This window comes from Actinomyces radicidentis (assembly GCF_001553565.1).
Taxonomy (GTDB): domain Bacteria; phylum Actinomycetota; class Actinomycetes; order Actinomycetales; family Actinomycetaceae; genus Actinomyces; species Actinomyces radicidentis.
Window position 1 is genome coordinate 1721787 of the sequence record NZ_CP014228.1, and the last position, 230686, is coordinate 1952472.

Here is a 230686-nt window from a genome sequence, read left to right on the forward strand (position 1 = left end):
GACAGTCCTCCCCGTGAGGGGATGACGGAGGAACATCATGAAGGTCAAGCCGAGCGTCAAGAAGATCTGTGACAACTGCAAGGTGATTCGTCGCCACGGCCGTGTCATGGTCATCTGCGAGAACCCGCGGCACAAGCAGCGCCAGGGCTGAGGCCCGCCGCTGCCGGTCGCTGAGGACGAGGTCCCAGCGGCCACCCACAAGCACCCACCCCAGCGGACCCGCCGAGCGCGGGCCGCAACCCCCGGTTCCTGGAGGCCGGGGCCGCCGAACAAGGGTGGCGGGGGAGGTGGGCGACGACCTCCGGGAGCACACAGGAGAACCACACCGTGGCACGCATTTCCGGTGTCGACCTGCCTCGCGAGAAGCGAGTCGAGGTCGCACTCACGTACATCTTCGGGATCGGCCGCACGCGCGCGGACGAGACCCTCGCGGCGACCGGGGTCAACCCCGACACCCGCGTCAAGGACCTGACCGAGGACGACCTCGTCAAGCTCCGCAACCACATCGAGGCCAGCTACCAGGTCGAGGGCGACCTCCGCCGCGAGGTCCAGGCGGACATCCGCCGCAAGATCGAGATCGGCTGCTACCAGGGCCTGCGCCACCGCCGCCACCTCCCGGTGCACGGGCAGCGCACCAAGACCAACGCGCGCACGCGCAAGGGTCCCAAGCGCACCGTGGCCGGTAAGAAGAAGGCCAAGTAAGCAGTAGTCCACGACGCCGGGCCCCAGGGCCCGCCGTGGATCGACGACCTCATCGCAGAAGAAGGAAACATGCCTGCCAAGTCCCGTTCCGCCGTGCGCAAGCCGCGCCGCAAGGACCGTAAGAACGTCACTCACGGTCACGCCTACATCAAGTCCACCTTCAACAACACCATCGTGTCCCTCACGGACCCGACCGGCGCCGTCATCGCCTGGGCCTCCTCCGGCCAGGTCGGCTTCAAGGGCTCCCGCAAGTCCACGCCGTACGCCGCCCAGCTCGCCGCCGAGGCCGCCGCGCGTCGCGCGCAGGAGCACGGCATGAAGAAGATCGACGTCTTCGTCAAGGGTCCGGGCTCCGGCCGCGAGACCGCGATCCGCTCCCTCCAGGCCGCCGGCCTCGAGGTCGGCTCCATCACGGACGTCACCCCCCAGGCCCACAACGGCTGCCGCCCCCCGAAGCGTCGCCGCGTCTGAGACCACGAGGCCGACGCCGCCCCCGCCACCGCGAGGCGCCGGCGTCGGCCGCATCGCGCCCGCCCCACCGGGGCCCGCGCGGGCGGAGGCCGAGGCTCTCCCGGCCAGCCGCCCACCCATGAGGAACGACGTCATATAGCGGGCGTCGCGACGAAAGGAAACCTTCAGTGCTCATCGCACAGCGACCCACTCTCTCCGAGGAGGTCATCGAGGAGGACCGCCGCTCGCGGTTCGTCATCGAGCCCCTCGAGCCCGGCTTCGGCTACACGCTCGGCAACTCCCTGCGCCGCACGCTGCTGTCGTCCATCCCGGGCGCGGCCGTGACCAGCGTCCGCATCGACGGCGTGCCCCACGAGTTCCGCACCATCGCCGGGGTCAAGGAGGATGTCGCCCAGATCATCCTCAACATCAAGGAGATCGTCCTCTCCTCGGAGAACGACGAGCCGGTCGTCATGTACCTGCGCAAGTCGGGCCCGGGCGTCGTCACCGCCGGCGACATCACCCCGCCCGCCGGCGTCCAGATCCACAACGAGGACCTTGTCATCGCCACTCTCAACGAGAAGGGCAAGCTCGAGATCGAGCTGACGGTCGAGCGCGGCCGCGGCTACGTCTCCGCCAACCAGAACAAGGACCCGAACGCGGAGATCTCCCGGATCCCCGTGGACTCGATCTACTCGCCGGTCAAGAAGGTCTCCTACGCCGTCGAGGCGACCCGTGTCGAGCAGCGCACGGACTTCGACCGCCTCGTCGTCGACGTCGAGACGAAGGCCTCCATCACCCCGCGCGACGCGCTGGCCTCCGCCGGCAAGACGCTCGTCGAGCTCTTCGGGCTCGCCCGCGAGCTCAACGTCGAGGCCGAGGGCATCGAGGTCGGTCCGTCCCCGATGGACCAGGCCCTCCAGCAGGACCTCGCCCTCATGATCGACGAGCTCGACCTGCAGGCACGCTCCTCGAACGCCCTCAAGCGCGAGGGCATCCACACCGTCGGTGAGCTCGTCGCGCGCAGCGAGGCGGACCTCCTCGACATCCGCAACTTCGGTGCCAAGTCCATCTCCGAGATCAAGGAGAAGCTGGCCGAGCTGGGTCTGTCCCTCAAGGGCTCCCCGGTCGACTACGTCTCGGAGGACGACTACACCAACCCCACGTTCAGCGACGAGCAGCAGGCCTGAGCCCGCTCGCCTTTCTACTAGGAGACAACAATGCCTCGCCCCACCAAGGGTCCCCGCCTGGGCGGCTCCGCCCAGCACGAGCGCCACATGCTGGCCAACCTGGCCACGCAGCTCTTCATCCACGAGTCCATCACGACCACGGAGGCCCGCGCCCGTCGCCTGCGCCCCTACGTCGAGAAGCTCATCACCAAGGGCAAGCGCGGCGACCTCCACGCCCGTCGCACCGTCCTCAAGAAGGTCACGGACAAGCAGGCCGTGTACCGCCTCTTCGAGGAGCTCGCCCCGCAGCTCGAGGGTCGCGACGGCGGTTACACCCGCATCGTGAAGACCGCGCCGCGCAAGGGCGACAACGCCCCCATGGCCGTCATCTCCCTCGTCCTCGAGCCGGTCGCCAAGAAGGAGGTCGTCAAGGACTCCGTCCAGACCGCCAAGAAGGCCGCCGACGCCGCCGTGGCGGAGGCTCCAGCCGAGGATACCGCCGAGGCCGCCGGCTTCGAGCCCGCCGGTGGCGCCGACGCCCAGAAGGCCGAGGCCTGACCCGGCCGCCGGTCCCAGCACCGCACGGAGCGCCCGCCCTCCCCTCGGGGAGGGCGGGCGCTCCGCCGTCCCCGGAGGACGTGGGCCCCGCTGCTCCGTGCGCAGCGACGGTCTCGGCGGGGCTCCGCGGTCCTCACTGGTCCCCGGTCGTCGTGAGGCCGGCCTCGCGCCCCGTTGCGGGCGCACGGCCCGGGTGCGGGCGGGGTGCGGAACGGCGGCGGGAAACCGCGGGACCGCGCGGACGCGCGCCCTTCTAGCCTCGAGGTGTTCTCATTCCCCGTGTCCCATGGAGACTCCCGTGAAGCTTCTCAAGAACACCCTCACCTCGGCCGCGGCCCTCGCGCTCGTCATCGCCCCCGTCGCGGTCGTCGCCTCGGCCCCCGCCCCGGCAGCCGCGGCGGACGCGGTCTCCCTGTCGAACGTCCAGGTCACGAACGAGACCGCGACCGCCTGGTCCACCGTCACCGTCTCCGCGGACTGGAGCGCCACCTCCCCGACGGCGGGCCAGACCTTCACCCTCAGCCTCGGGGAGGGTCTGCGCTGGCCTGCCGGCGTCGCCTTCCCCCTCACTGAGAAGAGCAACGGAGAGACCGTCGGCTCCTGCGTCGCGGCGGAGGGCTCCTCCGGTCTCGTGTGCACCCTCAACGCGAACGCGGAGAAGTGGGACACCCTCGAGGGCGGCGTCACCGCCTACGGCCAGATCACGAACGCCCTCGTCGGCAGGACCAGCTCGACGCTCACCGCATCCGGCAGGACCTATACCGTCGTCCCCGGTGACGGCGACGGTGACGGCGTCTGCGACGTCAACTGCGACGGCGTGACCCCGAACGTCCCCGACGGCACGACCAAGAAGTACGGCTGGTTGGAGAAGAAGCTCGCCGACGGCACGAGCGAGTTCGAGTGGGCCATCAACGTCACCGGCTCCACCTCCTACACCGTGTCGGACCCCGGCACCACGGTCGCCGGCGTCAGCTGCACCGACGGCTCCTGGGACGACGCGTACTCGCCGAGCCCCGCCGCCGTCATCGGGGACGGCACGGCCTCCTTCACCGCCCCGAGCACGACGACCGCCTGCCGGGTCACCGTCACCTCGACGACGACCGCCGACACCGCCACGAACACCGCGACCGTCAACGGCGCCACGCTCACCGCTGACGCCAGGGCCACCGCCCAGGGCGAGGGCTGGGCCTCGGGCGCCAACGCCCCGGTCTCCACGCCGACGCCGAGCGATACGCCCACCGGCACGCCGTCCCCGACGCCGTCCAGCGCCCCGTCCGCTACGACGAGCGCGACTCCCTCCGGCAACCCGAGCGCCTCCGTGACGCCGTCCGCCTCGGTCACCCCGTCGGTCTGCGCCTCCCCGGCCGCCTCCGCGAGCGAGAGCCTCGCGGCCTCAGCCACCGCGACCGCGAGCACGACCGGCTGCGCCACCGCCCCCGCCGTCCACGGCTCCACCACGACGACCCCGGGCACCACGTCCACCACGTCCACCACGGGCCGCTCGCTGGCCCGGACCGGTGCTGACGCGGGCCTCGGCCTCGCCGCCGTCGCCGCCCTCGGCGCCGGAGTCTCCGCCCTGGCCGTCTCCCGCCGCCGCGCCTGAGACCGCACCGGGCGCCAGAGCCCGGGCCTGAGACCTCGGAGGGGCCCGCCACCGGATCGACCGGTGACGGGCCCCTCGTCGTGCGCGTGCGCTCAGTCCCGCGTCATCGCCCAGCAGCGCGCCCCGCCGGTCATCCCGGCCTCGTTGGGGACGACGACGACGTCGTCGCCCATGCGCGCCAGCTGGGCCGGCGTGATCCGGCGCGAGTTGCCCCCGCCCAGGTAGAGCCGGTCCCACATGTACATGGGGCGCAGCGCCTCGACGACGCGGCGCACGCGGCGCGACCAGTGGGCGTCCCCGAGCCGCAGCCGCTCGTGCTCCCCGATGTAGTCGTCGTAGGTGAGCCCCCAGCGCACCGGTCCCTGCGAGACCTCGACGTGCGGGGCGAGGACCCCGTTGTCGAAGACCGCGTTCCCGAGCCCGGTCCCGAGCGTCACGATCATCTCGTGACCGTGCCCGGTGACGACCCCGGCGCCCGCCACCTCGGCGTCGTTGAGGACGAGCGCGGGCACGCCCAGGCGGTCCGAGACGGCGCGCCCCATGTCGAAGTGCGCCCACTCGTCGACGAGCTCGGGGAGCACCCGGGAGCGCGGGCCGTCCTTCGTGATGTAGTGCGGCGTCGCGACGACCACCCCGTGGCGGATCATGCCCGGCATGCCCACGGTCACCCTGTCGGCCGCGGGGAGCTGCTCGGCGAGCCCCGCGATCGTGTCGACGAGCTTCGTCGGCGGCAGCGGGTACGGCGTGGGGGTGCGGACGGCGCGGGAGGTGATCGTGCCCTCCCCGTCGAGGACGGAGGCCTTGATGCCGCCGCCGCCGCAGTCGACGGAGAGCGTGGAGGTCGTGGTCACCCGCACGACGCTACCGCTTCGTGGCCGGGCTCCGGGACGGCGCGGCGTCCGAGGCGTGGTCGAATGGGGCCATGATCGAGCAGACCGGACCGGACGCCCCCACCGCCGGCGCGCCCGACGTCTCCGGCGACGCCGCGGAGCGCGGCCAGGGGGCCGACGGGGAGCACCTGCGGGTACGCCTCGACCTCGCCTACGACGGCACCGCCTTCGCAGGCTGGGCCGCCCAGCCGGGCCTGCGGACCGTCGAGGGCGTCCTGGCCGACGCCCTCGCCACCGTCCTGCGCGAACCCGTCCGCCTCACCGTCGCCGGACGCACCGACTCCGGCGTCCACGCCGCCGCCCAGGTCGCCCATGTCGATGTGAGCCGCTCCGCCTGGGAGCGGCTCCCCGGCCGCTCCGACCGTGCGCCGCAGGCCGCCCTCCTCACGCGCCTCGCAGGCGTCCTCGCACGGGAGGCCGCCGCCTCCAGCGGGAGCCACGGCCTCGGCACCGTGCCCAGGGGCGCCTCCGACCTCGTCGTCGCCGGCGCCCGAACCGCGCCGCCGGGCTTCGACGCGCGCTTCTCCGCCCTCGAGCGCCGCTACGTCTACCGCATCGCCGACGGCGCGGGGGAGGGGCGGGCCGCGGCGCCGCGCGACCCCGCCCGCCGCGGCCAGGTCCTGTGGGTCCCCGACGTCCTCGACGTCGACGCCATGGCGGCCTCCGCCGCCCCGCTCCTCGGCGAGCACGACTTCCTCTCCTACTGCAAGCCGCGGGAGGGCGCCACCACCATCCGCACCCTCAAGCGCCTCGACTGGCGGCGGGAGCTCGACGGCCCCGACGCCGGGCTCGTCACCCTCACCGTCGTCGCCGACGCCTTCTGCCACTCCATGGTCCGCTCGCTCGTCGGCGCCGGCCTCGCCGTCGGGCAGGGGCGCAGGCCGGCCTCGTGGCCGGGCGATCTCCTCGCGGCCCGCAGCCGTGACGGCGCCGCGCCCGTCGCCCCGCCCCACGGGCTCACGCTCGAGGCGGTCTCCTACCCGCCCGACGCGGAGCTGGAGGTCCAGGCCGAGCGCGCCCGCGTCGTGCGGAGCCTGCCCGGCGGGGACTGCGGCTGCTGACCCGATGCCGGCCGGCTGCGGCGGGCAGGGCGGTCGGGACCGGGCGCCGGCGCGGGCGCCCGGACGAGGCGGACGCGTGGCGGGACTCACCCCGTCGGCGGCGCCTCATCCTTTGACCCTCTCGCTCGGGCGCCGGTATGGTGGGCAATCGTCGTGCAGCACGAGGTTGCGCGTCCGCGGTGCCGTCCCACTCGCCCCGGATCGCCAGTGCTCCGACCACTCACCTGACCATGGTGGTCACGCCGAACAGCGACGCTTCAACGCTTGATCGGCGCGTCCACTCGCCAAGAGAAACGAAGGCAACGCCCGTGCGCACGTACACACCGAAGCCCGGCGACGTCGAGAAGAACTGGTACGTCATCGACGCCACCGACGTCGTCCTCGGCCGCCTCGCGGCCCAGGCCGCGACCCTGCTCCGTGGGAAGCACAAGCCCCAGTTCGCCCCGAACGCGGACGCCGGCGACTACGTCGTCATCATCAACGCCGACAAGGTCGCCCTCACCAACGGCAAGGCCGACAAGAAGTTCGCCTACCGTCACTCGAACCACCCGGGCGGCCTCACCGCGACGTCCTACCGCGAGCTCCTGGCCACCCGCCCCGAGCTCGCTGTCGAGAAGGCCGTCAAGGGCATGCTGCCGCACACCAAGCTCGGCCGCGCCCAGCTGAAGAAGCTCAAGGTCTACGCCGGTGGAAACCACCCGCACGCGTCGCAGAACCCGCAGGCTTTCGAGATCACCCAGGTCGCCCAGTAAGCGCCCCGGCGCTCGGCACCCCGCGACAAGCAAAGGACATATCGTGGCTGAGACCACTGTCGACATCGACGCGCTGGACGAGGAGAACGCCCCCTCCAGCTACACCACTGAGACCGACGGCGCCTCCGTCGAGGGCCGCGGCCAGTCCGTGACCGCCCCCGGCGCCGGCCTGGGCCGCCGCAAGGAGGCCGTCGCCCGCGTCCGCCTCGTCCCCGGCACCGGCCAGTGGACGCTCAACGGCCGCACGCTCGAGGACTACTTCCCGAACAAGCTGCACCAGCAGCTCGTGCGCGCCCCCTTCACCATCCTCGACCTCGAGGGCCGCTTCGACGTCATCGCCCGCATCGACGGCGGCGGCATCTCCGGCCAGGCCGGCGCCCTGCGCCTCGGCATCGCCCGCGCCCTCAACGAGATCGATCGTGAGGCCAACCGCCCGACCCTCAAGAAGGCCGGCTTCCTCACCCGCGACGCCCGCATCGTCGAGCGCAAGAAGGCCGGTCTCCACAAGGCCCGCCGCGCCCCGCAGTACTCCAAGCGCTGATCGCGCGCCGGGGAGCCCCGGCCCGCCCCAGCAGCGCACGACGCCCCGCCACCCCGTCCTCGCGACGGCGTCGGCGGGGCGCCGTCGTACCCGCCTCCCGGGCGCGGGGCCCGTCGGGCTCGGCGGACGCGGTCCGGGCGGCGCGCGTCGGAGACGTTGTGAGCGAGCCGGTGCCGCCGCCCTCGGCGCCCCGGCGCCACGCGCACAGCCCCTGCCTCGCCGTCTCGCAGGCTCCGCCCGCCGCGCGTGGGATGATGGCCCCAGCCCACCCACAGGAGGAACGGAACCCATGGCACGACTCTTCGGCACCGACGGCGTGCGCGGACTGGCCAACGACCTGCTCACCCCCGCCCTCGCGGTCCAGCTCGGCGAGGCCGCCGCCAAGGTCCTCACCCGCGATACCCCCGCCTCGAAGCGCTCCCGCACCGGGCGCCCGCGCGCCATCGTCGGCCGCGACACCCGCGCCTCCGGCGAGTTCCTCGACCACGCCATCAGCGCCGGCCTGGCCTCCTCCGGCGTCGACGTCACCCGCGTCGGGATCCTCCCGACCCCCGCCATCGCGCACCTCACCGCCACGCAGGACATCGACCTCGGCGTCGTCATCTCCGCCTCCCACAACCCCTTCCAGGACAACGGCATCAAGTTCTTCGCCCGCGGCGGCTACAAGCTCGAGGACGCCGTCGAGGACGAGATCGCCTCACTCCTCGGCAAGGTCACCGACCTGCCCACCGGCGACGGCGTCGGCCGCGTCATCAAGGGCGAGACGGTCGCGGACCAGAACTACATCGGCCACCTCGTCGACTCCGTCGCCACCGACCTCGCGGGGCTGCGGATCGTCGTCGACGCCTCCAACGGCGCCGCCAGCAACGTCGGCCCCGCCGCGCTGCGCGCCGCCGGCGCCGAGGTCATCGTCATCAACGCCTCCCCGGACGGCCTCAACATCAACGACGCCTGCGGCTCCACCCACCCCGAGCAGCTCCAGCAGTACGTCCAGTTCGTCGGCGCCGACATGGGCGTGGCCTACGACGGCGACGCCGACCGCTGCCTCGCCGTCGACGCCGAGGGCACCCTCGTCGACGGCGACCAGATCATGGGCCTGCTCGCGGTCGGCATGAAGGAGGACGGGACCCTCGGCTCCGACACCCTCGTCGTCACCGTCATGAGCAACCTCGGCCTCATCCTCGCCATGAAGGAGCACGGCATCCGCACCGTGCAGACCGGCGTCGGAGACCGCTACGTCCTGGAGAAGATGCTCCAGGGCGGCTACACCCTCGGCGGTGAGCAGTCCGGCCACGTCATCGACTCGCTCCACGCCACCACCGGGGACGGCGTCCTCACGTCGCTGCGCGTCGCCGCCCGCATGAAGCGCACCGGCAAGAGCCTCAAGGAGCTCGCCTCCATCGTCCAGCGCCTGCCGCAGACCCTCATCAACGTCAAGGGCGTCGACAAGGGCGCCGCAGGCACCAACAAGGCCGTCCAGGACGCCGTGGCCGCCGCCGAGCAGCGCCTCGGCGAGACCGGCCGCGTCCTCCTGCGCCCCTCGGGCACCGAGCCGCTCGTGCGCGTCATGGTCGAGGCCGCCACCCAGGAGGAGGCCGACGCCGTCGCCGGCGAGCTCGCCCAGGTCGTTCAGGCCAACCTCGCCCTCTGACGCCGAGATCGGGACGTCCTGACTCTGAGATCGGGCGGTTCTCCCCAGCCGGGGAGAACCGCCCGATCTCGTGGTTCAGATGTCCCGATCTCGAGGTCAGGACGTCCCGATCTCGCGGGGAGGCGGTGAGGCGCCCGACCGGGCCACCTGCCCAGCGCGGCGCTCAGGCCTTGCGCAGGAGCACCTTGGAGACGTGGTGGTGCTCGTCCTTGTGGAGCACGAGGGTCGCCCGCCCACGCGTCGGCGCGATGTTCTCCCTCAGGTTCGTGAGGTTGACGGACTCCCAGACCTCGTTCGCGGCGGTCACCGCGACGTCGTCGGGGATCGACGCGTAGCGCTGGAAGTAGGACTCCGGGTCCTCGAAGGCCGTGTGCTTGAGCGTGAGGAAGCGGTCGAGGTACCAGCGCCGGATGTGCTCGGGGTCGGCGTCGACGTAGATCGAGAAGTCGATGAAGTCGCTCACCGCCAGCGCCGAGGAGCTCACGCGCGCCCCGGGCACCCCGGAGACCGACGGCGCCGAGACCGCGGCGGGCTCCGCCTCGAGGGCCTGGCGGCCGCGCGGCGCCGGCTGGAGGACGTTGAGCCCCTCGAGGACGAGGACGTCGGGGCGCTCCACCGTGATCGACTCGCCGGGGACGACGTCGTAGACCTTGTGGGAGTAGACCGGCGCCTCGACCCGCGGCGCGCCGGACTTCACGGAGGAGACGAAGTCGAGGAGGGCGCGGCGGTCGTAGGACTCCGGGAAGCCCTTCCGGGCGGTGAGCCCGCGCTCCTCGAGGACCGCGTTGGGCAGGAGGAAGCCGTCGGTCGTCACGAGGTCGACCCGCGGCGTCTCCGGGAAGCGGGAGAGCAGGTGGGCGATGAGGCGCGCCGTCGTCGACTTCCCGACGGCGACGGACCCGGCCACGGCGATGATGAAGGGGGTCGGCGGGACGTCGACGCCGAGGAAGCGGGAGGTGCGCCGCCCGCGCTCGCGGGTCGCGGTGATGTAGTCCTCGAGGAGGGCGGTCAGCGGCCGGTAGACGACGTCCACCTCGGGCAGGTCGATGGGGTCGCCGAGGCCCCGGAGCTTCTCGACGTCGGCCTGGGTCAGCGGCAGGGGCGCGGTCCGTGCGAGCGAGCGCCACTGGTCGCGGGTGAGCTCGACGTAGGGGGTGGGCGCGGGGGAGCCTTCGGGGCGGTCCGCGTTGGGGGAGACACTGGGGCGGTCCGGGGTGGGGGAGACGGCGGAGCGGTCCGGGGCGGGGCGCACGGAAGTCACCACACCAGTCTGACGCATCGCGAGCCACGAGGAGGGCATCCGCGCAGCTCCGCGCAGCCGGGCGGGAAACGTCACCCTCGTGCGCGCAACGCGCGTCGAAAGATCATTGAGCGTGCGCTGTTCTCATGCTTCGATCATTCCCATGTGTGGAATCGTCGGCCACGTCGGCCCCCTGTCACCCTCCGACCGCTCGCTCACCGTCCTCATGGACGGCCTGGGCCGCCTCGAGTACCGCGGCTACGACTCGGCGGGCGTGGCCCTCGTCGGCCCCGAGGGACTCGACGTCGTCAAGCGCGCCGGCAAGCTCGACAACCTGCGCGCGGCCCTCGTCGAGAACCCGCCCGCCCCCGCAGTCTCCGGCATCGGCCACACGCGCTGGGCCACCCACGGCGGCCCGACCACCGTCAACGCCCACCCGCACCGCGCCGGGAACCTCGCCGTCGTCCACAACGGCATCATCGAGAACTTCCGGCCCCTGCGCGCCGAGGTCGAGGAGGCCGGGCGCGTCCTCCTGTCCGACACGGACACCGAGGTCGCCGCCCACGTCCTCGACCTCGACCTGGCCTCCCGCCTCGAGGCCGCCGAGAACGAGGGCACCGCCCTCACCCAGGACCTCGTCGCCGACCTCCTTGTCGAGTCCATGCGCGCCGTCGCCCAGCGCCTCGAGGGCGCCTTCTCCCTCCTCGCCGTCACCCCGCTCGCCCCCGGCGTCATCGTCGCCGCGCGCCGCTCCAGCCCGCTCGTCATCGGCCTGGGCGAGGGCGAGAACTTCCTCGGCTCCGACGTCGCCGCCTTCGTCGCCTTCACCAAGCGCGCCGCCGAGGTCGACGACGACCAGGTCCTGCGCATCAGCGCCGACGAGGTCACCGTCTGGGACGCCGACGGCGACGTCATCGAGCCCCGCACCTGGGAGGTCTCCTGGGACGCCTCCGCCGCCGTCAAGGGCGGCTACGAGACCTTCATGGACAAGGAGATCCACGAGCAGCCCACAGCCGTCGCCGACACCCTGCGCGGCCGCGTCGACGAGAAGGGCGAGCTCGTCCTCGACGAGATGCGCATCGACCCCGCCGTCCTGCGCAGCGTCGACAAGATCATCGTCGTCGCCTGCGGCACCGCCTCCTACGCCGGACACGTCGCCAAGTACGCCATCGAGCACTGGTGCCGCGTCCCCGTCGAGATCGAGCTCGCCCACGAGTTCCGCTACCGCGACCCCATCGTCTCGGAGAAGACCCTCACCGTCGCCATCTCCCAGTCCGGCGAGACCATGGACACGATCCAGGCGGTCCGCCACGCCCGCGAGCAGGGCTCCAAGGTCCTCGCCATCGTCAACACCTACGGCTCCACGATCGCCCGCGAGGCGGACGCCGTCCTGTACACGCACGCCGGTCCCGAGGTCGCCGTCGCCTCGACGAAGGCCTTCCTCGCCCAGATCACCGCCTGCTACCTGCTCGGCCTCTACCTGGCCCAGCTGCGCGGCAACAAGTGGCCCGACGAGGTCGCCGACTACCTCGAGAACCTCGAGAGGATGCCGGAGAAGATCCAGCGCCTCCTCGACACCGAGGAGGAGTCCGTCAAGGCCCTCGGCGCCGAGCTCGCGGACAAGGACTCCTTCCTGTTCCTCGGCCGGCACGTCGGATACCCGGTGGCCCTCGAGGGCGCGCTCAAGCTCAAGGAGCTCGCCTACGTCCACGCGGAGGGCTTCGCGGCCGGAGAGCTCAAGCACGGCCCGATCGCGCTCGTCGAGGACGGTCTGCCGGTGTTCGTCATCGTCCCCACGCCGCGTCGCCCCGTCCTGCACGACAAGGTCATCTCCAACATCCAGGAGATCCGCGCCCGCGGCGCCCGCACCATCGTCATCGCCGAGGAGGGCGACGCCGCCGTCGAGCCCTTCGCCGACGACGTCGTCCGCGTCCCGCGCACGCCCACCCTCATGTGGCCGCTCCTCACGGTGGTCCCGCTGCAGCTCTTCGCCGCCTCCCTCGCCAAGGCGAAGGGCCTCGACGTCGACCAGCCGCGCAACCTGGCCAAGTCCGTCACCGTCGAGTGAGGCCGGGCGGCCGCCGGCTCGGGGGACCCGAGTCGGCGGCCCCGCACCTACGGCGCAGGGGCCCCGCACCGCCGGCGCGGTGCGGGGCTCCTGCGCGCTCGCGGCGAGGAACGGGACGGTGAGGCGGGAATCAGCCCTCGGCGACGACGAAGGCCTGCGCGAGCCGGGCGTCGTGGGCGAGCGCGAGGTGCCACCGGCGCGCGCCCAGCCGGGCGGCGGTGGCGGCCGCGACGCCGCTGAGGCGCAGCACCGGCGCCGCGCCCCGGCCCCCGCGCACCTCGATCTCCTGGAACGACCAGCCCCGCGGCGTCCGCTCGCCGCCAGCCGCCAGCGCGCTCCCGAGCGCCTTGAGCGCCGACTCCTTGGCGGCGAGGCGCGCCGCCACCGACTCGGTGCGCCCGGCGCAGACCGCGAGCTCCTCGGCGGTGAGGAGCCGCGAGGCGAGGGCAGGCGCCCGGCGCAGCCGCGCCTCCAGGCGCGCCACGTCCACGAGGTCGGTCCCGACGGCGATGATCACGGTACCAGTCTGCCCGACGGCGTAGCCGGGCCCACCGCGCTCGCGGAGCGCGCCCCGCCTGCCCGCAGCGCGCAGCTGCGCCGTCGGCGCGATGATGGGGCCGTGACCACCAGGACCGAACCGCGCACACTCGAGCCCCGCCGCGCCCACCGGGCCCGCGCCATCGCCGACGCCGAGGCGCCCCTGACCCGCGGCACGGACCGCTACATGGAGGCCGCCGCCCACGCCCTCGCCCTCGCCGCCGCCGAGGAGCTCCGCCTCGCCCGCGGCACCGTCCGGGGAGCCCGAGTCCTCCTCCTCGTCGGGGGCGGCCACAACGGCGGCGACGCCCTCCTCGCCGGGGCCCGACTGACCGCGCGCGGCTGCCGCGTCACCGCCCTCATGGCCACGGAGCACCCGCACGAGACCGCCCTCGAGCGGGCCCGGACCGCCCGCGTGGAGACCACTGCGGTGGGGGAGGAGGACGCCTCGGAGCGCGCCGCCGCGGCGCTCGCGACCGGCACCGACCTCGTCCTCGACGGCCTCACCGGCATCGGCGCCGCCGGCCCCCTCCGCCCCACGGCGGCCGCGCTGGTGGAACCGCTCATCGCCGCCGGGGAGCGGGGCGAGCGCCCCTTCCGGGTCCTCGCCGTCGACCTCCCCTCGGGCACCGGCGCCGACGACGGCGCCCTTCCCGGGCCCGTCCTCGCCGCCGACCGCACCGTCACCTTCACCTGTCCGCGCGGCGCCCACCTCCTCCCGCCCGCCGCGCGGCGCTGCGGCCTCCTCGACGTCGTCGACCTCGGTCTGCCCGCGCCCGCCGGGGAACCGCTCGTCGAGCGCCCCGCCGACGCGGATCTCGGCGCCCGCCTGCGCGTCCCCGGCGACGCCGACCATAAGTACACGCGCGGCGTCGTCGGCCTCCTCGCCGGGTCCGAGAGCTACCCGGGCGCCGCCGTCCTCGCCACGACCGCCGCCATCCGCGCCGGCGCCGGCATGGCCCGCGTCCTCGCGCCGCGCCGGGTCGTCGACCTCGTCCTGGCCTCACGGCCCGAGGCCGTCCCCGCCGCCGGACGCAGCCAGTGCCTCGTCGTCGGTCCCGGCACCGCCCCCACCGAGGACCCCGACGCCCCCGAGGCCGCCCGCACCGCAGAGCTCCGCGACGCGGTCGCGGGCGTTCTCGACGACCCCGCCCCCGCCGTCGTCGACGCCGGTGCCCTCCCGCTCCTGCCCGGTCTGCTCGGCGACGGGCGGCGCTGCGCAGCCGTCCACGTCCTCACCCCGCACGCCGGAGAGGCGGCCTCCCTCCTCACCGCGCTCGGCGAGGAGACCAACCGCGCCGGGGTCGACGCCGCACCGGGCGCCGCCGCGCGCGCACTCGCCTCACTCACCGGGGCGACCGTCGTGCTCAAGGGCACCCCCACCCTCGTCGCCAGGCCCGGCCGCGGGCCCGCCGACGCCGACGGGACCGCCGGCGCGCCACGCGACGAGCCAGGGGACGGGCCCCGGACCGCCGACGCGGACGGCGCCGCCCCCGACGCGCCCCTCCTGTCCCTGGACGCCGGACCCGGGTGGCTCGCCACCGCAGGCAGCGGCGACGTCCTCGCCGGCACCCTCGGAGCCCTCCTCGCCGCCGCCCGCGCCGACGAGGAGAACGGGCTCCGCCCCCTCGACCCCGCTGCGGTCGCGGCCCTGGCGGTCCGCCTCCACGCCGAGGCCGGGCGCCTGGCCTCCGAGCGCACGGGCGCCGCACCCGCCGGCGGACCGGTCGCGGCCCTCGACGTCGCCGAGGCGCTCCCGGCCGCCTGGCGGCTCCTCCACGACCGGGCCTGCTACGGCGCCGACTGAGCGGCCCGCCCGGGCGGACGCGGCCGTCGACCCGCGTGCTGCGAAGCGTCACAGGAGGGTCGCGGCCCGCCCGGGCGGGCGCGGCCGTCGCCGCCGCCCCGTGCGCGCCGGTGCCACAATGGCCCGCGTGAGCGAGCACAGCACCGCGGACAGGACCGAGCCGAGCGAAGGAACCGCACCCGAGGTCCAGGTCGTCGGGGGAGGAACCGCAGGACCGCTCGCCGGGGCCCCCACCGCCGCGACCTCCCGCGCCGTCATCGACCTCGACGCCCTCGCCCGCAACGCCCGCGTCCTCGCCGACGTCGCCGGCACCCCCTGGCTCGCCGTCGTCAAGGCCGACGCCTACGGCCACGGCATCGAGGCCGTCGCCACCACCTGCCTCGCCGCCGGCGCCACCTGGCTGGGCACCGCCCAGGTCGCCGAGGCCCTCCACCTGCGCGCCCTCCTCGACGCCCGCGGCACCTCCCGCCCCGAGCCCGGCCTCGACGCCGTGCCCACGCCCGACGCCCCACGTCTCCTCGCCTGGCTCGTCCCCTTCCTCACCCCCGAGCAGGCCGCCGCCCCCGGCTCCGCGCTCCGCCAGGCGCTCGCCGCGGGCATCGACCTCTCCGCCTCCACCCCCGCCCAGGTCGAGGCCCTCGCCGCCGCCGCCCGGGCGGAGGGCCGCCCCGCCCGCGTCCACCTCAAGGCCGACACCGGCATGTCCCGCGCCGGCGCCGTCGCCGAGGACGTGCCGGCCCTGGCCGCCGCCGCCCGCCGAGCCGAGGAGGAGGGCTTCCTCGACGTCGTCGGACTGTGGTCCCACCTCTCGCGCGCCGACGAGCCCGACTCCGGCTCCACCGAGGAGCACCTGGCCCGCTTCCGCGCCGCCGAGGCGTCCGTGCGCGCCGCCGGCCTCACCCCGCGCGTCCGCCACCTCGCCGCCACGGGCGGACTCCTGTGGCACCCCGACGCCCGCCTCGACCTCGTCCGCGCCGGCATCGGCCTGTACGGCCTGTCCCCGGACCCGAGCGTCGCGACCTCGTCCGAGCTCGGCCTCAGCCCCGTCATGCGCCTCGAGGCGCCCCTCGTCCAGGTCAAGCGGATCCCCGCCGGGCAGGCCGTCTCCTACGGCGGCACCTGGACCGCGCCCACCGACCGCTGGCTCGGGCTCGTGCCGCTCGGCTACTCCGACGGCCTGCCCCGCGCCGCCGCCTCCGCCGGCCCCGTCAGCGTCGGCGGCCTGCGCACCACCGTCGTCGGCAAGGTCTGCATGGACCAGGTCGTCATCGACCTCGGGCCCGCCGCCGACACCGAGGGAGAGCCCGTGCCCGCCCCGGCCGCCCCCGGCGACGTCGCCGTCCTGTGGGGCGACCCGGGCGCTCCCGGCGCCGACCCCGCCACACCCACCGCGGACGACTGGGCCGCCGTCTGCGGCACCATCAACTACGAGATCGTCACCCGTCTCGGTGCCCGCGTCCCGCGCGTCACCGCCGGCGACGGGCTCCCCGCGAGCCACTGAGCCGCCGACGAGCGGAACGGTGCCCGCGGCTTCGTCGCCGGGCCCCGCGCGGCTACAGTCACCACCGTCAGCACCACCCAGGAGCAGCAGTGAGCCAGAACCAGGACACCACCAACCGCGTCGTCATCGAGACGACCGACGCCGACGGCACCCGCGCCCTCGGCGAGCGCCTCGCCGCCCTCCTGCGCGCCGGCGACCTCGTCATGCTCTCGGGCGGCCTCGGCGCCGGCAAGACGACCCTCGCCCAGGGCGTCGGCGCCGCCATGGACGTGCGCGGCCGCGTCTCCAGCCCCACCTTCATCATCGCCCGCGTCCACCCCGCGCTCGGCGACGGCCCCGACCTCATCCACGTCGACGCCTACCGCCTCAACACCCTCGAGGAGATCGACGCCCTCGACCTCGACTCGTCCCTCGACGAGTCCGTCACCCTCGTCGAGTGGGGCGATGACAAGGTCGAGGGGCTCTCCCAGGACCGCCTCGAGATCGACGTCACCCGCCCCCACGGCGGCCTCGTCGACGACGGCGGGACCGCCGAGCCCGGCGTCACCGACCTCGACGGCGTCGACGACGGCCGACGCACCGTCACCGTCACCGCCCTCGGCCCGCGCTGGGCCGAGATCGACCTCAGCGTCCTCGACTCCTGAGAGTCAGACCATGACGGGCGGGGACCGGAGAAGGACGGCGCGCGCCGCCCGCGCCGTGCTGCGCCCGATCGCCGCCCTCGCCCTCGCCCTCCCGGCCCTGCTGGCGCCGACCGCCCCCGCGCTCGGGGCCACCGCGAGCCCGTCATCCGGCCCCTCATCCGGCGTCCCGACGACCTCCACCGCCGCCCCGAGCGCCGCGTCGACGACCGCGGACGACGCCGCGGCCGACAGCACCGCCGACGAGCAGCGCGCCGCCGTCTCCTCCTGGGCGTCCAACGGCGGCCTCGCCCTGGTCCGCCAGGCCGTCGGCGCCGACGCGGACGTCGCCCTCTCCGAGCCCGTCGCCGTGCGGGCCTGGAACGAGGCCGCTGCGGCCGACGCCGCCGACCCCACCGCGCGCACCGACGACTGGACCGTGGCCGTCACCGTCGACGACGCCGCGACGGCCGTCCTCCTCGTCTCCGCCGCGGGCTCCGACCCCACCGGTCAGCTCGTCCAGGACGCCGACGTCGCCGGAGCCGTCGACGAGCTCGTCGGAGCGCGTGGCACGGAGCTCGTCCGCGACAGCGACGGCGCCTGGTACCTCCTCGCCGACTCGACCGTGACGGCAGTCGGGACGGCCGCACGGGCCGAGCTCGCCGGACCGGTCGAGGTGGGCGCCTACCTCGACGTCCTGCGCGAGCGACGCGGCGGTGACGCCGGTGCCACGACCGCGGCCGGCACGAGCAGCGGCTCGGACTGGAGCGTGTGGGCCACAGTCGTGGGCGTTGTCCTCATCGGGATCGCCATCACCGTCATCACGGTGCGCCACGAGCGCCGTGTCATGGCGCCGCTGCGCGAGGGAGTCACCGCCGGCGCCGCCGCCCAGGGGACCACGGCCCGACGAGCGGGCGCGACGGCCCTTCCCACGGTGGCCCGGGAGGCCGCCGACGCGCCCGCGATCGGCGCCGACCCGGGAGCCGACACTGGAGCCGGCACGGGGCCCGTGCAGGGCCAGCCCCGTCACGACGAGCCCGAGGCGTCGAGCACCACGGCCCCGGAGGACGGCGCCGGGGCGCCGAGGGCCTAGTCTGGGCCCGTGCGCATCCTCTCCATCGACTCCTCACTCGGAAGCCAGCTCCTCGTCTGCGACGCGCAGTCCTCCATCGAGGGCCGCACCGCCCTCGAGGTCCTCGCCTCCGCCGAGCAGCCCGACTCCCGTCACCACGCCGAGTCACTCGGCCCGATGCTCGCCGGCGCCCTCACCGAGCCCGCCGTCGCGGAGTCCCCCCTCGACCTCGTCGTCGGCGCCACCGGCCCCGCCCCCTTCACGGGCCTGCGCGCCGGCCTCGTCACCGCCCGCACCGTCGGCCGCGCCCGCGGGATCGACGTGCTCGGCGTCCCCAGCCTCGACGCCGTCGCCCGCCTCGCCCTCGACGCCGTCGCCGAGCGCGACGGCGAGGACACCGCCGCCTCCGCGACCGTCCTCGTCGTCACCGACGCCCGCCGCAAGGAGGTCTACGCCGCCCGCTACCGCGCCAGGGGCGCCGACGACGTCGAGCGCCTCGGCGAGCTCGCGGTCCTCGCCCCGGCCGACGCCGCCGGGCTGGGCGAGGCCGACCTCGTCGCCGGCTCCGGCGCGGTCCTCTACCCCGAGATCGCCCGGGGACGCGAGGCCCTCGCCCCCGTCTCCGGCGACGCCCGCGCCCAGGTCCGCATCGCCCTCGCGCGGCGCGCCGCGGGCGACGAGCTCTCCACCGAGCCCCTCTACCTGCGACACGCTGACGCCCAGATGCCCACGAGCCGCAAGCGCGCCCTGTGACCGCACCCTCCTCCGCCCTCGGGGCGGGCGGACCGGTCCTCCGGCCCGCCCGCCCCGACGACGTCCCGGAGCTCGCGCGCCTCGAGAGCGAGCTCTTCGGCGGCGAGGCCTGGAGCGAGCCGCTCCTGGTGGACGAGCTCGCCGCCGCCTCGGGGTCCGGCGCGGACCGCGTCTACGTCGTCGTCGAGGAGCCGGGGGAGGACGGGGAGCCGCTCGTCCTCGGCTACGCCGGCGCGTGGTTCGGGGACGGCCGTGGCAGCGCCGACCTCCTCACCATCGCCACCGTCCCGGCCGCCCGGCGCCGCGGGATCGCCACCGCCATGCTCGAGCACCTCGTGGGGCTCGTGGCCGACCGGGGCTGCCAGGACGTCCTCCTCGAGGTGAGGGCCTCGAACGAGGGTGCCCAGCGGCTCTACGCCGCCCACGGCTTCGAGGGCATCGGAACCCGGCGCCGCTACTACCTCGCCCCCGTCGAGGACGCCCTCGTCATGCGCCGGGTCCTGCGCGCGCCGGCAGGCCCCGGGCCCGTGGGCGCCGAGGCCCTCTGAGCCCGGAGCGGGCCGACGCCCGCGCTGCCCGGGGGCGCTCCCGCGACGACGCGGTCCGCGCGACCGGGCCCCCGGCATTTGTCTGACGCCTTTGTCACGAAATGACGACGGGTCCGACCATCCGACGCGGCCCGAGCATCCGTCCAGCGGCCCGGGCGTGGCCGTGCACGCACCACCCTTGGCCCGGGATCACGCGGATCCCCGGCGGAGGTCGGAGAACGGTTCCGTCGTCTAGGACCATCGGCGCAGCGTCCCTGCCTAACCTGCGGACGTGGCCTCTTCTACTGTTTCCGCCCCCCGAAAGCGGACCCCCTACCGCACCACCGTGTTCATGAAGCGCTTGATGGCGTGGTCGGGCATCGTGTTCATGCTCTTCCTCGTCTTCCACGCCTACGGGAACACCCACTACTTCGAGGGCGAGATCGCCTACGACGAGTACGCGCACTTCCTGCGCCGGCTCCTCATGCCGATCCTCCCGTACGGCGGCTTCCTGTGGATCATGCGCTGCGTGCTCATCGCGCTGATCCTCCTGCACGCCGGCAGCGCCTTCCACCTGTGGGCCCGCAACAAGAAGGCCCGCGGCACGGACAAGTACGCGGTCAAGAAGCCCGGAGCGGAGTACTTCGCCTCCCGCTACGCCATGCGCACCATGCGCTGGGGCGGCGTCATCCTCCTGCTCTTCATCATCTGGCACATCCTCCAGTTCACCACCCTGACCATCCAGGCCGGTGGCGCCTACGAGCACGGCCGCGCGTACATGAACATGTACTACGGCTTCAACCAGTGGTGGGTCTACCTCATCTACCTCGTGGCGCTGGCCGCCCTGTGCCTGCACATCTGGCACGGCGTCTGGTCCGCCCTCCAGACCCTCGGCGCCACCCGCCGCAACACGGTCCCCGCGATCCGCGTCATCGCGTTCATCGTCGCCTTCGGCGTCTTCATCGCCTTCATGATCGTCCCGACGGCCATCCTCCTCGGCTGGGTCGACGCCCCGATGAGCGCCGCCGCCTACCACCAGGCCGCGCAGGCCGCCGGCATCCTCACGCACTGAGAGAGACGCACCAAATGACTGACACCACCGACCTGTACACCGTCGGCGAGAAGATCGCCGACACCAAGGCCCCCCACGACGTGCCGATCGACCGCCGCTGGGAGCAGCGCAAGTTCGAGGCCAAGCTCGTCAACCCCTCCAACCGCCGCAAGCTCGAGGTCATCGTCGTCGGCACCGGCCTCGCCGGCGCCTCGGCCGCCGCCTCGCTCGGCGAGCAGGGCTACAACGTGAAGTCCTTCTTCTACCAGGACTCCGCCCGCCGCGCGCACTCCATCGCGGCCCAGGGCGGCATCAACGCGGCGAAAAACTACCGCAACGACGGCGACTCGACCTACCGCCTCTTCTACGACACGGTCAAGGGCGGCGACTACCGCTCCCGCGAGGACAACGTCTACCGCCTCGCCGAGATCAGCGCGAACATCATCGACCAGTGCGTCGCCCAGGGCGTCCCCTTCGCCCGCGAGTACGGCGGCCTGCTCGACAACCGCTCCTTCGGCGGCGTCCAGGTCTCCCGCACCTTCTACGCCCGCGGCCAGACCGGCCAGCAGCTCCTCATCGGCGCGTACCAGGCCCTCGAGCGCCAGGTCCACGCGGGCACCGTCACGGAGTTCCGCCGCCACGAGATGCTCGAGCTCATCGTCATCAACGGCAAGGCCAAGGGCATCATCGCCCGCAACATGGTCACCGGCGAGATCGAGGAGCACCTCGCCGACGCCGTCGTGCTGTGCACCGGCGGCTACGGCAACGTCTTCTTCCTGTCCACCAACGCCATGGGCTGCAACGGCACCGCGGTGTGGCGCGCCCACCGCAAGGGCGCCTACTTCGCCAACCCGTGCTACACGCAGATCCACCCGACCTGCATCCCGCAGTCCGGCGACTTCCAGTCCAAGCTCACCCTCATGAGCGAGTCGCTGCGCAACGACGGCCGCATCTGGGTGCCCAAGAAGGCCGAGGACTGCGCCAAGGACCCGCGCGAGATCCCCGAGGAGGACCGCGACTACTACCTCGAGCGCATCTACCCCGCCTTCGGCAACCTCGTCCCCCGCGACATCGCCTCCCGCCAGGCGAAGAACATGTGCGACGAGGGGCGCGGCGTCGGCCCCGCCATCCGCGAGACCTCGCCGGAGGGGACCGAGCGTGAGATGCGCCGCGGCGTCTACCTCGACTTCTCCGAGGCCATCGGCCGTCTCGGCAAGGACCAGGTCTCCGCCAAGTACGGCAACCTCTTCGAGATGTACCAGCGCATCACGGGCGACGACCCCTACGAGGTCCCCATGCGCATCTACCCCGCCGTCCACTACACGATGGGCGGCCTGTGGGTCGACTACGACCTCGAGTCCAACCTCCCCGGCCTGTACGTCGCCGGCGAGGCCAACTTCTCCGACCACGGGGCCAACCGCCTCGGCGCCTCCGCCCTCATGCAGGGCCTCGCCGACGGCTACTTCGTCCTGCCCAACACGCTCAACGACTACCTCGCCGACGCCCTGCGCGAGGGCAAGCCGGACCCGAAGGCCCCCGAGGTCGCCGAGGCCCGCAAGAGCGTCGAGGACCGGATCAACCGCCTCATGGCACTCCAGGGCACCCGCTCCGTGGACGACTTCCACATGGCCCTCGGGCGCATCATGTGGGAGTACTGCGGCATGGAGCGCCGCGACGAGGGCCTCCGCGAGGCCATCAAGCAGATCCGCGCGCTCAAGGCGGAGTTCTGGCGCGACGGCAAGGTGACCGGTGAGGCCATGGAGCTCAACCAGTCCCTGGAGAAGGCGGGCCGCCTGCTCGACTTCTTCGAGCTCGCCGAGCTCATGTGCATCGACGCGCTGCACCGCCGCGAGTCCTGCGGCGGGCACTTCCGCGCCGAGTCGCAGACCCCCGAGGGCGAGGCCCTGCGCCACGACGACGAGTTCCTCTACGTGGCCGCGTGGGAGTGGGGCGGCGAGAACCAGCCGCCGATCCTCCACAAGGAGGACCTCATCTACAAGGACATCGAGCTCAAGCAGCGGAGTTACAAGTGAACATCAAGCTCAAGATCTGGCGCCAGAAGAACCGCGACGCCGAGGGCCGCTTCGAGGAGTACTCGATGTCCGGCGTCGAGGAGCACATGAGCTTCCTCGAGGTCCTCGACCTGCTCAACGAGCAGCTCTTCGGCGAGGGCAAGGAGCCCGTCGCCTTCGACTCCGACTGCCGCGAGGGCATCTGCGGCCAGTGCGGCGTCGTCATCAACGGTCAGGCCCACGGTCCGATCCGCTCAACGACCTGCCAGCTGCACATGCGCCACCTGGCCGAGGACCCGTCCTTCAAGGACGGCTCCACCATCACCATCGAGCCCTTCCGCTCGACCGGCTTCCCGGTCCTCAAGGACCTCATCGTCGACCGCTCCGCCCTGGACCGCATCGTCCAGGCCGGCGGCTACATCTCGGTCAACACGGGCGCGGCCCCCGAGGCGCACGCCGTGCCCGTCCAGAAGGAGAAGGCCGACGCCGCCTTCGAGGCCGCCGCCTGCATCGGCTGCGGCGCCTGCGTCGCCGCCTGCCCCAACGCCTCCGCCATGCTCTTCACCGCCGCGAAGATCTCCCACCTCGGCCTGCTCCCGCAGGGCCAGCCGGAGCGCCTCCCGCGCGTGGTGAGCATGCTCGGCCAGCACGACGCCGAGGGCTTCGGCGGCTGCACCAACATCGGTGAGTGCGCCGCGGTGTGCCCCAAGTCCGTCCCGCTCGAGGTCATCACGCGCCTCAACCGCGACCTCGGCCACGCCGTCTGGAAGGGCACGAAGGCGCACGCCTGAAGCCCCGAGACACCAGCGCCCGGAGGGGCGGTCGTCCGCGAGGACGGCCGCCCCTCCGTCGTGCTCGCCGTCCGGGAGCGCGCCCGCCGACGTCGGGCGTCGTCCCCGTCACCCCGGGGCCGGGAGCGCCGAGGGAGGGGCTAGGCTTGCGGACCGTGAGCGAACCACTGATCCTCGGCATCGAGTCCACCTGCGACGAGACCGGCGTGGCGCTGGTGCGGGGCCGCGAGCTCCTCGGCGACGTCGTCGCGACCTCCATGGACGAGTACGCCCGCTTCGGGGGCATCATCCCGGAGATCGCCTCCCGCGCCCACCTCCAGTCCTTCGTGCCCACGCTCGACGCCGCCCTGGCCAAGGCCGACGTGGACCTCTCCGAGGTGGACGCCGTCGCCGTCTGCGCGGGCCCTGGCCTCATCGGCTCCCTCACTGTCGGCATCTCCGCCGCCAAGGCGCTCGCCGCCTCCATCGGCAAGCCGGTCTACGGCGTCAACCACGTCATCGGCCACCTCGCCGTCGACGAGCTCGTCGACGGCCCGCTGCCCGAGCAGTTCATCGGTCTCATCGTCTCCGGCGGCCACTCCAACATCCTGTCCATCAAGGACATCGCCACCGACGTCGTCGAGCTCGGCGGTACCCTCGACGACGCCGCCGGCGAGGCCTTCGACAAGGTCGGCCGTCTCCTGGACCTGCCCTACCCCGGCGGCCCGCACGTCGACCGACTCTCCCAGGAGGGCGACCGCAAGGCCATCCGCTTCCCGCGCGGCCTGTCCGCCGCGAAGGACAAGGACCGCCACCGTTACGACTTCTCCTTCTCCGGCCTCAAGACCGCCGTCGCCCGCTACGTCGAGTCCCTTGAGGACGCCGGCAGCGAGGTCCCCAAGGCCGACGTCTGCGCCGCCTTCTCCGAGGCCGTCAACGACCCCCTCACCGCCAAGGCCGTCCAGGCCTGCCTCGACCAGGGCGTCGGCACCCTCGTCGTCGGCGGCGGCTACTCCGCCAACTCGCGCCTGCGCTTCCTCGCCGCCGAGCGCTGCGAGGCCGCCGGCATCGAGCTGCGCCTCCCGCCGCTCAGGTACTGCACGGACAACGGCGCCCAGATCGCCGCGCTCGGCTCCGCCGCCGTCCGCGCCGGCGTCGCCCCGAGCCCCATGGGCTTCGCGCCCGACTCCGGCATGCCGCTCGACGTCACCGTCGTGCACTGACGTCGGCCCCGGCCGAGGGCCGAGCCGTCGATCGGCGTCCCCCCCCCCCCCGGTCCGCCGGCCGCGCGACCACCGCACGCAGGAGGGCGGCCCGCACCACCAGGTGCGGGCCGCCTCCTCACGTCGGCGAGCCGGTCAGGCGCCGAGCGAGAGGACCTCGCTCGGCGTGAGCGGGCGACCGGCCCGGACCTCGGCGAGGAGCAGCCGCACGGCCGCCTCGTGGGCACCGCCCGCCGCCCCGACCGCGGCGAGCTGCCGCTGGTAGGAGGCGCCCGCGTCGAGCGTCGCCGCCACCCCGGCCAGCTCGGCCTCGCAGCCCAGGTCCGCGGCCACCGGCTCGAGCTCGGTGAGCATCCGGCGCACCGTGTCCGTCACGAGCTCCTCGTTCCCGGCGGAGTCGGTGATGAGGATGGCGCCCATGCCGTAGCGGGCCGAGCGCCACTTGTTCTCGTCGACGTACCAGTCCGGCATGGAGTCGAGCTCCTCGCCGCGGTCCAGGCGGCGGGAGAAGTCCTCGACCATGCACTGCGTGAGGGCGGCGATCCCGGCGAGCTCGGTGAGGTTGGTGGCCGCGTCGCAGGCGCGCACCTCGACCGTGCCGAGGCGGGGCGACGGCCGCACGTCCCAGCGGACCTCCGTGAAGTCCTCGATGACGCCGGTGTGGATCATGTCGCCGGCGTAGGCCTCGAGCTCCTCCCACGTGCCGAGCTGGTGCGGGGCCCCCGCCGTCGGCAGCTGCTGGAACATCATGGCGCGGTTGTCCGCGTAGCCCGTGTCCTCGCCCGCCCAGAAGGGGGAGGAGGCGGACAGGCACTGCAGGTGGGCCGTGCGCGTGAGGAGGGCCTTGAGGATCGGCAGGGCCTTGTCGCGGTCCTCGATGCCGACGTGGACGTGCGTGCCGAAGATGAGCATCTGGTGGCCCCACAGGCGCGTGCGGTCGACGAGCCGCTCGTAGCGCTCCGAGTCCGTCACCTTCTGGACGAGGGGGTCGGCGAAGGGGTGGGTGCCGGCGCTCGCCAGCTCGACGCGGAGCGGCTGGGTCACGGGCAGGAGCCGGTCGTAGGCGTGCGCGATGTCCTCGACGCACTCCGCTACCGTCCGCCGCGCCCCGGAGACAAGCTCGACGGTGTTGAGCATCATCTCGCCGTGGATGTTCTCGTCGGGGCCGACCTCGCGCAGGATCTCCGCGGCGCACTGGCGCAGGTCGAGGCTGTCGCGGTCGACGAGCTGGAGCTCCCACTCGACGCCGAGGGTCGAGCGCGGCGAGCGTGCGAAGGGGAGGGGCTCGCGGTGGATGAGTCGTGCCGGTGCCATGAGGCTCCTCAAGGGGCGCGTGAGCGCGGGCCCGAGCGGGACCGCGGGCCCATCGTAGGGGCCGGGAGGCGTCGACGCTGGTCAGGGCCGGTGCGGCGCGCCCCGCGGGTGCCGTGCTCCGCGGGCCCCTGGCGGCTCCTCCGCGGCGGTCAGGCCGACGGGGCGTCCTCGACGACGAGCACGGCGCCCCGGGCGAGGCCGCCGCCCCGGGCTCCCACGCGGGTGAGCAGCCAGGTCTCGGAGGCGGTCCCCGAGGGGCGGACCTGCTTGCGCAGCAGGTCGGGGGACTGGTCGACGCCGCGCTTGTGGATCTCGAGCCGTCCGATCCCGCGCTCCCGCACGCGACCGCGGAGCGCCTTGGTGCGCAGGGGGAGGACGTCGATGAGCCGCCACGAGCGCACGAAGGGGACGAGCTCCGCGGGCGCGGGCGCGTCCCCGGTGAGGTAGGCGATGCGCTCGCCGACGGGTCTGGCTCCGAGGCGCCTTGCGACCGCCCCGACGAGCCCGGCGCGGATGACGGCGCCGTCGGGCTCGTGGACCCAGCTGCCGAGGGCTTCTGCGTCCGCCACGGGCTCGAGCTGCTCGGGCGGAGTGCTGGGGTTCGTGCAGGACGGGTCGCGCAGGACGTGGGCGCGGGCCTCTCCGTCGGCCCCGGCGCGCAGGCACAGGGCGGAGCGGCCCGGCCCCTCCGGGGCGAGGGGGCCGCACCAGACTCCCGCCTCGACGACCTCGCCGTCAACGCTCACCCACTGCGCGTGGGAGTCCGCCGGCAGGAGCGCGTGGTCGATGCCGGGAGCGACCTTGACGCCGAGCGCCTCGACGCGCTCCCGGAGCGCCAGGACGCGGCTGAGAGCGGGGGACCACTGCTCGGGGTCCGTGATGCGGCGCCCGCCGGCGCGACGCGCGGGGTCGGCGAAGACGGCGTCGACGCCCTCGGCGTCGAGGTCGATCGCCATGGCGTCGGCGCAGCGCACCTCGGCCTCGGGGAACGGCATGAGGTTGACGGTGGCGAGGGCGGCCGTGGCCTCGTCCCGCTCGACGGCGAGGACCCGCAGGCCGAGACCCGCCAGCGCCATCGCGTCGCCGCCGATCCCGCAGCCGAGATCGGCCGCGAGCTTCGGGCCGGCGGCGGCGAAGCGGGCGGCGTGGTGCGCGGAGACGACGAGGCGCGTCGCCTGCTCGAGCCCGTCGGGGGTCAGGAGCATCCGCTCCGCGAAGGGCCCGAACTTCGCCGCGGCGCGCCCGCGCAGGCGCTGCTGGGTGAGCGCTGCCGCGACGAGCGCCGGGTCGTGGCCCTCCGCGCGCAGCCTCTCCCCGAGGGTCAGGGCCTCCGACTCCTCGTAGGGCGGCAGGGAGGAGAGCAGCGCCCACCCCTCGGGCGTGAGGAGCGGCGCGAGCCCTGCCGCCTCGGGCGAGCCCTGGGCGGGGCGCGGGTCGTGCCAGCGACTGCGCGACGGGGTGCCTGAGGGTGCGAAGTGGCTCACGGGACGGATCATGGCACGCCCGGTTAGAGTGCGCTGGCCGCGTCGTCCTGGCGGGGTCCGGCTCGTACGACCCGTTCTCGAGCGGTTCTGCAGCAGCGAGGAGGTCCTGTGCACCGCATCCCGTCCGCCGCCGTAGCCGCCCGCGGCCTCCTGCTCGGGGGCGCCGCGCTCGCGGGCGCCGGCTCGCTCGGCGCGGGCGTCCTCCTCGCCTCGTCCAACGCCTGGATCTCCCTGGCGAGCAGGGGACGGGTCCGCGACTGGGACGAGCTCGTGGCGGGGGCCCCCGACGGGGACGGGCCGGCGCCTCGGCCCTCGGGCGGGAACGACGAGGGGGAGCCCGCCGTCGCCGTCGTCCTCGGCGCCGCCGTCTGGCCCGGGGGCGTTCCCTCACCCTGGCTGGCCTACCGGCTCGACGCCGCCGCCGGGCTGTACCTCGCCGGCTTCGTCGACGCCGTCGTCGTGAGCGGGGACGGGAGGCGCGCGTGGCGCGATGAGCCGGCCGTCATGCGCGACCACCTCGTGCGCGTCGGCGTGCCCGCACCCGCGATCGTCCTCGACCGCGCCGGCCTGGACACCTACGACACCTGCGTCCGGGCTCTCCGCGTCCTCGGGGTGCGCCGGGCCGTGCTCGTGAGCCAGGACTTTCACGTGCCCCGAGCCGTGGCCATTGCGCGGGCCGTCGGCCTGTCCGCCGCCGGCGCCTCCGACCCGCTCGCCCGGCGGCGCAGCCCCCACCGCTGGAGGGACTCGTGGCTGCGCGAGCGACCCGCCGCCGTCAAGGCCGCCTGGGACGTCCTCAGCGGACGAGCCCCCTCGGACCAGCCCGCCGAGGGCGACGTCGCGGCCGCCGTCGCCTGGACCCGGGAGGATCCTGAGCGCGCCCGGGCGGCGCTGCGCCGAGCCCCGCACGCCCTGGGCGAACCGCGTCCGCCCGTTTGGCACTCGCGTTGACTGAGTGCTAATTCCGCGCGTAGATTCGGCTCCAGACGCGGGAACGTGCCCGGCACGCTCTCGCGGCTCGCACCAGCGACGGAACAGGCCGACCCCCGCGACGGCGGCCCTCCCGGACGGGCGCGACCAACCGACATTCCACACGCTCAACAAGCGAGAAGGGGAGGACGCCATGTCGATCTCCATCAAGCCGCTCGAGGACCGGATCGTCATCCAGACGGTCGAGGCCGAGCAGACCACCGCCTCCGGCCTGGTCATCCCGGACACCGCCAAGGAGAAGCCGCAGGAGGGCAAGGTCGTGGCCGTGGGCCCGGGCCGTGTCGACGACTCCGGCAAGCGCATCCCGGTCGACGTCGCCGAGGGCGACGTCGTCATCTACTCCAAGTACGGCGGCACCGAGGTCAAGTACGCCGGCGAGGACTACCTCATCCTCTCGGCCCGCGACGTGCTCGCGGTCGTCACCAAGTGACTCTTGCCGCGTGACCCGAGGGTCGCGCGGAGACGACGGAGGGGCGGGAAGCATCTGCTTCCCGCCCCTCCGTCCGTCGTGCTGGCCGGGGGAACCGCCGCTGGGCCGCTGTCGCGGCCAGCTCGCCGCGGCCCCGGAGCCTCCGGCCTCAGGCGACCGGCTCGTGGCGCTCGCGCTGCTCGATCAGCTCGCGCCGCTCCTCCTCGGTGAGACCGCCCCAGACGCCGTAGGGCTCGTGGGTCGCGAGGGCGTGGTTCCGGCAGTCGACGATGACGGGGCAGGTGCGGCAGACGGCCTTGGCCTCCTCGTCGCGGCGGCGGTTGGAGCCGCGCTCGCCCTCGGGGTGGAAGAAGGTCGCGGAGTCCATGCCGATGCAGGCGCCGTCGTACTGCCACTCCCACAGGGCGACGATGGGGCCGGGCTGACGCGAGCTCTCCGTCATGGGTGGTGCCTTCCTCAGGTGGAAGCCGAGCGACGACGTCGGCGGCACGGCTCAGGTGGCTGTGTCTGGCGCAACACTAAAAGACGCCCTGGGTGCCGACAAGGATTCCTGTGCGGGTTTCACCCGTCGCGCGGGGCATTGTGACGGAGGCTACCGGGGGTCCGCTATCGGTGCGGGTGAATTGATAGTGATGCGGACCTGATATTGAACGATTCGATGTCAAACGGGTGAATGTGCAGGTCAGGGGCGGTTCGGGTGTGCGGCAGCCCTCGCTGTCCGGCGGGCACGTGAGGAAGATCGGTGTGCGCGCCGGGCGGTGCGGGTCCTACCATGCGAAGGGTGAGCGACTCGATCACCAACTCTGACCTCTTCGCACCCACCGGCCTGACCTACGACGACGTCCTCCTCCTCCCGAGGCTGACCGACGTCATCCCCTCCGAGGTCGACACGACCTCCCGTCTCACCAAGAGGATCTCGCTGGCCACGCCGCTGCTCAGCGCCGCCATGGACACCGTCACCGAGTCCGACATGGCGATCGCCATGGCCCGCCAGGGCGGCATCGGCATCCTCCACCGCAACCTCTCGATCGAGGACCAGGCGCAGCAGGTCCGCCGCGTCAAGCGCAGCGAGTCCGGCATGGTCTCCGACCCGGTCACCATCGGCCCCGACGCCACGATCGCCCAGCTCGACGAGCTCTGCGGCCACTACAAGGTCTCCGGCCTGCCCGTCGTCGACGACGCCGGCAACCTCCTCGGCATCATCACGAACCGCGACCTGCGCTTCGTGCCCTCCGAGAAGTGGTCGACCCTCACGGTGCGCGAGTGCATGACGCCGCGCGAGCGCCTCATCACCGGTCCCACCGGGATCTCGCGCGAGGACGCCAAGGCGCTCCTGGCCGAGCACCGCATCGAGAAGCTCCCCCTCATCGACGACGCCGGCCACCTCACCGGCCTCATCACCGTCAAGGACTTCGTCAAGACCGAGAAGTACCCCCACGCCACCAAGGACGCCGAGGGCCGCCTCGTCGTCGGCGCCGCCGTCGGGTACTGGGGCGACACCTGGGACCGCGCCGGAGCCCTGGCCGAGGCCGGCGTCGACGTCATCGTCGTCGACACCGCCAACGGCGGCGCCAAGCTGGCCCTCGAGATGATCAGCCGACTCAAGACGGACTCCGCGTTCTCCGGCATCGAGATCGTCGGCGGCAACGTCGCCACCCGCGAGGGCGCCCAGGCCCTCATCGACGCGGGCGTCGACGGCGTCAAGGTCGGCGTCGGCCCGGGCTCCATCTGCACCACCCGCGTCGTCGCCGGCGTCGGCGTCCCGCAGGTCACCGCCGTCTACGAGGCCGCCAGGGCCTGCCGTCCCGCGGGCGTCCCGCTCATCGCCGACGGCGGCCTGCAGTACTCCGGCGACATCGCCAAGGCCATGGTCGCCGGAGCCGACACCGTCATGCTCGGCTCGCTCCTGGCCGGCTGCACCGAGTCCCCGGGCGACCTCGTCTTCGTCAACGGCAAGCAGTGGAAGCGCTACCGCGGCATGGGCTCGCTCGGCGCCATGAGCTCGCGCGGCCGCAAGTCCTACTCCAAGGACCGCTACTTCCAGGCCGACGTCACCGGCGACGACAAGATCGTCCCCGAGGGTATCGAGGGCCAGGTGCCCTTCTCCGGCTCGCTGGCCGACGTCGTCTACCAGCTCGTCGGCGGCCTGCACCAGTCGATGTTCTACGTCGGTGCCCGTACCATCCCCGAGCTCCAGGCCAACGGCCAGTTCGTCCGGATCACGAGCGCGGGGCTCAAGGAGTCCCACCCGCACGACATCAAGATGACCGTCGAGGCCCCGAACTACACCGGCCGCGACAACTGAAAGCGCCGGGCCGGCACGTCCGGCCCCGCGACGACGGCGCCCCCGCGAGCACCCGCTCGCGGGGGCGCCGTGCGCTCACAGGCCCTCGGGCAGCGGCCAGGCCGTCTCGACGTCGGCAGGGCGGCCCTTGCGGCGCAGGAAGTCGTTGAAGGAGACCGCCCAGTCCCGGTGCGCCGCGGCCTGGAAGGCGACGAGCTCGTCGGCGTCGAGCCGCGCGACCTCCGGGTGCGCCCGCAGGATCGCCTCGAGGACGTCGAGGGTCGCCGCGACGTCGACCTCCGCGGTGTGCAGCGCCTCGTCGACGACGACGCCGTAGACGGCGCACATGTCGCCCAGGCGGCGCTTGCCCTTGCGGTAGCGGTCCACCTTCCGGTCCAGGACGAGGGGGTCCAGGACCGGGCCGAGCTCCCGGCCGAGGCGCTCGCGCAGCGTCGGCAGGCCGTGGCGGGCGAGCTCGGACTCCATGAGGGTGAGGTCGTAGGAGCCGTTGAAGGCGACGACGGGCGTCCCCGCCGCCATCGCGGCCGCGAGCCGCGAGGCGACCTCCTCGAGGACCTCCTCGACCGGTCGCCCCTCGGCGCGCGCGCGCTCGGTCGAGATGCCGTGCACGGCCGCAGCCACCGCCGGGATCTCGACCCCCGGGTCGGCGAGCCAGGTGAGGACCTCCTGGTCCCGGCCGTCGTCGGCGCGCCGCGGCCCGCGGGCCACGAGGGCGGCGGTGACGAGGCGGTCCGAGCGCGGGTCGACGCCCGTCGTCTCCGTGTCGAAGCCGAGGAGGGGGCCGTCCGCCCAGCCGGCGGCTCTCGCCGTACCGGACGTCGTGGGGGAGGGGTGCTGCTGCTCGCTCATGGGGCGAGTGTGCCACCGCCCCACGACACGTCCGGCGGGGCGCTGACGGCCGGATACGATCGCGCCATGAGCGCAGAGATCGAGATCGGCCGCTCCAAGCGGGCGCGTCAGGCCTACTCCTTCGACGACATCGCCCTCGTCCCGGCCCGACGCACCCGGGACACGCGCGACGTCCGCGTCGGCTGGCAGCTCGACGCCTACCACCTCGACCTGCCCATCCTCGCCGCCCCCATGGACTCCGTCGTCAGCCCCGAGACCGCCATCATGGTGGGGCGCCTCGGCGGCGTCGGCGTCCTCGACCTCGAGGGCCTGTGGACCCGCTACGAGGACCCCTCCGAGGCCCTCGCCCGCATCCGCCAGGCCGCCCCCGAGGACGCAACCCGCGTCCTCCAGGAGGTGTACCGCCCGCCGGTGCAGCCCGAGCTCATCCGCGCCCGCCTCGCCCAGATCAAGGAGGCCGGCGTCATCGTCGCCGGCCGCCTCAGCCCCGCGCAGACGCAGCGGCACTGGCGCACCGTCGTCGACGCCGGCGCCGACCTCTTCGTCATCCGCGGCTCGGCCGTCTCCGCCGAGCACGTGTCCGGCTCCGCCGAGCCACTCAACCTCAAGCGCTTCATCTACGAGCTCGACGTCCCCGTCCTCGTCGGCGGTGTCACCACGTACACGGCCGCCCTCCACCTCATGCGCACCGGCGCCGCGGCCGTCCTCGTCGGCCAGGGCGGCGGGGCCTCCTCCTCGGTCCGCCAGGTGCTCGGCCTGCACATGCCCATGGCCACCGCCGTCGCCGACGTCGCCGCCGCGCGCCGCGACTTCATGGACGAGTCCGGCGGCCGCTACGTCCACGTCATCGCCGACGGCTCCGTCGGCAACTCCGGCGACGTCGTCAAGGCCATCGCCTGCGGCGCCGACGCCGTCATGCTGGGCGCCGCCCTCGCCCGCGCCGAGGAGGCCCCCGGCGGCGGCTACCACTGGGGCTCGGAGTCCCGCCACGAGCGCCTGCCCCGGGGCTACAGGAGCCACGTCGGCACCGTCGGCACCATGGAGCAGATCCTCAACGGCCCCTCCGACCGCGTCGACGGCACCCTCAACATCATGGGCGCCCTGCGCCGCACCCTGGCCACCACGGGCTACGCGGACGTCAAGGAGCTCCAGCGGGTCGACGTCGTCGTCGCCCCCTACGACCCCAGCTGACCGCCGTTCCGGCGGACCGACGCCGGGCCTCGCGGGGCGCCCCTGCCGACAGGGCGCCCCGCGGTATATTCCCTGACGAAACGAAGCGGTTTCCCCGCGCCGTCCGCGCCGGCGTCCGCCGGTCTCCTTCAACGACGAACGGAGTCCCCATGTCAGCAGCCACCACCGTGGCCTCGCGCACCCGCACCCGGAAGCGCCCCAAGGACGACCGGGCGCTGGGCATCGCCTTCATCATCCCCGCCGGGATCGGCCTCATCGCCTTCTACATCTGGCCGCTCATCCGCGGCATCTGGCTGTCCTTCACCGAGTACAACCTCCTCACGCCCGAGACCTTCACCGGCGGCGCGAACTACACGCGCATGGTGCACGACTCGATCTTCTGGAACGCCGTCAAGGTCACCCTCGAGTACGTCGTCATCAACATCGGCGTCCAGACGATCATGGCGCTCGTCATCGCCGTCCTCATGCAGCGGCTGACGCAGTCGACCTTCGTGCGGGCCATCGTGCTCACGCCCTACCTCGTGTCCAACGTCGTCGTCGCCATGCTCTGGCTCTGGATCCTCGACAACACCCTGGGCATCTCCAACCAGATCATCGAGGCCATCACCGGCAGCTCGGTCAACTTCTTCTCGACCTCGCTCGCCATCCCGACCATCGCCCTCATCAACGTGTGGCGGCACATGGGCTACACGGCCCTGCTCATCTTCGCCGGCCTCCAGTCGATCCCGGGCACGGTCTACGAGGCCGGCAAGGTCGACGGCGCCCGTGAGTGGACGATGTTCTGGCGGATCACCGTGCCGCTCCTGCGGCCGATCCTCGCGCTCGTCCTCATCATGACGATGATCGGATCGTTCCAGGTCTTCGACACCGTCTCGGTCACCACCGCCGGCGGGCCCGTCAACGCCTCGCGCGTCCTGCAGTACTACATCTACGACATGGCCTTCGGGCGCTTCCAGTTCGGCTACGCCTCCGCCATGGCCGTCGGCCTGCTCATCGTCCTCGCCGCCATCACGATCCTCCAGTACCGGCTCACCCGCGCCGGCGAGACGGACCTGGACTGAGAGAGGGGAGAGACCATGAGCACCGCAAGCGCCACCGACCTCACCATGACCTCCGACGCCGTCAGCCCCGACGGCGCCCCCGCCGCGACCCGCACCGCCGGCCAACGCCTCTCCGCCGGCCGCGTCATCGCCTGGATCTTCATGATCCTCGTCATGCTCATCACGATCCTGCCGTTCTACTGGGTCCTGCGCACCGCGCTGTCCTCGAACGCCGGGATCGCCGCCCACCCCACCTCGATCCTCCCCGTGGACACGAACCTGCGCGGCTTCGAGCGGGTCTTCGGCATGCAGTCCACCGCGGACGCCATCAAGGACGGCGGCTCCGGGGCCGCCCTCAACTTCTGGGTCTACCTGCGCAACTCGATCGTCGTGGCGACCCATGTGACCGTCTTCCAGGTCCTCTTCTCCGCGATGGCCGCCTACTCCTTCGCGCGGCTGCGCTGGCGCGGCCGCGACGCGGTCTTCATGATCTTCCTCGCCGCCCTCATGGTGCCGTCGATCTTCACGCTGCTGCCGAACTTCGTCCTCATCAAGCAGCTCCACATGGTCGACACCCTCCTGGGCGTCGCCCTCCCGACGATGTTCATGACGCCCTTCGCGGTGTTCTTCCTCAAGCAGTTCTTCATGAACATCCCGCGCGAGCTCGAGGAGGCCGCCCTCCTCGACGGCGCCAGCAAGATCCGCGTCTTCTGGAGGCTCATCCTCCCGATGGCCCAGGCACCGCTCGCGACGCTCGCCATCCTCACCTACATCACGGCCTGGAACGACTACTTCTGGCCCCTGCTGGTCTCCTACTCGGACTCCTCGCGGGTGCTCACGGTCGCCGTCGCCGTCTTCAAGTCGCAGGCGCCGACCTCGGGCACCGACTGGTCCGGCCTCATGGCCGCCACCCTCGTCGCCGCCCTGCCCATGCTCCTGCTCTTCATGGCGGCCGCGAAGCGCGTCGTCAACTCCATCGGCTTCACCGGGATCAAGTGAGGAAGGCCCATGCTCAGCGACACCATGCTCACCCGCCGCGGCGCCCTCACCGCGCTCGCCGCCTCGGCCGCCGCCCTCACCCTGTCCGCCTGCGGCTCCGCCTCGAAGGGCACCTCGGGCAAGGTCATCACCTACTGGCTGTGGGACTCCCTCCAGCAGCCCGCGTACCAGGAGTGCGCGGACCGCTTCAGAGAGAAGACCGGCATCACCGTCAAGATCAGCCAGATCGGCTGGGACGACTACTGGACCAAGCTCACCGCCGGCTTCATCGCCGGCACCGCCCCGGACTGCTTCACGGACCACATCCAGAAGTTCGCCCAGTTCACCGACCTCGACGTCCTCCTGCCACTGGACGAGCAGGAGGCCTGGTCCGGCGTCGACGAGTCCGCCTTCCAGGACGGACTCATCGACCTGTGGAAGGGCGAGGACGGCCACCAGTACGGCTGCCCCAAGGACTGGGACACCGAGGCCATCTTCTACAACAAGGAGATGGTCAAGGAGGCCGGCCTCACCGACGAGGACATCACCTCGATGGAGTGGAACCCCGACGACGGCGGCACCTTCGAGAAGGTCCTCGCCCGCCTCACCGTCGACCGCAACGGCAACCGCGGCGACGAGGAGGGCTTCGACCCGAACCACGTCAAGGTGTACGGCCTGGGCATCCAGGACTCCGGCTCCGCCGACGGCCAGACCCAGTGGAGCCCCTTCACGGCCTCCGCGGGGGACTGGTACTACACGGACAAGAAGACCTGGGGCACCCACTACCGCTACGACGACAAGGCCTTCCAGCAGACCCTCGACTGGTACTTCGGGCTCGTCGACAAGGGCTTCCTCAACCCCAACGGCGCCTTCTCCGACGCCACGAGCACGGACATCCAGCTCGGCTCCAAGTCGATCGCCATGGCCGTCCACGGCGCCTGGATGTTCAACACCTTCGCCAACCTCGACCTCGACGTCGGCATCGCGCCGACGCCGGTCGGGCCGAACGGGACGAGCCAGTCCCTGTTCAACGGGCTCGGCGACTCGGTGGTCAAGGCCTCCCCGAACGCCAAGGAGGCCGCCCAGTGGGTGTCCTTCCTCGGCACTCAGGAGGCCCAGGACATCGTCGCCTCCTACGGCATCGTCTTCCCCGCGATCACGGCGTCGACGGAGAAGGCCAAGACGGTCTTCGAGAAGACCGGGCTCCCCACGGAGCCCTTCACCAAGCACGTCGAGGACGGCACGACCTTCTTCTTCCCGCTCACGTACTTCGGTGCGGACGTCAAGGCCATCATGACGCCGGCGATCGAGGACGTCTGGGCCAACCGGGTCCCGGCGTCGACGCTCACCGAGTACAACGACCAGGTCAACCTGCTGTTCGACACCTCGACGCACGACTGACTGCTCCCCGGGGCGCCGCGCGCGGGGGACGGTCGGCCGATACGGCCCTCCGTCTCCCCATCGCGGTGCCCCCGGGACGCGATGTCGGGTAGTGTGAGTGGCGTCTACCAGCCACCGGCTGGGAACCCGCCGCACCGGCTCACCGAGCCGCCCGACCCGCGAGCGGTCCCCTCCTCCAGCAACTCAAGGAGCCTCACATGGCACAGGTCAACGCCACCATCGCCTCCAAGGTCGGTCTTCACGCCCGTCCCGCCGCCACCTTCGTCAAGGCCGTCGCCGAGAAGGGCGTTCCGGTCACCATCGCCAAGGAGGGCGGCGCCCCCGTCGACGCCTCCTCCATCCTCGGCGTCATGACGCTCGGCGCCGGCTTCGGCGACGTCGTCACCCTGTCCTCGGACGCCGACGGCGCCGAGGGCGCCCTCGACGAGCTCAAGGCCCTCCTCGAGACCGACCTCGACGCCTGAGACGCCTGACCGGTCCTGACGGACCGGCACTCAGCAACCCGACGGGGCGCGCAGCGCTGGACATCCGGCGCAGCGCGCCCCGTCGTCGTGCGCGCGGTGGGAGGCGGGAGGCGGCGGTGGGAGCGGCCGACGCCGGGCTGGTGCTCCCGCGGCGTCCCGGTGGCCGAGAGACGGCGGCTCGGCACGCTGCCCGTGGGAGGATCCGGGTGTGGACACCGCCCTCCTCGTCAAGGCGCTCGGCGCGCTCTTCGCGATCATGAACCCCTTCGTCAACCTGCCGATCTTCCTCAGCCTCACGGCCGGTCAGGACGCGGCGAGGCAGCGCCGCACCGCCTGGCGGACGGTGCTCATGGCGACGGTCACCTGCGCCGTCGTCGCCGTCGCCGGCAGCGCGCTGCTCTCGTTCTTCGGGATCAGCGTCGCCGACTTCCGCGTCGCGGGCGGGCTCGTCCTGCTCATGATCGGGCTCGGGATGCTCAACGGCACCGGCTCGACGGCCCACGAGGGCACCGACTCGGAGAAGGCGCACGCCCAGGCGCACGCCGAGCGCAGCGACGTCGCCTTCTACCCCATGACCTTCCCGATCCTCGTCGGACCCGGCACGATGACGACCATCATCGTCCTCGTCGCCGAGGGCGGGGACTCCGGCGCGGGCGGGCTCCTCGCCGTCGGGATCGCGCTCGCCCTCGTCCTTGCGTGCCTCGGGATCGTCCTGCCCTTCGCCGGCGCCATCGGTCACCACATGTCCATGACGCTGCGCACCATCATGACGCGCCTCATGGGCATGGTCCTCGCCGCGATCGCCGTCGGCATGCTCGGAGCGGGCCTGACCACGCTGCTGCCGGGACTGGCGCACTGACCCAGTCGGTCCAGGTCGGGCCCCGAGCCGGAGCCCCTGCTACAGTGCGGGCCACGGCGAGCTGACGCCGAGCGGGGGACGGCCCGGTCCCGTCCCGCCACCCGCGAAGGGGAGCGCATCCTCCGGCACCACCGTCCCTCACCGCCCCGCGTCGCCGGGGCCCCGGCTCGAGCCGGCCGACCCAGGGGCGGGTGCGACCGGGAGCAGCCGCCCGAAGGGAACGCCATGACCGCCGACGCCGACTTCAAGAAGCTCGTCCGCGCGCGTATGACCGAGACCGGCGAGCGCTACACGCAGGCCCGCGCCGCCCTCCTCGCCGAGCACGAGGCCGCGCTGCGCGCCGAGGAGACCTTCCGGGCCCGCACCCTGCGCTCCTTCCTGCGCGACGGGCGCCTCGTCTCCGTACCCGTCAAGCGGCGGGCGCGCGTCGTCGTCCTCCTTGAGCTCCTCGACCTCTTCGAGCCCGGACGCGAGTACCCCGAGACCGAGGTCAACGCCCTCCTGCGCCCCGTCCACGACGACGTCGCCTACCTGCGCCGCGAGATGGTCGACTACGGCTTCCTCGCCCGCGACCACGGCGTCTACCGGGTCGCGGAGGAGCCAAAGGAGATGACCGGCAACATGGCCGCCGAGGTCCCGACCGACCTCGCCGAGCGCCTCGCCCGCAGGCACTCCGAGTCCTGACGGAAGCGGTCCGACCGCCGTCAGCGGGCGGCCGCCAGTCCCAGGAGGACGACGCCGATGACGGCGGCCACGACCCCGGCCGCCGTCGCCCGGCCCTCCCGGCGGGAGCGCTGCTCACCGAGTAGGAGCACGCCCCCGGTGGCCGAGATGACGAAGCCGAGCTGGGACAGGCTGAATCCGGTGGCGACGCCGACGGTCGTCGTCGAGTGCAGCAGGATCGCGTTGCCCACGGCCCAGATCCCGCCCGCGACGGCCGAGGGCCAGAAGCGCGGCCCTACGACGGGCTCGTGCGAGGGGATGACCCTCACACAAGCGAGGGAGCCGAGGAGGAGACCGATGCCCATCGGGCCGAGGGCATCGGCGCTGGAGACGTCGGCGAGGCGCAGCATCCCGGCGTACGAGCCGTAGACGAGGGCGGACAGGACCGTCGCGATGAGGCCCGCGCGCCGGGCGGCGGAGGACGGCCCCGGTCCGTCGTGCTCCTGCCATGAGCAGCCCAGCGCCCCCGCCATGATGAGCGCCAGCGCCAGGAGACCGAGGGGGAGCGCCCCGGGTGCGCGCCACTCGCCGAGCAGCGCGACGCCGATGGCCGCGTTGAGGGCGAGCTGGAGGGCGGTGGTGAGCGGCATCGTGCGGCTCACGCCCCAGGAGTGGAAGCCCCGCAGGACGAGGACCTGGCCCGTGGACCACATGAGGCCGGACAGGATCCCGAGGAGCGTCGCCTTGAGCGACCAGTCCCCGCCGAGGAACGGGGTGACGGCGAGGCTGACGATCCCGGCCCCGGCCATGACGGCGACGTTCTGGCGGCGCGCGTCGGCGGGGAAGGCGCCGATGGTGAGCGCCATGACGCCGAAGAGCAGGGAGGGGAGGAAGGCGATCGCGAGGGTCACGCCGGGAGCCTAGGCCCCCGCGGCGTCAGGACGCGGCCGGGGTGGTGAGGTGCCGCTCGCGGAGTGCGTCCATCTGGTCCTCGAGGGTCGCGCCGGCCGCGTGGACGTGCGGTGCGTGGGGCGCCGTCGTCGGGTCGATCCGTGCGCCCAGCTCGCCGAGGGCGACGAGGAGCGGGACCGCGCTGATGCCGAGCTCCGTGAGCGAGTAGCGCCCCTGCTTGCCGCGCGGGGCCTCCGCCTTGGTGAGGAGCCCGGCGATGGTGAGGTCGGTGAGCCGGCGTGACAGGAGCGGGGCGGAGATGCCCTCCTCGCTGCCGGTGAGGAGCTGGCGGAAGGTGCGGCGGTCGTGCATGGCGACGTCGTGCAGGATGAGAAGGCTCCACCGGTCCCCGAGCACCTCGACGGCGCGGTTGACCGGGCAGGAGGACCGGGGGCTCTCGATCATGATCCGCCTCTCAGGGAACGACGAGTGGTTGCGAAGTGCAACCGGATGGGCATGCCCTCGCACCATCCGGTTGCACAACGCAACTACCTGATCCAGGCAGAGCCTTCAGCAAGGAGCCCGCCGTGAAGGCCGTCGTCCTCGAGAAGTACCAGGCGCCCCCGTCGACCTCGTCCTCAACACCCAGGGAGATGACATCACCCTGCGCTCCGTGGAGGTCCTGCGCCGCGGCATCACCTACTGCTTCCTCTTCATCGCGCCCGACGGCGAGGGACTCCGCGAGGTCTCCGCGCTCGTGGCCTCGGGCGCGATCCACCCCGTCATCGACCGCGTCCTGCCCTTTGAGCAGGCCGTCGAGGCCCTCGACCAGCTCCTCGCCGGCGGCACGAAGGGCAAGGTGCTCGTCTCCACGGCCCCTGCCGCGGTCACCGACCGGAACTGAGTGGCCGGGGCGTCGGAACCGCCCGGTAGGGTGCCGCCCATGACGATCATCGCTGCGGCGGACGGCTCCGCCCTCGGCAACCCCGGCCCCGCCGGCTGGGCCTGGTACGTGGACGAGTCCTGCTGGGCCGCCGGCGGCTGGCCCGAGTCCACGAACAACCGTGGCGAGCTCACCGCCCTCCTCGAGCTCCTGCGAGCCACCGCGCACACCGGCGAGGACCTCCTGATCCAGGCCGACTCCCAGTACGTCATCAACTCGGTCACCAAGTGGATGAAGGGCTGGAAGCGCCGCGGCTGGCGCAAGGCCGACGGCAAGCCCGTCCTCAACGACGACCTCATGAAGGCGATCGACGAGGCACTCGTCGGCCGCACGGTGCGCTTCGAGTGGGTCAAGGGCCACGCCGGTCACCCCGCCAACGAGCGCGCCGACGACCTCGCGCGCGCCGCTGCCACCGCCTTCCAGCGGCGCACCGCCGTTCCGGCCGGGCCCGGCTGGACGCGCGGCGGGGCCGCACCGGAGCAGCGGACCGTTGCGGAGTCGGCTGCGGCCCCCGGTCCGGAGGGCGACGTCGTCCCCGGCTCGACGGCGGCCCGCCGCGCCGCCCTGCGCGCCCAGCAGGAGGCCGAGCACTCCGAGCAGCAGGCCCCCGGCACGCTCTTCTGACCTTCGCCGAGATCGGGACATCCTGACCTCGAGATCGGTCCGTTCTCCACAGACGCCCCGCGTGCGCGCTTCAGCAGCAGTGACCTGGGTGCACTGCTCAGCCGCGAGGACACGATGTCCCGATCTCAGAGTCAGGATGTCCCGATCTCGCGGGAGAACGGACGGCGGCGCCGCCACCCGGGAGGGTGACGGCGCCGCCGTGCTGTCCGTTGCCGCGCGGAGCGCAGCGCCCGATCAGATGAGGGTGAGCGCCTGGCGGGCGATCTCCAGCTCCTCGTTGGTCGGGTAGACCGTGACGGTCACGGTCGAGTCGGGCGTCGAGATGACGCGCGGCGCGGAGACGCGGCCGGCGTTCTTCTCGGCGTCGTAACGCACGCCGAGGTAGCCGAGGCGGTCGAGGAGGTGCTGACGCACGAGGTCGTCGTTCTCTCCGATGCCCGCGGTGAAGGTGAGGGCGTCGAGGCCGCCCATGACGGCGGTGTAGGCGCCGACGTACTTGAGGAGGCGGTGGGTGTAGATGTCGACGGCCTCGATGGTGTCCTGGTCGCCGGCGTCGTAGAGCTTCCACACCTCGCGCATGTCGGACTGGCCGGTGAGGCCCTTCATGCCCGACTCGCGGTTGAAGAGGTGGTCGATCTCGTCGATGGACATGCCGCCCACGCGGGCGAGGTGGAACACCGCGGCCGGGTCGATGTCGCCGGTGCGGCCGCCCATGACGAGGCCCTCGAGCGGGGTGAGGCCCATGGAGGTCTCGACGGCCTTGCCGTTGACGACGGCGGAGACGGAGGCCCCGTTGCCCAGGTGCAGGACGATCTGCTTGAGGTCGTCGCGGCCGAGGAGCTCGGAGACCTGCTTGGAGACGAACTGGTGGCTCGTTCCGTGGGCGCCGTAGCGGCGGATCGAGTACTTGTCCGCGACCTCGCGGTTGAGGCCGTAGCGGGCGGCCTCCTCCGGGAGCTCCTGGAAGAAGGCGGTGTCGAAGACGGCGACGTGCGGGACGTCGGGGAGCAGGTCGCGGGCGACCTCGATGCCCTTGAGGTGGGCCGGGTTGTGGAGCGGGCCGAGGGGCACGAGCTCCTCGATCTTGGCGACGACCTCGTCGTCGATGAGGGCGGGGCCGTTGAAGTACTTGCCGCCCTGGACGACGCGGTGGCCGACGGCGACGACGTTGGCCTCCTTGAGGGAGGGGCCCTTCTCCTCGAAGAGGCGCAGGACCTCGGCCATGCCGAAGCCGTGGTCCGGGACGGGCTCCTCGATGGCGGTCTTCTCACCGGCGTGCTTGTGGGTGATGGAGCCGGTGACGTCGCCGATGCGCTCGACGATGCCGTTGGCCAGGTTCTCACCGGAGTCCGGGTCCACCAGGGCGTACTTGATGGAGGACGAGCCCGCGTTGATGATGAGGACGGTGCGCGTGGTCATGAATGGCCTTTCGTGAGGGTCTTGCTCCGTGCGGGGGATCAGGCCTGCGCCTGGACCGCGGTGATGGCGACGGTGTTGATGATGTCCTCGACCAGGGCCCCGCGGGACAGGTCGTTGACGGGCTTGTTGAGTCCCTGGAGGACCGGGCCGATGGCGACCGCGCCGGAGGAGCGCTGCACTGCCTTGTAGCCGATGTTGCCGGCGGACAGGTCCGGGAAGATGAAGACGTTGGCCTTGCCGGCGACGGCGGAGCCCGGGGCCTTCTTCGCGGCGACGGTCGGGTCGATCGCGGCGTCGTACTGGATCGGGCCCTCGACGGCGAGCTCGGGGGCCTTGGCCTTGACGAGCTCGGTGGCCTCGCGGACCTTGTCGACGTCCGCGCCCTTGCCGGAGGTACCGGTGGAGAAGGACAGCATCGCGACGCGGGGCTCGACGCCGAACTGCTTGGCGGTCTCCGCGGAGGAGATGGCGATGTCGGCGAGCTCCTCGGCGGTCGGCTCGGGGTTGACGGCGCAGTCGCCGTAGACGAGGACGCGGTCCTCCAGCAGCATGAGGAAGACCGAGGACACGATGGAGGTGCCCGGCTTCGTCTTGATGATCTGGAAGGACGGGACGATCGTGTGGGCGGTCGTGTGGGCCGCGCCCGAGACCATGCCGTCGGCGTCGCCCATGTGGACCATCATCGTGCCGAAGTAGGACACGTCCTGGACCTTCTCGCGGGCCTGCTCGAGGGTGACGCCCTTCTTCGCGCGCAGGCGGGCGAACTCGGCGGCGTACTTCTCGAGGAGCTCGGGGTCGTCGGTGGCGACGACGCGAGCGCCGGCGATGTCGAGGCCCAGCTCGGCGGCGCGGGCGCGCACCGTGGCCTCGTCGCCCAGGAGGACGAGCTCGGCGATGCCGCGGCGCAGGATGGCGTCGGCCGCGTGGAGGATCCGGTCGTCGTCGGGCTCGGGCAGGACGATGGTGCGGACGTTGCCGCGGGCGCGCTCGACGAGCTCGGCCTGGAACATGATCGGGGTGACGACCTCGCTCGGCTCGACCTCGATGGCCTCGAGGAGGGAGTCCAGGTCGGTCTCCTGCTCGAAGGTGGTGACGGCGATGTCGAGCTTGCGCTGCGAGCCGCGGGCCAGGCCGCCCTCGATGGAGGCGCTCGTGGAGGCCGCGGAGAAGGTTCCCAGCGGGGAGGTCATGACCGGCAGAGGCTGCTCGAGACCCTTGACGAGGTCGAGGGCGTAGGGGGCCGGCTCGAAGCCGCCGTTGAGGACGAGGCCCGCGAGGTTCGGGAAGCCGGCGGAGGCGTTGGCGGCCGCGATGGAGATGAGGGCGGCGGAGCGGTCGGCGGGGACGATGACGAGCTGACCGTCCTTGAGGCGCTCGAGGACGTGGGAGACGTCCATGGCCGCGACGAGGAGGGACTCGGCCTCGCGGTCGAGGAGGGCCTCGTCGCCGGCGATGAAGGAGCCGCCCAGGGCGGCCATGTGCTCGCGGACGGTGGCGGCGCCGAGCAGCGGGACCTCGGGCAGCGTGGAGACGGCGACGCCCTCGATGCCGGCGAGGTTGGCGGCGACGGTCTCGCGGTCCTCGGGCTCGCACTTGTTGGCGATGACGGCGACGGTGCGGGCGTGGTGGTCGGCGAGGTCGGCGATGGAGGCCTCGACGGAGGCGCGGACGCCGTCGGCGCCCTCCTGGCCGTTGACGACGAGGAGGACCGGGGCGCCGATGTTGGCGGCGACCTGTCCGTTGAGGGCGAGCTCGGGCGTGCCGGCGGCGCCGTCGTGGTCGGAGCCGTCGATGACGACGACGTCGTGCTCGCGGGCGATCGCGCGGTAGGCGTCGACGATGGTGGACAGGGAGTCCTCGGGGGCCTCGTAGTACTCGTCCCAGGTGACGCCGACGCAGGAGGCGGCCTCGGCCGAGGAGCCCGAGCGGGCGAGGAGGAGGCTCAGGAAGGCGTCGTCGCCACGGGACTCGACGAAGGGGCGGAAGACGCCCACCTTCGCGACGACCTTGGTCAGCGAGGCGACCAGCCCGAGGGCCACGGTCGACTTGCCGGATCCGGCACTGGGGGAGGCGATGTAGATGCTTCGCGCCACGGTTTCTTCGTCCTTCTGGGTCTCGACGTCGAGGTGGGGACCCCTTCGCCGGAGTCACCCAGAAGAATTGTGCCCCCAAGGCCCCACCCCGTGCGACCGTCCAGCGGGCCGGAAGGGGTGGCGCCGCCCACGTCCCGCTCAGGACGACGGCGCCGCCGTCGTCGAGCGGACGACGAGCTCGGGGCGCAGGACCCGCTCCGAACGGGCCCCCGCCGGGCCGGGGGCGTCGAGCAAGTCGAGGGCCGACGCGACGAGCGCCTCCGCGTCCTGGCGGACCGTGGTGAGACCGAGCGCTGCGACCGCGGGGGAGGGGCCCGAACCGGCGTCGTCGAAGCCCGTCACCGAGACGTCCTCGGGGACGCGCACGCCCCCGGCGCGCAGCGCCTGGATCGATCCGAGCGCGAGGGCGTCGTTGGCGGCGACGAGCGCCGTCGGCCTCGGGCGGGACCCGCCCGCGTCGGACAGGCGCAGCATCTCCCGGCCGACCAGTACCCCGGCGGACTCGTCGTAGGCGGCGGCCGGGACCTCGTGGGTCTCGACGCCGAGAGCCCGCGCCTCCTCCAGGGCGGCGTCCGCGCGCACGTCCCCGCTGCGGCGCCCGGCCACCCGGGTGACGAGGAGGCTGCTGTGCCCCAGGTCGACGAGGTGACGGACCACCTCGCGCACACCGGCGTCGTCGTCGGTGTGGACCGAGCCGACGGCGCCGTCGAGGCTCACGGGCGGGTAGGCGCCCACGAAGACGGCCGGGCCGGCCGCGAGCAGCGCCGCCGCGGACTCGTCCACCGGCGCCGAGGAGATGACGAGGGCGCCGCGCACCCGCTGGGCCCGCAGCGTCCCGAGCGCCCGCGACAGCGGCACGGAGGTCGAGGCCATCGTGAGGACGAGGTCCTCGCCCCGGGCCGCGACGGCCTCGTGGGCGGCGTCGAGGACGCGGGCGGTGAAGGCGTCGTGACCGTCGAAGACGACCCCGACGAGCCTTCCCCCGCCCGAGCGCAGACGCGCCGCGTTGGAGTCGGGGGAGTAGCCGAGCTCGGCCGCTGCGGCGAGCACCTTCGCGCGGTTCGCCGGGGAGGCGCCGGGCTTGCCGGACAGGACGAGTGAGACGAGTGCCCGCGAGACGCCGGCGCGGCGGGCGACGTCGACCATCCGCACGGGACGGCCCTCGCGCGGGGGCGGTGGGAGGCGTCGGACGGCGGGCACGCGAGCAGCCTACGGCGCCCCGCTATCCTGGCCCCGTGACGACCACCCCTGACAGCGCCGACCGGACGGTCGTGGACGAGCTCACCCCCGTGGGTCCCGTCCTCGTCGTCGACTTCGGCGCCCAGTACGCCCAGCTCATCGCCCGCCGGGTGCGCGAGGCCTCCGTCTACTCGGAGATCGTGCCCTCCACGATGTCGGCCGCGGGCATGCTCGCCAAGCAGCCCGCCGCCATCATCCTCTCCGGCGGCCCCTCCTCCGTCTACGCCGACGGCGCCCCGAGCCTCGACCCCGCCGTCTTCGACGCTGGCGTCCCCGTCCTCGGCATCTGCTACGGCTTCCAGACCATGGCCCAGGCCCTCGGCGGGAAGGTCGGCCGCACCGGCACTCGCGAGTACGGCCACACCGACGCCACCGTTCAGGACGGCTCCTGCCTCTTCGCCGGCACCCCGCTCGAGCAGACCGTGTGGATGAGCCACGGCGACGCCGTCCAGGCCGCCCCGACCGGCTTCACGGTCACCGCGTCCACCGCGGAGACCCCCGTCGCCGCCTTCGAGGACCGATCGCGCCGCCTCTTCGGCCTCCAGTGGCACCCCGAGGTCATGCACTCCGAGTTCGGGCAGAAGGCGCTGGAGAACTTCCTCCACGACGGCGCCGGCATCCCGGCCACCTGGACCTCCGGCAACATCATCGAGGAGCAGGTCGCCGCGATCCGCGAGCAGGTCGGCGACGCCCACGTCATCTGCGGCCTGTCCGGCGGCGTCGACTCCTCCGTCGCTGCGGCCCTCGTCCACCGCGCCGTCGGCGACCAGCTCACCTGCATCTTCGTCGACCACGGCCTCCTGCGCGCCGGCGAGCGCGAGCAGGTCGAGAAGGACTACGCCGAGGGGATGGGCATCCGCGTCATCACCGTCGACGAGTCCGAGCGCTTCCTCACCGCGCTCGCGGGCGTCACCGAGCCCGAGGCCAAGCGCAAGATCATCGGCCGCGAGTTCATCCGCTCCTTCGAGGCCGCCCAGCGCCGGGTCATCGAGATGGTCGGAGCCGAGGGCGGGGAGATCAAGTTCCTCGTCCAGGGCACCCTCTACCCCGACGTCGTCGAGTCCGGCGGCGGCGAGGGCGCGGCCAACATCAAGAGCCACCACAACGTCGGCGGCCTGCCCGAGGACCTCGACTTCGCCCTCATCGAGCCGCTGCGCACCCTGTTCAAGGACGAGGTCCGCGCCATCGGCCGCGAGCTCGGCGTCCCGGAGAAGATCGTCGCCCGCCAGCCCTTCCCGGGCCCGGGCCTCGGCATCCGCGTCATCGGCGAGGTCACCCGCGAGAACCTCGAGATCCTGCGCGCCGCGGACCTCATCGCCCGCGAGGAGCTCACCGCCGCCGGCCTCGACGAGGAGATCTGGCAGTGCCCGGTGGTGCTCCTGGCCGACGTGCGCAGCGTGGGCGTCCAGGGCGACGGACGCACCTACGGCCACCCGATCGTGCTGCGCCCCGTCTCCAGCGAGGACGCGATGACGGCCGACTGGACGCGCCTGCCCTACGACGTCCTGGCCCGCATCTCCACGCGGATCACGAACTCCGTCCCTGAGGTCAACCGCGTCGTGCTCGACTGCACGAGCAAGCCGCCGGGCACCATCGAGTGGGAGTGAGCGCGAGCCGCTCACGACGACGGCGGGCCGTTCCCTTGTCAGGGACGACCCGCCGTCCTCATTGGGAGCGGCCGACCGCCCCGGGAGCCACCGCCGTCGCCACCGGGGTGCGAGGATCGCCGCATGGACCTGGAGCGCTACAAGCCCACCCGCCACGGCGGGATCATCGACTACGCGCGCACGCACCTCGACACCTTCACCGAGCGGCCGCTGGGCGCCGTCGACAGCCTCATCCTGTCCTGGGCGGGCTACCTGCGCCTGCCGGAGGAGCTCGCCGCCGCGCGCGGCCCCGAGGGCGTGAGGATCGCCGAGCTCCACCGCGCCGAGTACTTCGAGGACTACGTGCGGGGTGTGCTCCAGCCCGAGCAGGGCCTCGCCCTCCTCACCGCCATGACCGCGAGCCCGCGCTTCCGCGACGTCCGGCTCACCCGGTACACGAGCCGTACCGACGCCGACGTCGAGATGCAGTTCTCCGCGATGACCTTCCTGCTGCCCTACGGCGCCGCCTACGTCGCCTTCCGGGGCACGGACTCCTCCCTGGTCGGCTGGAAGGAGGACTTCAACACCTCCTTCGAGTGCCCCGTCCCCTCCCAGGTGGAGGCCGCCGACTACCTCGCCGCCGTCGCGGGGGACCTCGACGGCGGGATCATCACCGGGGGCCACTCCAAGGGCGGCAACCTCGCCGTCTACGCCGCCGCCACCGTCGCCCCCGAGGTTCGCGAGCGCGTCGTGCGGGCCTACTCCCACGACGGTCCCGGCTTCCTGCCGGAGGTCCTCGCGACGAGCGCCTTCGTCGAGGTCGCCCCCAAGGTCTGCAAGACGGTCCCGCAGTCCTCCGTCATCGGCATGCTCCTCGAGCAGCAGGAGGGCTACCGCGTGGTGCGCTCGCGCCGCCCGATGCTGTGGCAGCACGACCCCTTCACCTGGGAGGTCGACGGCGAGGACCTTGTCTACCTCGACCACCTCGCCCCCGACGCCCTCACCATCGACCGGACGGTCTCCACGTGGCTCGCCGGTCGCAGCACCGAGGAGCGCGAGCGCTTCATCGACGCCCTCTACGCCGTCATCGGCTCCACCGAGGCGCTCACCGTCGACGAGCTGCGCGCCGACTGGGTCCACGGGGTGCGCAGCGCCGCCCGCGCCTACTCCGACCTCGACCCCGAGACGCGCGCCCTCATCCGCGAGACGCTCCACGCCCTGCGCACCTCGACGGGGCCGCTCCTCCCGGAGCGCCTCCAGCGGGACCTGCGTCGTGGCTCGCGCACCACCGAGGCCTTGGAGGGCGCTCCAGGCGCGCACCGGGACTGACGGGGTCCGCGAGTCCTGACCCGCCCCGTCAGTGCCTGGCGCCGTTGTCGGCGCCGGGGCACGCTTGATCCATGGAGTACACGACTCTCGGACAGACCGGTATCCGGATCCCCCGCCTGTGCATCGGCGGCATGAGCTTCGGGAGGGTCTTCCCGGACTTCCACCAGTGGGTCATCGACCAGGAGGGCACCCAGGCCGTCATCGCCCGCCCCTCGAGCTCGGCGTCAACTTCATCGACACCGCCAACACCTACGCCCACGGCACCTCCGAGGAGTTCATCGGCGAGTCCCTGCGGAACCTCGGGGTCGAGCGCGAGGACGTCGTCCTCGCCTCCAAGGTCTTCTTCAACGAGGGGCACCTGTCCGAGGAGGCCATCAACCGGGAGATCGAGGGCACGCTGAAGCGCCTCGGCACCGACTACCTCAACCTCTACATCATCCACCGCTTCGACTACGGCACCCCGATCGAGGAGACGATGGAGGCCCTCGACGGCCTCGTCAAGGCGGGGAAGGTCCGCGCGCTCGGCGCCTCCGTCATGTACGGCTACCAGCTCCACGACATGCAGGTCGTCGCCGACGCCAACGGCTGGACCCGCTTCGCCAGCATGCAGAACCACTACAACCTGCTCTACCGCGAGGACGAGCGCGAGCTCATCCCCATCGCCGAGCAGTACGGCATGAGCCTCACCCTGTACAGCCCGCTCGCCTCCGGCCACCTCACCCGCCCCACCTGGGACTCGGACTCCACGCGCTCGACCACGGACGGCACGATGCGCGCCAAGTACGACGCCGGCCGAGAGCTCGACATGCCCGTCATCGAGCGCGTCGCGCAGGTCGCCGAGCGCCACGGCGCCCCCATGGCCGACGTCGCCCTCGCCTGGCACTGGGCCAAGGGCGTGGCCGCCCCGATCGTCGGCTGCTCCCGCCCGAGCCGCGTCGACGACGCCGTGCGCGCCCTCGACCTCGAGCTGAGCGCCGAGGACATCGAGCTCCTCGAGGAGGCCTACAAGCCGCACGAGCTCGTCGGCCCGCTCGCCCGCCCCGGTGAGAAGCCGCTCGCCGGCTCCGTCGCCCAACGCAAGTGAGACGCTGAGACCCTCTGGGCGCGCCACCGCAGCGCGCCGCCGTCCCCCTCGGGGCCAGCGGCGCGTCGTCGCGAGCGGGGGCGGGCCACCGAGCCGACGGCGTCGTGCCCTCACAGCCCCCAGGGCGTGAAGGCGAGGGCGGGGGCGATGAGGATCGCCGGGAGCAGGTTCGCGACGCGCACCGTTCCCGGCCGCAGCAGGTTGAGGCCGACGCAGAAGATGAGGATCGAGCCGACCAGCGAGAGGTTCCCTGTGCCGCCGGCGTCATGAGCGGCTTGATGAGCGTCGCCGTCGCCGTGAAGAAGCCCTGGAAGAGGCCGACCGGGATGGCCGCGAAGGCGCAGCCGCGCCCCATCGAGGCGCTCATCGCCAGGACGATGACGAGGTCGAGGACCGCCTTGACGAGCAGCACCGAGTGGTCGCCGGTGAGGCCGTCCGCGATCGCGCCGACGACGTTCATGGCGCCGACGCACACGGTGACCGAGGCGGTGACGAAGGCGTCGGTGAAGCCCGCGTCACCGCTGTTGCCCGTGCGGCGCTGCAGCCAGCCCCCGAAGCGGGTGATGAGGCCGTGCAGGCCAGCGAGCTCGCCGACCAGGGCGCCGAGGACGAGGCTGATGACGACGAGCAGGGTGCGGCCCGAGGTGAGCGAACCGGCCGCGCCGTCGGTGCTCCCGGCCACCGACAGCATCCCCGCCAGGGCGCCGGCCATCCCGATGAAGAGCACGGAGACCCCGCAGGCGACGGTGAGGGTCTCCTGCAGCCGGCGCGGGAAGCGGGCGCCGAGCAGGGAGCCGGCGGTCCCGCCCACGACGATGGCGACGACGTTGATGACTGTTCCCAGACCCGGCACGCGTGGGAGGATAGCCGGACCGGGCGGCGCCCGCGCCCGCCCGGCCGCGATCCGGAACCGACGCCCAGGGGGAGCCGTGAGCGAGCAGGACGAGCAGCAGGCGATGAGCAACCTCGGCAAGGAGACGACCATCGAGCGCCTCGCCGCCGAGGTCGTCGACCACGAGGTCGTCGAGCACCCGGCCGTGTGGACCATCGAGGACGTCGAGGCCCTCGACCCGCCCCACCCGGGCGCCGACGCCAAGAACCTCCTCGTCCGAGACGACAAGAAGCGCGGCTACCACCTCCTCACCGTCCAGGGCGACAAGCGCGTCGACCTCGGGCCTTCCGCAAGGCACACGGCCTGTGCCGCCTCTCCCTGGCCTCGCCCGCGGACCTCGAGCGACTCCTCGGCCTCTACCCGGGCGCCGTCACCCCGCTCGGCCTCCTCAACGACGCCGCGCACCGCGTTCGTCTCTACCTCGACGAGCACCTCGTGAAGGGCCCCGAGGACGGCCTCCTCGGCGTCCACCCCAACGACAACACCGCCACCGTCTACCTGCGCGCCGCCGACCTCGTCGACCTCCTGCGCGCCGACGGCGCCGCGGTCGAGGTCGTCCCGTTCTGAACCCGCCCAACGGCGGGCCGGGGCGCGGTGGCACGATCCGGGGCATGAGTACGAGCCGCCCCGCCGCCCCGACGCCCGAGCGCAGGATCCGCCACGCGACCGAGGCGGACGTCGACGCGCTCGCGGCCCTCGAGTCCGCCTGCTTCCCGCCCGCCGAGGCCGCCTCCCGCGACTCGATCGCCGCGCGCGTCGCCGCCTTCCCCGACTGCTTCTGGATCCTCGAGGAGGACGGGCAGCTGCTCGCCCTCGTGGGCGGCATGCCCGCCTCCGCCCGTGACCTGACGGGCGAGATGTTCGAGGACGTCGGGCTGGCAGACCCTGACGGCGACTGGCTCATGCTCCTCGGCGTCCTCACCGACCCCGCCCACCAGCACGAGGGGCTGGCGAGCGCCACCCTGCGACGCGCCCTGGCCGACTGGCGCTCCCGCGGCCGCGCCGGCGCCGTGCTCACGTGCAAGGAGCACCTCCTGGGCTGGTACGCCTCCTTCGGCTTCGTCTCCGAGGGCGTCTCCGCCTCCGACCACGGCGGCGCCATCTGGTACCAGATGCGCCTCACCTTCTGAGGCGGTCCCGTGCCCAGCGCCCGGGCGAGGCCCGGGGAGCGCCTGGGCCGTCGAACCCCACGGCACCGCCTGTGACGCGGGACACTGGAGGCGTGAGCGCCGTTCACGTCGTCACCGGCGCCGCCGGGCACCTCGGCACCGCCGTCGTCCGAGCCCTCCTCGACGACGGCCGGACGGTTCGCGCCCTCGCCCTGCCCGGCCAGGAGCTCCTCGCCGCCTCCCTCATCGACGACGCCGCACGCGCCCGCCTCAGCCGCCGCGACGCCGACGTCACCGACCGCGCCTCCCTCGACGCCGCGCTCGCGGACCTCGTCGGCGAGGACCTCGTCGTCATCCACACCGCCGGGCTCATCTCCATCGGGCACCTGCCCGTCGCCCGCCTCCGGCAGGTCAACGTCCGCGGCGCGGCCGCCGTCCTCGCTGCCGGTGCCCGGCGCCTCGTCCACGTCTCCTCGGTCCACGCCGTCCCCGAGCCCTCCGACCCCACCGAGGTCATCCGCGAGGTCGACGACCCCGACGCCTACGACCCTCGCGCGGTCCGCGGCGGCTACGACGTCGTCGACGTGCGCGACGTCGCCGACGCCGTCGTGGCCGCCGCCGACGGGGGAGAGGCCGGCCGCACCTACCTCCTGTCAGGGCGCTGGGCGGAGGTCCGCGAGATCTTCGCCGAGGTGCGCGCCCTGCGCGGCGGGCGGGCGCCGCTCGTTCTGCCGACCGGGCTCGCGCGGGGCGTCCTGCCCGCGGTTCGCGCCCTGTCCGGCCTCACGGGGAGCCGCCCGCTCTTCACGGGCTACGCCCTCGACACCCTCAGCGCCCCCGCGCTCTTCTCCCAGGAGCGCGCCGCCGCCGAGCTCGGCTTCAGCCCGCGGCCCCTCGCCGACTCCGTCCACGACACCGTCGACGGGCTCGAGCGGCGCTGAGCCCCGCCGCGCCCGGCGCGCGCGGAACCGCCGTCGTCGGCCCCTCGTGGGCCACCGACGGGTTTCGGGGCGCGTTCCGTCGTCCCGATCACGGACGCCTCGGCGCGTGCGACCTTCTACCTCCTGTTACACGAGGACCGGGGCGCCGAGGCCGCCGAGGTCCTCGACTGGGTCCGGGCGCAGCGGGCCTGACGGGGGAACGGCGGTCGTCAGATCTTGGGGCCGACCATCGAGAAATATTGACCGGGCGGACGGGTTGGGGCACCCTGGTCCTGCGACACCCGCCGGTCCGACCGGCGACCGGCCACAGCAAAGGAGCTCTCTCCGTGTCCCCTGACAGCGCGGTCCCCCAGTTCGAGACCGACCACCTCGCCACCGTCCGCGAGCTCGCCCCCGAGTCCGTCGTCCTCCTGCGCACCGACGGCTCCTTCCCGCTCGAGACCGCCGGCCCCGTCGCCCTCTACGGCGCTGGCGCCCGCCGCACCATCAAGGGCGGTGCCGGCTCCGGCGACGTCAACTCCCGCCACGTCGTCAACATCGAGGAGGGGCTCCAGCGCGCCGGCTTCGAGATCACGACCGCCTCCTGGCTCGACGCCTACGACGAGATCGCCGAGAAGAACCACGCCGCCTTCGTCGCCGACCTCAAGGCCCGCGCCAAGGCCGCCGGCGTCCCCGCGATCTTCTTCGGCATGGGCGCCGTCGAGCCCGCCCCCGCCATCGACCTCCCCCTGGACGGCACTGGCGACGCCGCGATCTACATCATCGCCCGCGACTCCGGCGAGGGCAACGACCGCCGCCCCGAGGCCGGCGACGTCAGGCTCACCGAGTCCGAGGTCCGCGACGTCCTCGCCCTCAACGAGGCCTTCGACACGTTCCTCCTCGTCCTCAACGTCGGCGGCGTCGTCGACCTCAGCCCCGTCAAGGACGTCAAGAACATCCTCCTGCTCTCCCAGCTCGGCGCCACCACCGGCGACACCCTCGCCGACCTCCTCCTCGGCAAGGCGTACCCCTCCGGCCGCCTGTCCACCACCTGGGCCGCCTGGGAGGACTACTCCACCGAGGGCGACTTCGGCGACCCCGACGACACCCACTACAAGGAGGGCGTCTACGTCGGCTACCGCTACTTCGACTCCGTCGGCACCGCCCCGCTCTTCCCCTTCGGCTACGGCCTGGGCTGGACGACCTTCGAGCAGGGCGCCCCGACGGCGACCATCGACGGCTCCGTCGTCACCGTGACCTCCGCCGTCACCAACACCGGCGCCCGCCCCGGCAAGGACGTCGTCCAGGTCTACGTCTCCTCCCCGGCCGGCGACCTCGACCAGCCCTACCAGGCCCTCGCCGGCTTCACCAAGACCGAGGAGCTCGCCGCGGGCGCCTCCCAGGACGTCACCGTCACCTTCGACCTCTCCGACCTCGCCTCCTTCGACACCGCGAAGCACTCCACCGTCCTCGAGAAGGGCGACTACGTCGTCCGCGCCGGCGCCTCCAGCCGCGACACGGCCGTCGCCGCCGTCGTCGAGCTCGGCGCGACCGCCGTCGTCCGCGAGCTCCACGACGCCCTCGGCGAGCCCGGCTTCGAGGACTTCAAGCCGGCCTCCCCGGCTCCCGTCGAGGTCCTCTCCGACGCCCCGCGCCTGGCAGTCGCCGCTGCCGACCTGCGCCGTGAGGACGCCGGCGAGCCCGTCGACCTCTCCGAGGAGCTCGCCTTCGTCAGGGGCCTCACCGACGACCAGCTCTCCTACCTCGTGCTGGGCCAGTACGCCGACAAGGCCGACGCCCAGTCGATCATCGGCCAGGCCTCCGAGGCCCTCGTCGGCGCCGCCGGCCAGTCCACGACCCGCGTCGAGGGCGTCCCCTCCCTCGTCATGCCCGACGGCCCCGCGGGCCTGCGCCTCGCGGCCGAGGTCGGCGTCGACGAGAACGGGCCCTTCCCGCTCGGCGCCGCCCTCGGCGGCCTCTTCGCCGAGCTCATGGACCCCGAGTCCATGGCCGCCTTCGGCCTCGACTCCGAGGCCGAGGAGCGCGTTCCCGAGTCGACCTACGAGCAGTACACGACCGCCATCCCGATCGGCACCGCCGTCGCCCAGACCTGGAACCCTGCCGTCGCCGTCGCACTCGGCGACCTCGTCGGCGACGAGATGGACCGCTTCGGCGCCCACCTGTGGCTCGCCCCGGCCCTCGACCTGCACCGCTTCATCCTGTGCGGGCGCAACTTCGAGTACTTCTCCGAGGACCCGCTGCTCTCCGGCCGCATGGCCGGCGGCATCACGACCGGCGTCCAGGCCCACCCGGGCCGCGGCGTCACCGTCAAGCACTTCGCGTTCAACGAGCAGGAGACGAACCGGCTCAACTCCAACAGCCACGTCTCCCAGCGCGCCGCCCGCGACCTGTACCTGCGCGCCTTCGAGTACGTCGTCCGCGAGACCCAGCCCCACGCCCTCATGACGTCCTACAACCTCGTCAACGGCGTCCACACCTCCGAGTCGAAGGACCTCCTCGAGACGATCCTCCGCGACGAGTGGGGCTACCAGGGGCTCGTCATGACCGACTGGGTCGTCTACTCGATGACCCGCACGGACCTCAAGCACCCGCGCGCCAGCGCGGTCGCCACGGTCGCCGCGGGCAACGAGCTCTTCATGCCCGGCTGCGAGGAGGACCGGCAGACGATCCTCGCTGGCCTCGCGGGGGACACCGGCCTTGCCGAGCTGAGCCGTGAACGCCTCGAGGTGCAGGCGGCCCGCGTCGTCCGCATGGCCCACAAGCTCGTCGACGTCGCGGACGCCCCCGCGCCGCGCGCCTGAGTACCTGAGCGGCCGGCCCGCTCATGACCGCCGAGCCCGACGGGCACCGCCAGTGACTGGCGGAGCCCGTCGGGCTCGCAGCATGCTCGGGGTCATCCAGCAGCCCGTCCGGCGGCCCGATGCGAGGCCGCCCCGTCGAAGGAGCACCCTCATGGCCCTCACCCGCGAAGCGACCGAGACGTACAAGCGCCTCTTCGGCTCCGACCCGGCTCCGAGCCCGACCGACGCCGAGGCCCTCGAGATCCTCCAGAACGAGATCTTCGGCGAGGTCTTCCCGACCCCCGGTCTCGACGACGCCGAGCGCGAGCAGCTCACCGTCGCCGTCCTCGCCGCGATGCAGACGCTGCCGCAGCTCACGGCCCACCTGAATGCCGCGCTCAACGTCGGCCTCACCCCGCTCGAGCTGCGCGAGACGATCTACCAGCTCGCTCCGTACATCGGATGGCCCAAGACCCTCAACGCTACCGCGACCCTCGCCGAGGTGCTCAAGGCCCACGGCGTCGAGCTGCCGCTCGAGGAGGTCGGCACGGTCGCCTACGAGGACCGTGAGGCCGCCGGCGCCGCCGTCCAGGAGCCCCTCTACGGCGCCGAGGTCAAGGAGGTCTTCGCGGCGCTGCCCGAGCCCTACGGCGAGTTCCTCCCGCACCTGCTCACCGCCAACGCCTTCGGCGACTTCGAGACCCGCGGCGTCCTCGACGTCGCCGACCGCGAGCTCATCAGCCTCGTCGCCATCGCCGCCCTCGGCGCCGCCACGCAGCTCAAGCCGCACGTCGCGGGCGCCATCAAGGCCGGCAACAGCAAGCAGAAGGTCGCGGCCGCCCTCGTCCGGGTGCTGCCCTACATCGGCGGCCCCTACGCCCTGTCCGGGCTCGTCCTCCTCGCCCAGTACGACGAGAACGAGTCCTCCGAGGCCTACCGCTGAGCCGCTGCGACCTGGCGGCCGCACGGCCGCGCGGGCCGGTAGGTCCGTCCCGTCCGCCCGCACCCCACGCCGGAGACCACCGTGCTCACCCGCCTCGCCTCCCTCATCGTCGACCACCGCGGGGCCGTCATCGGCCTCATGGCCGTCCTCACCGTCCTCGCCGCCGTCCTCGTTCCCCACGTCACCGTCAACACGGACATGACGTCCTACCTGCCGTCGGACTCCCAGATGAGGGAGGGCACCGGCGTCATGGAGGACGAGCTCGGAGTCGATGACCCGGTCTCGACCATCCGGATCATGGTCGACGGGCTCGACGGCGACTCCGAGCGCTCCACGGTCCACGACGGGCTCGCCGACCTGCCCGGCGTCGCCTCCGTCTCGGAGGCCTCCGCCTCAGAGGAGGACGCGGCGCCGTCGGTGTCCGGCGGGCACACGCTCTACGTCATCAGCGTCGACGGCGACTACGACTCCGAGGCCTACGCGCAGGCGGAGGAGGCGGTCGCCTCGCTCGCCGACGGCGACGCAGCCGCCGACCGGGCTCCGGCCCTCGAGGGGTACGTCGTGCAGTGGGTGAGCGACAACACCTCGACCTCCTCCGAGCTGCCCGTGTGGATCGTGGCGATCGCGCTGGCGCTCCTCGTCCCCGTCCTCCTGGTCATGAGCGCCTCGTAGATCGAGCCGGTGCGCCACCTCGTCGCCATCGGCATGGCCGTGGCCCTCAACATGGGACTCGTCGCCCTGCGCCCGAGCGTCTCCGAGACGACGTACTCGATCGCCGCGATCCTCCAGCTCGTCCTGTCGATGGACTACTCCATCATCCTGGCGAACCGGTACCGCCAGGAACGCGACGCCCAGCGCGACGCCGGCAAGGACGGCCGGTCCGCGCCCGTGACCGCGATGAGGAGGGCCCTGCGGGACTCCTTCGGAGCAGTGGTCTCCGCGTCGCTCACCACGGTCGTGGGCCTGCTCATGCTCGTGTTCATGAGCTGCCGCATCGGGGCCGACCTCGGTACCGTCCTCGGGCAGGGCGTCGTCGTCTCCCTCGTCACGGTCCTCACCGTCCTCCCCGGCCTCCTCCTGGCCTGCGACCGCCTCATCACCCGCACCGCCAAGCCCCACCTCAGCCCGAGCCTCGGCGGCCTCGCCCGCGCCGAGTACCGCTTCCGGTGGGTCTTCGCGGCGGGCTTCGTCGTCCTCCTCGCCGGATCCTTCGTCCTGCGGGGCGGCACGACGACGAGCTACACCCTGGAGCGCGAGGACCCCGTGGCGGAGGTCTTCGCCAAGGACAACCAGGTCGTCCTCGTCTACGACAACGACGACGAGGCCGCCGCCACCGCTCTCGGCGAGGCGCTCGCCGCCGACTACCCGGGCTCCGACGGCGTGCGCTCGGTGACCTCCCACGGCACGACCATCGGTCAGCAGCTGACCAAGGAAGCCGCCGCGCTCGAGCAGCAGGGGACGGCCGACGACGCCGGCGCCGCGGACGTAGCCGGTGACGACTCGCAGTCCGTCCTGCCCGACGGGGCGATCGACGTCCTGTGGTACGTCGGCAACGGCGGCGAGGCTGGCACGATGACGCTGTCCGAGCTCGGTGACGTCACCGACTCCCTCGAGCTGCTGTACCTCCAGCACGCCGCCGCCACGCGGACCGACCCGTCCTGGACCATGAGCACCGAGGAGCTCCTCGACGCCGCCCGCGAGCAGGTCGAGGAGGCGAAGGAGGAGCTCGTCGGCGCCGAGCACTCGCGCATGATCGTCACCACCGGCCTGCGCGAGGAGGCCGAGGCGACGCTCTCCTTCATCGACGACCTCCAGGCGCGTGCCGACGCCGAGCTGTCCGAGCAGCACTGGCTCGTCGGCCAGTCGGTCATGGTCGACGAGATGCGCGACGGCTTCCCCGCCGAGAACCTGCGCATCACGCTGCTCACCGCCGGCGCCATCTTCCTCATCATGGCGCTCACCTTCCGCAGCGCCGCCGTGCCCGCCCTGCTCGTGCTCCTCGTCCAGTGCGGCGTCTTCGTCACGGTCTCCGTCTCGGGGATCATCGGCGCGGACATGTACTACCTGGCGATGCTCGTCGTCCAGTGCATCCTCATGGGCGCCACCATCGACTACGCGATCGTGCTCACCACCTACTACCGCCAGCACCGGCGCACCGAGCCGGTCGCCCGCGCCCTGGCCGGCGCCTACGAGGGCTCCATCCACACGATCCTCACGAGCGGCCTCATCATGATCCTCGTGACCGGCGTGCTCGGCTACCTCTTCGAGAACCCAACCGTCGGCCAGATCTGCCAGACGATCGCGATCGGCGCGACCGCCGCCGTCCTCCTCATCCTCCTGGCCCTCCCGGCGCTGCTCGCCGTCACGGACCGCTGGATCGTGCCCGCACGGGACCGCTACGAGGAGCCCGCCGCCGCAGAGCCCGGGGAGGCCTGAGGTGGACGTCCCGGTGGGCGCGCGTCATCGAGTGGTGCGGCCACGCCCCGTCCTACTTCGCGCCTCTGGACGAGGAGGTCGTTGACGTCGAGCTGGTCCTGCCCCTGCCGAATCCCCGACCGCGCAGATCGTGACGGACGGAGACGATGCCCGTGGACGAGGTCAGACCTCGAAGAGGCCGAAGGACGCGCGCGGCGCGGTGAGCGCCTCGCCGTAGGCGGAGGCCTGCGCCTCGAGGGCGACGTCGATGCGGAAGCCCGGGTGGAGGGCGTACTCATCGCGCACCTTGACGCCGGCCTCGCGTGCGGCGCTGGCCAGGCGCGCGTTGACGCGCGAGCCTCCGGCGAGGTCGGGGTGGAAGGCGAGGACGACGGTCCTCATGGGTGCTCCTGGGAGACGGCTGCGCGGACGCCCCGACGGTAGCGGGGCGCGCGGGTGAGGAGCCAGGTCCTCCCGGTGCCCGGGACCCGGGGCGGTGTCCTCGGCGCGCGGTACCGGGCAGACTGGCCCCATGAGCACCACCAGGACCTCCCAGCCGGACGCCGCGCCCGCTCCGGAGCGGACCGTGTACGTGACCGCGTACGAGGGACCGCTCGGACCGATGACGCTCGCGGCCGCCGTCGGCGAGGGACTGTCCGAGGGCGGTGCGCTCACAGGCGTCTGGTTCGACGGCCAGCAGCACGACCGCGCCGGGCTGCCGGAGGACGCCGTCGTCGTCCGGCCCGGGGACGCGGCCGCCCCGCCGGTCCTCGCCGAGGCGGCCGCCTGGCTCGGCGCCGCCCTGGCCGGCGCCGACCCCGGCGAGCGGCCCGCGCTGGCGCCGGTCGGTACCGGCTTCCAGGAGCAGGTCTGGGACGAGCTGCGCTCCATCCCGCGCGGCTGGACCCGCACCTACGGGCAGATCGCCAAGGCCGTCTCCGAGCGCGCCGGCCACTACGTCTCCCCGCGCGCCGTCGGGGGAGCGGTGGGCCGCAACCCGCTGAGCGTCGTCGTGCCCTGCCACCGCGTCGTCGCGGCGGACGGCGCGCTCACCGGCTACGCGGGCGGGACGGAGCGCAAGACGTGGCTCCTGCTCGCCGAGGGTGCGGACCTGCCCGGCCTCGACCTGCCGCAGGAGTCCCTGCCCGGGCTGTGATCCCCGGCGCCGGGCCTCGTCCTCAACGGCTGAGGGCCGGGGCGCTCCCGCCCGCGGCCAGCACGCGCGTCGCGGTACCGCCGGTGCCGGACCGCTGCGGGCGCGAGCCCGCGATCCGCCGTCCGGCCACGAGCCAGAGCGCGACGCCGGCCAGCAGGGCGGGTGCGTCCCTTAGCGTGGTGGCAATTCCCGCGGGGTCCACGGCGTCGACGGTCTTGTCGTCGGGTGGGCATCGTGGGACCCAGATTCTCGACCAGGATTCACTAGGAGTGCTCCCACGATGCCCGCCACCAAGTCTGCCGTGTCCACGCTGATCCAGGAAGTGCTGGCCGATCCCGACCTGGCTCACGATGACGTCTTCCGCCGTCTGCTGGGCGCGGGACTGCAGGACCTCATTGACGCCGAGGCTGAGGCGGTCATCGGCGCCTCGCGCTACGAGCGCACCCCCGAGCGAGTCACCCGCCGCAACGGGAAGCGCTCCAAGACGGTTGCGACCACCGCCGGACAGGTGGACCTGGCCATCCCCAAGCTCCGCCAGGGCTCCTTCTTCCCCAGTCTGCTCAACCCCCGCAAGAGGATCGACAAGGCCCTGTACGCCGTGGTCGCCACCGCCTGGGTCGAGGGGGTCTCCACCCGCAAGGTCGACGACCTGGTCAAGGCCCTGGGATGCGAGTCGGGGATCTCCAAGTCGTCGGTGTCGCGGATCTGCACCGACATCGACGAGGCTGTCGGCGCGTTCCTGAACCGACCCCTGGACCACACGTGGTTCCCGTACCTGTTCGTGGACGCCACCTACCTGGACGTGAGAGTCGGGCATCGGGTCGTCTCCCAGGCCGTCGTGGTCGCCACCGGCGTCTCAGCCGCGGGGCGCCGCGAGATCCTGGGCATGGCGGTGGGTGACAGCGAGTCCACCGACTTCTGGACCAGCTTCCTGCGGTCCTTGCGCGAGCGCGGCCTGAAGGCCCCCTCGCCCTCCGACCCCACCGGGGTGGTCATGGTCACCAGCGACGCCCACGCCGGCATCCGCGCCGCCGTCAAGGCGATCCTGCCCGGAGCGGCCTGGCAGCGCTGCCGCGTCCACTTCGCCCGCAACATCACCTCCCACCTGGGGTCGGTGCGCTCCAAGCCCGTCAATGCCCTGATCTCCACCGTGTTCGCCCAGACCACCCCCGAGGCCGTGCGCGCCACCTACCACCAGGTCATCGACTCCCTGCGCGCCTCCTTCCCCGACGTCGCCGACATGCTCACCGACGCCGAGGCCGACCTGACCGCCTTCTCGGTCCTGCCCAGGGAGCACTGGGTCAAGGTGTGGTCCAACAACCCCATCGAGCGCCTCAACCGCGAGATCAAGCGCCGCGCCGACGTCGTCCAGGTCTTCCCCAACCCAGACTGCGTCACCCGCCTTATCGGCGCCGTCCTGCTCGACCAGCACGAGGAATGGCAGTACGGCGAACGCCGCTACCTGTCCGAGACCTCCATGCAACGACTCACCCACACCCTCACCAACGACACCCAACCCCTGCCCCTGACGGCCTGAAAGAACACCACAACAAGGGACTTGACCAGCAGGGCCCACCACACGTAGCCCGCGCCGACGAGCTTCATCCACAGCGGCCAGCTCAGCTCGGCGTGGTTCTGGAACGGGAAGGACCACTGGATCCCCGTTCCCAGGACCACGGCACCGAGCAGCGTCACCCCGCCCAGCCACCACGAGCGCCAGCGCCACGACGCGACGGCGAGCACGAGGAGCGCCGGGGCGCACCATACCCAGTGGTGCGTCCAGGACACCGGCGAGACGAGCAGTCCCATCACCATGGTGACGACGAGCTGGAGCTCCAGGGCGAGGTCGTCGTCCTGGAGGCGCAGGCGGTCCAGGCGACGCAGGAGGAACCAGGCGCCCACGAGCACCGCGGCGGCGCACACGGCCCACAGCGGCACCCACGCCGACTCGGGAGCGAGGCGCGCGATCGTCCCCTTGAGGCTCTGGTTCCCCGCGAACTCCGCGAAGCCGGTGCGCGAGGTGTCGAGCATGGCCGAGGTGAAGAAGCGCCACGACTCCGAGGGGCTCGCGAGCCACACGAGCGCCGTCACCCAGACGGCCGTCCCCGCCATCGTCGCGGCCGCCCGGTACTCGCGCCGGGCGAGGAGCACGAGCCCCGAGATCGCCGGCGTCAGCTTGAAGCACGCGGCCAGCGCCGACAGCGCCCCGCGCCAGCGCGAGGGCTCGCGCACGAGGAGGAGGTCGACGGCGACGAGCGCCATGAGGACCGCGTTGACCTGCCCCTCGTAGAGGGTCTCGCGGAAGGGCTCGAGGAAGAGGCAGGCGAGCAGGGCCAGCCACGGCGCCAGGCCCCGCGCCCGTCGCCTCTCCGCGCCGAGCCCCCGCAGCAGCGCCCACAGCGTGATCGTCGTGCAGATGGGCGTGAGCGCCGTGAGCGCGAGCTGCGTCCCAGTCTCACCGAGGCTGGTGAGCGGGCGCAGCACCCAGGCCGCGAAGGGCGGGTAGGTGAAGGGGTACTCCTTGAGGAAGGGCAGGGCGTACCAGTCGTAGAGGCTCCCGCCGTCAGCCCAGGAGCGCACCGCGCCGAAGTACACCGAGGCGTCGAAGGCGGAGACCAGGTGCCCGTCCGAGACCGACCAGATCCAGCACGGGTAGACGAGGCTGAGCCAGCCGAGGACCGCGGTGACCGGGTGGGCGAGCAGACGGCCGGCGCGCGCCAGGACCGGGGCGAGCGCGCTGAGGGTCCGGGCGAGCGGACGTGCGTCGCGGCGGCCCGCGTCCCGCGATCGGGTGGCGCCCTCGTCCGGCGGGGTGGTCCGCGCCGTCGGCGCCGCCTCCCGCTCCTCGAGGACGACGGGGGCTGCGGCGGTAGGAGGCACGTACGGCATCGTGGCACCCGGGCTTGTGAACCCGCTGGGAACGACCGTCCTCCGGCCCGTGATCTCGGACGCACCGCTAGCACCTAGCCTGGGGCTCCGACCCGGCCCAGGAGGTTCCGTGACTGACAGCCTCACCCGTGAGCTCGCCCTCGCCGTCCCCGACGACGGCGCCGGCACCCGCCTCACCGCCCTCGTCCACGTCCCGCGCGACGTCGCCGCCGGACGGCGCCGCGCCCCGCTCGTCGTGTGCTGCCACGGCATGGGGGAGTCCGCCCTGCGCGTCGCCCCGCTGGCCCGCCGGCTCGCCGGTTCGGGCGCCGTCGTCGTGAGCCCCTCCCTCCGCGGCGGCGGGGCGGATGACGCCGGCCCGACGACGTCGATGAGCGTCCTCACCGAGGTCGCCGACGTCGGCGCCGTCCTCGACGCCGCGTGCGCCTGGCCCTTCGTCGACGCCTCGCGCACGGCCCTCTTCGGCAGGAGCCTCGGCGGGCTCGTCGCCGCGCTCGCGGCCTCCCGCCGCCGCACCGAGGTCGCCGCCCTGGCGATGTGGTACCCGGCGCTCGGCTCGCCCCGCGTCCAGCGCACGCGGTTCCGGAGCCGCCGGGCCGTGCCGGACTCCTACGCCATCGAGGTCGACGGCCGCGCGGTCGGGCTCGGGGCCCGCTACGCGCTCGATGTCTGGGACCTCGACGTCGACGCCGAGCTGCGCCGCCTGCGCATGCCGGCCCTCCTCGTGCACGGGGACGCGGACGCGGCCGTCCCCTTCGCGGTCTCGCGAGGGGCGCTGCGGGCGCTCCCGGACGCCCGGCTCGAGGTGCTGCCCGGCGCCGGGCACGGCTTCGACGGCGAGCACTGGGAGCGCGCCGTCGGGCTGACGACGGACTTCCTGGCCTGGGCGGGCGTCCTCGGGGAGTGAGGGGCCCCGCCGCCGGACTCACGTGCGCCGGGGTGCGCGGGCGCGGTCGAGCCGGGGCGGACAGTGCCTCCGGCCGCGGTCGACGTCCTCGGCGGCCGCGGGCGGAGGGGCTGCGGGGCGTCCCTCAGCCGACGAGCATCCGCTGGGCGATGCGCGCCCGGTGCAGGTCGAGCGCGGTCCGCAGCGTCTCGGTGCGGTCGCCGTACATGATCCTGACGAGCTCGGGCGCGGCGGCATCGGTCGTCTCGGGGAAGTAGCCGTGGGCGCGGACGTCGCCGTCGACGTTGACGGTGAGGGTGGTGAGGTGCTCGAGGACGGCCTCCTCGGCCTCCTCCCACCACACGCGGTCGAGGTAGGCGGAGGCGTCCCGGCGTTCGTCGAGGTTCCACAGGCGGCGGATGCGCGAGTCGTGGGCGTCGTCGGCCGGACGCGGGGTGGGGTCGAGGTAGTGCTCGACGCTCGGGACGAGGAGGAGGTCCTCGTCGAATCGCTGGCTGAGGGCCTGGGCGAGATCGGCGCGGACGCGGACGGGGAGCTCCTCGGCGATCCACGACCGCGAGGAGGGGGACTGGATGGACATGTTTCATTCTCCTGGCTTCGAATGAGTGACTCCATGCTGTCCCATGTGGAAGCGGTTATCGGATTCAGTGGCGTATCCATACGGTCACGGTTTCGTCTCGCGGTGACCGCGCAGGTCAGCGGGTGAATGAGGCATGTCAAACGTTGTCGCACCGCAATGCCGCGGATGGCTCCCGTGCGGATGAGGGTGCCCTTGGCTTCGATTGCATCGAATCGATAGTGTGGGCTCGTGACCTCCCAGAACGCCTCGCAGGGCGCCGCCCTCCTCGACCTCACCCCCGGACTCACCCTCACCTCCGGCCTCTCCGAGCGCGTCGACAAGCTGGTCCGCGCCCTCGGGACCGCCGACGCCGTCCTCGTGGGCGCCGGCTCCGGCCTCTCCGTCGCCGACGGCGACGCCCACACGGGCGATGTCTTCGAGGAGCGCTTCGCTGACCTCATCGCCCGCCACGGCTACCACGGCGCGTACCCCGGCGGCTTCCACCCCTACGAGACCGAGGAGGAGCGTTGGGCCTTCTGGGCGCGCAACATCGCCCTCCAGCGCTACGAGACCGGACCGGGGCGGGTCTACGCCGACCTCCTCGCCGTGCTGCGCTCCGTGCCCGCCGGGCGCGACGCCTTCGTCCTCACGACCAACGTCGACCATCGCTTCCAGAGGGCCGGCTTCGACGAGGAGCGTCTCTTCTGCACCCAGGGCGACTACGGGCTCCTCCAGTGCTCCGTGCCCTGCGCCCAGGTCACCTACGACGCCCTGCCCTACGTCGAGGCCATGCTCGCCGGACAGGAGCGCACGGGCGACACGGTCCGCGTTCCCACCGAGACCCTGCCGACCTGCCCGCGCTGCGGCGCCCTCCTCACCACCAACCTGCGCGCCGACGACCGCTTCGTCCAGGACGAGGGCTGGTACGCCGCCGCCGAGCGCTACCGCGACTGGGCGGCGGCGCACATGACCGGCCGTGTCCTCCACCTCGAGCTCGGCGTCGGCATGAACACCCCTCTCATCATCAAGTACCCCTTCTGGCGGTGCACCTACGACAACCCCGCGGCGACCTTCGCGTCCATCGACCCTCAGGCCGTCACCGCCCGCGAGATCGTCGACCGCTCGATCCTCATCCGCTCCGGTGCCGCGCCCGTCATCGCCGCGCTGCGCGAGCGCCTCGGCGGCTGAGTCGGGACCCGGGGGCAGGACGACGTCGCCGTCGGCCCTCCGGAGCGTCGTCGACGACGGTCCCGCTCAGTCCCGCTCGGGCACGAACCAGGCGCCCGCGGCCGCCGCGACCGAGAGCGCCGAGGCGAGCGTCCAGATGAGGCCGTAGCCGCGCCCGAGGCCGTCATCCCGTCGTGCTGCATCTGCGAGACGAGGTGCGTCTCGATGATGGCCATGTGGAAGCCGCAGGTGAAGAAGGCCGTGAAGACGATGAGGTAGCCGCGGTCGTGGAAGGCGCGGCGCAGCAGGTCCCGCAGCTCCGGGCGCTCGGGGAGCAGGTCCTGGTCCGCCGGCGCCGCCGCCTCGAGGAGCTCCTCGGGAGCGGGGCCGGCGTCGGGACGCTCGGGGGCGACGACGGTGCTGCGCCCCTCGGCGTCGTCGTGCCCGCCTGAGCCGGCCGAGCCGTCAGGGCCGTCGGGCCCCACGGCCGGACCCCGCAGGCCCACGGCGCACATCCACACGATGACCGGGATCGCCGCGAGGGCCGGGACCGCCAGCACGGTGAGGGCGCCGGTGAGCCCGAGGGCCGCCAGCAGGGAGGCGATCGCGGGGGACACGGCGGTCCCCACACGATCCCCGCGCTCGCCGTCACCACGCCCGAGGCGGAGGTCGACTGCGCCCGCGTTATCCGGTGCGAGACGACGCCCATGACGACGCCGAAGGCCAGCACGCCCGTCCCGCCCGGCAGTAGCACGCCCATGATCGCCATGACCGCGACCAGCCCCGAGACGTGCGGCAGGGCGGCGAGACCTCCGGAGACCATGAGCGCCCCGGCGACGAGTGCGGTGCGGTCCGAGGTGCGCAGGGCCAGCGCCCCGGCGAGCGGCCCGGCGACGCCGGAGGCGAGCTGCGCGACCGCCATGACGAGGCTGACCCGGTCGTAGGACAGGCCCGTGGCCGCCACGAGCGGCTGGACGAGCATCCCGAAGTTGGAGCGCGTGCCGGCACCGAGCCCGTAGACGAGGCAAGCCGCCGTCGTCAGCCCGACGAGCGAGCCGCGCGAGAGCGGCGACGGGCGCGAGACGGGGGCGGGCGCGGCGGGGGAGGCCACCCGGGCAATGTGCGCGGGGCGGCACCGCGCCCGCAGAGTCGTCCGGGTCCCGGAAGCGGGCTGCGTGCGCGCGGCTAGGCTCGATCCACCCCGCCCACCCCGCCCACCCCGCCGTCCCGGAAGAGGCTCCCCGTGCTCGAGCTGCGCGACATCGTCAAGGCCTACCGGACCTCGACCCTCACCCAGACCGCCCTCGACGGCGTCACCGTCTCCTTCCGTGACAACGAGTTCGTCGCGGTCCTCGGCCAGTCCGGCTCCGGCAAGACGACGATGCTCAACGTCATCGGCGGCCTCGACCACTTCGACGACGGCGACCTCGTCATCGACGGCGTCTCCACCAAGGACTTCAAGGACCGCGACTGGGACGCCTACCGCAACAACCGCATCGGCTTCGTCTTCCAGTCCTACAACCTCATCCCGCACCAGAGCGTGCTCGCCAACGTCGAGCTCGCCCTCACCCTCTCCGGGGTCTCCCGCGCCGAGCGCCGCGAGCGGGCGCTCGCGGCCCTGGACCAGGTCGGGCTCGCCGACCACGTCGGCAAGCGCCCCAGCCAGCTCTCCGGCGGCCAGATGCAGCGCGTCGCCATCGCCCGCGCCCTCATCAACGACCCCGAGATCCTCCTCGCCGACGAGCCGACCGGCGCCCTCGACTCCGCCACGAGCGTCCAGGTCATGGACCTCCTGAGGGACGTCGCCCGCGACCGGCTCGTCGTCATGGTCACCCACAACCCCGAGCTCGCCCACGAGTACGCCACCCGCATCGTCGAGCTCGCCGACGGCTCCATCGTCTCCGACACCGACCCGCTCGCCCCGGGCGCGCCCCTGGAGCGCCGCGCCCGGGCCGCCCGTCGCACCCGCATGGGGGCGCTGACGGCCCTCGCCCTGTCCTTCAACAACCTCATGACGAAGAAGGGCCGCACGATCATGACCTCCTTCGCGGGGTCGATCGGCATCATCGGGATCGCGCTCATCCTCGCGCTCGCCAACGGCGTCAACGGCTACATCGCCCGCACCGAGGAGGAGACCCTCGCCAGCTACCCGCTCCAGATCGAGCGCCTCGGCATGGACTACACGGCGATCCTGTCCCAGGCGGCCGACGACTCCACCGCCTCCGACCTGCCCAGCGGCGCCATCGGCGAGCGCCGCACCCTCAAGGACATGTTCGGCTCGGCGACGACGAACGACCTCGCCCACCTCAAGACCTACCTCGACCACGACGGCGGTGGGATCGACGCGCTCACCAACGCCGTCGAGTACCGCTACGACGTCACCCCGCAGCTCTACCTGCCGCGCGGCTCGGGCACGACGGGCCCGGGCGGAGCCCCCACCCAGGTCAACCCCGACTCCGCCTTCTCCTCCTTCGGGGCGCTCGCCCAGCAGAGCCAGATGAGCGTCTTCCAGCAGCTCGCCTCGGACACCTCCCTCTACGAGGACCAGTACCGGCTGCGCTCCGGGCGCTGGCCGAGCGGCGCGGACGAGCTCGTCGTCGTCCTCTCCCCGGACGGCCGCATCACCGACGCCGCCGAGTACGCCCTGGGCCTGCGCGACCACGCCGAGCTCGAGGCCATGATGCAGACCTACGCCTCCGGGCAGGCGGCCGGGTCACCGGTCGCGAGCGCCGTCTTGGGTGCCGGCGCGAGCGCGACGGCGTCCGCCTCCGCGTCGGCGACACCGTCGGCCACTCCGACCGCCACAGGGTCGGTGAGCCCCGCAGAGCGCACCCTGCACGACAACGACCTCATCGGCCGCACACTCAAGCTCGTCCCCGCCTACGAGCGCTACCAGCACGACGACGACCGCGGCGTCTGGGTCGACAAGTCCGACGACGCCGCCTGCATGGGCTCCCTCGTCGACCACGGCGAGGACGTCCGCGTCGTCGGCGTCGTCCAGGCCAAGGACAAGCAGGGATCCCTCGCCCCCGGCGTCTACTACACCCCCGCCCTCACGAAGCACCTCATGCAGGAGGCCGACGGCGCCGACATCGTCGAGGCCCAGCTCGCCCACCCCGGCACGGACGTCTTCTCCGGACAGTCCTTCACCGACCTCGCCGCCGGCAAGGGCGCCGACAGCATCGACCTGTCCAGCCTCTTCACCATCGACTCCACCAGGCTCAAGAGCGCCTTCAGCATCGACTCGTCCAAGATCGACGCCTCCGCCCTCGACCTGTCCGGCGTCGACCTCAGCGGGATCACCAGCCAGCCTCTCGACCTCTCCAGCCTCGACCTGTCCGCCCTCCAGGACGCGAACCCGCAGATCGACCTGTCCGGCATCGACCTGTCCTCCACGAGCCTCGCCGACCTCGCCACGAAGTACCCCGAGCTCGCCAAGATCGATTACCCGACCCTCATCAGCGAGGCCCTGGCCGACGGCGTCATCAAGGACGGCGCCAGCGGCAAGGTCTCTCAGATGATGACCCGGGTCATCGCCGGCTTCGCCGACTACCAGGCCCAGCACGCCGCCGGCGCGAACGCCTCCGACACCTCCGACGACCCCGACCTCGCCACCCTCACCGCCGACTACCTCGCGCAGCCCTCGGTCCAGAAGACCATCTTCGACACCCTCCGCTCCGACGACGTCATCGACTCCGCCCGCCTCACCGAGAACCTCACCAAGGCCCTCGGGGACGACCCCGCCGTCTCCGACGTCTCCGCCGACGTGCGCGACCAGCTCGTCACCGCCATCGGCGAGCAGGTCGCCGGCCAGGTCGGCCAGCAGATCACGAGCGCCCTGTCCGCCGCCGTCCAGGCGGCGATGAACCAGGCGATGACCCAGATGATGACGGCCGTCCAGCAGCAGATCGCCACGCAGGTGCAGGCCGCCATGAGCCGCATGACGCAGCAGATCCCCGCCGCCATGACGATCGACGAGTCGGCCTTCAAGGAGGCCTTCAAGCTCGACATGACGCCCACCGCGCTCGCCGAGCTCATGAGCACGCTCGTCACCACGGACGTGCCCACCTACGACACGAACCTCTCCGACCTGGGCTGGGCCGACCCCGCGAACCCCTCCGGGATCGACATCTACCCCAAGGACTTCAAGGCCAAGGACGAGGTCAAGACCCTCCTGGCCGACTACAACGCGGACCAGGCCGCCGCCGGTCACAAGGACCGCGCCATCACCTACACCGACGTCGTCGGCACCCTCATGAGCTCGGTGACCCGCATCGTCAACATCATCAGCTGGATGCTCATCGCCTTCGTCGCGATCTCGCTCGTCGTCTCCAGCATCATGATCGCGATCATCACCTACATCTCCGTGCTCGAGCGGAAGAAGGAGATCGGCATCCTGCGCGCCATCGGCGCCTCCAAGTCCGACGTCCGCCACGTCTTCAACGCGGAGACCGTCATCGAGGGGCTTCTTGCCGGTTTCCTCGGCGTCGGCATCACGCTCCTCCTGTGCCTGCCGGTCAACGTGATCGTCAACGACCGCTTCGGGGTCCATCCCATCGCGCAGCTGCCGTGGACGGCCGGCGTCGTCCTCGTCCTCATCTCCGTGGGGCTCACCGTCCTGGCGGGCATCATCCCGTCCGGAAAGGCGGCGCGCGAGGACCCGGTCGAGGCCCTGCGCAGCGAGTGAGGCGGCGGGCGGCGCCGGTGCCCACAGGCGCTCGCCACGGCGCACCCGGTCATCGGACGTCTCCGCAGGTCGGAAGGCCTGCCCGGCCGGTGCGGGTGGCGGCTAGGGTCGGTTCCGACGACCCCGACGCGTCGGCCGAGCACTCCGGCGTCGGCCCTCAGGAGGAAGCATGGCGGACTTCAAGGCGGCAACGACCAAGAAGGTGGCGATCCTCGTCGCCCCCGGCCTGGAGGAGATCGAGGCGCTCGCGCCCCTCGACGTCCTGTGGCGCGCCGGCGTGCCCACGGACCTCGTCTCAATCACCCGCAGCCGCCAGGTGACCTCGTCCCACAACGTCGTCGTCACCTGCAACCGGACCCTCGACGAGGCGCGCCTCGAGGACTACGACATGCTCGTCCTGCCCGGCGGCATCCCAGGCATGCCGAACCTCAAGGCCGACGCCCGCGTCATCGACGCCGTCACCTCGCGGATCCAGGCGGACCGCCCCGTCGCCGCCATCTGCGCCTCGCCCTCGATCCTCGCCGACGCCGGCCTCATCACCGGCCGCCGCGCCACCGTGAACCCCGGCTTCGTCGACGTCCTCAAGGTCAACGACGTCGAGGTGAGCGAGGACGCCGTCGTCGTCGACGGCAACCTCATCACGAGCCGCGGCATGGCGACCGCCACCGACTTCGGCCTCGAGATCGTGCGCCACTACCTCGGCGACGATGCCGTCGAGGACGTCAAGAAGAAGATCGTCCACCAGGGCTGAGCGCCCGGAGCGGCCAGAGCACGCGACGGCGCCGCGGTCCCCGTGAGGGGGATCGCGGCGCCGTCGTCGTTCCCGACGCTCTCGTTGTCGACCGTCAGTGCACTGCTCGACCGGCTGATCTCCAGGAATCAGACGGTCGACGGGTGCGTTGCCGGTCGACCACCGGGGGAGGGGCGGCTCAGAGGTCGATCGTGTCCGGGTCCGGGTAGTCGCCCTCGATCTCGATGGCGTCGAGCGTCGCCATCTGCGCGGCGTCCAGCTCGAAGTCGAAGAGCTCGGCGTTGGAGGCGATGCGCTCCGGCGTCACGGACTTCGGGAGCACGACGATGTCCTTCTGGACGAGCCAGCGCAGCGCGACCTGGGCCGGGGTCCTCCCGAGGGACTCGGCAACCTGGCCGAGGACCTCGTTGTCGAGGACCTTTCCGGAGCCGAGCGGGCTCCAGGCCTCGACGACGAGGCCGTTGGCGGTCGCGTAGTCCGCAGCGGCCCTCTGGGCGAAGCCGAGGTGGTACTCGATCTGGTTGACCATGGGCGGGACGTCGCCGTCCTCGATGAGCGCCTGGAGGTGGTGCTCGAGGAAGTTGGAGACGCCGATGGCGCGGGCCTTGCCCTCGCGGTAGACCTCCTCGAGGGCGGACCACAGGGTCGAGTTGATCTCGCGCCAGTTGTCGTAGTGCTTGGCGTTGGCCGGCCAGTGGATGAGGTAGAGGTCGACGTAGTCGAGGTCGAGCTGGGCGAGCGAGGTCTCGAAGGCGGCGACGGCGGCCTCCTTGAGGCCGGGGAGGTCCTCGGTGGAGGTCTCGGCGTCCTCGAGGACGGCGTCGAGGAAGTCCTTCTTCCAGAGCTTCGTGGTGACGAAGAGGTCCTTGCGCGTCAGGCCGTTCTCCTCGAGGGCCTCGGCGATGCCCTTGCCGACGGCCTCCTCGTTGCCGTAGGCGGCGGCGGTGTCGATGTGGCGGTAGCCGTCGCGGATGGCGGCCTTGACGCCCTCGGTCGCCTGGGAGGCGTCCGTGATCTGCCAGGTGCCGTAGCCGACCCCGGGGATCTCGTTGCCGTTGGAGAGTCGGACGTTGTCAGCGATGGAGGTGATCATGAATAAGAATCCTTCCGTTCGCGTTCATTATAGGTGAGGCTCCTCCGCCTCGCTCGTCGAGCGTGTTCGCGCTCGGCGCGACCCGAATGGCGGCTGACCTGTCCACGAGGGCGCCTCAGAATGCCCTCGAGCCCGGTCCGGTGCGGCGTGATCCGCAAAATCTCAACAATCTCAGGGGTGGCTCTCCTCCAGAACGAGTTTCTGAGGCGCCCTCGTGGACAGCGGGCCGCGGCCGTGCTCCCTCACAGCGCTGCGACGACCGCCTTCTCCACGTCCTCCATGGGCACCGTCGGCTCGAACCGGGCCAGGACCTGACCGTCGCGGCCGACGAGGAACTTCGTGAAGTTCCACTTGATGTCCGGCTTGCTCGCGTAGGAGCGGTCGGCCGCCAGCATCATCGTTTTCATCGCGAGCGCCTTCGCGCCCTTGCCGAAGCCCTCGAAGCCCTTGGACTCCTTGAGCCAGGTGTAGAGCGGGGCCTCACCCGCGCCGTTGACCTCGATCTTCGAGAACTGCGGGAAGTCCGTGCCGTAGGTGAGGGTGCAGAACTCGTGGATCTCCTCGTCGGAGCCCGGGGCCTGGCCGCGGAACTGGTTGCAGGGGAAGTCGAGGACCTCGAGGCCGGCGTCCCGGTGCTCGGTGTAGATGCGCTCGAGGTCCTCGTACTGCGGGGTGAAGCCGCAGCCGGTGGCCGTGTTGACGACGAGGAGGACCTTGCCGGCGTACTGAGCGAGGTCGACGTCGGCGCCGTCCTGCCCGGTCACCGTGAAGCTGGAGATCGATGTCATGGGCGCCAGGGTACCGGGCGCAGACGACCGCAACGGCCTCCTGGGTGGGTACAGGGACGCATCGTGCGGGGGTGAGTCCGGAGCAGCCCGAGTTCCTCGGGCACGAGCCGGTGCCTCCCGGGCCCGCAAGCGGGCTCGCACGGCACCGGTGGTGCGGTATGCGGCCGGGCTCCGGCCGCCCCGGCCGCCCCGGCCGGCCCGTCGTCCGGCGGGCTCGGGAGCGCCCCGCCTGCTCAGTCGGTGGGCCGCTCCCGGTGCCCGCGCGGCACGAGGGCGACGACGAGGAGGGCGACCCCCAGTCCCGCCAGGACGACGATCCCCGCGGTGACGGGGTCGATCCGTGCGCCTGCGACGACGGCGATGAGCAGTGCCGCGACGACGAGCAGCACGAGGCCCCAGACGATCGCCGACGGGTTCGGGCCGTGGGGCGCCTCGGGGTCGAGCGGGGCGATGGGGCCGTGCCAGACGGCGTCGGCGGCGCTCTCGGCGCTGCGGGTGCGCTCCGCGTCCGCGCCGTCGGGTGAGGCCGCGGAGGCGCCCGGCGCCGACCAGGTGGAGGCCGGGGACGGGCCCGAGTCCTCGCTCACGGTGGGGAAGGGGCGGGTCATGGTGTCGGTGAGGCCGATCGCCTCGACCTCCTCCGGGGTGAGCGCCGTCGTCGGGACGTCGGCCGAGGAGGGCGAGGCGGGCGTCCGTGGGAGCTGCGTCGTGGGGGTGTCGTCGGTGGTCATGGGATCTCCTAGCTCAGGGTGGCGGGATGGCCGCGCGTGCCGCGGCGCGGTGCGCTCAGCGGGTGGTGGCGGTCGGCGTCGGCGTCTCGGAGGCCGCGGGCGCGCTCGCGGACGGCGAGGACGGCGCGCTGCTCGGCTCGGGCGAGGCTGCGGCGCTCGGTGCCGCGGTGGCCGTCGTGCCGCCGCCTGCGGTGATCGCCGCGTCGACGCAGGCGTCGACCTTGTGGCGCTGGTCCGAGGTGAGGACGTCGAGGTTGGTCGTGTCGACGTAGGTGCCGTCCTCCGTCGTGGAGTCGGTGACGACGTCCTCGATGCACGTCTCCAGGGCGTCGGCGGAGACGGCACGGTGCGTCATTCCCTCGACGGGGAGCGCGTCGCCGTCGTGTCTCCGCCCTCGGGAGTCCGTCCAGGAGTCGATCACCCAGTAGTCGGGGTACTCGACGCCGTTCCACAGGGTGTGGTCCGCCAGCTCGTCCACGCGGATCGTGCCGAGGCCGAGCGAGGTGCGGACGGTGAGGACCGGGGTGCGGCCCGTGCTCGCGGAGGGGGAGACGAGAGTGGTGCTGGATCGCAGGGGGTTGCTCCCCCAGACGACCGCGCCCGGGTCCTCCTGACCGTCGACGTCGTAGGAGGTGTACAGCCCGTAGTTGATCCCCGTGGTCTGGCTGGCGCCCGTGACCCGCCACTCCTCGGCGAGGTCGGCGGTGACGGTGCCCATGCCGTCGCCGGTCTCGACGCGCACCGCCTGGCCCTGGGTGGTGAGGACGCGGATCTCGCCGGTGCCGACGGCGACGTCGATCGTGGCGTCGTCATGGATCTCCCCGAGATCGCGCAGGTCGATCGTGACTCCACCGGCCGAGTACGAGCCGGCGTCGATGGTCCGCGAGCCGGTCGTCTGCCGGGCCTCGTCCAGCTCGGACGTGGTGGGGCGCACGATGACCGCGTCAGCCGCCACAGGTGCGTTGACGGTGTCCCCCGGCATGACGGTGCCGAGTACGAGCGCGGGCACGGCGAGGAACAGGATGACGGGCCAGGCGAGCCAGCTCATCCAGCCGCCCCGGCGGCCCCGCAGGCCCGAGGCGAGGACGCCCGCGCCGAGACCGGTGACGAGGACGCCGACGGCGGCCAGGCCGGCCGCGATCGCGTGCAGGCGACCGGCGGCCAGGAGAACGCCGACCGCGGCCAGGGCCAGGAGGGACAGCCCGAGGACGAGGAGGCTCGTGCGGCGACCCGGTCCGGGGCGCTTCGGCTCGCGCGGTCGGCGCGCCGCGGGCGCCGGGGGCTGCTGGGCGCCCCAGGCCCGAGGTGCCGCGCCCGGCGGGACGGCGCCCTGGTAGGCGGGAACGGTCGGTGCTGGAACCTGCTGGGGGGCGCCGGCCGGGCGGCTCGCCCCCGACCGGGGGGCCGGTGCGCCGGCGCCCTCCGGGACGCCGATGGGGCGGGTGCCGGGCGCCTGCTGAGGCGTCGGCTGCGCAGCCGACTGCCACGGGGCCGCGCCGGGCGCCGCCTGCCCCGTGTTCGGCTGGGGCCCCGGCTGACCCGGGTAGTGCTGCGGGGCCGGCCGGCCCGGCTGAGCCGGGTAGGTCGGCTGAGCCCGCCAGGGCTGCGGCTGAGTCTGAGCCCAGGGGGCCGCCTGAGCCGGCCGACCTCCCCGCCCCGGCTGCCGCTCGCGGTGCCTGCGCGCCGCCCGGACGCCCCAGTAGATGCAGCCCACGACGAGGACCGTCCACAGGATCGCCGCGACGGCGCCCCCGAGCGAGCTGTCCCACGCGTTGACCCACCAGTGCGGGATGAGCCCGGTGTCCGTCGAGGACAGACCGCCGATCGTCACGAGGACGGCACCCGACAGGCCGGCCGTGAGGTCGCCGGTGAGGGCCTGCTGGGCGTGGATCCGGCCGTCCTCCTCCTCGGGCAGGAGGGCCCAGCCGAGGCCGTACAGGAGGAGACCCAGCCCGGTGAACACGCACAGGACGATCCAGACGCAGCGCACGAGGACCGGGTCGACGCCGAGACGCCGGGCGACGCCGCCGGCGACGCCTCCGACCCACCGGTCGCGCGTCCGGACGAGCCCGGTGCGGCGCAGGGAGTCGAAGAAGCCGGCGGCCGGCGGGCGCGGCGGCTGACCGGGAGGGCCGTAGGGGGAGGGCTGGGGGTTGCTCATGGCAACCATGGTCGTGCGGGCAGGCCCCACGGGGCATCGGGGGACACCCTGAGGGGCCCCTGGTTCTCGTCCCCGGCGCCCCTGGTTCCTCCCTCCGGGCGGTCTCCCGCGCCCGGCGCCGTGCCACGATGATACCATGACGACGACGGCACCGGTCCCCGCAGGACGGCCCGGTGCGCCCGGACCCGTGCCCGGCGCACCGAGCGCGTACCCGGGTGCGCCCGCGCCCCGAGCGGGTGACGCGCCCGGTTACGGCGCGGCTCCCGGTCCGTCGCCTCAGCCGCCGCAGGCGGCGCCCCGCCCGGTCCCCGGCCCGGCGCCCGCCCCGCTCCTCCAGCGCCCGCCCCTGCGCCGCCCGCCCCGCCATCCGGCGCCCGTCCCGCCCGCCTGGGTCCTGCGCCCCGGCCGCGACGGCGCCCCCGTCCTGCGCCTCCAGCCCCCCGGTCGCGCCCTCGCCGGCGTCTGCGCCGGGCTGGCCATCCACCTCGACCAGCCCGTCCTCCGCGTCCGCCTCCTCATGGCCGCCCTCACCCTCGTCGGCGGTGCCGGCCCCCTCCTCTACGTCCTCCTCGCCGTGGCCGTCCCCGCCGGGGACCCCTGGGCCGAGGCGGCCGGGCTCGTCCCTCCCGCCCGTGCCCGGCTCGCGGCCCGCCCGCGCAGCGCGCGCCCCGGGGTCGGTCGCCTGTCCACCCTCACCGGCGGCGCCGCCCTCCTCGCCGCCGCCGCCCTCCTCCTCGCGTGGCGCGCCGGCGCCCTCACCGGCCTCTCGGGCGGCTCCTGGCTCCTCCCGCTCCTCGTGCTCACCTGCGGCGCCGCCCTCGCCTGGTCCCAGGTCGACGACGTCACCGGCCCCGACCGCGACACCGCAGCCCTCCTGCGCCTCGTCGGCGGCGTCGTCCTCGCCGCCGTCGGCATCCTCCTGTGGGTCGGCGCCGACACCCCGCCCGGCGTCCTCCTCACCGGCGCCGCGACCGGGGGAGCCCTCGTCCTCGGCATCGGCCTCGTCCTCGCGCCCCTGTGGCTGCGCACCAACCGGGCGCTCGCGGACACGCGCGCCGCCGAGGCCCGCGAGGCCGAGCGCGCCGACATCGCCGCCCACCTCCACGACTCCGTCCTCCAGACCCTCACCCTCATCCGCAAGCGCGCCGACGAGCCCGAGACCGTCGCCCGCCTCGCCCGCTCCCAGGAGCGCGAGCTGCGCGCCTGGCTCTACACCGACCGCCCCGAGGCCGGAACCTCCGTCGCCGACGCCCTGCGCGACCTCGTCGGCGAGGTCGAGGACCGCCACGCCGCCCAGGTCGAGCTCGTCGTCGTGGGGGACCGAGCGCCGGACCGCGACACCGAGGTCGTCATCGCGGCCGCCCGCGAGGCCCTGTCCAACGCGGTGCGCCACGGCGCACCACCCGTGTCCGTCTACGCCGAGATCGGGCCTGAGCGCCTCGAGGTCTTCGTCCGCGACCGCGGTCCCGGCTTCGACCCCGCCGAGGTCGCCCCCGACCGCCACGGCGTGAGCGAGTCCATCATCGGCCGCATGACCCGCCACGGCGGGCTCGGCGCGGTCCGCCGCCTCGAGCGCGGCACCGAGGTCCGGCTCGTCCTGCCCGCCCCCGGCGCGCCCGCCCGACCCGGCGCCCCCGACAGCCCCCCGTTCCCGACCACTCCCGGAGAGACCGCGTGACCGCCCCCGACCCCACCGCCAGCCCCGCCGGCCCGATCCGGCCCGACGACCCGGGCGAGCGCCTGCGCGTCCTCGTCGTCGACGACCACGCCCTCGTCCGCGCCGGCGTGCGCGCCGAGATCGAGGCCACCGCCCCCGACCTCGAGGTCGTCGCCGAGGCCGACGACGTCGACGGCGCCGTCGACGCCGTCCACGCCCTGGCCCCCGACGTCGTCCTCCTCGACGTCCACCTCCCCGGCGGCAACGGCGGGGGAGGGGCCGAGGTCGTCCGCTCCTGCCACGACGTGCCCGCCACCCGCTTCCTCGCCCTGTCCGTCTCCGACGCGTCCGAGGACGTCGTCGCCGTCATCCGCGCCGGCGCCCGCGGCTACGTCACCAAGGCGATCTCCGCCGAGGACCTCGCCGACGCCGTCCGCCGCGTCGCCGCCGGCGACGCCGCCTTCTCCCCGCGCCTGGCCGGATTCGTCCTCGACGCCTTCGGCGCCGGGGCCGGAGAGGTCGCCGTCGCCGACTCCGAGCTCGACCGTCTCTCCGCCCGGGAGCGCGAGGTCATGCGCCTCATCGCACGCGGCTGCACCTACAAGGAGTGCGCCGCCGAGCTCTACATCTCCGTCAAGACCGTCGAGACCCACGTCTCCGCCGTCCTGCGCAAGCTCCAGCTCTCCAACCGCAACGAGCTCACCCGCTGGGCCGCCGCCCGCCGCATCGTCTGAGGGACCCGCCGCGTCGGGGCCGTCCGCCGCGCGCCACCCGCTGACGCCGTGCGAGGCTGCGCCCGTGGGAACCCTCGGAACCGTCCTCGTCGGCCTCGCCGTCCTCATCGGCCTCGGCGGCGCGCTCACCCAGCTCTACCCGGGCCCGCTCATCGTGCTCGCGGCCGTCGCCGTCTGGGGCGTCGTCACCGGAGGCGCCTGGGGCTGGGGCGTCCTCGCCGTGAGCGCCCTCGCGATCGCCGGCACCGCCGTCGGCAAGTACCTCCTCATGGGACGCGGCACCTGAGCGGTGCGGGCGTCCCCGGCACCTCCATGCTCGTCGGAGGAGTCGTCGGCGTCATCGGCTTCTTCGTCGTCCCCGTCGTCGGCCTGCCACTGGGCTTCACCCTGGGCGTCTACCTCTGGGAGGCGGCCCGCCAGGGCTCCGAGCGCGCGGGCCGTGCAGCCGCGTGGGCCGCCGTCAAGGCGCAGGGCCTCGCGATCCTCCTCGAGCTCGCCGGCTGCCTCGTCGCCGCTGCCGCCTGGGGCGCCGGCCTCATCTGGGGCTGAGACCGAGGCCTGGCGAGCGCCCCGGCCCTGTCCGGACCGCGGTCCCGCCCCGGGCCGCTCAGCCGCGACCGGCGCGATCCGTGGGAGGATGACGGCCGTGACCGAGCAGTCCAGCACCCCGTCCAGCGCCTCCGTGAGCCAGGAGGTCCTCGACCGCGCCGCCGCGCACGTCACCGCGGGCGGCCTCCTCGTCCTGCCGACGGACACCGTCTACGGCATCGGGACCATCGCCTCGGACGCCGACGCCGTCGCCCGCCTCCTCGCGGCCAAGGGCCGCGGCCGCCAGATGCCGCCGCCCGTCCTCGTCGCCGACCCCGAGCAGCTCGACGGGATCGTCGCCGAGGTCCCGGACACCGCTCGCGCCCTCATGGACGCCTACTGGCCCGGCGCCCTCACGATCATCCTCGACGCCGCCCCCGACCTCGGCTGGGACCTCGGCGAGACCGGCGGCACCATCGCCGTCCGCATGCCCGACGACCCCACCGCCCTGGCCCTCCTGCGCGCCACCGGCCCCATGGCCGTCACCAGCGCCAACCACACGGGCGAGCCGCCCGCCACCGACGCCGCCGGCGGCACCGCCGCCTTCCCCGGCCGCGTCACCGCGGCCACGGAGGCCCCCGACGACGCCCGCGGGGACGTCGACATCCTCCTCCTCGACGGCGGCCCCACCCCCGGCCCCGTCCCGAGCTCCATCGTGTCCCTCGCGGGGGAGAAGGCCCTCGCGCCCGTCCTCATCCGCGACGGCGTCCTCACCCGCGCCCAGCTCGCCGAGGTCCTCGACCCGGTCCTCACCGCCGCGGGCGCCCCCGTGATCGGCGGCGGCGAGTGAGGGTCTACCTCCTCATCCTCCTCGTGGCCGCCGCGGTCACCTTCGTCGCCGTGCCCATCGTCCGGCACGTCGCGCTCGTCTCCAACGCCCTCACCCCCGTCCGCGCCCGCGACGTCCACACCACCCCGACGCCGCGCCTCGGGGGAGTGGCCATGTTCGCCGGCTTCGCCACGGCCGTGGTCGTCGCCTCGCGCGTGCCCTACCTGTCCGGCGTCATCGACTCCTCCGCCTGGGCGGTCGTCCTGGGCGCAGGGCTCGTGTGCCTCCTCGGCGTCGTCGACGACCTGTGGGACCTCGACTGGATGACGAAGCTCGCCGGACAGGTCCTCGCCGCCGGCGTCATGGCCTGGCAGGGCGTCCAGCTCATCACCTTCCCCGTCGGCGGGCTCACCATCGGCTCCTCGCGGCTCTCGCTCGTCTCGACGGTCCTCGTCATCGTGGTCGTCATGAACGCCGTCAACTTCGTCGACGGCCTCGACGGGCTGGCCGCCGGCATCATCGGGATCGGCGCGACCGCCTTCCTCGCCTACGTCTACGTCCTCACCCGCCAGACCTCGCCGGACTCCTACACCTCGCTCGCCGCGACCGTCGTCGCCGCCCTCATCGGGATCTGCGCCGGCTTCCTCCCGCACAACTTCCACCCGGCCACGATCTTCATGGGCGACTCCGGCTCCATGCAGCTCGGACTCATCTCGGCCGCGGGCACGATCATCGTCACGGGCCAGGTCGACCCCGGCTCCTTCTCCTCCTCGACGGCCATCCCCGTCTTCCTCCCGGTGCTCCTGCCGCTGGCGGTCCTCGTCCTGCCCCTGACCGACATGGTCATGGCCGTCGTCCGCCGCACCCGCGCCGGGCACAGTCCCTTCCACCCGGACCGCATGCACATGCACCACCGTCTCCTCGCGGCCGGTCACTCCCACGAGCGCGCCGTCCTCGTCATGTACATGTGGACGGCCGTCGCCGCCTACTCCCTGGCCGCCATGGCCTTCTTCCCGACCGGCTGGGTCCTCCTGGCCGCCGCGGTCGGGGTGGCGCTCGCCGTCGCCGTCACCGTCAACGCCATGCCCGGCCTGCGACGCCGCCGCGCCGCCCGGGCCTCCGCCCCGTCCCACGAGGAGCCGCAGCCATGAGCGCACCCACCGAGCCGACCGGGCGCACCTCGTCCGACGACGCCTCCGGCCCCGGGCCCGGCGGCGCGCGCTCCGCGCTGGTCACCTACACGGCCCTCTACCGGCGCGCGGCGTGGCTCGTCGCCCTCACTGGACTCGTCGTCGCCGTGCTCGGCGTCGCGGCCGGGGCGCTGCTGGCCGGAGGACCGGGCCTGCGAGGCGGTCTCATCGGAGGCGGCACCGTGCTCCTCCTGAGCGCCGTGAGCGTCGGGATCCTCCTCGTGCCCTGGGACCGCAGGCCGCTCCTGGCGGGCCTCGCCCCCATGGCCTCGTTCCTCGGCAAGCTCGTCGTGGTCGGCGCCGTCGTCCTCGCCTTCGCCCACCGCACCGGCTTCTCCCACCTGACGACCTTCCTCGTCATCGTCGTCGGGGTGCTCGCCTCGATGGTCGTCGAGTCGGCCGCCCTCGCCTCGCGTCGCGCACCCGTCGTCGAGCCCGGCACCCGCCTGGACGGCTGAGGACGCCCGAGCGGGGCCGTGCTCCGACGGTCGAGGTGGCGCCCGACGCGGTGCCCGTCCGGCCCCGGCGGCCAGGTGGCGTGACGATCGGAACCGTCCCGCCGGGACCATGGGCCCCCTCGTTCCTGCGCCGTCAGGGACCTCGGGCGGGTAGGACATCCCAGGAGTGGCGTGCGCCACGCGGAGTCACCCGCGCTCGCCTCCGTCCCGCTCGCGATGTGCGTTAGGGTTCCGACGTGCCCGCAAGGGTGACCGCCGGCGGCTCGTCCCCGGCGACGGCCATTCCCCAAGGCTGCGGATGAACCCCTAGGAGGACCGTTCGGTGTCGATGCTCGTGAGCTCCGCCCTTCCCGCCGTCACGGCCACGGCCTTCAACCCTCCCTCGATCGACGAGTTCTTCCCGGACGCCTTCTGGCTCGTCGGCACCCCGCTGGCCATCAACCGGGTCATCTTCGTCCGGCTCATCATCACGGCCGTCCTGGCCCTCATGCTCGTGCTCTCCGCCCGCGCCCCCAAGCTCGTGCCCGGCCGCTGGCAGTCCTGCATGGAGATGCTCTTCGGCTTCGTCCGCACCAACATCGCGGAGGAGATGCTCGGCGGCAAGGCGCGCAAGTACGTCCCGCTCATCACCATCATCTTCCTGGGCGTCTTCTTCATGAACGCCACGGGCGTCATCCCGGGCCTCCAGATCGCCGCGACCTCGATCATCGGCATGCCGCTCATCTACGCGGTCGTCGCCTACGTCGCCTTCATCGTCGCCGGCATCAAGGAGCAGGGCGCCGGTCACTACTTCAAGACCTCGCTCATGCCGGCGGGCGTCCCCAAGCCCCTCTACGTCCTTCTCACCCCGATCGAGTTCTTCTCGACCTTCATCATCCGGCCCTTCACCCTCACGGTGCGACTCCTGGCCAACATGATCTCGGGTCACCTCCTCCTCGCCCTGTGCTTCGTCGCCACGAGCTTCTTCTTCTTCGAGGCCTCCGCCGCGCTCAAGGGCTTCGGCGCCCTCACGCTGCTCATGGGCTTCGCCTTCACCCTCTTCGAGCTCTTCGTCGCCGCGCTGCAGGCCTACATCTTCGCCCTGCTCACGGCGGTCTACATCAACCTGTCCATCTCGGAGCACTGAGCCGGCCCAGGCCCCTCAGTCCCCGCCCACCAGCCCCCGGGCCCGCCCGGACAAGACGAGTCACCGCTCGCCCCACCCCAAGGAGAACACCATGACCGGATCCATCGCCACCATCGGTTACGGCCTCGCCGCGATCGGCCCTGGCATCGGCATCGGCATCCTCGTCGGCAAGACCCAGGAGGGCACCGCCCGCCAGCCCGAGGTCGCCGGCGCGCTGCGCACCAACATGTTCATCGGTACCGCCTTCGTCGAGGCCCTCGCCCTCATCGGCTTCGCCGCCGGCTTCGTCTTCCAGGGCTGACATGCTCTCGACCATGATGATCGCGGCGGAGGGGCACGAGTCCCCCTCCGTCATGCTGCCCGCGTGGCCGGACCTCATCTGGGGCACCGTCTGCTTCATCATCATCGCGATCGCCGTGGGCAAGGCGCTCCCTCGCTTCGCCAAGGTGCTCGACGAGCGCTCCGCCAGGATCTCCGAGGGCCTCGCCCTCGCCGACAAGGCCAAGAGCGACCAGAAGCACGCCGAGATCGAGGCCGCCCAGCTCGTCGAGGCCGCGCGCCGCGAGGCCGCCCAGATCCGCGAGCAGGCGCAGTCCGAGGCCAAGGCCATCGTCGCGCAGGCGCGCACCGAGGCCGCCGGCGAGGCCGGCAAGGCGATGGACGCCGCCCAGCGCCAGATCAAGGCGGACAAGCAGGCCGCCCAGATCTCGCTCCGCAACGACGTCGGCCTCCTGGCCACCTCGCTCGCTGAGAAGGTCGTCGGTGAGCACCTGTCGGACTCCGCCGCGTCGAGCCGCGTCATCGACCGCTTCCTCGACGAGCTCGAGCAGGCCCCCGTCGACGCGAGCGCCGTCGCCTCGAGCGAGGGGGCCCGGTGAACACCGGAACCGCCGCGACCCGAGCAGCCGCCGCCGAGGCCTGGACGCCCGTCCTGCGCTCCGCCGGCGCGGACGGCCGCGTCCTGGGAGGCCAGATCCTCGGCGTCGCCCACGAGATCGCGTCCAACGGGCTCCGCGGCCCGCTGACCGACCCCGGGCGCGACGCGGAGGCCAAGGCCCGTCTGGCCGGGAGCCTCTTCGGCGGGAAGGTCGACGACCGCGTCGTCGCCCTCCTCCAGGCCCTCGTCCGCGGCCGCTGGTCCAAGCCGGTCGACCTCGTCTCCGCCCTCCACGACCTCGGCATCGAGGCCGTCCTCGTGGGGAGCGCGGCCGACCAGTCGATCTCCTCGGTCGAGCAGGAGGTCTTCGCCGTGTCGAAGGCCCTCGACTCCGACCCGGAGCTGCGCCAGGCCCTCGAGCCCTCGCGCACGACCCGCACCGAGGACCGCGTCCGCCTGGCTCGGCGCCTCTTCGCACCGCACCTGTCCGAGGCCGCGATGGACCTCGTCACCTGGTGCGTGCGGCACGAGGCCGAGGGGGGCGTCCCGCGCAACCTGCGCCGCGTCGCCGAGCTCGCCGCCGGCCTGCAGAACCGCACCATCGCCGACGTCGTCACCGCCGTCCCCATGACCACCGACCAGGAGGCCCGCCTGCGCGAGCTCCTCGGCCGGCGCCTGGGCACGGAGGTCGAGCTCAACACCGAGGTCGACCCCGCCGTCGTCGGCGGCGTCAAGGTCTCCGTGCGCGACCTCGTCATCGACTCCACCGTGCGCTCCTCCGTCGCGGAGCTGCGCACCGCCCTGGTGGGCTGAGAGCCCGCCCCCCCCCACAGACAACCCGTGCCGACGGCGCCGCCGCCGCGCACCACCCACGAACCGCAAGGAGACGACAGATGGCTGAACTGACCATTAGGCCGGAGGAGATCCGCTCCGCCCTGGATGAGTTCGTCGAGTCCTACAAGCCCTCCGAGGTCGCCGCCGAGGAGGTCGGGCACGTCATCTTCGCCGCGGACGGCATCGCCCACGTCGAGGGCCTGCCCGGCGTCATGGCCAACGAGCTGCTCACCTTCGAGGACGGCACCGCCGGCCTGGCCATGAACCTCGACGAGCGCGAGATCGGTGTCGTCGTCCTCGGCGACTTCACCGGCATCGACGAGGGCCAGACCGTCCGCCGCACCGGCGAGGTCCTCTCCGTGCCCGTCGGCGACGGCTACCTCGGCCGCGTCGTCGACCCGCTCGGCCGCCCCATCGACGGCCTCGGCGAGATCCGCTCCGAGGGCCGCCGCGCCCTCGAGCTTCAGGCCCCCGGCGTCATGGCCCGCAAGTCCGTCCACGAGCCGCTCCAGACCGGTCTCAAGGCCATCGACTCGATGATCCCGATCGGCCGCGGCCAGCGCCAGCTCATCATCGGCGACCGCAAGACCGGCAAGACCGCCATCGCCCTGGACACGATCCTCAACCAGAAGGCGGCCTGGGAGTCCGGCGACCCCGACAAGCAGGTCCGCTGCATCTACGTCGCCACCGGCCAGAAGGGCTCCACGATCGCCGCCGTCCGCGGCGCCCTCGAGGAGCGCGGCGCCCTGGAGTACACGACGATCGTCGCCTCCCCGGCCTCCGACCCCGCCGGCTTCAAGTACCTGTCGCCCTACACCGGCTCGGCCATCGGCCAGCACTGGATGTACTCCGGCAAGCACGTCCTCATCATCTTCGACGACCTCTCCAAGCAGGCCGAGGCCTACCGAGCGGTGTCCCTCCTGCTCCGCCGTCCGCCGGGCCGCGAGGCCTACCCCGGTGACGTCTTCTACCTGCACTCGCGTCTCCTCGAGCGCTGCGCCAAGCTCTCCGACGAGCTCGGCGCCGGCTCGATGACGGGCCTGCCGGTCATCGAGACGAAGGCGAACGACGTGTCCGCCTACATCCCGACCAACGTCATCTCCATCACCGACGGCCAGATCTTCCTCCAGTCGGACCTCTTCAACGCCGACCAGCGCCCCGCCGTCGACGTCGGCATCTCCGTCTCCCGCGTCGGCGGCGCCGCCCAGGTCAAGGCGATGAAGAAGGTCGCCGGAACGCTCAAGCTGACCCTCGCGCAGTACCGCTCCATGCAGGCCTTCGCGATGTTCGCCTCCGACCTCGACGCCGCGACCCGCCAGCAGCTCACCCGCGGTGAGCGGCTCATGGAGCTCCTCAAGCAGCCGCAGTACACGCCGTACCCGGTCGAGGAGCAGGTCGCCAGCGTCTGGACCGGCACGAACGGCTACCTCGACGACCTCGAGGTCAAGGACGTCCTGCCCTTCGAGCACGCCCTGCTCGACCACCTGCGCCGCAACACCGGCGTCCTCACGACGATCCGCGAGTCCGGGGACCTCAGCGAGGAGACCGAGGCCTCCCTGCGCGAGGCCGTCGAGGCCTTCCGCAAGACCTACATGGCGGGGGACCGCGTGCTCTCCGGCGAGGTCGCCCCCGGCGAGGAGGACGTCCCGGCCGAGCGCACGAGCGAGCAGATCGTGCTCAAGAGGGGCTGACGTGGCAGGCAACCAGCGCGTCTACAAGCAGCGCATCCGGTCGACCCAGACCCTCCAGAAGGTGTTCCGGGCCATGGAGCTCATCGCCTCCTCCCGGATCGGTGCCGCCAGGCGCAACGCGGAGGAGGCGGGGCCCTACGACCACGCTCTCTCCCAGGCCGTCGCCGCCGTCGGCACCTACTCGAACCTCGATCACCCGATCACTCAGGAGCGGGCCGACACCAAGCGCGTCGCCGTCCTCGTCGTCACCTCGGACCGCGGCATGGCCGGCGCCTACTCGGCGACCATCCTGCGCGAGTCCGAGCGCCTCATCGACCAGCTCGTCGAGGAGGGCAAGGAGCCCGTCGTCTTCACCTTCGGGCGCCGGGCCCACTCCTACTTCACCTTCCGCGGGCGCGACGTCGAGCGCTCCTGGGTGGGGGAGTCGGACCGCCCGACCGACGGCACGATCGACGAGGTCTCCAACGTCCTGCTGCACTACTTCCTGGCACCGGCGGCCGAGGGCGGCGTCGGCGAGGTGCACGTCGTGTTCACCCGCTACGTCTCCATGGTCAAGCAGGTCCCGGAGGTGCGCCGCATGCTCCCGCTGACCGTCGTCGACGTCGACGGGCCCGGCGAGCTCAACCGCGAGGACGTCGCCGCCGGCCGCGCCATGGAGCGGCCCGAGGCCACCGGCGCTCAGCCGCTCTACGAGTTCGTCCCGAGCGCCGAGGTCGTCCTCGACGCCCTCCTCACCCGCTACGTGCGCAGCCGCATCCGCAACGCCGTCCTCCAGGCCGCAGCCTCCGAGCTCGCCAGCCGGCAGCAGGCGATGCACACGGCCACGGACAACGCCCAGGACCTCATCACCCGCTACACCCGCCTCGCCAACGCGGCGCGACAGGGCGACATCACCCAGGAGATCACGGAGATCGTCTCGGGTGCCGACGCCCTCGGCGCCGAGTGAGCGCAGCGCGCACGACCACTGCCAGAAACGGACACGGAAGAACGAACCATGGCTGACACCACCAACGCGACGCCGGGCACCGGCCGCGTCACGCGGATCATCGGCGCCGTCGTCGACGTCGAGTTCCCGCCCGAGGCCCTGCCCGAGATGCACAACGCCCTCAAGGTGACCATCAAGGGCACCGGCGAGGGCGACGAGGACCGCGAGATCACGCTCGAGGTCGCCCAGCACCTGGGCGACAACATCGTGCGCACCATCTCCCTCAAGCCCACCGACGGCCTGGTCCGCGGCTCGCAGGTGCGCGACACCGGCGCCCCGATCTCCGTGCCCGTCGGCGACATCACCAAGGGCCACGTCTTCAACGTGACCGGTGACGTGCTCAACCTCGCCGAGGGCGAGACCCTCGAGGTCACCGAGCGCTGGCCCATCCACCGTCAGCCCCCGGCCTTCGACCAGCTCGAGTCGAAGGAGCAGATGTTCGAGACGGGCGTCAAGGTCATCGACCTGCTCACCCCGTACGTCCAGGGCGGCAAGATCGGCCTCTTCGGCGGCGCCGGCGTCGGCAAGACCGTCCTCATCCAGGAGATGATCCAGCGAGTCGCCCTCAACCACAACGGCGTGTCCGTCTTCGCCGGCGTCGGCGAGCGCACCCGTGAGGGCAACGACCTCATCGTCGAGATGGGCGAGGCCGGCGTCTTCGACAAGACCGCCCTCGTGTTCGGTCAGATGGACGAGCCGCCGGGCACGCGTCTTCGCGTCGCCCTCTCGGCCCTGACCATGGCCGAGTACTTCCGCGACGTGCAGCACCAGGACGTGCTGCTCTTCATCGACAACATCTTCCGCTTCACGCAGGCCGGCTCCGAGGTCTCCACGCTGCTGGGCCGCATGCCCTCCGCCGTGGGCTACCAGCCGAACCTGGCCGACGAGATGGGCCTCCTCCAGGAGCGCATCACCTCCGCCGGCGGGCACTCGATCACCTCCCTCCAGGCGATCTACGTCCCCGCGGACGACTACACCGACCCGGCCCCGGCGACGACCTTCGCGCACCTGGACGCCACCACCGAGCTCTCCCGCGAGGTCGCCTCCCGAGGCATCTACCCCGCCGTGGACCCGCTGGCCTCCACCTCGCGCCTGCTCGCCCCGCAGTACGTCGGCGAGGAGCACTACCAGGTCGCCACCCGCGTGAAGTCCATCCTCCAGAAGAACAAGGAGCTCCAGGACATCATCGCGATCCTCGGTGTCGACGAGCTCTCCGAGGAGGACAAGGTCACCGTCAACCGCGCCCGCCGCATCGAGCAGTTCCTCTCCCAGAACATGTACATGGGTGAGAAGTTCACCGGCGTCCCCGGCTCCACCGTCCCGGTCGCGGAGACCGTCGAGGCCTTCAAGCGCATCGCCGACGGCGACTACGACCACCTGCCCGAGCAGGCCTTCTTCAACATCGGCGGCATCGAGGACCTGGAGCGCCGGGCCCACGAGCTGTCCAAGGCGTGAGCCCCGTGGCAGGCACCCTGAGCGTCGAGATCGTCTCCCGCTTCGGCGGGACCGCCTGGGAGGGCGAGGCCACCCAGGTCTCCGTCCCCCTGCTCGACGGCGAGCTCGGCGTCCTGCCCGGGCGCCAGCCCGTCCTCGCCGTCGTCTCCGACGGCGAGGTGCGCCTGACGACGACCGCCGGCGAGCAGGTCGCGATCGCCGTCGAGGGCGGCTTCTGCTCCCTCGACCACGACGTCCTCACCGTCGCCGCGGACCTCGTCGGCGACGAGGTCGCCGAGGCCCACGCCTCCGGCGAGACCGTCGAGACCGTGCTCGAGGACGTGACCGAGACCCACTCGGGCGCGATGGAGTGAGGCGGGCGTGATGGTCTGGGACGTGCTGGGCGGCGTGGCCGTCGTCATCCTCGTCCTGGCCGTCGCCTTCCTTATCCGGCTGCGCCGGCTCGCCGGCCGCGTCGGCGCCTTCGAGCTCGCCCTGCGCCGCACCGGACAGCGCGGCTGGGCCAGCGGCATCGGCGTCTTCGGCGACGACGACGTCGAGTGGTACCGGCTCGTCTCCCTCGGCTGGCGGCCGCGACTGCGGTTCCGCCGCCCGGACATCGAGCTGGGGGAGTTGCGGCACCGCGGCTCGAACGGACGCATCGTCGACGTCGAGCTCGACTGCGCGGGCCGGCACTACGACCTCGCCATGCTCGAGGACTCGCACTCGGCGCTCGTCGCCTGGCTCGAGTCAGCGGCACCGCACCAGCCCACGCTCTTCTGAGCCGGAGCCGGCGGCCCTCAGGCGGCCGGTCCGTGCCCATCCCTCGCGCGCCCCGCCACCGGTGGGGCGCGCGAGCGCGTCCGGGGCACTGGGAGGACGTGGCGGACGGTGCGCCCGGAGGAGGATGCTGAGGTCATGAGCACTGAGAACCTCCGTCCCGTCACCGTGCTCGTCGGCGCCGGGGCCATCGGCACCGCTATCGCCCGCCGCGTGACGAACGGCGGCCACGTCGTCGTCGCCGACCTCCGCCTCGCGAACGCCTCGATGGTCCGCGAGCAGCTCCTCGACGCCGGCTACGACGCCGAGGCCACGACCGTCGACCTCGCCGACGCCGACTCCGTCCGGGCGCTCGCCGCCCACGCCGCGGACCTCGGCCCCGTCATGAAGGTCATCCTCTCAGGCGGCGTCTCCCCCTCCCAGGCGCCCATCGAGACGATCCTGCGCGTCGACCTCTACGGAACCTCCGTCGCCCTGGAGGAGTTCGGCAAGGTGGTCGCCCCCGGCGGCTCCGGCGTCGTCATCTCCTCCCAGTCCGGGTACCGCATGCCGGCCCTCACGCGTGAGGAGGACGCCCTCCTCGCCACGACCCCCGTCGAGGAGCTCCTCGACCTGCCGCTCCTCGCCGAGGGCGCCATCACCTCCACCCTCCACGCCTACCAGATGGCCAAGCGCGCCAACGGCCTGCGCGTGCGCGCGAACGCCGTCACCTGGGGCAAGCGCGGCGCCCGGGTCAACGCCATCAGCCCCGGCATCGTCATCACCCCGCTCGCCCGCGACGAGCTGAACGGCCCGCGCGGCGCCGGCTACCGCAAGCAGCTCGAGCTCTCCCCGGCCGGCCGCGCCGGCACGCCGGACGAGATCGCGGCCCTCGCCGGCTTCCTCATGGGCCCCGAGGCCGGCTACGTCAACGGCACCGACGTCCTCGCCGACGGCGGCGTCACCGCCTCCTGGTACTACGGCCCCCTCTCGGAGGGGGGCGCCAACTGACGCTGGCCAACGCGGGACGCGGGGCGGTCGGGGTGATCCTGGCCGCCCCGCGCCCCGCGCGGACGTTAACTCTGGTACCGGAGCCCTTGACTCAGCCCCCTGAAGCTACCGAGAGGGACACACGCCCCGATCCCGCTGGCTCGGAGGGCGGAGCTGAAGGTGATGTCGCCACCAGCTCTCGCAGCATCATGGCGAGGGTGGCGATCAGTGCGGAGCCCCCGACGAGCGCGATCCCGGCGGTCCCGGCCAGAATCATCGCCAGTGACGGCACGAGGACGATGATGACCGCCTCACTGAGGAGAAGGAGACGTGCTGCGGTGCTCGCCCTGGGGGTGAGGCGGAGCGGGTGAATGTCCTGGGGGTGACGCAAGCACTTCGACACGAGGCCAGCGCACAGAAGGGCCCAGGGGAGGGGCATGAGGCTGGCAGCGGTGGCCACGCCGTGCTCGTGGGGTACTCCGGGCCCGTCAAAGCTCACCTGCTTGACCAGAAGGAACAAGTACGGCGAGGACAGAAAGGCGCACGCAGAGTGCAGCGTTGCCCAGGTCAGAAGTGCCTTTGGGCGCGTGCCCGGAGGTGATGCTCCTGCCATCAGTGATCCTCTCCTGGGTCCGTCATTGATGCGTTCTGTGGGATCGTGCCCCAATTGACGAACCACGCGGTCTTATTGCCGTTGATCGTGAGGTCGTCGAATTGGGCGGTCCTTACCAACGGCCCCGGGTACCATTTCCCACCCGTTGATGTCGCTGAGGAGACCGCGCGGCCAAGCACTCTCTCGTTTCGCATGTAGGTGATGCGAGCTTGGATAACCCGCATTCCGTTGACGACGTTGGCCATGGCTCGGGCGCTGCCGACGTATGAGATCAGTGCGATCTGTTGGTTGCGTACCCACGAGGACCCGTTGTAGATGTACTTGTCCTCGTATGGCTTGTACCCGGCGGGAGAGGACAATCCTCCTCTGGGTGATACCGTCTCCTGAGGGGTGGTGAGGTAACCGGACTGGGTGATCCATGTCAGGCCTGACTCCGGCCCGTATGTCACTCCGTCAATCTCGATAGATTCGGGATATGTGACCTTGGTGGCGCCGGTTGATTCGGACGCCTGAGATGTTGGGGTGCTGATGATCGACGTGAGAAAGGCTGCTGACGCTATTCCCGCTGCCTCAAGAACGGAACGGCGTGAGGGGGGGGGAGAGTTTTCATGAGGATCTTCCTTCCACGGTGTGGCCCCGTTGCCACATATAAAGGGTAAGTGCGTGGGGTGGCCGCTGCAAGGGGCAGTTGGTGGTGCGTCCGAGGCCCTCCGTGCTGACATTCGGCGCTCTCAGGCTGGCCATGGTCCGTCTGCCTCGGCAAGGTGTCTGCGCCCGCCCGGTAGGCTGCCCCGGTGCGCGTCGTCATCGCTTCCTGCTCCGTGGACTACTCCGGGCGCCTGGACGCCCATCTGCCCCGGGCCACCCGGCTCATCATGGTGAAGGCGGACGGCTCCGTCCTCGTCCACTCCGACGGCGGCTCCTACAAGCCGCTCAACTGGATGAGCCCGCCGGCCACCATGAAGGAGGTCGAGGCGGACGAGGAGGACCTCGAGGCGGGCGTCGCCTCCAAGTGGGAGGTCCGCGCCCGCAAGACCGACGACCTCCTCGTCATCCGCCTCTTCGAGGTCCTCTCCGACCAGACGACGGACCTCGGCGTCGACCCCGGCCTCACCAAGGACGGCGTCGAGTCCCACCTCCAGGAGCTCCTCGCCGAGCAGCCTGAGGTCCTCGGAACCGGCTACCGCCTCGTGCGCCGCGAGTACCCCACCCCCGTCGGCCCCGTCGACCTCATGGTCAAGGACGCCGACGGCGGCTCCGTCGCCGTCGAGGTCAAGCGCGTCGGCGGCATCGACGGCGTCGAGCAGCTCACCCGGTACGTCCGGCTCCTCGACCGCGACCCCCTCCTCGCCCCCGTCCGCGGCGTCTTCGCCGCCCAGACCATCAAGCCCCAGGCCCGCGTCCTCGCCGAGGACCGGGGGTTCCGCTGCGTCGTCCTCGACTACGACGCCATGCGCGGCATGGACGACCCGACGACCCGTCTCTTCTGAGCCCGTCCGGCCCGTCCGCTCCGGCCCCCGAGCCACTGGCCGGCGCGCACCCGGCGAGCACCATCCTCTCCAGCCACCGCAAGGAGCACCGCCGTGCCCTCCACCGCCCTCGAGACCGCCCGCGCCGCGGCCGCCGCCCCGCCCGTCCACGAGCCGCGCGAGCTGTCCTACCTGCGGATCGTCGCGCAGGGTCTCGTGCCCGCCACGGCCGCGCCGACCCCCGTCGAGGCCGTCCGCCGCCAGCTCGCCATCCAGGGTCAGCAGGTCTCCGCCATCCCGCACGCCGTCCTCGCCCGCACCCCGCGGACCGTCACCCGCGCCGACGTCGACGCCGCCTTCGAGGAGTCCGCCCTCGTGCGCTCCTGGCCCATGCGCGGCACCGTCCACGTCACCACCGCCGAGGACCACCACTGGATGCGTGAGGCCCTCGTCCACCGCCTCCAGGGCTGGATGCGGGTCGACGAGGAGCGCTTCGGCCACGGCTCGGACGGCCTCGCCCGCGCCGCCGACGCCGCCCGGCAGGCCCTGGGCGCCGCCGCGGGGGAGGGGCGCCCAGGTCTCACCCGCGCCGAGCTCGTCGAGGTCTGGGAGACGGACGGCATCCTCCCCGAGCTCCTCGCCTCCGGCATGCCGGAGACCTACGCCAAGCGCCACCTCGTCGTCGCCCTCCACGCCACCGGGCACCTCGTCCAGGGGCCCCGTCGCGGCAACGAGCACCTCATCGTCTCCGCCGAGGACCTGCCGCCCGCCAGCAGCGGGCCCGGCGGTGCCGCCGGCACGGCCCGCGGCACGGACGGCCACCGCGCCGCCGTCGCCGAGATCGCCCGCCGCTACGCCACGAGCCACGGCCCGGTCAGTGCCGCCGACCTCTCCCGCTGGACCACCCTGCCGGCCTCCGAGTGCCGCCGGGCCCTCGAGGACGCCGTCGAGCTCACGGGCGCCGCGGACTACGCCGTCGACGCCGAGCACGCCCACGCCCCACTCACCCGGTACCGGGCCGAGGGCGGCCTGCGCGGCGCCGTCACCGTGCTCGGGGCGGGCCCCGACGCCGCCCCGAGCGGGCGAACCGGCGCCGACGTCCTCTACGGCCGTGCCGACCTGCCCGACCTGCTGGCCTCCTCGCGCAAGCAGGCCGAGGCGACCCTCTACCTCGGCGCCTTCGACGAGCTCCACGTCGGCTACAAGAACCGCCTGTCGCTCACCGACGCCGCCGGGGAGCTCCTCATCTGCCCCTCCATGAACGGCATGTTCCGCCCGCTCCTCGTCGACCACGGTCGCGTCGTCGCCGTGCGCCCCGTGGGCTCCGAGCCGCTGTGGGCGGCCCACGCCCGTGTGTCCGCGCGTCTGGAGCGGGACGTCGAGCGCGCCGTCGCCCGCATGGAGCGGCGCCTCGCCGCCTGAGCGGGATGCGCGCGGGTGCGTGATCCGACCGCTTTCCGCGCGCGTATGCTCAGCCCATGAGCGCCGTCGCCTACACCGGTCGAGTCGTCACCCCCGTCGAGGTCATCGAGGACGGCGCCGTCGTCGTCACCGGCGAGCACATCGCCTGGGTCGGCGACGCCCGTGACGCGGAGCGAGCCGGCTTCGGCGAGGCGGTCGCCTCGGCGACGCCCGCCCCTGACGGCGGGTACCTCCTCCCGGGACTCGTCGACGTGCACTGCCACGGCGGCGGCGGCGAGTCCTTCCCCAACGCGGAGACCCCCGAGCAGGTCATGACCGCCGTCCTCGAGCACCGCCGCCACGGCACCACGAGCCTCGTCGCCTCGTGCGTCACCGCCTCCGCGGAGGTCCTCCGGGAGCGCGCCCGTACCCTCGCCGCCCTGGCCGAGGAGGGGGAGGTCGCCGCCATCCACTTCGAGGGCCCCTTCGTCTCCGTCGAGCGCTGCGGCGCCCAGGACCCCACCTACATCACCGACCCCGACGCGGCGCTCGTCCGCGAGCTCCTCGAGCTCGGCGGGGGCCACGTCGCCACGATGACGATCGCCCCGGAGAAGCCCGGCACCACCGGCGACGACGGCGTCATCGCCGCGCTCATCGAGGGCGGCGCCCTGCCGAGCCTCGGCCACACCGACTCCGGGGCCGCACCCGTGCGCGCCGCCCTCGCCGACGCCGCCTCCTGCCTCGACGCCCTGCGGGCCGCCGGGAGGCCCGTGCGCTGCGACGTGCCCACCGCGACGCACCTCTTCAACGGCATGCGCCCCATGCACCACCGCGCGCCCGGTCCCGTCCCCGAGTTCCTCGCCGCCGCCGCGAACGGCCGCTGCGTCGTCGAGATGATCGGCGACGGCGTCCACCTCGACCCCGCCATCGTGCTCGACGTGCTCGAGACCCTGGGACGCGAGGCCGTCGTCCTCATCACCGACGCCATGGCCGCCGCCGGCATGCCGGACGGCTCCTACGTGCTCGGCTCGCAGCCCGTCACGGTCGTCGACGGCGTCGCCCGCCTCACCGACGAGGAGGGCAACGGCGCCATCGCCGGCGGGACCGCCCACCTCATCGACGTCGTGCGCACCACCTGGCACGGCGGCGTCGACCTCGTGGACGCCGTCTACTGCGCCTCGGTCCAGGGCGCGCGCGTCATCGGCGATCCCTTCGTCGGGGCCCTCGAGGCCGGGCTGCGCGCGGACCTCGTCGTCACCGACGCCGACCTCCACCCCGTGACCGTCGTCCGACGCGGGACGGTCGTGGACGCCTGAGGTCGTTACCCTGTCGGCCGTGAGCACCGCGTCAGCCTCTCCAGCACCGACGACCACGACACCTCCGCCCTCGCCGTCCTGTGGGACATGGACGGCACCCTCATCGACTCCCAGCCCCTGTGGGACGCCGCCTTCACCCGCCTGTGCGAGGAGCGCGGCGGCACCGTGAGCAGGGCCGTCCTCGCCGCCCTGGTCGGGGCCTCCGAGCCCGGTACCCGTGCCCTCATCGCCGCGACCGGCGCCGCCTCGTCCGCCGAGGACCCGGCGGCCTACGAGATCACCGACGCGATGAACGCCGAGGTCGGAGACCTCGTCGTCGCGCAGCCGCCGCTGGTCGACGGCGCCGCCCGGATCACCGCGGAGCTCGCGCGGCGCGGCGTCGTCCAGGCCATCGTCTCCGCCTCCCGACGCCGACTCGTCGAGGCCGTCGCCGGCTCCCTCGACGGGGCCGGCACCGTCCTCGTCACCGGTGAGGACGGCCTCGCCCCCAAACCCAGCCACGAGCCCTACTCGACGGGCGTGGAGCGCGTGGGCGTGCCGGCCTCGCGCTGCGTCGTCGTCGAGGACTCCTCCAACGGTCTCGCCTCCGCGCGGGCCGCCGGCCTCAGGACCATTCAGCTCGGCACGACCCCGCTCCTGCCCGACGACCGCGGCGTGCGTCTCGTCCGCTCGCTGAGGGACCTCACGCCGGCCGTCCTCGGGGTCGCCTGAGCCGCCACCGGACCGCACCGACGACGAGCGGGGAGTGCGCGGCTCAGCCCGGTAGGCCGAGGAGGCGGCGGGCCGAGACGGCCGCGCCGGCGTGCTGGGCGGCGTCGTCGATGATCGAGGACAGGCGCACGCCACGCGTGACGGGCTCGCCGTCGTACTCGGCGATGACCTCGTCGAGCTCCGCATCGGTCAGGCCCCTCACGTACTCGCGGACGAGGGCGTAGGCGGCGTCGAGGTACTCATCCAGGAGCGCCGTGTCCGAGACGGTCACCTGGGCGCTCTCCGCGGGGGAGTGGCGCCAGTCCTGCGTGTCCGCGGGCAGCGGCAGGGCGAAGCGCCCCACGAGGTCCTCAGCCGTCCACAGCGGCTCGGTGCCGGTGAGGTCGGAGACCTGGAGGTCGATCTCGCGGGCCGTGTGCCAGGCGAGCCAGGCGAGGGAGTCGACGCGCGGGGCGAGCTCGTCCACGGGGCGGGCGCTCGCCTGCTCGGCGGTGACGCCGTCGAGGGCGCGGGCGAAGCGCTCTCGGGACCGGTCGAGGGAGGCGAGGAGGAGGGCGTGCCAGCCCGTGGGGGCGGTGGTGCCGTTGCTGGGAGCCATGACCGTCACTCTAGGCGGGACGAGCGTCGGGGGCCGGGGACATGGAGCGCCGGGGCCGCCGTCGTCCTCAGGACCGGGCGACCTCGCTCAGCGTCCCGTCCTCGACGGAGTAGACGAAGCCGCGGGCGCTCGCGCCGCCGGGCACGTGGGGGTCCGCCGCGAGCCCGGCGAGCATCTCGCGCACGTCCTCCTCCGCGGAGGCGAAGCCGCCCGGCCGCCACGTGGGGCGCAGGCCGGTCGCCTCGGCGAGGGAGTCCGCGAAGGCTTGGTCCTCGAGGCCCGACATGCCGCAGTCCGTGTGGTGGACGAGGACGATCTCCTGGACGCCGAGGGCGTTCTGGGCGATCGCGAGCGAGCGGCGCACGTCCTCGGTGAGGACGCCGCCGGCGTTGCGGATGACGTAGGCGTCCCCGTTCTCCAGGCCGAGGAGCCGGGTGACGTCGAGGCGGTTGTCCATGCAGGCGACGACGGCGACCTTCGCCCCGCCGGGCACGGGGGTGAAGGAGTCCGCGTAGCGCTCGGCCTTGTCGAGCAGCTCGGCGGTCGTCGGGCCGGTGGGGGTGTGGGCTGCGCTCATGGGGTTCTCCTCGTTGTGGGGTGGGATGGGGCTGCGGGTGTCAGGCGCGGTCGACCTGGACGGGCCGTGGACCGGCGAGCGCGTGCGTCAGGCGAAGACGACGGTGCGCGAGCCGTTGAGCAGGACGCGGTGCTCCGCGTGCCACTTGACGGCCTGCGCGAGGACGCGGCGCTCGACGTCCTGGCCCTTGCGCTGCAGGGCGAGGGCTGAGTCCGTGTGCGAGGCGCGCGTGACGTCCTGCTCGATGATGGGCCCCTCGTCGAGGTCCGGGGTGACGTAGTGGGCCGTCGCCCCGATGAGCTTGACGCCGCGGTCGTGGGCCTGCTGGTAGGGCTTGGCGCCCTTGAAGGACGGCAGGAAGGAGTGGTGGATGTTGATGACGTTGCCGTGGAGGCGCTCGCACAGGGCGGGGGAGAGGATCTGCATGTAGCGGGCCAGGACGACGAGCTCGACCTCGAGGCTCTCGACGAGGCTGAGCAACTCGGCCTCGGCCTCCGCCTTCGTCTCCTTCGTGACGGGCACGTGGTGGAAGGGGACGCCGTAGAACTCGGCGACGTCGCGCAGCGTCTCGTGGTTGCCGACGACGCCGACGACGTCGATGGGCAGGCCCTGGCTCTTGGCGCGGAAGAGGAGGTCGGACAGGCAGTGCCCCTCCTTGGAGACCATGAGGAGGGCCCGGACGCGGCGCTCGGCCTCGTCCACGGACCAGGTCATCTCGTACTGGGCGGCGAGCTCGTCGAGGTCGGCCTCGAGCTCGGAGCGGGGGACCCTCGTGAGCACGGTGACGCGCATGAAGAACAGGCCGGTCTCGGCGTCGCCGAACTGCTGGGACTCCGTGATGTTCCCACCGCGGCGGGCCAGGGCCCCGGTGACGGCGTGGACGATGCCGGGGCGGTCCGGGCAGGACAGGGTGACGACGAGGTGCTGGGCGCCCTCCGCCGCCTGGTTGGCGGCGCGTGCGCTGTCGGTGACGGTGCTCATGGGGCAGAGGCTAGTGGGCTGGGCGCTGCTCGGGCGCTGGTGCCCGGTGGGCGGGAGGGCTCGGCGGGGCGCCCGGCGCCGGTCGGCCCCTCACTCGGCGACGAGGCGGGCGATGACCCGGTTCTCGGGCAGCCTCCTGGCGGGGAGCGTCGGCAGGACCGTGGAGGCGACCGTGATGGCGCCGCAGACCAGGAGCGTGGCCACGGCCGCGCCCCAGGGGACCTCTCCCGCCAGGTGAGGCCGGCGGCGCTCAGGCTCACGGCCTGGTAGGCGTAGGTCGGGAGGATCATCCCGAGGGACAGGAGCGCCGCGCTCACGGTGATGATGACGGCCTCGAGGACCGGCACGGCCGCCCGCCGGCCCGGCGTCGCGCCGGACACCCCGAGCAGGGCGAGCTCGGCGTCGCGCTGACGGCCCATCATGATGAGCGCGCCGACGCTGCCCGCGAAGGCGATGGCGAGCGGAGGCCCGGCCATCATGATGAAGGTGCCGAGGTCTCCCGTGGTGAGGTCCGCCCCCAGGCCGGAGGCCTCGAGCGTCGCGGAGATCGAGCCGCCCGCGCCGAGCTCGGCGACCGCGATGCCGACGCCGAACATGACGGGGACGAGGGAGCGCTGGGCGCGGTCCGCCCGGGCGGTCACCGTGGAGCGCGCGAGGACCCAGGCGGGATCGCGCGACGGGACCAGCGCCGTCCAGGCCCGGGTGAGGAGCGGCACGAGGACGGGGGTGAGTGCCGCCATGAGCGCCCCGCACAGGAAGATCTGCAGCAGGTCGAGGACGAGCAGGTTGGAGATCGTCTCCTTGTTTCTGTTCTCGACGAGCGGCGCGATCGCCGCCCAGGAACCGGCCACGGCGAGCGCCGGGAGGAGCGCCTTGAGCAGGCTCCTGAGCAGGAGGAGGCGGGGCGGGCGCGGCGCGGCGGCCTGACGCAGGGCCTCCACCGCCGGCGTCCGGCTCGCGCGCCGCGCCTGGCGGGCGCCGCCGAGGACGGCGAGCAGGACGCACAGGAGGTTCGCGCCGAGGAAGGCCGCGGGCGACCAGACGACGTCGAGGCCGACGAAGCCAGGCTCGTTGCGCTGGTTGTAGGCCATGAGGTCGAGGCTCGGGCGGATGAGCAGGGCGCCGAGGACGTCGCCGACGACGGCCGAGGCGAGGGACACCGCGATGAGCTGGCTCGTCACGGTGCTGCGGATCTGCCCGGGGGCGGCGCCCGCGAGGGCGAGGCGGGCCAGGGAGCCGCGGCGGGAGCCGACGACGAGTCCGGTGGCCGACCCGATGACGGGGCCGCCGACGCAGGTCGTCATGAGGATCATGATGACCTGGAAGATCGTGTAGCCCGAGGAGTCCTCCTGGGCGATCATCCCGACGTCGACGGCGTGGAGGCCGGAGACGAGCGTGAGCGCGGGGATGACGAGCGCGGCGTTGACGACGACGAAGGTGAGGCCGACGCCGAGCCAGGCGGACCAGGAGTCGCGGAGCTCGGCCAGGTGGAGGCGCAGCACGGCTCAGCCCTCCGCCCGGCCGAGGTCGGCGAGGGTCGCGGCGACCGCGGCCGCGTCGACGCCGCGGCGCTCGCTCACCAGCCGGCCGTCGCGCATGAAGAGGACGCGGTCGCAGGCGGCGGCGACGTTGGGGTCGTGCGTGACGACGAGGACGCAGCGCTCCGGGGCGTGGGCGATGCGGGCGAGCTCGCCGAGGACGACCTCGCCGGTGCGGGTGTCGAGGGCCCCGGTGGGCTCGTCGGCGAAGACGACGGAGGGCCGCTGCGCGAGGACGCGGGCGAGGGCCACGCGCTGCTGCTCGCCTCCCGACATGGACGGCGGCCTCGCCCCGGCGCCCTCGGCGAGGCCGACGGAGGCGAGGGTGGACTCGCCGAGGCCGGCCTCGGGCCGCTTGTGGGCGAGGGTGTAGGGCAGGGCGACGTTCTCCGCGGCGGTGAGCGTCGGCACGAGGTTGTAGGACTGGAGCACGAAGCCGACCTCGCGGCGTCGCATGCGAGCCAGCGCCCGGCGTGACAGGCGGGAGACGTCGGAGCCGGCGAGGGCGACGGCCCCGGAGGTGGTGGCCTCGAGGCCGGCGAGGCAGTACAGCAGCGTCGACTTCCCGGAGCCCGAGGGGCCCATGATGGCGACCATCTGCCCGTAGGGGACGTCGAGGGAGACGCCGTGGAGGATCTCGACCTCGCCCTCGCCGGTGGAGAAGGACTTGCGGACCCCCGCGCGCTCACGGCGATCGGGGCGTCCTGCGCGGCGGGGGCGCCCGGCGCCTGGGGCGCGGCGCCGGGGGAGTGCTGGGCGGGTTTGGCGGGGACTGGGGTGGCGGGTGCCGCAGCGACCATGACGGGGTCCTCTCAGGGACTGGCGTCGTCGACCGGAGACGCCGACGACGCAGGCCGTGTGGGCGGTCTCACAGTCGGTGCGCCGTCAGCCGCTCGCTTCATCCTCTGGGAGGAGTCTGTGACCTGGGCGGGTGGGCCCTGGGGGTGCTGGGACGTGCCCTCCCTCGTCCTCCGGAGCGCACGGACGGGGTCGGCGCCCTGCACGCACCGACCCCGTCCAACCGGACCGCGGCGAGTCTCCCGCCGCGGCGTCTGGGAGCGCCTCAGCCCTGGCGGGCCTTGAGGCGCGGGTTCTTCTTGTTGATGACGTAGGTGTGGCCGCGGCGGCGGACCACCTTGCTGCCCGGCTGCTTCGCGAGCGACCGGATCGAGGCGCGGACCTTCATGGGGCTGCTCTCCTTCGTGAACGGGTGGGGGTGGCGGGTGGCGCTCAGCGGGCCTGCGGGCGGACCCGCTTGCCGTAGCGCTTCTCGAACTTCTCGACGCGTCCCGCGGTGTCGAGGACGCGGCCGCGGCCGGTCCAGAACGGGTGCGAGGCGCTGGAGACGTCGACGTCGACGACGGGGTAGGTGCGCCCGTCCTCCCACTCGATGGTCTCCGTCGAGGTCATCGTCGAGCGGGTGAGGAAGGCGACGTCGGCCGCCTTGTCGCGGAAGACGATCGGCTCGTAGCTGGGGTGGATCCCGGGGCGCACGGCGCTCCCTTCTGATGGTGCCCGGCGCGCGGGCTGGACGGGTGGACGGCGGTGGTCGGCGGGCGGCGTGGGCCGCCGGGGCTCACCACGAGGACTTGGTGATGCCCGGCAGCTCGCCGCGCAGGGCCATCTCGCGGAAGCGGACGCGCGAGACGCCGGCCTTGCGGAGGAAGCCGCGCGGGCGGCCGTCGACGGAGTCGCGGCCCCGCAGGCGGGTCGGCGAGGCGTCGCGGGGGAGGGCGTGGAGCGCTGCCATGGCCCGGTCGCGCTCGGCCTGGCTCAGGGCGGGGTCGACGGAGGCCCGCTTGAGCGCGGCGCGGCGCTCGGCGTAGCGGGCGACGACCTCGCGGCGCTGCTGGTCCCTGGCGATCTTGGAGGTCTTGGCCATCAGCGAGACTCCTTGAACTCGACGTGGGCGCGCACGACCGGGTCGAACTTGCGCAGCACGAGGCGGTCGGGGGTGTTCCGCCGGTTCTTCCGGGTGACGTAGGTGTAGCCGGTGCCCGCGGTGGACACCATCTTGATGATCGGGCGCAGGTCCTTGTTGGAGGCCATGGCGCGACTCCTTCCTGAGGGGCTGGCTGCTGCCGGTGGGGCGTCTCAGAGGCGCTCGCCGCGCCGGCGCATGTCCGCGACGACGGCCTCGATCCCCTTCTTGTCGATGGTCTTGATGCCCTTGGCGGAGACCGTGAGGGTGACGGTGCGCCCCAGGCTGGGGACCCAGTAGCGCTTGCGCTGGAGGTTGGGCTCCCAGCGCCGGTTGGTGCGCTTGTGGGAGTGGGAGACGGACTTGCCGTAGACCGGCCGGGCTCCCGTGACTTGGCAGTAGCGGCTCATGGGGTGGACTATATGCGAACGATTCTCAATCCCGTCAAGCTGGAGCGACATGACCAACCTCACCCGACCCGCGGCGCACGACCTCGTCCTCGTCAGCGCCGTCCAGCCCGCCCTCCTCGACCTCGTCGCCCTCTCCCTCCACGGCACGGGGGCGGTGACCGTGTCCGCCGCCGTCCTCGGGGAGACCGAGCTGGACGCCGACCGCCCGCAGGACGCGGCCGCTGAGGAGCCCGACGACGGTCCGACCCGCGGGGTCCTCGTTCGCTTCAGCGTCCCCGACGACGAGGAGCCCTCCGGCGCCGCCGTCCTCGACGTCCGCGTCGCCACCCGGTGCTGGACCTGCGCCGTGCGCGAGGCCCTCCTCAGCCTCGCCCTCGAGCGCGCCGCCCTCGAGCCCGACGGCGTCACCGTCGTCCTCCTCCCGCCCGGCATCGAGCTCGTCCACCTGGTGCCCGGCCTCGCCGACGCCGTCGCCCATGAGCCCTCGCTGCGGCTGGCCGGGGTCGCCCACGCCGTCGACGTCGACGCCGCCGCCGAGGACCTGCTCACGCACACCCCGCTCACCGAGGCGCTCGAGGACGCCGGTGCCGTCACCTTCCCCGGCGACACCCGCTGCACCGGCGAGGTCCACATGGTCGGCCTCGGCTACGCCGACGTCGTCCTCGCCCTCGGCGACGACCCCGTCGGCGCCGACCTCGTCGAGCACCTCCGTCCCCACGACACCCTCCTCGTGCCGGGCCTCGACGGCGACCTCCCGGGCGCCCTCCGGTCCGTCGACCACGACGCCGACGCCGCCCTCGCCCGCGTCCACCCGGCCACCACCCGCGCCTGGGGCGGGCCCGTCGAGCACGGCGTGCGCACCCTCGACCTCAACGCCGAGCTGCCCTTCCACCCCGGCCGCCTGCGCGAGCTCGTCGCCGACCTCGCCGGACGGGGCCTGTGCGCCCGCGGCTGCTTCTGGCTGCCGAGCCGACCCGGGCGCGTGTGCTCCTGGGAGGTCGCCGGCGGCGTCGTCAGCGTCGGGGACGCCGGCACCTGGGAGGACCTCGACCCGTGGACGCTGCGAGCAGGCCTCGACGACGGCGGGCCGTCCGACGCCCTGCCGAGCACGCCGCGCTGCCACCTCGTCGTCACCGGAGTCGCCGACGACGCCGAGTGCGAGCGCGTCCGGGACGCCTTCGCCCGCATCATCCTGCGGCCCGAGGAGCTCGAGGAGGCCCTCGCATGGGTCGGCGCCCCCGACGGCCTCGAGGACTGGTTCGGGGAGGGCTGACGCTCACGGGGCCGGCGGCCGGGACCGTGCTCCGGACGGCCCCCGCGAGCCCCGGGCCCGGCGGTAGCATGACGCCGTCGGCGCGACTGGCGAAGGTGGACCACCACCGGGGAGCGCCGGCCGGCAGCCGCCGGGCCACCCGTGCGGCACCGCTCCGGAAGCACCTGGTCGCCCGCCTGGGCCGAGGTCGACGCCCCCGCGGCGCTCGCCGCGCAGACACGAGGAGAACCATGACCGGTCCTGCTAGCACCGCTCTGAACAACATGCCCCTGTCCGAGCTCGACCCGGAGATCGCCGCCGTCCTCGACGGCGAGCTCGCCCGTCAGCGCGAGACCCTCGAGATGATCGCCTCGGAGAACTTCGTCCCGCGCGCCGTCCTCCAGGCCCAGGGCTCCGTCCTCACCAACAAGTACGCCGAGGGCTACCCGGGCAAGCGCTACTACGGCGGCTGCGAGGTCGTCGACGTCGCCGAGCAGCTCGCCATCGACCGCGCGCTCGCGGTCTTCGGCGGCGACTACGCCAACGTCCAGCCCCACTCCGGCGCGCAGGCCAACGCGGCGGTCCTCGCCGCCCTCGCCACCCCGGGGGACACGATCCTCGGCCTCTCGCTCGCCCACGGCGGGCACCTCACGCACGGCATGAAGATCAACTTCTCCGGCAAGCTCTACAACGCCACCGCCTACGGCGTCGACGAGACGACCCACCGCATCGAGATGGACCAGGTCCGCGAGGCCGCCCTGCGCGAGCACCCCAAGGTCATCATCGCCGGCTGGTCCGCCTACCCCCGTCACCTCGACTTCGAGGCCTTCCGCTCCATCGCCGACGAGGTCGGCGCCGCGCTGTGGACCGACATGGCGCACTTCGCCGGACTCGTCGCCGCGGGCCTGCACCCGAGCCCCGTGCCCTACTCCGACGTCGTCTCCACGACCGTCCACAAGACCATCGGCGGCCCGCGCTCCGGCATGATCCTCTCCAGCCGCGGCGAGCAGTGGGGCAAGAAGCTCAACTCGGCCGTCTTCCCCGGCCAGCAGGGCGGCCCCCTCATGCACGTCGTCGCCGCCAAGGCCGTCGCCATGAAGGTCGCCGGCACCGACGAGTTCCGCGACCGCCAGCAGCGCACCATCGAGGGCGCCGCGCTCCTCGCCGAGCGCCTCCTGCGCGACGACGTCAAGCAGGCCGGCATCAGCCTCGTCACCGGTGGGACCGACGTCCACCTCGTCCTCGTCGACCTGCGCGACTCCGCCCTCGACGGTCAGCAGGCCGAGGACCTCCTCCACGCCGCCGGCATCACCGTCAACCGCAACGCCGTCCCGTTCGACCCGCGCCCGCCGCGCGTCACCTCCGGCCTGCGCATCGGCACCCCGGCGCTCGCCACCCGTGGATTCGGCGCCACCGAGTTCACCGAGGTCGCCGACGTCATCGCCACCGCCCTCGTGGCCGGCGCCGCCGGCAAGGCCGACGACGAGCTGCTCGCGGGCCTCAAGAACCGCGTCAAGGCGCTCACCGACGCCTTCCCGCTCTACCCCGGGCTCGCCCAGTGAGGGCGCCCTGGGACGGGGCTGCCAAGGTCCTCGACGGGAAGGCCGCCGCGGCCGCCATCAAGGCCGAGCTCAAGGAGCGCGTCGACGCCCTGCGCGAGCGCGGGATCACCCCGGGCCTGGGCACGGTGCTCGTCGGCGAGGACCCCGGCAGCGTCAAGTACGTCGCCGGCAAGCACGCCGACTGCGCCGAGGTCGGGATCACCTCGATCCGCGAGGACCTGCCCGCCACCGCGACGCAGGCCGAGATCGAGGCCGCCGTCGACCGCCTCAACGCGGACCCCGCGTGCACCGGCTACATCGTCCAGCTGCCGCTGCCCAAGGGCGTCGACACGAACGCGATCCTCGAGCGAGTCGACCCGGACAAGGACGCCGACGGCCTCCACCCGACCAACCTCGGGCGCCTCGTGCTGCGGGGGAGCGAGCCCATCACCTCGCCCCTGCCCTGCACGCCCCGCGGCTGCATCGAGCTCATGACCCGTCACGGCATCGACCTGGCCGGCAAGGACGTGTGCGTCATCGGGCGCGGCGTCACCGTCGGGCGGTCGATCGGTCTGCTGCTCATGCGCAAGGACGTCAACGCCACGGTGGACGTCTGCCACACGGGCACGAGGGACCTCGCCGCGCACGTCTCGCGGGCCGACGTCGTCATCGCCGCCGCCGGCTCCGCGGGCATCATCACGGCCGACATGGTCAAGCCCGGCGCCGTCGTCCTCGACGTGGGTGTCTCCCGCGTCGTCAACCCCGCGACCGGCAAGGGCCGGATCATGGGCGACGTCGCCGACGGCGTCGACGAGGTCGCGTCCTGGCTCTCGCCGAACCCGGGCGGTGTCGGTCCGATGACCCGCGCGCTCCTGCTGGCGAACGTCGTCGAGACCGCCGAGCGAGGAGCCGCCTCGCGCGCCTGACGCACCCGCACCTCGCGCCGGGGAGGTCCGGCACCCCGACCGGGGTGCCGGACCTCCCCGGCGTTCTCGTGGGGCGGGTGGAGGGCGCTTCACCCGCGGCGCGGGACCGGCGTGCCAGGGGCGTCTCCCCGTGGCTCCGGAGGGGTGGGGTCCGTGGGGGATGGGTGAGGTGAGGTGAGGGGGACACGTCGGGAACCGCATGCGGTCCTCGACGAGAGCACGGGAGCGTGCACGGGGCGGGAGCCCGCCAATACCCATGGGTGATCCGCATCTGGCGCTTGCGGATCGAGGTCACGGCCCGGTTGCGCCGGGATCACGCGGCGATCACGGCAGTCGGGGTGAGTGGGTGAGTCCCGGAGCGGGGTGGTGGGTGTGCTCGGGGTGCAATGAGCGATTAACCCGTGCTCTTTCCCGAGGGCCATTCATAGCCTTCTTGCGTCTCCAGCCGACGCGCACCGGTCGTCGGCAGCACCGCTCCCGGCCCCCGAGAGGATCCTCATGTCATCCCGTACCAGTGTCGTCCGCCGCTCGCTCAGCATCGCGGGTGCCACCGCCGTCGCCCTCACGATCACCGCCGCCCCCGCGCTCGCGAGCGTGTCCAACCTCGACGACGGCGGCGCCCCGCAGAGCACGTCGACGGTCCCGGACGACCAGAAGACCGTCACCGTGACGTCGACACAGGAGACGACGACCCCCGTCGACACGGGCAACGGCTCCGTCATCCCCGACGACCAGCCCTCGACCGAGCCCAGCACGCGGGCCACGGAGCCGAGCACTGAGCCCAGCACTGAGCCGTCCACCGAGCCCGCAACGCAGACCAGCGCGCCGGCCACCACCGAGCCCTCCACGACGCCGACCACTCCGGGCAACGGCTCCGTCATCCCCGACGACCAGCCCAGCAGCGAGCCGAGCACCGAGCCCAGCAGCGAGCCGAGCACCGGGCCGTCCACCGAGCCGAGCACCGAGCCGAGCACCGAGCCGTCCACCGAGCCCACCGGTGACTGCACGACCGTCTCCACCCGCACCGTGCGTCGTCACGGCACGACCATCGTCGAGCCCACCACCGGGCCGACCGACTGCGCTACGACGCCCGCCGAGCAGCCCAGCGAGCAGCCGAGCGAGCAGCCCACTCCGGCCGCTCCGCAGGGCTCGACCACCCCGAGCTCCACGGCGCCGGACACCACGACCCCGAGTCAGGACTGCGACGCGACCCCGGCCGGCTCCACGGCGTCCTCCACCCCGGGCAGCACCACCGGCACGACGACGTCCAGCCGGACCGTTCCGGGCGCGGACTGCACGACCCTCACCGTCACTGGAAGCAACGGCTCCACGAGCGTGACCACGGGCTCCGCCCCGGCAGCCTCCAGCACCGCGACCGGTGCCGTTGACGAGGACTCCCTCGCTCACACCGGTGCCATGACCGAGGTCCTGCTCGGCACGGCCGGCGTCCTCCTCATCGCCGGCGGCGCCCTCACGACGGCCCGCCGTCGTGCCTGACGCCGCCCGCGGCGGCACCGCGGTCCCGGGACCGACAGTCCCGGATCACCGCGGCCCGGTGGGGAGGCGCACCGCCTCGCAGGTCCGGATCGGGATCAGGACGGCGACAGCCCCGACCGCACGACGCGGCCACGACAGCACTCGCTGATCACCGACGCCACGGGGCGGGGAGGAGCACGGTTGTGCTCCTCCCCGCCCCGTCGGTGTCTCCGCAGGCGGATGGTCCTGAGCCGGTCAGCCCCAGTCCTCGTCGGCGGCTCCACGGGCAGAGCGGCGGCGCATGACGCCGGCGGCGACGAGACCGGCCCCCGCCAGGCACAGCGGCATCGAGGCCACCCACAGCACTGAGGAGACGCCGGCCAGCGCCGACGACTGCGCGAGCACAGGAGCCACGGCCCCCAGCACGAGGACGACGAGCCCGATGACGACGAGCCGCGTCCCCGAGGCGCGGCGGGCGCGCAGCCGGGCGAGCGCCGAGGTGCTCAGCGGGGCGGAGGAGGTCGTGGGGGTCTGCGAGCTCATGGGGTCATCCTGCACCCGCGGCCGGGGTGTCCCGTCAGTTGCCCATGACGAAGGCCGTGCGCGTGACGGCGCCCTCGCTCAGGTCCGTCACCAGCACCCGCGAGACGCTCGCCCACCGCGGCCCCCGGTGCAGCCACCCGATGAGCTCCCCGACGGCGAGTGAGGGGCCCTTGGCGAGGACCTCGACGTCGCCGTCGTCGAGGTTGCGGACCTCTCCGACCAGGCCGAGGCGCTCGCCCTCCTCCATGCACGACCAGCGGAAGCCGACGCCCTGGACGCGGCCCGAGACGAGGGCGTGGATCGTGCGGGTCGATGATGCTGCGGATGACGAGTCGGCCGGTGTGCTCATACGACCATCCTCGCAGGTGGGACCGCTCCGGACGCCGGAAGTGAGCCGCCTCGCGGGCCGATACCCTGGCGCCGTGCCGCATCCCGCCGACAACGACCCTGACGACCCCATGAACCCTCGCGCCCCCCATAAGGGCCCCGCCCCCCACCCCGGACCGGGCGCCAGAGGCGCCCAGGCGCCGACGTCCCGACGACGGGGGCCCTCCCGGCGTCGCCTCCTCGAGGGTCTGCTGGGCGGCGCGGCCGTCGTCGGGGGCGGAGTCGTCCTGGCCTCCTGCACGGGCGCCGGCGGCGGATCCGGCGCCTCCGGGAGCGCCTCGCCGACCACCAAGCCGGGAGCCACCGTGGCCGAGCTCGAGCCCACCGTCTACGACGCCTCCGACCCCTACCGCCCGCTGTACCACTACAGCCCTGCCAGTGGGGACATGGCAGACCCGAACGGGCTCCTCGCCGACGACGGCACCTTCCACCTCTTCCACCAGACCTGGGGCACCTGGGTCCACGCCACCTCCACCGACCTCATGGCCTGGAAGGACCAGGGCGTCGCCCTCGAGCACGACGACCTCGGGCAGGCCATGTCCGGCAGCGCCGTCGTCGACGCCGACAACGCCTCCGGCCTCGTCGAGGGCGGCGGCATCCTCGCCTTCTACACCTCGACGGTGGGCGGTGAGGCGCCCTCCGTCGCCTACTCCGCCGACGGCGGCTCCACGTGGCAGCGCTACGACGGCGACCCGGTCATCACCAACGACGGCCGCACCGACTTCCGCGACCCCAAGGTGTTCCGCCACGAGGACTCCGGCGCCTGGGTCATGGTCATCTCCGCCGGCGACCACGTCGAGATCCACCGCTCCACCGACCTGCTCACCTGGGAGCACGCCTCCGACGTCGGCGCCGACGTCGGGCTCCACTCGGCCGTCTGGGAGTGCCCCGACCTCTTCCCTCTCGAGGACCCCTCGGGCGCCACGCGCTGGCTCCTCCACGTCTCCGTCGGCGCCTCGGAGGAGACCGAGGGCTCGACCGCGCAGCACCTCCTCGGCGACTTCGACGGCACCACCTTCACGCCCTCGGACACAACCGTGCAAGTCACCGACGCCGGCCAGGACTTCTACGCAGCCCAGTCCTTCGAGAACCTCTCCGGGCGCCGCGTCTGGATGGCCTGGGCCGGCAACTGGAGCTACCCCTACGACCTGCCCACGGGGGACTGACACGGGGAGATGAGCGTCCCGCGCGAGCTCTCCCTCGTCACCGTCGCCGGGCGGACCGTCCTCGCCCAGACCCCCGTCGCCGAGCTCGAGGCCTACCACGGCGACGTCCTCGACGTCGCCTGCACCACCGTCACCGACGACTCCGCCGTCATCGGAGTCGGCCGCAGCCTCGACATGACCCTCGAGCTCGACGTCTCCCAGGCCACGAAGGCCTGGGTGAGCGTCGCCCGCGGGACCGTCGACGGGGCCCTCCAGGAGGTGCTCGTCGGCGTCGACCGGTCCGCCAAGCAGCTCTTCCTCAACCGCGAGGCCTCCGGCGTCACGACCGTCTCCGGCTCGAACAGCCCCGAGACCGACTTCGCCCTCGCCCGCTTCGTCGACTACGAGCCCGTCGACGACCGCGTCCGCCTGCGGATCCTCCTGGACCGCTCCAGCCTCGAGGTCTTCGTCGACGACGGCGCCCCGGCCGCCACGCTGCTCGTCCTCAACGACCCCGGCGCCCAGGACGTCGCCGTCGGCGCCGACGGCACCGTCACGGTCGTCTCCGGGACGCTCACGACCATGGGGGACGCCATGGGACGCGACTGACCGCCACGACCACGACGAGGGGCGCCCCGCAGGATCTCTCCTGCGGGGCGCCCCGTGCGTGGTCGGTGCCCGGCCGCCGGCCGGATCCGTTCGGCGGATCAGCGCTCGTCGTAGCCCGGGTTGTAGGCCTTGTTGGCCGGGATGTCCCCGAAGCCGCCGAGGCCGTTCGTGCCGTAGCTGCGGTCGACGCTGGTCGTCGTGCCGGTGATGTTCAGCTTGACGGTCGGGGCGAGGGAGCCGCCGCGGACCGGGTTGCCGTCGTGGTTGCCGCCGATGGAGTCGATGAAGGACTCCACGAGGCCGCCGGGCTGGATGTAGTGCGAGTACGACTGGTAGGCGTACGGGCTCTGGTTCCAGTCGGGGGCGTAGGGCGAGCCGGCCGCGTAGTTGAGGTTGATCGGGTTCGCCAGCGCGATGCCCGTGTTCTCGTTGAGCGGCTGGTAGTCGGAGCGGACGCCGTCGCCGACGAAGCCGTAGACGCCCTCAGGGCCCATCATGCCGGAGGCGTAGGTCGAGCGGTGCGAGATCGTGAAGAGGTAGGACTTGCCGTCCTTGAAGTAGATCTGCGGGCGCTCGGTCTGGTCGTTGACGCAGTTGCCGGAGAGGATCGGCGGGAGGAACCTCCACTTCGTCATCGCCTTGTTCTCGCTCACCGCGAGACCGACGTTGGCGAGCTGGTAGTAGGCGCCGGCCTCGTTGACCTCGTCGACCGTCCCGGCCTCGGGGTCGCCGTCCTGGTAGCCCAGGTCCTCGGCGGTGCAGGTCGCGGCCGTCGTGCTCTGGCCGTGGGCCGCGATGATGGAGGTGTCCTCACCCGCGCGGGCGTAGGCCGTGTTGCCCTCGAAGACCATGTAGGTGTTCGTGTCCGAGGGGTTCGTCTGGTCGACGAAGCTGAAGGGGTCGCGGAAGGAGAGGTACTGGTTCTGGTAGCGCGACTGGTAGTACTTGCCGTCAGGCGTGAGCAGGTCGTGCTGGTCGCGGAAACCGGTGAGCCACACGCCGTTCTCGTCGGCGTGGATGCGGCCCTCGGACTGGACGATGTGCGGGTCCTGGGGCTTGTAGTCCGTGCCGTCGCTCATGAGGTAGCCGGCGTCCGAGGTCGGCTCGCGGTAGAAGGCGACCGCCGTGTAGAACATGCGGATCTTGTTCGAGTTCGGCATGAGACGGGCCGAGCCGGACCACTCGGTCTGGTGGGAGAAGGACTGGTCGGCGAAGACCGACCCGGAGGCGCCGTCGGGGAAGACGTGGCCGCCGCAGATCCAGCCGCCGTTCGAGGAGCTCGCGCCGTCGGCCGAGGAGGTCGTCGTGCCGGCCTTGCGGTAGAAGAAGCCCATGCGGGCGTTGGTGTGGCGGTCGTCGAAGGAGTCGCCGGCGTTCCGGTCCGCGACGAGCGAGAAGATGATCTCCCAGCCGTTGTACGAGATCTGGTTGGCGTGGTCGTCAGTGAGCGTCCAGGTGTCCCAGACCCACACCTCGTCCGAGTTCGTGGCCGGGAAGCCGTTCGAGATCTCGGGCATGGTGAGGTACTCGGGCAGCGAGGACTCGCCGGAGGCCGCGTCCGGGTTGGACAGGCGCTGGATCTGCATGGCGTCGGCGCGGGTCCACTTGGCGGTGAAGTCGTCCGTCGTGGAGTAGGCCTGCTGCGAGTGCTCGGTGGCGTTCGGCCAGCCCTCGTGCTCGGGGACGAAGCCCTCGGCGGCGACGGGCTGCTCCTCGGCGTCGGCGGCCGCGTCGGCGGCGGCCTCGGTGGCGTCGGCGGTGGCCCCGTCAGTGGCAGCCTCGGTGGCCTCGGCGCTGGGGGAGCTCGTGGCGGTCGCGGACGCGGTGGCGCTCGCGGTGGGGGTCGGGTCGGCGGCCGTGGCGGTGCCGCCGGTGAGGATGAGTGACAGTGAGAGGGCCGCGAAGGCGCTGGCTCGCCAGTACCTGCGGTGGACGACCTGGGACACGGTCGGTTCCTTTGCTTGAGAGGGGTAGGGCGCCCTCGTGCGCTGTCGCGCCGACGACGGTGCGTCGACGCGATGGGCACCGGTCGCAGGGTGCGGTCGGTGCGGGCTCTCCGGTCAGCACCGTAACCGAGCCGTGACCTGCGCCGATGTCTCGTGGACGCTTCTCGAGCCTCCGTCCTGCAGTGTGCGGACCCGTGCGGATTGCATGAACCCGGTTGCCAGGACTGATCTGAGCCACCTCACTTGTACTTCCGTCACGAAAGGGTCACAGTCGGCCCGTTCTTCGTGAGCTGCCGGGCCCTCCACCCCACCCCGCAGATCCCACGGCCCCGTCACCGCCCTGCGTGTCACGGCTCGGAGGATGAGTGGCGCCGTGATGACAATCGGAGACAACAGTGAACAACTCCCTTCCCACCGCGCGCCGCGGCAGGGTCCTCCTGCCCGCCGTCGCGGCGATCGCGGCCTCGCTGGCGCTCGCGGCGCCCGCGGTCGCGTCGGACGGCCAGTCCGCCTCGACGCTGCGCGACACCTCGACCACCAACGCGCAGAGCCTCGCCCAGGCCATCGCCGCCGACGCCGACGTCAGCAACGCCAAGGTCACCGGCGTCGACGTCCAGGCGGGCCGCGTCACCGGCCTGCCGGCCGGGTACTTCTCCCAGGACTCGGTCGCCCTGAGCACCGGCTCCCTCATCGCCGCCGCTCCCCAGGCCGACTCGGACACCGACTTCGAGTACTCCAGCGTCCTCGGCCCGAACCAGGCCTTGGGCGCCACCGGCGACCTCGGAGGCGACGGCGACGACGCCCTGACCGAGCTCGCCGGCGACGACACCTACGACGCCACGACCCTCGAGTTCGACGTCGTGCCCACCGGCAAGGTCCTCAACCTCGCCTACCAGTTCGGCTCCGAGGAGTACGCGGGCGACGGCGGCTCCGCCGTCGGCAACCCCAACCACGGCTCCTGGGAGTCCCAGGGCTACACCGACGTCCTGTCGATCACGGTTGACGGCACCGAGTGCGCCCTCGTCCCGGGCACGAAGGACCTCGTCTCCGCCGCGACCGTCAACGAGAAGACGAACGCGACGTACTACACGGCGAACGTCTCCGGCCACGACCTGGGCGACATCGACACCGAGATGAACGGCTTCACCTCCAAGCTCGAGTGCTCCCAGCCCGTGACCGTGGGCAAGGCCGTGCACGTGCGCATCGCCCTCGCCGACGTCGTCGACGGCCAGCTCGACTCGAGCGTCCTGCTGCCGGCCGGCGGCCTGACCTCCTCCGACGAGGTCAGCGCCTCCGAGACCGCCGCCGCCGGGGCCACCCCGACGTCGTCCGCGGCGACCACGGCCACGACGGGCTCCTCGTCCGGCTCCGGCGAGGCCGCCTCCTCCACGGGCTCCGCGACCGGCAAGGCCGCTGCGGCCGGCACGTCCAGCACCTCCGGGCGCGGCTCCGGGCCGCTCGCCCACACCGGGACCGCGGCCGTCGCGATCCTCGGCGCCGCCGTCGTGCTCGTCGGCGCGGGCGTCCTCGCCCGCCGTCGCGCCCACTGAGGTCCCACGCGTCCGCTGACAGCGCGGACGGCCCCGCGCGGGCCGGGGAGGTGCGACCCCCGACCGCACCGGGTCCCGACGGGCCCCGTCACCACCGGTGACGGGGCCCGTTCGTGTCCCCGGTCGGGAGCTCCCGGGCGTGCCACGTACCCTGACGCCATGCGCATCACGACCGTCAACGTCAACGGGATCAGGGCCGCGGCCCGCAAGGGTATGGGGGAGTGGCTCGCCGCCACAGCCCCCGACGTCCTTCTGCTGGAGGAGGTGCGCGCCGACGAGGAGACCGCGGCAGCGCTCCTGCCCGGCTACGAGTCCGTCATCTGGCCCTGCCGCGTCAAGGGGCGCGCCGGCGTCGGCGTCGCCGTCCGGGACGGGGGCCCGTACCGGCTCGGGGAGGTTCGCCGCGGCGTCGCCCCGGAGGGCGCTGACGAGCCCGACGTCGACTCCGGACGTTGGCTCGAGGTCGATCTCGACCCCGCGGGGGACACGAGCGAGGCAGCGGGCTCCACGTCCCTGACCGTCATCGCCGCCTACCTCCACTCCGGCCAGGTCGGCACCCCCAAGCTCGACCAGAAGCTCGCCCACCTCGAGCTCGTCGACGCCCGCATGAGCGAGTTCCTCACCGCGCAGGCCGCCGGCGGTCGTGAGGTCGTCATGGCCGGCGACCTCAACGTCGTCCGCTCCGAGCGCGACATCAAGAACTGGCGCCCCAACCACAACAAGGTCTCCGGCGTCCTCGACGTCGAGATCGCGCACCTCGAGGGCTGGTTCGAGCAGGGCTGGACCGACGTCGCCCGCTCGCTCGCCCCCGAGGCGCAGGGGCCGTACACGTGGTGGTCCCAGCGCGGGAAGGCCTTCGACAACGACGCAGGCTGGCGCATCGACTACCAGGTGGCCACGCCGGGCGTCGCCGCCGCCGCGCGCACCGCGACGGTGGGCCGGGCGACGAGCTACGACGGCCGCTGGTCCGACCACGCGCCCCTCACCGTCGACTACGAGCTGTAACCGCCGTCGACCGTCAACGCACCGCTCGACCGCCTGATTTCGAGGAACCAGACGGTCGACGGGTGCATCGACGGTCGACCGGGGCGGGGAGGGCCGCCGCTCAGTAGCGGATCGCGTCGATGGGGCGGATCCGCACCGCGACGATCGCCGGGATGAGGCCCGCCAGGGCGCCGACGCCGGTCGCCGCTGCCAGCCCGATGAGCGCGGCGCTCATCGGGAAGGGCGGGCGCGTCGGTACCGGCATCCCGAAGATCGCCTCGAGCGGCACGACCCGCATCGCCACGATCGCGACCCCGATGCCGATGACGCCGGCGACGACCGTCGCGACGACGGACTCGAGCATGATCGAGAAGAAGATCCGCCGGCTCGTCGCCCCGAAGGAGCGCCGCACGCCGATCTCGTGGATCCTCTGGCGCACCGTCACGAGCGAGATGTTGACCAGGCCGAGGGCTCCCAGGACCATGATGAAGACGCCGGCACCCGTGACGACGAGCGTGAAGGTCCGCCCGAAGTCCTGATGGTCCTCCATCTCGTTGGACGTCGCCTGCGTCGCACCGTGCCCGAGGACGCCGTCGAAGTAGCTCGTGGCGAGCTGCTCCATCTCGGCGCCGCGGCCCTCGCCGGCCCACACCTCGAAGGTCGCCGACGCCGCGCCGGAAGCGGTCGAGGAGTCCGCCGTCGACGCCGTGCGACGGAGCGCCTCGTACGGGCCGGCCAGGACGTAGGCCGTGAGGGAGTCGGTGCAGGTGCCGTTCGCGTCGCAGGTCTGGCCGGCCGTCGAGGAATCGATCGTTCCGACGATCGTGTACGTCGTGCGCGCCGGGGACAGCCCGTGCACCCGGACCGGCTGCGTGAGCGCGTCGATGCCCATGGTGTCGAGGACCGACTGGCTCACGACCATCGAGGGGGACATGTCGTCCTCGTCGTCCGCCGTGAACCAGCGGCCGGAGACGACCTGGACGCGGTGGAGGATGCCGTAGCCGGCCGTGACGACGGTGGCGTCGACCTTGGCGGGACCGTCACCGAGGTCGAGGCGCAGGGAGTCCTGGTAGGAGCGCGCCCAACGGGTCACCTCGTAGCGCTTGACGAAGTCGGCCTCCGCCGCGGTGATCCGCTCGGTGCTCGCGCTGGTGCCCGTGCCGGAGCCGTCCGAGCCTGCGGAGGCGTCGGTGCTGCCCGAACTGGTGGTCGTGCCCGAGCCGTCGGGCGTGCCGGTGCCGTCCCCGGAGCCGGTCGGGGACAGCGTCACCTGAACCGTGCCGGGACGCCCGTTCCACTGCGCCATCATGTCGTTCTGCACGACCTGGGAGACCTGCCCGAAGGCGATGACGAAGGTCATCGCGGCCACCGCGACCCCGACGCCGATGAGGGAGAGCAGCACCCGCAGGCGTCCGACGCGCAGCTGGGTCCATGCCTCGACGAGGGCGCCGACGACGCCCGTTCCCCACGCGCTCATGACGCGGCTCCCGCCACGGCGAGGTCGTCGAGGGAGCGCGGGGCGGCGGACTCGAGCTCGATGGGCTGGAGCCGTCCGCCCTCGAGGCGGTAGCGGGTTCTGGCCCGCGCGGCGACGGCGAGGTCGTGCGTGATGACGACGAGCGCGGCGCCCGTCTCGCGGCACTGCTCCTCGAGGAGCTCCATGACGGACGTGCCCGTGTCGACGTCGAGAGCGCCGGTGGGCTCGTCCGCGAGGATGACGCGAGGGCGGCGGGCGAGGGTCCGGGCTATGGCCACGCGCTGCTGCTCGCCGCCGGAGAGCCGGTCGATCCGCGACCCGGTCCGGTCGGCCAGGCCGACGGCGGCCAGCAGTGAGTCGGCGCGGGACGTGCGCCCCCAGAAGGCCCGCCCGCGGTCGTAGAGGAGGGGCGCGGCGACGTTCTCCGTCGTCGTGAGCCCCGGGATGAGGTTGAAGGACTGGAAGACGAAGCCGAAGGTCTCCCCGCGCAGCCGGGCCCGGCGGGACTCGGACAGGTGGGCGGCGTCGGCGCCGTCGACGAGGTACTCGCCCTCGCTCGGGGTGTCGATGAGGCCGAGGATGTTGAGCAGGGTCGACTTGCCGGTGCCGGAGCGTCCGACGACGGCGACGTGCTCGCCGGGGGCGACGTCGAGGTCGACGCCGGTGAGGATGGTCAGCGGGTCGGCGTCGGGCACCTGAAAGGTGCGGGTGACGCCGCGCAGGCTCAGGAGCGGCGCGCTCACAGGTACTCCTGGCCCTTCTCGTCGTAGCAAGCGTACTCGTCGCAGGTGTTGGGCTCCCCGGTGCGGGTCGTGTCCTTGCCTGGGACGAAGAGGAGGACCGTCTCGCCCTCCTTGAGACCGTCGGTGACCTGGACGTTGGTGCCGTCGTTGACGCCGAGCGTCACGTCGCGCTTCTCGGCCTTGTCGGCGTCGCCGTCGGCCGGGACGACCCACACCTCGCCCTTGCCAGTGGAGCCCTCGACGGCCGTGACGGGCACGAGGACCGCGCCCGTGGCGGAACCGGCGTCGATGCCGATCGTGACGGGCAGGCCGGGGAAGACCTTCTGGTCGGAGGGGATGGGGCAGCGCACCTCGACGCTCGTGCCGTCGCCCTGGGTCGTCGTCGTGGCGCCGTCGGCGTCGGTGGTCGTCTGGGAGGTGGGCTTGGTGCCGATGGTCAGGCCCGTGCAGTCGAAGGGCGCCGGGCCGCCGTCGAGGGTGAGGGAGGCGGTCTTCGGAGCGTTGGTGAGCTGGTACTGCTGCGAGGGTGTGATGGTGCCCGTCGCGGAGTAGGTGCCCGGGGTGACGGTGGCGAGGACGTCACCCACGGCGGTCTCCTGGTCCTCGAGGACCTTGAGCGAGACGGTGCCCGCAGCGGGCGAGTAGACGGTCGCCCACGTGACCTTGTCGGCGACCGGGGTGGTCACCTCGTTCCCGTCCTCATCGGTGGAGACGGCCGGGTCCTGGGGCTCGACCTTCTTGAGGTAGACGAGCGGCTCGCCCTTCGTGACGGTGGCGCCCTCGGACACCGCGAAGGAGTCGACGCTTCCGGCGAGCGTCGCGGGGGCGTTGACGGCGGCGTCCTGGACCACCTGGCCCTTGACGTCGATCGTGTTGGAGACGTCGCCGACGGTGGCGGTCGTCGTCTGGGCGGCGATCTCGAAGCCGGCGCTCGGCCCGGTGGTCGCCTCCTGCCCGGAGGACGGGAAGAAGGCGATCTTGGTGAGGGCGACGGCGATGACGAGGGCGATGAGGACCTTGAGGGTCGGGAGCACGAATCGCTTCACGGCTCACTCCGTAGTGAGGGGGGGACGGTACCCCATGAGCCTAGATCTGGCCGTTGCCGACCCGGATCGTCCTGCGGGATGACATCGGTCCCGGGTCCTCCCTGAGGCGGTGGTGGGGGAGGTTCCGGAGGCCTCCCGCGCGGTGCTCCGGTGGCCGCGGGCGCCGTCGACCGTCAGAAGCGCGCTCGACCGCCTGACTTCCAGGAATCAGGCGGTCGAGCGGTGCGTTGACGGTCGAGCCGAGTGGGGAGCGGAGGCGCTCAGGCGACGCGGCCGGCGGGGGCCGACGGCGTCGCGTCGAGGAAGGCCGGCTCGTTGAAGCCGTGCTCCGCGTAGGCGGCGACGATCCCGCGGGCCACCTCGTCGACGCGGCCGGCGTCCACGAGGGCGATGGCCGATCCGCCGAAGCCGCCGCCCGTCATCCGGGCGCCGTGGGCGCCGAGCGCCCGGGCGGTGTCGACGGCGACGTCGAGCTCGGGGCAGGTGCACTCGTAGTCGTCTCGCAGGGAGTCGTGGCTGCCGTTCATGAGGGTGCCGACCTCGGCCAGCTTCGCGCCGGCGAGCGGCGACCCGTCCTGGAGGAGGTCGACGAGGCGGCGGGTCCGGTCGATCTCGGTGACGACGTGGCGGGTGCGGCGCACGAGCACCTCGGCGTCGGCGTCCCCGGAGGCGGCCAGGCGATCGAGGGCCTCGGGGAGCGCGCTCGCGGGCACGTCCGCGAGGAGCCCGACGCCCAGCAGCTCCGCGGAGCGCTCGCAGGAGGCGCGGCGGGCGCCGTACTGGCCGTCGACGAGCGAGTGCTTCGCCTTGGTGTCGATGACGAGGAGGGCGAGGCCCGCCTCCGCGAGGTCGAAGGGGACCTGAGTGGTGGAGCCGTCGCGGCAGTCGAGCTCGAGGGCGTGCCCGGCGGCGCAGCGCATCGAGGCGGACTGGTCCATGCCGCCGGTGGGCGCGCCGGCCACCTCGTTCTCGGCGCGGACGCAGGCGGTGACGAGGTGGGCGCGGCCGGCGTCGTCGGGCTCGGTCGGCGTGCCGGCCAGCCCGAGCCCGGCGACCTCGTCGAGGGCGACCGCCGTGGCGCACTCGAGGGCGGCGGAGGAGGACAGGCCTCCGCCGAGCGGTACGCAGGAGTAGAGGGCGGCGTCGAAGCCGGGCAGCGGGCCGAGACCGTCCTGCTCGAGGGCCCAGGCGACGCCCGCGACGTAGGCGTTCCAGTGCCGGACCTCGCCGGGCGTGCCCTTGGGGCCGATGGCGTCGAGGTCGAGGACGTCGACGGCGTCGCGCGTCTGCGGGGAGACGAGCCGGATGGTGCGGTCCTCGCGGCGGCGCAGCGCGAGGAAGGCGCGGTGCGGCAGGGCGATGGGAAGGGCGAGGCCCCCGTTGTAGTCCGTGTGCTCGCCGATAACGTTGACGCGCCCCGGCGCGTACCAGACGCCGTCGGGCTCGGCGTCGAAGGCCTCGCGGAAGAGCTCCGCGGCGAGCCGCGGTCCCTCCTCGTCGGAGAGGGCGGGGGAGAAGACGGGGGCGGTGGGAGCGACGGTGCTCACGGAGGCGTCAGTCATGGGCCGAGCCTATCCACGATCGGGCGGACGGGGGGATCAGTGACTCTTCGGTGGTGCCGTGGACGCACGGACGATGAGCTCGGTGGGGATCATGATCCTGCGGGAGCCGTCCGCCGTGCCTGACTCGATCTGCTCGGCGACGAGATCGACCATCGTCGCCCCTGCTCTGTGGAAGTCGATTCGGACCGTCGTGAGCGGGGGCGTGAGGAACGCGCTGACGGCCAGGTCGTCGATGCCGATGACGGAGACGTCACGGGGGACGACTCGTCCCTGCTCGTGGAGCCTGCGGATGAGGCCGGTGGCGACCTCGTCGTTCGCGCACAGGACAGCGGTCACGTCCGGCCGCGAGAGCTCCAGACCGGCTCTGTACCCGTCCCGGGCCTCCCAACCCCCGATGACGGGTTCGGGGACGGGCCGGTTGCGCTGCTCGAGGCGGGAGCGCCACGAACTCCTCCGGAGCAAGGCCGACTGGGAGTCCGAGGGTCCTGTCACGTGGTGGACCGTGCGGTGTCCGAGGTCGAGTAGATGGTCGACGGCAGCATACACACCGTGCACCTGATCCGCCGACGCCGATGGGTAGTAGCCCACGAGCGCTGAGTCGGAAGAGGCGATTGCGAGCGACGGCGGCAGGGCGAGGTGCTCGACGGTCGCACGGCCGGACTGAACGATGACCAGCCCCTCGATGGGCTGACGCACGAGGTCCGCCACGGCAGTGTGAACCTCCTCCGCCTCGGGGTGCGCCACCTGGGTGACCGTCACGGTGAATCCGCGTGCTCGGGCGGTGGTGAGCACTCCTGCGAGGGTGCGGGCCTCGCCGGTTCGCTCAACCTGCTGAGTGAGGACGCCGATCGTGTGGTACGAGCCTGAACGCAGTGCCCTGGCAGCGCGATTGGGCACGTACCCGAGCTGTCGCATGGCTGCCTCGACCTTGGATCGTGTGGTGGGGCGGACCTTGTCAGAACCGCGCGAGACGCGGGAGACCGTCTGCGGAGAGACTCCTGCGAGTCGGGCGACGTCGTTGATGGACGCAGGACGCCCTGCCTTGCTCGGGTCGGCAGGGATAGGGGGCATGTGCCGACCATAGTTCCCCGAGGTGCGCCGGGACGCTGGCGCGCCGTGGCTGCGCTCGCCGGCTGGATGAGAAGTGGCGACGTCGCCATTGATGATATCGGAATTGATAGTGCTGTAATCACTTGACACAAGTCATTTGCTGAATCCAGAATGGTCACGTCGCCACGACGAGGCGACACTCTCCAAGGACATGGCAGCGTCGCCGCCCGGGCGGCTGCCGACTCGGCCGATAGGAACGCCAATGGCGATCGTTCCCCGCTACTGGGAGGACCTCGAGGTTCTCCATGAGAACACCCTGCCCGCACGTGCCTACTACGTCCCAGACTCCCCGGGCCACCTCCGCGACGTCATCGCGCGTGAGGCCTCGGACCGCTTCCAGAGCCTCAACGGCACGTGGTCGGTGCGCTACGTGCCCTCCGTCCATGACCTCACGGAACGCTTCTGGGAGCCCGGCGCTCAGCGTGAGGGCTTCGTCGACCACCAGGTACCCGGCACGTGGCAGTACCAGGGGCTCGACGCCCACCACTACACGAACGTCCGCTACCCCATTCCCCTGGACCCGCCCTACGTCCCCCAGGACAACCCCGCTGGGGCCTACGTCACCACCTTCGAGCACGCGGTCAACCCGGAGGCCCCGACGACGACCCTCGTCTTCGAGGGGGTCGACTCGTGCTTCTACGTCTGGGTGAACGGCACCTACGTCGGCTACTCCCAGGTGTCCCACGCCACGAGCGAGTTCGACGTCACCGAGCTCCTGCTGGAGGGGCGCAACGAGCTCGCGGTGCTGGTGCTCAAGTGGTGCGACGGTACCTATCTCGAGGATCAGGACAAGTTCCGCACCAGCGGCATCATCCGTGACGTCTACTTGCTGGACCGCCCCCGCGACGTCCTCGTCGACTACGTCGTGACCACCACCCTCAGTGACGAAGGCGCTCACGTCCAGGTCCGCGGCGCCTTCCGCGGCCAGCCGGTCCCGGTCACGCTCACCCTGAGTGACGCTCGCGGCGCCGTGGTCGCGCGGGGGAGGCTCGCGCCCGGTGGCGACGACGAACACCCGTACGAGGCCGAACTCGTGGTCGAGGACCCGCACCTGTGGAACGCGGAGGATCCCTACCTCTACGACCTGGTCCTGGCCTCGCCTCAGGAGCAGGTCTGTGAACGGGTGGGTATCCGGACCGTCCGTACTGACGGGCCGGTGCTCCTGCTCAACGAGAAGCCCGTCACCCTGCGCGGCGTCAACCGCCATGACTCCGACCCTGTGACCGGTCCGGTCGTGGACCTCGCCCACATGCGACGTGATCTGCGCCTGATGAAGGAGCACAACGTCAACGCCGTGCGCTCGTCGCACTACCCCAACGACCCGCGCTTCTATCAGCTGTGCGACGAGTACGGCTTCTACGTCATGAGCGAGGCGGACAACGAGAGCCACGGCACCCAGACCCAGTACCTCGCCGACGACTCCTGGGACAACGTCGTCGAGCACTGGAACGAGCGCATCGCCAACAACCCCAAGTGGATCGAGCCGACGCTCGACCGTGTTCGCCTGTGCCTCCTCCGTGAGCGCAACCGTCCCTCGATCATCTCCTGGTCCGCCGGGAATGAGTGCGCCTACGGCTGGACCTTTGAGACGGCCCTGCTGTGGATGAAGCAGACGGATCCCACACGCGTCACCCACTACGAGTCCGCGTTCTACCGCTCGCGGGACCGGCGCTACGACTACAGCTCCATCGACCTGTACTCGCGCATGTACCCTTCGCTCGCCGAGATCCGTGACTACCTGGCCGACGGTCCCGACAAGCCGCTCATCCTGGTGGAGTACTGCCACGCCATGGGGAACGGCCCCGGCGACCTCGAGGACTACTGGGAGCTCATCCTCGATGAGCCGCGCATGTGCGGCGGCTTCGTCTGGGAGTGGTGCGACCACGCCGTCCGTGCCGGGACCACTGATGACGGACGCCCGGTCCATCTCTACGGCGGCGACCACGGCGAGCTCATCCACGACGGGAACTTCTGCGTCGACGGTCTGGTCTCTCCCGAGCGCGTTCCCCACACCGGCCTTACCGAGCTGTGGAACGTTCAGCGTCCGGCGCGCGTCACGACGGCGGACGCGCAGTCCGGCACCGTGACGATCCGCAACGTCCTGGACTTCACCGACCTGCGGGACTACGCGACCGTCACGGCCGTCCTCAGCGTCGACGGCGAGGTCGTCGCGTCGGAGCCGGTGGACCTGACCGCGCCACTGCCGCCCCACGGCGTGGCCCGGGTGGCCCTGCCAACGGCTCTCAAGCAGGCGGTCCCGGCCTCGGGGCGCTGTCACCTCACCCTCGAGTACCGCCTCCGCGCGGACGCCCCGCTCCTCGAGCCCGGCCACCTCCTGGGCTTCGACGAGATCACCGTCCCGACCGCCGACCCGCGTCCAGCGGTCCTGCGTCAGCGTGCGGACGCTCCCGCTCCGACCGGCGTGCTCGCCGTGCACGAGGACGAGGACACCGTCACATTGACGGGGGAGGGCTTCGAGTATGTCATCGACCGTCGCACCGGCATGCTCCGCTCCGCCACGGTGGGAGGCTCGCCGCTGCTCACGGCACCGACCGGGCTCAACGTGTGGCGGGCCCCGACGGACAACGACCGGCACGTCCAGGTGGAGTGGCAGCGGGCTCACTACGACCAGACGGCGACGCGCGCCTACGGGTGCCGGGTCGAGGAGATCGAGGCGGAGGTCCTCGTGACCTGTGAGGTGGGCCTCGTCGCCCCGACCGTCCAGCCCGTCCTGCGGGGCGAGGTCTCCTGGCGCTTCACGGCCGACGGTGCCGTCGGCGTGCACCTCGACCTCCACCGTGAGGCGGAGATGCCCCCGCTTCCCCGTCTGGGGCTGCGACTGTTCCTCCCGCGGGACCTCGACCGGGTCGACTACCTCGGGTACGGGCCGCAGGAGAGCTACGTCGACAAGCACCGCGGCGCCCGCTACGGGCACTACGAATCGAGTGTCAGCGATCAGGTGGAGCACTACGTGCGTCCCCAGGAGAACGGGTCCCACTGGGGGACCGACACCGTCACGCTCACGGGCGACGCCCTCGCGCTCGACGTGCTCTCACCTGCGCCCTTCTCCTTCAGCGCTCTGCCGTACACGCAGGAGGAGCTGACGATGACCGCCCACGACCACGAGCTCACGGAGTGCGGCTCCACGGTCCTGTGCCTCGACGTCGCGCACGCGGGCATCGGCTCGAACAGCTGCGGCCCCGCCCTCCTCGAGCGCTATCGCGTCACCGACGTGGACCTCGCCGCCGACCTGACCCTCGTGCCGCGCCGTCGCTGACCCGCCGGCCCCCTCTCGAGCAGTCCTTCTCCGAACACCCCCACCCGCCTCAACGCAGAGGAGCCCCCCGTGAACGAGAAGAAGTACCTCAGGTGGTACAACAAGGTCGGCTACGGAACCGGCGACATCGCCGGCAACGTCGTCTACGCCTTCCTGTCGTTCTTCGCCATGATCTACCTGACGGACGCCCAGGGAATGAACGCAGGTGTCGTCGGAACCCTCATGATGCTGTCGAAGCTGTTCGACGGCGTGTCCGACTTCATCTTCGGCGTGCTCATGGACAAGACACGATCCCGGATGGGCAAGGCCCGCCCCTGGATGTTCTGGGCGTTCTTCGGGTGCGCGGCGATGATCATCGCCATCTTCGCGATCCCGACCTCCTTGGGCGACACCGCGAAGTACGCGTGGTTCTTCATCGCGTACACGCTGCTCAACGCCGTCTTCTACACCGCGAACAACATCGCCTACGGCGCCCTGACGGCCCTCATCACGAAGAACCCCAACGAGCGCGTGCAGATGGGGTCCATCCGGTTCGTCTTCGCCTTCGGCACCAGCCTCGCCATCCAGGCCGCCACCGTCGGCGCCGTCGAGGCCATGGGGGGCGGCGCTGACGCGTGGCGCAACATCGCGATCATCTACTCCGTCGTCGGACTCCTCTCCAACACCCTGGCGGTCTTCTCGGTCCGTGAGCTGACTCCTGCCGAGCTCGCGGACGAGGGGGCCGGCGAGGCTGACTCCGCAGTCCCTCTCAAGGAGGCGCTCGGCCTCCTGATCCACAACAAGTACTACGTGCTGCTCGTCGTCATGTTCATCATGATGCAGCTCTTCGGCGCTCTCAACGGCATGGGCATCTACTTCATGACCTACGTGCTGCACGACCCGAAGCTGCTCGGCGCCTTCGCGTGGGCGTCGAACATCCCGCAGATGGTCGCCCTGCTCAGCCTGCCCTTCATCGTCGTCAAGGTCGGCAACATGCAGAAGGTGTCCCTGTGGGGCTACGGCATCGCCATCGTCGCCCGCATCGGGATCATCATCGGTGGCTACATGACCAACGTGCCCGTCATGCTCGTCTTCACCGCGATCGCCATGCTCGGCACCTCCGCTCTCCAGGGCACCCTCACCGCCCTCATCGCGGAGGCCAGCGAACACACCTATCTCACGTCCGGCAAGCGCCTCGACGGCCTCATGTTCTCCTGCACCTCCCTCGGTACGAAGCTCGGAGGCGGGCTCGGAACCGCCCTGACCGGCTGGCTCCTCAGTGCGGCGGGCTACGTCTCCACGACCGCCGGGAAGGCCGTCGATCAGCCCGAATCGGTCATCACCATGCTGCAGTTCGCCTACCTCTGGCTCCCGACGATCATCGTCATCGTCATCGCCGGGATCGTCACCCTCGTCGACGTCGAGGCGGTCAACCATCGCCTGCGTGACGCGGCGGCCGAGAGGGTCGAGGCGATCAAGGTATGAGCGAGGACAACCTCACACCCGCCGCCCTCGAGGCGGCAGGCGCCCTGGGCGGCTCCCCGGACCCGGGTTACACCTGGCCGATTGAGCCCGAGGTGCGGGCGAACCTCGAGGCCTGGCGCGACATGAAGTTCGGCGTCATCATCCACTGGGGCATCTACTCCGCCATAGGCCAGGGAGGGTCGTGGTCGCTCCACCGCGACGACCTTGGATGGTTCACAGACCCGCCCGCCGACTGGAACGGCACCGACGCCGCTTACCAGGACTGGTACTACGACCAGGCCCGGACCTTCGTCGGTGAGGAGTTCGACGCCTCCGAGTGGGCTAGGCTCTGCGCCGACGCCGGCATGCGCTACTGCGTCTTCACGACGAAGCACCATGACGGCTTCTGCATGTACGACTCCCACTACACGAACCTCAAGTCGACCTCGGAGTCCTCGGGCCTGCGCCGCGACGTACTGCGTGAGGTATGCGACGCCTTCCGGGAGGAGGGCCTCACCATGGGCGCCTACTTCTCGCTGGCGGACTGGTCCCGTGCCGAGTACTGGGACCGTGCTCTACCGATTCGCGACCGCTTTCACAACTACGACATCGCGGCCAGGCCGCGTGCCTGGGAGAGGTTCAAGGACTTCACGCGGGACCAGCTCGAGGAGGTCGTCGAGGGCTACGGACCCTTCAACATGGTCTGGCTCGACGCCGGATGGGTGCGCGAGCCTCACGAACCGATCGGGATGGAGAAGATCGCCGCCACCCTGCGTGCGCACGATCCCGGGCTCATGATCGTGCACCGTGAGGTCCACGGTCCGTTCGAGAACTACCGCACCCCCGAGCAGGAGATCCCCGACGACATTCTCCACTACCCGTGGGAGTCCTGCATGACACTCCAGCGGGAGTGGTGCGCGATGTCCCGAGACGAGGCCTCCAAGCCCGTCGAGGAGATCGTCGCGAACCTCGTGCGGATCGTTGCTCGTGGAGGCAACTACCTTCTGGGAATCGGGCTTGACGCCACCGGCCACATGCCCGACTCGGTTCGCGACTCGCTTGAGCGAATCGGCACCTGGATGACCGCGTGCGGCGAGGGCGTCTACGGCACCCGGGTCCCTGAGGACCCGCCGCAGGTCGAGTCCCTGGACGGGGCAATCAGCTGGTACCTCACGGAGAAGCCGCAGGAGGCGGGCACGGCCCTCTACGCCTTCGGGATCCCGGCAGAGGGGCGAGAGCTGGATGCAACCAGCCTGCGTGTGGACCGTCCGGTTGGCGCCGTAACCCTGCTCGGCTCGGACGGCCGCAGCCTGGCCCTCGACGAGTCCTCGGGCCGGATCGAGGTCCCTGCCTCGCCCACGCAGGGCGCCGTGGGGCTGCGGATCGAGCTGGCCTGACCCTCTCGCACCCGCGGAGGGCCTGGAGCGCCTCGTCGTTCCACGCCCTCCGCGCACGGGGCGGGCTCAGGCCGCGGCGAGGGCGCTAGCCGCGGACGCGGCGCCGCGTCCGCGGCCCGTCACGCCAGAGCCGCCGGGCCTCACGGGCGCGGTGACAGCGCGGGCACCGTCGTCGTGGGCGCAGGCGCGTCGCCGCGGTGTCGGGACCAAGTGCCCAGGTGGGGATACCCTTGGAGCGCCGTCGGAACGTGCTCAGCGTCCCGGCGGGCGCCGACGGGGCTCCGTTCCGCGGTGACCCCGAACGCGCCCGAACCCTGGGAGGAGACGAGCCATGGACCTCCCGACGCCGTCGCCCCAGCAGCGGGTCCTGGGCGTGACCGTCCCTGTTCCCGAGCCCTGGGCGTCCCGCGTCCGGCTCGTGCGCGCCACGGCCGGCGACCCTCTCGCCCGCAGCATCGGCCCCCACGTCACCGTTCTCCCGCCGACCCTCGTCCAGCAAGAGCTGGTGGAGGTGGCCGAGAAGCACCTCGCCTCCGTCGCCTCGCGGACGCCGCCCTTCGTCGTCGAGCTCGCCGGAACCGACGACTTCCGCCCCGCCAGCCCTGTCGTCTACCTCGACGTCGCTCGTGGCCGCGAGGACCTCGACGCGCTCCAGCGCGCCGTCCGCGACGAGCACGGCCCCCTCGCCCGCGACCTGCGCTTCCGCTTCCACCCCCACGTCACCCTCGCCCACGAGGTCGGTCATGAGGCGCTCGACGCCGCGGCGGCCGCGGGCGAGAGCATCACCGCGGAGTTCGTCGTCGACCGGCTCGAGCTGCGAGCCCTCGCCGACGACGGCAGCTGGGACCTCCTGCGCACCGTCCCCCTGTCCGGCTCACCGACTCCCTGACCGCCCGCGCCATCGACCCCCACCACCGACCAAGGAGGACCATGACCGCCTCGACCGCAGACAACGAGCGCCCCGGCGACCCGAGCACCGAGCTCGAGGGCGCCTCCGCGCTCGACTCGCACGACGAGGGCCGCCGCGTCGCCGCGGCGCACGCGGCGACGGACGGCCGCACCGACGCCGACGGGACGACGAGCACGGGCGCCACGACCGCCGGCGCCGCGAAGCTCGACGTCCCCGTCAACGCCCGCGGCGAGGAGGCCGGGCCAGATAACCGCAACGACCCCTCCGGCGGCGTCGCGGGGAAGGCCATGGGCCTCGTCGAGCGCTACAACCGGTCCCGGCTGGGACGTCTCCTCTCGCGCTACGGTACCGGTCGCGGCGGGCTCATCGCCGGCGGCATCGCCTACACGGGGCTGTTCTCCACCTTCGCGGCCCTCGCCATCGGCATCAGCTTCCTCATGGCGACGATCGGTCGGAACCCGGACATCCGCGACGCCGTCATCACGTCCCTCAACTCGATGCTGCCCGGAGTCATCGACGACGGCTCGGGCAGCGGCCTGGTCACCATCGACGACCTCACCGTCTCCTCGGCGCTCAACATCGGGTCGATCATCGCGATCCTCACGCTCATCTACTCGGCCATGGGGCTCATGGGGGCGCTCAAGTCGGGCGTGCGCGCCATGTTCGGCATCGTGCAGCTCCCGCAGAACCCGGTGATGAACCAGGTCTGGAACCTCACCGGCTTCCTCGTCATCATGGTCTCCGTCGCCGTCACGGCGCTGGCGTCGATCGTGACGAACACGCTGGCGACGGCGATCAGCTCGCTCCCGTCGTGGATCGCGGGACCCGGCGGCACGATCCTCACCCTCGCGGTCTCCTTCGTCCTCGACGCCGCGACCTTCGCCCTCATCATCTGGGTGTGCGGCGTGCGCCCGCCCAGGAAGGACTACGTCTGGGGCTCGGTCATCGCCGCCATCGGCTTCGGCGTCCTGCGGCAGGTCGGGACGAGCGCCGTCGGCTCGGTGAGCAAGAACCCGCTGCTGGCCTCCTTCGCCGCGATCATCGTCCTCGTCCTCTGGCTCCACCTCGCGGCCCGCGTGGTCCTCTACGTGAGTGCCTGGATGGCGAACCCGCCGCGTCCGCAGTCGATCGACCACCCGGACGAGGTCCACGCGAACGAGACGCCGAACTACGTCACCCTCTCCGTCCCGGAGACGCTCGCCTGGCCCCGTCAGTCGCTCTCCGGCACCGTCGAGGTGGACACGACCGCCCACCCCGACTACGTGCCGCCCGTCGAGCTCGACGAGCACGGCCGACCCGCCGAGGGCGAGCCCGCCGACGTCTCGAGCCTCGGCTCGCGCGTCAACCGCTGGCGCTACAACCGCGCCCGCAAGAACCTCGACTCGGCGCGTCGCCGGTACCTCGGCGAGGACTGAGGGTCCGCCCCGGGCCCCGTCACGGCGCGCTCGTCGTCTACCCTGGCCCGGTGAGCACCACGAGCGAGCAGACCGCGACGGACGCCGACACCGCGCCGGACGACCGACCCGTCCACGCCATCATCCCCGCCGGCGGCGCCGGCACCCGGCTGTGGCCGCTGTCCCGCCGCGACCACCCGAAGTTCCTCCTCGACCTCACCGGCGCGGGCCGCACCCTCATCCAGGGCACCGTCGCCCGCCTCGCCCCCGTCGCCGCGAGCACGACGATCGTGACCGGTGTCGCCCACGTCGCCGCCGTCGCCGACCAGCTCCCCGGCGTCCCCCGCGAGAACCTCCTCACCGAGCCCCTCCCTCGCGACTCCATGGCCGCCATCGGCCTCGCCGCCGCCGTCATCGCGCAGCGACAGGGCCGCGACGCCGTCGTCGGCTCCTTCGCCGCGGACCAGACCATCGCCGACGAGGCCGCCTTCGAGACCGCCGTCCGCCAGGCCGCGGCGCTGGCCCGCGAGGGCTGGGTCGTCACCATCGGCATCGAGGCCACCGGTCCGTCCACGGCCTTCGGCTACATCCACGCCGGCGAGCCCGTCGACGTCGACGGCGCCCCCGACGGCCGCCGCGTCCTCGGCTTCACCGAGAAGCCCGACGCCGAGACGGCCGCCGCCTACCTCGCCACGGGCGACTACCGCTGGAACGCCGGCATGTTCGTCGCCCGCGCCGGCGTCCTCCTCGACCACCTGGCCGCCCAGAAGCCCGAGCTCGCCGCCGGCATCGAGACCATCGCCGCCGCCTGGGACACCCCCGAGCGCGAGGAGGTCCTCGCGGCCACCTGGCCGGGCTTGGAGAGGATCGCCATCGACCACGCCATCGCCGAGCCCGTCGCCGCGGCCGGGGGAGTGGCCACCGTCCCCGCCGCGATGGGCTGGGACGACGTCGGCGGCTTCGACGCCCTGTCCGGGCTCGTCGCCTCGCGCACCGAGGGCCCCGCCGCGGGCGTCGCCGTCCTCGACGGCACCGCCGAGGGCGGCCCCGCCGCGGACGTCGAGGCAGTCGGCAGCGAGGGTGCGCTCGTCGCCTCGACGACCGGCCGCAAGGTCGTCCTCCTCGGCGTGCCCGGGATCGTCGTCGCCGACACCCCCGACGCCCTCCTCATCACGACGCCGGCCAGCGGCCAGCGGGTCAAGGGCGTCGTCGATCGCCTCAAGGCCGAGGGGCGCGACGCGCTGCTCTGACGCGTCCCGGAGCCGAGCCGACCGGGATCAGCCCTCGTCCACCGCGACGCCGGTGAGGCGCCACGGGGAGCTCGCCGAGGTCGTCGCGGACGCTCGACGCGCTCGAGGCCGAGGGTGGGGGAGGTCGCGGAGCCGCTCGACGACGTCGAGCGTCCCGCCGTCGGTGCAGGCGGCGGCGACCTCGCGACGGTGGCAGGAGCGCTGCGGGTGCCTCCGACTCCGGGGTGAACGGGTGGAGCGAGCCGCCTCGCATGTGATGCGCATCACGTGCGCGGCGTCACTGATCGGACTGTGACCGCACGGTAACGAAGCGGCGTCGTCGCGCTGACGGCGACCGTCTATCCTGTCAGCGAACGCGCCCGACCACCCCGGCGGGCGGTCAGCTCCGCATCCCCCTTGGAGACCCCGTTGAACAAGAAGACCTACTCCGCCATGGCGCTCGGCCTCGCCGCCGCGCTCTCCCTCGCCGCCTGCGGCGCCGCCCCCTCCGACTCCGCGTCCTCCGGCTCCTCCGGCTCCGCCGCCGCCGGCTCCTCCGACTTCACCGCCTGCATGGTCTCCGACGAGGGCGGCTTCGACGACCAGTCCTTCAACCAGTCCGGCAAGGAGGGCCTCGACAAGGCCAAGTCCGAGCTCGGCGTCAAGGAGATCGCCGTCGAGTCCCAGTCCGCCGCCGACTACGCCACGAACGTCGACTCCCTCGTCCAGCAGGGCTGCAACCTCATCATCGGCGTCGGCTTCAACCTCGCCGAGGACATGACGAGCGCCGCCAAGGCCAACCCCGACATCGAGTTCGCCCTCATCGACTCCTCCTTCTCCGAGGACGGCCTGAGCAACGCCAAGCCCCTCATCTTCAAGACCTCCGAGGCCGCCTACCTCGCCGGCTACGCCGCCGCGGGCACCTCCAGGTCCGGCAAGGTCGCCACCTACGGCGGCCAGGCCATCCCGACCGTCCAGATCTTCATGGACGGCTTCGCCCAGGGCGTCGCCAAGTACAACGAGGACAACGGCAAGGACGTCCAGGTCCTCGGCTGGGACACCAAGAACCCCGACGCCGGCTCCTTCGTCGGCGACTTCTCCAACACGACCAAGGGCCAGCAGCTCACCGAGCAGTTCCTGTCCCAGGGCGCGGACATCATCCTCCCGGTCGCCGGCCCCGTGGGCCTGGGCACCCTGTCCTCCGTCAAGGCCGCCGGGGGCGACAACGGCGTCGTGTGGGTCGACGCCGACGGTTACAGCTCCACCTCCGAGGGCTCCATCATCATGACCTCCATCGTCAAGGAGATCGGCACCTCGGTCTACGACACGGTCAAGGAGGCCCAGGCGGGCAAGTTCACCGCGGACCCGTACATCGGCACCCTCAAGAACGGCGGCGTCGGGATCGCGGACTACCACGACTGGTCCTCCAAGGTCCCCTCGGACGTCCAGACCCAGGTCAAGGACCTCGAGCAGCAGATCATCGACGGCAAGCTGACGGTCTCGACCTCCTACGACCCGTCCTGACGCGTCCTCGGACCGTCCTCGCATGACGCACTGACCCGCTGACGCCGCCGCCCCTCGTCGGGCGGCGGCGTCAGCGGCGCCTCAGCGGGAGGCGGCGACCCCGCGGCGGGGTCGTCTATATTCCCTCCCAGCCCGGGCGCCCGGGGCCTCACGCCCCCGCCCCCGGACCGGCCCCATGGCCCACCGCCGCTCCAACCACCCCCACCCAGCACAGCCGACGGAAGCGAGCCCCTCGTGCGCCTAGAGCTCCGCGGGATCACGAAGGTCTTCGGACCGCTCGTGGCCAACGACCACATCGACATCACCGTCGAGCCCGGCCAGATCCACGCCCTCCTGGGCGAGAACGGCGCCGGCAAGTCGACCCTCATGAACGTCCTCTACGGCCTCTACCAGCCCGACGGCGGCGAGATCGTCATCGACGGCCAGCCCGTGACGTTCAAGGGCCCCGGCGACGCCGTGGCCGCCGGCATCGGCATGGTCCACCAGCACTTCATGCTCGTGCCCGTCTTCACCGTCGCCGAGTCCGTCGCCCTGGGCTACGAGCCCGCCGGCGTCGCCGGCGTCATCGACGCCAAGGCCGCGGCCTCCAAGGTCAAGGAGATCTCGGAGCGCTTCGGCTTCGACGTCCGCCCCGACGCCTACATCGAGGACCTCCCCGTCGGCGTCCAGCAGCGCGTCGAGATCATCAAGGCCCTCTCCCGCGACGCCAAGGTCCTCATCCTGGACGAGCCCACCGCCGTGCTCACGCCCCAGGAGACCGACGAGCTCATGGACATCATGCGCGAGCTCAAGGCCGTCGGGACCTCCATCGTCTTCATCACCCACAAGCTCCGCGAGATCCGCGAGGTCGCGGACACCATCACGGTCATCCGCCGCGGCAAGGTCGTCGGCACGGCGCTGCCCACGGCCTCGGCCACCGAGCTCGCCGGGCTCATGGTCGGCCACAACGTCTCCCTCGCCGTCGAGAAGGCTCCGGCCCAGCCGGGCGAGGTCGGCCTCGAGATCAAGGACGTCACCGTCGTGGACGATGGCGTCGCCCTCCTCGACGACGTCAGTCTCGAGGTCCGCAACGGCGAGATCCTCGGCGTCGCCGGCGTCCAGGGCAACGGCCAGACCGAGCTCGGCGAGGTCATCCTCGGCCTGATCGCGCCCGCCGCGGGCACCGTCGCCTTCGGTGGTCGCGAGGTCACCGGACTCTCCGTCCACCAGCGCCTCGGAGCCGGCCTCGGCTTCGTCCCCGAGGACCGCTCCACGGACGGCATGGTCGCGGACTTCTCCATCGCCGAGAACATGATCCTCGACCGCTACGACGACCCCGCCTTCGGCGCCGGCCCCTCCATCAGCCCCGCCAAGGTCCGCGCCCACGCCGAGCGCCTGCGCGACGAGTTCGACGTGCGCGTCACCGACGTCGCCGACCCGATCTCCACCCTCTCCGGCGGCAACGCCCAGAAGGCGATCCTCGCCCGCGAGCTCTCCCGCCCGCTCAAGGCCCTCGTCGCCTCCCAGCCCACCCGCGGCCTCGACGTCGGCTCCATCGAGTTCGTCCACAAGCGCATCGTCGAGGAGCGCGACAACGGCACCGCCGTCCTCATCATCTCCAGCGAGCTCGACGAGGTCTACGCCCTCTCCGACCGCATCGCCGTCATGTACCACGGGCGCTTGGTCGGCATCGTCGGGCCGGAGACCCCGCGCGACGTCCTCGGCCTCATGATGGCCGGCGTCCCGCTGGAAGAGGCCCTGTCCCGCACGGACACCGACGCCACCGCGGTCGACCCCGAGGCCGAGGCCACCGGCGCCGCCGGCGGCGCGGCCCTCCTCGGCATCGACGAGTCCGAGCTCGTCACCGACGCCGACGGCACCGTGGCCGGCACCGACCCCAGCACCCCGACCACCGGCGCCGAGAGCGACGCGGTCAGGACCACCGACCCCACCACGAGCGAGGAGAACCGATGAGCCAGGCCACCACCGCGCCGGCCGCCGGCACCGCCGAGGAGCGCCGGGAGGCCAAGCCGCCCGTGCTCCGCCAGATCGCCGAGTCGAGCGTCCTCATGGGCGTCCTCGCGGTCTTCACCGCGATGATCGTGGGGTCCGTCCTCATCCTCATCGCGGACCCGGACGTCCGCGCCGCCTCCAGCTACTTCTTCGCCCGCCCCAGCGACTGGTTCAACGCGGCCGGAACCTCCCTGTCCCAGGCCTACACCGCGCTCGTCCGCGGCGGGATCTTCGACTGGCAGGCCACGACCACCACCCGCATGTGGCGGCCCATGACGGAGACCCTCACAGTCGCCACGCCGCTCATCCTCGCCGGACTCGGCATGGCGGTCGCCTTCCGAGCCGGCCTGTTCAACGTCGGCGGCCAGGGGCAGATCATGCTCGGCGCCATCCTGGGCGGCTACGTCGGCTTCGCCTGGAACCTCCCGACCGGCCTCCACCTCCTGGTCGCCATCATCGGCGCCATCCTCGGCGGCGCCATCTGGGGCGGCATCTCCGGCGTCCTCAAGGCGACCACCGGGGCCAGCGAGGTCATCACGACCATCATGCTCAACTCGATCGCCACCTACCTGCTGGCGCACGTCCTCACCACGGACGCCTTCATCGGCGCGGGCAACGCCAACCCCAAGTCGCTGTCGGTCGCGGAGAACGCCGAGTACCCGCTGCTCCTGGGGGGCTCCTTCCGCCTCCACCTCGGTTTCGTCGTCGCGCTCCTGGCGGCCCTCTTCGTCTGGTGGCTCCTCGAGCGCAGCGAGATCGGCTTCCAGTTCCGCGCCACCGGCCTCAACCCCGACGCCGCCCGCACCGCCGGCATCAACGTGCCCAAGGTGACCGCCCTCGTCATGATCGTCTCCGGCGCCCTGTGCGGCCTCGCCGCCACCGGCCCCGTCCTCGGCACCCAGCACTACCTCACGACCTCGATCGCCGGCACGGTCGGCTTCGACGCCATGACCGTCGCGCTGCTCGGCCGCTCGACCCCGCTCGGCACGGTCCTGGCGGGCCTGCTCTTCGGAGCCCTCACCGCTGGCGGCACGACCATGCAGGCCGCCACGGGCACCCCGATCGACATCGTCCTGGTCCTCCAGTCCACGATCGTCCTGTTCATCGCCGCCCCGCCGCTCGTCCGCGCCATCTACCGCCTTCCCGCACCGGGCTCCTGGAGGCGCAAGCAGCGCGACGCTGCCCGCGCCGCCGCCCCGACCACCGCCGGACAGGAGGCCTGAGCCATGAGCACCGCCACCACCGCCCCCGCCGCCAGCCGCGCGGCCGCCGCCACGAGCGGTGAGGTCCGCGAACCCATCGCCCTCAAGATGCCTGTCACGGGCGTCGTCGTCTCCCTCCTGTGCGTCCTCATGGCCGCCACCGCTCATGGCACGACCTCCTTCAAGGTCGCCACGAGCGCGGACTTCTTCCAGATCTCCGACGTCACCGTCGGCGCCCGGGGCACCATCCTCGTCATGCTCGTCGTCGCCCTGGCTGCGACCGCGTTCGCGTGGCTCAGGGCCGTCGCCCGCCGTCGCGTGGCCGCCTGGGTCGGGATCGTCCTCGGCCTCGCCTTCGTCCTGGCCTTCCTCACCTGGGCCGGCGCCGGCCGCTCGACCGTCATGCCCCTCGTGACGATCCTGTCCTCGACCCTCGCGCTATCCGTCCCCCTCGTCTTCGGCGGTCTCGCCGGCGTCATCGGCGAGCGCTCCGGCACGATCAACATCGCCATCGAGGGACAGCTCCTCGGAGGCGCCTTCCTCGGCGCCGTCGTCGCCTCCGCCGCGGGCAGCCCCTGGATCGGCCTCGTCGCCGCACCGGTCGCCGGCGTGCTCGTCGCGCTGCTCCTGGCACTGTTCGGCCTCAAGTACCGGGTCAACCAGGTCGTCGTCGGCGTCGTCCTCAACGTCCTCGTCTCGGGCCTCACGAGCTTCCTGTTCTCCACGCTCCTCACGGACTCGAAGAACCTCAACCAGGCCATGCACCTGCCGACCCTGCCGATCCCGGTCCTCGCGGAGATCCCCGTCATCGGTCCCGTCCTGTTCAAGCAGACGATCCTCGTCTACCTCATGTACCTGGCCGTCGCGGTGCTGTCCTTCATGCTGTTCCGCTCGCGCTGGGGCCTGCGGATGCGAGCCGTCGGCGAGCACCCCAAGGCGGCGGACACCGTCGGCATCAAGGTCATGCGCACCCGCGTCAACAACCTCATGCTCGGCGGTGCGCTCGCCGGCCTGGGCGGCGCCTTCTTCACGATCGGCTCCGGTCTGTCCTTCACCAAGGACATCTCCGCCGGCAACGGCTACATCGCCCTGGCCGCCATGATCCTCGGCGCCTGGAACCCGGTGGGCACGCTGTACGCGGCGCTGCTGTTCGGCTTCGCGACCTCCGTCGGTCAGACGCTCTCCGTCGTCGGTACGCCGATCCCGTCGAACTTCATCCTCATGATCCCCTACATCGTGACGATTCTGGCCGTCGCAGGCTTCGTCGGGAAGGTCCGCGCCCCCGCCGCCGAGGGCGTCCCCTACCCGTGATCGGCGCTCCCGCCCGACCGTGTCGGCCCGTCCCGGACTCCCCGGGGCGGGTCGACCCGCGCCCGGGGCCGGTGGGGACGGGGCCTTGCCGTGGCCCCCTCGCTGAGCTCGGCGCGACCCGCGCGCTGGGCTCGGTCCGCACGACGGCGAGTCGGCGCGCCCGCACGCGGCCGACGCGCGCGGGCGGGCGCAGGCTCGCCAGCCCCCGTGGCTTTGCGCGATGATGAGCCGGTGACCACTGCAGCACAGGACGTCCCACCCGTCGACGACGAGGTCTGGGAGCGGCTGCGAGCCCTCGCCGTCGACGCCATGGAGCACGCCTACGCCCCGTACTCCCGCTTCCGGGTCGGGGCCGCCGCCCTCGTCGACGACGGGCGCCTCGTCTCGGGCTGCAACGTCGAGAACGCCGGCTACGGCGTCACCCTGTGCGCCGAGTGCGGCCTCGTCTCCGATCTCGTTCGCACCGGGGGAGGGCGCCTCGTCGCCTTCGCCTGCGTCGACGGGCGCGGCGAGGCCTGCTCGCCGTGCGGCCGCTGCCGCCAGGTCCTCTCCGAGCACGCGGCCCCCGGCATGCTCCTCTCCATGCCCGGAGGCACGATGACGATCGACGAGGTCCTGCCCGGCCGCTTCACCGACGGAGACCTCGCGGCCGTCCCCGGCGCCGCCACCGCCGCGACCGGCCCCGCCAGCTGACCCCCCTGCCCCGAGATCGGGACATCCTGACCTCGAGATCGGGACATCCTGCCCGCCGGCACCCGCAGCCCGGCCGCCGACGGCGCAGCCGCAGGCACCCACCGCACTCCAAGGAGAACCGCATGACCACCGCCCCCGACGTCGAGCCCTTCGACGCCGTCGACGTCATCGCCGCCAAGCGCGACCGCGCCCGCCTCACCGACGCCCAGATCGACTGGGTCATCGACGCCTACACCCGCGGCGCCGTCGCCGACGAGCAGATGAGCGCGCTGGCCATGGCGATCTACCTCAACGGCATGGACCGCGCCGAGATCGCCCGCTGGACCGACGCCATGATCCGCTCGGGCGAGCGCATGGACTTCTCCGCCCTCGGACGCCCCACCGCGGACAAGCACTCCACCGGTGGCGTCGGCGACAAGATCACCCTCCCGCTCGCCCCGCTCGTCGCCGTCTTCGGCGTCAGCGTCCCCCAGCTCTCCGGCCGCGGCCTCGGGCACACCGGCGGCACCCTCGACAAGCTCGAGTCGATCCCCGGCTGGCGCGCGGCCCTCACCAATGAGGAGATCGACGCCATGCTCGGGACCGAGGGCCCCGGCGCCGTCATCTGCGCCGCCGGCTCCGGTCTCGCCCCCGCCGACAAGAAGCTCTACGCCCTGCGCGACACCACCGGCACCGTCTCCTGCATCCCGCTCATCGCCTCCTCGGTCATGTCCAAGAAGATCGCCGAGGGCACCGGTGCCCTGGTCCTCGACGTCAAGGTCGGCTCCGGCGCCTTCATGAAGGAGATGGCCCAGGCCCGGGAGCTCGCGGAGACCATGGTCGCCCTCGGCCAGGACGCCGGCACCGCCACCCGCGCCCTCCTCACCGACATGTCCACGCCGCTCGGCCTCACCGCCGGCAACGCCCTCGAGGTCCGCGAGGCCGTCGAGGTCCTCTCCGGCGGCGGCCCGGCCGACGTCGTCGACCTCACCGTCGCCCTCGCCTCCGAGATGCTCGACGCCGCCGGCCACCCGGTGGAGGAGCCCGAGCTGCGGGCAGCCCTCGCCGACGGCCGAGCCATGGACGTGTGGCGCGAGATGATCCGCCGCCAGGACGGCGACCCCGACGCGCCCCTGCCCGTCGCCCCCGAGACCGAGACCGTCACCGCCCCCGACGACGGCGTCCTCACCGAGCTCGACGCCCTCAGCGTCGGCGTGGCCGCCTGGCGCCTCGGCGCCGGACGCGCCCGCAAGGAGGACCCGGTCCAGGCCGTCGCCGGCGTCGAGATGCACGCCAAGCCCGGCGACGCCGTCCGCAAGGGCCAGACCCTCCTCACCCTCCACACTGAGACCCCGGAGCGCTTCGGCCGGGCCCTGGAGGCCCTCGCCGGCGGGCTCACCATCTCGGAGCCCGGCTCGCAGGCTGCGCAGGACGCGATCGCGCGCCGGGAGGCCGGCGTCGTCCTCGACAGGATCGCCTGAGCCGTGAGTGACCGGTCGAGCACCAGCGGCGCCACCGCCCCCGCCCCGGTCCGCGGGGCGCCCGAGGGGACCGACCTCGAGAACGCCCTCGCCGAGCGCTTCCTGCGCTACAGCGCCGTCCCCAGCCAGTCCGACGCCGCGCGAACCGGGCTCCCCACGAGCGAGGGGCAGCGCGAGCTCGCCCGGCTGCTCGCCGACGAGCTCACCGCCGCCGGCGCCGCCGACGTCCACCTCTCGGAGACGAGCGTTCTCACCGCGAGGATCCCGGCGACCGACCCGGCCGCGCCCGCGATCGGCTTCTGCACCCACCTCGACACCGTCGACTCCGGACTGAGCCCCGTCGTCCGCGCCCGCGTCGTCGACTACGACGGCGTCTCCCACGGTGGCGACCTCGTCCAGGACGCCGCGACCGGCACCGCCATCCGCCTCGCCGACCACCCCGAGCTGGCCCGCTACGCCGGGCAGAGGATCCTCGTCTCCGACGGCACGAGCGTGCTCGGCGCCGACGACAAGGCCGGCGTCTCCACGGTCATGCAGCTCGCGTGCGACCTCCTCGCTGCCGACTCGCGGACCGGGGCGGGGGAGCCCCACGGCGACGTCGTCCTCTCCTTCGTCCCCGACGAGGAGATCGGCCTGCGCGGCGTGCGGACCATGGAGCTCGACCGCTTCGACGTCGCGTGGGCCTACACCCTCGACTCCTGCGAGCTCGGCGAGGTCGTCGAGGAGACCTTCAACGCCGCCACCTGCACCCTCACGGTCACCGGCGTCGCCACCCACCCGATGCGCGGGAAGGGCGTCCTCGTCAACCCGATCCTCATCGCCGCCGAGGTCATCGACCGCCTCGACCCGTCGGAGACCCCGGAGTGGACGGAGGGCCGCGAGGGCTACGTCTGGGTCCACGACGTCGTCGGCGACCAGTCCACCTGCACCCTCACCATCTCCGTCCGGGACCACGACCGCGCCGGCTACGAGGAGAAGAAGGCGCGCCTCCAGCGGATCGTCGAGGAGGTCGCCGCCGCCCACCCGCGCGCCGGCCTCGAGCTCGTCATCGACGACGTCTACGCCAACCTCGCCGACGCCCGCACGAGCGCCAACGAGCACGCCCTCGCCCACGTCTACACGGCCCTGGACCGCCTCGGCATCGCGCCGATCCCGCTCGCCATGCGCGGCGGCACCGACGGCTCCTGGCTGTCGACGCAGGGGATCTTCACGCCCAACGTCTTCACCGGGGCCCACAACTTCCACTCGGCGGCGGAGCTGCTGCCCCTGCCGTCCTTCGCGGCCAGCTACCGCGTGTGCCGCGAGCTCGTCCGCCTCGCCGCCGGCGGCTGAGCCCGTAGCCTGGGCCCCGAACCGACACCCGGCACCCGCCCGCCCCGGCCGGCGCCACCACCCCGATCCGAGAGGAAACCCATGACCCAGCGCAGCGACGTCGCCGCCATCATCGACCACACCCTCCTCAAGCCCGAGGCCACCGGCGAGCAGGTGGCCGCCCTCATCGCGCAGGGCGCCGAGCTCGGCACCTTCTCCGTGTGCGTCTCCCCGAACCAGCTGCCCGTCGAGGTTCCCGAGGGCCTCAAGGTCGCGACCGTCTGCGGCTTCCCCTCGGGCGCCCACGCCACGAGCGTCAAGGCCGCCGAGGCCGCCGACTCCGTCGCCAAGGGCGCGGACGAGGTCGACATGGTCGTCAACCTCAAGCAGGTCAAGGAGCACGACTACGACGCCGTCGAGGCGGACGTCCGCGCCGTCAAGGAGGCCGTGGGGGAGAAGCTCCTCAAGGTCATCATCGAGTCCGCGGCCCTCAACGACGAGGAGATCGTGGCCGTCTGCGAGGCCTCCGAGCGGGCCGGCGCCGACTTCGTCAAGACCTCGACGGGCTTCCACCCGGCGGGCGGCGCCTCCGTGCACGCCGTCGAGCTCATGCGCGCCACCGTCGGCGACCGCCTCGGCGTCAAGGCCTCCGGCGGCATCCGCGACGCGGCCACGGCCCTCGCCATGATCGAGGCCGGCGCCTCGCGCCTGGGCGTCTCCGCCTCGGTCGCCATCCTGGAGGGCCTCGAGGACTGACCCCGGGCCCCCTGACGGGGCCCCGAGGAGGCCTTGAGCGGCCCCGACCGGCATCCGCCGGTCGGGGCCGCTCGTGCGTGACGGGGCGCCCCTCGGGGTGGAGCCCCGCCGTCTTGAAAGTTTCGGGTACCCGAAACTATGCTGCGCACCATGAGAACAGTTATCGTTAGTTCCCGACGCCGCTTCCTCTCCCTCCTCGGTGTCACCGCCCTGCTCCCCCTGGCCGCCTGCGGCGAGACCCGCGGAGCCTCGGAGGCCTCCACCGACGACACCACCCTCAAGGTCGTCGGATCGACCACCCAGGTCTGCGACTACGCCACCCGCATCGCCGAGGCCGCCTCGGGCGTCGCGCTGACCCGCACCGGAGCGGACGGATCCGTCGAGACGCTCGGCGCCGACCCCGCCTCCGCCTCCGTCCACGTCGCCCTCACCTGCCTGCTGGCCCCCAACGCCTCGGCGCACGAGCACGAGATGACCGCCGCCCAGTCCCGGGCCCTCGCCGAGGCCGACCTCTTCCTCGTCTCCGGCGTCGACCTCGAGCACTTCCTCGACGACGCCGTCTCCGCCACGGGGTTCAAGGGCCGCATGGTCGTCACCTCGGGGGTCCTCGGCGCCGTCGACGTCGACGACCTCGACTCCGAGGTGGACAAGGAGAAGGGGCTGCCCTACACCGTCGACAGGGGCTCCGGCGCCGTGGACGTCGCGCCCTGGCCCTTCCCCCCTGAGGACGGGGAGGGCCAGCCCGAGTTCCGCTTCGACCCCCACGTGTGGACCTCTCCGCGCAACGCCTCCGTCCAGGCCGCCAACGTCGGGCGCGCGCTCGAGGCGGCCGCGCCCGCGGGCGCCGAGGCCCTGCGGACCGGCGTCGACGCCTACCAGCGTCTCCTCGACCTCCTCGACCAGTGGGTCCGCGACAGCATCGCCACCGTCCCCGAGAAGAGCCGCGTCCTGTTCACCAGCCACGACGCCTTCGGCTACTTCTCCAAGGAGTACGGCGTCCGCTTCGAGGGCGCGGCCCTCTCGGACTTCAACGCACAGCAGGACGCGACCGCGCAGAAGATCCAGGAGACGGTCGACGCCGTGCGGGCCTCCGGAGCGGTCGCGATCTTCGCCGAGAACTCCAACAACCCCAAGTCGATCCAGAAGGTCGCCGACCTCGCCGGCGTCCGGGCCGTCATCGGCGACGAGGCCCTCTACGGCGACTCCCTCGGCGCGCCGGGCTCCGACGGCGAGACCTACGTCGGCTCGATCCTCCACAACGTCACCAACCTCGTCGTCGCCTGGGGCGGCACCGCGGCCGAGCTGCCCGAGGACCTTCGACCCTGGGCGCCCACGGACGTGGTGGAGCCGTGATGCCCCCGGTCCGGGTGAGCCTGCGGGATGCCTCCCTCTCGTACGGGCGGACCCCCGTCGTCACCGGGCTCGTCGGCCAGGTCCGCGCCGGCGAGGCCCTGGCCCTCCTCGGCCCCAACGGCTCCGGCAAGACGACGCTCCTGCGCGCCCTGCTCGGCATGGTCCGCGTCGTCTCGGGCGGCGTCGAGGCGGTTGGGGCGGAGCCGGGGCGCGCGCGCCCCGGCTCGATCGGCTACGTGCCGCAGATCGCGGACCTCGACCCGTCCTTCCCCGTCACCGCCCTCGACGTCGTCCTCATGGGCACCCACCCGCGCCTCGGGCTCGGGCGGCGGCCCGGCAGGCGCGAGCGCGAGGCGAGCCTCCGCGCTCTCGAGGCCGTAGGGCTCGGCGACGCGGCCCGGCGCCGCTTCGGCGAGCTCTCCGGCGGGCAGCAGCAGAGGACCCTCCTCGCCCGGTGCCTCGTGGCCGACCCCGAGCTTGTCCTGCTCGACGAGCCCTTCAACGGGCTCGATCAGCCGAACCGGGACGCGCTCCTCAGCATCCTCGAGGATCTCAAGGGGCGCGGCGCCGCCGTTGTGGTCTCGACGCACGACCTGGTCCTCGCCAGGGAGGCCTGCGACAAGGCCGTCCTCCTCGCCGGCAGGCAGGTCGCCTTCGGGCGCCGCGACGACGTCCTCGTCCCGCGGCTCATCGAGGAGGCCTACGGCGCCGGGGCGGTCGTCCGGTGACGGCCGCCCAGGCGGGTGCGCCCCTCCTGCTCGGCGGGGACGGGTCGCTCCTCGTGAGCCTCCTGACCGTCCCCTACCTCCTCCGGGCGCTCGTGCTCGTCGTCGTGCTCGGCCTCGCCTGCGCCCCCGTGGGCGCGCTCGTCAACCTCAGGCGCGCCGAGTTCTCCGCCGAGGCCCTCGTGCACGCGGTCTTCCCGGGCGTCGTCGTCGGCGCGGTCCTGTGGGGGAGGGAGGGCATCGTCCCGACGGCCATGGTCGTCGGGGCGGTGGCCGCCGCCGTCCTCTCGCGCTCCGGCGTGCGGGCCCGACGGGACGCCTCCGAGGCCGGCACCGCCGTGGTCCTCACGACCTTCTTCTCGGTCGGGCTCGTCATCCTGCTCGCCGAGGGCGACATGTCCGGCCAGCTCGAGGCGCTCATGTTCGGGCGCCTCCTGGAGGTGACCGGCCCCCGCCTCGTCCAGGCGCTCGTCGCCTGCGCGCTCGGTCTCGTCGCCGTGGCAGTCACCTGGAAGGAGCAGGTGGCGAGGGCCTTCGACCCCGTCGGGGCGAGGTCCGGGCGCCCGCGTCCCGAGACGCTGGACCTCGTGCTCGAGCTCGCGCTCGCGGCCGTCGTCGTGGCCGGCGCCGCTGCGGTGGGGACCCTGCTCGTCATCGCCTACGTCGTCCTGCCCGCCTGCGCCGGGCGCGTCCTCGCCGGGACCGTGAGGGGGCAGGTCTTCGTCGCCGCGGCCGTCAGCGTCGCGAGCGGTGTCGTCGGCCTCCTCCTGGCGATCTCGCCGGCCCCCAGGCCGGTCTCGCCCCAGGCCGTCATCGTCCTCGTCATGGCCGTCGTGCTCGTCGTGGCGGCGGCGGGGGCGCGGCGCCGAGGGGGTGGCGCCGCGTGAGCGTCTCATGGTCCCTCCTCGTGCTGCCGCTCGTCGAGTGCCTCGTCATGGGCGCCGCGGCGGGTGCGGTCGGAGCCCTGGCCGTCGCGAGCAGACGCGTCTTCCTCGCAGAGGCGCTCACGCACGCGACCTTCCCGGGCGCCGTCGTCGGCGTCGTGGTCGCGAGCCAGGTCGGCGGACTCCTGGGCGGCGGGCGCGTCGGCTTCACGGCGCTGTCCCTCGCCCTCGTGGTCGGGGCGGCCCTCGCCTGCCTGCCGATGGTCGCGCTGACGCGCTGGCTCTCCGGGGTGCCCGGCCTGTCCTCCCAGGCGGCGGCGGGCGCCGTCCTGTCCCTGGGCTTCGGCGGGGGGTACCTGCTGTCCCGGTGGTTCGCGCCGCTTCCGCTCAAGGTCGACGGCTTCCTCGCGGGGTCGGTCCTCAACGTCGGGTGGACCGACGTCGTCCTCGCCGGGGCGGTCGCGGTGCTCGTGCTACTCGTGCAGGTGCTCGTCGGGCACCGGATCGCCGCCGTCGCCTTCGATCCCCTGGGGTACCGCGCCGGCGGGCTGAGCGTCGGCGCGGTCGACGTCGTCGTCATGGTGCTCGTCTGCCTGACCGTCGCCGCGCTCGTTCCGGCCGTCGGGACGGTCCTGCCCATCGCGCTCCTCGCGGCGCCGGCGGCGTCGGCGTGGCCCGGCGCCCGCTCCGTGCCCTCGCTCGTGCGCCGGTCGGCGCTGCTCGGCGCAGTCGTGTGCGTCGTCGGCCTGCTCCTGGCCGTCCGGCTGGAGCTGAGCGCGGGCGGCGTCATCGGGGTCCTGTGCGGTGCGGTCCTCGGAGCCTCGCGGATCCGGAGGGGGTGAGATCACCATTAACGATAATGAGAATCACCTACAGTGAGAGTCCCGTCCGCCCGGCACCACCGGAGCGGGCCCCGATCAACATGAGAGAGAAGCCCATGAGGACACGACTGCGCCTCCCCGCGCTCCTGGCGGCGATGCTCTCCCTGGTGCTGGGGCTCCTGGCGCCCACCGCGTTGGCCGCGGACAGAACCGTCATCAGCGAGAACCACACCGACGCCTTCTACGTCGTCACCACGGGCGGCGCACCGGTCGTCAAGGTCGCCAACGGCATCCGCAACACGCTGTACACGCCCGACGACACCGTCTTCGCGATCAGCCCCACGACGTACTCGAAGGAGAACAGGCTCTCGGGCCTCTCCCCGGAGCCGATCGAGGGCTACTGCACCGGCAGCTGGGACGCCGACCGCTACTTCGAGCCGGGATGGTCCGCGCCGGGGTTCCGCGAGAACGGCTTCGAACGCATGAGGATCGACTTCACCGCGGTCACCGGACCGGGCCGGATCGCCATCGTCGGCAACGACCCCCTCGGCCAGGACGAGCACACCACCTCGCCCTACCTCGCCGACGGCCGGTACGACGTCGAGCCCGGCGCCTCCCTGCCGATCCTCGGGCACACGCACGCCCACTGGTTCCTCCAGCGCAGCGGCGAGTACACGATCACCGGCCGGGCCGTGGGGACCCGCGCCGACGGGACGGAGTCCGCCTCCCAGCCCTTCACGGTGACCTTCCGGGTCGAGCGCAACGACGCCGACACCCGCCCGTCCGCCCCGGCGCCCACGACCTCCCCGTCGGCGCCCACGAGCGCTCGGCCCGCGCCGTCGGCCTCCGCATCGGCCCCGGCCGCGCCGTCGGCTCCCTCCACCGCCCGGCCCAGCGAGCGCCCGACGTCGTCCCCGTCCCCGGGGACCGGCCCCGTCGTGAGCCGTGAGAAGGTCGAGATCCGACGCGGCCACGTCGACCTCCTCAACGTCATCGCCCACGACGGCCGCCTGGCGCTGACCGTCAAGGACGACACCGGGGTCTCCCCGGTGCTCCGCAGCCCGGAGTCCGTCACCGTACACGTGCCCGGGCGCACGTGGACGAGGCTCCCGGCCAGGCTCCACGGGCGCCTCCTGCCCGCCGCCTACTACCTCCCCTCCACCGGGCAGAACCAGGACGTCGCCCCGTTCCCCGGCTGGGACACCAACGGGGTCCGCCCGGACTTCGGCGCCGTCGACCTCGAGCTCGTCGACGTCCGCGGCCCCGGCCGCGTCCTCGCCTTCGGGACGGGGCTCGGCGGCGCCCTCACCTCCCCGCTCGCCTCGGGCTCCTTCGACCTCCGCGCCGGCGAGGTCATCCACCAGGCCCACCCCGCCCACGTGCACACCAACTGGCTCTTCGAGAAGCCCGGGACCTACACGATGACCGTCCGGGCCGCCTCCACCTCGGCCGAGGGGAAGCGGGTCGTCTCCGAGCCCGCCACCTACACGTGGGTCGTCGAGGAGAACGGCGCGGCCGACGACGCGAGCGCGCCGGCCACGGCGCCGGCGTCACGCGGGGTCTCCCCGGCGACGGCGGCTCCTGCTGCGCCGAGCGCGCCGACCGCCCCGAGCGCTCCGTCACAGGCCGGGACCCCTGAGGGGCTCTCCACCGCCGCCACGACGAACGCCGTCGCCTCCGCTGCTGGAACGGCCTCCGGCGCCCCGGCGAACGCCGCCGCCTCGTCGACGCCGACCGCGGCGGGCGCGGTCGCCGGGGCCACGGCCTCCGCCGACGAGCGCTCCTCGGCCCTGGCGCGCACGGGCGGCGCCGCGACGCCGGGCGTCCTCGCCGCTGCAGGCGGGGCGGTGGGCCTCGGCGCCCTGGGCCTTCTCGTGCGGCGTCGCGGTTGAGACGTCGTCGGGCGCACCGCCGGCAGGGCCTCGGCCCCGCCACCATCCTCCGGGGCGGGCGTCATGACGTCCCGATCTCGCGGTTATGACGTCCCGATCTCGCGGTCAGGACGTCCCGATCTCGGCGAGACAGAGGGAGGTCCCGGTCAGCGAACGCTGACCGGGACCTCCTTGCGTCGTGGGCGGTGCTCAGCTGATCCCGAGGACGCCGCGCAGGTCGGACTTGATCTCCTCGAGGCGCTCGGCGGCCGTACGGCGCGCGACCTCGACCGGGTCCTCCGGGTCCACGGGGACGACGACCTCGCAGTAGCACTTGAGCTTCGGCTCGGTGCCCGAGGGACGGATGACGACGCGGTCGTCATCCGCGGTCTTGAAGATGAGGCCGTCCGTGCGCGGGAGCTTCTTGCCGTTGCCGTCGCTGGCGCCGTCGAGCAGGTCGAAGACGTCGACGACGGGGGAGCCGGCCAGGCGGGCGGGAGCGCCGCCGGCGCGCAGGCGCTCCATGGAGTCCGTGATGAAGGAGCGGTCCTCGACGCGCACGCTCAGCGGGCTCGTGAGGTACAGACCGTGCTCGCGGGCCAGGCGGTCGAGCAGGTCGTTGATGGTGCGGCCCTGCTGCTTGAGGACGCTCGCGAGGACGGCGAGGCGCACGGAGGCGGAGATGCCGTCCTTGTCCCGCACGGACAACGGGTCGACGCAGTAGCCGAGGGCCTCCTCGTAGCCGTAGACGAGGTTCGGCACACGGCTGATCCACTTGAAGCCGGTCAGCGTGATGCGGTGGCCGAGGCCGTGGGCCTGGGCGATGCGGCGCAGGAGGCGCGAGGAGACGATCGAGTTCGCGAGGACGCCGGTGCCCGTGAAGGAGGCGAGCTCAGCCGCCTGCTCGCCGAGGACCGAGCCGACCTCGTCGCCCGTGAGCTGGCGCCAGCCGCCGGGGGCGTGCTCGTCCGGGACGGCCGCGGAGCAGCGGTCGGCGTCGGGGTCGTTAGCGATGACGAGGTCCGCGCCGACCTCCTTGGCCAGGGCCAGGGAGAGGTCGAGGGCGCCGGGCTCCTCCGGGTTCGGGAAGGAGACGGTGGGGAAGTCCGGGTCCGGGTCGAACTGCTCGGGGACGACGACGACGTCGTCGAACCCTGCGCGGTAGAGGGCCTCGCGGCAGATCTCGCCGCCGACGCCGTGCATGGCGGTGAGGACGATCTTCAGCGGTGCGGCAGCGCCGGTGCGGGCGACGCGCGAGGCGACGTCCGTGTACTCCTCGATGAGCTCGGTGCCGATCGTCTCCCAGCCGGACTCCGGCATGGGCACCTCGGCGATCGGGCCGACGGCGGCGATGCGGGCGGCGATCTCGCCGTCGAAGGGCGGGACGATCTGGGCGCCCTGGCCGGAGTCGGTGACGGCGCGGCCGCCGAGGTAGACCTTGTAGCCGTTGTCCTGCGGCGGGTTGTGCGACGCGGTCACCATGACGCCGGCGTCGGCGCCGAGGCTGCGCAGCGCGAAGGCGAGGACCGGGGTCGGGGCGCATCGGTCGAAGAGAATCGCCCTGCCGCCCGCGCCGGTGACGACGCTGGCGGTGTCACGGGCGAAGACCTCCGAGTTGTGGCGGGCGTCGTAGCCGATGACGACGGAGAAGCCCTCGCCGAGGGTCTCGCGCAGGTAGGCGGCCAGGCCCGCCGCAGCGCGGATGACGACGACGCGGTTGATGCGGTTGGGGCCGCCGCCGAGCCGCCCGCGCAGCCCGGCGGTGCCGAACTGGAGGGTGCCGGAGAAGGCGTCGGCGAGGGAGGCGGTGGCCTCGGCGTCGCCCGCCTGCGAGGCGGTGAGGAGGGTGCGGAGCTCGTCACGGGTGGTGGCGTCGGGATCCTCGTCGATCCAGGCGGTGACGGCGTTGATGAGGGAGGTCTGGTCAGCGTTGAGAGCGGCCTCGGGGGACTGGGTCATGCATCCGACGCTACCGGGCGCCGGGGCCCGGAAGCGCCCGGAGTGAGCGCGTTCATGGGTGGTGGTGACCACAGTGGGAGGCGCGTCGTCGCAGCGTTTGCGCTGCTCCGGGCGACGCGCCCTGTGCGCTGCCGGAGCGGCCCCGCTGAGTGGCGACGTTGCCCGCCGAGCGCGCATAGGCATGCGCCGGAGAGCATGAATCGCGGGCTGCCGTCACCCCGCGTCGTGCCCGCGACCACATCCCGAAGGCCCGGCGGGGCATGATGTGGCCGTGACCACGCAGAGCCCCGCCGACGCACCCGACACCGCCTCCGCAGCCGACGGCGGGACCGCGCCCGACGTCGACGCGTCCACCGACCGCCACTCCCGGCCCGCCGGAGCCGCCGTCGCCGGCGCCCCTGCCGGAGGGCCGAGCCTGCGTCGCACCGACATCGACCCCGGCGCCTCGCCCGTGCGTCAGGGACTGCGGGTCGTCATCCTCGGCGGCGGCCCCGGCGGCTACGAGGCCGCTCTCGTCGCCGCCCAGCTCGGCGCGCGCACCCAGCTCATCGAGGCCAGGGGCATCGGCGGCTCCGCCGTCCTCACCGACGTCGTCCCCTCCAAGACCCTCATCGCCACCGCCGAGTGGCTCACCACCACGGAGCAGGCGCACGAGCTCGGCATCACCGTCGGTGACGGCGAGCAGGTCGCCCACGTCGACCTCGGTGCCGTCAACGGCCGCGTCCGTCACCTCGCCGAGGAGCAGTCGAGCGACCTCACCGCGCGCATGGCCGAGAAGGGCATCGAGGTGATCGACGGCCGCGGCAGCCTCGGGACCCTGGACGCCGAGGGCGTCCGCACCGTCCATGTCACCGGGGACCACGGCGGTGAGCGCGGCGCCGAGCGCGAGCTCCTCGCCGACGTCGTCCTCGTCTCTACCGGCGCCCGCCCCCGCGTCCTTCCGGGCGCCGCCCCCGACGGTCGCCGGATCCTCACCTGGACCCAGCTCTACGACCTCGACGAGCTCCCCGAGCACCTCGTCGTCGTCGGCTCCGGTGTCACCGGCACCGAGTTCGCCGGCGCCTACCTCGCCCTCGGCTCCCGCGTCACCCTCGTCTCCAGCCGCGACCGCGTCCTGCCCACCGTCGACGCCGACGCGGCGACCCTCGTCGAGGAGGGCTTCCGCCGCCGGGGCATGGAGGTCCTCTCCGGTGCCCGCGCCCGGGCCGCCCGCGTCGTGGAGGAGGGGACCGACGACGAGCACGTCGAGGTGACCCTCGCCGACGGCCGCGTCGTCACCGGCTCCCACTGCCTCATGGCCGTCGGCGCCGTCCCCGCCACCGACGGGATCGGCCTCACGGAGGCCGGCGTCGGCCTCACCGAGTCCGGGCACGTCCGCGTCGACCGCGTCTCGCGCACGACCGCCTACCGCGTCTACGCCGCCGGCGACTGCACCGGCGTCCTCCCCCTCGCCTCCGTCGCCGCGATGCAGGGCCGCATCGCCATGCGCCACGCCCTCGGCGACGCCGTCGCGCCGCTCGCCGTCGAGACCGTCGCGCAGGCCGTCTTCACGGTCCCGGAGATCGCCTCCATCGGCATCACCGAAGCGGAGGCGGCCACCGGCGAGTACGACGCCGTCTCCACGACCGTCCCGCTGGCCCGCAACCCGAGGGCCAAGATGCTCGGCCTCAACGAGGGCTTCATCAAGCTCTTCTCCCAGCGCCGCACCGGTGAGGTGCTCGGCGGCGTCGTCGTCGGCACGCGCGCCAGCGAGCAGATCCTCGCGGTCACCCTCGCCGTCACGCACCGCCTCACGGTCGAGCAGGTGATGAACGCCTTCAGCGTCTACCCGTCGCTGTCCGGGACGCTCACCGAGGCGGCCCGCCAGCTCCACGTGCGCTGAGGGCGCGGGTCGCGTGACCATTCCGTGACCTAGCACCCCGGTTATCCAGAGTGGAGCATGCATAGCATCGGTGTATGCCCGCTTCCCTGAGCGCGGAGGTCCCTGCCCCCGCGTGCACCATCACGCCCGCGGCGCCCGCCGACCTGACCGAGGCCGCGCGCGTCCTCGCCGAGGCCTTCCAGGACGACGCCCCGCTCCGCGCCACCCTCGGCCTGCCCGGCACCGTGCCGCCCGAGCGCTCCGAGGCCCTCTTCGCCTGCATCCTCGAGGACGGCCCGCTGCCCTCCGGGACTGTCGACGTCGCCCGCATCGACGGCCGCGTCGTCGGCGTCGGCGTGTGGACCTGCCCTGCCGGTGCCCACGTCGGGCTGCGCGGCCACCTGCGCACGCTGCCGCGCTACGTTCACGCCCTGGGCCTGCTCGGCGCCCTGCGAGCCGCCCGGACCGACGACGCCGTCGCCGCCCACCGGCCCGCCCGGCCCTCCTGGTACCTCAAGGTCCTCGGCGTCGCCCCCGAGCACCGAGGGAAGGGCATCGGCACCGCGCTCATGGAGTACCGCCTCGCCATCGTCGACGCCGAGGACGACGACGCCTACCTCGAGTCCTCCACGCCCGCGTCCGGCCGCGTCTACGAGCGCCTCGGCTTCACCGCCATGCGCCCCGTCGAGGCGTGGGAGGGGGCGCGCCCCTGGGCCATGTGGCGAGAGGCTCGGTCCCGGCGGCGCGAGGCCCCGGAGGGCTAGCGGGACAGTCGGCGCCGCAGCGGCCGCGGGCCCGGCTCCGGTCCGCCGGACGCCGGCCAGTGCCAGGGCGGCCCCGTCAGGCGCCCGGGCGCCGCAGCGAGTGCCACAGCGGCTCGAGCTCGAAGCCGAGCGCCCGGTTCATGGCGAGGCTGCTCGCGTTGACCGCCGCCCCGCCCGTGCCCCACGTGCGGGCGCCCGTCGCGTAGGTGGTGAGGACAGAGAGCGCCTTGACGGCCTTCGCCAGGCCGCGTCGCCGGTGCTCCGGGGCGACGGCGGTGCGGTCCACCTCCCAGCGGTCCGGTAGCGGCGTCAGGGTCGTGAGGGCGACGAGCCCGCCCTCCGCCGACCGAGCGCCGAAGGCGAGCCACTCCTCCGACTCCAGGAGCTCGGCGAGGTCCTCCGGCAGGGGGGCGGGAACGGTCGCCGGGGTCACCGGGTAGTCGGGGAGGACCCGCTCCTGGAGCGCCGTGATCGCGGGCGCGTCGGCGGGCCCCAGGCGGAGCACCTCGTAGCCGGCGTCCTGGGCGGCGGCGACGGCCTCGAGGAAGGGGGAGAGGTCGGCGTCGTCGCCCAGGTGCAGGCGCGCGCCCCAGGACTCCGCGACGACCTCCCAGCCCTCGGCGAGGAGTCGGGCGTGCTCGGGGTCGTCCTCGCGCAGGATCCGGATGCCGTCGTCCTCAGCGGTGCTCATGGCGCCGACCGTACCCTGGCCCGCGCCCGCCGCCCCGGCCGCTCCGAGTGCGCCCGGTGAGGGCCCGCTCGCGGCGGCCGGGCAAGGGCCCGGCGTCACGGCCTCTGCGGCAGCTCGTCGAGCCCGAGGTCGAGGACGGGAGCCGAGTGCGTGAGAGCCCCCACCGAGATGTAGGTGAGTCCGAGTCCCGCGCGCTCGGGTAGGTCCCGGATCGACAGGCCGCCGCTCGCCTCCGTCTCCACGCCGGCGGGGCGGCACAGCGCCACCGCCTCGGCCGTCGTGTGCGGATCCATGTTGTCGAGCAGCACGAGTCGGCACCCGGCCGCGACGGCCTCCCGGACCTGCTCGAGGGTGTCGCACTCGACCTCGCAGACGATGCCCGGAACCGCCCGACGCACGGCGTCGAGCGCGGCCGTGATCGAGCCGGCCGCCGCGACGTGGTTGTCCTTGATGAGGGCCGCGTCGCCCAGGCCCATGCGGTGATTGGTCCCGCCTCCGCAGCGCACGGCGTACTTCTGGAGGGAGCGCAGCCCGGGCACGGTCTTGCGCGTGTCGCGGACCCGGGTCCCGGAGCCGGCGAGGGCGTCGGCCCAACGAGCGGTCGCGGTGGCGACGCCGGAGAGCTGGCTCATGAGGTTGAGCATCGTGCGCTCGGCCGTGAGGAGGCACCGCAAGGGCGCCTCGATCTCGAGGACCCGGTCGCCCGGGCGCAGCCGCGTGCCATCCGCGAGGAGGACGCGCGTCCGCGCGGTGGCGCCGAGGCGCTCGGCCATGAGCTGCTGCGCGATCGCGCCGATCTCGACCCCGGCGAGGCACCCCTCGTCACGGGAGGTGACGACCGCGTGACCCCGCCGGTCGGCGGGGAAGATCGACTCGGTCGTGACGTCGGGGCCCCAGGACAGGTCCTCGTCGAGGGTCGCCGCGACGAGGTCGAGGACGTGCCGGGGTTCGAGGCCGGCGGCCGCGAGTCGTTGCTCGAGCTCGGTGCGATCCAGGTCGGCCGGTACCTCGGGGGCCTCGGCGGTCGATGGGGTGGGCGGGGTCGGTGGAGTCACTGTCGTCATGCTGCTTTCGCCTTGCCTGCTGGGGCGAGGATGGTCGGGGCGCCGTCGGCGAGGACGACGTCGATGTGCCGGGTCAGCGAGGGCAGCGTCTCCGGGGCGTCGGATCGGCGGTGGCATCCCCGGGACTCGGGGCGGGCGGCCGCCGCGAGGGCGACGGCCGTGCCGACGAGCCGTGCGTGAGCGGCGTCGAGCACGGAGTCGGGCAGGTCGGTGTCCGTCGTCGACGCGGTGCCGACTGCGGGGCCGGTGAGCAGGTCGTGGGCGCGGGCGAGGCCCTCCCCGTCGCGCAGGAGACCGACGTCGCGGCTCATGATCGCGGTGACCTCGTCGAGATCGGCCGCGGCGAGGGCTCGTGGCTCCGTCTCGGCGGGGCGCACCGCGGGTGGGAGCTCGACGGCCAGGAGCCGGGCGGCGCGCGCGCCCGCGACGAGGCCCTCCGTGATCGAGTTCGAGGCGAGCCGGTTCGCCCCCTGGACGCCGGTGCAGGCGACCTCGCCCACGGCGAGCAGGCCCGGGACCCCGGTGCGGCCGTCCATGTCCGCGGCGAGCCCGCCGCAGTGGTAGTGCGCGCCCGGAAGCACCGGGATCGGCTCGGTCACGGGGTCGACCCCGAGTTCGCGGCACATCTCCAGGATGGAGGGGAACTCGGTCTCCCACGTCCTCGCCCCGAAGGCGGTGGCATCGAGGTAGACGCGGTCCGCCCCAGTCCTCACCATGTGCGCGTGCTCGGCCGCGGAGACGACGTCGCGCGGGGCGAGGTCCTCGAGCGGGTGGACGCCGGCCATGACGCGGTGACCGTCGGCGTCGACGATGACGGCGCCCTCGCCGCGCACGGCCTCGGAGACGAGGACCTGGCGGCCGTCGTGGAGACGGCGGCCGTCCGGAGGGGCGAGGACGGTCGGGTGGAACTGCATGAACTCGAGGTCGCGGGCCGCCGCTCCGGCGGCCATCCCGAGGACGAGCCCGTCACCGGTGGCCGTGGGTGGATTCGTCGTCGTCGACCAGAGCCGGCCGATCCCGCCGGTGGCGAGGACGACAGCGCGCGCGGTCACGGGCACCGTCCCGTGCGGTGTGCGCAGCCGCGCGCCGCAGACCTGGCCCCTCGCGTCCTGCAGGAGGTCGACGGCCCGGGTGCCGGTGAGCAGGTGCGGCCGGGCGCCTGCGCGCGCTCTCGCCGCCGTGCACAGGACGCGCTCGACCTCATGGCCCGAGCGGTCGCCTTCGGCGTGCCAGATCCGCCGTGCGTGGTGCCCGCCCTCGAGGTGGAGGTCGGGCTCGTCGTCCGGTCCGCGATCGAAGACGGCGCCCTCCTCAACGAGCCGGTCGATGGCTCCAGGGGCCTCCTCGACGAGCCGGGTCACCGCGACGGGGTCGCACAGGCCCGCTCCCGCCGCGAGCGTGTCGTTGACGTGCGAGAGGCAGGAGTCGTCGGGCAGGTGGACCGCGGCGAGGCCTCCCTGGGCCCAGTCCGTGGCGGAGTCGGCGAGGCCGGCGCGGGAGACGACGGTGACATCGACGCCGGCCGCCGCCAGGTCGAGCGCCGTTCGGAGACCGGCGGCGCCGGACCCGATGACGAGGACCTCGGTATCCGTCAGGCGACGGGGTGCGGGGCTCATGGCGGTCACTCGCCCGTCCTGGCGGAACCGATCGCGATCATGCGCTGCACCGCGCGGCGGGCGCGGTCGGCGACCTCGGGCGCGACGTCGATCTCGGTGGTGCCCGTGCGCAGGCAGCTGAGGAGTCGCTCGGGGGTCGTCAGCTTCATGTAGGGGCACACGGCCCTGGGGTTGACGGCGCGGAACTCGGTGCCCGGGTTGGCGCTGCGCAGCTGGTGGAGCATCCCGACCTCGGTGGCGACGAGCACCTCCGTGGCGCTCGTCGTGCGCGCGGCCTCGAGCATGCCGCCCGTGGACAGCACGTGCGTCCGTTCGGCCGGGAGCTCGCCGGTGCCGGCGAGCCACAGGGCGCTGGTGGTGCAGCCGCACTCGGGGTGGACGTAGAGCTCGGCGCCCGGGTTCGAGTGGACCGCGTCGATGAGGCGGTCGGGGCGGATGCCGGCGTGGACGTGGCACTCCCCGAGCCAGACGCGGATGTTGTCGCGCCCGGTCTCGCGGCGGACGTGGAACCCGAGGAACTGGTCGGGGCAGAAGAGGATCTCCTGGTCCTCGGGGATCGACCGCACGACCTCGACCGCGTTGGACGAGGTGCAGCAGACATCGGTCTCCGCCTTGACCTCGGCGGTGGTGTTGACGTACGACACGACGACGGCGCCGGGGCGCTCCGCCTTCCACTCCCGCAGCTGGTCGGCGGTGATGGAGTCTGCGAGGGAGCAGCCGGCGTCGGGCGAGGGCAGGAGGACGCGCTTGCCGGGGGAGAGGAGCTTGGCGGTCTCCGCCATGAAGTGGACCCCGGCGAAGACGATCGTCGAGGCCGTGCACTCGGCGGCGATCCTGGACAGGGCGAGCGAGTCGCCGACGTGGTCCGCGACGTCCTGGATCGCGGGGGACTGGTAGTTGTGGGCGAGGATGACGGCGTCCTGCTCGGCTGCGAGGCGTCGCACCTCCTCCGCGAAGCCGTCGGGGGCGGGCTCGGTGAACGGTGCCTCGCCCGCGGTCGGGGAGCCCGTCGTCGACGGGGCCGTCGAGGGGCGAGTGGTGCTGGTAGTGGGCGCTGCTGAAGCTGGTGCGGTCGCAGCCGTCGGGACTGACATCGTGCACCTCCTGTTATCGTCTATGAATCGAAAACCGGCGTCACTGTACCATCCTCACGTGCTCAGTTCTCCGTACCGCGACGACGCCGGGGTTGCCAAGTACCGGCACGAGGTTCTCGCGGTCGTCCTCAGGGTCGGGGCGGACAGCAGGCGCCTCGAGGTGCTCGCCTGGCGACGCGAGCACGAGCCCTTCACCGGGCGGTGGGCGCTCCCCTCCGGGCCGGTGGAGGTCGACGAGTCTCTCGATCGCGCGCTCGAGCGCCACCTCGCGGAGAGGGTCGACCTCACCGCCCTCTCCCACTCCGAGCAGCTCGAGACGTTCTCCGACCCGGGCCGCGACCCCTTCGAGCGCACGATCGCCACCGCGTACCTCGGTCTGGTTCCGTGCGACGCGGCGGTCCGTCCGCCTCGCGGCGTCGTGTGGCTGGACGCCCAGGAGCCGGGCGAGATGGCATTCGACCACCAGCGCGTCGTCGCCCGGGGCGTCGCGCGGCTCCGGGCGAAGATGTCGTACACGAACATCGCCTTCGCGCTCGCCCCGTCGGAGTTCGTTCTGTCCGAGCTGCGCGAGGTGTACGTGGCCGCCCTCGGGCACGACGTCGACGTCACGAACCTCGGGCGCGTCCTGGCTCGACGCCGGCAGATCGTCGAGACGGGCGGACGGCGCAGCGCCGGGGCCCAGGGCGGCCGCCCCGCCCGCCTCTACCGCTTCGTGGACCGGCGCTACGCCGTCACCGACCCCTTCGCCGTCCTCAAGGGCCCGGCAGCCTGACCCGCGCAGGCCCCGCGGCCGGGCGTCACGGCGGCCGTCATGCCGTGAGAGGAGGCGGGGGCACGCGCTCGTCGACCGTACTCTGGCCCCATGAGCGAGACGCACGAGAACCCCGGCCCGGCGAGCGCCCCCGTCGCCCTGCCCCCGCTCGGCTCCGACCCCGTCGAGATCGCCCGCGCCCTCGTCGACGCCCGCTCCGTGTCCGGCGAGGAGACCGTCCTCGCCGACGCCGTCGAGGCTGCCCTCCGCGCCTGCCCGCACCTCGAGGTCCTGCGGCACGGGGACACCGTCGTCGCCCGGACGAACCTGGGCCGGCCCGAGCGCGTCATCGTCGCCGGGCACCTCGACACGGTCCCCGTCGCCGTCACCTCGGAGCAGCCGGACGGCAACGTCCCCGGCCGCCTCGAGAGCCGCGACGGCGAGGAGGTCCTGTGGGGCCGCGGCAGCGTGGACATGAAGGGCGGTGACGCCGTCATCCTCCACCTGGCCGCCGCGCTCGCGGCCCCGCGCCGGGACGTCACCTGGGTCCTCTACGACCACGAGGAGGTCGAGGCCTCCCTCAACGGTCTCGGCCGGGCGCTCGACGCCCACCCCGACTGGTTCGAGGCCGATCTCGCCGTCCTCGGCGAGCCCACCGCGGGCGACATCGAGGGCGGCTGCAACGGCACCCTGCGCCTCATCCTCGATGTCCCTGGCCGCGCCGCCCACTCCGGGCGCGCCTGGGTGGGCGCGAACGCGATCCACGCCGCCGGCGACCTCGTCGGCCGTGCCGCCGCGGCGCCCGTGCGCACCGTCGACGTCGAGGGCCTCGCCTACCGTGAGGGCTTCAACGTCACCCTCATCGAGGGCGGCGTCGCCACGAACACGATCCCGCCGTCGTGCCGCGTCACCGTCAACTACCGCTTTGCCCCGGATCTGTCGGCCGAGGAGGCCCTGGCCCGCGCCAAGCGCGTCCTCGCCGGCCTGCCCGTCGACGGCGGCGAGACCGACCCCGTCATCGACGGCGGCACCGGCCCCGTGGTGGTCACCCTGGACGACCTCAGCCCCGCCGCCCGGCCCGGCCTCGACTCCCCGCTCGCCGCGGAGCTCATCGCCGCCGTGCGCGAGCGCGGGGGAGAGGTCGGCCCCAAGTACGGGTGGACCGACGTCGCCCGCTTCTCCGCCGCCGGGATCCCCGCCGTCAACCTCGGCCCAGGGGACGCCCTCCTCGCCCACACCGACGACGAGCACTGCCCCGTCTCCCAGATCCGCGACGTCGCCGGGGTCCTGCGCGACTGGCTCGCCTGAGCCGCAGCGGCGGACGGCCGGCCCTGGCCGCAGGCGGCCCGGCCCCGCGCGGCGCCGTCCGCGCCCGGCGCCGGCGGCGGATCGGCCGCGTTCACCCCGCCGCCGGGTGTTGTTCAGGGAGCGGGCCCACGGCGGGTGGATCATTCCCCCCATGACCAAGAGAGAGTCCTACCGCAAGGGCCCGGTGCTGCTGCGCGGCACCCAGATCCCCGCCCAGACGACCGACGCGCGCCTCCTGTCCAGCCGCGACGACACCGACTGGCTCCACAAGGACCCCTGGCGCGTCATGCGCATCCAGGCGGAGTTCGTCGAGGGCTTCGGCGCTCTCGCCGAGCTCGGCCCCGCGGTCAGCGTCTTCGGCTCCGCGCGCACGCGCCCCGACGACCCCTACTACGCCGTCGCCGAGGAGACCGGCCACCGCCTGGCCGACGCCGGCTACGCCGTCATCACGGGTGGCGGCCCCGGCGCCATGGAGGCCGCCAACAAGGGCGCCCAGGAGGCCGGCGGCGTCAGCGTCGGCCTCGGCATCGAGCTGCCCCACGAGCAGGGCATGAACGAGTACGTCGACCTCGGCGTCAACTTCCGCTACTTCTTCGCCCGCAAGACGATGTTCGTCAAGTACTCCGACGGCTTCGTCGTCATGCCCGGCGGATTCGGCACCATGGACGAGCTCTTCGAGGCCCTCACCCTCGTCCAGACCCGCAAGGTCCTCTCCTTCCCCGTCGTCCTCGTGGGCCGCGACTACTGGGGCGGCCTCCACGACTGGATCCGCACGACCCTGGTCGACGCCGGCACCGTCTCGCCCGAGGACCCCGAGCTCCTCCACGTCGTCGACACCGCCGAGGAGGCCGTCGAGCTCGTCGTCGGCACCGCCAAGCGCGTGCGCGCCGACGCCGCCGCCCAGGCCGCGGCCGAGGCCGCCGAGGCGGCTCAGGCGGCGGCCGCCCGCGACGGCGAGGAGTGAGGAGCGGGTCGGATCCGGCCGAGACGTCAGGAAAGTGGTTGAACCTGAATGAAGTCGGCCACCTTCCTTCGCTGCTTGTGGGTTCCATGCGGTAGGATCCACCTGGTAGCGCGGTGAGGATCCGCGGAAACGCACCGAAAGGGGAGCCCATGGCTGCCATGAAGCCCAGGACCGGAGACGGGCCGCTCGAGGTCGTCAAGGAAGGCCGCTCCATCATCATGCGGGTGCCGCTCGAGGGCGGCGGCCGTCTCGTCGTCGAGATCACCCCGGACGAGATCAAGGAGCTCCAGGAGGCTCTCGCCTCCGTCAAGGTCTGAGCACCGCCACGGCTCTGGCCCGCGCGTCCCGGACGCGTCGCGCGGAGCCGCCGCCCCTGAGGCGGAACGGTACGAGAGAGGACCGGGTCCCCGTGAGGGACCCGGTCCTTCGTCGTGCTCGGGGTGGGTCTGCGGCGCCGGCCCCGGCGGCGGGAACGGGTGCTCAGCCCGCCTGGACGGCCACGAGCAGGCCGTCTCCGACGGGCAGGAGCGTGGTCAGCATGTCCTCGCGCTCACGCAGGCGGCGACCGAGCTCACGGGCCGCGACCGTCCGGGCGTCGCGGCGGGCCGGGTCTCCCACGTGGTCGTTCTGCAGGGCGTGCGTGACGACGAGGACGCCGCCGACGCGGAGCATCCGGATGGCGCCCTCGGCGAGCTCGGCCGCCTCCTCCGGGTCGACGTCGAGGACGACCATGTCGTAGGAGCGGGCGGCCATGCGCGGCATGACGTCGGCGGCGCGGCCCTGGATGAGGCGCGTGCGAGAGGAGGGGTGGCCGGCGGCCTCGAAGGAGCGACGGGCCTCGCGCTGGAGCTCGGCCTCGACGTCGATCGTGGTGAGCACGCCGGCCGGGCCCATGCCGTCCAGGAGCCAGAGTCCCGAGACGCCGGTGCCGGTACCGATCTCCGCGACGGAGCGGGCGCCGACGGAGGCCGTGAGCATGCGCAGGGCCGCACCGGTGCCGACCGAGACCGGGTCCGTGCCCAGCTCGACGCCGCGCACCCGGGCCTGGGCGGCGGGCTCGCCCTCCGAGACGAAGTCCTCGGTGTAGGACCAGCTGAGGGTCTTGTCAGCACTCACGATGTGGCCTTTCCTAACCTGCGTCCTGGCTCGACGCGCCGTGCGGGGCCGCGCGCGGGACGCGACGGCTGCGCGCTCATTGTTCCAGGTCCGCGTCACAGGCGGGGGCGCGGGGCCGTGGCGATGCCCACGCCGGCGGCGTGGGACGGCGCACGTCCGCGGCCCGGGCCGCTCCCTATACTTGCCGCGTGTTCGGCATCTCCGGTGGCGAGTTCCTCGTCATCCTCCTCGTCATCGCGATCGTGGTAGGCCCGCAGCGCCTGCCCGAGTACACCCGCACGGTCACGCAGTGGGTGCGTCAGCTGCGCCTCTTCCTCGACAACGCGAAGCAGCAGATCGCCGAGGAGGTCGGCCCCGAGCTCGCCGACATCAACCTCTCCGACCTCGACCCGCGCAACTACGACCCGCGCAAGATCGTCCGCGACGCCCTCGGCGAGGACATCGAGGCCATCCGCAAGGACTTCGAGAACCCGATCAAGTCCGTCGTCGACGCCGCCAAGGGCGCCTCCGACGAGGCGGCCGGCGAGGTCAGCTCCGAGGTCAACGCCGGCACCTCGAACAAGTCGCTCAAGCAGATGATCGACGACAAGGCCGAGGAGACGCGCGCCGCGCGGGCCGCCGCCTCCGGGACCGCCGCCGCGACCGGTGCAGCAGCCGCTGTCGCCGCCACCGCCGACGCCGGGACCGCGGAGGACGCCGCGAGCACCCGGACCGCTGAGGGCGCCGACGGCGCCGTGGACACCGTCCAGCCGACGGATGAGCCGGTCGAGCCGGCTGGGTCGGCCGACGCCTCCGGTACCACGCCCCTCGAGGACGGGACCGCCGTCGAGGAGCCCGCTGTGACGACCGAGGACGCCGCGCACGGCGCGCCGCAGGACGCCGCCGAGGACGCCGATGACGACGACGAGGTCGAGGACCCCGAGCGCCGCGCCTTCCTCGCGAGCGCCGCCGAGTCCGCGGGCGACGTCGTCGAGGACGTCGCCGGGATCCTCGACCCCACCGACACCATCGAGGACGCCATCGCCGACAGGGCGGACGAGACCCAGCAGGCGGAGTCCGCGGAGCACGGCGAGCCCGCCGCCGAGGCCCCCGAGACCGCGGACGGTCCGGACGCCCCCGCACCGCGCGGCGTCCTCGTCGGCACCGGCGCCGGGACCCCGGCACCGACCGAGGCGGTCTCGGAGCAGAACCCTCAGCCCGCGGCCGCGCCCACCGTCCCCTCTTCGCTCGTCGCCTCCCCCGAGGACCTGCCGAGCGCCGTCGCCGAGCGCGTCCGCCCGGTCTCGCCGCGCGACATCGTGCGCGCCGCCAACCAGGCCGCGCGCACCCGCGCGGAGGCGGCCCGCGCCCGCGTCGACGCCTGAGCGACAGCCTGCCCGCGCCTCACCGCGAGACCAGAACGGGCCCGTCCGCGAATCCCTTCGCGGACGGGCCCGTCCCTCGTCCCGGCGCCCTCACGGGCGCGGACCTCAGTTGTTGATCGGGCTGACGCCGAGCTTCATGCCGGACAGGCCGCGCTTGACGTGCCCGAGCCGCTGCGCGACGCGCGAGAGCTCGAGTGCCGCCGGGGCGTCCGCAGCCGGCTTGCCGCCGTCGGCGACCGTCGCCGGGGTGCCCGTGTCCGAGCCCTCCCGCAGCCGGATGTCGAGGGGGAGCTGGGCGAGCAGCGGCACCTCGTAGCCGAGGGTCTCCGAGAGCGACTCGCTCACGGCCTGACCGCCGCCGGAGCCGAAGATCTCGAGGCGGGAGCCGTCGGGCTGGGGCATGTAGGACATGTTCTCGATGACGCCGACGACCTTCTGGTGCGTCTGCGTCGCGATGAGCCCCGTGCGCTCGGCGACCTCCGCGGCGGCCTGCTGCGGCGTCGTCACGACGAGGATCTCCGCGTTCGGCAGGAGCTGCGCCACGGAGATGGTGACGTCGCCGGTGCCGGGCGGGAGGTCGAGGAGGAGGACGTCGAGGTCGCCCCAGAAGACGTCGGAGAGGAACTGCTGGACCGCGCGGTGCAGCATGGGGCCGCGCCAGACGACGGGCTGCTTGTCCTCGACGAACATGCCGATCGAGATGACCTTCACGTCGTGCGCCACCGGCGGCACGATCATGCCGTCGAGCTGCGTGGGGACCTGGTCGACGCCGAGCATGCGGGGGATGGAGAAGCCGTAGATGTCGGCGTCGACGACGCCCACGGACAGGCCCTGCGCGGCCAGCGCCGCGGCGAGGTTCGCGGTCACCGAGGACTTGCCGACGCCGCCCTTGCCGGAGGTCACGGCGTAGACCTTGGTGAGGTTGCCCGGCTTGGTGAAGGGGATGACGGGCTCGGCGGCGCCGCCGCGCAGGCGGGTGCGCAGCTCGGCGCGCTGCTCGTCGTTCATGACGCCCATGCGGACCTGCACGTCGGTGACGCCCTCGACGGCGCCGACCTCCTTGCGGGTGTCCGCGGTGATGGTGTCCCGCAGGGGGCACCCGGAGACCGTGAGGAGGACGCCCACGGTGACGACGCCGTCGTCGCTGATCTCGATTGACTCGACCATGCCGAGATCGGTGATGGGGCGCCTGATCTCCGGGTCGATGACGCGGGTGAGGGCCTCGCGTACCTGCTCTTCTGTGGGGGTGGACATGGGTTCATCCTACGGGCGGCCCACACGGTCTCCGTCGTGGTGAGGAGCACGTACCGGGCGAGTCATCCGCCCGGCTGAGGGGCTACTGAGCGGCGGGCACATAGGGTTGCTAGTACCACGACGACCGTGACGGCAGCGCCGCCCCGACGCCGCCACCCCGACTCACGAGACAAGCAATCCCACGTCGATGACCTCCACCAACGAGCCCCGCCCCGGTCGCCCCCGGACCGCGGGCTCCACCGACCGCGACGGCGGCAGCGCCGCCCGCTCCGCGGCCCCCCTGCGCGCCCAGCGAGCCGCCCGCGCCCGCGCGGGCGCCGAACGCGCCGACTCCTCCCGACCCGCCGGCCCGGCGCGTCAGGCGAGCCGCCGCCGCGGCGTCCCCGCTGCCCGCACCGGCCGCCCCGACACGCGCACGGCCGCCCGTCCGCCCGCCGCCCGGCCCCCGCGCCGCGGCGCCGCCCCCAGCTCGACCGGCCCGCGCCGCGGCCGGATCGTCGGCGTCGACGGCCTGCGCGCCGTCGCCGTCGTCCTCGTCCTCGTCTACCACCTGCTCCCCGGCGTCATGCCCGGCGGCATGGTCGGCGTCGACGCCTTCTTCGTCATCTCCGGCTTCCTCATCACGACCCTGCTCGTCGACGAGCGCCGCCGCACGGGCCGCACCGACCTCAAGCGCTTCTGGAGCCGGCGCCTGCGGCGCATCGTGCCCGCGCTTCTCCTCGCGGTGGTCACCGTCGTCTCCTGCGCCGCGTCCCTCGGCGGGGACGTCCTCCTCGGCGTGCGCCGCCAGGTGCTCGGGGCCGCCGCCCTCGTCTACAACTGGGTGGAGATCGCCGCCGGCTCCAGCTACTTCGACCAGGCCCAGCCCCTCCTCCTCACCAACGTGTGGTCACTGGCGGTCGAGGAGCAGTTCTACGTCATCTGGCCCCTCGTCCTCATCGTCCTGCTCGCAGGACGCACCGACCGCCGAGCCACGAGGCGCGCCGCCGTCGGCGCCCTCGTGCTGTCCGTCGCCTCCTTCGCCTGGGCCGGCGTGCTCGCCGCCCACGGCGCCTCGCCCTCGCGCACGTACATGGGGACCGACGCCCACGCCTTCGGCCTCATGCTCGGCGCCGCCCTCGCCCTGTGGCACGGACGCGCCCTCGACCCCGACCTGGCGCCGGCCCCAGCGCGCGTCCGGCGCCTGCGCGGGGCCCTCGGCTGGGTCGGCCTGGCGGGCCTCCTCCTCGTCGGCCGCGTCGCCGACGACGGCGTCCGCGGCGCCGGCCCCTTCCAGACCACCTGCTGGCTGGCCCTCGCCAGCGTCCTCACCGCGCTCATCCTCCAGTCCCTTACCCGCGAGGTCGCCGAGGCCCCCGGGCCGGCCGGCGTCCTCCCGCGGATCCTCGAGGCCCGGCCGCTCGGCTGGCTCGGCACCCGCTCCTACGGCCTGTACCTGTGGCACTGGCCGCTGTGGGTCCTCGCCTTCTACGCCGTCCCGGCCTCCACCTCGCCGGGCGTTACGGCCGCTGTCGTCACCGTCGTCAGCATCATCGTCGCCGAGCTGTCCTACCGCTTCATCGAGACGCCGATCCGGCGCGACGGCGTGGCCGCCTGGCTGCGCTCCGCCCGCGGCATGACGAGCCGCGGCATCGTCTCGCTCAGCGCGGCCGTCACCGTCGTCGTCATGCTCGTCGCCCTCGGCTTCGCCGCCCAGCCGCGCGAGTCCAGCGCCCAGCAGGCCATCGAGGCGGGCGCGCTCGCGCTGTCGAGCCCGAGCACCACCGCCACGGGCGCACCGACGCCCCGGGCGACCGCCACCGGCACGGCGACCGCGACGGGCACGGCGACCGCGACGGGCACGGCGACCGCGACGGGCACGGCGACCGCCCGGGCCAGCGCCACCCCGACGCCGACCGCCTCACCCAGCGAGGTCCCGACTGACGGCGCCGCGGTCCCGGGGGACCAGGTCGAGGTCATCGGGGACTCCGTCGCCCTCGCGGCGGCCCCCTCGATGGAGGCGCTCTTCCCCGGCATCGGCATCGACGCCAAGGTCTCGCGCAACTACACGTCGGCCCTCGAGACCCTCGCCGCCGCCGACGCCACCTACGGGGCGCGCACGTACGTCGTCGTCGGGCTCGCCACCAACGCCACGGTCTCCGAGGACCAGCTGGGCGCCCTCCTCGCCGCGGTCGGCGACGACCGCGACCTCATCCTCGTCACCGGCTACGGACCGGCCCGCACGACGTGGATCCCCGGCGCCAACGAGGAGATCCGCTCCTTCGCCCAGGAGCACCCGGACCAGGTCGCCGTCGCCTCCTGGGACGAGGCCATCAAGGGCCGCGAGGACCTCCTCGCCCAGGACCAGGTGCACCCCGGTCCCGAGGGCGGTGCCATCTACGCCCAGGCCGTCAACCAGGCCATCGCCTCCCTCGCCAAGGGCTGAGGGCCGAGCGCCCGAGCACGAGGAACCGGCCGGGAGGAGCGCCGTCGCGGTGCTCGTCCCGGCCGGTTCGTCGTCCGTCAGGCCTCTCGAGCGAGGGGCTCCGCGCCAGCGCCTCAGGCCCGGTCGCTCGCCTCTCCGGGATCCGGCGCGGCGCCGACGGCGTCCGTGCGGGAGTCGTCGTCGTCCTCGTCGGCCAGCTCCTCGACGATCTCGCCGACGATCTCCTCGCGGGAGCGGCGCTCCTCCGCCAGGATCTCCTCCATGACGTCGCGCAGCTCAGAGCGCACGAAGTCACGGGTCGCGACGTCGTTCATCGCCAGGCGCAGCGAGGCGATCTCACGGGTGAGGAACTCCGTGTCCTGAAGGTTCGACTCGGCGCGCTGGCGGTCCTGCTCGGCCGTGACGCGGTCGCGGTCGTCCTGGCGGTTCTGCGCCAGGAGGATGAGGGGCGCAGAGTAGGAGGCCTGCAGGGAGAGCACGAGCGTGAGCGCCGTGAAGCCCAGCGAGGCCTTGTCGAAGCGCAGGGAGGTCGGGCCGAAGGTGTTCCAGGCCATCCAGCCGGCCACGAAGAGCGTCAGCCAGATGAGGAAGGTCGGGGTCCCCGAGAAGCGGGCGATCGCCTCGGCCACGCGGCCCGAGGTGTCCGACTTGGAGGACGACCCGCGGTTGGGGCTCGTCCACCGCATCCAGCGGGCGCGGCCCTTGGCCAGTGGCTGGTCGAGCGAGGAGTCAGGCATTGGCGTTCCTCTCGATGGCCTCGTCGGTCACCTCGTCGTCGTTGTCGCGCCAGTCGTCCGGCATGAGGTGGTCGAGGACGTCGTCGACGGAGACCGCGCCGAGGAGGCGCCCGGCGTCGTCGACGACCGGGTAGGCGGTGAGGTTGTAGGTCGCGAGCAGTCGCGTCACCGTGCCGATCGAGTCGTCGGGGCCGATCTGCTCGAGGTCGTTGTCCACGATGGACCCGACCATGCGCTGCGGGCGCTCCCTCAGGGCGCGCTGCAGGTGCACCATCCCGAGGAAGCGGCCCGTGGGGGACTCCAGGGGCGGGCGGCACACGAAGGCGACGGCGGCGAGGGCCGCCGGCACCTCGGACTTGCGGGCGTGGGCGAGGAAGGTCGCGACGCTCGCCTCGGGCGGCAGGATGATCGGCTCGGTCGTCATGAGACCGCCGGCCGTGTACTCGTCGTAGGTCATGAGGCGGCGGACGTCCTCCGCCTCGTCGGGCTGCATGAGGCCGAGCAGCTCGGCCGCCTTCTCCTGCGGGAGCTCGCCGACGAGGTCCGCGGCGTCGTCGGGCTCCATCGCGTCCAGGACGTCGGCCGCCCGGGCGGTGTCGAGCGCGGAGATGAGGGCGACGGCGTCGTCGTCGGAGAACTCCTCGACGGCGTCGGCGAGGCGCTCGTCGGACAGCTCGGCGGCCACCTCGACCTGGCGGGGCAGCGGCAGGTCCGAGAGGACGTCGGCGAGGTCGGCGGGCTTGAGATCCTCCATGGTGGCGAGCAGCGCGGTGGCGCCCTGCTGGGCGGTCGAGCCGGCCAGACCGGTCACCTCGTCGGGACGGACCGTGAAGGTCTCGCCGCGGCGCAGGCCCAGGGGGCCGGACGAGGCGCGCTGGACGTAGAGGCGGGTGACCTTCCAGTCCTTCTCGCGGTCGCGCTCGATGGCGACGTCGCGGACGGTGACGGAGTCCCCCGAGTCGCGCAGGGTGACGACGCGGTCGAGGAGCTCGCCGACCACGAGGGTCTCGACCGCCCGCTGGGAGAAGCGGCGGATGTTGACCAGGCCCGTCGTGATGACGGCGCCCGGCTCGATGGCCGTCACGCGGGACAGCGGCAGGAAGACCCGGCGACGGCCGGAGACGTCGATGACGAAGCCGACGGCGCGGGGCTCCCCGCGCAGCCGGATGAGGACGACGACGTCGTGGACCTTGCCGACGGCGTCGCCGAGGGGGTCGAAGACGGTGGTGCCCACGAGGCGGGCGACGAAGACCCGGGAGGTCCCGCCGCGGGACTGGCTCGAGCGCGTCGTCACAGGGCGCGAGGGCGCGGTCGTCGTGCTGCTGTTCTCCACGGGCACACACTATGCGCCCAGGGTGGACAGGAGGCCCTCGCTCCCGTGCCCGGGCCCGTGACGTGGGACGATACGGGCATGAGCCAGTTCAGCGCGCAGGGCCCGTCCGTCTCCGCCGGCCGGGGCGGCATCCCCCGGGGCGAGGAGGTCGCCTCCTACGCCACCTACGACGAGGCGCAGGCCGCGGTCGACTCCCTGAGTGACGAGGGCTTCCCCGTGCAGGTCCTCGCCATCATCGGCACGGACCTGCGGCAGGTCGAGAACATCACCGGACGCATGTCATGGGGGCGCGCCGCCATCCAGGGCGCCGGCACCGGCCTGTGGCTCGGCATCTTCTTCGCCCTCATGATGAGCTTCTTCGGGCCCGACGGCTCCGGCGGCCTCACCTTCGCCACCGGGATCCTCCTCGGCATCGTCTGGGGCGTCGTCTTCCAGCTCATCGGCTACGCCTTCACCCGGGGCCGCCGCGACTTCACCTCGACGAGCCACGTCGTCGCCTCGCGCTACTCGATCATCGCCTCAGAGCAGGCCGGCGAGGCCGCCCAGGCGCTCGCCCACGCCCCGGGGAACCTCACCCGAGGAGGGGCCGCCGCGCGCCGGGCCGAGGAGCGCCGCGCCGCCCGCGCCGAGGCCCGCGGGACGGGGCCCACCGCCTTCGGCTCCCGTCCCGACGAGGAGCCGCGTTTCGGCGTGCGCGTCCCCGAGGGGGAGAGCGCGGAGCGGAGCGCGGCTCCACTCGCTCCGGCGGCTCCGAGTGACGTGGACGCTTCGGCCCCGAGCGCCGTCGACGCCGCTCCGCGCCCCGCCTACGGCGCCGTGTCCGAGCCCGTTCAGCCGGTCGAGCCGGTCGACCAGGTCCAGCCTGTCGAGCCGGTCCAGCCCGTCGAGCCCTCGGACGCCGACGCGCCCGAGCACGACCCCGACGAGCGCCCCTTCGACGGCCGCCCCCGCGACTGATATGTAGGGGTTTCCTGTCAAGTGGCAGGGTGAAGAGGGGGCATCCACTGGCCGGTGGGTGCCCCCTCTTCGGCGTTGGCCGGTGGGGTGGGGGTGGCGTGTCTGGTGTCGACGCGTGGTCAGTCTGATATGCGCGGGTCTGTGTGCCGCATGACGCTGGTTTCGGTGGGAGGAGCTGGCTTGTCTGAGGTCGAGCGTGCCCTTGGGGGTGCTCACAGTCGAATCGCCGGTGTCCTCCTCACGCTGCTTCCCCTCTGGGCCCTGGTGGTGCCGGTCAGCGCGGTCTGTGGGCGTTCTAGTGGTCCATGACGGCCAGGGACCAGCACCAGCCTGCGAGCTCTCGGGCGATGGCGGTGTTGGCGATCGTGTGACGTTTGTGGTGGCTGGCCAGGGTCTGCCAGCGCCTGTTCAGGCGCCTGTTGCCGGTGTCGGCCCGGGTGGCGACGTCCCCGGGGACCTTGGCCCATGCGGCTCGCAGGGCGGGGCCGGGGCGGTAGGGGCTCTTGTGCTGCCAGGCGGCTTCGGTCAGGAGACGTCGGGCGTGGGTGTTGCCGGTCTTGGTGATGCCGCCCTGGGTGCGGGTCTGGCCCGAGGAGTGCTCGCAGGGGACCAGTCCGAGGTAGGAGGCGATGGTCGCGCCGGTGAAGCGGTGCCAGTCGCCGATCTCGACGGCGAGGGCGAAGCCGGTCAGTGTGGAGATGCCTCTCAGGCAGGACAGGCGGGCGGTGACGGGGGTGAACTCACTGTCGGCGGCCAGGGCGGCGATGGCGGTATCGAGGCGGTCGCGTCGTGCCAGGGTGTGGGTGACGGTGTCGTAGGCGTCGTCGAAGGCCGCGGTGGCGCCGGCGCCCAGGGCGGGGACGTCCTCGCGGCGCAGTGCGCGCAGCCAAGCGTCGTGGGCGGGTCCCCAGGTGGTCTTGCCGGGGTAGACCCATCCGCGGCGCAGCAGCATCTTGGACAGGCGGTGGCGGGCGGCCATGAGGTCGGTGCGGGCGTCGTCGCGGGATCGCACCAGGTCGCGGGCGCCCTCCTGGGCCAGGGTAGGGATGCGCACGGGCGTGATCGTGCCGTTCAGGGCGCACTCGGCCAGGAACATCGCGTCGGTGCGGTCGGTCTTGACCCGCTGTCCGGCGGGGCGGGCCAGCTTCGAGGGTGCGGCGACCTGCACCCGGTGGCCCGCGGCGGTCAGCTCGCGGGCCAGTCCGAAGCCGGTGGGGCCTGCCTCGTAGGTGATCAGCAGTGGTCCGTGCTCGGCGGCCAGGCGTGAGGCCAGGTCGATGGTGTGGCTGTACTCGCCGTCCAGGCGGCGTTGGATCACCTCGCCGGTGAGGGTATCGATGGCGGCGGCGCTCACGCTGCGGGCGTGAACGTCCAGCCCCAGGCTTGTACGCTCAGTAATCACCAGGGTCTCCTATGCATGTCGGCACCCCGCAGCGGTCCCCTAACGACCGCCTCGGTGGTGATCCACGAAGGTTGCATACGCGAGGCCCTGGCCCACAAGACCACGACGGCCTCGCGCACCCCCATAGCGTCTGACCCGGGAGCCCTCCACCTTGAGCGAGACCGTCCATGTCCCGGTCGGGCTGTCGACGTCCTCGTGGACGCTCGGCGACTGCGAGGGCGCCTTCGCGGCCGCCGCCGAGCTCGGCTACGACGGCGTCGAGATCATGGTGTGGTCCGAGAAGGCCACGCAGAGCGCCGAGGACCTCCTCGCCTTCTCCGAGGAGCGCGGGCAGCCGGTCCTCGCGATCCACGCCCCGACGCTCCTGCTCACGCGCTCCGTCTTCGGCACGAATCCGTGGGACAAGGTCGACCGCTCCATCGAGCTCGCCCAGGCCGTCGGGGCTCCGAGCGTCGTCCTCCACCCGCCGTTCTTCTGGCAGGCCCGCTACGCCGCGGAGTTCGTCGAGGGCGTCCAGACCCGCGAGCTCGCCACCGGCACGCACCTCTGTGTGGAGAACATGTTCACGTGGCGGCCGCGCCAGGCGCACTCCTCGCGCGACTTCCAGGCCTACTCGCCCACCTGGGACCCGGTGGGGCAGGGCTACCTCTCCACGACGCTCGACCTCTCGCACGCCGCGACCTCCGGCTCGGACGGCCTGGCGATGGCACGGGCGCTCGGTCCGACGCTGCGCCACCTGCACCTCACCGACGGCGTGCCCGGCTTCCGCGACGCCCACCTCCTGCCCGGGCAGGGCGACCAGGACTGCGCCGGCGTCCTCGGGCACCTGGCCGCCACCGGCTTCGCCGAGCGCGGCGGTCAGGTGGTCGTCGAGGTCAACGTGCGCGGCATGAGCGACGACGAGCGCCACGAGGGCCTGGCGAGCGCGCTGGCCTACGCGCGCGAGCACCTCGAGGGGGAGGGGGACACGGACTCCGTCCACGTCCCCGAGCCGACGCGCAGGCGCTACCAGCGCGAGGATGCGTGAACTATTGGTTTCCGCCAGGGACCGAATAGTCTCTGTGGCTCAGACGTCTCGATCAGGCGGCGCCTGAGGTTGCCACTTGCCGATCTTGGAAGCTGCATCGCGAGTATCGGGACCGAATTGTTTCCACAGTGCCGGGCATTTTCGTGCGATCATTGCGAAGCCTGTCGCAATGTCGTCGTCGTCAACGCCCCAGCCGGTTTCTGGAATTGATCGAATAGTTGTCGCGAGATTCTCGATCATGCGCATCGAGAGGTGGCCTGAATCGTCCTTGCAGATCCAGCCGACGGTGCGAGTCAGCCAGGCGCCGGTGGCGGTGGTTGGCTCGGTGCTACCGCTGATCGTCCAATCCGCCAGATTGCTCAGGCGATTACTGTGGAACAGAGTCGCGAGGCTCGCTGGGAGTGACTCTTGGAGGATCTTGGCGCGCTCGTCAGGCTGGGCGCCCATCCGTGTGGCGTTGTTCGTGCGCTTGAGCTCGGTATCCTTTGCCGCCAGGGTGACGCCAGTGAGGATGTTCAGGGCGAGTCCGTTTGGTGTTGTTGGGTCGAGGGTGTCTAGCGAGTGAAGCAGGCTACCGGCTACTTCCGGGCATGCTGTCACGAGTTCGCGGAAGAATGAGTGGCTTGGGTGTTGGATCAGGGCGTCGGGTCCGGACACGAGCTCACTCACCCTCGCCGAGTTAATGTCGCATCCGCTATTTCTGGCGTAGGTGAGGAAATCTAGGAGGCCGTCGAATTCTCGGTAGGGTGAAGGTGTTGCGTATCGTTCGTCCAGGGAGTCGAAGTAATCGCGGTATGAGGTTGTGTCAAGTCTGTCGGCGATTTTGATCCCGAGGGTCGTTCCGGGGAGCGCGACCGAGGAGTTGTGGCGAAAGGCTGCACGGAGGAGGACCTGATCCTCAGGGCTAAAGGACTTGATTTCTTCCCAAGCTTGCTTGAGGTAATTGGGGTCCCTGATCGCTCCAAGAGACGCCAGGAGAGTGTCCCTTCGCTGCTGCGTCAGCATCAGGGATTGTTGTTGAAGTATCCGGGTCTGTAATTCGCGTTGGGCGTCATCTCGTACTTTTTGACGATGATCAAGGATTCCGAGGCCGATAGGGATCAAGGCTGTGAGCGCGACGCCGATAGTCGCAATGGCAAGGTCCCAGTCCCATGCGTCCATGAGAGAATTCCACATTTGACTATGTTCCGAGGGGCAGGGTGTGTAGATTTGTCGCCTATTCTATCTTGTCTGGGCGTCAGTTCGGGCTCAGGGCCGGGGCTGGATCAGGCGGCGCAGCAGTCGGACTCGTGGCCCGCGTGACTCTCCGGCTCCAGCTGGAAGGTCGCGTGCTGGATCGGCACCGGGAAGTGCTCCGCCGCGCAGGTCCCGAGAGCGTCGAGCACGGCGTCCGAGCGGCCGGATCGCAACGCCTCGTCTGTCACCACGACGTGCGCCGTGAGGACGGGCAAGCCGGTCGCGACGGTCCAGGCGTGAAGGTCGTGGACCGCGACCACGTCGGGCAGCCCCGCGAGGTGGCGGCGCACCTCGGTCAGGTCCAGCTCATCCGGCGTGAAGTCCATGAGGACGCGCCCCGCGGCCCGCAGGAGCGCGGCTGCCCGCGGGACGATGAGAACCACGATGAGGAGGGACGCGACGGCGTCCGCCCGCGTCCAGCCCGTCAGTGCGATGACGGCCGCGGCTCCGATGACGCCGACGGACCCGATGGCGTCGTTGGCCACCTCGAGGAAGGCTGCCCGGGCGTTGAGGCTCTCGCCGCGTCCGCCGGCCAGCACGAGGAGCGAGATCGTGTTCGCCGCCAGTCCGATGACGCCCATGATGAGCATCCCCGACGAGGCGACCGGCGGCGGCGCGACGAGGTCGAGGACCGCCCGGACCGCCACGATGACACCGACGAGGGCGAGCATCCCGGCCTGGACCGCCGCGCCGATGACCTCGGCCCGACGCATGCCCCACGTCGAGCGGTCCGTGGCGGGGCGCGCTGAGAGGTGCGCCGCGACGAGCGCCATGACGAGGCCTGCGGAGTCCGTCACCATGTGCCCGGCGTCGGCGAGGAGCGCGAGCGACCCGGTGAGCGCGGCCGTGACGATCTCGGCAACGAGGACGACACCGGTGACCCCGAGCGCGACGGCGAGGCGGCCGCGGGTCGCGCCCGGGCCGTGGTCGTGGGAGTGGTCGTGCGAGTGCTCGTGGCTCATGACGTCGCCTCCTCGTCGGCCCGGCCGTCGCCGGGGGTGTCGTCCCTGGTCAGGTCGGCGGCGAGTGTGAGCAGGGCGACGACGCGGTCCTCGTGCTCGAGCCGGCTCACGCGCGAGCGTCCGTGCGCGTGCGTCGAGATGAGTCCCGCCCCGCGCAGGACCGCGAGGTGCTGGGACACGGTCGACTGTGCGAGGCCCAGGTGCTCGGTCAGCTCGCCGACGCGGTGCTCGCCGCCGCGCAGGTGCGAGACGATCGCCAGGCGGGTCGGGTCGCCCAGGGCGGCGAGGACGGCTGCGACGTCGGCGGAGGCCTGGACGGCCCGCCTGTCGTCGGCCGTGTCGGTGGGGAGGAGCCCGTGAATCATCGGCATATGACGATAGTATCGGTGAATGTCGATGAATGTCGAGGGAGACGTGGTGCTCTCAGCGGATCCGGGAGCACGACGACGGATCGGGGCCGTAGGATCCCGCGGCACCGGCCCGTCGGTCCAGGCTCTGACCCGCTCAGGGCGCCATCCGGGCGCGAGCGCGTTCGTCGAGCCGGTTGTCAGTCGGCGATGAGGCCGGAGACCCAGGCCTCGACGTCGTCGGCCTCCCGCGGCACGCCCGCGGTGAGGTACTCGACGGCGCCGTCCTCGCGCACGACGACGTCGTCCTCGATGCGCACACCGATGCCGCGCAGTTCCTCGGGGACGCGCAGGTCGTCGGCGCGGAAGTACAGACCCGGCTCGATCGTGAAGACCATGCCGGGGACGAGCTCGGCGTCCATCGACATCTCGCGGCGCGCCTGGGCGCAGTCGTGCACGTCCAGGCCCAGGTGGTGACTCGTCCCGTGGATCATCCAGCGGCGGTGGTAACCGCCCTCGGGGCCGAGCGAGTCGGCGGCGGTGACGCCCTCGGGCAGCAGTCCCCACTCCTCGACGCGCTGCGCGATGACCGCCATCGCGGCGTTGTGGACGTCGCGGAAGCGGCAGCCCGGCTCGTTCGCGCGGGCCAGGGCGGCCTTCGCGGCGTCGAGCACCGCCTGGTAGACGCGCCGCTGCGGCTCGGTGAAGCACCCGTCCACCGGGATCGTGCGCGTGACGTCCGCCGTGTAGAGCGAGTCGACCTCGACGCCGGCGTCGACTAGGACGAGCTCGCCGGAGCGCACGGCGCCGTCGTTGTTGATCCAGTGCAGGGTGTTCGCGTGGTCCCCGGCCGCGGCGATCGTGTCGTAGCCCAGGCCGTTTCCCTCCTCGCGGGCCCTCGCGCCGAAGGCTCCCTCGAGGACGCGCTCACCGCGCCAGTGGCCGGTGGCGCGCGGGATCGAGCGGATGAGGTCGTCGAAGCCGGCCTTCGTGGCGTCGACGGCCTTCTGGAGCTCGTCGACCTCCCAGGCGTCCTTGACGAGCCGCAGCTCGCTGGCGGCCTCGGCGAGGCCGTCGTCCACCTGGCTCGCGGCCTGCCCGGAGGCGAGGCCTGCGGCCTCGCGCACCTGGTCGACCAGGGCGGTGACGTTCTCATCGGCCTCGGCGATGACGCGCAGCTGGACGCCGTCGGCGCCGGCGTCCTTGGCGAGCGCGTCACCGAGCGTGTCGATGTGAGCGACGCGGATCCCCGTGGCCGCCTCGACCTCCTCGGCCGAGGGACGCACCCCCACCCAGAGCTCGCCGTAGCGCGGGTTGCCGTAGAACTCCTCGCTGGAGCGGGAGGCGCGCGGCCGGAAGTAGAGGACCGCCTCGTGCGTCGGCGCGCCGTCGGCCACCGGCTCGCCCGGCGCGGTCAGCGGCTCCAGGACGAGGACGGCGTCGGGCTCGAAGTCCGTGCCGGTGCCGGCCAGGTGCGCGAAGGCCGAGTGCGGGCGGAAGCGGTAGTCGCAGTCGTTGTTGCGGGTCTTGAGCGGCCCGGCCGGCAGGACGAGGCGCTCGCCCGGGAACCGGGCGCCCAGCGCCTCACGGCGGGCGGCGGCCCAGGGCGCGGAGGCGTTGCGCTCGGGAAGGTCGGAGGGCCGTGGGCCCCAGCCGGAGCCGATGAAGTCGCGGAACGCCTCGTTCTGAGGCTGGCGCGAGCGATTGTTGCCGCGCTGGGCGAGGGACTGCGGCTGCTCGGCCGCCGGGGTGGAGGACTGCTCGGACGTCGTCATGCGCTCATCCTCCCACCGGCGTCCCCGAGAAAGCGAACACCGACCTGGGTGCGCGCCTCCTCCAGGACCCGGACGACGGCGAGCGAGGCCGCCAGCGGGTGCAGGTCCGACTCGCGCGCGCCGGAGCGCACGAGTCGGCATACCTCCGCGAGCTCGCGGGCCAGAACCGGCGGGGCCCCGGCACCGTCCGGCACGACGGCGCCCGCCGGCCACGTCGCGTCGACCGGGAGGTGCTCGGCGCCGTCGGGCGTCCTCAGCGCGATCTCGCGCGGCCACTGGCAGTCGTCCAGCGTCAGCACGGCTCGGTCCGCCGCGACCTCGCTGAGCGTCCCGTTCGTCGAGGTCTTCGAGTGCAGACAGACGACCTCGAGGTCCGCGGGCGAGCCGTCGGGCAGGCGGTCGTACTCGAGGACGACGGTGCCGTGGGAGTCGGCGCCGGAGCGCAGGAGGCGGCCGGTGGCGCGGATCCGGACTGGCGCGCCGAAGAGGTGGATCGCCATCGAGATCGGGTAGACGCCGAGGTCCATGAGGCTGCCACCGCCGAGCGACGGGTCGAAGGCCGGCGGCAGCTCGCCGGCGCGGAAGCGGTCCATGCGCGAGGAGTACTGCTCCTTGACGAGCAGCGCCCGGTGCGGTCCGGCCTCGCCCGTGCCCAGGCGGGGGAGGGCCTCCCGGATCGCGGCGGTCCCCGGCTCGAAGGCCGGCAGCCAGCCCTCCATGAGGAAGCGGTCGGCGCGGCGGGCGGCGGCCACCATCGCCTCGGCCTCCTGGGCGCGCAGCGCGAAGGGCTTCTCCACGAGGACGTGGAAGCCGGCCTCCAGCGCCGCGACCGTCTGCTCGGCGTGCAGGGCGTTCGGGGAGCCGACGTAGACGACGTCGAAGGGGGTCGTGCCACCGGGTGCGCCGGCGGCCAGCATCTCGGGTAACGAGGAGTAGGAGGCGCCGATCCCGTGCTCGGCGGCGAAGGCGGCGGCCCGCTCGGCGTGCGCGGAGGTGACCGCGACGACCTCGACCTGCGGGAGGACGGCGGCCGCCTCCATGAACCAGCGGGCGATGAAGCCGGCGCCGACGACGCCGAAGCGGACGGGAGTGGTAGCGGGGGAGGTGCTCGTGCTCGTCATGCCCCGATCCTCCCATCCGGTGCGGCCCGCTGACGCGACCGAGACGCAACCACGACGGCCTCGTCCGACGGAGTCCCCGGCGCCAGCCGGTTCCTACACTGGCGATCGTGCGCATCGACCCCCACACCCACTCCGCCTTTTCGGACGGCACCGACGCCCCCGCCGAGCTCATGGCGCTCGCGGCGCAGGCGGGTCTCGACGTCGTCGGCCTCACCGACCACGACACGACCGCCGGCTGGGACGAGGCCGCCTCCGCCGTCGCCGCCAGTGGCGTCACCCTCCTGCGCGGCACCGAGATCTCCTGCTCCGCCGCTGGCGTCACCCTCCACCTGCTCGCCTACCTCTTCGACCCCGAGGACGCCGCCCTCGGCGCCGCCTTTGCCAGGGCGCGCGAGTCCCGCGCGACGCGCGCCCAGCGGATCGTCGAGCGCCTGTCCGCGGACTACCCGATCACCTGGGAGGACGTCCTCACGCAGGCGGCGTCGACCCGTACGATCGGCCGCCCCCACATCGCCGACGCCCTCGTCGCCGCCGGCTCCTTCCCGGACCGCAGCGCCGCCTTCGCCGGGCCGCTGGCCACCTCGAGCCCCTACTACGTCCACCACTGGGCCCTCGACCCGGTCGAGGCCTGCGAGCTCGTCCGCGGCGCCGGGGGCGTGCCGGTGGCCGCCCACCCGCGCGCCGGCAGGCGGCAGCGCCACCTCGTCCCCGACGAGACCTTCGCGGCCATGGCCGAGGCCGGGCTCGCCGCCCTCGAGGTCGACCACCGCGACCACGACCCCGCCCAGCGCGAGGCCGCCCGCGCCCTCGCCGAGCGCCTCGGCATCGGCATGTCCGGCTCCTCCGACTACCACGGCACCGGCAAGCCGAACCGGCTGGGCGAGAACCTCATGCCGGAGGGGCTCCTGACGCGGATCGTCGACGAGGGCGCCCTCTCGCTCATCAGGCCCTGACCGGGGCTGAGCGACGCCGGCCGCCGCGCACCGTACCCTTCACCCAGCACCACCCAGCACCCCGCGCCGCCCACGAGGCGGGCGACGGCCGGGCGCCACCAGCGCCGCACGCCGTCGCCGCGGGGCCGATCCCAGGAGACCCATCACCCGTGGCCGCGATCTTCGACCTCACCCTCTTCGCCACGTCCTTCATGACGATCCTCGTCATCCAGGACCCGCTCGGCGCGATCCCGATCTTCCTGTCGCTCACGAGCCGTCAGACCAGCGAGCAGCGGCGCCGCTCCGCTGGCCAGGCGACCCTCGTGTCCTTCGGCGTCATCCTCGTCTTCGCCATCTTCGGCCGCTACATCCTGCGGTTCCTCGGCATCACGGTGCCCGCCCTGCAGTTCTCCGGCGGCCTGCTGCTCCTCCTCGTCGCCCTCGAGCTCCTCACCGACAAGGTCGACGAGAGCCCCAACCCCGACGACTCGATCGCCAACGCGGCCCTCGTCCCGCTCGGCACCCCGCTGCTGGCCGGCCCCGGCGCGATCGTCGCAGCCATGGTCGCCGTCGAGTCGGCGTCGGAGCCGCTGGTCGGCTGGCTCACCGTGAGCCTCGCGCTCCTGGCCACGCACGTCGTCATCTGGCTGACGCTGCGCTTCTCCCTGCCGCTGCACCGGGTGCTCGGCGAGTCCATGATCCGCGTCCTCACGCGCATCTTCGGCCTCCTGCTCGCCGCCATCGCCGTCCAGATGATGGCCGACGGCGTCTTCGCCTACATCGACTCCCACTCCTGAGCGCACCGGCACCGGACCCGCCCCGGCGCGGCGAAGACGGACGGCCCGTCCCGGACGCTCCGGGGCGGGCCGTTCCGCGTCGTCGGGGTCCTCGACGACGGGCTCAGCGCTCGAGACGGGGGAAGAGCCGCTCGGCGGCGCTGTGGTTGATGGCACGCCCTGAGAGCTTCGGGTAGGCCCGCAGCATCGCCGCGAAGCTCCGACCGATCCACGGCGCCGCGAAGGGGTAGTCGGACCCGAAGACGACGTGCCCGGGCTTGGCGAAGCGGAGCAGCGCCGGCATCGAGGTGACGAAGGGCGTGAGCGCCGTGTCGTAGTAGAAGCGGCGCAGCAGCCGCAGCCCCTCGAGCGGCTTGCCGTTGACGGAGGCCGACTGGGCCACGCGCGGCGCCGCGTAGGGGATGATCCCGCCGCCGTGGGACAGGATCCATCGGATCCGCGGGTAGCGGTCCAGGACGCCGGATCGGCACAGGCTCACCGCCGCCCGCGTCGTGTCCAGCAGGAAGTCCGCGGCGTACGCGGGGATCCCGGGTGCCGCCCCGCCCGGCAGCTCCGAGGGGTGGATGAGGACGACGGCGTCGTGCTCGTCGAGGACCCTCATGAGCGGCTCGTAGGAGGCGTCCCCCAGGTAGGTGCCGCGGGCGTTGCCGAGGAGGACGACGCCGTCGGCCCCCAGTTCGTCCAGCGCGCGGACGGCCTCGTTGACCGAGGCGTCGACGTCTGGCAAGGGGATCGTGGCGAGGTGCCCGAAGGTCGCCGCGTGGGTGCGGACGATCTGGGTGGTGAAGTCGTTGAGGTCGCGGGCGACGGCGGCGGCGTCGGCGGCGGGCCACGGGTCGACGCCGGGTGTGGAGACCGAGAGCAGCGCGGTGCGCACGCCGAGGGAGCGCATGACCTCGCGGCTGCCCTCGACCGACCAGGACGGCATGGGCATGCCACCGGACTCGACGCCGTGGGAGACGAGCCAGTCCCGGTAGAAGCCGGGGACGACGTGGTGGTGGGTGTCGATGCGCGTGGCGGGCAGGACGGGCACGGTGAGGCTCCTTCGGTCGCGATCGAACCTAGGGCTGGTGTGCTGGGTAAGGCTGTCCTCACACAGCGCTCACAGGGTCGCCATGACCTTTCCCTGGCACCCTCCGAGCGTGCGGGACTGGACTCGCTCCCATGACCACAGCGACACAGGGCCTGCGCCTCGCGCCGGCCCGCACCGCTCGCGGCGCCGGTCGCCCCGCCCGCCGCACCCTCAACGCCGCCACCGCACGCGCCTGTCTCACCGCCGGCGTGCTCGCGGCCACCGCCGGGCTCGGCCTCGGCGTCCTCCTCGCCGCTGCCCTCGAGACGAGCCTGCCGGCCCGGTTCTCGGCCGTCTGGGCCCTCACGCTCATCGGGCGCCTCACCGCCGTCGCCGGCACCTACGGGGCCCTGTGGATGGTCCTCCTCGTCGCGCGCGTGCCCCCGATCGAGCGCGCCATCGGCCAGGACCGCCTCGTCGCCCTCCACAAGAAGATCGGTCCCTGGAGCATCTGGCTCATCGGCGTCCACGTCCTCGCCTCCGTCATGGCCTGGGGGCCCTGCCCGACTCCGCCACCTGGTGAGGCGAGCTGTGGTCGATGACGACGAGGCAGCGCTGGATCCTCGCCGCGGACGTCGGCGCCCTCATGCTCATCGTCGCCGGCCTCACGAGCTGGGCCCGCGCCCGCCAACGCCTCCCGCGCCAGGTCTGGTGGACCGTCCACCTCTACACCTACCTCGCGATCGCCCTCGCCTTCGCCCACCAGATCACGATCGACGGCCCCTTCCTCACCGGCTGGGCACGCACTGTGTGGATCGCCTTGTACGTCCTCATCGGCGGACTCATCCTCGGCTACCGGGCCCTGCTGCCCCTGGAGCGCTCACTCCACCACGACCTGCGGGTCGCCAAGGTCGTGCGCGAGAGCCGCGACGTCGTCTCCGTGTGGGTGAGCGGGCGCGAGCTCGACCGCCTGCGCGTGCGCCCGGGCCAGTTCGCCCAGTGGCGCTTCCTCGCCGACGGCCTCGCCTACGAGTCCCACCCGTACTCCTTCCCCGCACCCGCCCGCGACGACCTGCTTCGGCTCACCGTCAAGGACCTCGGCGACGCCTCCGCCCTCACCGCCCGCCTCCGGCCCGGCACGCGCGTCCTCATGGACGGCCCCTACGGGGTGATGACCCCCGAGCGGGTCTGCGCCACCGGCCGAGCCGTCCTCGTGGCCGGCGGCGTCGGCGTCGCCCCGGCGCGGGCGCTGGCCGAGGGCCTGGCCGCCGACGGCGCGCGCGTCGACGTCGTCGTGCGGGCCTCCGACGCCGGGGACTTCAACATGTGACCGACGGCGCCCCTGCGCCACGCGGCGGCCCCGACCGCCGCACCACCACCTCGCCGGGCACGTCGCCCGGGCCCAACAGCCTCACGAATCGAGTCACCATGCGCCCCTCCGTCACCGGCGGCATCACCGCCGGAGCCACCGCCCTCGGCGTGGCCGCCATCCTCATCCTCAACCCCTCCGGCGCCGGCACCTCCGTCGCCTCCACCATCGCCACCGGCGCCTCGTCCGGTGCCGCCGGCAGCGGGTCGACGACGACGCAGTCCGGGACGTCCTCCTCGTCCGGGACGACGTCGTCGGACTCGTCGGGCAGCACCACGAGCGGGAGCTCCTCGACGGACTCGAGCTCGTCGTCGACGGACTCGTCGTCCACGACGTCCTCGTCCTCCAGCGTGAAGGACGGGACATGCACCGGCGCCGTCTACGAGAGCCCCTACGGCGCCATGCAGGTCGAGGCGACGATCTCCGACGGCAAGATCACGGACATCACCTGGGTCCAGCTGCCGAGCGACGGCCACTCCCAGCGCATCAACTCGACCGCCGCGCCCACGCTCGTCGACGCCGCCGAGCCGGTCCTGGACGCCTGCGAGGCGGAGATCGCGCGCATTGACCGGCTCTTCTCCACCTACCGCGAGGATTCCGTCGTCAGCGCGCTCCGGCGGGACCCGGCGCTGGAGAAGCGTCTCGGGTGGACCGGCGACCACCTCGACGTCCACACCGTCCTCGAGGAGTGCCGGGCGGCGCGACGGCTTACGGCCCGAGGCTGGGGACGGGCGGCTCACCGCCCGCCAGGCGACCGTCTGGGGACCCGACGACGGGCTCGCGGACGCCTTCGCCACGGCGCTCCTGCTCGGCGGGCGCGACGCGGCCGGCGCCTTCGAGGAGCTCCGCGCCTCCGACGAGGAGCCGGACAGGCCCTCGCGCTGGGGCGCCTACGTCGTCGAGAACGACCGCGCCTGGAGGCTGGGCGAGACGGACGCGCTCGTCGCTCCCCGGCTCGATGGCGTCGGCTGACGATTGGGGCAGCCGGCTGCATCGGACGTGACCTGGAACGGCGCGCGTCGCCGTGTCACTCGTAGTGGGTCCACATCCGCAGCACGTGGACGACGTGCTCGTCCGGAAGGACCTCGTAGACGAGCCGGTGCTGGATGTTGATGCGTCGTGAGTAGCAGCCCGCCGGGTCGCCGACGAGCTTCTCGTAGCGCGGTGGCGTTCTGAACGGGTCCTCCGCGATGAGCTCCAGGAGGTGCTGGGCCTTGGTCTTGAGTCCCGAGGTCGTGAGCCGCTTCGCGTCCTTCTGGGCCTGACGCGAGTAGACGAGGCGCCAGGCGGTCACCAGTCGAGATCCTCCGAGCCGGCGTCGAGCCCTTCCTCACGGGCCTCGCGAATCGACTCGGTCAGTCCCGGAATCGCCTGGAGGTAGAGGGTCTCCTGGATGGCGCGCCAGTCGTCCTCGCCGACGAGGACGGCGTTCCCGCGCTGGCCGGTGATCGTGAGGGGCTCGGACTCCTCGTTCACCTGGTCGATGAGCCGGTAGATGTGTGCGCGAGCGGTGGTGGCGGGGACAGCGGTCATGAAGAAAGCGTACGGGCTCACGTACGTGTGTGTCGATCGCCCGTCTCCGTGGTTCTCGGCCCGTCGACCTGGCTGCCGGCGGTGGTGCTCGCAGTCAGATCTGGACGAGGAGGCAGGTGTCCTGCCCGTCGAAGCCGGAGGCGGCGGCAACCCGGCCGTCCGCGAGGAGCGCGGCGCCGGCGGTGTACTCACCGTCCTCGCCCGTGGCGGCGCCGTTGACGAGGAGCGCCTGCGGCGCGACGGTCGCGGACTGCTCGGCGTAGGCGCCCAGCTCCTCGGTGAGCCACTGGTGCGGTGGGAAGGAGACGAACACGGGCCACAGGAGCAGGTCGATCCCGAGCCCGGTGAAGCGCGGCTGGTCGCTCCACAGGTCGCCGCACAGCGCCACGGCCGTGCGACGCCCCTTCCACTCCACGACCTGGACGTCCTCTCCGACGGCGTAGACCGCCGGGTCGGCCCATTCCTCGCGCCAGCCGGTGCTGATCCGACGCTGCTCGAGGAGGACGCCGTCGGGGGAGACGAGCCGGTAGGTCGAGTAGAAGCGGTCGCCATCGCGCTCGACGCAGCCGTAGCCGGCCGTGATCCCGGTGCGCCGGACGGCCTCGGTGATCGGCTCGTGCCCGGGCGCGTCGGTGGTGATGGCGGCGGCACGATCGGCAGTGGGCTCGAAGGTGACGGACTCGAAGCCCTGGAGGTACGCCTCGCAGGTGAGGACCGCGTCGACGCCGCAGCCCCGGTACCGCTCGAGCTCGGCGACCAGGCGCACCGTGTTCCCTTCGACGTCCCCGGTGACAGTGGTCAGTCCTGCCATGACTGCTCGCATGGAGCTGATTATCGCGCTGGAGAACCGGGCTCGTGGCGAAGGTGATTACTTCGTGTGATGTCTCGGGACATTGGTGACGGTTCTGCCTCATGACGTCGGTGACGGTTGGTGTGTCAGGACCTCGGTGAGGGTTGGGGTGCTGGAGGGTTCTTCTTGTGTCCTCTTCCGCCTCGGTGGTTGATGGGGGGCGTAGGTCGAGACGTATCGGACGCCGGGGGCGGGCCAGTCGTACTGTGCGAGGACCTCACCGTCGGTGGTGGCGATGGCGATGGCCTCGGGGTCCCAGTCGAGGATGACCTCGCGGCCGGTGTGGGTCTTGGAGACCAGGAACATCACGGAGGCGAGGTTGATGGTCCCGTTGGTCCCCATGCGGACCGTCCGGGTCCCCGACGGCGGGGTCTTGCGCCGCTGGGGCGGCCTGGCGCCCCGCCGGGGCTGGCCCGACGCGCCTGTCTGCACCGTTGCGGGTGCGGGGGTATCGCCGACACTGACAGGCTCAGCCGGTGGGGTGGGCCGCGGAGGGGTGGCGACGGGGGTGGCGTCCCACGCCTGTTGGGGCGTGATGCGCCCGGGCAGGGCCTGGTTGGGGCGCTCGGTGTTGTAGATGGGGTCGAAGTCGTCGACCTGGCCCTGGAGCTGTTCGATGGTGGAGGCCATCGGCTGGGCGTCGAGGTAGCGGAGCAGGGTGCGGTGGAAGCGCTCGTTCTTGCCCTGGGTGGTGGGCTTGTAGGGCTTGCCCGTGATCGGCGTAACCCCCAGGGAGCGGACGTGCTCCACCAGACGGCCGGTCACGCTGCGGCGGGTGGGGTTCATTGCGAGCCCGTTGTCGGTGAGCAGGCGCTGGGGCACCCCACGGGCGGCGACGCCCTTGTCGAACACGGCGACGGGCGCCTGGCTGGTCTCCGCGCCGGCGACCAGGGAGGCGACCGCTAGGTGTACTTCCCCGTGAGGTTGTGAACGCGGTCTGAGGGGGTCTGGCCGCCGATTCCGGTGTGGGGTCGGTGGTGATTGTAGTAGTGCAGCCAGGTCGTGTAGGCGGCGGTTCGCTCTGCCTCGTCGGTGTAGACGGCGGCATACGCCCACTCGGCGGCGAGAGTGCGGTTGAAGCGCTCGACCTTGCCGTTGGTCTGCGGCCGGTAGGGCTTGGTCCACTTGTGCTTGACGGCCTGGCCGAGGGCATCAGCGAAGGCGCGCGAGCGGTAGCAGGCGCCATTGTCCGTCATCACGGCGGTGACGGTGACGCCGAGGCCGGAGAAGAACGCGTTCGCTCGTTGCCAGAAGGCGGCCGCGGTCTCCTTGCGCTCGTCGTCGAGGATCTCGGAGTACGCGACCCTGGAGTAGTCGTCGACGGCGTGGTGCAGGTACCGGTAGCCGCGCGAGCCCGGCGCCCCTGCCCTGGCGGCTCGATCGCGCACAGCGCCCGCGGTGCGGTCCTGGACGGATCCGCGACCGTGGACCCGCCAGCCGCCGCCGTCGGGGATGCGGCCTTGCTTCTTGACGTCAACGTGCACCAGCAGGCCGGGCGCAGCGACCTCGTACCGCCGCGGTGCCGGCTTGCGCACTGGCAGCCCGGTGGACTGGTCGATGTTGGCCAGCTTGGGCATGTGATAGCGGGCCAGTACCCGTCCGACCGTGGAGCGGTGCAGCCGCAGGTGATAGGCGATCCGGTGGGGACCCCACCGACGTGTGAACCGCAGCGCGATGATCCGGTGCTCCGTCCTGCGCGGCAGTCGCCCTGGGGAGGAACTCGGCCTCGAGCTCCGGTCGGTCAGCTCCAGCCCGGACCGGTACCTGTCCACCCACCGCTTCGCCGTCGCCGGCGAGCACTGGAACCGTTCGGCGGCGCGCCGCAGGGACCAGCCCTGATCGACGACGAGAACAGCGAGGCGACGACGCCCCTCCGGCGTCAAAGGCGCGTTAGCGTGAGTCATGAGGACCTCCGTGGTCAGGATGCGAGTGCGGTAACCCACATCCTGCCCGGAGGTCCTCGCTACCTCGACCGTTCACAACCTCCCGGTGAAGTACAGCTAGGCGGGAGTGGTCGTCCTGGAGCTGGAAGATGACGGCCTTGCGTCCGCCGGTGAGTACGTACTCGGTGGCGTCCAGCTGCCAGCAGGCGTTGGGGGCGGGGTAGACGAAGCGTCTGAACGCCGAGCGGGGCCGCTTGCGCGGTTCGGCTCGCGCGGCACCCTCGGCGCGGAAGATCCTGGCCAGGGACGCCGGCGAGGGGGCGGCCAGGCCCATGGCCTTCATCTTGTCGTGCACCGAGATCGGGCCGTTGTCCAGGCCTGAGGAGGCCAGTGCCGCCCGCACCGCCAGGGCCTGAGCACGCTGGTCGTCGCTGATGGCGGTGGGGCTCGTGAGCGGGCGGGGGCTCCAGGGCTGCTGCCTCGCCCTCGACGCGGGCCCTGGCGCGGATCGCGTAGAAGGTCTTGCGGGAGATCGACTGCTCAGCGCAGAAGGTCGTCACTGCACCGCGTGGGGCGTCCTGGGGCCAGCGAACGATCGCCAGACGCACACGAGGATCAACACGAGGGTTCGTTGAGCTCATGGGCCAATCCGACCCGAAGTGTCACCTCCCAAACCCCTAGAACTGTCACCGATGTCCTGAGGCAGAACTGTCACCGAAGCCCTGAGACATAACAAAGGTGATTACTTCGTGGAGGTGTCCGGAAACGACCGTCAAAGGACACCCCACGACACGCCGCACGACACGCGACCATAAATCCTGTTCAGAACTTCGTGTTCGTGACTTCGCTCGACCACGCGAGCATGATGAGCTCGGGGCCGCCTGTGGTGGCGCGAGCTCAGCTCGTCACTGGCGCACGTTGCCGTTCGCCGTTCAAGGTCGCCCCATTCGTTGCTGCGGCGTCAGCCCGGCGGCCGACGCCGGCGTCGGCTCAGTCCTGCGAGCCGGAGTCGCCGGTGCTGCGCCCGCCGCGAGTGCGCTCGCGGTTTCGCGAGCGGCCCGAGCGCTCGCCGCGGCCGCGCCCCGACGAACGCCCCTCGGAGGAGCCGCCGTCGTGCCCGGACTCGCGCCCACCGCGCCCACCGCGCCCGCCGCGCCCGCCCCGGTCCCCGCCACGACCGCGCCCGCGGCCGCGGCCGCCACGGCCACCGCGCTCGTCGTCGCGGTGCTTCTTGCCGGTCTCGCCCAGGTCCTCGATCTCCTCGGCGTCCAGGCCCGCCAGCGTCCGCTTGGAGCGGGGGAGCTTGCCGGTGACGCCCTCGGGGATGCTGAGGTCGGCAAAGAGGTGCTCGCTCGTGTGGTAGGTCTCCACCGGCTCCTCCATCGGCAGGCCGAGGGCCTTGGCGATGATGCGCCAGCGGGGGACGTCGTCCCAGTCGACGAAGGTGACGGCCGTGCCCTTGTGCCCGGCGCGACCGGTGCGGCCGATGCGGTGGACGTAGATCTTCTCGTCCTCGGGGCACTGGTAGTTGATGACGTGGGTGACGTCGTCGACGTCGATGCCGCGGGCCGCGACGTCAGTGGCGACAAGCACGTCGATCTTGCCGTTGCGGAAGGCGCGCAGCGCCTGCTCGCGGGCGCCCTGGCCGAGGTCGCCGTGCAGGGCGCCGGTGGCGAAGCCGCGGGAGGCGAGGTCCTCGGCCACGCGGGCCGCCGTGCGCTTGGTGCGCGCGAAGATGATGGTGCGCCCGCGGCCCTCAGCCTGGAGGATCCGGGAGACGACCTCGACCTTGTTGAGGGCGTGGGTGCGGTAGACGACCTGCTGCGTGGACTGCACCGTCATCGAGTCGTCGCCCGGGTCCTGGGCGCGGATGTGCGTCGGCTTGGTCATGTAGCGGCGGGCCAGGGCGACGACGGCGCCCGGCATGGTCGCGCTGAAGAGCATCGTCTGGCGGTCGTCGCGGGTGCGGGCGAGGATCTTCTCGACGTCGGGCAGGAAACCCAGGTCGAGCATCTCGTCGGCCTCGTCCAGGACGACGGTGGTGACGTGCGTGAGGTCGAGGACGCCGCGCTCCATGAGGTCGATGAGGCGTCCGGGCGTGCCGACGACGACCTCGGCGCCCTTCTCGAGGGCCTCGATCTGCGGCTCGTAGGCGCGCCCGCCGTAGACCTGGACGATGCGCACGGTGCGCTTGGCGGCTGCCTGGGTCAGCTCCACGGCGACCTGCTTGGCGAGCTCGCGCGTGGGCAGGACGACGAGGGCCTGCGGGGAGCCCGACGCCGGGTCCTCGTCCCAGCCGTCCTCGCCGGGGCCGAGGGTGTCCATGAGCAGCGGGATGCCGAAGCCCAGGGTCTTGCCGGTACCGGTCTTGGCCTGGCCGATGATGTCCTGGCCCTCGAGGGCCACGGGCAGGGTGAGGGCCTGGATGGGGAAGGGGTAGGTGATGCCCTTCTCCGCGAGGGCCTCGGTGATCTCGGGCTCGACTCCGTAGTCCGCGAAGGTCTTCTTCGTCAGGTCGGTGTCGTCGCCCTCGTCGGTGATGTCGGGGGTCGCCTCGTCGAGGACGGGGGCGTGGGCGCCCGCCGTCTCGATGATGCCGGAGGCGTGCTGGTCGCCGACGGGCTGGGCCTGCTGGCCGGCCTGCTTGGCCTGCTCGGTCGCCTCGGTGGTCTGGTCGGTGGTGGTCTCGTCGCTCACGAGCTTCCTTCGGTCGTGGACCGCGCGGGCGCGCCGGCGTCCCCTGCGACAGGGGCGCCGACGGCGTCGTGGGGCTCGGTTCGTGGCGCCCGATCGGGGCGTCCGGACCGCGCCGCGGTCCCGGGGTGGCAGCCGATCGTGGTTCGTGCCCTGCGCCAGCCCGAGGGGCGGCGGGGCGAGGCTGCGTGACGACCGGGCAACCGTGGACGCCCTCAGGGTAGCGGCGTGGAGCCCACCTGGCCCCTGCCCCGTCACGATTGGGCCGCACGCGTGGGGGATGTCACGGACGAGGGGCGTCTCGCCGTGACGGTCCGGTCACCGGCCCGATAGGGTGCGGCGCATGAGCACCACGCTGACCCTGTGGGGGCAGTCCGCCGTCACGCTCGACTCCGAGCGCGGACGCCTCACCATCGACCCCGGCTCCCTCTCCGACCTCGCCTGCCTCGAGGGGGCGAGCGCCGTCCTCATCACCCACGCCCACGTCGACCACCTCGACGTCGACGCCGTCGTCAAGGCCGTGTGCACCAACCCGGCGCTGCGCGTCATCGCCCCCGCCGACGCCGTCGTCCAGCTCAAGGAGGCGGGCGCCACCGCCGAGCGGCTCGAGACCGTCGCCCCCGGCGACCGCCTCACCGTCGTCGGCCACGACGTCCTCGCCGTCGGCGGCGAGCACATGCCCATCCACGAGGGCATCCCCACGCCCGCCAACGTCGGGTACCTCATCGACGGCCGGATCCTCCAGCCCGGTGACGCCTTCCCCGAGCTCCCCGAGGGCACCGGGCTCGACGTCCTCCTCCTGCCCGTCTCCGCCCCGTGGCTGCGCCTGGCCGTCGCCGCCGACTACGCCCTCGCCGTCGGAGCGAAGCGCGTCATCCCCATCCACGACGCCCTCCTGTCCGACTCCGGCAAGTCCATCCACGACAACGTCGTCGCGGGCGGCGTCGCCGTCCCCGGCTACGAGCGCGTCGCCGTCGGCACGCCCGTCGCCCTCTGAGACCGGTCCGCGAGCCCGCACGAGGGGCCCGCTCCTCGGTGCGGTCCGCGGCTCCCGCAGCGGGCCCCTCGCGGGTCGCGGCGGCCTTACCCTGGTGCGCATGACCTCGTCGACCACCACGACCGACCCCACCGCACCGGGCTCCGCCGAGCCCACGCCCTTCGCGCGCTCCGTGATCGGGATCGTCGTCTTCTCCCGCACGATCGCCGCTGTCCGCTACGCCAAGGACGCCGGCAAGGCGCCCACCCTCGAGGCCCGCCTCGCGCTCCTGCGCATGAGCGCCGACGCCGTCGCCTCCTGCGAGGAGGCCCGCCGCCTGGGCGCCGCCTCCGGCATCGACCCCGTCGAGGCCGCTGCCGGGTACCTCGGAGCCCTCGGCGAGGTCGACGAGCGCCTCCGCCCCCTCGACTGGTCCGAGCGCCTCGTCAAGACCTACCTCGCCGTCGGTCTCCTCTCCGACTTCGCCGGAGCCCTCGTCGACGAGCTCGGCGGTGATCTGTCGACCGGCCTGCGCGCCGTCATCGGCGCCGACGACTTCGGGGCCTTCGCCTCCGCCGAGCTCATGGGCGACCTCGACGCCGACCCTCTCCTCGCCGGCCGTCTCGGCCTGTGGGGCCGCCGCGTCGTCGGCGAGGAGATCGGCACCTTCCGCCGCCTCCAGGCCGAGCGCCCCGTGCTCCTGTCCGGCGGTGCGACCTCGGACGGCCTCCACGAGGTCCTCTCCGAGGGCGCCACGAGCCGCATGCGCTCGCTCGGCCTGCGGGTCTGAGCGCGCCCGTCGGGCCTCCTGCCGTGACGACGGGGCCGCACGAGCTGAGGTGCTCGCGCGGCCCCGTCGTCGGGTGAGGGGGCGTCCGGCCCCTCGTGCCGGCTCAGTCCCGCGGGCGCGCGACCCGGGCGGCGATCGCCTCACCGAGGCCCGAGGTGCTGCCGTGCCCGCCGAGGTCGGGCGTGAGGACCTCCTCGTCGTGCTCCGCCAGCACGGCCTCGAAGGCGGCCTCGACGGCGTCGGCGGCCTCGGTCTCACCGAGGTGGCGCAGCATGAGCGCGCCGGACCAGATCTGGCCGATCGGGTCCGCGACGCCCTTGCCGGCGATGTCCGGCGCCGAGCCGTGCACTGGCTCGAAGAGGCTCGGGAAGCGGCCGTCGGGGTTGATGTTGGCGCTCGGCGCGATCCCGATGGTGCCCGTGCAGGCCGGTCCGAGGTCGGAGAGGATGTCGCCGAAGAGGTTCGAGGCGACGACGACGTCGAAGCGGTCCGGGTGGAGCACGAAGTTCGCCGTGAGGATGTCGATGTGGTTCTTGTCGACGCGGACCTGCGGGTACTCCTCGCTCATCGCCGCCACGCGCTCGTCCCAGAAGGGCATGGTGATGGCGATGCCGTTGGACTTCGTGGCGCTCGTGAGGTGGTGGGCCGGGCGAGAGGCCGCCATCTCGTAGGCGTAGCGGACGACGCGGTCCACGCCGGTGCGGGTCATGACCGTCTCCTGGACGACCGTCTCGCGGTCCGTGCCCTCGAACATGCGCCCGCCGATCGAGGAGTACTCGCCCTCGGTGTTCTCCCGCACGACGAGGAAGTCGACGTCGCCCGGCTCGCGGTCGGCCAGCGGGCTGGGCACGCCCGGCAGGAGCCGGACGGGGCGCAGGTTGACGTACTGGTCGAAGTCGCGGCGGAAGCGCAGGAGCGAGCCCCACAGGGAGACGTGGTCCGGGACGACCTCGGGCCAGCCCACGGCTCCGAAGTAGATGGCGTCGTACTCCCGGAGCGTCTCGAACCAGTCGTCGGGCAGCATCTGCCCGTGCTCCTGGTAGTACTTGGCGCTGGACCAGTCGAACTCGGTGGTCTCCAGCTCGACGTCGTAGGCCGCGGCGGCCGCGCGCAGGACCCGCAGGCCCTCGGGGACGACCTCCTTGCCGATGCCGTCGCCCGGGATGACGGCGATCCGCCAGGGCCCGTGCCCGCTCGCGTCGTGATCGGTCATGTCCTTCTCCTCCTCGAGACGACTCCGTCCCGTCCTCGTCCCGGGATCCTCACTCGTGCAGGGACCGAAGGACCTTGAGGAACTCCGCCTTGCCCTCGAGGCCGATGCCGGGCAGGTCGCCGGGGGCGACGCGGGAGTCGACGACGCGCGCGTCGTCGGTGAAGCCGCCGGTGGGCTGGAACTCGCCGGGGTAGGACTCGTTGCCGCCCAGGTGGAGGCCGGCGGCGATGTGGAGGGAGAACTGGTGGCCGCCGTGCGGGATGCAGCGGCGCGAGGACCAGCCGTGGGCGTCGAGGGTGTCCAGGACGCGGCGGTACGCGGTGAGGCCGTAGGTGAGGGCGGGGTCGACCTGGATGAAGTCGCGGTCGGGGCGCATGCCGCCGTAGCGGACGAGGTTGCGGGCGTCCTGGGCGGAGAAGAGGTTCTCGCAGGTGGCGATGGGGCGGCTGTAGCGCTCGGCGACGGTGGCGTTGAGCGCGTAGTCGAGCGGGTCGCCGATCTCCTCGTACCAGAACAGCTCGTAGGGCTCGAGGGCGCGGGCGTAGGCGAGCGCCGTCTCGAGGTCGAAGGCGCCGTTGACGTCGACGGCGAGGCGCGATCCGTCCCCGTCCAGGACGCCGTCGACGACGGCGTCGATGCGGCGCAGGTCCTCGTCGAGGCCGGCACCGCCGATCTTCATCTTGACGACCCGGTAGCCGGCGTCGAGGAAGCGGCGCATCTCGTCCTGGAGGTCGGCGAGGGTCTTGCCGGGGGCGTAGTAGCCGCCGGCGGCGTAGACGAAGACGTCCTCGTCGGGCTCGCCGTCGCCGTAGTGGTCGGAGACCCAGCGGTAGAGGGGGACTCCGGCGATCTTGGCGGCGAGGTCGTGGAGGGCCATGTCGACGACGCCGACGGCGACGGAGCGCTCGCCGTGGCCGCCGGGCTTCTCGTTGGCCATCATGATCGGCCAGGCGCGCTCGGGGGAGAGGTTGCCGTCCTCGTCGAGGAGGGACTCGGGGTCGGCCTCGAGGAGGCGGGGGAGGATCCGCTCGTTGAGGATGCCGGTGGCGTTGTAGCGGCCGTTGGAGTTGAAGCCGTAGCCGACGAGGGGCTTGCCGTCGACGACGACGTCGGAGACGAGCGCCAGGATGGAGGAGTCCATCTTCGTGAAGTCGATGTAGGCGTTGCGGATGGGCGAGCTGATCGGGATGGTGCCGGCGTGGGCGGAGACGATGCGCATGGCTGCCTGACTCTCTGGTGGAGGGGCCGGTCGGGTGGCGTGAGCAGTGGTGCGGGAGCGTCGTTCCCGGTCGGTCTCATATCTTATAAGTGGTGAGATGAGAGTACGGCGGGGCGCGGAAGAGCGCATGCCCCCTCGTGCCACACTGGGGACGTGCCGATCCTCACCTCCAAGGCCGACGGCGCCTACCGCGAGATCCGCCACCAGGTGCTCGACGGGACCCTCGCCCCCGGAGCCCGCGTCAACCAGTACGAGCTGGCCGACGCCATGGGCATCTCCATCACGCCTCTGCGCGAGGCCATGCGCCGCCTCACGGGGGAGGGGTGGATCGTCCAGGACGCCCACCGCAACGCGCGGGTCGCCGAGCTCGACCTCGACGAGGCCCGGCACCTCAACGAGACGCGCCGCGTCCTCGAGCCCGCCGCCGTGGCACTGGCCGCTCAGCGCCGCACGGACGACGACGTCGCCGCGATCGAGGCCGCCGTCGCCGAGCTCCGCCCGGTCACCAGCGAGGAGGGTGAGTCCGCGCTCGCAGCCCACTCCGAGCTCCACCGCAGCCTCTACCGCGCTGCCCACAACCCGGTCATGGAGGGTCTGCTCGACGGTCTGTGGGACAGGCTCGAGCGCTACCGGCGGTCCGGTCTCGAGGCGGGGGCCCAGGCCGGTCCTCGCACGCGCGACCACGAGGAGCACCTCGAGCTCGCGCGCCTCGTCATCGCCGGGGACGGCGAGGCCGCGGCCGCGCTCATGACCGAGCACATCGACCGCAGCCTCGCGGCCGAGGTGGCGGCCTCCGCGGAGAGGACGACCGACGCGACGGTTGGGCGTGCCCGGTCCGAGGAGGGGGAGGGCGGCTCCCAGGGGTGAGCGCCGCGGGCCGAGCCCCGGCGGCCCCGTGGCCCGCGGAGCGTCCTATCTCAGGCCTCGACGAAGAGCCAGGCGGTGAGGACGAGCCCGCCGACCACGACGATGAGGCGCATGACGCGCTCCGGGATGAGCCGCTGGATCTACGGGCCCAGCAGGCCGCCCACGAAGGAGCCGAGACCGACCGCGATCGTGGCCGCCCAGTCGACCTGGCCGGCCACGATGAAGAGCATCGAGGCCACGATGTTCGCGACCGCGATGAGCGGGGTCTTGAGCAGCACCGACTCGTGCGTCGTCAACGGCGTCCCCAGTGAGCACAGGTCGAGGAACGTGATCCCGGAGCCCGCGCCGGAGTGGCCGCCGTAGATGGCGACGACGCCGAGCAGCACGAGGAAGACCGGCGTCGAGAGGCGGAAGCGGCCCGAGCGCAGCTCGATGCGGGGACCGGCTGCGATGAGGAGGACGCGGTCGGCCCGGCGCGCTGCGCGGTCGGACCGCCTCGGGCACGATGGTTCCGGAGGGCGACGGAGCCCTCCCGGGACCGTCCGAGGAGGCCGGGCCCGCACGCTCGAGGGTGAGGAGACCCGTCAGATGTTCATCCGCCGCGAGGCCATCGCCGTCCGTTGCGACCACGAGGGGTGCGAGCGCATGGTCGCCCACCGCGTCGTCGACACCGTCCACGACCCCGACGGGACCGCCATCGAGCGCGTCCTCGCCCTGAGCGTCAACGAGGACGACGCCCTGCGCGCCGTCGAGCGCGACGGCTTCAAGATCGTCGGCGACCACGTCTTCTGCGAGAAGCACGACCGGGTCTGAGCTCGGACCGCCTCACGACGGCGTCAGCCCCCGCTCCGTGGTGGAGCGGGGGCCGACGCCGTGGCTGGTCGGTCGGCTCAGATGCCGAAGCCGACGCGGCGCTGCGAGGCCTCGCCGAGCTCGACGGAGGCGATGCCGCCGGCCGGCACGAAGACCTTGCGGCCCTTGTCGTCGGAGAGGACGAGGGGCTCGCCGTCGCGGTCGGCGCGGGTGAGGGCCTCGAGGATCTCGTCCTGCGAGGCGGAGGTCTCCAGGTCGAGCTCGCGGCTGGAGTGCTTGACGGCGATGTGGATCTGCATGGTGGCTGCTCCTCGTGCTGACGTGTGCGGTGCGCGGGCGCCCGGACCGGCTCCCGCGGCGGCCGGCGCCCCCTCGAGGACGACGGCCGTGGTGCGGTTGCGCTGGGCACGATCCTAGGGCGGGCCGTCGTCGCCGCCCGAGGCTCCAGCCGCGTCGTCGCGCGCTTTTCGCGCCGCGCGGACGGGCGCCGGATTCATGTCGTGGGCCCGTGGTGGGATGGGGCCATGCACGAGGACACGACGCCGGAGCCCCTCCGCCTCCTGCCCGCCCGCGGGGTCCCGCCCCTGCCGGAGCCGGGCGAGGACGCCGCACGCGTCCTCGAGCGCGCTCGCGAGGGCGCCAACCTCGTCGTCCTCGGGGCCGCCGGCACCGGGCGCTCCACCCTTGCGCTGCGCCTCCTCGCCGAGGCCGTCCGCGCCGGGCGCGACGCCCTGCTGCTCGCGCCCACGCGAGCCCGCGCGGACCAGCTGCGCGCCCGCGCCGCCCACCTCCTCGAGGGTCGAGGCGGGGGAGTGGTGCGCGTGCGCACGCCCGCCGGCTTCGCCTTCACCGTCCTCACCACCTCCCTCACCGCCCGTCCGGACCCGCTGCCCGCGCCGGTCCTCCTCGCCGGCGCGGAGGAGGACGCCGCGCTCGCGGCCCTCATCCGTCCCGAGCAGTGGCCCGGCCTTCCGCCCGAGGCCGTCGCCTCGCGCGCCTTCCGCACCGAGCTCCGCAACCTCCTCGCCCGCGCCGGCGAGCTCGGCGTGGACGCCGACGACCTCGCGGATCTCGGGCGTGCCCTCGACGTCCCCCCGTGGGGCCCGGCCTCCGCGCTCCTGCGCACCTGGGACGCACAGGGCCGCCCGAGCGCCGAGCGGCGCAGCGAGACCCGCCGCATGGACACCGCCCGCATCCAGGACCGCGCTGTCGAGGCCCTCGCCTCCTGGGACGCCGACGGCGTCACCGAGCCGCGCCCCGTGCCGGACCTCGTCATCGTCGACGACTACCAGGACTGCACCGCCGCCACCGCCCGTCTCCTCGTCGCCCTCAACGCCCCGGACGCCGCCGGGCACCGCGCCCAGGTCGTCGTCCTGGGGGACCCCGACGTCGCCGTCGAGACCTTCCGCGGCGGCTCCCCGAGCCTGCTCAATGAGGCCGAGGACCGCTCCGGTCTCGCCGCCGAGCGTCTCACCCTCGGCACCCGCCACCGCGGCGGGCCCGCGCTGGCCGCCGTGTGGGAGGACCAGGCCGGGCGCCTGCCCGTCACGGGCACGGCCGCCCACCGTCGCCCCGCCCTCGCCCAGGAGCCGGGCCGCGCCGTGGAGACGGGCGCCGGGACCGCCCCGCGGCCCACCGGGGTCCTCCCGCTCGTCGCCTCCGGCGAGGCCCAGGAGGCCGCCCACGTCGCGCGCCTCCTGCGCGCCGAGCGCATCCACCACGGCACCGGCTGGGGCGAGATGGCCGTCATCGTCCGCTCCTCGGGCCGTGCCCAGGCGGTCGCCCGGGACCTGCGCCGCCGGGGCGTCCCACTCGCGTCGTCGACGCCCGCCGTCCTGCTGCGCGCCGAGCCCGCCGCCTCCGCGCTCCTCGCCGTCGCCCGGGCGGGCCTCGAGGGGCGCCTCGGCGGCCCGGAGGCGCTGCCCGAGCGGCCCACGGCCCTCGACCTGCTCGCGAGCCCTCTCATCGGGCTGAGCGTCCTGGACCTGCGCCGCCTGCGCCGTCGTCTGCGCGCGGACCGACCCGCGGAGGGGAGCCCGGATGAGAACCTCCTGTCCGTACTCGGCTCCGTCGACGGCGCCTGCGCCCTCGCCGAGGCACTCGCGCAGGAGCCGCTGGCAGAGCAGGCCGAGCGCCTCGCCCGCGCCGCCCGCGTCATCGCCGCCGTCCGCGACGTCGTCGAGGAGTCCCGGGGCCAGGCCGAGGAGGGCGCTCCCGCCGTCGGCGTTCCCGCTGCCGGTGAGGACCCGGTCCCCGCCGGGACCGGCACCGGTGACGCGGCGGGACGACGGACCGGGAGCACGGGCACCGAGGCCTCCGGCCGCGTCGACGCCGAGCAGCTCCTCTGGGCCGCCTGGGACGCCTCCGGGCGCGCCGAGGCCTGGCGCGCCACCGCCCTCAGCGGCGGAGCCTCCCACGCCGACGCCCTCCTCGCCGAGGCCGCCGAGCGGGACCTCGACGTCGTGACCGCTCTGTTCAAGCGCGCCGAGATCTGGGCCGAGCGCCACCCGGGCGCCGACGCCGCCGACTTCCTCACCGAGCTCGCCGAGGAGGTCCTCCCCTCGGACTCCGTCGCGCCCCAGGGCGTGCGCCCCGACGGCGTCCCCGTCCTCACCCCGGCGGCCGCGGCCGGCCGCGAGTGGGAGGTCGTCGCCGTCATGGGGCTGGGCCGCGACGCCTGGCCGGACCTGCGGCTGCGCGACTCGCTGACCCGCTCCGGGCTCCTCGTCGACGCCGTCACCGGCCGGCTCCCGCTCGGAGCCGACGGCGCCCCCACCGGCGAGCTCGACGCCGCCTCCGCCCGCGCGCAGGTGCGCGCCGACGAGCGACGCATGCTCCTGTCCGCCCTCACGCGGGCCACGCGGCGGCTCGTCGTCACCGCCACCCAGGACGAGGACCACGCCCCCTCGGCCTTCCTCCTCGAGGTCGCCCGCTCCGCCAGCGCCCCGCTCCTGGACGAGGACGGCGCCGTCATCACCGCTCCCGACGTCGGCGACCTCACCCTGCGCGGACTGGTCGGCGAGCTCCGCCGCGCCGCCGTCGCCGGGGCCCTCGAGGGCGCCGAGGACGCCGACCGGGACCGCGGGCGGGCCGCCGGGCGGGTGCTCGCGCTGCTCGCCTCCTCCGGCGTCGCCACCGCGGACCCTGCCTCCTGGGACGGAATCGCCGGCCCCACCTCGCACGCGCCCCTCGTCGAGCCCGGCCGGGCCGTGCGCGTCAGCCCCTCGGACGTCGAGGGCGTCGGCACATGCCCGCTGCGCTGGTTCCTCCAGCGCCAGGGCGGGGACGCGGGCGCCACCGGCGCCCAGAGCCTCGGCATCGTCATCCACGAGATCGGCGAGCAGGCCCAGCGCGAGGGACTGCGCGGTGAGGAGGTCATGACCCTCCTCGAGGAGCGCCTGCCAGAGCTCTCCTACCCGGACACCTGGTTCGGCTCACTCGCCGTCCAGCGCGCCCGTGACCTCACTGAGCGCCTCGCCTCCTACCTCGACGGCGTGCCCGGCCGCGTCGACGTCGAGAAGCGCATCGACGTCGAGCTCGACCTGCCCGTGCCCGGGGCACCGAGCACGGGCACGGGCGCCGATGGCACCGGTGACGCGCCTCTTCCGCTCACTGCCGTCGACGGCGGATCGGCCGCGGTCGGCGCGCCCGCCTCAGGCACTGTCCGCGTCCACCTCGGCGGACGCATCGACCGCATCGAGCACGTCGGCGAGGGACCCGACGGCGCCCCGCCAGTCACCGACGGCGACGCCCTGCCCGACGGGCGCGGAGCCCGCGTGCGCGTCATGGACCTCAAGACCGGAGGCCGCCCCAAGAACGACCCGGCCCGCCACGCCCAGCTCGCCACCTACCGCCTCGCCCTGGAGCACCACGGCTACGACGTCGTCGGCGCAGGCCTCGTCCAGCTCGGGGAGAAGCCGCTCAAGGACGGCCTCACGCGCGTCTTCCCGAAGGGCGCGGCCCTCGACGCCTCACCGGACCCGGAGACCGGGGAGGACTGGGCCTCGGACATGGTCGCCTCCGCCGCGCTCGACGCCTCCGGAGCGCACCTCGAGGCGCGCACCGGCGCCCACTGCCAGTTCTGCCCCGTCAAGAGCTCCTGCCCGGCCGTCGCCGAAGGAAGGAGGGTCCTCGCATGACCCCGACGCACTCCCAGGACCCGCGCGACGCCCGCACCCCGGTCGGCCCCGACGCCAGCGCGGCGCAGCCGGGCGCCGGCACCGCGGGTGCCGCCCCGGCCGCCCGCCCCGACCTCAGCCCCGCCGAGCTCGCCCGCGCCCTCAAGATCCATGAGCCCACCGAGGAGCAGGCCCGCGTCATCGCCCACCCGCTCACGCCCCTCCTCGTGGTCGCGGGCGCCGGCTCCGGCAAGACCGCCACGATGAGCCAGCGCGTCGTCCACCTCGTCGCCACGGGCCGCGCCCGCGCCGACGGCGTCCTCGGCCTCACCTTCACCCGCAAGGCCACCGCCGAGCTCGCCCAGCGCGTCGGCGCCCGCCTCGACCAGCTCGCGGCCTCCGGCCTCATCGAGGCCGACGAGGACGCCCCCGAGCCGACCATCGCCACCTACAACTCCTTCGCCGGCTCCCTCGTGCGGGACCACGGCCTGCGCATCGGCGTCGACCCCGACTCCACCCTCATCACCGAGGCCCGCGCCTGGCAGATCGCCTCTGACCTCGTCGAGTCCCGCTCCGAGCCGCTCCCGATCGAGTCCCTGTCCACGGCCACCGAGGCCGTGCTCCGCCTCGACGGCGCCCTCTCCGAGAACCTCCTCACCGTCGAACAGGCTGCCGAGCAGATCGAGCAGCTCCAGGAGCTCTTCACCGGCCTCGCCGGGATCCGCGGCCTCAAGACCGCCTTCGGCAAGCCGGCGGGCACGATGGGCGAGCAGCTCGGCATGCTCGAGGTCGTCGCCGCCTTCCGGGAGCGCAAGCGCGCCCGGTCCCTCCTCACCTTCGGGGACCAGATCGCGCTGGCCTGCCGGATCGCCGAGGACGTCCCCGAGGTCGCCCGCGCCGTGCGCCGCCAGTACCCGGCCGTGCTCCTCGACGAGTTCCAGGACACCTCCGTCGCCCAGGTCCGGCTCCTCTCCGCCCTCTTCGAGGGCAGCGGCGTCACCGCCGTCGGCGACCCCAACCAGGCCATCTACGGCTGGCGCGGAGCCTCCGCCGGGGCGCTCGACTCCTTCCACGAGGCCTTCAACCCGGCCGGCACCGAGGCGGTCAGGGCGGGCGCGGACCCGGACGAGGCCACCCCCGTCCTGCCCCTGTCGACCGCCTGGCGCAACGACGTCGCCGTCCTCGACGCCGCCAACGTCCTCTCCACGCCGCTGCGCGTCCACTCCGTCCAGCCCGGCGACGCCCTCGTCTCCCACCTCCCCGTCGAGCCGCTGCGGCCCCGTCCGGCCACCGCCGGGCTGGCGCAGGGGGCGGTCCTCGGGGCTTTCCTCCAGGACTCGCTCGCGGAGGCGGAGGCGGTCGCGGAGTTCATGGGCGAGCGCTGGGGCGCTGACGTCTCCCTCGCCGTCCTGTCCCGCACGCACGCCGCCCTCGAGCCCGCGGCAGAGGCCCTCGGGGCGCGCGGCATCCCCTACGAGGTCGTCGGCATCGGCGGACTCCTCACCCTGCCCGAGGTCGCCGACGTCCGCGCGCTCCTCACCGTCGCCGCCGACCCCGAGCGCGGCGACCGGCTCATGCGCCTGCTCACCGGCGCCGGCATCGGCGCCACCGACCTGCGCGCCCTGCACCAGTACGCCCGTGTCCAGGCCCGTGGCCCGGTCCGCGAGGAGGCGCCCGAGGGGGAGGAGAACCCGGACGCCCCGCTGCTCTCCGAGGCGATCGAGGCGATCGCCCGCCGCGCCGACTCCGGCCGCGACGGCGTCGACGCCGTCACGGTCCCCGGGCTGACACCCGCCGGGACGCGGCTCGCCGACCGGTTGGCCCGGCGGGTGCGACGCGTCCGCTCCGCGCTCGCCCTGCCCCTGCCGGACCTCGTCGTCCTCGCCGAGCAGGCCCTCGGACTCGACGTCGAGATCGCCGCCCGCGTCGACGCGCCGCTCGGACGTCGGGGCCTGGACGCGTTCCGGGGCGTCGCCGAGCAGTACGCCGCCGACATCGACGCCCCGACCCTCGCCGGCTTCCTCGAGTGGCTCGCCGTCGCCGAGGTGCGCGAGGGGGCGCTCGGCGTCCCCGAGGTCGAGCCCGAGCCCGGCGCCGTCCAGCTCCTCACGGTCCACGCCGCCAAGGGCCTCGAGTGGGACTCCGTGGCCGTCGTCGGCCTCAACGAGGGCGGGTTCCCCAACTACGACGCGAGCCCCAAGGAGGACCTGTCCGTCGCGGACCGCTCCTGGATGACGAAGAAGGCCGAGTTCCCCCACCCGCTGCGGGCCGACGCCGGCACCTTGCCGCCCTTCGAGCTCGGGGCGCTCGAGCCGCCGGCGGTCGACAAGGACGACGCGAAGGACCTCCTCGAGCAGTACTCCCAGGCTCTCGGGCGCTACGGCGTGGCGGAGGAGCGGCGCCTGGCCTACGTGGCGGTGACCCGCGCCAGGCACGACGTGCTCCTCACCGGCTCGCACTTCTCGAAGACCTCGAGCCGTACCCGGCCCATGAGCCGCTTCCTCGCCGAACTCGTCCGCCGCGACCTCGTCGCGCCCTACGGCGCCGGCTTCACCGAGCTCGCCGAGGACGCCGAGAACCCCATGGCCGCGGCGACGACGACGGCGCGATGGCCCGTCGAGCCGGAGGACGCCGCCGACGCCGGTCCCGAGGGCGCCGAGCGGCGAGCGCGTCTGGCCGCCGCCGAGGCGGTCCGGGGACTGGTGGCGAGCGGCGGGACCGTCGAGGTCACCGGAGCGGCAGGGGCGGGCGGTGACTCCGCGTCCACGGACGCGGCCGCGTCGCGCTGGCGACAGGAGGCGGCGCTCCTCCTCGCCGAGCGCGCCCGACGTGACAGCGAGCCGCCCTCGGTCCGTCTGCCCCAGCACCTCGCGGCGACGAGCCTCGACGAGCTTCGTTCGGACCCGGCTGCCTTCGCCCTCGATCTGCGCCGCCCGCTGCCGCCGCACCCGCGCGAGGCCGGGCGCCTCGGCACCGTCTTCCACGACGCCGTCGCCCAGCGGCTCGCCGCGGGCTCCGCGCTGCTCAGCCTCACCGACGCCGGTGTCCCGGACACCGTCACGCCGGAGGACCGCGCCAAGCTGGAGCGCTGGCTCGCCACCGCGGAGGAGCTGCCGCTGCTCGACGGCTACACGCTGGCCGCCACGGAGACGGACCGAGAGCTCACGCTCGGCGCGACGACCCTGCGCTGCCGCATCGACGCCGTCTTCCACAGGGACGGCGCCGCCGACGACGAGCCGGGCGCCTGGCTCATCGTGGACTGGAAGACCGGGCGGTGGCACGTGCCCGTCGATCAGCTGAGCATCTACGTGCACGCCTGGTCGGCGTCGCTCGGCGTGCCCGCGGAGGCGGTGCGTGCGGCATACGTCTACGTCGACGCCCCCGGCGGGGAGGTCGACGAGCTCGCGAGCGGGGACGTCCTGCCCCTGGCCGCGATCGAGGAGATCCTCAGCCCGCGTGGCTGAGAGAGACCGAAGGCATTAGGCGGAGCGCAGGCTCCGGGAGAGGACCTCGCTGGCGTACTCGTTCACGGTCATGCTCTTCGAGGCCGCCGCCTGCTCGACGAGCTCCCACAGGTCCGCGGGCAGACGCACGGTGTGAGTCTCCATGGGGTCGTCCGGGCGCCAAGGAGCGCGCGCGGGCTCGAGGGTGGCGTCGGCGAAACCCGCCTCGGCCTGCGCGGCCCAGCGCTCCACGTCCGCGTCGGTGAACTCGGCACCGTTGGAACCGACGTAGGTGGTCATCGTGCCTCCCTGATCTCGTTGAGGAATCCCTGGGTCAAGTAGTTCGCGTGGATGACCATGATCTCACCACCGAGGAGCCCGACGACGACGAGCTCGATGGGGCGACCACTGTGATCCCACCCGATCATCGCCCACCGTGGTGGCTCAGCGTCACGATCGCGGTCGCGGATACGGGCGTCACCACTGCTCGTGGCGAGCGCATCGATGATCTGCTCGTCGATGAGACCGTGCTTCCGAGCACGTGAATGAATGATCACCCAAGCAGGTTATGCGGCGGGGATGAGCCGATTGCAGTGCAGGAAGGGGGGCTGTGGATAACTCCCCTGGCTCAGTCGCGGTGCGGGCGCTGGCGCGCCGCGAGGCGCACGACCGTGTCGTCCCCCTCCGTCGTGGTCTCCTCAGAGTCCTGGGGGGACGTCGTCGCCTCGGCGGAGACGTCGTCGGCGTCCGCCGGCTCGTGCTCAGCGTCGTCGTCGAGGTGCTCAGGGAGCGGATCGACGGCAGCCAGGTGCGGTGCGGCCTCCTCGGTGATCGTCTCCGAGCCGACCTGGCTCGCCAGGTCGTTGAGCATGGCGACGGCGTCGGCGGTGATGCCCTCGTTCTCCGCACGCACGCCGTGGAGGAGCCAGCGCACGAGGCTGAGCTCGCTCACGAGCTCGGCGCGGTCGCGCAGGTGCTTGTCGGTGCCCTCGGCCCGGGCCGCCTCGTAGGCGGCCTCGATCGAGTCCAGGCAGTCGACCGGCACGGAGGAGTAGACCCAGGCGAGGTCCTCGGCCGGGTCGCCCACGTGCGTGAGCCCCAGCCCGCGGATCGCGGTGACGGCGCCGCCGCTGGTCAGCACGTTCTCCTCGGCGAGGTCGCCGTGCACGAGGACCGGCTTGAAGCGCCACAGGCTCGCGTCGGACAGCGCCGCCTCCCAGCGGTTGAGCAAGACGTCGGGGACCTTGCCGGTCGTGCGCGCCTCGTCGAGGAGCGACTCCCAGCGCTGGCGCGTCTCCGCGGCGTCGTACACGGGCATCCCGGAGTCGGCGACGATGTCGGTCCTCAGCTCGTGCAGCTCTCCGAGGGCCTTGCCGAGTCCCGCGGACAGTCCGGGGCCGGGGCGCAGGGCGTTCACGTCGATGGGGCGGCCCTCGAGGTGGGTGCGGACCTGGACGTGGGCGTCCTTGCGGCGCAGGGAGCCGGCCGGGCGGGGCACGTTGAAGGAGAGGTAGCCGTCGTCGACGACGCGGCCGATGCGCTTGAGGACCTCGGCCTCCGCCTCGAGGGCGGCCCCGGTGGCGTCGTCGCGCGCCTCGAGGACCTCCCAGTGGCGGCCCTTGGTGTCGATGACGCCGACGACGTGCAGCTCGGGGGACTCCTCCTGCGGCAGCGCGAGCTTGGCGGCGTCGAGCCCGGGCACGGCGACGCCGGCCATCGCGGCCAGGGCGAGGGCGCTGCGGTCGCGGGGGAGCGCGGTCGGCTGCTTCGCCTTCTCGGAGCGTTCGCCGGTACCGGTGCCGGTGCCGGTGCCGGTGCTCGGCGCGTCCCGCGCCGAGCGGGCGTCGTCGACGGACACCCGCTCGGCGTCCTGCTCGTCGGTCGGTGCGGCGGGGGCGTTCTCGAAGGGGGGCTGCGACATGCCCCCAACGGTAGGGGAGGAGGCTGAAAGGTCGCCGTCGGCGCGCCCCGACGACGTGCGTCGCGCGCACCACCCTGAGGGAGCCCCGTGCCCGGCCTGCGGATCCGGGGCCCCGGTGCGGTTCCGTCGGCGCCCGCATCCGCCGCAGCGTTATCCACAGGAAGTACTCAGGCCCTCGCGGCGTGACACTCCTGTGACCTAGCCTCGCTGTGCGGCCCCACTCATCGGCGCGTGGGGCCGCACAGCCAGGAACCGCGCCGTTCCCGACCGCACCCCACCCATCCCGAGGACCCCATGGACGCAGCCGCCCTGCTGCACACCGAGATCCGCGAGCTCGTCCGGCGCCGCGGCATCGACCCGCTCCACGACGTCGACACCCTCGAGGCGCTCGTCGACGAGGCGAGCGTCGACTACCTGCGCCGCGCAGACGCGGGCCTCGTCCCGCCGCTCGCCGACCCCGACGCCGCCGGCGCGCAGGCGGTCGACGCCCTCGCCGGCGTCGGCCCCCTCCAGCGCTACCTCGACGACGACTCCATCGAGGAGGTCTGGGTCAACGGCCCCGGCCGCGTCTTCGTGGCCCGCTCCGGTCGCCCCGAGCTCACCACGACGATCCTCGAGGACGAGGACCTGCGCGTCCTCGTCGAGCGCATGCTCCGCGCGAGCGGACGCCGCCTCGACCTGTCCAGTCCCTTCGTCGACGCCCAGCTGCCTGGCGGTGAGCGGCTCCATGTCGCCATCCCGCCCATCACCTCGAGTCACTGGGCCGTCAACATCCGCAAGCACACGGCCCGCGCCTCGCGGACGACGGATCTGGTCCGGATGGGCTCGCTGACCTCCCGAGCCGCCGCCTTCCTCGACGCCTCCGTCCAGGCCGGTCTCAACATCCTCGTCAGCGGGGCCACGCAGGCCGGCAAGACGACCATGGTCCGTGCTCTGGCCGGCGCGATCCCGGCGGGTCAGCGAGTCATCACCTGCGAGGAGGTCTTCGAGCTCTCCCTGCGCAACAGGGACTGCGTCGCCATGCAGACGCGCCCCGCGAACCTGGAGGGCGTCGGCGAGATCACCCTGCGCCGCCTCGTCAAGGAGGCCCTGCGCATGCGCCCGGACCGCCTCATCATCGGCGAGGTCCGCGAGGCCGAGGCCCTCGACATGCTCATCGCGGCGAACTCCGGCCTGCCGGCCATGTCGACGCTCCACGCCAACTCCGCCCGCGAGGCCGTCATCAAGATCTGCACCCTCCCGCTCCTCGCGGGCGAGAACGTGTCCTCGGCCTTCGTCGTCCCGACCGTCGCCGGCGCCATCGACCTCGTCGTCCACCTCGACCTCGACTCCCGCGGGCACCGTCAGGTCCGCGAGATCGCCAGCCTGTCGGGCCGCGTCGAGAACGGCGTCGTCGAGCTCGCCGACCTCTTCCGCCGCGACGGCGCCGGCCAGCTCGTGCGCGGTCCCGGCATGCCTCCGGACCCCGAGCGCTACGCCCGTGCCGGCCACGACCTCGCCGAGCTCCTCGGCACCGCTGCCCGCCGCATGGACGCGGACGTTGGCCGGTCGGACGACGACGCCCGCCGGAGGTGGGAGTGATGGGCGCCCTCGCCGGTCTCCTGCTCGGCCTCGGCCTCGTGCTGACCTGGCTCGCCCTCACGACGGAGCCGCCCCGGTGGCGTTCCGAGCGCTCCCGCCGGCTCGCGGACCTCCTCGTCCAGGCGGGCGCCGGGCGCACCAGCCCGACGGTCTTCGTCGTCGGCTGCGCGGCTCTCGGCGTCGTTCTCGCCCTGGTCTTCCTCGGCCTGTCCGGCGCCTGGCCGATCGCCCTCGCCTTCGGCGTCATCGCGGGCTCGGGCCCCTTCGTCCTCGTCTCCTCCCGGGCGCGGACGCGCAGGACCCGGCTGCGCGAGGTCTGGCCCGAGGCCGTCGACACCCTCGTCTCCGGCGTCCGCGCCGGCATGAGCCTTCCCGAGGCTCTGTCCAACCTGGGCGAGCGCGGCCCGGAGGCGGTCCGCTCCGAGTTCCAGGCCTTCGCGGCTGACTACGCCGCCACGGCCCGCTTCGACCACTGCCTCGACCGCCTCAAGGCCCGCTTCGCGGACCCTGTCGCGGACCGGATCGTCGAGGCGCTGCGACTCGCGCACGAGGTCGGCGGTACGGACCTCGGCGTCCTCCTGCGCTCGCTCTCGCGGATGCTGCGCGAGGACATGCGCACTCGCGGAGAGCTCGAGGCGCGGCAGTCCTGGACCGTCAACGGCGCGAAGGTTGCCGTCGCCGCTCCGTGGCTCGTCCTCGCCCTCCTCTCCACGAGGCCCCAGGCCGCTGCCGCCTACGCCACCACCTCGGGCGCGATCGTCCTCGCGGTCGGCGGGCTGGCGAGCGTCCTCGCCTACCGGCTCATGCTGCGGCTCGGGCGCCTCCCCGAGGAGGAGCGGGTGCTGCGATGAGTCCCCAGGTCCTCGGCCCGCTCGCCGGGCTTCTCGCCGCGCTCGGCTTGCTCGGCGTGCTCGACGCGGCTCGTCGTCGTCGTCCGACGCTCCTCAGCCGCGTCGCCCCCTACGTCCACGACCGCCCTCGTACCTCCTCACTCCTCAGCCCTGCGGCTCCGTCGGGGGACGGACGCACGGTCACCGGCCTGCTCCTCGCCGCGGTCGCCGCCTCGGGGCACCTGCTCGAGGGCCTGGGTTCCTCCGCCGAGTCGGTCCGCACCCGCCTACGCCGCTCGGGCTCCCGCCTCACCTACGAGGAGCTGCGCGTCCAGCAGCTCCTGTGGGCCGGCTGCGGTCTCACGGCGGCTGTGGCGGTCGGGTTGCTCGCCGCGATCGTCCGCCCGGTCAACGTGCCGGTCCTCGTCGTCGGGGCGCTCGTGGCGGCGGTCGCCGGCGCTGCGGCTCGCGACTGGTGGCTCACCCGTTCCGTCACCGAGCGTCAGCGGCGGATCGAGGCGCAGCTGCCCGACGTCGTCGAGCTCCTAGCCCTCGTCGTCGGAGCCGGTCAGGGGCCGGTCGCCGCCATCGAGCGCGTCGTCGCGATCGGCCGTGGCGACCTCGTCGACGAGCTCGCCATCACGCTCGCCGACGTCCGCTCCGGAACCGTTCTCACAACGGCCCTCCTCCACCTCGAGGACCGCGTCGAGTCCCTGCACGTCACCCGCCTGTCCGAGGCGATCGCCGTCGCCCTCGAGCGCGGCACGCCGCTCGCCGACGTCCTGCACTCGCAGGCCGCCGACGCCCGCGAGGCCTCGCGCCGCGCCCTCATGGAGGAGGGCGGCAAGCGCGAGATCGCGCAGATGGTCCCCGTCGTCTTCCTCGTCCTTCCCATCACCGTCGTCTTCGCCCTCTTCCCCGGCCTCTTCGTCCTGCGTCTCGGCCTGTGAGCCGGTTCCACCATCAGCCCACCAACCGCCACCCACCCCACCCCGGAAGGAATCCCGCCATGCGCACCACCGCCGTCCTCGCCCGCCTCCGCCGACAGCTCGCCGACCTGGCCGACCGCGCCTCTCTCGCCCTCTCCTCCGAGCGCGGCGACGTCCCGGGCTGGGTCCTCGTCACGCTCATGACCGCCGGCCTCGTCGTCGCGCTGTGGGCGGTCGCAGGGCCCGCGCTCACCCAGGTCTTCACCGACGCCATCGCCAAGGTCACCGGTGCCATCTGAGATCCGTCCGACGAGCCGGCGCGTCCTCGTACAGCCTCGTCGTCGCGCGGACGCGCTGGAGCGCCGATCGTCCCCGCACGGCGAGCGGCCCGGCCGGACCGGGCACGAGGGCCTGCGCGGCCGACTGCTCGTCGAGGAGGGATCCGCCGTCGTCGACTTCGTCCTGGTCGGTGTCCTCGTCATCGCCGTCGCCCTCGCGATCCTGCAGCTCGCCCTCGGCCTCCACGTCCGCAACGTCCTCACCGACGCGGCGGGCGAAGGGGCGCGCCGCGCCGCCCTCGTCGGGGGTACCGAGGCCGAGGCGGAGCAGCGCGTCCGCGACCTCACCGGGACCGCGCTCACCGAGGGCTATGTCGAGTCTGTGACGGTCAGCCGCTCCAGCTCCGACGGCGTCGCCGTCGTCCAGGTCGACGTCACCGCGCCGGTCCCGGTCCTGGGACTCCTCGGCCCCGGCGGCACCCTCCACGTGACCGGCCACGCCGTCGACGAGGCAGGGCTCGTACCCGCGGGGGCGCTGCCGTGATCGCCGAGCCTCCCGGAGCGTCGGTACCTCCGACGGCGGGCGCCAGCGCGGTTTCGCGATCGCTGCTCCGCCTCCGCGACGAGGCGGGGAACGCCCCCGTCGAGTTCATCGGCTGGGTGCTCGTCCTCGTCGCCCCGGTCCTGTACCTCCTCGTCACGCTCTCCCAGGTGCAGGCGACCTCCTTCGCCGTCGCCTCGGCGGCCGACGCCGCGGCCCGGGTCCTCGCCGTCGAGACCGGTGATGCCGCCCAGGCGCATGCCCGCACCGCCGTCGCGCTCGCGCTCGAGGACCAGCACGTCGACGTGGACCCGACGGCGGCGCTGACCACGAGCTGCACGGCCGCCGGTTGCGACGAGGGCGTCGTCGTGCGCGTCGAGGCGGGCGTCGACCTGCCCGGACTGGCCTCGCTCGGCCTGGGGCGCGATGTCGTCGTCCTCGACGCCTCGCGGCGCGTCACGCTCGCCGGAGCGGACCAGTGACCCCCGCGCCCGCCTCGCGACCGGCTCGGCTCCTGCGGCGCCTGCGGACCGAGGAGGACGGCCAGACGCTCCTGCTCGGGCTCGGCCTCATGGTCGTGGTCCTCGCCCTCATCCTCGTCGTCGCCTCGGCGACCTCCGTCTACCTCGACCTCAAGCGCCTCACGTCGATGGCGGACCAGACGGCGGCCGCCGCGGCGCAGAGCGTCGATGAGGCGGCCTACTACGCCCGCGGCTCGACCGGGGCCGCGGGGTCCTCCGGTGGTGCCGACGCGTCCGGCTCGGCCGGCGCGGGCTCCGCGCTCGTCCTCAGTGACACCGGCGTCCGAGCCGCAGCCGTCGACCACCTCGCGGGGGAGGAGGTCTCGGGCGGGCTGTCGGACCTCACCCTCACGCGCGCCACCGCACCCGACGGCACGACCGCCGTCGTCACCCTGAGCGCGCACTCGCAGCCGCCGTTCCTGCCCTGGGGGATCGTCCCCTCCGACGGCTTCACCATCACGGCGACCGGGTCCGCGCGCGGTGCCACGTCCCAGTGACACCGACGCCCGCAGCATGTGCTGAATCGTGCGAGGAGCGGCCACCTGGCCGCTCCGCGGGACGAGCTCACCGGCCCTGGCTCCAGGCGGGAGGTCACGAATGAGCGGCCCAGCCCACGCCTCCGAGCACGACGACGGGGCCCGTCCACCTCTCGGCGGACGGGCCCCGTGCCTGCTTCGTACGCGGCTGCTGCCGGTGACGTGCTCACCCGCGGCGGCGCCGCGAGGAGCGTCAGGCCTCGATGAGGGAGAGCTCGGCGAGCTCGGCCGTGGCGACGGCGCCGCGGCGGGAACGGGCAGCGGCGCGGCGCGCGGCCATCTCCTCGCGGCGCTTGCGGGCCAGCTGCGCGATGTACGCGCGCTTGACCGTGAAGAGGATGGTGATCCCGACGAAGAGGTAGAAGACGTTGGAGATCGCGCTCGGCCAGGCGCCGGTGTAGGCGCAGTTGGTCATGAGGAGGATGGAGCCCGTGATGTTGAGGGCCTGGTACTTGAGGGAGTCGCCGGCGATGCGGTTCCTCGAGATGAGGAAGTAGCCGAAGAGGAACTCTGCGGCACCGACCCAGCCGCCGATGGAGATGATGGTTGCGAGCACGTCGTTCATGGCTCGAATACTTCCCCGCCGGTAGGTGCACTTCAATCGCAGGTCTCTGCAGCCGGTGTGAAGGAAATCTGAAATACTCGGCCCGTGGATGTCTCACCTCACAGGCTCAGCGTGCTGCTCGCCGTCCACCGCGCCGGCGGCATCGTCGCAGCCGCGGAATCCCAGCACCTGTCGCCCTCCGCCGTCTCCCAGCAGATCAAGCTGCTCGAGAAGGAGGCGCGCGCCCGTGTGATCGACAGAACACCGCGCGGGGCCGTCCTCACCGACGCCGGACGCGTGCTCGTCGAGACCGCCGAGCGCATCGAGGAGGAGCTCGCCACCGCACGCCGCGAGCTCGCCCGCATCGACGACTCCACCCTCACCGGACGCGTCATCATCGCCTCCTTCTCCACCGCCATCCGCGCGGTGCTCCTCCCGATGCTCGCCACGATCCACGAGTCCCACCCCGGCCTCGACGTCTACATCGAGGAGGGGGAGGAGCGCCCCAGCCTCGCGCGCCTGCGCCGCGGCGAGATCGACCTCGTCCTCCTCGAGCGCGACTCCCACACCCTGCCGCCCGCGCCGCGCGGCCTCGCCGACGTCCCCCTCCTCGACGAGTCCTGGCTCGTCGTCGTGCCGCCCGACCAGCCGATGCCGTCGACCCTCGCCGACCTCGTGCGCGCCACCTGGATCGACCTCGACCACGACACCGCCGGCGCCTTCGCCCTCACACGCCTCTCGCGGCAGATCGGCACCCCGCTCACGCTCCACCACCGCGCCTACGACTACGACGTCGTCCTCGCCATGGTGAACCAGGGCCTCGGCTACGCCCTCCTGCCCGAGCTCGCCGTGCGCTCCTCCAGCCTGCCCGACGGCGTCTCCATCGCCCGCCTGCCCGGGCTCGGCACGCGCCAGCTCGCCGTCCGCCACCGCGCCGTGCGCGGCGAGCCCGGACCGGCGACCCGCGCCGTCCTCGACGTCCTCCTCGAGCAGGCGGCGGGACTCGACCTCGGCTGAGGCGCCCTCGGGGCTCTCGGGCTAGCTCGAGCCAGGGCGCGCCTGGTCGGATGCTCCCGGATCCGGGCGCGCTCCGGTCCCGCCCCGGCGCCGACGGCGTGACCAGCCTCCCGCCGTCGTCGGCCGCCCGCCCCGGGGGAGCGGCGGGCCCCTGCCGTAGAGTGGCCCCGTGGCCACAGACTTCCCCGCAGAGATCGAACGACTCCGACACACCCACGCGTCCATCGCGGCGGTGACCGACCCGGAGGTGCTGCGCGCCCGGATCGCCGAGCTCAGCGAGCAGGCCGCCGCCCCCGACCTGTGGGACGACCCCGACGCCGCCCAGGTCGTCACCTCCAACCTCTCCCACGCGCAGGCCGACCTCAAGCGCGTCGAGGACCTCGGCAGCCGCATCGACGACCTCGAGGCCATGGTCGAGATGGCGGGCGAGGAGACCGGCGAGGACGCCGACGAGCTCCTCGACGAGGCAGAGAAGGACCTCGGCTCCATCTCCAAGGACCTCTCCGAGCTCGAGATCCGCACGCTCCTGTCCGGCGAGTACGACCCGCGCGACGCCGTCGTCACCATCCGCTCCGGCGCCGGCGGCGTCGACGCCGCGGACTTCGCCGAGATGCTCCTGCGCATGTACACGCGCTGGGCCGAGCGCCACGAGTACCCGGTCAAGATCCTCAACACCTCCTACGCGGAGGAGGCCGGCCTCAAGTCCGTCACCTTCGAGGTCCACGCGCCCTACGCCTACGGCACCCTCTCCGTCGAGGGCGGCACCCACCGCCTCGTGCGCATCAGCCCCTTCGACAACCAGGGCCGCCGTCAGACCTCCTTCGCCGCCGTCGAGGTCATCCCGCTCATCGAGTCGACCGACCACATCGAGATCCCCGAGACGGACATCCGCATCGACGTCTTCCGCTCCTCGGGACCCGGCGGCCAGTCCGTCAACACGACGGACTCCGCCGTCCGCATCACCCACCTGCCCACCGGCCTCGTGGTCTCCATGCAGGACGAGAAGTCGCAGATCCAGAACCGCGCCGCCGCCATGCGCGTCCTCCAGTCCCGCCTGCTCCTGCTCAAGCAGCAGGAGGAGGACGCGAAGAAGAAGGAGCTCGCGGGCGACGTCAAGGCCTCCTGGGGGGACCAGATGCGCTCCTACGTCCTCAACCCGTACCAGATGGTCAAGGATCTGCGCACCAGCTTCGAGGTCGGCAACCCGGACTCCGTCTTCGACGGCGACATCGACGGCTTCATCGACGCCGGCATCCGCTGGCGCAAGCAGGAGGAGCAGGCCGAGGACTGATCCCCGCCCGGCTCCGGCGAGCCCTCCGGGGCCGTGCGGCAGGACTCCGACGCGGCCGTCGCCCACCCGGGTGGCGGCCGCGTCGTCGTCCGGTGTGGACGTCGCCGTGTCCAGAGGTCGCGGCTTCGACGTCGCGTCACCGTCGGGTTCCGCGTGATCGCGCGGCCCGCGCCCCGCAGCGTCGCTTGGGCTCAGGCCGATCCCGCGAGTTCTGGACTGGAGCCCGGTCCTTCGCGCACGACGACGGCACCGGCCGCCTCCCCAGGGAGACGGCCGGCGCCGTCGGTGCTCACGATGTCCCGATCTCGAGGTCAGGATGTCCCGATCTCGGCGGGGCTCAGTCGCGCGTGAGCTTGCGGTAGGTGACGCGGTGCGGGCGGGCGGCGTCGGCACCGAGGCGGGCCACCTTGTTCTCCTCGTAGGAGGCGAAGTTCCCCTCGAACCAGTACCAGCTGGCCGGGTTCTCCTCCGTGCCCTCCCACGCGAGGATGTGCGTCGCGACGCGGTCGAGGAACCAGCGGTCGTGGGTGATGACCACGGCGCAGCCGGGGAACTCGAGGAGCGCGTTCTCCAGGGACCCGAGGGTCTCGGTGTCGAGGTCGTTCGTCGGCTCGTCCAGGAGGATGAGGTTGCCGCCCTGCTTGAGCGTGAGGGCCAGGTTGAGGCGGTTGCGCTCACCACCGGAGAGGACGCCGGCCGGCTTCTGCTGGTCCGGGCCCTTGAAGCCGAAGGACGCGACGTAGGCGCGCGACGGCATCTCGACCTGACCGACCTGGATGTAGTCCAGCCCGTCGGAGACGACCTCCCACAGGGTCTTGTTCGGATCGATGCCCTCACGGCCCTGGTCGACGTACGAGAGCTTGACGGTCTGACCGACCTTGAGCTCGCCGCCGTCGAGGGGCTCGAGGCCCACGATCGTCTTGAACAGGGTCGACTTGCCGACGCCGTTGGGGCCGACGACGCCGACGATGCCGTTGCGGGGCAGCGTGAAGGACAGGTCGTCGATGAGGGTGCGGCCGTCGAAGCCCTTGTTGAGGTGGCTGGCCTCGAGGACCACGTTGCCCAGACGCGGGCCCGGCGGGATCTGGATCTCCTCGAAGTCGAGCTTGCGGGTCTTCTCGGCCTCCGCGGCCATCTCCTCGTAGCGGGCGAGGCGGGCCTTCGACTTCGTCTGGCGGCCCTTGGCGGAGGAGCGGACCCACTCGAGCTCGTCCTTGAGGCGCTTGGCGAGCCTGGCGTCCTTCTTGCCCTGGACCTCGAGGCGCTTCTCCTTGGTCTCGAGGTAGGTCGAGTAGTTGCCCTCGTAGGGGTAGAGGTGACCGCGGTCGACCTCGGCGATCCACTCGGCCACGTGGTCGAGGAAGTACCGGTCGTGGGTGACCGCGATGACGGCGCCCTTGTAGGACTTGAGGTGCTGCTCGAGCCAGAGGACGGACTCGGCGTCGAGGTGGTTCGTGGGCTCGTCGAGGAGGAGAAGGTCGGGCGCCTCGAGGAGGAGCTTGCACAGCGCGACGCGGCGGCGCTCACCACCGGAGAGGTTCCTGACCTCCGCGTCCGGCGGCGGGCAGCGCAGGGCGTCCATCGCCTGCTCGAGCTGGGAGTCGAGGTCCCAGGCGTCGGCGGCGTCGATCTCCGTCTGGAGCTTGCCCATCTCCTCCATGAGGGCGTCGAAGTCCGCGTCCGGGTCCGCCATGGCGGCGGAGATCTCGTTGAAGCGGTCGAGCTTGCCCTTGATCTCGGCGACGCCCTCCTCGACGTTGCCGAGGACCGTCTTCTCCTCGTTGAGCGGGGGCTCCTGCATGAGGATGCCGACGCTGTAGCCGGGGGAGAGGCGGGCCTCGCCGTTCGAGGGCTGGTCGATGCCGGCCATGATCTTGAGGATCGAGGACTTGCCGGCGCCGTTGGGGCCGACCATGCCGATCTTGGCGCCCGGGAGGAACGCCATGGTGACGTCGTCGAGGATGACCTTGTCGCCGTGCGCCTTGCGCGCCTTGATCATCTGGTAGATGTACTCAGCCACTGCCTTGCTGCGCCTTTCGTCAGGGTGTGAGCGTGTGCTTCAGCGCGCCGACGGCGGGCCTGCCCGGCCGTGCGCGCACCGCGGCCCAGCCTACGGGAGCCGCCACCGAGTGGCGACGCCGCCCGCCCGTGAACCGGTGCACGCCGCCGCCAGCGAGTCCCGCCCGTTCAGCGCTGCTCCGGGTCGGGGATCGCGGTGCCGTCGTCGCCCTCGGCGACGCGGATCTCCCAGTCGCCGCTGCCCTTGGACGTCGCGGTGGGGACGCGGACCATGCCCTCCTGGGCGATGGTGGAGACGAGGCGGCCCTGCGAGTCGAAGACCTCGGCGCGCGCCATGGCGCGGCCGCCGGAGGAGGAGTGGGAGTCCTGGACGAAGAGCAGCCAGTCGCCCGCGTCGACGTCACGGTGGAACCACTGCGCGTGATCCAGGGTCGCCAGGCTCATCCCCTCGGTCCGCCAGGACAGGCCGCGGCTGCGCAGCGCCGGCTCGAGCATGACCTGGTCGCACATGTAGGCCAGCAGCGCCCGGTGCACGGTCTGCGAGGCCCCCTCGGGCACTCGTCCGCGGGCCCGGGCCCACAGGCACTGGCGGTCGGCGTGTTCCGCGGCCGGCCGCAGGTAGATGTTCCCCTCGACGTGCCGCAGGTCGAAGGCGGCGGTCCGGCCGAGGAACTTGGCGACCGGGTGGTCGACGGCCCGGAAGATCTCGAGCGCGCTCGTGAGCTCCTCGGGGCGCGGCACGTCCGGCGCGGTCGTCTGGACGTCCTCGCCGTCCTGCGTCTCCTGGAAGGAGGAGATCATCTGGAGGATGACGCGGTCGTCCTGGGAGACGGTCGTGCGGCGCTGGGAGAAGGAGCGCCCGTCGCGCAGGTCCTCGACGTCGAAGCGGATCGGCTCGTCCGGCTTGCCGCCGCGCATGAAGTAGGCGTGGACGGAGTGGGGCAGCCGCTCCTCGAGGCCCGCGTCGCGCAGCGTCGCCGCCGCGGCGAGGAGCCCCTGGGCGACGACCTGGCCGCCGTAGACGCGGCCGGAGAGCTGGGGGAGGGAGGTGCCCGTGAGAGCGCCCTCCCCGTCCGCCGGCGCGAGGGCCAGGATCCGGGTGACGGAGCCGAGCGGCTCCTCGCTGGCCGGCGGGACGGGGAAGGGTGTGGTCACAGACCGAGCTCCTCGAGGATCGGCAGCTCGGCGCGGACGGCCTCGCGGGCCGCCTCGGCGGTGGGCTGGGCGATGGCGAGCTCGGCGAGGCGCTTGGCGTCGGCGAGGTCGACGGACTTCATGACGGCGTCGACGTCCGGCAGGGCGCGGGCCGTCATGGACAGGCTGGCGACGCCGAGGCCCACGAGGACGACGGCGAGCGCCGGGTCTGCGGCGGCCTCGCCGCAGACGCCCACGGGGCGGCCGTGCGGGGCGGCGCCGTCGCAGGCGGCCTTGATGAGGCGCAGGACGGCCGGCTGCCACGCGGTGGACAGGTCCGCCAGCGAGGAGAGGAGGCGGTCCGCCGCCATGACGTACTGGGTGAGGTCGTTCGTGCCGATCGAGGCGAAGTCGGCGTGCTCGAACATCTTGTCGGCCATGAGGGCGGCCGAGGGGACCTCGATCATCATGCCGGCCGTCTTGAGGCCGTAGGTGCGGGCCTTGTCCGTGAAGGCCCTGGCCTCCTCGGTCGTCGAGATCATCGGGGCCATGACCCACACCTTGGCGTCGGTCTCCGCCTCGGCCTTGGCGAGCGCCTCGAGCTGGTGCTCGAGGACCTCGGGGTCGCGGCGGGTGGTGCGGTAGGCGCGCACGCCGAGGGCCGGGTTGGCCTCGGTGGCGTCCGTGAGGAAGGGCAGGGGCTTGTCGGCGCCGGCGTCGAGGGTGCGGACGACGACCTTCTTGCCGGGAAAGGCCTCGAGGACGCCGCGGTAGGCCTCCACCTGGGCCTCGACGGTGGGCTCCTCGGGCTGGTCGAGGAAGCAGAACTCGGTGCGGAACAGGCCCACGCCCATGGCGCCCGCCTCGGCGGCGGCGCGGGCGCCGGCGGCGTCGCCGACGTTGGCGAGAAGCTGGACCTCGTGGCCGTCCTTCGTGGCGCCGTCGCCGTTGAAGACGCGGACGCGGTTGGCGAGCTCGCGGGCGCGGCGCAGCTCGTCCTCGCTCGGGTTGAGCGTGATGGTGCCCTTGGTGCCGTCGACGAGGACGATGTCGCCGTCGCTGAGCCGGTCGGTCACGGCGGTGCCGGCACCGACGATGGCGGGCAGGCCGAGTGCGCGGGCGAGAATCGCGGTGTGGGAGGTCGGACCGCCCTCGGAGGTGATGAAGGCGATGACCTTCTCCGGGTCGAGGAGGGCGGTGTCCGCCGGCGCGAGGTCCTCGGCGACGAGGATGAAGGGCTCAGGCAGGCGCGGGATGCCGGGCATGGGGGAGTCGGTGAGCACGGCGACGATGCGGTCGCGGACGTCCTGGACGTCCCTGGTGCGCTCGGCCATGTACCCGCCGAGGGACTCGAGCATGGAGGCCAGCGATCCGGCGGCCTCCCACACGGCGCGCTCGGGGACGAGGCGGCGCTCCTTGACCATGGCCTGGGCGGAGGAGGTGAGGGTGGGGTCCGCCGCCATCTGGGCGGTGGTCTCCAGGAGGGTGCGGCCCTCGCCCTTGGCCTCGGCGGCGGAGAGCTCGAGGCCCTTCTTCACCGTCTGCGCGGCCTCGGCGATGCGCTCGCACTCGGTCTCGACGTCGGCCTCGGCGGGCAGGGTGGCGACGGCGGGCTCGGAGATGCCGGGCGCCATGCGGGCCACGGGGCCGGCGACGAGTCCGGGGCTGACGCCGATGCCGTTCAGGGAGGTGGTGTTGTCGTCGGTGGCCATGAGTGCTCCTCAGCGCTGATGGAGGGCGGGTGTCACGGGTCATTGTGCACGGAATGCGCCCACGATGAGGGCTTTCAGCCGCTGATGAACCACGTTGGACACAAGGGTGCGGAACCGCGTCCGCCGGCGCGCGGACGGGCTGCGGCCCGCCCCTGACCTGCGAGGACGCCGCCCCGTCTCCCGGGACCCCGCCGACCCGGTCGCGGGACGGCCCGTGCCGTGCGGCGCGGCGAGCCTCGGGGGCCCGCCGTCCAGGGACCAACGGGGGCGACCCCCGCCACACTCATGGGATAAAGTGACGCCGAACACGAAGACCATCATGGGCGGCACCGCGCGCTTCGCCGGTGCGGAAGAGAGGACGAGTCAGATGACCACTGCCGCTGAGATCCTTGCCGGGCTGGGCGGGCGCGACAACGTCACGGACCTGGAGCCGTGCATCACCCGCCTGCGCGTCGAGGTCGTGGACCAGGAGAAGGTCGACGAGGAGGCCCTCCGCTCGGCGGGCGCCTTCGGCGTCGTCCGCTCGGGCCGTGTCGTCCAGGTCGTCGTCGGCCCCGTCGCCGACGCCCTGGCCAACGAGATCTCCAAGTCCGAGTGACGCGAGCGCCGTCGTCCACTTCGACGACGGCGGACACCGGCGAGGAACGGTCCCGACCCCCGTCATGGGGGCCGGGACCGTTCGCGTGCCGGCAGCGGTGTCCGTGGGAGCCGGCGGCACGGAGCGCGGTGGCTCGGAGCGCGGGGCTGGGGCCGGCCTGCGCCGCCGGTGCGGGCGACCGCTCCCGCAGGGGCGGCGGCTGGCATCCGGCCGCGACGTATGAAACCCTTGCAGCAAGAAGTGGATCCGCCCCGCGCGGCCGCCAAGGTCGGCGAGCCCGTCCCGGAGGAGCCCCTTCGTCAGCACAGCGGTGCGGAGCCGGCGACGGCGCCGCACCGGAACAGCCCTCGCGCCCGCGCGCGACAGAGTGCAAGGTCGAGACCCATGACCCAGCCCACCACCACCCACGAGCCCGCCGGCGAGCGACTCCGCGCCCTCGCCGAGGCCCACGGCGTCCTCACCGAGTACTGGGACTTCCACGGCAACCTCGCCTCCCCGTCGCGCCAGACCCTCACGGCCGTCCTCGGCGCCCTCGGCGTCCCCGCAGTCACCGACGAGGAGATCGAGTCCTCCCTCCGCGAGGTCGAGCTCGCCCCCTGGCGCCGCGCCCTGCCCCAGACCGTCGTCGTCCGCGGCGGCGTCACCAGCCCCGTCGTCGTCCACTGCCCTGACGGCGCCGCCGTCACCGTCACCGCCGAGCTCGAGGACGGCACCCGCCGCGGCCTCGCCCAGGGCGAGGACGGGACCCCCGCCCGCGACGTCGACGGCACCTGGACCGGCCAGGCCACCTTCCTCATCCCCGACGACCTCCCGCTCGGATGGCACGAGCTCGTCGCCGAGGTCGGCCCGGCCCAGGGTCGCGGGGCGAGCACCTGCCGCGTGCCGCTCGCCGTCACCCCCGACCGCCTCGAGCTGCCCGCCGCCCTCGGTGAGCGCGGCTGGGGCGCCATGGCCCAGCTCTACTCCGTGCGCTCGCGCGGCTCCTGGGGCGTCGGCGACGCCGACGACCTCACGGAGCTCGTCTCCTTCCTCGGCGACGAGGGAGCTGACTTCCTCCTCATCAACCCCCTCCACGCCGCAGAGCCGACCGGCGCGATGACGCCGTCGCCCTACCTGCCGGTGACGCGACGCTTCGTCAACCCGATCTACATCCGCCCCGAGAACGTCCCCGAGGTCGCCCGCCTCTCCGGCCCCAAGCGCTCCCTCGTCCAGTGGGCCTTCGAGGAGGTCGCCGAGCAGGACCTCTCCAGCGCCCCCATCGACCGCGACGCCGCCTGGAAGGCCAAGCGCGAGGCCCTCGAGGTCGTCTTCGACGCCGGTCGCTCCCGCGCCCGCCAACGCGACCTCGACCGCTTCCGCGCCGAGCAGGGCGAGGGACTCGAGCGCTTCGCCCTGTGGTCCGCCCTCACGGAGAAGTACGGCGCCGGCGCCGAGTGGCCCGAGGAGCTGCGTGACCCCGCGAGCCCGGCGGTCGCCGCCCAGGCCCGCGAGCTGGAGGACCGCATCGACTTCTACGCCTGGCTCCAGTGGGTCGTCGACGAGCAGCTCGGCCGCGCCCAGGCCGAGGCCGTCGCCTCCGGCATGGCCCTCGGCGTCATGGACGACCTCGCCGTCGGCGTCCACCCGCGCGGCGCCGACGTCTGGTCCGACCCCGAGGCCTTCGCCCAGGGCATCGAGGTCGGCGCCCCGCCGGACATGTACAACCAGCTCGGCCAGAACTGGTCCCAGCGCCCCTGGAGCCCCACCCACCTCGCCGAGACGGCCTACGCGCCCCTGCGTGACATGGCCCGCACGGCGCTCCGCCACGCCGGCGCGCTGCGCGTCGACCACGTCATCGGCCTGTTCCGCCTGTGGTGGATCCCCGCCGGCATGGGCGCGCACGAGGGCGCCTACGTCCGCTACGACCACGAGGCCATGGTCGGCGTCGTGCTCCTCGAGGCCCACCGCGCCGGCGCCGTCATCATCGGCGAGGACCTCGGCACCGTCGAGCCGTGGGTGCGCGACTACCTCGCCAGCCGCGGCGTGCTCGGCACCTCCGTCCTCTGGTTCGAGAACCAGGAGGACGGCTGGCCGCGCTACCCCGACGCCTACCGCCGGATGTCGCTCGCGACCGTCACCACCCACGACCTGCCGCCGACCGCCGGGTACCTCGCCGACGAGCACGTCGACCTGCGCGAGCGCCTCGGCCTGCTCACCGAGCCCGTCGAGCAGGTGCGCGCCGAGGCCCGCATCGAGCGCGAGCGCATGCTGGCCCGCCTGCGCGAGCACGGCCTCCTCGGCGACGAGCCCTCCGAGCGCGAGATCGTCGAGGCCCTCCACCGCTACGTCCTGCGCACCCCCGCCGTGCTCACGGCCGTCGCGCTCGTGGACGGCGTCGGCGAGCGCCGTGCGCAGAACCAGCCCGGCACGGACCAGGAGTACCCGAACTGGAAGATGCCGCTGACCGACTCGGCGGGCGACGTCGTCCTCGTCGAGGACCTGCCCGCCAACGCCCGCCTCGAGTCCCTCCTCGCCGCCGTCCGCGACGAGGTCGGCCAGGACCGGCGCGCCTGACCGGCCGGTGACCGGGGCGCCGCACCCCGCCCTTCGGAGTGCTGCGGTACTCGGCGCGGGAGCGGACCCGCGGCGGGCCGGTGGGGTCAGCCCCAGCTGAGGACCTCGTCGCCCTGCTGGACCGCGCCCGTGGCGGTGACGGCGACCTCCTCCTCGGCGGCGTCGAGCGCGATGACCGGCACCACCGGGCTCAGGCCGTGGTCGGCGACGTCGGACGGGTTCCAGGTGACGATCGCGTCGCCGGCGGCGACCCGGTCCCCGTCCCCGACGTGGACGGTGAAGCCCTCGCCCTTGAGGCCGACCGTGTCGAGCCCGAGGTGGACGAGGACGCCGCGACCGTCGTCGACGGCGATGACGAAGGCGTGCGGGTGGACCTTGGCGACCGTGCCCGCGACCGGGGCGACGGCCGTGACCTCGCCCGCGGAGCGGTCCGGCTCGATGGCGGTGCCCGGGCCGACGAAGCGACCCGCGAAGACCTGGTCGGGGACCTGCTCGAGGTCGATGACCGTCCCGGCGAGGGGCGCCTGGACGGTCAGGCTCATCGCAGGTCCTCGATGTCCTCGGCGATGGTGTCGGCGTTGGGGCCGACGACGACCTGGATCGTGTCGCCGACGGTGACGACGCCGTGCGCGCCGGTCGCCTTGAGCGCGGCCTCGTCGACGAGGGAGGAGTCCTCGACCTCGCAGCGCAGACGGGTGATGCAGGGCTCGATCTCGACGATGTTGTCGAAGCCGCCGAGAGCGTCGACGATCTGCTGGGCCTGGGACATGGTGTCCTCCTTGATCGGCCGGCGTGAACCGGGTTGGTGCGGCCCTCCGCCGTCTCCTGGTCGGAGGGTGGGGGCGTCGCTGCGCCCCGCCAGGTGGCGGACCAGTGGTCCATACCAGTTGGTATCGTAATGGATCGAAGGCCGCTGTAAAGCGCGGCGCTAGGCGCCCGGCCTCCGTCGCGGCGGGGGCGGCGCCGCCACCGGCACCCACAGCTTGTAGCGGTCGGCCCGGTACAGGGAGCGCGAGTAGTCGACGGCGAGGTCCCCGTGGAAGGTGCGCCGCGTGATCTCCAGGGCCGGGGCCCTCACGGGCACGCCGAGGAGCGCGGCCTCCTCCGGGGTGGCGGCGTGCCCCTCGATGACGTCCTCGCCCCACTCGGGCGCGAGGCCCGCCTCCGTGAGCGCCGCGTAGACGGAGAAGGTCGGTTCGCCGTCGAGCAGCGCCGGGACGAGGGCCGCCGGGATCCAGTTCTCCTCGACGGCGATGGGGGAGGCGTCGGCGGTGAGGAGGCGCCGCAGGTGGTGCACCTTGGCGGCCGCCTCCAGCTCGAGCGCCTCGGCCACCGACGGGGGCGCCGGCTCCGTGCGCGCGATGAGCAGGACGGCACCGGGATTCATCCCGCGGCGCCGCATCTCCTCGGTGAAGGAGGTGAGGCGGACCTGGAGGTCGGTCTTGGGCGGTGCGACGAAGGTGCCCTTGCCCTGGTGCCGGCGGAGCACCCCGTCGACGACGAGGGTGTCGACCGCCTGGCGGACCGTGGAGCGGGAGACGGAGAAGCGCTCGCAGAGCTCCCTCTCGGACGGGATCGGAGCGCCGACGGCGAGCCCGCCCTCGATGAGGGCGAGCAGGTGCTCGCGCACGGCGGCGTACTTCGTGGTGCCCGGTACCGCAGGGGCGGTGCCGGGGGCTCGGGTGGGGCGGGATCGGCTCATGGCTGGCGATGGGGCTGAGGGGCTGCGGGACGGCCGGGGCTGTCCCGGCCGGTGGTCCGGTCATCCCCGCCCCTAGTGTGCCGCACCCGCTCCGGGCTGCGCGACGCTCATCGCGCGTGACCGCGGTGAAACGTCGTGGTCGTGTCGCTTGACACCACTCAGCGCGTCGGCTTTCCTGGGGCCACTGGTCCGGACATGTGCGACCCGGCACGTCTCCGCCAGGGATCCCCATGACACCACAGGGCCGTGGCGCCGACGCCGCGGCCCTCCTGACCCAGGAGGACCTCGTGTCTGACAAGAAGAAGTCGGGCGGCGCCTTCGCCGTCGCCCAGCGGCTGGGACGCTCCCTCATGCTCCCGATCGCGACGCTGCCGGCCGCAGGTCTGCTCAACCGCCTCGGCGCCGCCGACATGCTCGGCGCCGACGGGCTGGCCAAGCACGCCTCCTGGCTCCAGCCGGTCGCCGACGTCATGGCCGCGGCCGGAGGCGCGGTCTTCAACAACCTCGCCCTCATCTTCGCGGTCGGCGTCGCCGTCGGCTTCGCCAAGAAGTCCGACGGGTCCACGGGCGTCGCTGGCCTCTTCGGCTACCTCGTCTTCCAGGGCGTCCTCGCCGCCCTCGCCCCGCGCTGGGGCGCCGGCGGCGCGACCCCGGAGGAGAACACCATCAACTACGGGGTCCTCGGCGGCATCATCATCGGCATCACCGCCGCCATGCTCTGGCAGCGCTACTACCGCATCAAGCTGCCCGACTGGCTCGCCTTCTTCGGCGGCCGCCGCTTCGTCCCGATCATCACCTCGCTCGCCGCCATCGTCATCGCCGTCGTCCTGGCGCTCGTCTACCCCGCCTTCAACTGGCTCATCAACGAGCAGCTGGGCGGCTGGCTCATGAACGCGGGCACCCAGGGCGGCGTCAGCGCCGTCGTCGCCGCCTTCGTCTTCGGCACGGTCAACCGCCTCCTCATCCCCTTCGGTCTGCACCACCTCCTCAACTCCATCCCGTGGTTCCAGCTCGGCTCCTGCACCGGCGCCGACGGCTCCACCCAGCACGGCGACATCACCTGCTTCTTCAACGGCGTCGACGGCACCAACGCCTGGACCGGCTCCTTCATGACCGGCTTCTTCCCGATCATGATGTTCGCTCTCCCCGCCGCGGCCCTCGCCATCTGGCACACCGCCCGCCCCGAGAAGCGCAAGGCCACTGGAGCCCTCATGGTCTCGGTCGCCCTCACCGCCTTCATCACCGGCATCACCGAGCCCCTCGAGTACGCCTTCGCCTACGTCGCCTTCCCGCTGTACGCCGTCCACGCGGTCCTCACGGGCACCTCGCTGGCCCTCGTCAACGCCCTCGGCATCAAGGACGGCTTCGCCTTCTCCGCAGGCGCCATCGACTACCTGCTCAACTTCGGCAAGTCCTCCGAGCTCTCCGGCGGCGCGCTGCAGGGGCCGATCCTCCTGGTCGTCATCGGCCTCCTGTACGCCGTCGTCTACTACTTCCTGTTCCGCTTCCTCATCGTGAAGCTCGGGTTCAGCACCCCGGGACGCGAGGCCGACGACGTCGACTCCTTCAAGGAGGCCCAGGCGGCGGCCGAGAAGTCGACCGGCAAGGCGGCCGACAAGGAGCGACAGCGCTGAGGCGCCCGTCGCCGACGGCCTTACCGCGGTGCGGCTCGGCACGAGCCCACCGTCTGGACGCGACGGCGCCCCGCCTCCCTCGATGGGAGGCGGGGCGCCGTCGCGTCCGCGGCCGCTCGCGCGGCCGTGGTGCGGGCTCAGGCCTTCTGCGTCTCGCGGGCCTCGCGGGCCTGGACCGTGGCGACGCGGCGAGTGTCGTCGAGGTTCTCGATGACGATGCGGCGGAAGGCGGCCGGGGCGTCCTCGTGGGAGGCGAGCCAGCCCTCGAGGGCGCCGGCCGGGTCGAGGTCGGGCAGGCCGACGGTCGCCGTGGACCACAGGGAGACGAGGAGGTTCTCGGCCATGTGGAAGGTGCGGGACTCCCAGATGGCGTCCGCGCTGCGGACGTACTCCGCGACGTAGGGCGCGAGCAGCTCGGGGGCGCGGCGGGCCTCGATGAAGCCGCGCAGGACCTTGACCTGGGTCTCGTTGGGCATGTCGGCGTCCTCGACGAGCGCGCGCCAGGTGGCGGCCTTCGCCTCGGCGGTCGGGACGGAGGCGCGGGCCTGGGCGGCGCGCTCGCGGCCCGTGGTGGTGCGGTCGTGCTGCTCCTCGGAGGCGATCTCCTCCTCCCCGGCGACGCCGGCGGCGACGAGACCGGTGAGGAGCTCCCAGCGCATGTCGGCGTCGACGGCGAGGCCCTCGAGGGCGGCGTCGCCGGTGAGCCAGCCGCGCACGGCGTCGGTCTGCGCGTCGGTGACGGCGTTGGCGGCCACGGCGCGGGCCAGCTGGAGCTGCTTGTCGCTCTCCGGCTCGGCGGCGCGCGCGAGGGAGAGCAGCGAGTCCGCCGTGCCCGGCAGCGCGGCCGCACGGGCGGCCGGCGTCAGGTAGAAGGTGACGATGCTCGTGATCTTGGCGAGCAGGCCCTGGATGACGGAGGAGTGCGTCTCGACCTCGAGGGCGGCCAGCGCCGCGTCGAGGAAGCGAGAGGCGGCGAGCTCGCCGTCGCGGACCATGTCCCAGGCGGAGGCCAGGACGATGGAGCGCGGCAGGGAGTCGGCGAACTCGGCGACGTGCTCGAGGCCCGTGCTCAGCGAGGCCTGGTCGAGGCGGACCTTGGCGTAGGTGAGGTCGTCGTCGTTGAGGACGATGACGTCGGCGCGCCGGGTGCCCACGAGCTCGGGGACCTCGGTGCGCTCGCCGTCGATGTCGAGCTCGACCCGACCGGTGCGCGTGATGGCGCCGTCGGCCAGCGAGTAGGAACCGATGGCGGCGCGGTGCGGGCGCAGGGAGGCGGGGGAGCCCTCCGGGACCGTCTGGATGACGGCGGCGGAGGTGATGACGCCCTCGGAGTCCGTCTCGATCTCGGTGGACAGGACGGTGACGCCGGCCTCCTGGAGCCAGACGCGCGTCCACGCCGACAGGTCGCGCCCGGAGGCCTTCTCGAGCTCGGCGAGCAGGTCCGCGAGCGTGGCGTTGGCGTAGGCGTGGGCGGCCAGGTACGAGGCGATGCCCGTGAAGAAGTTCTCGCGGCCCACGTAGGCGACGAGCGCGGTGAGGACGGAGGCGCCCTTGGCGTACGTGATGCCGTCGAAGTTGACCTCGACGTCGTGCAGGTCGTTGATGTCCGCGGCGATCGGGTGGGTGGAGGAGAGCTGGTCCTGGTTGTAGGCCCAGTTCTTCTCCAGCGTCTGGAAGGTGGTCCAGGCGTCGGTGAAGCGGGAGGTCTCCGCGGTCGCCAGGGTGGAGGTGTACTCGGCGAAGGACTCGTTGAGCCACAGGTCGTTCCACCACTTCATGGTGACCATGTCGCCGAACCACATGTGGGCGAGCTCGTGGAGGATGGTGACGACGCGGCGCTCGACGCGGGCCTCGACGGGGCGCGAGCGGAAGATGTAGTCGTCGCGGTGGGTCACGCAGCCGACGTTCTCCATGGCGCCCGCGTTGAACTCGGGCACGAAGATCTGGTCGTACTTGCTGAAGGCGTAGTTCGTGCCGAAGAGCTCCTCGTAGTAGGCGAAGCCCTTCTTGGTGATGTCGAGGATCTCCTCGGAGTCCATGTGCTCCAGGAGGGAGGCGCGGCAGTAGGTGCCCAGCGGGATGACGCGGCCGTCCTTGGCGCGGTACTCGTCGGTGGCGCCCTTGTAGGGGCCGGCGACGATCGCGGTGAGGTAGGAGGAGATCCGCTCGGTGGGGGCGAAGGCGAAGACCCGCTTGCCGTCCTCAGCGGTGGGCTCCGGGGTGGGGGAGTTGGAGAAGACGGTCCAGCCCTCGGAGGCGGTGACGGTGAAGGTGAAGGAGGCCTTGAGGTCGGGCTGCTCGAAGACCGTGTAGACGCGGCGGGAGTCGGGCACCTCGAACTGGGAGTAGAGGTAGGTCTCGCCGTCGGCGGGATCGGTGAAGCGGTGGAGGCCCTCGCCGGTGTGCATGTAGGCGCAGTCGGCGACGACGGTCAGCTCGTTGGACTCCTCGAGGTCCGCCAGGACGATGCGGGAGTCGACGAAGACCTCGGAGGGGTCGAGTTCGGCGCCGTTGAGGGTGATGCGGTGGACCGCGGGCGCGATGAGGTCGATGAAGGTCGTGGCGCCGGGGGTGGCGGTGAAGCGGGCTGTTGTCGTCGACCGGAAGGTCTCCTCGCCGGTGGTGAGGTCGAGGGCGACGTCGTAGCTCTCGGCGGACACGAGGTCGGCGCGGGTCGCCGCCTCCACGCGGGTCAGGTTCTGACCGGGCATGTGTGTGCTCCTAGGGGTCGGTGGAACGGGGTGCAGCCCCTGGCTGCGCCCGCGACCGACGAGGGTGCCGACGGTGCGCGGGCAGACGTGCGGCCCATCCTCTCACCGGGGAGAGCTGAGCGTGACGTCTCAGGGGCCGGGAGAGCCCGCTGGAGGCGGCAGTCCGGTCAAGGTCGGCGCCCGCGGGCCGCTCGGCCGGGGTCACGGGACCGTCGTGCAGGTGCCGGGCGCGTCACCGTGCTGGGCCAGCACGGCGCGGGTGTCCGCGGCGCCCGGGCGGGCGGTGGTTCGGTCGAGGTCGACTCCACCGGCGTCAGGAGCGGCGCGCGCGCCACGCGAGGAAGACGCCGACGATGAGGATCCCGACGGCGCTGATCGCCACGGGGACGACGGCCGCACCGGTGTGCGCGAGCGTCCGCCGGTGGGCCGTCGCCGCCGTCGTGCGGTGAGCGGGGGCGGCGGCCGGACGGGCCTGCTCGGCCGTGCCCGTCGAGACCTGCTCGCTCGTCGCCGTGCCGCCCGTGGCCGGGCCCGTCGTGGTGCCCACGGCGCTGCCGGACGTCGTGGTCGTCGTCGGGTCCGTGGCGCCGGCGACGGCGTCGGTGCTCATGAGGACGGGCACGAGCGCCGTCGAGTGCTGGCCCTGGTAGCCGTCGCAGGAGACGCCGAGCGTCCAGCTCGACGCCGCCGGGTCGGAGACCTTCCACGCGGTGACCTGCGCGGCGACGTCGATCGTGGTGGACCAGGTCCCGTCGGAGGCGGTGGAGGCGATCTCGCCGTCGCCGACCGGCATCCGCGTGTCATTGGGGTAGAGGATCCAGTGCACCGTCGAGGGCTGCTCGGTGCAACCGCTCGCACTCACCTGCACGGAGGTGGAGGCGGGGTCGAGGACGAGCGTGGTGCCGTCGGGGGAGGTGCCCCCCGAGGCGTTGACGGTGATCGGCGTGGAGCCGTCACCCGAGTAGGTGGCGGCGCTCGCTGCCGTGGCGGTCGCGGGCAGCAGGGCGAGGGCGGGGAGGGTGATCGCGGCAGCGAGACGGACGGCGCGCATGGGGTCCTCCAAGGAGAGGTCGGTCCTGGTCGGGGAGTGACCGAGGGCACATCTGTGGTGCGGTGGCCGGGCCCTTCCCGGGGCCCGAACCGCCGTTGGAAGAAGTGTGGATCCCACGCCGATCCGACGGATCCTCCGCCACGACGGACGTGCGCGCCGGCGCGTCCTCCAGTGAGACGGGGCCCCTCATCCGCAAGGATGAGGGGCCCCGTCAGCGGTCGCTCGAGGCGCTCACCAGATCGTCACGCGCTCCTCGGGGGCGAGCCACAGACCGTCCTGGGGCGTCGTCCCGAAGGCCTCGTGGAAGGCGTCCACGTTGCGCACGATCCCGTTGCAGCGGAACTCGCCCGGCGAGTGCGGGTCGATCGTCAGCAGCAGCTCGGCGTAGTCCTCGCGGTTCTTCCCGCGCCAGATCCGCGCCCAGGAGTAGAAGAAGCGCTCCAGCGCCGTCAGGCCGTCGACGACCGGGGCGTCCGCGAAGGACTCGACGCCCTCGCGGTGCAGCGCCAGGGCGTAGGCCTTGAGCGCGATCCCGAGGCCGCCCAGGTCGCCGATGTTCTCGCCGATGGTAAGGGCGCCGTTGACGTGCGGGACCTCGGACAGGTCGGTGCCCTCGCGCTCGGCGCGCTCCACGAGCGCCGTCGGCTGGAAGGCGTCGTACTGGGCGATGAGCGCGGCCGTGCGCGCTGTGAAGGCCTCGCGGTCCTCCTCGGTCCACCAGTCCGTCACCTTGCCGCGCCCGTCGAAGGTCGAGCCCTGGTCGTCGAATCCGTGGCCGATCTCGTGGCCGATGACGGCGCCGATGCCCGCGTAGTTGACGGCCGCGTCCGCCTCCGGGTCGAAGAAGGGCGGCTGCAGGATCGCGGCCGGGAAGACGACCTCGTTCATCGTCGGGTTGTAGTAGGCGTTGACCGTCTGCGGCGTCATGTGCCACTCGGCCCGGTCCACCGGGGAGCCGAGCTTGCGCAGAGCGCGGGCCAGCTCGAAGAGCTCGACGCTGCGCACCGAGGCGACCACGTCCCCGGGGGTGACGACGACGTCGGAGTAGTCGCGCCACGTGTCCGGGTAACCGATCTTCGGGGTGAACTGGGACAGCTTCTCCAGGGCGCGTTCGCGCGTGGCCGGGCCCATCCAGCTCAGCGAGGAGATCGAGCGACGGTAGGCCTCGATGAGGTCGGCGACGAGCCTCTCCATCTCGGCCTTGTACGACGGCGGGAAGTGACGGGCCACGTAGAGCTCGCCGAGGGCCTCGCCGAGTGTGCCCTCGATGAGGCCGACGCCGCGCTTCCAGCGGGCGCGCAGCTCGTCGACGCCCTGGAGGCGCTTGGAGTAGAAGTCGAAGTTCGCGGCCACGAAGTCGCCGGACAGGAGCGTCGCGCGGCCGTGCACCGTGTGCCACAGCGCCCAGGCGCGCAGGTCCTCGAGCTCGGCGTCGGCCCAGACGCCCGCTGCGTGGCCGACGTAGTCGGGCTGCTCGACGATCGACTCGTCCAGGAGCCCGCGCAGGCCCGTGCCCGTGGCCTCGGCGGCCGAGGCGATGCCCTCGCGCCACGCCTCCCACGGGAAGCCCTCGCCCGACGCGGTGAGCTCGCCCCAGGTCATCGGGTTGTTCATCTTCTCGATGTCGCGGCAGGCGACGCGGTCCCAGTGGCCCTTCGCGATGAGGGTCTCCAGGGCCATGACGCGCGCGGCGAGGTCCTCCGCAGCGGTGCCGAGGCGCTCGTCGAGGCCGGCGAGGGCGAGCACCCGGGCGAGGTGCGCGACGTAGGCATCGCGCAGGTCCGCCTGGGACTCCTCGCGGTAGTAGGACTCGTCGGGCAGACCGAGGCCGTCCTGGCCGAACCACGTCGTGTAGCGGTCGGGGTCGTTGAGGTCCACCTCGACGTCGACGCCGAAGGGGCCGGTGAAGCCGGCGGGCACGCCGGCGCCGATCGCGCGGGCGAGCTCCTCCTTCGTCGAGGCGGCGAGCAGCGGGACGAGCTCCGGCTCGAGCGGCGAGTACCCGAGGGCCTCGACGGCCTCCTCGTCGACGAAGGAGGCGTACAGGGCGCCGATCTTCTCCGACGGCGTCGTCGGAGTCCCGGCGGCGCCGGAGGCGGACCAGCCGGCCGCGGCCTCCTCGAGGATCTCGCGGCAGGCGGCCTCGGCGGCGTCCCTCAGCAGGACGAAGGAGCCGAAGCCGGGGCGGTCGGCGGGGATGACGGCGTCGCGCAGCCACGCGCCGTTGACGTGGCGGAAGAGGTCGTCCTGGGGGCGGACGGAGGCGTCGGCGGCGTCGGTCTCGTAGACGCCGGCGAGGACGGCGCCCGCGGGCGCCGAGGACCCGGAGGACGCGGTGGAGGAGGTGTCTGTCATGGGGACAACGCTAGCCGGAGCCCGCGCGCACACGCGTGCGCCGGCGGGACGCCCGCCCCGTTTCGCGTGAGGCACAATCGGCTCCATGCGCATCCACATCGCCTCCGACCATGCCGGCTACGAGCTCAAGAGCGCCCTCATCGAGCACCTCAGCGCTGAGGGGCACGAGGTCGTCGACCACGGCGCACTGACCTACGACCCCCAGGACGACTACCCGTCCTACTGCATCGAGGCCGCCGAGGCCGTCGTCGCCGACCCGGGCAGCCTCGGCGTCGTCATCGGCGGCTCCGGCAACGGCGAGCAGATCGCCGCCAACGCCGTCGACGGCGTCCGCGCCGCCCTCGCCTGGAACGAGGACACCGCCCGCCTGGCGCGTCAGCACAACGACGCCAACGTCGTCGCCGTCGGCGCCCGCATGCACACGATCGAGGAGGCCGTCCACCTCGTCGACCTCTACGTCGCCGAGCCCTTCAGCGAGGACGCCCGCCACCAGCGCCGCATCGACCAGGTCGCCGAATACGAGCGCCGCGCCCACCACGGCGCCTGACGCGCCCGTGAGCGTCTGAGCGACCCGTCACCCAGGGTGCGCTCGTCCCCTCCCTCCCGCCGCCCGCGCGGGCCCTGGTCACCCCGTCGCCCACGCGGGCGGTAGCGTCGAGGCCATGCCCGAAGGCCACACCGTCCACCGACTCGCCGCCGCCCTCGCCGAGCTCTACGGGGGCGAGAGGATGCACGCCGCCTCCCCGCAGGGGCGCTTCGCCGACGGCGCCGCCCGCCTGGACGGCCAGGTCCTCCTCGGCGCCCAGGCCCACGGCAAGCACCTCTTCGTGCCCTTCGCCCCCGAGCCGGACGTCCCCCTCGAGGACGAGGCCGTCACCTGGCTGCGCGTCCACCTGGGCCTGTACGGCTCGTGGACCTTCGACGGCGACTCCGCCTTCACCGCGCCCCACTCGATCGGCGCGCCCCGGCGGCGCGTCGGCGAGCGGGGCGAGCACGCCCTGTCCCACGGCGGGGGCTCCGCCCTGTCCGGACTCGCCGGCGGCGACGGCGGCGACGGCGGCGACGGTGCGGCCCCCGCCCCGACACCGGGGGAGTGGGAGCCGCCCGAGCCCCGGGGCGCGGTCCGCCTCCGGCTCGCGAGCGAGCACGGCGTCGCCGACCTCACCGGGCCCGCCGCCTGCGAGCTCCTCGACGCCGACGGCGTCGCCGCCGTGCGCCGCCGCCTCGGCCCGGACCCGCTGCGCGGGGACGGGGACCGCGAGGTCTTCGTGGCCGCCGTGCGACGCCGCCGCAAGGCCGTCGGCGAGCTCCTCATGGACCAGTCCGTCCTCGCCGGCGTCGGCAACATCTACCGGGCCGAGACGCTCTTCCGCACCGGGATCAGCCCCTTCCGTGCCGGCAACCGGGTGAGCGAGGAGCGTCTGCGCGCCGTCTGGGACGACCTCGTGCCCCTCATGGAGTACGGCGTCGCCACCGGCTTCATCACCACCGTCGACCTCGACGACGTCCCCGAGCCGCTGCCCGAGGGCGACGAGGAGGCCGGCCGCTGGTACACGTACCACCGCACCGACCGCCCCTGCCTGCGCTGCGGCACCCCGATCCGCGAGAAGGAGGTCGCCGGACGGCGCCTCTTCTGGTGCCCCTCGTGCCAGGCGCGGTGAGCGCAGTGCGCGACGCGACGCACACGACCGGGATCGACGGGGCGGCCGCGCGCTTCCTCACGGTCGGGCACTCGAACCTCGAGCTCGAGGACTTCCTCGCGATGCTCACCGAGGCGGGCGTCACCGACGTCGTCGACGTGCGCCGCCTGCCCGGCTCGCGCAAGTACCCCTGGTTCGACCAGGACCCCCTGCGCGAGTCGCTCGCCGGAGCCGGGATCGGCTACCACTACCTCGTGGTGCTCACAGGGCGCCGGCCCCGCCAGAAGGACGTCGACCCGGCGCTCAACGCCTTCTGGGAGAACCAGTCCTTCCACAACTACGCCGACTACGCGCTCGGCGCGGAGTTCGCCGACGGGCTCGCCGAGCTGCGCACCGGCTTCGGGGCGCGCCCGGCGGTCATGTGCTCCGAGGCCGTGTGGTGGCGCTGCCACCGCCGCCTCATCGCCGACCGCCTGCTGGCCGCCGGCGAGGACGTCCGCCACCTCATGGGGCCGGGCAAGGAGGCTCGCGCGACCCTCACCCGCGGCGCCGTCGTCGGGCAGGGCGGGAGGGTCACCTACCCGGCCGCCGACCGAGCCGCGTGCCGCGGTCCGCCCGGAGCCGTCGGCCCGTGGCACCGCCCGCCCGGCCGATCCGCTGATGGCCGCCGGACCGGGGCGGGCGTCGTCGGTAGCCTTCGGGCATGAGCACCGCGCCCCGTCTCGTCTCCGGCCCCTGGTCCGCCGCCACCGCCGGCCTCCTCACCCGCGACCACCGGGTCGCCGTCCCCTTCGACCGCTCCGGCGCCGGCGACCGCTTCCCGGACGGGAGCGCCGTGGGCTCTGAGACCATCACCGTGTACGCGCGCGAGGTGGTCCGTCTCTGCGACGCCGACGGCGCCCCCGAGGACGGCCCCGCCCCGGACCGCCCGTGGCTCGTCTTCCTCCAGGGCGGCCCCGGCTGCGAGTCCCCGCGCCCCTCCGCCGACGGCGGCGCCGGCTGGCTCGGCGCCGTCCTCGAGCACTACCGCGTCCTCCTCCTCGACCAGCGCGGCACGGGGGCCTCCACGCCGGTCGACCGCGCCGACCTCGGAGGCGACGCCGCCGGCACGGCCCGCCTGCTCATCCACCTGCGCGCCGACGAGATCGTCGAGGACTGCGAGGACCTGCGCCGCGCCCTCGGCGTCGACCGCTGGAGCCTGCTCGGCCAGTCCTTCGGCGGCTTCTGCGTCACCCGCTACCTGTCCGCCCACGCCGGCTCCCTCGAGACCGTCTACCTCACCGGCGGGCTGCCCGCCGTCGGCCACTCGGTCGACGAGGCCTACGCCCTCACTTACGAGGCGATGCGCCTCAAGAGCGAGGACTTCTACTCGCGCTACCCGGCCGACCGCGACCGGGTGGCCGCGCTCATGGAGGCCGCGGCCCGCGGCGAGGTCCGCACCGCCGCCGGCGACGTCGTCGGCCCCACCCGCCTGCGCGGCCTCGGCTCGACGCTCGGAGCGAGCGGCGGGATCGACGCCCTCCACCACCTCCTCGAGCGGGACCCGGCCTCGTGGGCCTTCCGCTACGACCTCGGAGCGATGCTGCCCTTCGGCGGCCGCAACCCGCTCTACGCCGTCATCCACGAGTCCTGCTGGGCCGACGGCGGCGCCACCCCCTGGGCCGCCGAGCGAGTCAGGCCGACCGCCTTCGACAACGACCCGACGCTGCTCACCGGCGAGCACGTCACCCGCGACTCCTTCGCCGAGGACTCGACGCTGCGCCCGTGGCGGGAGGTCGCGGAGATCCTCGCCGAGCACGAGTGGCCTCGGCTCTACGACGAGGCCGCGCTGCGGGTTGCGAACGTACCCGGGGCGGCCGCGGTGTACGCCCGGGACGTCTACGTCCCGATGACGACGAGCCTGGAGACCGCCTCGCTCATGCCGCGGCTGCGGACCTGGGTGACGAGCGAGTACGAGCACAACGGCTCGAGCGCCAGCGGGGGAGCAGTCTTCCGCCGCCTCCGCCACCTCGCCGCCGGCGCCCTCATCCGCTGAGATCGGGACATCCTGACGTCCAGATCGGGACATCCTGACGCTGAGATCGGGACGTGCCGGCGGTGGTGCCGGCACGTCCCGATCTCGCGGTTCAGATCTCCCGATCTCGAGGTCAACGTGTCCCGATCTCGGTGAGGGCTCGTCAGATGTAGATGGTCGGGTCGAGCATGAGCTCGGGGTCGACGCGCGGGTCGCGCACGCGCGCCGGGACGCCCACGCCCACGTGGTCGGCCGGCAGGTTCTTCACCAGCACGGCGTTCGCGCCGATCTTCGCGCCGTCCTCCACCGTCACCGGGCCGAGCACCTTCGCGCCCGTCCCGATCTGGACGTTGTTGCCGATGGTGGGGTGGCGCTTGCCGGGGTTCATCGACACGCCTCCGAGGGTGACGCCGTGGAAGATGAGGACGTCGTCGCCGACCTCCGCCGTCTCCCCGATGACGACGCCCATGCCGTGGTCGATGAAGAGCCGGTCCCCGATCTTCGCCGCCGGGTGGATCTCGATGCCGGTGGCGCTCCGGGCGGCCTGGGACAGGGCTCGCGCCGCGAAGGTGTGCCCGTTGCTCCAGAGCTTGTGGGCGGCGCGGTAGGCCCACAAGGCGTGCACGCCCGGGTAGAGGAGCGCGACCTCGGCGCTCGACCGCGCCGCGGGGTCCCGCTTGCGGGCGGTGGCGAGGTCCTCGCGGGCGAGGTCGAGGAAGGACCGGTTCTTCTTCTGGGGCATGTGCTCCTCCTGAAC

216 protein-coding genes and 2 pseudogenes (1 of these 218 running past the window's edge) are annotated in these 230686 nt (G+C 73.0%); 136 read left to right on the forward strand and 82 right to left on the reverse strand.

Going from position 1 to position 230686, the window contains the following annotated elements:
• From infA to AXF14_RS07325, 7 genes are all read left to right on the forward strand, one after another.
• Positions 1-2 carry a 2-nt sliver of a translation initiation factor IF-1 gene (infA, locus tag AXF14_RS07295; RefSeq protein ID WP_003781847.1) on the forward strand. It extends 220 nt beyond the left edge of the window, so just 2 of its 222 coding nucleotides fall inside the window; its start codon lies beyond the left edge, outside the window; only part of the stop codon is in view: it crosses the left edge, with 2 bases visible at positions 1-2.
• A 35-nt stretch (positions 3-37) separates the two neighbouring features.
• Positions 38-151: a 50S ribosomal protein L36 gene (gene rpmJ / locus AXF14_RS07300; protein WP_005987264.1), complete on the forward strand. Its 114-nt coding sequence runs from the start codon at positions 38-40 to the stop codon at positions 149-151.
• Between the two features lie 176 nt (positions 152-327).
• The gene (rpsM, locus tag AXF14_RS07305; RefSeq protein ID WP_067942083.1) at positions 328-702 is read left to right on the forward strand and encodes a 30S ribosomal protein S13; all 375 of its coding nucleotides are present in this window, start codon (positions 328-330) and stop codon (positions 700-702) included.
• 69 nt (positions 703-771) lie between these two features.
• A complete protein-coding gene (rpsK, locus tag AXF14_RS07310) occupies positions 772-1173 on the forward strand; it encodes a 30S ribosomal protein S11 (protein ID WP_067942085.1) in 402 nt (133 codons plus the stop codon).
• Positions 1174-1340: 167 nt separating this feature from the next.
• Positions 1341-2342, forward strand: coding sequence for a DNA-directed RNA polymerase subunit alpha (locus tag AXF14_RS07315; protein ID WP_067942087.1), 1002 nt, complete (start codon positions 1341-1343; stop codon positions 2340-2342).
• Positions 2343-2372: 30 nt separating this feature from the next.
• Complete coding sequence (gene rplQ / locus AXF14_RS07320; RefSeq protein ID WP_067942088.1) at positions 2373-2879, forward strand: 50S ribosomal protein L17; 507 nt, start codon at positions 2373-2375, stop codon at positions 2877-2879.
• Between the two features lie 298 nt (positions 2880-3177).
• Entirely contained in the window at positions 3178-4482 is a 1305-nt protein-coding gene (locus AXF14_RS07325; protein ID WP_067942089.1) for a hypothetical protein, read from the forward strand.
• A gap of 92 nt (positions 4483-4574) precedes the next feature.
• Here the strand turns inward: AXF14_RS07325 and AXF14_RS07330 are convergent, their stop codons facing one another.
• Positions 4575-5333, reverse strand: a complete 759-nt coding sequence (locus AXF14_RS07330) for an ROK family protein (RefSeq protein WP_067942090.1) — start codon at positions 5331-5333, stop codon at positions 4575-4577.
• A gap of 71 nt (positions 5334-5404) precedes the next feature.
• Here AXF14_RS07330 and AXF14_RS07335 point away from each other — a divergent pair, with 71 nt between their 5' ends.
• From AXF14_RS07335 to glmM, 4 genes are all read left to right on the forward strand, one after another.
• A complete protein-coding gene (locus AXF14_RS07335) occupies positions 5405-6433 on the forward strand; it encodes a tRNA pseudouridine synthase A (RefSeq protein WP_084355438.1) in 1029 nt (342 codons plus the stop codon).
• A gap of 308 nt (positions 6434-6741) precedes the next feature.
• A complete protein-coding gene (gene rplM, locus AXF14_RS07340) occupies positions 6742-7185 on the forward strand; it encodes a 50S ribosomal protein L13 (protein WP_067942092.1) in 444 nt (147 codons plus the stop codon).
• 43 nt (positions 7186-7228) lie between these two features.
• Positions 7229-7726: a 30S ribosomal protein S9 gene (gene rpsI, locus AXF14_RS07345; protein WP_067942094.1), complete on the forward strand. Its 498-nt coding sequence runs from the start codon at positions 7229-7231 to the stop codon at positions 7724-7726.
• 289 nt (positions 7727-8015) lie between these two features.
• Complete coding sequence (glmM, locus tag AXF14_RS07350) at positions 8016-9377, forward strand: phosphoglucosamine mutase (RefSeq protein WP_067942096.1); 1362 nt, start codon at positions 8016-8018, stop codon at positions 9375-9377.
• Positions 9378-9540: 163 nt separating this feature from the next.
• Here glmM and coaA read toward each other — a convergent pair whose 3' ends face one another.
• Entirely contained in the window at positions 9541-10656 is a 1116-nt protein-coding gene (gene coaA, locus AXF14_RS07355; protein ID WP_084355675.1) for a type I pantothenate kinase, read from the reverse strand.
• Positions 10657-10780: 124 nt separating this feature from the next.
• Between coaA and glmS the strand changes: the two genes are divergently transcribed.
• Positions 10781-12685, forward strand: a complete 1905-nt coding sequence (glmS, locus tag AXF14_RS07360; RefSeq protein WP_067942100.1) for a glutamine--fructose-6-phosphate transaminase (isomerizing) — start codon at positions 10781-10783, stop codon at positions 12683-12685.
• 130 nt (positions 12686-12815) lie between these two features.
• Here glmS and acpS read toward each other — a convergent pair whose 3' ends face one another.
• A complete protein-coding gene (acpS, locus tag AXF14_RS07365; RefSeq protein ID WP_084355439.1) occupies positions 12816-13202 on the reverse strand; it encodes a holo-ACP synthase in 387 nt (128 codons plus the stop codon).
• A gap of 102 nt (positions 13203-13304) precedes the next feature.
• On the opposite strand from acpS, the gene AXF14_RS07370 reads away from it, so the two are divergent.
• The 10 genes from AXF14_RS07370 (at position 13305) to tsaD (ending at position 24558) form a co-directional block, all read left to right on the forward strand.
• The gene (locus tag AXF14_RS07370) at positions 13305-15029 is read left to right on the forward strand and encodes an NAD(P)H-hydrate epimerase (RefSeq protein WP_236755344.1); all 1725 of its coding nucleotides are present in this window, start codon (positions 13305-13307) and stop codon (positions 15027-15029) included.
• Positions 15030-15285: 256 nt separating this feature from the next.
• On the forward strand, positions 15286-16530 hold the full coding sequence (gene alr, locus AXF14_RS07375; RefSeq protein WP_067944180.1) for an alanine racemase: 1245 nt from the start codon (positions 15286-15288) through the stop codon (positions 16528-16530).
• Positions 16531-16619: 89 nt separating this feature from the next.
• Positions 16620-17174 (forward strand): tRNA (adenosine(37)-N6)-threonylcarbamoyltransferase complex ATPase subunit type 1 TsaE, encoded by a 555-nt coding sequence (gene tsaE, locus AXF14_RS07380; protein ID WP_067942106.1) that lies wholly within the window; start codon positions 16620-16622, stop codon positions 17172-17174.
• Between the two features lie 10 nt (positions 17175-17184).
• The gene (locus AXF14_RS07385; RefSeq protein ID WP_150118446.1) at positions 17185-18243 is read left to right on the forward strand and encodes a hypothetical protein; all 1059 of its coding nucleotides are present in this window, start codon (positions 17185-17187) and stop codon (positions 18241-18243) included.
• Between the two features lie 9 nt (positions 18244-18252).
• Entirely contained in the window at positions 18253-18975 is a 723-nt protein-coding gene (tsaB, locus tag AXF14_RS07390; protein ID WP_067942108.1) for a tRNA (adenosine(37)-N6)-threonylcarbamoyltransferase complex dimerization subunit type 1 TsaB, read from the forward strand.
• Complete coding sequence (locus AXF14_RS07395) at positions 18972-19523, forward strand: GNAT family N-acetyltransferase (protein WP_067942109.1); 552 nt, start codon at positions 18972-18974, stop codon at positions 19521-19523. The genes tsaB and AXF14_RS07395 overlap by 4 nt, the downstream gene beginning before the upstream one ends.
• 331 nt (positions 19524-19854) lie before the next feature.
• A complete protein-coding gene (locus AXF14_RS07400; RefSeq protein WP_067942110.1) occupies positions 19855-20574 on the forward strand; it encodes a succinate dehydrogenase cytochrome b subunit in 720 nt (239 codons plus the stop codon).
• Between the two features lie 14 nt (positions 20575-20588).
• Positions 20589-22586, forward strand: coding sequence for a fumarate reductase/succinate dehydrogenase flavoprotein subunit (locus AXF14_RS07405; protein ID WP_067942112.1), 1998 nt, complete (start codon positions 20589-20591; stop codon positions 22584-22586).
• Positions 22583-23356 (forward strand): succinate dehydrogenase/fumarate reductase iron-sulfur subunit, encoded by a 774-nt coding sequence (locus AXF14_RS07410; RefSeq protein ID WP_067942114.1) that lies wholly within the window; start codon positions 22583-22585, stop codon positions 23354-23356. The genes AXF14_RS07405 and AXF14_RS07410 overlap by 4 nt, the downstream gene beginning before the upstream one ends.
• A 155-nt stretch (positions 23357-23511) precedes the next feature.
• Positions 23512-24558 carry a tRNA (adenosine(37)-N6)-threonylcarbamoyltransferase complex transferase subunit TsaD gene (gene tsaD / locus AXF14_RS07415; protein ID WP_067942116.1) on the forward strand — a complete coding sequence of 349 codons (1047 nt, stop codon included), beginning with the start codon at positions 23512-23514 and terminating at the stop codon, positions 24556-24558.
• Positions 24559-24693: 135 nt separating this feature from the next.
• Here the strand turns inward: tsaD and AXF14_RS07420 are convergent, their stop codons facing one another.
• Together AXF14_RS07420 and AXF14_RS07425 are read right to left on the reverse strand one after the other, a co-directional pair.
• The gene (locus tag AXF14_RS07420) at positions 24694-25872 is read right to left on the reverse strand and encodes a glutamate--cysteine ligase (protein WP_067942118.1); all 1179 of its coding nucleotides are present in this window, start codon (positions 25870-25872) and stop codon (positions 24694-24696) included.
• A 149-nt stretch (positions 25873-26021) separates the two neighbouring features.
• Positions 26022-27236, reverse strand: a complete 1215-nt coding sequence (locus AXF14_RS07425) for a class I SAM-dependent methyltransferase (protein WP_067944182.1) — start codon at positions 27234-27236, stop codon at positions 26022-26024.
• A 228-nt stretch (positions 27237-27464) separates the two neighbouring features.
• On the opposite strand from AXF14_RS07425, the gene AXF14_RS07430 reads away from it, so the two are divergent.
• Complete coding sequence (locus tag AXF14_RS07430; protein WP_236755346.1) at positions 27465-28307, forward strand: SanA/YdcF family protein; 843 nt, start codon at positions 27465-27467, stop codon at positions 28305-28307.
• A 172-nt stretch (positions 28308-28479) separates the two neighbouring features.
• Positions 28480-28776 (forward strand): co-chaperone GroES, encoded by a 297-nt coding sequence (gene groES / locus AXF14_RS07435; RefSeq protein ID WP_067942120.1) that lies wholly within the window; start codon positions 28480-28482, stop codon positions 28774-28776.
• Positions 28777-28924: 148 nt separating this feature from the next.
• Here groES and AXF14_RS07440 read toward each other — a convergent pair whose 3' ends face one another.
• On the reverse strand, positions 28925-29218 hold the full coding sequence (locus AXF14_RS07440) for a WhiB family transcriptional regulator (RefSeq protein WP_067942122.1): 294 nt from the start codon (positions 29216-29218) through the stop codon (positions 28925-28927).
• 330 nt (positions 29219-29548) lie between these two features.
• On the opposite strand from AXF14_RS07440, the gene guaB reads away from it, so the two are divergent.
• Positions 29549-31081, forward strand: coding sequence for an IMP dehydrogenase (guaB, locus tag AXF14_RS07445; protein ID WP_211260067.1), 1533 nt, complete (start codon positions 29549-29551; stop codon positions 31079-31081).
• 75 nt (positions 31082-31156) lie between these two features.
• Here guaB and AXF14_RS07450 read toward each other — a convergent pair whose 3' ends face one another.
• Positions 31157-31930 (reverse strand): exonuclease domain-containing protein, encoded by a 774-nt coding sequence (locus AXF14_RS07450; protein ID WP_067942125.1) that lies wholly within the window; start codon positions 31928-31930, stop codon positions 31157-31159.
• Positions 31931-31996: 66 nt separating this feature from the next.
• Between AXF14_RS07450 and AXF14_RS07455 the strand changes: the two genes are divergently transcribed.
• The 7 genes from AXF14_RS07455 (at position 31997) to AXF14_RS07485 (ending at position 38547) form a co-directional block, all read left to right on the forward strand.
• Entirely contained in the window at positions 31997-33121 is a 1125-nt protein-coding gene (locus tag AXF14_RS07455) for a GuaB3 family IMP dehydrogenase-related protein (RefSeq protein WP_067942127.1), read from the forward strand.
• A 149-nt stretch (positions 33122-33270) separates the two neighbouring features.
• Entirely contained in the window at positions 33271-34182 is a 912-nt protein-coding gene (locus AXF14_RS07460; RefSeq protein ID WP_067942128.1) for a carbohydrate ABC transporter permease, read from the forward strand.
• 15 nt (positions 34183-34197) lie between these two features.
• Positions 34198-35160: a carbohydrate ABC transporter permease gene (locus AXF14_RS07465; protein WP_067942129.1), complete on the forward strand. Its 963-nt coding sequence runs from the start codon at positions 34198-34200 to the stop codon at positions 35158-35160.
• Between the two features lie 9 nt (positions 35161-35169).
• Positions 35170-36540, forward strand: coding sequence for an ABC transporter substrate-binding protein (locus tag AXF14_RS07470; protein ID WP_067942130.1), 1371 nt, complete (start codon positions 35170-35172; stop codon positions 36538-36540).
• A 197-nt stretch (positions 36541-36737) separates the two neighbouring features.
• Positions 36738-37004, forward strand: coding sequence for an HPr family phosphocarrier protein (locus AXF14_RS07475; RefSeq protein WP_067942131.1), 267 nt, complete (start codon positions 36738-36740; stop codon positions 37002-37004).
• Positions 37005-37212: 208 nt separating this feature from the next.
• Positions 37213-37863, forward strand: a complete 651-nt coding sequence (locus AXF14_RS07480) for a MarC family protein (RefSeq protein WP_067942136.1) — start codon at positions 37213-37215, stop codon at positions 37861-37863.
• Positions 37864-38088: 225 nt separating this feature from the next.
• On the forward strand, positions 38089-38547 hold the full coding sequence (locus tag AXF14_RS07485) for a DUF2087 domain-containing protein (protein WP_067942138.1): 459 nt from the start codon (positions 38089-38091) through the stop codon (positions 38545-38547).
• Between the two features lie 20 nt (positions 38548-38567).
• On the opposite strand, the gene AXF14_RS07490 is transcribed toward AXF14_RS07485, so the two are convergent.
• Together AXF14_RS07490 and AXF14_RS07495 are read right to left on the reverse strand one after the other, a co-directional pair.
• A complete protein-coding gene (locus AXF14_RS07490) occupies positions 38568-39437 on the reverse strand; it encodes a GRP family sugar transporter (RefSeq protein WP_084355441.1) in 870 nt (289 codons plus the stop codon).
• 25 nt (positions 39438-39462) lie between these two features.
• Positions 39463-39882: a winged helix-turn-helix transcriptional regulator gene (locus AXF14_RS07495; protein ID WP_067942140.1), complete on the reverse strand. Its 420-nt coding sequence runs from the start codon at positions 39880-39882 to the stop codon at positions 39463-39465.
• Between the two features lie 208 nt (positions 39883-40090).
• Between AXF14_RS07495 and AXF14_RS07500 the strand changes: the two genes are divergently transcribed.
• The gene (locus tag AXF14_RS07500; protein ID WP_067942142.1) at positions 40091-40321 is read left to right on the forward strand and encodes a zinc-binding dehydrogenase; all 231 of its coding nucleotides are present in this window, start codon (positions 40091-40093) and stop codon (positions 40319-40321) included.
• Between the two features lie 39 nt (positions 40322-40360).
• Positions 40361-40984: an RNase H family protein gene (locus tag AXF14_RS07505; protein ID WP_067942144.1), complete on the forward strand. Its 624-nt coding sequence runs from the start codon at positions 40361-40363 to the stop codon at positions 40982-40984.
• A gap of 234 nt (positions 40985-41218) precedes the next feature.
• On the opposite strand, the gene AXF14_RS07510 is transcribed toward AXF14_RS07505, so the two are convergent.
• The 3 genes from AXF14_RS07510 to AXF14_RS07520 all read right to left on the reverse strand — a co-directional run bounded on the left by AXF14_RS07510 (position 41219) and on the right by AXF14_RS07520 (position 45696).
• Positions 41219-42403, reverse strand: a complete 1185-nt coding sequence (locus tag AXF14_RS07510) for an acetate/propionate family kinase (RefSeq protein ID WP_067942150.1) — start codon at positions 42401-42403, stop codon at positions 41219-41221.
• A gap of 38 nt (positions 42404-42441) precedes the next feature.
• Positions 42442-44496, reverse strand: a complete 2055-nt coding sequence (gene pta, locus AXF14_RS07515; protein WP_067942151.1) for a phosphate acetyltransferase — start codon at positions 44494-44496, stop codon at positions 42442-42444.
• Between the two features lie 138 nt (positions 44497-44634).
• Positions 44635-45696, reverse strand: a complete 1062-nt coding sequence (locus tag AXF14_RS07520; protein ID WP_067942152.1) for a LacI family DNA-binding transcriptional regulator — start codon at positions 45694-45696, stop codon at positions 44635-44637.
• Between the two features lie 89 nt (positions 45697-45785).
• Between AXF14_RS07520 and guaA the strand changes: the two genes are divergently transcribed.
• The 3 genes from guaA (at position 45786) to AXF14_RS07535 (ending at position 49734) form a co-directional block, all read left to right on the forward strand.
• The gene (gene guaA, locus AXF14_RS07525; protein WP_067944186.1) at positions 45786-47342 is read left to right on the forward strand and encodes a glutamine-hydrolyzing GMP synthase; all 1557 of its coding nucleotides are present in this window, start codon (positions 45786-45788) and stop codon (positions 47340-47342) included.
• 123 nt (positions 47343-47465) lie between these two features.
• Entirely contained in the window at positions 47466-48650 is a 1185-nt protein-coding gene (locus AXF14_RS07530; RefSeq protein WP_067942153.1) for a DUF2974 domain-containing protein, read from the forward strand.
• 166 nt (positions 48651-48816) lie between these two features.
• Entirely contained in the window at positions 48817-49734 is a 918-nt protein-coding gene (locus tag AXF14_RS07535; protein ID WP_236755349.1) for an aldo/keto reductase, read from the forward strand.
• Between the two features lie 110 nt (positions 49735-49844).
• On the opposite strand, the gene AXF14_RS14895 is transcribed toward AXF14_RS07535, so the two are convergent.
• Both AXF14_RS14895 and AXF14_RS14900 read right to left on the reverse strand, forming a co-directional pair.
• Entirely contained in the window at positions 49845-50078 is a 234-nt protein-coding gene (locus AXF14_RS14895; protein WP_417862773.1) for a DUF554 family protein, read from the reverse strand.
• A pseudogene (locus AXF14_RS14900) lies at positions 50003-50782 on the reverse strand (DUF554 domain-containing protein); the annotation flags it as partial. The gene AXF14_RS14895 and the pseudogene AXF14_RS14900, both read right to left, overlap by 76 nt.
• On the opposite strand from AXF14_RS14900, the gene AXF14_RS07540 reads away from it, so the two are divergent.
• The 7 genes from AXF14_RS07540 (at position 50774) to AXF14_RS07570 (ending at position 58835) form a co-directional block, all read left to right on the forward strand.
• Positions 50774-51193 carry a YbaK/EbsC family protein gene (locus tag AXF14_RS07540; RefSeq protein WP_211260068.1) on the forward strand — a complete coding sequence of 140 codons (420 nt, stop codon included), beginning with the start codon at positions 50774-50776 and terminating at the stop codon, positions 51191-51193. The pseudogene AXF14_RS14900 and the gene AXF14_RS07540 overlap by 9 nt on opposite strands.
• A gap of 44 nt (positions 51194-51237) precedes the next feature.
• Positions 51238-51756: a GNAT family N-acetyltransferase gene (locus AXF14_RS07545; protein ID WP_067942154.1), complete on the forward strand. Its 519-nt coding sequence runs from the start codon at positions 51238-51240 to the stop codon at positions 51754-51756.
• Positions 51757-51848: 92 nt separating this feature from the next.
• The gene (locus tag AXF14_RS07550) at positions 51849-52676 is read left to right on the forward strand and encodes an NAD-dependent epimerase/dehydratase family protein (protein WP_067942155.1); all 828 of its coding nucleotides are present in this window, start codon (positions 51849-51851) and stop codon (positions 52674-52676) included.
• Positions 52677-53002: 326 nt separating this feature from the next.
• Positions 53003-55477, forward strand: a complete 2475-nt coding sequence (locus AXF14_RS07555; protein ID WP_084355444.1) for a glycoside hydrolase family 3 N-terminal domain-containing protein — start codon at positions 53003-53005, stop codon at positions 55475-55477.
• A gap of 151 nt (positions 55478-55628) precedes the next feature.
• Complete coding sequence (locus AXF14_RS07560; RefSeq protein ID WP_067942162.1) at positions 55629-56399, forward strand: carboxymuconolactone decarboxylase family protein; 771 nt, start codon at positions 55629-55631, stop codon at positions 56397-56399.
• Between the two features lie 81 nt (positions 56400-56480).
• A complete protein-coding gene (locus AXF14_RS07565) occupies positions 56481-57071 on the forward strand; it encodes a hypothetical protein (RefSeq protein ID WP_067942164.1) in 591 nt (196 codons plus the stop codon).
• A 9-nt stretch (positions 57072-57080) separates the two neighbouring features.
• Positions 57081-58835, forward strand: coding sequence for an MMPL family transporter (locus AXF14_RS07570; protein WP_067942165.1), 1755 nt, complete (start codon positions 57081-57083; stop codon positions 58833-58835).
• Between the two features lie 162 nt (positions 58836-58997).
• On the opposite strand, the gene AXF14_RS07575 is transcribed toward AXF14_RS07570, so the two are convergent.
• Entirely contained in the window at positions 58998-59216 is a 219-nt protein-coding gene (locus tag AXF14_RS07575) for an NADPH-dependent FMN reductase family protein (RefSeq protein WP_067942166.1), read from the reverse strand.
• A 130-nt stretch (positions 59217-59346) separates the two neighbouring features.
• Here AXF14_RS07575 and AXF14_RS07580 point away from each other — a divergent pair, with 130 nt between their 5' ends.
• Positions 59347-59970, forward strand: coding sequence for a methylated-DNA--[protein]-cysteine S-methyltransferase (locus tag AXF14_RS07580; protein WP_067942167.1), 624 nt, complete (start codon positions 59347-59349; stop codon positions 59968-59970).
• Between the two features lie 280 nt (positions 59971-60250).
• Positions 60251-61507 carry an IS256 family transposase gene (locus AXF14_RS07585; RefSeq protein ID WP_067941557.1) on the forward strand — a complete coding sequence of 419 codons (1257 nt, stop codon included), beginning with the start codon at positions 60251-60253 and terminating at the stop codon, positions 61505-61507.
• On the opposite strand, the gene AXF14_RS07590 is transcribed toward AXF14_RS07585, so the two are convergent.
• Entirely contained in the window at positions 61429-62850 is a 1422-nt protein-coding gene (locus AXF14_RS07590) for a glycosyltransferase 87 family protein (RefSeq protein WP_236755356.1), read from the reverse strand. The genes AXF14_RS07585 and AXF14_RS07590 overlap by 79 nt on opposite strands.
• A gap of 118 nt (positions 62851-62968) precedes the next feature.
• Here AXF14_RS07590 and AXF14_RS07595 point away from each other — a divergent pair, with 118 nt between their 5' ends.
• Positions 62969-63766: an alpha/beta hydrolase family protein gene (locus AXF14_RS07595; RefSeq protein ID WP_067942168.1), complete on the forward strand. Its 798-nt coding sequence runs from the start codon at positions 62969-62971 to the stop codon at positions 63764-63766.
• 124 nt (positions 63767-63890) lie between these two features.
• On the opposite strand, the gene AXF14_RS07600 is transcribed toward AXF14_RS07595, so the two are convergent.
• A complete protein-coding gene (locus AXF14_RS07600; protein WP_067942169.1) occupies positions 63891-64346 on the reverse strand; it encodes a hypothetical protein in 456 nt (151 codons plus the stop codon).
• Between the two features lie 228 nt (positions 64347-64574).
• Between AXF14_RS07600 and AXF14_RS07605 the strand changes: the two genes are divergently transcribed.
• Positions 64575-65513, forward strand: a complete 939-nt coding sequence (locus AXF14_RS07605; protein ID WP_236755359.1) for an SIR2 family NAD-dependent protein deacylase — start codon at positions 64575-64577, stop codon at positions 65511-65513.
• On the opposite strand, the gene AXF14_RS07610 is transcribed toward AXF14_RS07605, so the two are convergent.
• The gene (locus AXF14_RS07610) at positions 65414-66109 is read right to left on the reverse strand and encodes an MFS transporter (RefSeq protein WP_150118448.1); all 696 of its coding nucleotides are present in this window, start codon (positions 66107-66109) and stop codon (positions 65414-65416) included. The genes AXF14_RS07605 and AXF14_RS07610 overlap by 100 nt on opposite strands.
• A gap of 626 nt (positions 66110-66735) precedes the next feature.
• Here AXF14_RS07610 and AXF14_RS07620 point away from each other — a divergent pair.
• Complete coding sequence (locus AXF14_RS07620) at positions 66736-70179, forward strand: ABC transporter ATP-binding protein/permease (RefSeq protein ID WP_067942172.1); 3444 nt, start codon at positions 66736-66738, stop codon at positions 70177-70179.
• Positions 70180-70348: 169 nt separating this feature from the next.
• Positions 70349-70930 (forward strand): DJ-1 family glyoxalase III, encoded by a 582-nt coding sequence (locus AXF14_RS07625; RefSeq protein ID WP_067942174.1) that lies wholly within the window; start codon positions 70349-70351, stop codon positions 70928-70930.
• A 178-nt stretch (positions 70931-71108) separates the two neighbouring features.
• Here the strand turns inward: AXF14_RS07625 and AXF14_RS07630 are convergent, their stop codons facing one another.
• The 4 genes from AXF14_RS07630 to AXF14_RS07645 form a co-directional block, all read right to left on the reverse strand.
• On the reverse strand, positions 71109-72023 hold the full coding sequence (locus AXF14_RS07630; RefSeq protein ID WP_067942175.1) for an aldo/keto reductase: 915 nt from the start codon (positions 72021-72023) through the stop codon (positions 71109-71111).
• Between the two features lie 242 nt (positions 72024-72265).
• The gene (locus tag AXF14_RS07635) at positions 72266-72811 is read right to left on the reverse strand and encodes a glutathione peroxidase (protein WP_067942176.1); all 546 of its coding nucleotides are present in this window, start codon (positions 72809-72811) and stop codon (positions 72266-72268) included.
• A gap of 233 nt (positions 72812-73044) precedes the next feature.
• A complete protein-coding gene (locus AXF14_RS07640) occupies positions 73045-73542 on the reverse strand; it encodes a hypothetical protein (RefSeq protein ID WP_067942177.1) in 498 nt (165 codons plus the stop codon).
• Positions 73543-73597: 55 nt separating this feature from the next.
• Positions 73598-75703, reverse strand: a complete 2106-nt coding sequence (locus AXF14_RS07645) for a PspC domain-containing protein (RefSeq protein ID WP_067942178.1) — start codon at positions 75701-75703, stop codon at positions 73598-73600.
• A 136-nt stretch (positions 75704-75839) separates the two neighbouring features.
• Here AXF14_RS07645 and AXF14_RS07650 point away from each other — a divergent pair, with 136 nt between their 5' ends.
• From AXF14_RS07650 to AXF14_RS07750, 21 genes are all read left to right on the forward strand, one after another.
• The gene (locus AXF14_RS07650; RefSeq protein ID WP_084355447.1) at positions 75840-77381 is read left to right on the forward strand and encodes an ATP-binding protein; all 1542 of its coding nucleotides are present in this window, start codon (positions 75840-75842) and stop codon (positions 77379-77381) included.
• Positions 77382-77416: 35 nt separating this feature from the next.
• The gene (locus AXF14_RS07655; RefSeq protein WP_067944201.1) at positions 77417-78094 is read left to right on the forward strand and encodes a response regulator; all 678 of its coding nucleotides are present in this window, start codon (positions 77417-77419) and stop codon (positions 78092-78094) included.
• A 64-nt stretch (positions 78095-78158) separates the two neighbouring features.
• On the forward strand, positions 78159-78380 hold the full coding sequence (locus AXF14_RS14485) for a hypothetical protein (protein WP_236755366.1): 222 nt from the start codon (positions 78159-78161) through the stop codon (positions 78378-78380).
• 26 nt (positions 78381-78406) lie between these two features.
• Complete coding sequence (locus AXF14_RS14490) at positions 78407-78643, forward strand: DUF456 family protein (protein WP_236755368.1); 237 nt, start codon at positions 78407-78409, stop codon at positions 78641-78643.
• 88 nt (positions 78644-78731) lie between these two features.
• Positions 78732-79472 carry an L-threonylcarbamoyladenylate synthase gene (locus AXF14_RS07665; protein WP_067942180.1) on the forward strand — a complete coding sequence of 247 codons (741 nt, stop codon included), beginning with the start codon at positions 78732-78734 and terminating at the stop codon, positions 79470-79472.
• The gene (locus AXF14_RS07670; RefSeq protein WP_067942190.1) at positions 79469-80602 is read left to right on the forward strand and encodes an MraY family glycosyltransferase; all 1134 of its coding nucleotides are present in this window, start codon (positions 79469-79471) and stop codon (positions 80600-80602) included. Before AXF14_RS07665 ends, AXF14_RS07670 begins: the two co-directional genes overlap by 4 nt.
• Positions 80599-81099 (forward strand): hypothetical protein, encoded by a 501-nt coding sequence (locus AXF14_RS07675; RefSeq protein ID WP_067942191.1) that lies wholly within the window; start codon positions 80599-80601, stop codon positions 81097-81099. Before AXF14_RS07670 ends, AXF14_RS07675 begins: the two co-directional genes overlap by 4 nt.
• Positions 81100-81427: 328 nt before the next feature.
• Entirely contained in the window at positions 81428-82225 is a 798-nt protein-coding gene (atpB, locus tag AXF14_RS07680; RefSeq protein ID WP_067944204.1) for a F0F1 ATP synthase subunit A, read from the forward strand.
• 91 nt (positions 82226-82316) lie between these two features.
• Entirely contained in the window at positions 82317-82526 is a 210-nt protein-coding gene (gene atpE / locus AXF14_RS07685; protein WP_067942192.1) for a F0F1 ATP synthase subunit C, read from the forward strand.
• A gap of 13 nt (positions 82527-82539) precedes the next feature.
• Positions 82540-83103: a F0F1 ATP synthase subunit B gene (locus AXF14_RS07690; protein WP_211260069.1), complete on the forward strand. Its 564-nt coding sequence runs from the start codon at positions 82540-82542 to the stop codon at positions 83101-83103.
• Positions 83100-83915, forward strand: coding sequence for a F0F1 ATP synthase subunit delta (locus AXF14_RS07695; RefSeq protein ID WP_067942194.1), 816 nt, complete (start codon positions 83100-83102; stop codon positions 83913-83915). Before AXF14_RS07690 ends, AXF14_RS07695 begins: the two co-directional genes overlap by 4 nt.
• Positions 83916-83995: 80 nt before the next feature.
• Entirely contained in the window at positions 83996-85627 is a 1632-nt protein-coding gene (atpA, locus tag AXF14_RS07700; RefSeq protein ID WP_067942195.1) for a F0F1 ATP synthase subunit alpha, read from the forward strand.
• 1 nt (position 85628) lies between these two features.
• Entirely contained in the window at positions 85629-86573 is a 945-nt protein-coding gene (locus AXF14_RS07705; RefSeq protein ID WP_067942196.1) for a F0F1 ATP synthase subunit gamma, read from the forward strand.
• Positions 86574-86621: 48 nt separating this feature from the next.
• Entirely contained in the window at positions 86622-88067 is a 1446-nt protein-coding gene (atpD, locus tag AXF14_RS07710; protein ID WP_067942201.1) for a F0F1 ATP synthase subunit beta, read from the forward strand.
• A 5-nt stretch (positions 88068-88072) separates the two neighbouring features.
• Positions 88073-88420: a F0F1 ATP synthase subunit delta/epsilon gene (locus AXF14_RS07715; protein ID WP_067944206.1), complete on the forward strand. Its 348-nt coding sequence runs from the start codon at positions 88073-88075 to the stop codon at positions 88418-88420.
• Between the two features lie 10 nt (positions 88421-88430).
• Complete coding sequence (locus AXF14_RS07720; RefSeq protein ID WP_067942202.1) at positions 88431-88829, forward strand: DUF2550 family protein; 399 nt, start codon at positions 88431-88433, stop codon at positions 88827-88829.
• 135 nt (positions 88830-88964) lie between these two features.
• Positions 88965-89816: an SDR family oxidoreductase gene (locus AXF14_RS07725; protein ID WP_067942203.1), complete on the forward strand. Its 852-nt coding sequence runs from the start codon at positions 88965-88967 to the stop codon at positions 89814-89816.
• Between the two features lie 1386 nt (positions 89817-91202).
• Positions 91203-91898, forward strand: coding sequence for an endonuclease NucS (gene nucS / locus AXF14_RS07735; RefSeq protein WP_067942205.1), 696 nt, complete (start codon positions 91203-91205; stop codon positions 91896-91898).
• Positions 91899-91991: 93 nt separating this feature from the next.
• Complete coding sequence (locus AXF14_RS07740) at positions 91992-93299, forward strand: DNA glycosylase AlkZ-like family protein (RefSeq protein ID WP_236755376.1); 1308 nt, start codon at positions 91992-91994, stop codon at positions 93297-93299.
• A gap of 56 nt (positions 93300-93355) precedes the next feature.
• Complete coding sequence (locus tag AXF14_RS07745) at positions 93356-94594, forward strand: N-acetylglucosamine-6-phosphate deacetylase (protein ID WP_067942207.1); 1239 nt, start codon at positions 93356-93358, stop codon at positions 94592-94594.
• 78 nt (positions 94595-94672) lie between these two features.
• On the forward strand, positions 94673-95305 hold the full coding sequence (locus AXF14_RS07750; RefSeq protein WP_257721792.1) for an HAD family hydrolase: 633 nt from the start codon (positions 94673-94675) through the stop codon (positions 95303-95305).
• Between the two features lie 43 nt (positions 95306-95348).
• On the opposite strand, the gene AXF14_RS07755 is transcribed toward AXF14_RS07750, so the two are convergent.
• The 10 genes from AXF14_RS07755 to rpmB all read right to left on the reverse strand — a co-directional run bounded on the left by AXF14_RS07755 (position 95349) and on the right by rpmB (position 101330).
• Positions 95349-95903: a DinB family protein gene (locus AXF14_RS07755; RefSeq protein ID WP_067942209.1), complete on the reverse strand. Its 555-nt coding sequence runs from the start codon at positions 95901-95903 to the stop codon at positions 95349-95351.
• 67 nt (positions 95904-95970) lie between these two features.
• A complete protein-coding gene (locus tag AXF14_RS07760) occupies positions 95971-96480 on the reverse strand; it encodes a beta-class carbonic anhydrase (RefSeq protein WP_067942211.1) in 510 nt (169 codons plus the stop codon).
• Between the two features lie 87 nt (positions 96481-96567).
• Positions 96568-97461: a formyltetrahydrofolate deformylase gene (purU, locus tag AXF14_RS07765; protein WP_067942213.1), complete on the reverse strand. Its 894-nt coding sequence runs from the start codon at positions 97459-97461 to the stop codon at positions 96568-96570.
• A complete protein-coding gene (locus tag AXF14_RS07770) occupies positions 97458-98963 on the reverse strand; it encodes an FtsX-like permease family protein (protein ID WP_067942214.1) in 1506 nt (501 codons plus the stop codon). Before AXF14_RS07770 ends, purU begins: the two co-directional genes overlap by 4 nt.
• A gap of 3 nt (positions 98964-98966) precedes the next feature.
• Positions 98967-99635, reverse strand: a complete 669-nt coding sequence (locus tag AXF14_RS07775; protein ID WP_257721793.1) for an ABC transporter ATP-binding protein — start codon at positions 99633-99635, stop codon at positions 98967-98969.
• A gap of 427 nt (positions 99636-100062) precedes the next feature.
• Positions 100063-100185: a type B 50S ribosomal protein L36 gene (gene ykgO / locus AXF14_RS07780; protein ID WP_003782012.1), complete on the reverse strand. Its 123-nt coding sequence runs from the start codon at positions 100183-100185 to the stop codon at positions 100063-100065.
• A gap of 44 nt (positions 100186-100229) precedes the next feature.
• The gene (locus AXF14_RS07785) at positions 100230-100493 is read right to left on the reverse strand and encodes a type B 50S ribosomal protein L31 (protein WP_067942218.1); all 264 of its coding nucleotides are present in this window, start codon (positions 100491-100493) and stop codon (positions 100230-100232) included.
• 82 nt (positions 100494-100575) lie between these two features.
• The gene (gene rpsN / locus AXF14_RS07790; protein WP_067942219.1) at positions 100576-100881 is read right to left on the reverse strand and encodes a 30S ribosomal protein S14; all 306 of its coding nucleotides are present in this window, start codon (positions 100879-100881) and stop codon (positions 100576-100578) included.
• Positions 100881-101048: a 50S ribosomal protein L33 gene (gene rpmG / locus AXF14_RS07795; RefSeq protein WP_067942220.1), complete on the reverse strand. Its 168-nt coding sequence runs from the start codon at positions 101046-101048 to the stop codon at positions 100881-100883. Before rpmG ends, rpsN begins: the two co-directional genes overlap by 1 nt.
• 45 nt (positions 101049-101093) lie before the next feature.
• Positions 101094-101330 carry a 50S ribosomal protein L28 gene (rpmB, locus tag AXF14_RS07800; RefSeq protein WP_067942221.1) on the reverse strand — a complete coding sequence of 79 codons (237 nt, stop codon included), beginning with the start codon at positions 101328-101330 and terminating at the stop codon, positions 101094-101096.
• A 49-nt stretch (positions 101331-101379) separates the two neighbouring features.
• On the opposite strand from rpmB, the gene AXF14_RS07805 reads away from it, so the two are divergent.
• From AXF14_RS07805 to AXF14_RS13965, 4 genes are all read left to right on the forward strand, one after another.
• Positions 101380-102603 carry a CobW C-terminal domain-containing protein gene (locus tag AXF14_RS07805; protein WP_067942222.1) on the forward strand — a complete coding sequence of 408 codons (1224 nt, stop codon included), beginning with the start codon at positions 101380-101382 and terminating at the stop codon, positions 102601-102603.
• A 230-nt stretch (positions 102604-102833) separates the two neighbouring features.
• The gene (glyA, locus tag AXF14_RS07810; protein ID WP_067942226.1) at positions 102834-104144 is read left to right on the forward strand and encodes a serine hydroxymethyltransferase; all 1311 of its coding nucleotides are present in this window, start codon (positions 102834-102836) and stop codon (positions 104142-104144) included.
• The gene (locus AXF14_RS07815) at positions 104141-105049 is read left to right on the forward strand and encodes a bifunctional methylenetetrahydrofolate dehydrogenase/methenyltetrahydrofolate cyclohydrolase (RefSeq protein ID WP_067942228.1); all 909 of its coding nucleotides are present in this window, start codon (positions 104141-104143) and stop codon (positions 105047-105049) included. Before glyA ends, AXF14_RS07815 begins: the two co-directional genes overlap by 4 nt.
• A gap of 498 nt (positions 105050-105547) precedes the next feature.
• Positions 105548-106546 carry a hypothetical protein gene (locus AXF14_RS13965; RefSeq protein WP_067942230.1) on the forward strand — a complete coding sequence of 333 codons (999 nt, stop codon included), beginning with the start codon at positions 105548-105550 and terminating at the stop codon, positions 106544-106546.
• A gap of 234 nt (positions 106547-106780) precedes the next feature.
• Here AXF14_RS13965 and AXF14_RS07825 read toward each other — a convergent pair whose 3' ends face one another.
• Together AXF14_RS07825 and AXF14_RS07830 are read right to left on the reverse strand one after the other, a co-directional pair.
• Complete coding sequence (locus tag AXF14_RS07825; RefSeq protein ID WP_067942240.1) at positions 106781-107068, reverse strand: hypothetical protein; 288 nt, start codon at positions 107066-107068, stop codon at positions 106781-106783.
• A gap of 34 nt (positions 107069-107102) precedes the next feature.
• Positions 107103-107417 carry an acylphosphatase gene (locus tag AXF14_RS07830; RefSeq protein ID WP_067942242.1) on the reverse strand — a complete coding sequence of 105 codons (315 nt, stop codon included), beginning with the start codon at positions 107415-107417 and terminating at the stop codon, positions 107103-107105.
• 73 nt (positions 107418-107490) lie between these two features.
• Between AXF14_RS07830 and AXF14_RS07835 the strand changes: the two genes are divergently transcribed.
• Both AXF14_RS07835 and AXF14_RS07840 read left to right on the forward strand, forming a co-directional pair.
• Positions 107491-108621, forward strand: a complete 1131-nt coding sequence (locus AXF14_RS07835; RefSeq protein WP_150118450.1) for a glycoside hydrolase family 32 protein — start codon at positions 107491-107493, stop codon at positions 108619-108621.
• A 9-nt stretch (positions 108622-108630) separates the two neighbouring features.
• Positions 108631-109209 (forward strand): GH32 C-terminal domain-containing protein, encoded by a 579-nt coding sequence (locus AXF14_RS07840; RefSeq protein ID WP_067942244.1) that lies wholly within the window; start codon positions 108631-108633, stop codon positions 109207-109209.
• A 98-nt stretch (positions 109210-109307) separates the two neighbouring features.
• On the opposite strand, the gene AXF14_RS07845 is transcribed toward AXF14_RS07840, so the two are convergent.
• Positions 109308-111155 carry a glycoside hydrolase family 68 protein gene (locus AXF14_RS07845; RefSeq protein WP_067942245.1) on the reverse strand — a complete coding sequence of 616 codons (1848 nt, stop codon included), beginning with the start codon at positions 111153-111155 and terminating at the stop codon, positions 109308-109310.
• A 395-nt stretch (positions 111156-111550) separates the two neighbouring features.
• Here AXF14_RS07845 and AXF14_RS07850 point away from each other — a divergent pair, with 395 nt between their 5' ends.
• On the forward strand, positions 111551-112705 hold the full coding sequence (locus tag AXF14_RS07850; RefSeq protein ID WP_067942246.1) for a choice-of-anchor L domain-containing protein: 1155 nt from the start codon (positions 111551-111553) through the stop codon (positions 112703-112705).
• Between the two features lie 159 nt (positions 112706-112864).
• Positions 112865-113710, forward strand: a complete 846-nt coding sequence (locus AXF14_RS07855; RefSeq protein WP_067942248.1) for an exodeoxyribonuclease III — start codon at positions 112865-112867, stop codon at positions 113708-113710.
• A 100-nt stretch (positions 113711-113810) separates the two neighbouring features.
• On the opposite strand, the gene AXF14_RS07860 is transcribed toward AXF14_RS07855, so the two are convergent.
• The 5 genes from AXF14_RS07860 to AXF14_RS07880 form a co-directional block, all read right to left on the reverse strand.
• Positions 113811-115166, reverse strand: a complete 1356-nt coding sequence (locus AXF14_RS07860; protein ID WP_067942250.1) for an ABC transporter permease — start codon at positions 115164-115166, stop codon at positions 113811-113813.
• Positions 115163-115909, reverse strand: a complete 747-nt coding sequence (locus AXF14_RS07865) for an ABC transporter ATP-binding protein (protein WP_067942252.1) — start codon at positions 115907-115909, stop codon at positions 115163-115165. Before AXF14_RS07865 ends, AXF14_RS07860 begins: the two co-directional genes overlap by 4 nt.
• Entirely contained in the window at positions 115906-116955 is a 1050-nt protein-coding gene (locus tag AXF14_RS07870) for an efflux RND transporter periplasmic adaptor subunit (protein ID WP_067942254.1), read from the reverse strand. The genes AXF14_RS07865 and AXF14_RS07870 overlap by 4 nt, the downstream gene beginning before the upstream one ends.
• A gap of 260 nt (positions 116956-117215) precedes the next feature.
• On the reverse strand, positions 117216-118517 hold the full coding sequence (gene galK, locus AXF14_RS07875; RefSeq protein ID WP_067942258.1) for a galactokinase: 1302 nt from the start codon (positions 118515-118517) through the stop codon (positions 117216-117218).
• Between the two features lie 36 nt (positions 118518-118553).
• On the reverse strand, positions 118554-119588 hold the full coding sequence (locus AXF14_RS07880) for a LacI family DNA-binding transcriptional regulator (RefSeq protein WP_211260070.1): 1035 nt from the start codon (positions 119586-119588) through the stop codon (positions 118554-118556).
• A 241-nt stretch (positions 119589-119829) separates the two neighbouring features.
• On the opposite strand from AXF14_RS07880, the gene AXF14_RS07885 reads away from it, so the two are divergent.
• The 19 genes from AXF14_RS07885 (at position 119830) to AXF14_RS07975 (ending at position 145201) form a co-directional block, all read left to right on the forward strand.
• Positions 119830-122904 carry a glycoside hydrolase family 2 TIM barrel-domain containing protein gene (locus AXF14_RS07885; protein ID WP_067942260.1) on the forward strand — a complete coding sequence of 1025 codons (3075 nt, stop codon included), beginning with the start codon at positions 119830-119832 and terminating at the stop codon, positions 122902-122904.
• Positions 122905-122973: 69 nt separating this feature from the next.
• Complete coding sequence (locus AXF14_RS07890) at positions 122974-124368, forward strand: MFS transporter (protein ID WP_067942262.1); 1395 nt, start codon at positions 122974-122976, stop codon at positions 124366-124368.
• Positions 124365-125744: an alpha-L-fucosidase gene (locus AXF14_RS07895; protein ID WP_067942264.1), complete on the forward strand. Its 1380-nt coding sequence runs from the start codon at positions 124365-124367 to the stop codon at positions 125742-125744. Before AXF14_RS07890 ends, AXF14_RS07895 begins: the two co-directional genes overlap by 4 nt.
• A 331-nt stretch (positions 125745-126075) precedes the next feature.
• Complete coding sequence (locus AXF14_RS07900; RefSeq protein WP_067942267.1) at positions 126076-126633, forward strand: 2'-5' RNA ligase family protein; 558 nt, start codon at positions 126076-126078, stop codon at positions 126631-126633.
• A gap of 41 nt (positions 126634-126674) precedes the next feature.
• Positions 126675-128069, forward strand: a complete 1395-nt coding sequence (locus AXF14_RS07905) for a YihY/virulence factor BrkB family protein (RefSeq protein WP_236755378.1) — start codon at positions 126675-126677, stop codon at positions 128067-128069.
• A gap of 50 nt (positions 128070-128119) precedes the next feature.
• On the forward strand, positions 128120-129298 hold the full coding sequence (locus AXF14_RS07910) for a mannose-1-phosphate guanylyltransferase (RefSeq protein WP_067942268.1): 1179 nt from the start codon (positions 128120-128122) through the stop codon (positions 129296-129298).
• 432 nt (positions 129299-129730) lie between these two features.
• Complete coding sequence (locus AXF14_RS07915) at positions 129731-130801, forward strand: BMP family lipoprotein (RefSeq protein WP_067944213.1); 1071 nt, start codon at positions 129731-129733, stop codon at positions 130799-130801.
• A 234-nt stretch (positions 130802-131035) separates the two neighbouring features.
• Entirely contained in the window at positions 131036-132754 is a 1719-nt protein-coding gene (locus AXF14_RS07920; protein ID WP_084355450.1) for an ABC transporter ATP-binding protein, read from the forward strand.
• Positions 132751-134016 (forward strand): ABC transporter permease, encoded by a 1266-nt coding sequence (locus tag AXF14_RS07925; protein ID WP_067942274.1) that lies wholly within the window; start codon positions 132751-132753, stop codon positions 134014-134016. The genes AXF14_RS07920 and AXF14_RS07925 overlap by 4 nt, the downstream gene beginning before the upstream one ends.
• A gap of 3 nt (positions 134017-134019) precedes the next feature.
• Positions 134020-135306 (forward strand): ABC transporter permease, encoded by a 1287-nt coding sequence (locus AXF14_RS07930; protein ID WP_067942275.1) that lies wholly within the window; start codon positions 134020-134022, stop codon positions 135304-135306.
• A gap of 231 nt (positions 135307-135537) precedes the next feature.
• On the forward strand, positions 135538-135999 hold the full coding sequence (locus AXF14_RS14145; RefSeq protein ID WP_067942282.1) for a cytidine deaminase: 462 nt from the start codon (positions 135538-135540) through the stop codon (positions 135997-135999).
• A gap of 122 nt (positions 136000-136121) precedes the next feature.
• Positions 136122-137459, forward strand: a complete 1338-nt coding sequence (locus AXF14_RS07940) for a thymidine phosphorylase (RefSeq protein ID WP_067942286.1) — start codon at positions 136122-136124, stop codon at positions 137457-137459.
• Positions 137460-137462: 3 nt separating this feature from the next.
• A complete protein-coding gene (locus AXF14_RS07945) occupies positions 137463-138791 on the forward strand; it encodes a peptidase T (protein ID WP_084355452.1) in 1329 nt (442 codons plus the stop codon).
• A gap of 81 nt (positions 138792-138872) precedes the next feature.
• Positions 138873-139526, forward strand: a complete 654-nt coding sequence (gene deoC, locus AXF14_RS07950) for a deoxyribose-phosphate aldolase (protein WP_067942288.1) — start codon at positions 138873-138875, stop codon at positions 139524-139526.
• A gap of 150 nt (positions 139527-139676) precedes the next feature.
• Entirely contained in the window at positions 139677-140879 is a 1203-nt protein-coding gene (locus AXF14_RS07955; protein ID WP_067944219.1) for a metal ABC transporter substrate-binding protein, read from the forward strand.
• Positions 140879-141607 (forward strand): metal ABC transporter ATP-binding protein, encoded by a 729-nt coding sequence (locus AXF14_RS07960; protein ID WP_067942289.1) that lies wholly within the window; start codon positions 140879-140881, stop codon positions 141605-141607. Before AXF14_RS07955 ends, AXF14_RS07960 begins: the two co-directional genes overlap by 1 nt.
• Positions 141604-142491 carry a metal ABC transporter permease gene (locus AXF14_RS07965; RefSeq protein ID WP_067942290.1) on the forward strand — a complete coding sequence of 296 codons (888 nt, stop codon included), beginning with the start codon at positions 141604-141606 and terminating at the stop codon, positions 142489-142491. Before AXF14_RS07960 ends, AXF14_RS07965 begins: the two co-directional genes overlap by 4 nt.
• Positions 142488-143330 (forward strand): metal ABC transporter permease, encoded by an 843-nt coding sequence (locus tag AXF14_RS07970; protein WP_067942291.1) that lies wholly within the window; start codon positions 142488-142490, stop codon positions 143328-143330. The genes AXF14_RS07965 and AXF14_RS07970 overlap by 4 nt, the downstream gene beginning before the upstream one ends.
• A 95-nt stretch (positions 143331-143425) precedes the next feature.
• Positions 143426-145201: a choice-of-anchor M domain-containing protein gene (locus AXF14_RS07975; protein WP_169798257.1), complete on the forward strand. Its 1776-nt coding sequence runs from the start codon at positions 143426-143428 to the stop codon at positions 145199-145201.
• Positions 145202-145390: 189 nt separating this feature from the next.
• On the opposite strand, the gene AXF14_RS07980 is transcribed toward AXF14_RS07975, so the two are convergent.
• Positions 145391-147139 (reverse strand): phospho-sugar mutase, encoded by a 1749-nt coding sequence (locus AXF14_RS07980; protein ID WP_067942293.1) that lies wholly within the window; start codon positions 147137-147139, stop codon positions 145391-145393.
• A gap of 271 nt (positions 147140-147410) precedes the next feature.
• Here AXF14_RS07980 and AXF14_RS07985 point away from each other — a divergent pair, with 271 nt between their 5' ends.
• The gene (locus AXF14_RS07985; RefSeq protein ID WP_236755396.1) at positions 147411-149021 is read left to right on the forward strand and encodes an NAD(P)H-quinone dehydrogenase; all 1611 of its coding nucleotides are present in this window, start codon (positions 147411-147413) and stop codon (positions 149019-149021) included.
• 74 nt (positions 149022-149095) lie between these two features.
• Positions 149096-149764, forward strand: a complete 669-nt coding sequence (locus AXF14_RS07990; protein ID WP_067942294.1) for a GNAT family N-acetyltransferase — start codon at positions 149096-149098, stop codon at positions 149762-149764.
• 76 nt (positions 149765-149840) lie between these two features.
• On the opposite strand, the gene AXF14_RS07995 is transcribed toward AXF14_RS07990, so the two are convergent.
• The 4 genes from AXF14_RS07995 to nadA all read right to left on the reverse strand — a co-directional run bounded on the left by AXF14_RS07995 (position 149841) and on the right by nadA (position 154229).
• Entirely contained in the window at positions 149841-150455 is a 615-nt protein-coding gene (locus tag AXF14_RS07995; RefSeq protein WP_067942295.1) for a GNAT family N-acetyltransferase, read from the reverse strand.
• Between the two features lie 95 nt (positions 150456-150550).
• Entirely contained in the window at positions 150551-151510 is a 960-nt protein-coding gene (gene nadC, locus AXF14_RS08000) for a carboxylating nicotinate-nucleotide diphosphorylase (RefSeq protein ID WP_236755408.1), read from the reverse strand.
• A 5-nt stretch (positions 151511-151515) separates the two neighbouring features.
• Positions 151516-153135, reverse strand: coding sequence for an L-aspartate oxidase (nadB, locus tag AXF14_RS08005; protein ID WP_067944226.1), 1620 nt, complete (start codon positions 153133-153135; stop codon positions 151516-151518).
• Between the two features lie 5 nt (positions 153136-153140).
• Positions 153141-154229 (reverse strand): quinolinate synthase NadA, encoded by a 1089-nt coding sequence (gene nadA / locus AXF14_RS08010; RefSeq protein WP_084355455.1) that lies wholly within the window; start codon positions 154227-154229, stop codon positions 153141-153143.
• A gap of 58 nt (positions 154230-154287) precedes the next feature.
• On the opposite strand from nadA, the gene AXF14_RS08015 reads away from it, so the two are divergent.
• From AXF14_RS08015 to AXF14_RS13280, 4 genes are all read left to right on the forward strand, one after another.
• A complete protein-coding gene (locus AXF14_RS08015; RefSeq protein ID WP_150118452.1) occupies positions 154288-155001 on the forward strand; it encodes an NUDIX hydrolase in 714 nt (237 codons plus the stop codon).
• Between the two features lie 90 nt (positions 155002-155091).
• Positions 155092-156288: a succinyl-diaminopimelate desuccinylase gene (dapE, locus tag AXF14_RS08020; protein WP_067942298.1), complete on the forward strand. Its 1197-nt coding sequence runs from the start codon at positions 155092-155094 to the stop codon at positions 156286-156288.
• A 151-nt stretch (positions 156289-156439) separates the two neighbouring features.
• Positions 156440-157252, forward strand: a complete 813-nt coding sequence (locus tag AXF14_RS08025; RefSeq protein ID WP_067942299.1) for an LOG family protein — start codon at positions 156440-156442, stop codon at positions 157250-157252.
• Positions 157253-157401: 149 nt separating this feature from the next.
• Positions 157402-157569, forward strand: coding sequence for a DUF3117 domain-containing protein (locus AXF14_RS13280; RefSeq protein ID WP_083470580.1), 168 nt, complete (start codon positions 157402-157404; stop codon positions 157567-157569).
• Positions 157570-157732: 163 nt separating this feature from the next.
• On the opposite strand, the gene AXF14_RS08030 is transcribed toward AXF14_RS13280, so the two are convergent.
• Positions 157733-158368, reverse strand: coding sequence for an O-methyltransferase (locus AXF14_RS08030; protein ID WP_067942306.1), 636 nt, complete (start codon positions 158366-158368; stop codon positions 157733-157735).
• A 188-nt stretch (positions 158369-158556) separates the two neighbouring features.
• Between AXF14_RS08030 and AXF14_RS08035 the strand changes: the two genes are divergently transcribed.
• Positions 158557-159732: a twin-arginine translocase TatA/TatE family subunit gene (locus AXF14_RS08035; RefSeq protein ID WP_067942308.1), complete on the forward strand. Its 1176-nt coding sequence runs from the start codon at positions 158557-158559 to the stop codon at positions 159730-159732.
• Between the two features lie 105 nt (positions 159733-159837).
• Here AXF14_RS08035 and AXF14_RS08040 read toward each other — a convergent pair whose 3' ends face one another.
• Positions 159838-160986, reverse strand: a complete 1149-nt coding sequence (locus AXF14_RS08040) for an Mrp/NBP35 family ATP-binding protein (RefSeq protein WP_067942310.1) — start codon at positions 160984-160986, stop codon at positions 159838-159840.
• Positions 160987-161173: 187 nt separating this feature from the next.
• On the opposite strand from AXF14_RS08040, the gene AXF14_RS08045 reads away from it, so the two are divergent.
• Positions 161174-163411, forward strand: coding sequence for an acyltransferase family protein (locus AXF14_RS08045; RefSeq protein ID WP_084355456.1), 2238 nt, complete (start codon positions 161174-161176; stop codon positions 163409-163411).
• A gap of 113 nt (positions 163412-163524) precedes the next feature.
• Here AXF14_RS08045 and AXF14_RS08050 read toward each other — a convergent pair whose 3' ends face one another.
• Both AXF14_RS08050 and AXF14_RS08055 read right to left on the reverse strand, forming a co-directional pair.
• The gene (locus tag AXF14_RS08050) at positions 163525-164148 is read right to left on the reverse strand and encodes a DUF1003 domain-containing protein (protein ID WP_084355457.1); all 624 of its coding nucleotides are present in this window, start codon (positions 164146-164148) and stop codon (positions 163525-163527) included.
• Positions 164141-165442 carry a magnesium transporter MgtE N-terminal domain-containing protein gene (locus AXF14_RS08055; RefSeq protein ID WP_067942315.1) on the reverse strand — a complete coding sequence of 434 codons (1302 nt, stop codon included), beginning with the start codon at positions 165440-165442 and terminating at the stop codon, positions 164141-164143. The genes AXF14_RS08050 and AXF14_RS08055 overlap by 8 nt, the downstream gene beginning before the upstream one ends.
• Before the next feature lie 117 nt (positions 165443-165559).
• On the opposite strand from AXF14_RS08055, the gene AXF14_RS08060 reads away from it, so the two are divergent.
• Positions 165560-166438 (forward strand): YflT domain-containing protein, encoded by an 879-nt coding sequence (locus AXF14_RS08060; protein WP_236755416.1) that lies wholly within the window; start codon positions 165560-165562, stop codon positions 166436-166438.
• Positions 166439-166733: 295 nt separating this feature from the next.
• Here AXF14_RS08060 and AXF14_RS08065 read toward each other — a convergent pair whose 3' ends face one another.
• A complete protein-coding gene (locus AXF14_RS08065) occupies positions 166734-167840 on the reverse strand; it encodes an IS110 family RNA-guided transposase (protein ID WP_067939027.1) in 1107 nt (368 codons plus the stop codon).
• Between the two features lie 151 nt (positions 167841-167991).
• Between AXF14_RS08065 and AXF14_RS08070 the strand changes: the two genes are divergently transcribed.
• A complete protein-coding gene (locus AXF14_RS08070) occupies positions 167992-168867 on the forward strand; it encodes a sugar phosphate isomerase/epimerase family protein (protein ID WP_067942318.1) in 876 nt (291 codons plus the stop codon).
• 39 nt (positions 168868-168906) lie between these two features.
• On the opposite strand, the gene AXF14_RS13690 is transcribed toward AXF14_RS08070, so the two are convergent.
• The 5 genes from AXF14_RS13690 to AXF14_RS08095 form a co-directional block, all read right to left on the reverse strand.
• Entirely contained in the window at positions 168907-170028 is a 1122-nt protein-coding gene (locus AXF14_RS13690) for a hypothetical protein (protein ID WP_150118453.1), read from the reverse strand.
• A gap of 104 nt (positions 170029-170132) precedes the next feature.
• Complete coding sequence (locus tag AXF14_RS08080; protein WP_067942322.1) at positions 170133-171065, reverse strand: cation diffusion facilitator family transporter; 933 nt, start codon at positions 171063-171065, stop codon at positions 170133-170135.
• Positions 171062-171436, reverse strand: coding sequence for an ArsR/SmtB family transcription factor (locus AXF14_RS08085; protein WP_067942324.1), 375 nt, complete (start codon positions 171434-171436; stop codon positions 171062-171064). Before AXF14_RS08085 ends, AXF14_RS08080 begins: the two co-directional genes overlap by 4 nt.
• 176 nt (positions 171437-171612) lie before the next feature.
• Positions 171613-173187, reverse strand: coding sequence for an aminopeptidase P family protein (locus tag AXF14_RS08090; RefSeq protein WP_067942326.1), 1575 nt, complete (start codon positions 173185-173187; stop codon positions 171613-171615).
• Positions 173184-174308 carry a Gfo/Idh/MocA family protein gene (locus tag AXF14_RS08095; RefSeq protein ID WP_067942329.1) on the reverse strand — a complete coding sequence of 375 codons (1125 nt, stop codon included), beginning with the start codon at positions 174306-174308 and terminating at the stop codon, positions 173184-173186. The genes AXF14_RS08090 and AXF14_RS08095 overlap by 4 nt, the downstream gene beginning before the upstream one ends.
• A 107-nt stretch (positions 174309-174415) precedes the next feature.
• Here AXF14_RS08095 and AXF14_RS08100 point away from each other — a divergent pair, with 107 nt between their 5' ends.
• Positions 174416-175261: a PHP domain-containing protein gene (locus AXF14_RS08100; RefSeq protein WP_067942330.1), complete on the forward strand. Its 846-nt coding sequence runs from the start codon at positions 174416-174418 to the stop codon at positions 175259-175261.
• Between the two features lie 149 nt (positions 175262-175410).
• Positions 175411-176037 (forward strand): MarC family protein, encoded by a 627-nt coding sequence (locus AXF14_RS08105; RefSeq protein ID WP_084355458.1) that lies wholly within the window; start codon positions 175411-175413, stop codon positions 176035-176037.
• 103 nt (positions 176038-176140) lie between these two features.
• Here the strand turns inward: AXF14_RS08105 and AXF14_RS08110 are convergent, their stop codons facing one another.
• Complete coding sequence (locus tag AXF14_RS08110) at positions 176141-177070, reverse strand: amidohydrolase family protein (protein ID WP_067942362.1); 930 nt, start codon at positions 177068-177070, stop codon at positions 176141-176143.
• Between the two features lie 131 nt (positions 177071-177201).
• On the opposite strand from AXF14_RS08110, the gene AXF14_RS08115 reads away from it, so the two are divergent.
• Together AXF14_RS08115 and AXF14_RS08120 are read left to right on the forward strand one after the other, a co-directional pair.
• Complete coding sequence (locus AXF14_RS08115; RefSeq protein ID WP_067942364.1) at positions 177202-177651, forward strand: ferric reductase-like transmembrane domain-containing protein; 450 nt, start codon at positions 177202-177204, stop codon at positions 177649-177651.
• Positions 177648-178379 (forward strand): ferric reductase-like transmembrane domain-containing protein, encoded by a 732-nt coding sequence (locus AXF14_RS08120; protein WP_067942366.1) that lies wholly within the window; start codon positions 177648-177650, stop codon positions 178377-178379. Before AXF14_RS08115 ends, AXF14_RS08120 begins: the two co-directional genes overlap by 4 nt.
• On the opposite strand, the gene AXF14_RS08125 is transcribed toward AXF14_RS08120, so the two are convergent.
• Positions 178369-178749, reverse strand: a complete 381-nt coding sequence (locus AXF14_RS08125) for a hypothetical protein (protein WP_150118454.1) — start codon at positions 178747-178749, stop codon at positions 178369-178371. The two genes, AXF14_RS08120 and AXF14_RS08125, sit on opposite strands and share 11 nt — an antisense overlap.
• Positions 178750-178809: 60 nt before the next feature.
• Positions 178810-178983, reverse strand: coding sequence for a hypothetical protein (locus tag AXF14_RS13970; protein ID WP_169798258.1), 174 nt, complete (start codon positions 178981-178983; stop codon positions 178810-178812).
• Here AXF14_RS13970 and AXF14_RS08130 point away from each other — a divergent pair.
• Positions 178983-179390 carry a hypothetical protein gene (locus AXF14_RS08130; protein WP_067942370.1) on the forward strand — a complete coding sequence of 136 codons (408 nt, stop codon included), beginning with the start codon at positions 178983-178985 and terminating at the stop codon, positions 179388-179390. The two genes, AXF14_RS13970 and AXF14_RS08130, sit on opposite strands and share 1 nt — an antisense overlap.
• Before the next feature lie 55 nt (positions 179391-179445).
• On the opposite strand, the gene AXF14_RS08135 is transcribed toward AXF14_RS08130, so the two are convergent.
• From AXF14_RS08135 to AXF14_RS08160, 7 genes and pseudogenes are all read right to left on the reverse strand, one after another.
• Positions 179446-179712 (reverse strand): Txe/YoeB family addiction module toxin, encoded by a 267-nt coding sequence (locus AXF14_RS08135; RefSeq protein WP_084355459.1) that lies wholly within the window; start codon positions 179710-179712, stop codon positions 179446-179448.
• Positions 179709-179951 carry a type II toxin-antitoxin system Phd/YefM family antitoxin gene (locus AXF14_RS08140; RefSeq protein WP_067942374.1) on the reverse strand — a complete coding sequence of 81 codons (243 nt, stop codon included), beginning with the start codon at positions 179949-179951 and terminating at the stop codon, positions 179709-179711. The genes AXF14_RS08135 and AXF14_RS08140 overlap by 4 nt, the downstream gene beginning before the upstream one ends.
• Positions 179952-180045: 94 nt before the next feature.
• Positions 180046-180774, reverse strand: a complete 729-nt coding sequence (locus AXF14_RS08145; protein WP_150118455.1) for a carbon-nitrogen hydrolase family protein — start codon at positions 180772-180774, stop codon at positions 180046-180048.
• Positions 180775-180861: 87 nt separating this feature from the next.
• The gene (locus AXF14_RS08150) at positions 180862-181653 is read right to left on the reverse strand and encodes an integrase core domain-containing protein (protein ID WP_067942378.1); all 792 of its coding nucleotides are present in this window, start codon (positions 181651-181653) and stop codon (positions 180862-180864) included.
• A 50-nt stretch (positions 181654-181703) separates the two neighbouring features.
• Complete coding sequence (locus AXF14_RS08155) at positions 181704-182705, reverse strand: IS481 family transposase (RefSeq protein WP_067944230.1); 1002 nt, start codon at positions 182703-182705, stop codon at positions 181704-181706.
• Positions 182706-182733: 28 nt separating this feature from the next.
• A pseudogene (locus AXF14_RS13285) lies at positions 182734-183325 on the reverse strand (transposase family protein); the annotation flags it as partial.
• A 349-nt stretch (positions 183326-183674) separates the two neighbouring features.
• Entirely contained in the window at positions 183675-185381 is a 1707-nt protein-coding gene (locus AXF14_RS08160) for a DEAD/DEAH box helicase (protein ID WP_067942380.1), read from the reverse strand.
• A gap of 340 nt (positions 185382-185721) precedes the next feature.
• Here AXF14_RS08160 and AXF14_RS08165 point away from each other — a divergent pair, with 340 nt between their 5' ends.
• Both AXF14_RS08165 and AXF14_RS08170 read left to right on the forward strand, forming a co-directional pair.
• Positions 185722-186375, forward strand: coding sequence for an MBL fold metallo-hydrolase (locus tag AXF14_RS08165; RefSeq protein ID WP_067942382.1), 654 nt, complete (start codon positions 185722-185724; stop codon positions 186373-186375).
• Between the two features lie 100 nt (positions 186376-186475).
• The gene (locus AXF14_RS08170) at positions 186476-187144 is read left to right on the forward strand and encodes a ferritin-like fold-containing protein (protein WP_067942384.1); all 669 of its coding nucleotides are present in this window, start codon (positions 186476-186478) and stop codon (positions 187142-187144) included.
• A 103-nt stretch (positions 187145-187247) separates the two neighbouring features.
• Here the strand turns inward: AXF14_RS08170 and AXF14_RS08175 are convergent, their stop codons facing one another.
• Entirely contained in the window at positions 187248-188357 is a 1110-nt protein-coding gene (locus AXF14_RS08175; RefSeq protein ID WP_067942386.1) for a tartrate dehydrogenase, read from the reverse strand.
• Between the two features lie 49 nt (positions 188358-188406).
• A complete protein-coding gene (locus tag AXF14_RS08180) occupies positions 188407-189576 on the reverse strand; it encodes a mandelate racemase/muconate lactonizing enzyme family protein (protein ID WP_067942388.1) in 1170 nt (389 codons plus the stop codon).
• Between the two features lie 153 nt (positions 189577-189729).
• On the opposite strand from AXF14_RS08180, the gene AXF14_RS08185 reads away from it, so the two are divergent.
• Positions 189730-190443, forward strand: coding sequence for a GntR family transcriptional regulator (locus AXF14_RS08185; protein WP_084355461.1), 714 nt, complete (start codon positions 189730-189732; stop codon positions 190441-190443).
• Positions 190444-190583: 140 nt separating this feature from the next.
• Here the strand turns inward: AXF14_RS08185 and AXF14_RS13290 are convergent, their stop codons facing one another.
• Positions 190584-191006, reverse strand: a complete 423-nt coding sequence (locus AXF14_RS13290) for a sulfite exporter TauE/SafE family protein (RefSeq protein ID WP_084355462.1) — start codon at positions 191004-191006, stop codon at positions 190584-190586.
• Positions 191007-191031: 25 nt separating this feature from the next.
• On the opposite strand from AXF14_RS13290, the gene AXF14_RS08195 reads away from it, so the two are divergent.
• On the forward strand, positions 191032-191256 hold the full coding sequence (locus AXF14_RS08195; RefSeq protein WP_067942392.1) for a hypothetical protein: 225 nt from the start codon (positions 191032-191034) through the stop codon (positions 191254-191256).
• A 77-nt stretch (positions 191257-191333) separates the two neighbouring features.
• Here the strand turns inward: AXF14_RS08195 and AXF14_RS08200 are convergent, their stop codons facing one another.
• Positions 191334-191555 (reverse strand): DUF3107 domain-containing protein, encoded by a 222-nt coding sequence (locus tag AXF14_RS08200; RefSeq protein WP_067942394.1) that lies wholly within the window; start codon positions 191553-191555, stop codon positions 191334-191336.
• Between the two features lie 225 nt (positions 191556-191780).
• Here AXF14_RS08200 and AXF14_RS08205 point away from each other — a divergent pair, with 225 nt between their 5' ends.
• Positions 191781-195395 carry a PD-(D/E)XK nuclease family protein gene (locus tag AXF14_RS08205; protein WP_067942396.1) on the forward strand — a complete coding sequence of 1205 codons (3615 nt, stop codon included), beginning with the start codon at positions 191781-191783 and terminating at the stop codon, positions 195393-195395.
• Positions 195392-198838 (forward strand): ATP-dependent DNA helicase, encoded by a 3447-nt coding sequence (locus tag AXF14_RS08210; protein ID WP_084355463.1) that lies wholly within the window; start codon positions 195392-195394, stop codon positions 198836-198838. The genes AXF14_RS08205 and AXF14_RS08210 overlap by 4 nt, the downstream gene beginning before the upstream one ends.
• A 15-nt stretch (positions 198839-198853) precedes the next feature.
• On the opposite strand, the gene AXF14_RS08215 is transcribed toward AXF14_RS08210, so the two are convergent.
• The gene (locus AXF14_RS08215; protein WP_067942398.1) at positions 198854-199117 is read right to left on the reverse strand and encodes a hypothetical protein; all 264 of its coding nucleotides are present in this window, start codon (positions 199115-199117) and stop codon (positions 198854-198856) included.
• Positions 199118-199164: 47 nt separating this feature from the next.
• Here AXF14_RS08215 and AXF14_RS13975 point away from each other — a divergent pair, with 47 nt between their 5' ends.
• Positions 199165-199362: a hypothetical protein gene (locus tag AXF14_RS13975; protein WP_067942399.1), complete on the forward strand. Its 198-nt coding sequence runs from the start codon at positions 199165-199167 to the stop codon at positions 199360-199362.
• Positions 199363-199445: 83 nt separating this feature from the next.
• On the opposite strand, the gene AXF14_RS08225 is transcribed toward AXF14_RS13975, so the two are convergent.
• Positions 199446-200738 (reverse strand): phosphotransferase, encoded by a 1293-nt coding sequence (locus tag AXF14_RS08225; RefSeq protein WP_084355465.1) that lies wholly within the window; start codon positions 200736-200738, stop codon positions 199446-199448.
• 294 nt (positions 200739-201032) lie between these two features.
• Here AXF14_RS08225 and AXF14_RS08230 point away from each other — a divergent pair, with 294 nt between their 5' ends.
• From AXF14_RS08230 to AXF14_RS08260, 7 genes are read left to right on the forward strand one after another with little or no spacing between them, the layout of a single operon-like run.
• Positions 201033-202319, forward strand: a complete 1287-nt coding sequence (locus AXF14_RS08230; protein WP_067942401.1) for a TadA family conjugal transfer-associated ATPase — start codon at positions 201033-201035, stop codon at positions 202317-202319.
• Positions 202319-203170, forward strand: coding sequence for a type II secretion system F family protein (locus tag AXF14_RS08235; RefSeq protein ID WP_067942403.1), 852 nt, complete (start codon positions 202319-202321; stop codon positions 203168-203170). The genes AXF14_RS08230 and AXF14_RS08235 overlap by 1 nt, the downstream gene beginning before the upstream one ends.
• Positions 203167-204099: a type II secretion system F family protein gene (locus AXF14_RS08240; protein WP_067942406.1), complete on the forward strand. Its 933-nt coding sequence runs from the start codon at positions 203167-203169 to the stop codon at positions 204097-204099. The genes AXF14_RS08235 and AXF14_RS08240 overlap by 4 nt, the downstream gene beginning before the upstream one ends.
• Positions 204100-204158: 59 nt before the next feature.
• On the forward strand, positions 204159-204377 hold the full coding sequence (locus AXF14_RS08245) for a hypothetical protein (protein ID WP_067942408.1): 219 nt from the start codon (positions 204159-204161) through the stop codon (positions 204375-204377).
• Positions 204367-204900 carry a TadE family protein gene (locus AXF14_RS08250; protein WP_236755418.1) on the forward strand — a complete coding sequence of 178 codons (534 nt, stop codon included), beginning with the start codon at positions 204367-204369 and terminating at the stop codon, positions 204898-204900. The genes AXF14_RS08245 and AXF14_RS08250 overlap by 11 nt, the downstream gene beginning before the upstream one ends.
• On the forward strand, positions 204897-205379 hold the full coding sequence (locus AXF14_RS08255) for a peptidase T4 (protein ID WP_236755426.1): 483 nt from the start codon (positions 204897-204899) through the stop codon (positions 205377-205379). Before AXF14_RS08250 ends, AXF14_RS08255 begins: the two co-directional genes overlap by 4 nt.
• Positions 205376-205915, forward strand: a complete 540-nt coding sequence (locus AXF14_RS08260) for a hypothetical protein (protein WP_067942410.1) — start codon at positions 205376-205378, stop codon at positions 205913-205915. Before AXF14_RS08255 ends, AXF14_RS08260 begins: the two co-directional genes overlap by 4 nt.
• Positions 205916-206147: 232 nt before the next feature.
• On the opposite strand, the gene AXF14_RS08265 is transcribed toward AXF14_RS08260, so the two are convergent.
• Positions 206148-206519, reverse strand: coding sequence for a CBU_0592 family membrane protein (locus AXF14_RS08265; RefSeq protein ID WP_067942412.1), 372 nt, complete (start codon positions 206517-206519; stop codon positions 206148-206150).
• An 84-nt stretch (positions 206520-206603) separates the two neighbouring features.
• Here AXF14_RS08265 and AXF14_RS08270 point away from each other — a divergent pair, with 84 nt between their 5' ends.
• Together AXF14_RS08270 and prfB are read left to right on the forward strand one after the other, a co-directional pair.
• Complete coding sequence (locus tag AXF14_RS08270; protein ID WP_067942415.1) at positions 206604-207515, forward strand: LysR family transcriptional regulator; 912 nt, start codon at positions 206604-206606, stop codon at positions 207513-207515.
• Positions 207516-207684: 169 nt separating this feature from the next.
• Positions 207685-208806 (forward strand): peptide chain release factor 2, encoded by a 1122-nt coding sequence (prfB, locus tag AXF14_RS08275; RefSeq protein WP_067942416.1) that lies wholly within the window; start codon positions 207685-207687, stop codon positions 208804-208806.
• A gap of 337 nt (positions 208807-209143) precedes the next feature.
• On the opposite strand, the gene ettA is transcribed toward prfB, so the two are convergent.
• From ettA to ptsP, 3 genes are all read right to left on the reverse strand, one after another.
• The gene (gene ettA, locus AXF14_RS08280; RefSeq protein ID WP_067942418.1) at positions 209144-210826 is read right to left on the reverse strand and encodes an energy-dependent translational throttle protein EttA; all 1683 of its coding nucleotides are present in this window, start codon (positions 210824-210826) and stop codon (positions 209144-209146) included.
• A 167-nt stretch (positions 210827-210993) separates the two neighbouring features.
• Positions 210994-211980: an acyl-CoA thioesterase gene (locus tag AXF14_RS08285; RefSeq protein WP_067942420.1), complete on the reverse strand. Its 987-nt coding sequence runs from the start codon at positions 211978-211980 to the stop codon at positions 210994-210996.
• The gene (gene ptsP, locus AXF14_RS08290) at positions 211977-213671 is read right to left on the reverse strand and encodes a phosphoenolpyruvate--protein phosphotransferase (RefSeq protein ID WP_067942422.1); all 1695 of its coding nucleotides are present in this window, start codon (positions 213669-213671) and stop codon (positions 211977-211979) included. The genes AXF14_RS08285 and ptsP overlap by 4 nt, the downstream gene beginning before the upstream one ends.
• A gap of 367 nt (positions 213672-214038) precedes the next feature.
• Between ptsP and AXF14_RS08295 the strand changes: the two genes are divergently transcribed.
• Positions 214039-214269, forward strand: coding sequence for a PTS sugar transporter subunit IIB (locus AXF14_RS08295; RefSeq protein WP_067942424.1), 231 nt, complete (start codon positions 214039-214041; stop codon positions 214267-214269).
• Positions 214270-214653: 384 nt separating this feature from the next.
• Positions 214654-216822 carry a 4-alpha-glucanotransferase gene (gene malQ / locus AXF14_RS08300; RefSeq protein ID WP_067942426.1) on the forward strand — a complete coding sequence of 723 codons (2169 nt, stop codon included), beginning with the start codon at positions 214654-214656 and terminating at the stop codon, positions 216820-216822.
• Between the two features lie 86 nt (positions 216823-216908).
• Here the strand turns inward: malQ and AXF14_RS08305 are convergent, their stop codons facing one another.
• The 3 genes from AXF14_RS08305 to AXF14_RS08315 all read right to left on the reverse strand — a co-directional run bounded on the left by AXF14_RS08305 (position 216909) and on the right by AXF14_RS08315 (position 218524).
• Positions 216909-217364, reverse strand: coding sequence for a PTS sugar transporter subunit IIA (locus tag AXF14_RS08305; RefSeq protein WP_067942428.1), 456 nt, complete (start codon positions 217362-217364; stop codon positions 216909-216911).
• Positions 217361-217591, reverse strand: coding sequence for a PTS sugar transporter subunit IIB (locus tag AXF14_RS08310; protein WP_067942430.1), 231 nt, complete (start codon positions 217589-217591; stop codon positions 217361-217363). The genes AXF14_RS08305 and AXF14_RS08310 overlap by 4 nt, the downstream gene beginning before the upstream one ends.
• Before the next feature lie 159 nt (positions 217592-217750).
• Entirely contained in the window at positions 217751-218524 is a 774-nt protein-coding gene (locus tag AXF14_RS08315) for a GntR family transcriptional regulator (protein WP_067942432.1), read from the reverse strand.
• Between the two features lie 230 nt (positions 218525-218754).
• Here AXF14_RS08315 and AXF14_RS08320 point away from each other — a divergent pair, with 230 nt between their 5' ends.
• A complete protein-coding gene (locus AXF14_RS08320; protein WP_084355466.1) occupies positions 218755-220158 on the forward strand; it encodes a PTS transporter subunit EIIC in 1404 nt (467 codons plus the stop codon).
• A gap of 137 nt (positions 220159-220295) precedes the next feature.
• On the opposite strand, the gene pepN is transcribed toward AXF14_RS08320, so the two are convergent.
• The 3 genes from pepN to AXF14_RS08335 form a co-directional block, all read right to left on the reverse strand.
• Positions 220296-222869, reverse strand: a complete 2574-nt coding sequence (gene pepN / locus AXF14_RS08325; RefSeq protein ID WP_067942434.1) for an aminopeptidase N — start codon at positions 222867-222869, stop codon at positions 220296-220298.
• Positions 222870-223182: 313 nt separating this feature from the next.
• Positions 223183-223920 (reverse strand): hypothetical protein, encoded by a 738-nt coding sequence (locus AXF14_RS08330; protein ID WP_067942435.1) that lies wholly within the window; start codon positions 223918-223920, stop codon positions 223183-223185.
• 231 nt (positions 223921-224151) lie between these two features.
• Positions 224152-226275: a M13 family metallopeptidase gene (locus AXF14_RS08335; protein WP_067942437.1), complete on the reverse strand. Its 2124-nt coding sequence runs from the start codon at positions 226273-226275 to the stop codon at positions 224152-224154.
• A gap of 85 nt (positions 226276-226360) precedes the next feature.
• On the opposite strand from AXF14_RS08335, the gene AXF14_RS08340 reads away from it, so the two are divergent.
• From AXF14_RS08340 to AXF14_RS08355, 4 genes are all read left to right on the forward strand, one after another.
• Positions 226361-226822 (forward strand): ribose-5-phosphate isomerase, encoded by a 462-nt coding sequence (locus AXF14_RS08340; protein WP_067942439.1) that lies wholly within the window; start codon positions 226361-226363, stop codon positions 226820-226822.
• 115 nt (positions 226823-226937) lie between these two features.
• A complete protein-coding gene (locus AXF14_RS08345) occupies positions 226938-227936 on the forward strand; it encodes an Fpg/Nei family DNA glycosylase (protein WP_067942441.1) in 999 nt (332 codons plus the stop codon).
• Positions 227933-228622: a DUF488 domain-containing protein gene (locus tag AXF14_RS08350; RefSeq protein ID WP_211260071.1), complete on the forward strand. Its 690-nt coding sequence runs from the start codon at positions 227933-227935 to the stop codon at positions 228620-228622. Before AXF14_RS08345 ends, AXF14_RS08350 begins: the two co-directional genes overlap by 4 nt.
• The gene (locus tag AXF14_RS08355) at positions 228619-229950 is read left to right on the forward strand and encodes an alpha/beta fold hydrolase (RefSeq protein ID WP_067942443.1); all 1332 of its coding nucleotides are present in this window, start codon (positions 228619-228621) and stop codon (positions 229948-229950) included. The genes AXF14_RS08350 and AXF14_RS08355 overlap by 4 nt, the downstream gene beginning before the upstream one ends.
• 142 nt (positions 229951-230092) lie before the next feature.
• On the opposite strand, the gene cysE is transcribed toward AXF14_RS08355, so the two are convergent.
• Positions 230093-230671: a serine O-acetyltransferase gene (gene cysE, locus AXF14_RS08360; RefSeq protein WP_067942445.1), complete on the reverse strand. Its 579-nt coding sequence runs from the start codon at positions 230669-230671 to the stop codon at positions 230093-230095.
• Positions 230672-230686: the final 15 nt, after the last annotated feature.

Coding starts and splice junctions, on each gene's coding strand:
- rpmJ (WP_005987264.1), top strand. CDS start 38: ATGAAGGTCAAGCCGAGCGTCAAGAAGATCTGTGACAACTGCAAGGTG.
- rpsK (WP_067942085.1), top strand. CDS start 772: ATGCCTGCCAAGTCCCGTTCCGCCGTGCGCAAGCCGCGCCGCAAGGAC.
- rplQ (WP_067942088.1), top strand. CDS start 2,373: ATGCCTCGCCCCACCAAGGGTCCCCGCCTGGGCGGCTCCGCCCAGCAC.
- AXF14_RS07335 (WP_084355438.1), top strand. CDS start 5,405: ATGATCGAGCAGACCGGACCGGACGCCCCCACCGCCGGCGCGCCCGAC.
- glmM (WP_067942096.1), top strand. CDS start 8,016: ATGGCACGACTCTTCGGCACCGACGGCGTGCGCGGACTGGCCAACGAC.
- coaA (WP_084355675.1), bottom strand. CDS start 10,656: ATGCGTCAGACTGGTGTGGTGACTTCCGTGCGCCCCGCCCCGGACCGC.
- glmS (WP_067942100.1), top strand. CDS start 10,781: ATGTGTGGAATCGTCGGCCACGTCGGCCCCCTGTCACCCTCCGACCGC.
- AXF14_RS07385 (WP_150118446.1), top strand. CDS start 17,185: ATGACGGGCGGGGACCGGAGAAGGACGGCGCGCGCCGCCCGCGCCGTG.
- AXF14_RS07400 (WP_067942110.1), top strand. CDS start 19,855: ATGAAGCGCTTGATGGCGTGGTCGGGCATCGTGTTCATGCTCTTCCTC.
- AXF14_RS07405 (WP_067942112.1), top strand. CDS start 20,589: ATGACTGACACCACCGACCTGTACACCGTCGGCGAGAAGATCGCCGAC.
- AXF14_RS07420 (WP_067942118.1), bottom strand. CDS start 25,872: ATGGCACCGGCACGACTCATCCACCGCGAGCCCCTCCCCTTCGCACGC.
- groES (WP_067942120.1), top strand. CDS start 28,480: ATGTCGATCTCCATCAAGCCGCTCGAGGACCGGATCGTCATCCAGACG.
- AXF14_RS07440 (WP_067942122.1), bottom strand. CDS start 29,218: ATGACGGAGAGCTCGCGTCAGCCCGGCCCCATCGTCGCCCTGTGGGAG.
- guaB (WP_211260067.1), top strand. CDS start 29,549: ATGCGAAGGGTGAGCGACTCGATCACCAACTCTGACCTCTTCGCACCC.
- AXF14_RS07450 (WP_067942125.1), bottom strand. CDS start 31,930: ATGAGCGAGCAGCAGCACCCCTCCCCCACGACGTCCGGTACGGCGAGA.
- AXF14_RS07455 (WP_067942127.1), top strand. CDS start 31,997: ATGAGCGCAGAGATCGAGATCGGCCGCTCCAAGCGGGCGCGTCAGGCC.
- AXF14_RS07460 (WP_067942128.1), top strand. CDS start 33,271: ATGTCAGCAGCCACCACCGTGGCCTCGCGCACCCGCACCCGGAAGCGC.
- AXF14_RS07465 (WP_067942129.1), top strand. CDS start 34,198: ATGAGCACCGCAAGCGCCACCGACCTCACCATGACCTCCGACGCCGTC.
- AXF14_RS07470 (WP_067942130.1), top strand. CDS start 35,170: ATGCTCAGCGACACCATGCTCACCCGCCGCGGCGCCCTCACCGCGCTC.
- AXF14_RS07475 (WP_067942131.1), top strand. CDS start 36,738: ATGGCACAGGTCAACGCCACCATCGCCTCCAAGGTCGGTCTTCACGCC.
- AXF14_RS07485 (WP_067942138.1), top strand. CDS start 38,089: ATGACCGCCGACGCCGACTTCAAGAAGCTCGTCCGCGCGCGTATGACC.
- AXF14_RS07495 (WP_067942140.1), bottom strand. CDS start 39,882: ATGATCGAGAGCCCCCGGTCCTCCTGCCCGGTCAACCGCGCCGTCGAG.
- AXF14_RS07505 (WP_067942144.1), top strand. CDS start 40,361: ATGACGATCATCGCTGCGGCGGACGGCTCCGCCCTCGGCAACCCCGGC.
- AXF14_RS07510 (WP_067942150.1), bottom strand. CDS start 42,403: ATGACCACGCGCACCGTCCTCATCATCAACGCGGGCTCGTCCTCCATC.
- AXF14_RS07530 (WP_067942153.1), top strand. CDS start 47,466: ATGGACCTGGAGCGCTACAAGCCCACCCGCCACGGCGGGATCATCGAC.
- AXF14_RS07545 (WP_067942154.1), top strand. CDS start 51,238: ATGAGTACGAGCCGCCCCGCCGCCCCGACGCCCGAGCGCAGGATCCGC.
- AXF14_RS07560 (WP_067942162.1), top strand. CDS start 55,629: ATGGCCCTCACCCGCGAAGCGACCGAGACGTACAAGCGCCTCTTCGGC.
- AXF14_RS07575 (WP_067942166.1), bottom strand. CDS start 59,216: ATGAGGACCGTCGTCCTCGCCTTCCACCCCGACCTCGCCGGAGGCTCG.
- AXF14_RS07580 (WP_067942167.1), top strand. CDS start 59,347: ATGAGCACCACCAGGACCTCCCAGCCGGACGCCGCGCCCGCTCCGGAG.
- AXF14_RS07585 (WP_067941557.1), top strand. CDS start 60,251: ATGCCCGCCACCAAGTCTGCCGTGTCCACGCTGATCCAGGAAGTGCTG.
- AXF14_RS07600 (WP_067942169.1), bottom strand. CDS start 64,346: ATGTCCATCCAGTCCCCCTCCTCGCGGTCGTGGATCGCCGAGGAGCTC.
- AXF14_RS07625 (WP_067942174.1), top strand. CDS start 70,349: ATGGCGGACTTCAAGGCGGCAACGACCAAGAAGGTGGCGATCCTCGTC.
- AXF14_RS07630 (WP_067942175.1), bottom strand. CDS start 72,023: ATGATCACCTCCATCGCTGACAACGTCCGACTCTCCAACGGCAACGAG.
- AXF14_RS07635 (WP_067942176.1), bottom strand. CDS start 72,811: ATGACATCGATCTCCAGCTTCACGGTGACCGGGCAGGACGGCGCCGAC.
- AXF14_RS07640 (WP_067942177.1), bottom strand. CDS start 73,542: ATGACCACCGACGACACCCCCACGACGCAGCTCCCACGGACGCCCGCC.
- AXF14_RS07645 (WP_067942178.1), bottom strand. CDS start 75,703: ATGAGCAACCCCCAGCCCTCCCCCTACGGCCCTCCCGGTCAGCCGCCG.
- AXF14_RS07650 (WP_084355447.1), top strand. CDS start 75,840: ATGACGACGACGGCACCGGTCCCCGCAGGACGGCCCGGTGCGCCCGGA.
- AXF14_RS14490 (WP_236755368.1), top strand. CDS start 78,407: ATGCTCGTCGGAGGAGTCGTCGGCGTCATCGGCTTCTTCGTCGTCCCC.
- AXF14_RS07665 (WP_067942180.1), top strand. CDS start 78,732: ATGACGGCCGTGACCGAGCAGTCCAGCACCCCGTCCAGCGCCTCCGTG.
- AXF14_RS07675 (WP_067942191.1), top strand. CDS start 80,599: ATGAGCGCACCCACCGAGCCGACCGGGCGCACCTCGTCCGACGACGCC.
- atpB (WP_067944204.1), top strand. CDS start 81,428: ATGCTCGTGAGCTCCGCCCTTCCCGCCGTCACGGCCACGGCCTTCAAC.
- atpE (WP_067942192.1), top strand. CDS start 82,317: ATGACCGGATCCATCGCCACCATCGGTTACGGCCTCGCCGCGATCGGC.
- AXF14_RS07690 (WP_211260069.1), top strand. CDS start 82,540: ATGATGATCGCGGCGGAGGGGCACGAGTCCCCCTCCGTCATGCTGCCC.
- atpA (WP_067942195.1), top strand. CDS start 83,996: ATGGCTGAACTGACCATTAGGCCGGAGGAGATCCGCTCCGCCCTGGAT.
- atpD (WP_067942201.1), top strand. CDS start 86,622: ATGGCTGACACCACCAACGCGACGCCGGGCACCGGCCGCGTCACGCGG.
- AXF14_RS07720 (WP_067942202.1), top strand. CDS start 88,431: ATGGTCTGGGACGTGCTGGGCGGCGTGGCCGTCGTCATCCTCGTCCTG.
- AXF14_RS07725 (WP_067942203.1), top strand. CDS start 88,965: ATGAGCACTGAGAACCTCCGTCCCGTCACCGTGCTCGTCGGCGCCGGG.
- AXF14_RS07745 (WP_067942207.1), top strand. CDS start 93,356: ATGAGCGCCGTCGCCTACACCGGTCGAGTCGTCACCCCCGTCGAGGTC.
- AXF14_RS07755 (WP_067942209.1), bottom strand. CDS start 95,903: ATGGCTCCCAGCAACGGCACCACCGCCCCCACGGGCTGGCACGCCCTC.
- AXF14_RS07760 (WP_067942211.1), bottom strand. CDS start 96,480: ATGAGCGCAGCCCACACCCCCACCGGCCCGACGACCGCCGAGCTGCTC.
- purU (WP_067942213.1), bottom strand. CDS start 97,461: ATGAGCACCGTCACCGACAGCGCACGCGCCGCCAACCAGGCGGCGGAG.
- ykgO (WP_003782012.1), bottom strand. CDS start 100,185: ATGAAGGTCCGCGCCTCGATCCGGTCGCTCGCGAAGCAGCCGGGCAGC.
- rpsN (WP_067942219.1), bottom strand. CDS start 100,881: ATGGCCAAGACCTCCAAGATCGCCAGGGACCAGCAGCGCCGCGAGGTC.
- rpmG (WP_067942220.1), bottom strand. CDS start 101,048: ATGGCCTCCAACAAGGACCTGCGCCCGATCATCAAGATGGTGTCCACC.
- rpmB (WP_067942221.1), bottom strand. CDS start 101,330: ATGAGCCGCTACTGCCAAGTCACGGGAGCCCGGCCGGTCTACGGCAAG.
- AXF14_RS07805 (WP_067942222.1), top strand. CDS start 101,380: ATGACCAACCTCACCCGACCCGCGGCGCACGACCTCGTCCTCGTCAGC.
- glyA (WP_067942226.1), top strand. CDS start 102,834: ATGACCGGTCCTGCTAGCACCGCTCTGAACAACATGCCCCTGTCCGAG.
- AXF14_RS13965 (WP_067942230.1), top strand. CDS start 105,548: ATGTCATCCCGTACCAGTGTCGTCCGCCGCTCGCTCAGCATCGCGGGT.
- AXF14_RS07825 (WP_067942240.1), bottom strand. CDS start 107,068: ATGAGCTCGCAGACCCCCACGACCTCCTCCGCCCCGCTGAGCACCTCG.
- AXF14_RS07830 (WP_067942242.1), bottom strand. CDS start 107,417: ATGAGCACACCGGCCGACTCGTCATCCGCAGCATCATCGACCCGCACG.
- AXF14_RS07840 (WP_067942244.1), top strand. CDS start 108,631: ATGAGCGTCCCGCGCGAGCTCTCCCTCGTCACCGTCGCCGGGCGGACC.
- AXF14_RS07855 (WP_067942248.1), top strand. CDS start 112,865: ATGCGCATCACGACCGTCAACGTCAACGGGATCAGGGCCGCGGCCCGC.
- AXF14_RS07860 (WP_067942250.1), bottom strand. CDS start 115,166: ATGAGCGCGTGGGGAACGGGCGTCGTCGGCGCCCTCGTCGAGGCATGG.
- galK (WP_067942258.1), bottom strand. CDS start 118,517: ATGACTGACGCCTCCGTGAGCACCGTCGCTCCCACCGCCCCCGTCTTC.
- AXF14_RS07880 (WP_211260070.1), bottom strand. CDS start 119,588: ATGCCCCCTATCCCTGCCGACCCGAGCAAGGCAGGGCGTCCTGCGTCC.
- AXF14_RS07885 (WP_067942260.1), top strand. CDS start 119,830: ATGGCGATCGTTCCCCGCTACTGGGAGGACCTCGAGGTTCTCCATGAG.
- AXF14_RS07895 (WP_067942264.1), top strand. CDS start 124,365: ATGAGCGAGGACAACCTCACACCCGCCGCCCTCGAGGCGGCAGGCGCC.
- AXF14_RS07900 (WP_067942267.1), top strand. CDS start 126,076: ATGGACCTCCCGACGCCGTCGCCCCAGCAGCGGGTCCTGGGCGTGACC.
- AXF14_RS07905 (WP_236755378.1), top strand. CDS start 126,675: ATGACCGCCTCGACCGCAGACAACGAGCGCCCCGGCGACCCGAGCACC.
- AXF14_RS07915 (WP_067944213.1), top strand. CDS start 129,731: ATGGCGCTCGGCCTCGCCGCCGCGCTCTCCCTCGCCGCCTGCGGCGCC.
- AXF14_RS07925 (WP_067942274.1), top strand. CDS start 132,751: ATGAGCCAGGCCACCACCGCGCCGGCCGCCGGCACCGCCGAGGAGCGC.
- AXF14_RS07930 (WP_067942275.1), top strand. CDS start 134,020: ATGAGCACCGCCACCACCGCCCCCGCCGCCAGCCGCGCGGCCGCCGCC.
- AXF14_RS07940 (WP_067942286.1), top strand. CDS start 136,122: ATGACCACCGCCCCCGACGTCGAGCCCTTCGACGCCGTCGACGTCATC.
- deoC (WP_067942288.1), top strand. CDS start 138,873: ATGACCCAGCGCAGCGACGTCGCCGCCATCATCGACCACACCCTCCTC.
- AXF14_RS07955 (WP_067944219.1), top strand. CDS start 139,677: ATGAGAACAGTTATCGTTAGTTCCCGACGCCGCTTCCTCTCCCTCCTC.
- AXF14_RS07960 (WP_067942289.1), top strand. CDS start 140,879: ATGCCCCCGGTCCGGGTGAGCCTGCGGGATGCCTCCCTCTCGTACGGG.
- AXF14_RS07975 (WP_169798257.1), top strand. CDS start 143,426: ATGAGGACACGACTGCGCCTCCCCGCGCTCCTGGCGGCGATGCTCTCC.
- AXF14_RS07980 (WP_067942293.1), bottom strand. CDS start 147,139: ATGACCCAGTCCCCCGAGGCCGCTCTCAACGCTGACCAGACCTCCCTC.
- AXF14_RS07990 (WP_067942294.1), top strand. CDS start 149,096: ATGCCCGCTTCCCTGAGCGCGGAGGTCCCTGCCCCCGCGTGCACCATC.
- AXF14_RS07995 (WP_067942295.1), bottom strand. CDS start 150,455: ATGAGCACCGCTGAGGACGACGGCATCCGGATCCTGCGCGAGGACGAC.
- nadB (WP_067944226.1), bottom strand. CDS start 153,135: ATGAGCCCCGCACCCCGTCGCCTGACGGATACCGAGGTCCTCGTCATC.
- nadA (WP_084355455.1), bottom strand. CDS start 154,229: ATGTCAGTCCCGACGGCTGCGACCGCACCAGCTTCAGCAGCGCCCACT.
- dapE (WP_067942298.1), top strand. CDS start 155,092: ATGAGCGAGACGCACGAGAACCCCGGCCCGGCGAGCGCCCCCGTCGCC.
- AXF14_RS08025 (WP_067942299.1), top strand. CDS start 156,440: ATGACCAAGAGAGAGTCCTACCGCAAGGGCCCGGTGCTGCTGCGCGGC.
- AXF14_RS13280 (WP_083470580.1), top strand. CDS start 157,402: ATGGCTGCCATGAAGCCCAGGACCGGAGACGGGCCGCTCGAGGTCGTC.
- AXF14_RS08040 (WP_067942310.1), bottom strand. CDS start 160,986: ATGTCCACCCCCACAGAAGAGCAGGTACGCGAGGCCCTCACCCGCGTC.
- AXF14_RS08045 (WP_084355456.1), top strand. CDS start 161,174: ATGACCTCCACCAACGAGCCCCGCCCCGGTCGCCCCCGGACCGCGGGC.
- AXF14_RS08050 (WP_084355457.1), bottom strand. CDS start 164,148: ATGCCTGACTCCTCGCTCGACCAGCCACTGGCCAAGGGCCGCGCCCGC.
- AXF14_RS08060 (WP_236755416.1), top strand. CDS start 165,560: ATGAGCCAGTTCAGCGCGCAGGGCCCGTCCGTCTCCGCCGGCCGGGGC.
- AXF14_RS13690 (WP_150118453.1), bottom strand. CDS start 170,028: ATGGACGCATGGGACTGGGACCTTGCCATTGCGACTATCGGCGTCGCG.
- AXF14_RS08080 (WP_067942322.1), bottom strand. CDS start 171,065: ATGAGCCACGAGCACTCGCACGACCACTCCCACGACCACGGCCCGGGC.
- AXF14_RS08085 (WP_067942324.1), bottom strand. CDS start 171,436: ATGCCGATGATTCACGGGCTCCTCCCCACCGACACGGCCGACGACAGG.
- AXF14_RS08090 (WP_067942326.1), bottom strand. CDS start 173,187: ATGACGACGTCCGAGCAGTCCTCCACCCCGGCGGCCGAGCAGCCGCAG.
- AXF14_RS08095 (WP_067942329.1), bottom strand. CDS start 174,308: ATGACGAGCACGAGCACCTCCCCCGCTACCACTCCCGTCCGCTTCGGC.
- AXF14_RS08115 (WP_067942364.1), top strand. CDS start 177,202: ATGACCACAGCGACACAGGGCCTGCGCCTCGCGCCGGCCCGCACCGCT.
- AXF14_RS08120 (WP_067942366.1), top strand. CDS start 177,648: ATGACGACGAGGCAGCGCTGGATCCTCGCCGCGGACGTCGGCGCCCTC.
- AXF14_RS13970 (WP_169798258.1), bottom strand. CDS start 178,983: ATGCGCGCGATCTCCGCCTCGCAGGCGTCCAGGACCGGCTCGGCGGCG.
- AXF14_RS08140 (WP_067942374.1), bottom strand. CDS start 179,951: ATGACCGCTGTCCCCGCCACCACCGCTCGCGCACACATCTACCGGCTC.
- AXF14_RS08145 (WP_150118455.1), bottom strand. CDS start 180,774: ATGCGAGCAGTCATGGCAGGACTGACCACTGTCACCGGGGACGTCGAA.
- AXF14_RS08155 (WP_067944230.1), bottom strand. CDS start 182,705: ATGACTCACGCTAACGCGCCTTTGACGCCGGAGGGGCGTCGTCGCCTC.
- AXF14_RS08165 (WP_067942382.1), top strand. CDS start 185,722: ATGAGCACCACGCTGACCCTGTGGGGGCAGTCCGCCGTCACGCTCGAC.
- AXF14_RS08170 (WP_067942384.1), top strand. CDS start 186,476: ATGACCTCGTCGACCACCACGACCGACCCCACCGCACCGGGCTCCGCC.
- AXF14_RS08175 (WP_067942386.1), bottom strand. CDS start 188,357: ATGACCGATCACGACGCGAGCGGGCACGGGCCCTGGCGGATCGCCGTC.
- AXF14_RS08180 (WP_067942388.1), bottom strand. CDS start 189,576: ATGCGCATCGTCTCCGCCCACGCCGGCACCATCCCGATCAGCTCGCCC.
- AXF14_RS08195 (WP_067942392.1), top strand. CDS start 191,032: ATGTTCATCCGCCGCGAGGCCATCGCCGTCCGTTGCGACCACGAGGGG.
- AXF14_RS08200 (WP_067942394.1), bottom strand. CDS start 191,555: ATGCAGATCCACATCGCCGTCAAGCACTCCAGCCGCGAGCTCGACCTG.
- AXF14_RS08205 (WP_067942396.1), top strand. CDS start 191,781: ATGCACGAGGACACGACGCCGGAGCCCCTCCGCCTCCTGCCCGCCCGC.
- AXF14_RS08210 (WP_084355463.1), top strand. CDS start 195,392: ATGACCCCGACGCACTCCCAGGACCCGCGCGACGCCCGCACCCCGGTC.
- AXF14_RS08215 (WP_067942398.1), bottom strand. CDS start 199,117: ATGACCACCTACGTCGGTTCCAACGGTGCCGAGTTCACCGACGCGGAC.
- AXF14_RS08225 (WP_084355465.1), bottom strand. CDS start 200,738: ATGTCGCAGCCCCCCTTCGAGAACGCCCCCGCCGCACCGACCGACGAG.
- AXF14_RS08230 (WP_067942401.1), top strand. CDS start 201,033: ATGGACGCAGCCGCCCTGCTGCACACCGAGATCCGCGAGCTCGTCCGG.
- AXF14_RS08235 (WP_067942403.1), top strand. CDS start 202,319: ATGGGCGCCCTCGCCGGTCTCCTGCTCGGCCTCGGCCTCGTGCTGACC.
- AXF14_RS08240 (WP_067942406.1), top strand. CDS start 203,167: ATGAGTCCCCAGGTCCTCGGCCCGCTCGCCGGGCTTCTCGCCGCGCTC.
- AXF14_RS08245 (WP_067942408.1), top strand. CDS start 204,159: ATGCGCACCACCGCCGTCCTCGCCCGCCTCCGCCGACAGCTCGCCGAC.
- AXF14_RS08265 (WP_067942412.1), bottom strand. CDS start 206,519: ATGAACGACGTGCTCGCAACCATCATCTCCATCGGCGGCTGGGTCGGT.
- ptsP (WP_067942422.1), bottom strand. CDS start 213,671: ATGGCCACCGACGACAACACCACCTCCCTGAACGGCATCGGCGTCAGC.
- AXF14_RS08295 (WP_067942424.1), top strand. CDS start 214,039: ATGACCACTGCCGCTGAGATCCTTGCCGGGCTGGGCGGGCGCGACAAC.
- malQ (WP_067942426.1), top strand. CDS start 214,654: ATGACCCAGCCCACCACCACCCACGAGCCCGCCGGCGAGCGACTCCGC.
- AXF14_RS08305 (WP_067942428.1), bottom strand. CDS start 217,364: ATGAGCCTGACCGTCCAGGCGCCCCTCGCCGGGACGGTCATCGACCTC.
- AXF14_RS08310 (WP_067942430.1), bottom strand. CDS start 217,591: ATGTCCCAGGCCCAGCAGATCGTCGACGCTCTCGGCGGCTTCGACAAC.
- AXF14_RS08315 (WP_067942432.1), bottom strand. CDS start 218,524: ATGAGCCGATCCCGCCCCACCCGAGCCCCCGGCACCGCCCCTGCGGTA.
- AXF14_RS08320 (WP_084355466.1), top strand. CDS start 218,755: ATGACACCACAGGGCCGTGGCGCCGACGCCGCGGCCCTCCTGACCCAG.
- pepN (WP_067942434.1), bottom strand. CDS start 222,869: ATGCCCGGTCAGAACCTGACCCGCGTGGAGGCGGCGACCCGCGCCGAC.
- AXF14_RS08330 (WP_067942435.1), bottom strand. CDS start 223,920: ATGCGCGCCGTCCGTCTCGCTGCCGCGATCACCCTCCCCGCCCTCGCC.
- AXF14_RS08335 (WP_067942437.1), bottom strand. CDS start 226,275: ATGACAGACACCTCCTCCACCGCGTCCTCCGGGTCCTCGGCGCCCGCG.
- AXF14_RS08340 (WP_067942439.1), top strand. CDS start 226,361: ATGCGCATCCACATCGCCTCCGACCATGCCGGCTACGAGCTCAAGAGC.
- AXF14_RS08345 (WP_067942441.1), top strand. CDS start 226,938: ATGCCCGAAGGCCACACCGTCCACCGACTCGCCGCCGCCCTCGCCGAG.
- AXF14_RS08355 (WP_067942443.1), top strand. CDS start 228,619: ATGAGCACCGCGCCCCGTCTCGTCTCCGGCCCCTGGTCCGCCGCCACC.
- cysE (WP_067942445.1), bottom strand. CDS start 230,671: ATGCCCCAGAAGAAGAACCGGTCCTTCCTCGACCTCGCCCGCGAGGAC.